This window comes from Microbacterium galbum (genome assembly GCF_032464915.1).
In the GTDB taxonomy this organism is placed as follows: domain Bacteria; phylum Actinomycetota; class Actinomycetes; order Actinomycetales; family Microbacteriaceae; genus Microbacterium; species Microbacterium galbum.
Map to the genome: position 1 here is coordinate 457,624 of NZ_JAWDIS010000002.1, position 223,419 is coordinate 681,042.

Below are 223,419 nucleotides of genomic sequence, written 5' to 3' on the forward strand. Positions count from 1 at the left end.
AGGGCATCGAGGCCACCCGCATGCTCGTGCGCATGATCGAGGGCGCCGGCGAGGTGCCGCGGCGCACCGAGGCCGACACCCGTCTGGTCGTGCGCTCCACGACCGCTCCCCCGCGCTCCGCGTGAATGACGCGGACCCCGGATGCCAGGCGGTGGCATCCGGGGTCCGCGTCGTCGGTGCGGGTCAGTCGCTCTGGCGGGCCGCCCGTCGACGCGCGACGACACCGAGTCCGAGCAGCGCGAGAGCCGCGAGCACTCCGGCACCCATCCACCCCGTGTCGGATCCCGTGACGGGGAGCGCCCCGCCCCGGCCGTCGCCCTCGCCCTGGTCGGTGCCACCGCCCGAACCAGAACCCGAACCGTCGTCGCCCGCGGCGGCTCCGACCTGGAACGGAACCGTGACGTCGGTCCCGCTCGGCTCCGCGACCAGCTGCAGAGCGATCGCGCCCGTCGCGTCGGCCGGGACCCCGAGGCTCACCGCGGCTGAACCGTCCGCGACCGGGAACGCGGTCGGCTGAGCTCCGGCCTGCGCGCTCCACGACGCCGACACCGAGGTGTTCGCCGGAGCGCCGAGCGAGGTGAGGTCGAGGTCCGAGACGATCACGGTGATGTCGTCTCCGGCGGCGACGTCCGCGGGTGCCCCGACGAGCTGGACCGCACGGGCGGTGAAGTCCGGTACGAGACCCGGGTGCGCCTGCAGGTAGGCGATCCACCCGTCTCGGTCGATCAGGCCCGAGTCGCGCGTGTCCGCCCCCTCGCCCAGAGCGTCGAAGGCGTCGCCGCCCTGGAGGAGGAAGCTGAACGAGCCGACACGGTACGACGCCGCGGGGTCGACGGCGGCACCGTCGATCCAGATGCCGGTGATGCGCTGCCCCGGTCCCCGAGACGCGTCGTAGGTGACGCGCACGTTGTCCGAGAGACCCAGCGCCAGATCCCGGTCGCGGCCGGCCGTGTCGCCCCACTGCTGCTCGAGAGCGACCCGCAGCTGCTCACCGGTCAGCGTGGTGGTCCAGAGATTGTTCACGAACGGCAGCACCGCGTTGGCCTCGGCCAGCGTGATGACGCCGTCGTCGCCGAAGAGCAGGTCGGCACGCAGACCACCGGCGTTCACCACCGCGATCTCGGCTCCCCCGCGAGCGGGGTCGGCGAGGGTCTCGCGCAGCGCGTCGGCGACGAGGCCACCCAGGGCGGACTGCTTCGACCGGTCGTCGCGCTGACCCCCGGTGTAGACGCCGTCGACGTACGACCCGCCGCGGAAGGCGGTGGTGATGTCGGCCGTCACCGATCCGACCGGCTGGGCGCCGACGCGATCGGCTTCGGCGCGCGCGAGCGTCACGATCCGGTCGACCTCGGCGACGCGCGGGTAGGTCGCGATCAGCTCGGCATCCAACGCGGCACTGTTCTCCGCGGTCTCGTCCGGCTTGTCCGGAACCGTCTCCGCCGCGAGGCGGGCGACGTTGCGCGCGGAGGAGGCGAGCACATCCCCGCTCTCACGATCGACCGTCAGCACGATCTCGCCGATGTTCTCGCCGTAGCTCCCGGTCTGGACGATCGGGCGCGTGCCCTCCTCGCCGGGGATCGGTGCATTCCACGCGTACTTCTGGTGGGTGTGACCGGTGAAGATCGCGTCCACCGCGGCATCCGTCTCGTTCACGATCTTCGCGAACGCACCGCCCGCCGCGACGGCCTCCTCGAGGGTCTCGCCCGTCGCATCCCCCTCCGCCGCACCCTCGTGGTACTGGGCGACGATCACGTCGACCTGGTCTTCGATCTCGCCGACGACCCGGTTCACCTCGGCGACGGGCTCGCGGAACTCGATGCCCTCGATTCCGCCGGGCGAGACGAGCTGCGCCGTCTCCTGCGTCACGGCGCCGATGACACCCACGCGCAGCCCGTCGACCTCGAAGACCGCGTATTCGTCGAGCAGCGGCTGCCCGTCCTTGTACACGTTGGCCGCCAGGTACGGGAAGTCGGCCGCATCCGACACGCGGCCGGTCAGGTCGTCCGCGCCCTTGTCGAACTCGTGGTTGCCCGTGGCGGATGCCGCGAGCTCGAGCGCGTTCAGGACCTCGATGGTCGGCTCGTCGTCGAAGTACGCCGACGCGAACAACGAGGCGCCGATGTTGTCGCCGTTGGAGAGGAAGAGCGTGCCGTCCTCGCCGGCTTCCGCCCGCAGCTGCTCGATGGTGCCCGCGAACTTCACCGTGTTCGCGTCGATACGACCGTGGAAGTCGTTGATGCCGAGCAGGGTGAGATCGGTCGTCTGCGCGCCGAGGGCGAGCCCGACGACCACCGGGTCGTGATCACTCGAACGGTAGGGAGACTCGTCGTAGAAGTTCAGCACGTTGTAGTTGTAGCGGCTGTACTCGAGGGCGAGGGCCTCGACGGCGTTGATGTTCCAGATGTCGACGCCCGTCACCAGCTCTCGCGCCGAGGGCGAGGCGAGCACGTGGTCGAGTGAACCCGACTGCCCGCTGAACGAGTACGAGTATTTGCCCGTGCCCCCCTCGAGCGGCTCGAAGCCGAAGGAGCGCAGCGTCTGGATCGGGTCCTCCTGCGTGTAGGCGTTGAAGTCGCCGAGCAGGAAGACGTCATCCGTTCCCACCGCGGCCGACCGCTCCTCCGCGAAGGCACCGAGGGCCTGCGCCTGACGCACGCGGTCGCCGTTGAAGGCGCCCTGGATGCCGTTGGCGTTATCGCCCGTCGCCGCGGGGCGGCTGTCGCCCTTGGACTTGAAGTGGTTCACGATCGCGAGGATCTTGGCATCCGCGTCGTCGACGGGGGCGAACGCCTGAGCGAGAGGCTGCCGGGCGTTCGCGAACGCCGGGTCGTCCAGGATGACGCTGTCGCCGACCGGGGCCACGACGGCCTTCTTGTAGATGAACGCGGTGCGGATGACGTCTTCCGACGCCGGAAGGTCCGCCGGCGAGGGCACGAAGGTCCAGGCGTCCGACCCGAGCGCGTCGTTCAGGGCGTCGACGAGGGTCGAGAGGGCGTCGTCGCGGTCCTTGCCGAAGACGGCCGAGTTCTCGATCTCCTCGAGCGAGACGACGTCGGCGCCGAGGCCGTTCACGGCGGCGACGATCTTGGCCTGCTGACGTTCGAGGTTCGCCGCGTCCGCCGCGCCGCGGGGACCGGGGGCGGGGCAGGTGTCCGCCGTGATCGGGTTGCCGTCGCGGTCGTCGTAGGTCGAGGTGCACCCGACGCTCTCCGCCGTGGTGGTGAAGTAGTTGAGCACGTTGAAGCTCGAGATCTTCACCGAGCCGCCGACCGCCTCCGGGGCGGTCGTGCGGGTGTTCGCGAAGGTCGCGGGCTGCACGGTGTCGGCGTTGTCGACGGTCAGCTGCTGCGTCGGCTGGAATTTCCAGGCGTTGTTGCGGTAGTCCAGGATCACCGGTCGCGTGAAGGTGACGGGGGCGCCGACGCGGACCGGGTCGGTGAGCGAGACGTACGGAAGCGGCACGTCCTGCGCCGTCCGGAGGAAGTCCAGCGATGCCCCGTCGTCGAGCACGACCGCCCGGGCCTTGTTGTCGGCGACGGCCGCGACGTACTCCGGGGTGTCGGGACGCGCGACGTCGGTGGGCGTGCGCAGCGGCGTCGTACCGGCGGCGAGCCCGACCTCGGCGTACTGGTTGGTGGAGTAGGTGTTCGTGACGGTGAAGTCGCCCTGCGGTGCGAGGAGCATGCCCTCGAAACGCTCGCGCTCCTCGTCGGTCTTGGGCCACGCGATCTCCGCGGGCGCGACGTCGTCGGCGGGCTCGGTGAGGATGCGCACGCTCGCCGCGTCCGTGGTGAGCTGCGTCTGTCCGTAGTACTCGCCCGCGGTCCCGGTCACCTCGACATGGTCGCCGAGGGAGACGGATGCCGCGGCGGCGGTGCCGTAGACGAAGATCGCGTCCGAGGCGGTGTGGGCGGCCTGGTCGATGGCGCCCCCGGTTCCCTCCGTCTGCAGGAAGAAGCCGTTGTATCCGCCGGTGGGGTAGGCGGCGGTCACGACGCCGCGGGTGGTGACGACGGTGCCGGCGAGGGGCGTGGTCGCTCCGGTCCCCTGGATGTCGCGGATGGGCGTGACCTCACCGGGGACGGGCGTGGTCGGCTCGGGCGATGGCTCCTCGGTCGGCTGCGGCTCGGGGGCTGCTCCCCCGGATCCCTGCGGCGTCACCGTAGCGGTGTTGGCGAAGTCGACGGAGTTGTCGTCGGTGTCGACGAAGTCGGTGCGCACGAGCGCATTCGGCGTGCCGTTCGGGCCGTCGACGACGGCGGGGGCCGTTTCGAAGCTGACGCCGGCGCCGTACCCGAGGAAGTCGACCACGCGGTCGTCGTCGACCGACCCGGCGGGCAGGGCGAGCGGCTCCGCGACGTTCGCGAGGAAGAGCTGGCCGGTCGTCCCCGACGGGTTCAGCCCCGTACTGGTGGCGTCGGCGGCCGGCAGCGGTGCTCCGACGTCGCCGTTGCCGTTGCCGGGGAGCGCGATGAGGTAGTAGCCGCCCGCGGAGATGGATCCGCTCAGGGCCTGCGTGTTCGCACCGGTGGGGGCGTCGACGCTGGCGGCGGACCGGTACTGCAGCGACCAGCCGCTCAGGTCCTGCGCGGTGTCGCCGGCGTTGTACAGCTCGACGAACTTCTGCGCATAAGGGGCTCCGGCGCTCCCGCCCTTGAGGTAGGCCTCGTTGATCACCACCCTCGCACCGTCGGCCGCGAAGGCGGGCAGGGGGACGAGGGCGGAACCGAGCAGAGCGGCACCGAGGGCGGCGCTGAGAGCGGTCGTGAAGCGGCGTGCGGGCACGCCGGATGCAGCGATGGGCATGGGTCTCCAGGTACCGACGCACGAACGAACGTGTGAACGAGAACGACGTCGGATGGGGGGATCGACGGGGGGTGTTCTCAACGACCGTAAACGATGCCCATACGGTTTTCCCAGACTCTTTTCGTTTCGATCCGGTGAACTCCGGTTCCCCGACCACCGGAACCCCGTCTCATCCGTGCACGGTGGAGCCTGTCACGCCGCTCGTGCACGGAAGGTGCGCACCCGATCAGGACGCGGAAACGACAGGACCCCGGATGCCGATCGGCATCCGGGGTCCTGTCTGTCGCGAAAGCGACGGTGTGTCTGAAATTACTTCAGGGTCACCGTGGCGCCGGCGCCCTCGAGGGCCTCCTTGGCCTTCTCGGCGGTCTCCTTGTTCGCGCCCTCGAGCACGGCCTTGGGAGCACCGTCGACGACGGCCTTGGCCTCGCCGAGGCCGAGCGAGGTGAGCTCGCGGACGACCTTGATGACCTGGATCTTCTTGTCGCCGGCGGCCTCGAGGACGACGTCGAACGAGTCCTTCTCCTCGACCTCTTCGGCGGGGGCGGCGCCACCGGCGGCGGGGCCGGCCACGGCCACGGGGGCGGCGGCGGTGACGTCGAAGGTCTCCTCGAACGCCTTGACGAACTCGGACAGCTCGATGAGCGTGAGCTCCTTGAACGCGTCGAGCAGCTCTTCGGTGCTGAGCTTAGCCATGTTGTATCTCCTTGATCGGGTTAATCAGCCGGGCCGGGTCAGGCCGCGGTGTCCTGCTTCTCGCGCAGCGCGTCGACCGTGCGAACGGCCTTCGACGGAAGCGCCTGGAAGACGTATGCCGCCTTGGTCATCGTCGCCTTCATCGCGCCGGCGAGCTTCGCCAGCAGGACTTCACGGCTTTCGAGATCGGCGAGCTTGTTGACCTCAGCAGCGGTCAGGGGGGCGCCATCGAAGTAGCCGCCCTTCACCACGAGCTGAGGGTTAGCCTTGGCGAAGGCACGCAGGCTCTTCGCGACGGCGACGGGGTCGCCGTGCACGAACGCGATGGCAGACGGGCCCTTGAGCTCGTCGTCCAGTCCCGTGACCCCCGCGTTGGACGCGGCGATCTTGGTCAGCGTGTTCTTCACCACGGCGTAATCCGCGTCCTGACGGATGTCGTTGCGCAGCTGCTTGAGCTGGGCAACCGTCAGACCGCGGTACTCGGTCAGCAGAACGGCGGTCGAGTTCTCGAAGTTCTTCGTGAGCTCGGCGACCGATGCATCCTTCTGCGCCATGGCCACTCCTTGTGTGTACGAGGCGCTCCGCGGAGGCGGGGCGCCGGCCGAAGACACCGGGGTCCAGACAAAAAAGAAGAGCTCCGGCGCAGGCGCACGGAGCTCGAGAGGAGTTTCGTTACCTGCGTAGGTCCCCTGCTTCTCAGCAGACGCTTCGATCGGAATGCGAGCACTCCGATGACCGACGGTCTTTGGCTTGACCCCTACTGTACCCGATCCCTCCCCGCCCCGCGAATCCACCCGCCCCAGCCCCCCCCACGCGCCCCGCTGCCCGGCCGCCTGCCGACCCACCGAAACACTCCGCTTTCCCCGAGATGACCCGCGATTCACGCGAAAGTCGCGTCATCTCGGCGTTGTCGCGTCATTTCGCGGCTTCGCTCACGCCCGCCCAGCGCGCCGGGGCGGAACTCAGCGGGGAGGGTGCACGCCGAACGCGGCGAGGCGCGCGGCGAGCACCTCGGGGGTGCGGATGTCGCCGAATCCGCTCCGGCACAGTCGCCACTGCGTCATCCCGCGGATCCAGTCCTCGCGGCGCTTCTCGTCGAGCACCACCGACTCGGCGGAGCGACCGCCGCGCAGAGCGGCATCTCGGTACTTCACCTCGCCATCGAACTCGAAGAAGGTCTTCACCTCGGCCAGCGCGATGTCGACGAAGAATTCCGTACCGCGCGGTCCTACGACGGGGACCTGAAGACTGATGTCGCGGAACCCGATGCGGTGCAACTGCAGCCGACTCACGCTCTCGCCGGGGAGTTCCGCGCGACCGTCGGCGAACTCGACGACCCACCGCGCCTGACGGATGCCGCGCCGACCGGCAGCGCGATCGATGCGCTCTCGCAGGCGCTGACGCCACCGCTCCTGCGCTCCGGCGTCGAAGCGTCGAGAAGACGTCACCTCCCGTCGCAAAGCCGCATCGGCGCACGCAACAGCCATCTCCAGGGGCGCGGTTCGCGCGACGTCGAAGACGGTGCGATCGAGACTCGTGCACGAGATGCCGTCGATCACCACGACGTCCGTCGCCGGCAGCGCGTCGAGGTGACGGCGAAGGCCGGGGCGGCTGGATCCTCCACTCTCGCCTGCCAGCGTCACCTCGACCTCGCGGGCGCGGAAGCGGTACTGCGGGAGTCCGTGGACCACCGCCGCCGACAGGTGCGAGACGACCGCAGACCCTCCGCGTGCGGACCACATGGCCGCATCGACGGCGACCCGATGCCGCTCAGCGGGACGCCGCCCGAGATACGCCACGCGATCGACGTAGACACCCGACTGAAGACGCAGCCAGCGACCTTCTCGTGATGCCGACGCAAGCTCGCGGGCGGTGACCCCGCGTAAGAGAAGATGCTCGCGGGTGTACATCGCGACTCCGTTGCTCCACCTCAGTTGCCCCGACCGCACGCAGCGATCCTCGGCCACTCGTTTGCGGCCCCGCTCCCCCGCCGCTCCCGTCCGTGGACAGCTCCCCTCGCATGCCGCCTGTGGAGGACACGTCACCTCCCCCGCTTCTCACCGATCGACATGGCCCCCCGTCCGCCGAGATGACCCTGGATTGCGGCAAAATCCGCGTCATCTCGCGCTATGCCGGTCGTCTCGCCGCCCGCTGCGCCGCGTCGCCACCGCCCGCCGCATCACCGCGGCGCCGCCGCAGCCCGGCCACCGCGACCGCCCGCCCTACGACACCCGCGGCTCGGGCAGCAGTGCCTGCGTCATCCGCACGATGCGCGACGGGGTGCGCGCGCCGAGCCAGACCGTGCACACCGCATCGTCGCCGCACGCCCACTCGGCGCACCAGGCGTGGATGGCCTGCGCCAGACGCTCGCCGCGCGGGCGCAGCTCCCCCTCGAGCGAGCGGTCGAGCCAGCTCACGCGCCCCTCCCCCGCGTCGATGACGCCGACCTGCTCCGAGCCGCACACCTCGACCACCACGGTGACGTGAGCGGCGGGCGAGAGGGCGGCGGCGATCCGGCGCATCTCGGGGATGTTCTGCGCGTCTCCGCCGAGCAGCACCGCACCCCCGAGGTCGCTCCAGAGGCCGCCGTCGGGACGTCGCAGCGTCTCGGGCTTCGCGTTCATGCGATCAACTTAGGTCACCCTTACCTTGCAGGCAAGACCCGGATGCCGACGCGCCGGGGCTCGCATGCACTCCACGGCCGCGCGGGGTTAGGGTCGAACGCATGTCCCCCGAGCTCGTCGCCTCCCGGAGCGCCGACCTCGACGCCCGGATCGTCGCCGACTCGCGCGATCGGGTCTCGTGGATCCGAGCCCGCTCCCGCGGCATCACCGCCACCGACGTCGCGGCCCTCACGAGCGCCAACGCGATCTCGCGAGCGGCGGATGCCAAGCTCATGGGCTCGAGCTTCTCGGGCAACGCCTTCACGGCGCACGGCCGCCGCCGCGAACCCGAGATCGCCGCCTGGGTGGCCGCGACGCACGGCATCCGCCCCTCCTCGGCGCTCTATCACGCGGTCGTCGAGAAGCGGCATCTCGCGACCCCCGACGGCGTGGTCGTCGACGGCGAAGGACGCGTGATCCTCGCCGAGATCAAGACCACGAACAAGGCGTGGCGCTCGATCCCCAAGACCTACATGCGCCAGATCTGGTGGCAGCAGCACGTGCTCGGCGCCGAGCGCACGCTCGTGGCCTGGGAGCAGCATGACGGCTTCGTACCCCTGCACGATGAGCCGCGCTGCCAGTGGATCGAGCGCGACGAGCGCGAGATCGCCAAGCTCGTGGGCCTGGCCACCTCGCTCATCGACGAGCTGTACCGCCGCACCATGCAGGCGCGCCAACCGCGCCCCGAACCCGTGCGACCGGAACCCACGGACAGGTACCGCGCCCTCGCGCTCCTCGATTAATAGTTGACGCAAGTCAAGCAATAGGCGTATCGTTGACATCAGTCAACTAATCGCGCCATCGTCGTCGCGGCATCCGTCCCCCTTTCCGTGGAGCTCCGCATGACAGCCACTTCCTCGGACGCGCCCGCACAGCGGCGCGTCCTGCCGGCCCTGATCGGCCTGCTGCTCGGCACCTTCGTGTCGATGCTCGCCTCGACCGTCGTCTCGACGTCGCTGCCCGTCATCGTGCACGACCTGTCGGGAGACCAGAACGCCTACACCTGGGTCATCACCGCAACCCTGCTCACCACCGCGATCTCGACCCCCGTCTGGGGCAAGCTCGCCGACCTGTTCAACCGCAAGGTGCTGATCCAGGTCGCGATCGCGATCTTCGTGCTCGCCACCGCGGCCGCCGGCTTCTCGCAGAACACCGAGATGCTCATCGCCTTCCGCGCGGTCCAGGGCCTCGGCGCCGGCGGTCTCGCCGCCCTCAGCCAGGTGATCATGGCCGACATCATCAGCCCGCGCGAACGCGGCCGGTACATGGGCCTCTTCGGCGCCGTGATGGCCGTCGCCACCGTCGGCGGTCCGCTTCTCGGCGGCGTCATCACCGACGCCTTCGGATGGCGCTGGAACTTCTTCGTCGCCCTCCCCTTCGCCGTCGCCGCTCTGCTCATCCAGCAGCGCACGCTGCACCTCCCGGCGCGCGCCAAGCGGAAGGTGAAGATCGACTACGTCGGCATCGTGCTGCTGTCCACCGCCGTCTCACTGCTGCTGATCTGGGTCACCAATGCGGGGAACTCCTTCGAGTGGGCCAGCACAGAGACGATGCTCATTGTCGGCGGCGCCGTCGTCGCCGCGATCCTCTTCGTGGTCGTCGAGCTGCGCTCCTCCGAGCCCCTCGTGCCGCTCACCCTCTTCCGTGACGCCACCTTCACCCTGGCCACCATCGCCTCCATCGCGACGGGCCTGGCGATGTTCGGCACCTCGGTCTTCCTCAGCCAGTACATGCAGATGGCCCGCGGCGCCACCCCGACCGAGGCCGGCGTCATGACGATCCCCATGATCGGCGGGTTGCTGGTGTCCTCCATCGTGGTCGGTGCGCTCATCTCCCGCTTCGGGCACTGGAAGCCGTTCCTCATCGCCGGTGGCGTGCTGCTGATCGCGGGTTCGTTCCTGCTGTCGACCATCCACTACGACACCAACTTCGCCCTCGTCTCGCTGTACATGGCGCTGCTCGGGGCCGGCGTCGGCATGACGATGCAGAACCTCGTGCTGGTCGTGCAGAACACCGCCAACCCCACCCAGATGGGCGCTGCGAGTTCGGGCGTGACGTTCTTCCGCAGCCTCGGCGGCACGATCGGCGTCTCGGTGATGGGTGCGGCGCTGGCGAGCATGGCCACGAGCCTGTTCACCGACCGCGCCGACGACCTGAAGGCCGCGATCATGGGACTGGGCGCGAACGGCGCGTCGGTCGCCCAGTCGCTGCAGTCGGGGACGATCCCCCAGGTGTCCACCCTGCCCGAGAGCGTGCGCGTGATCGTCGAGGACATCTATGCCCAGTCGATCGCCCACTCGTTCCTCATCGCGGTGCCCGTCGCCGTGGTCAGCCTCATCGCCATCCTGTTCCTGCCGAACCGTCCGCTCACCCGCATGACGACCACGGAGCGGGTCGCCGCAAGCGAAGCCGACTTCGCCACCGTGTCGGTCCCCGAGGGCATGGCGACCCTCGCCGCGACCGGAACCGTGCCGACCCAGGATGCCGCGTCCTCGCGCCGCGCGCGGCGAGACGCCGGGATGGGAGAGGATGTCTGACGTGATGAGCGACGTGGACGATGACCGCCGAGAGGCCGTGCAGGCCCTGGAATCGTCGTTCTCGGAGCTCATGACCGTGTTCCGCCGCTTCGTCTCCGAGGCGGCGGAACGGGTCAGCCCCGGGATGCTGCCGGCCACGTTCAAGGCGCTGTCGGTGGTGAGCCGCTTCGGCCCACTGACGCTGTCCGCCCTGGCGGAGCGCCTCGCGGCCGACAAGGGCTTCCTCAGCCGCTCGATCACCGAGCTCGAGGAGCTCGGGCTCGTCACCCGCACGCCCGACCCGAACGACCGGCGCTCGCGCCTCATCGCGGTGACCGAGCTCGGGCACAGCCGTCTCGCCGACGCGCGGGCTCCCCATGAGAGCCGTCTGTTCGAGGCCATCGCGGACTGGTCGATCGGCGACATCCGCCACCTCTCGACGCTGCTGCACGCCCTCGCCGTCGGCGAGGTCCCCGCGCGGGACTGATCGCCCCGCGACCGGCCAGGAGCGCGACCGCGGGAGACCCGCGGCTTCGCGACACGGTGACCGAGGTGTAACACCGTCGAGACAATGGCGCGCTTGACTGTGGTGACCGCGGCGGAGCCGCTGCGGACACCGCCGCACGCGAGAGAGAGCGCCCGATGAGATTCAGATCGACGCGTCCCGAGGCCGCCCTCCAGCCCGTTCCCCCGGTGCCCGAGACGATGGATGCCGTCGTCCTCGACGAGCCGGGATCGGCGCAGACCCTGCGCGTCGATCAGGTCGCCGTGCCCACGCCCGTCTTGAGCGAGGTGCTGATCCGTGTGGTCGCGGCCGGGGTGAACCCGATCGATGCGAAGACCCGAGCCGGGCGAGGGATGTCGTCGGCGATCTCGTCGTGGCCGGCCGTGCTCGGTTTCGACGTGAGCGGGGTCGTCGTGCGCACGCCCTTCGATGCCCACCCGTTCCCCGTCGGGACCGAGGTCTACGGGATGGCGGCGGTGCCGCGCACCCCGGGCACCTACGCGGAGTACGTCGTCGTCCCCACGCTCTCGCTCGCCCGCAAGCCCGTGTCCCTCTCCCACGTCGAGGCCGCGGGCGTGCCGCTCGCCGCCCTCACCGCCTGGGGGCTGGTCGTCGAGACCGCGCTCGCGCACCAGGGCCAGCGCATCCTCATCCATGCCGGCAGCGGGGGCGTGGGGCACTTCGCCGTGCAGTTCGCCGCCTACTTCGGCGCCCATGTCATCGCCACCGGGTCGCCGCGCAACCTCCCCTGGCTGCGGGAGCTGGGGGCGGCGGAGGTGGTCGACTACACCTCGACCCGTTTCGAGGACGTCGTCGACACCGTCGACGTGGTCATCGACCTGATCGGGAACGTGTCGGACGACACCGGAACCCGATCGCTCGAGGTGCTGCGTCCCGGCGGGCTGCTGATCGAGGTGCCGACCGGCGCGTGGCCCGAGTTCCGTGAAGCGGCGGCGGCGCGCGGCATCCGTTCCACCGACTTCAAGACCATCCCCGACGGGGGTGCTCTCGCCACGATCGGCCGACTGCTCGATTCCGGAGCCGTCCGCGTCTACATCGAGCGCGTGTTCGACCTCGCCGAGGCGGGCGAGGCGCACGAGACGGTCGAGCGCGGCCACACGCGGGGCAAGGTCGTGCTGCGCGTCAGCGACGACTGAGTCAGGGGCTCGCGAGACGGCGGCGGCCCTCCGCCACGATCTCGTCGGCGACGAGGTCGAGCAGCGACGAGGTCAGGTTCCACTGCTGCCAGAACAGCGGCACGTCGATCGCGTCGGCGGCGAGGCGCACGAGGGAGCCGTCCTCCAGCCCTGCGGCGGACTGGAACCCCGGCAGCAGTCCCCACCCCAGCCCGAGCTCGATGGCGGTCGCGAAATCCTGCGACGCCGGAACGCGGTGCCGCGGCGGGTCTGCGGCGGCCACGCCCCGCCGCGCGAGCCACTGCGTCTGCAGATCGTCGCGGCGGTCGAAGTCGACCAGCGGTGCCTGTGCCAAGGCGTCGGCGTCCGCACCTCGCGGGAACCAGCGCGCGGCGAACGCGGTCGTCGCCACGGGTTCGTAGCGCAGGATGCCGAGGGGGCGCACGCGGCAGCCCGCCACCGGCGCCTCGCGCGACGTCACGGCCGCCATGACCGTGCCCGATTCGAGCAGCCCCGCGGTGAAGTCCTGATCGTCGCGATGCAGGTCGAACACGACCGCGTGCTGCGCCGCGACGCGGGCCAGGGGCGGGAGGAACCACGTCGCGAGCGAGTCCGCGTTGACCGCGAGCGGCAGGGAGGCGGTGGCTCCGTCGTCGGCCCCGATCGCGGCGAGGGCGTCGTGTTCGAGCAGGGCCAGCTGGCGCGCCAGCCGCACGATCGCGTCGCCCGCTTCCGTCGTGCGGACGGGCTTGGATCGCACGAGCACGACCCGTCCCACGCGGTCTTCGAGCGCCCGCACGCGCTGACTCACGGCGGACGGGGTGATGTGCAGACGACGGGCGGCGGCATCCAAGGTGCCCTCCTCGACGACGACGGCCAGCGTCCGGGCAAGATCGAGCGGAATCGACATGAAGAGATGCTAATGCTCGTCCAGAATCCTGAGCTGGTCTTGTCAGTTCACCGGGCCTAGCGTCGGAACGTGCTCACCTCCCTCCTCGCCGGCCTCGGTCTCGGCTTCTCGCTCATCGTCGCCATCGGAGCGCAGAACCTCTTCGTGCTGCGCCAGGGCGTGCGGCGGGAGCACCTGCCGGCGGTGGTCGCCGTGTGCGCCGCTTCCGACGCCGTGCTGATCCTGCTGGGCGTGTCGGGCATCGGCCTCGTGCTGCAGGCGGTGTCCTGGCTGCTCGCCGTCGTGCGATGGGCGGGCGCGGCCTTCCTGCTCGGATACGCCGTGCTCGCCGCGCACCGAGCGCTGCGCCCGAGCGGGGAGACGCTGCGCGTCGACACCGCGGCATCCCCGGCGATCCCGGATGCCGGCGGCACAGCGCTGCGGACGCGGACGACCCTCACAGCGACGCTGCTGACGTGCCTCGCGCTCACATGGCTCAACCCCCACGTCTACCTGGACACCGTGTTCCTGCTCGGCTCGGTCGCTTCCACGCACGGGGACGGCCGCTGGGCGTTCGCCGCCGGCGCGTGCCTGGCGAGCCTCGCGTGGTTCACCGCGCTGGGATTCGGTGCGCGCTACCTCGGCCGCTGGCTCGACACCCCGCGGGCCTGGCGGATCCTCGACGCGCTGATCGCGGTGGTCATGATCGCCATCGCGATCTCGCTCGTGCTGACGCACTGACCGGTGGCGGCGCCGCCGCGGGGTCGATGCGCGGCATCCCGGGCTTCACGACCGGGCGATCCTCGGTCTCGGAGCGCGTACGCGCGTTCGGGGCGGGTACGCGCCCTGAAGCCGGAGCGGCGCCTCGGACCTCCCGCATCCCCACCTCCGACGCGAGGACAATGGGGGGATGCGAACAGTGACCATCACCGTGACCGGCCTCGTCCAGGGTGTCGGCTTCCGCTACGCCCTGCGCGCCGAGGCGGAGCGGCTCGGGACGCGCGGATGGGTGCGCAATCGCCGTGACGGCGCGGTCGAGGCGCTCGTCGCGGGCGACCCCGACGCGGTCGAGGGTGTCATCGCGTGGGCGCACGACGGCCCGCCCTCCGCCCGGGTCGCCGATGTCGACGTGCTCGAGACCGGCGGCGCGGATGAGATCCCCGCCGCGTTCGAGATCCGCGACACCGTCTAGGCGGGGAGCCCTGCCCGCAGCTCGGCGAGGACGTCACGGGCGTCCCCGCCGCTCAGTCGGGAGCCCTGCCCGCAGCTCAGCGAGCACGTCACGGGCCTCCCCGCCGCTCAGTCGGGGAGCCCTGCCCGCAGCTCAGCGAGCACGTCACGGGCGTCGTCGAAGCGGCTGAGGGCCGCGGCCTGACCGGCCCACAACGACACCAGTTCCGCATCGCCGGACGCGGTCGCCGCCGCCCGGAAGACCCCCGTGAGCCAGTTCTGCGCCGGGAAGGGGGCGATCATGCCCGCCGTCTCGATCTCGCGCATCGCGCGGTTAGGGATCCCCCGCGCCAGGCGTCCGCTCATCGCCCGGGTCAGTCGCGTGTCGGTGTCGGCCGCCGTGGAGATCGCGGCGCGGTGACCGGCGGTCGCGGCGGATTGCCGCGTGCGCAGGAAGCTCGTCCCGACCTGCACGCCCTCGGCGCCGAGGGCGAACGCGGCCGCGACGCCGCGGCGATCGGCGATCCCGCCGGCCGCGATGACCGGGACCGACACGGCATCGACGACCTGGGGCACGAGGGCGAAGGTCCCCACGAGGGACTCCGACGGGTCTGCGAGGAACGAGACCCGGTGCCCTCCCGCCTCGGCGCCCGTCGCCACGATCGCCGCGACCCCCGCCTCCTCGAGCGCGCGGGCCTCCGCGACGGAGGTGGCCGTGCCGATCACGACGATGCCCCGCTCGCGGGCACGGTCGAGGGTGTTCGCATCCGGCACCCCGAAGACCACGCTCACGACATCCGGCCGCGCGTCGAGGACCGCGTCGATCTGCGCGTCGATCGGCGGGAGGAAGGAGTCGGGCGGGGTGGGCACGGCTACTCCCGCCGCGTCGAACAGGGGCCGGGCGGCATCCAGGAAGGGCTGCACGTCCACGTCGAGCGGAGTCACCTCGTCGCCCCGTGGCATCCACAGGTTCACCGCGACGGGTCGCGCGGTCGCTGCGCGCAGTGCCGAGACCGTCTCCCGGATGCGGGCGGGCGGGTAGCCGTAGAGCCCGAACGAACCGAGGCCTCCCCCGTCGCTCACCGCCGCCGTCAGCTCGACCGACGAGAGTCCCCCGAAGGGACCGAGGACGATCGGCACGTCGATGCCGAGCAGGCGCTGCAGGCGGTTCATCCTCTCAGCGTGCCATGCCTCATGATCACGCGCAGCGGACGGATGCCGCCGGCTCAGGCGGGGTCGGGCCCGTCGAGCGGCCGGAGCAGACGGTCGAGGAACCGCCGCGTGCGCTCCTTCTCCGGCCGCGTGAAGAGCGTCGCGGGCGCCCCGCGCTCCACGATGACGCCGTCGTCGAAGAACAGCACCTCGTCGGCCACCTCGCGGGCGAAGCCCAGCTCGTGCGTGACGATCACCATCGTCCACCCCTCGTTCGCGAGCTCCCGCAGCACCGTGAGCACCTCGCCGACCAGCTCGGGGTCGAGGGCGCTGGTGGGCTCGTCGAACAGCAGCAGGTCGGGCTGCAGCGCGAGCGCGCGGACGATCCCGACGCGCTGCTGCTGGCCGCCCGACAGCTCCGCGGGGTACGCGTCGCGCTTCTCGGCGAGGCCGACGCGCGCGAGCAGGCGCTCGGCGTTCGCGACGGCCTCCGCCTTCGGCACCCCGTGCGCCTGCACGGGGCCCTCGATGACGTTCTGGATGACGGTCAGGTGAGGGAAGAGGTTGTGGTGCTGGAAGACCATCGCCGAGCGGTCGCGAAGCGCGGCCCGGTCGCTTTTCGCCACCTTCCGGGCGAAGTCGACCGACGGCCCGCCGTCGAACGCCACGACACCGGCATCGGGGGTCTCGAGGCCGTTGAGGCAGCGCAGCACGGTCGTCTTGCCGGAGCCGGACGGGCCGATCAGCACGAGGACGTCGCCGCGGCGCACCTCGAGGTCGACGCCGTCGAGCACGCGGTTCGCGCCGAAGCTCTTCTGCAGTCCCGTCGCACTCAACAGCGGGGTGTCAGTGGGCGACATGGCGGTCCAACCTCTTCTCGAGGGCGTTCTGCCCGAACGACAGCACGAGGCAGAACAGCCAGTAGATGAGCGCCGCCTCGAGGTAGACGGCCATGAATTCGTACGAGAACGCCGCGATGTTCTGCGCCTGACGGAACAGCTCCGTGACGAGGACCAGGGATGCCAGCGAGCTGTCCTTCACGAGCGAGATGAAGGTGTTCGACAGCGGCGGCACCGACACGCGGGCGGCCTGCGGCAGGATGATGCGCGTCAGCGTCTTGCGCGGCGACAGCCCGACGGTGTGAGCAGCCTCCCACTGCCCGCGCGGCACGGAGAGGATCGCGGCGCGGATCACCTCGGCCGCGTAGCCGCCGACGTTCAGCGAGAACGCGATCACGGCGGCCGGGAACGGATCGATTACCACGCCGACCGCGGGCAGACCGTAGAAGATCACGAACAGCTGCACCAGCAACGGCGTGCCGCGGATGATCGAGATGTAGAAGCGGGCCACACCCGACAACACGACGTTCGGCGACAGGCGCAGCAGGGCCATCAGGAGCGCGATTACGAGACCGATCGCGAAGGAGGCCAACGACAGCGGGATCGTGCCCGTGATCCCGGCCAGCAGCATCGGCCAGAACGAGTCGAGCAGCAACGTCCACAGGTCGTTCATGAGCCTCCTTCTTCTCTCGGACCCGCGTCGCACGCGGGAACGGATCATCCGCTTCTCACGCTAGAGGGTGAGAAGCGGATGATCCGCGGGGTTTACAGCGCGCGCACGCGCCGTGCGCTCACTGGGTGACGTCGGCGCCGAAGTACTTCTCGCTGATCTGCGTCAGCGTGCCGTCGGCGCGCAGCTCCTCGAGCGCCGTGTCGACGGCCTCCGCGAGCGCGTCCTGGCCCTTCTTGAAGGCGAACGCGCTCTCCGAGGTGTCCTCGGTCTCGGCCGCGATCTTCAGGCCCGTCGGGCTGTTCGTCTTCTCGTAGTCGAGGTAGGTGAGCTGGTCGTTGACCGTGGCATCCACGCGGCCCTGCTTGAGGAGGGCGACCGCCTGGGCCCAGCCTTCGACGGCCTCGACCTGGGCGCCGCTGGAGGTGGCGAGCTCGTACCAGTTGCTCGTGAGCGACTGCGCGGTGGTCTTCCCCGACAGGTCGGCGAAGCTCGAGATGGCGTTGTCGTCCTCGGTGGTCACCACGACGCCGCGCGAGACGGTGTAGGGCGCGCTGAAGGTGTACTTCTCCTGACGCTCCGGGTTGATCGTCACCTGGTTCGCGATGACGTCGAAACGTCCGGCATCCAGGCCCGCGAAGATGGCATCCCACTGGGTCTCCTGGAACTTCACCTGGAGGCCGAGCTTGTCGGCGACGGCCGTGGCGATCTCGACGTCGAAGCCGGTGAGCTCCCCCGCCCCCTCGTGGTACGAGAAGGGACGGTAGGTGCCCTCGGTGGCGACGGTCAGCGTGCCGCCCGAGACGAGGTCGTACTCGGAGCCCGCGTCGGACGACGCGCTCGAGGTGGCTCCCCCGCTGCAGGCGGTCAGCGCGAGGGCGCTCAGGCCCAGGGTGGCGGCGAGGACGGTCAGACGACGACGGGGCATAGCTGTTCCAGACATGTGTGGTGTGGGAATGACGTTCGTGTGGCGCGGTGCAGGACGGCCGCGACCCTCCAGCACAACACGTCGAGGCGCGAACCTCTTCCCGGATGACGCCGTGTTGCACGTCCGTGCACGGCGCGCACGCAGAAGCCCCGCCGGCACGGGGCGCGGCGGGGCTTCTGTGAGACGAACGTCAGACGATGGCGTTGACGTCCAGCGGGATGCCGGGACCGAAGGTGGTCGAGACGGCGCCCTTCTGGATGTAACGGCCCTTCGAGCTGGACGGCTTAAGGCGGACGATCTCCTCGAGGGCGGCCTTCAGGTTCTCGTCGAGCTGCTCGGCCGAGAACGACGCCTTGCCCACCACGAAGTGGATGTTGGCGTGCTTGTCGACGCGGAACTCGATCTTTCCGCCCTTGATCTCCTCGACGGCCTTGGCCGGGTTGGGGGTCACGGTGCCGGTCTTGGGGTTCGGCATGAGGCCGCGGGGTCCGAGGACCTTACCGAGGCGACCGACCTGGCCCATGAGCTCGGGCGTGGCGACGGCCGCGTCGAACGCGGTGTAACCGCCGGCGACCTTCTCGATGAGCTCGGTGCCACCGACCTCGTCGGCGCCGGCGGCGAGGGCCGCCTCGGCCGCGGGGCCGTTGGCGAAGACGATGACGCGCGCGGTCTTACCCGTGCCGTGGGGCAGGATGACCGTGCCGCGGACCATCTGGTCGGCCTTACGGGGGTCGACCGAGAGCTTCAGCGCGACCTCGACGGTCGAGTCGAACTTCTTCGAGCCGGTCTCCTTCGCGAGGGCGACGGCCTCGGTCGGGGTGTAGAACGTGTCGGCCGCGATCTTCTCAGCAGCGGCGCGGAATGCCTTGGACTTGGTAGCCATTGTTATCTCCCTCAGTCCTCGACCGTGATGCCCATGGAACGGGCGGTGCCGGCGATGATCTTCGAGGCGGCCTCGATGTCGTTCGCGTTCAGGTCGGGCTGCTTCGTGGTGGCGATCTCGCGGACCTGGTCCTTGGTGAGCTTGCCCACCTTGACCGTGTGGGGCGTCGACGAGCCCTTCGCGAGGCCGGCGGCCTTCTTGATGAGCTCTGCTGCCGGGGGCGTCTTCAGGATGAACGTGAAGCTGCGGTCCTCGTAGACGGTGATCTCGACGGGGATGACGTTGCCGCGCTGGGCCTCGGTCGCCGCGTTGTACGCCTTGCAGAACTCCATGATGTTGACGCCGTGCTGACCGAGCGCCGGACCGATCGGCGGCGCGGGGTTGGCCGCGCCCGCCTTGATCTGGAGCTTGATCAGGCCGGTCACCTTTTTCTTGGGTGCCATATCCTTTTCCTCTCTCGAGCGGGACCCTCGCGGTTCCCTCTCTCCCGCCCGCCCGGCGGTTCCGGGCAGCGGTCGTCGCACGCTGACGCACGCAACCTTGCCATTGTACGCGACGCCCGGCGTTTCGGCATCCCGCGGCGCCTGTCCTCCGTTCTGCGAGCCCGTGCGCGGGCCGCCGTGCCGGGCGCCGTCCGCGCTACCCCGGGTCCCACCCCACGAATAAACGCCATCCATGCGCGTAAACGGCGGGGCGCCGAGTTTCCACGTACGAATTGCGTTTGCGCCGCGGTTGACGGTTATCCACAGGCGCCCGACGAGTACGGCCGGCGGGTGGGACCCTCGGCGCATGGACGCCACGAACGCCGCGCTCCGCATCTGCCCCGCGCCGCTCTTCGCCTCCGCCGAGGAGCAGTCGGTCGTCTCTGCCGTGCACCCCTCGCGAGACCGCACGCTCATCCGGGTGAGGGCGGGGGTCTACACGCCGCGAAGCGCGTGGGAGGCCCTTCTCCCGTGGGATCGCTACCTGCTCCGGGTCCATGCTTACCGGCTCATCCGCCCCGATGCCGTCTTCTCACACGAGTCAGCGGCGACTCTCTCCGGCCTACCCACCTTCGGGCACCCTCGCAAGATTCATATCTTCGATGGGCGGAGAACCCGGTCCCTCAGCTACGGCGACGTCACCGTGCACACCAGCGCGGATGGTCGCCGGATTCACGAGGATGCCGGCATGCGGATCACGAGCGTCGGCGACACCGTCTTGGACCTGCTGAGGGTCTTACCGCCAGCCTTCGGACTTGCCGTCGTCGACGCCGCGATGCGGGATGCCCACCTGGATCGAGACGACCTCTGGGATCTCGCCGGACGTCAGCGCAACGCGCACGGACGCCGTCGGGTGGAATGGGCGCTTCGGCGCGGAACGGGACTCGCCGAGTCGGTGGGTGAGTCCGTGAGTCGCGCCGTCATCGAATGGTGCGGCTACCCCACCCCGGAACTGCAGGTCGAACACCTGATAGAGGGTCGGACATTCCGCTCCGACTTCTGCTGGCCCGAGGAGCGCATCATCGGTGAATCCGACGGCTGGCTGAAGTACAGCGCCACGGATCCGTCCGCCGCGGCCGAGGCCTTGCGCGCGGAGAAGCGCCGCGAAGACGCGCTCCGCCGCGCTGGGTGGACGGTCGCTCGGTGGGACTACAAAGGAGCGATCGGCGTGGACGGCCTCCGAGCTGCGCTGTCGGCGGCCGGCCTCTCGCCGGCGCACCGTGGCGCGCTCGCTGCACTCCGAACCGCTGGCCGGAACCCCCGCTCCACATAGAGACGCCGCATAAACGGCATTCATGTGCGGAAACGCGCCGACGACGTGTTTCCGCACACGAACGGCGTTTATGCGTGAGGTTTCGCCCGTCGCGACGCCGGCGAACGCCCCGCCGGACGGAGCACGGCGCGGCGCCGCGGCCGCGGGCGCGACGCAGGCGCGGGCGCGGCGCCACGCAGGCGCGCGCGCGGCGCGGCGCGGGCGCCGGAACGGCGAACGCCCCGCCGGACGGAACCGGGCGGGGCGTTCGCGAGACGCGCAGGGCGCGCGTCAGACCATCTTGGTGACCTGGTCGAACGACAGCTCGACGGGGGTCTCGCGCTCGAAGAGGGAGACGAGCACGGTGAGCTTGCCGCTCTCGGGCTTGATCTCGCTGATCGTTCCGGGCAGACCCGCGAACGAGCCCTCCTTGATCGTGATCGTCTCTCCGGCCTCGAAGTCGACCTCGGCGGGGATGACGCGCTGGGCGGTCGGGGCGCCCTTGGCGGCACCGGCCTTGGCCGGAGCGGACTCCTTGACCTCGACAAGGCTCTTCAGCATGTTGAAGGCCTCCTCGAAGCGCAGCGGCGTCGGGTTGTGGGCGTTGCCCACGAAGCCGGTGACACCGGGGGTGTGACGCACGACCGACCAGGTGTCTTCGTTGAGGTCCATGCGCACCAGCACGTAGCCGGGGATGCGCACGCGGTTGACCATCTTGCGCTGGCCGTTCTTGATCTCGACGACGTCCTCCATCGGGACCTCGACCTGGTAGATGTCGTCCTCGACCTCGAGCGTCGACTTGCGCTGCTCGATGTTGGCCTTCACCTTGCGCTCGAAGCCCGCGTACGAGTGGATGACGTACCACTTGCCCGGGAGCATGCGCAGCTCGGTGCGGAACGCCTCGTACGGGTCGACGTCCTCGTCATCGGCGGCGTCCAGGTCTTCCGGCGCCTCGGCGGCGTCGGCCGGCGACTCCTCCGCCTCGACCTCGTCGACGACGGATGCCGCGGCGGAGACCTCGTCGACGAAGTCCTCGTCGAGGACGGGAGCGTCGGGCTCGCCATTGACGTCGGGGCCGTCGTACGGCGCGACCTCGTCGGCGGCTTCGGCGGCCTCTTCGGCCTGCTCTTCCGCGAGGGAGTCGGTCAGCACCTCGGCGGCGGCCTCGGCCTCACTGGTCTCGTCGATCTCGAGAGCGTCGTTCACGATCGCGTCCGCCTCCGGGTCGGTGATGTCGATGTCGCCCAGGTCGGCATCGTCGGTGTCGGTCTCGTCGTCGACGATGTGGACGGCGGTGTGCTCGGCGGAGTCGGAGGCGCGCTCCTGGGACGCGAGCACGTTGCCCTCCTGGGCTTCGTCGTCCTCGCTCGACTGCTCGGCGGCCGTCGCCCAATCGGCGTCGTCGACATATCTTTCAGACACTGTGATCTCTTCCGTTCAGTGGCGGCCGCTCTCGGCGCCGCGCGTCCGCCCAGACGCCGGTCAGGCGCCGGCGGTACCGGGGACGCCGAAGACGGCGGTGGTGATCCACACGAACAACACGTCGAGGCCGTAGACGATCGCCATCATGACGACGACGAACCCGAGGACGACGGCGGTGAACTTGAACAGTTCCTGCCGCGTCGGAGTGACGACCTTGCGGAGTTCCGCGAAGACCTGACGAATGAAGAGAGCGATCCGCGCGAAGAAGTTGAGCTTCTTCTCGCGGGGCGCGCCGCGGTCTGCGACGACCTCGCCCTTCGCCTCGTCTTGCGTCATCGAACCACCCAGGTCTCTGTCTGTGCCAGCGTGCGCTGTGCGCAGGGCGGACAGGAATCGAACCTGCAACCTGCGGTTTTGGAGACCGCTGCTCTGCCAATTGAGCTACCGCCCTAAGATCCCGAAGGATCCAGGATGCGAAACCGGCGCGCTTCCGCCTGGTATCTCTCGGGGAGGGATGCCGCGTACCCGAGGGCACGGCGAAAGATTGCAGATTTCGACTGCACTCCCCAGTCTATGTCATGTCCCCCGGTGAGGCGAACCGGGCCGGTGCCGGCGGGGCGGAGTCGTCCTGCGGTCCGCCCTGGCCCGCGACGCCCGTCGCCCCGGTTCCCCGACTCCGCCCCCGCTGTCGAACGCCCGGAAACGCGGAATCCCCCGGACCCCGTCGAGCGGGTCCGGGGGATTCGCGAGCGGCCGGATCAGACCGTGCGGATCAGCTTCTTGTTCACGAACTCGTCGGCCGCGAGCAGGCCCATCTCGCGCGAGGTGCCGCTGCGCTTGACACCGCCGAACGGCAGCTCGGGAGAGTCGGCCAGCACGACGTTGATGTAGACCATCCCGGCCTCGATCTTGTCGGCGATGCGCTCGGCCTGCGCGGCATCCGTCGTGAAGACGTAGGAGCCGAGACCGTACCCGGTGTCGTTGGCCAGGGTGACCGCCTCGTCCTCGCTCGAGACGCGGTAGACGACACCGACGGGGCCGAAGAACTCCTCGCCGTACGCGTCCATGTCCTTCGTGACGCCCGTGAGGACGGTGCCGGGGTAGAAGGCGCCGTCGCGCGTGCCGCCCACCTCGACGGTGGCACCCTGCGCCACCGCGCGCTGCACCTGCTCGTCGAGGCGTTCGGCCGCGGTGAGCGATGACAGCGGACCCAGCACCGTGTCGTCGGCGAACGGGTCGCCGACCTTGGCCTCACCCAGGGCGGCGGTGAACTTCGACACGAACCCGTCGTAGAGGTCGTCGGCGACGATGAAGCGCTTCGCGGCGTTGCACGACTGCCCGTTGTTGTCGAGGCGGGCGTCGACGGCGGCCTGGACGGCGGCATCGAGGTCATCGGTGGAGAGCAGGATGAAGGGGTCGGACCCGCCCAGCTCGAGTGCGACCTTCTTGAGGTTGCGGCCGGCGATCTCGGCGACGGCGGCGCCGGCGCGCTCCGATCCGGTCACCGAGACGCCCTGCACGCGGCGGTCGGCGATGATGGTCGCCGCCTGGTCGTTGGTCGCGCGGATGTTGACGTAGGCACCCTCGGGCAGACCCGCGTCGCGGTAGATCGCCTGCAGCGCCTCGGCGGACTCGGGGCACTGGGGAGCGTGCTTGAGCAGGATGGTGTTGCCCACCGCGAGGTTGGGCGCCGCGAACCGGGCCACCTGGTAGTACGGGAAGTTCCAGGGCATGATGCCCAGCAGCACGCCCAGCGGCGAGCGGCGGATGACCGCGGTGCCCTCGCCCAGGATGTCGAGCGGGGTGTCGCCGGTGATCTTGTCGATGTTGTCGGCGTAGTACTCGGTGATGTCGGCGGCGAAGTCGACCTCGCCCTCGGCGGCGGCCAGGGGCTTGCCCATCTCGCGCACGATGATCGCGGCGAGCTCGTCGCGGCGCTCGCGGTGGAGCTCCGCCACGCGGCGGATCGCAGCGGCGCGTTCGGCCGGAGCGGTGCGCGACCACACGCCGTACCCGTCGTGGGCGGAGGCGATGGCGGCCTCCACCGCGTCGTCGGTCAGGGTGTCGTACTCGGCGAGGGTCTCGCCGGTGGCGGGATTGACGACGGCGTAGTCGCTCATCGGGCTGCTCCTTTTGGTTTCGTTGTCAGATGGTGCGGTCGGATGCCGGGGTCAGATCGCGCGCCGGCGGCGGGCGCTGGCGGGCGCTTCCCGTCCCAGGGTCTCACCGCGGAAGAAGGCGGGGCTCGCGATGCGCTGGGCGATCATCAGCACCACCCCCACGACGATGATCACGACGGTGATGACGAACACGAGGCCGACGCCGCCGATCTGCGAGCCCGAGCCGTAATCGGGGCTCGCGCTGTCGATGAGGGTCGTGACGAACAGCACGGCCAGGATGACGCCGCCCACCAGCGGCGCGAGGAGGGTGAGGAAGACGTTGCGCACCGAGTCGAACCACTGCTTGCGGAAGTACCAGACGCACGCGAACGCGGTCAGGCCGTAATAGAAGCAGATCATCGCGCCGAGGGCGGTGATGGTGTCGGTCAACACGTTCTCGCTCAGCACACGCATGATCGCGTAGAACGCCGAGGCGACGATCGCCGACACGATCGTGGCGTAGCCCGGAGTGAAGAACCGCGGGCTGACCTTGGCGAACTTGCGCGGCAGCGCATCATAGTGCGCCATCGCGAGGAGCGTACGGGCGGGGCCGACGAAGGTCGCCTGGAGGGAGGATGCCGAGCTGGTCAGCACCGCGAGCGACACGAGGAAGGCGAGGGGGCCGAGGATGGGCCCCGAGAGGTGGAAGAAGACGTTCTCCTGGATGTCCTCGTTGCCCAGGCCCAGCTCGCCCGTGCCGTTGCCGGCGAACATCAGCAGAGCGACCGCGATGAGCAGGTACAGCGCCACGATGAGGAACACCGTCACGGTGGCCGCGCGGCCCGGCGTCTTGTCGGGGTCCTTGGTCTCCTCGTTCATAGTGAGGATGACGTCCCACCCCCAGAAGATGAAGATCGACAGCGAGAGCCCGGCGGCGAACGCGCTGAACGAGTCGACCTCGAAAGGATTGAACCACGACGCCTGAACGGGGCTGGCGTCGAAGGCGTTGCCGTTCATCATCTCGACCACGGCCGCTCCGGCGAAGACGAGCAGCACGAGGATCTGGAACCCCACCAGGCCGTACTGCAGGCGCTGGGTGGTCTGCAGATCGCGGTACGACACGATCGTGGCCAGCAGCATGAACAGCAGGCACACCGCCACGTTGACGGGCACGATGCGCGTGATCTCGGCGATCTCCGGATTGCCGCTGATCTGCGCGATGAGCAGGAAGAGAAAGTCGACCGCGATACCCGCGAGGTTCGACAGCACGATGACCGTGGCCGCGACCAGCCCCCACCCGGCCATCCAGCCGACCCAGGGTCCGAAGGCGCGGGCCGCCCAGGTGAACGAGGTGCCGGCATCCGGCATCCGGGAATTCAGCTCCCGGTAGCCGAGCGCCACCAGAAGCATCGGGATGAAGCCGACGAGGATGATCGCCGGAACCTGGAAGCCCACGGCCGAGACCGTCGGGCCGAGGGCGCCGGTGAGGGTGTAGGCGGGGGCAATGGTCGAGATGCCGATGACGACGGCGCCGATCATGCCGATGGATCCGACGCGCAGGCCCTTGTTCGAGATGCCGGTGGTGACGGCGCTGTCGGGTGCGGGGCTCGCTCCGTTGCGAGAGGTGGTCATCAGGAGGCCTCCGAGGTGCGGGGCACCACGATCATGGGGACGGGCAGGGCGCGGAGGATGCGTCCTGCGGTGGAGCCGAGGAACAGGCGTCGCGGCTGAGCGAGGCGGCTCGAGCCGACGAGCGCGATCTCGCCCGGCTGCCACTCGATGCGCGACACCGCGTCTTCGATGTCGCTGCCGGTGCCGACGACCGCCTCGGCGGCGATCCCGGCGGGCAGATCCGCGCGGACGGACTCGAGCACGCTCTCGGCGTGGGCGTGTCCCGTCAGACGAGTCAGCGACGCGTCGACGCGATCGGGGAGATCGACACCGGCGAGCGAGAGGAGCCGCACGGGTGCTTTCGCCCGGCGGGAAACGCCCACCGCGGTGTCGAGCAGCAGGTCAGCGCCGGGGCGGGTGCCGATGGCGGCGGTGACGCGCGGCAGACCCACCGACGGGTCGACGTCGCGCGCGCCCTCGGGAGCGAGCGCCACCGGGACGGGCGCCGAGTGCACCAGCTCCTCGGCGGTCGTACCGAGTCGGTGCCGTCCGCGCGGACCGCCCCCGCCGGTGCCGACGACGATCAGGCCCGCACCGAACTCCTCCGCGGCCGCGACCAGACCGTCGGAGACGTCGTGCGCGTAGCGCACGTGTCCCCGAATGCCGGCCGGGTCGCCGATGCGCGCGAGGGCGTCGCGCAGCCACCCGCGCGCCGTGTCCTCGACCAGACGGTCGTAGGACGCGGCCGTCGGGATGGAGACGTTGCCCTGCGGGGACGGCAGCACGACGACGACGTGGACGGAGGTGCCGAGGGCTGCGCCGAGGCGGGCGCCCAGCGCGAGGGCGTCGGCACCCGCGTCGGTCGCCGTGTAGCCGACGACGACGCGGTCGCCGCTCATCCGCGCGTCCGCTCGAGGATCTCGTCGGCGGCGCGGTGACCCTGGCGGATCGCCCCGTCGACGTGCTGATAGCCGGCGCCCGCCATGTCGCTGCACGCGAGGTGGATCGCCCCGACGGGCCGGCGCAGGTCGGCGCCGTAGCGCTGCAGGCCGCCGAGGTCGAAGCTCGCCGCGTACGCGCCGCGGGTCCACTCCTCGGTACCCCAGTCGCTCTCGTAGTAGACCTCGGGGTTCTTGGCCTCGGGGCCGTAGTAGCGCGCGAGCGAGTCGAGGATGCGCTCCTTGCGTTCCTCGGGGCTCAGGCGGAAGAGGTCGTCGGCGTTCTGGTCCGACACGAACCCGACCAGGGTGCCGCGCTCGTCGCCGTGGTTGGTGTTGTCGTACGCCTCGTGGCACAGCTCGTACGGGCTGAACGCGGTGCCCGACAGGCCCTGCTCGCGCCAGAACGGGCGGTCGTAGACGGCGTGCACCTTGATGACGAAGCCCATCGAGATGTGCTGGTGCATCTGGTGCTGCAGACGCGGCAGGGGCGGCTCGAACGAGATGCGCGAGTACAGCACCGGCGCGAGGGCGAGCACGGCGAAGCGGGCTCGGACGGTGACGCCGTCGGCGATCACCGTGACCCCCGAGGAGGACGAGGCCGCGGCCTCGACGCGCGCGGTGAGGGCGCGCAGGTCGTCCACCCGTCGACCCGTGTCCGCGGCGGCGGGGCGGTCGGACGGCGCCGACTCGTCGCCCCAGATGATGCGGCGGACCGGCTGGTTGAGGAGCACGTCGTCGCCCAGGCGCTCGGCGAGCAGCTCGGGAACCTGCTGGAGACCGCCGGTCACGCGCTTGTCGAGGATGAAGTCGGCGTCGACGAGGTGCGAGTACGAGCCGGCGGATGCCGCCATGAGCAGCGACTGCAGCAGGGAGAACGTGTGCGTCGGCTTGGTGAGCATCGCCGAGCCCGTCGCGAAGGCGAGGTTGCGCACGGCTTCGTCGTCGTCGGTCTGCTCGCGCAGCCACGCGTCCCACGAGATCTTGTCCCACTCGGCGGCCTGCGGGTGCTCCCACGGCTTGTCGGGATCGATCTCGGCGACCATGGCATCCAGGCGCGCGGTGATCTCGTCGATGACCTTCTCGGTCTCGGGTGCCACGGGGAACATCTCGCCCGTGAAGCGCTTCGCCTCGCCGTCGGCACCGACGTAGACGCTGTCGCCCTCGCGGTAGCGGCTGTAGGTCGACAGGCCGAGGTCGGCCACGGTGTCGATCAGCGCGGTCTGGTCGGGCGAGACCCACTGGCCGCCGAGCTCGAGCATCGCGCCGTCGATGACGTCGGTCCACAGGCGTCCGCCCACACGATCGCGCGCCTCGAGCACGACGACCGACAGGCCGGCCTTGCGCAGGTCGTTGGCCGCGGTGAGACCGGCGGCGCCGGCCCCGATCACGACCACGTCGCGGGTGATGTCATCCATGGGAGCTTCCTTCGTTGTGTCGTTCACGTCTTCGTGGATGGCCCCGACGGCGGCGGGCTCTCGGGTCGACCGCCGCCGCCGGGACGGGTGTCAGCTACGGGCGAGGGCGGCCGCGACCACGTCGAGGCCCTCGTTCAGCAGGTCGTCGCCGATCGACAGCGGCGGGAGGAAACGGATGACGTTGCCGTACGTTCCGCACGTGAGCACGATCACACCCTCGGCGATCGCCGCTTTCGCCACCGCGGACGTCAGCGCGGCGTCGGGTGCGCCGGTGGGGGGATCGACGAACTCGACGGCGATCATCGCGCCGTGTCCGCGGACGTCGCCGATGCGCGGGTCGTTCTGCTGCAGCGCGTGCAGGCGGTCCTTCAGCAGGACGCCGATCTCGCGGGCGCGCTCGACGAAGCCCTCGTTCTCGAAGGCGTCGATGGATGCGAGAGCCGCGGCGCACGCGATCGGGTTGCCGCCGTAGGTTCCGCCGAGCCCGCCCGTGTGGGTGGCATCCATGATCTCGGCACGGCCCGTGACGGCCGCGAGCGGCAGTCCGCCCGCGATGCCCTTGGCGGTGGTGACGAGGTCGGGGACGATGCCGAAGTGCTCGCTCGCGAACATCGCGCCGGTGCGCGCGAAGCCCGACTGCACCTCGTCGGCGATGAAGACGACGCCGTTGTCTCGGCACCAGTCGACGATCGCGTTGAGGAAGCCGTCGGCGGGGACGATGAAGCCGCCCTCGCCCTGGATGGGCTCGATGATGACGGCGGCGAGGTTCTCGGCACCGACCTGCTTCTCGATGACCGAGATCGCCTTCGCCGCGGCCTCGGGGCCGGTCAGTCCGTCGCGGAAGGGGTACGACAGCGGGGCGCGGTAGACCTCCGCGGCGAAGGGTCCGAACCCGCTCTTGTAGGGCATGTTCTTCGCCGTGAGCGCCATGGTCAGGTTGGTACGACCGTGGTAGCCGTGGTCGAACGCGACGACCGCCTGACGCTTGGTGTACTTGCGGGCGATCTTGACGGCGTTCTCGACGGCCTCGGCACCCGAGTTGAAGAGCGCGCTCTTCTTGGCGTGGTCGCCGGGGGTGAGACGGTTGAGCGCCTCGGCCACCGACACGTACGAGTCGTACGGCGAGATCATGAAGCACGTGTGGGTGAAGGCGGCGACCTGCTCCTGCACGGCCTTCACGACCGCCGGGTGGGCGTTGCCGACGCTCGTGACGGCGATGCCCGAGCCGAGGTCGATGAGCGAGTTGCCGTCGGCGTCGACGACGACTCCGCCGCCGGCGGCGACCGCCTGGATCGGGACGGTGTGGCCGACACCGGATGCCACGGCGGCGGCCTTTCGCTCCAGCAGTTCCTGCGAACGCGGGCCGGGGATGGCGGTGACGATGCGGCGCTCCTGGGCGAGGGACGGACCGCCGACGAGAGGAAGGGTGTCGAGGCTCATGGCGGCGATGCTACGGACGCCGTGCGGCGCCCCGCACTCTCCTGCCTGTACAGTCACAGGCGCCGTCGTATACGAGTCGTACAGGAGTTGTCATGGCCGACACCGCCCCCGCCCCACCCAGCCTGCGAGCGCTCCTGTCCCGCCGCGACCTGCACCTTCGGCTCGTCGCCGACGACGAGCTGTCCCCCGGCATCCTGGATCGCCCCGTGCGATGGGTGCACTCGAGCGACCTCGCCGACCCGACGCCCTTCCTCAGCGAGGGCCTCGTGCTGCTGACCACCGGCACCCAATTCGCCGACGCGACCGCCGCCGACTACGAGGCGTACATCGGCCGCCTGCTCGCGCGCGGCGTGCAGGGGCTCGGTTTCGGCACGGAGGTCGTGCGCGACGGCATCCCCGCTCCCCTCGTCGACGCGTGCCGGCGGGCGGGGATGCCGCTGTTCGAGGTGCCGTACCGCACCCCCTTCATCGCCGTCGCGCGCGCGGGCGCCGAGGCGATCGCGGCCGACGCCTATGCGCGTCGCAGTTGGTCGCTCGCGGCGCAGCGCGCGGTGTCGCTTGCCGCGCTGCGGCCCGACGGTCTGTCGGCGACGCTCGCCGAACTCTCGCGGCAGCTCGACTGCTGGGTGGGGTTGTACGACGCGGCCGGCGCGCTGCGAACCGCCTTCCCGTCCGGTGCCCTGCCCGCTGCGACCGCCGACGCCCTCACCCTCGAGGTCACGACGATGCTGCGCCGTGGCACACGCGCGGCGGGAACGCTGACCGCCGGCGACCGCGCGGTGAGCGTGCAGACGCTCGGACGCGGAGGGCACCTGCGTGGAGCCCTCGCGATCGCCGCGGACGACCTGGACCACGAGGCCCGCAGCGTCGTGACCGCCGTCGTCGCCATGGCGGCCCTCGCCCTCGAGCAGCAGGACGGACTGGGCCGGGCGATCGGCACCTTCCGCGCGGGCCTGGTGCAGACGCTGGCGACCGACGATCCGACCCTCGCACGGCGCGCCGGCCGCGATCTGTTCGGTCCCCTGCCCGCGGCGCCGGTCATCGTCGCACTCACCCCCGCCGCAGCGGCGAAGTCGACGGCACTGGCGGAGTGGCTCGAGGTGCGTGCGCAGGAGGGACGGGGCGAGCTGTTCTTCGGTCGTGGCGACGACGGCCTCGTGCTCGTGGTCCCCGTGTCCGCCCGCGAGAGCCTGGCCGAGATCGCCGACCGCTTCGAGCTGACGGTGGGGTGCTCGGCCCCCTCGGGCTACGACGCGTTCTCGCGCGCCCTGACCCAGGCCCGCACCGCACGCGACCGTTCGGACGACGCCGGCCTCGCCGACTTCACCGACACGGCGCGAGCCGGGCTGCTCTCGGCGCTGGAGTCGGAGGCCGCGCGCACGGTCGCGGCGGGCGCGCTGGCTCCCCTGCGCCGGCACGACGAGACCGAGGGCTCGGCGCTGGTCGACACCCTCGACGCGTGGCTGGCCAACGACTGCTCGCACGAGGCGACCGCGGCGGCGCTCGGCATCCATCGCCACACCGTGCGGGCGCGCATCGCCCTCGCGCAGCGCGTGCTGGGGCGCGACCTGTTGTCGTTCGCCGCGCGTGCGGAGCTGTGGACGGCGCTGCGGCTGGCCGGGTAGGCGCGGTGACGGGGGCGCGGCGACGGCGACGGGGAGTCGGTGGCCCGCATGACGCGCCCGCCCACCGCACGGCGGCCGGGGCGCGTCTCACTCCCCCGGCGCGTGCGCCTCCAGGAACTCGTACATCTCGGTGGTGTCGACCCCGGGGAACGACCCCGTCGGCAGGGTCGCGAGCAAGGTCCGCGGTGTGCGCACGTTCGGCCATGCCTGCCCGCGCCAGGCGTTCTCGAGCGAGGCCGGCGGCCGGCGGCAGCACGTCTCGACCGCGTGCCGCGAGACGCCGCGGTGGGGGGTGTCGCGCCCGCGGAACCACTTCGTGTCATCGAACCGCACCCCCACGCTCACCGAATGCGCCCCCTCGCTCGACTGCTCCACGCGCGCGGTGCACCAGTACGTCCCATTGCCGGTGTCGGTGTACTGGTAATACGGATTGAAGAGGTCGTCCTCCTCGAACACGACGCGGCTCGTCCAGCGACGGCAGCACAACTGCCCCTCGATCGACCCCAGCCGATCGGTGGGGAAGTTCACGTCGTCGTTCTCGTACGCCTTCGTGATCGTCCCCGACTCGTGCACCTTGAGGAAGTGCACCGGGATGCCGAGGTGCACGGTCGCGAGATTGGTGAAACGGTGCGCGGCCGTCTCGTACGACACCGAGTAGGCGTCGCGGAGGTCTTCGATGCTGATCGTGCGCCGCTGCTTCGCCTCGCGCAGCGCCGGGACGACATGCGCCTCGGGCATGAGCAGCGCGCCCGTCAGGTAGTTGGTCTCGACGCGCTGGCGGAGGAACTCGTCGTAGCTCGTCGGCTCGCCGTGGCTCAGGATCCGGCTCGACAGCGCCTGCAGCACCGCCGCGCGCGGGTCGCCCTTCGCGACCTTCGTCGACAGGTACAGCCGCCCGTTCTTCACGTCGGCGATGCTCCGCGTCGACGAGGGCAGGTCGGACACGTAGTGCAGCGAGAAGCCCAGGTGGGCGGCGATGTCACTCGCCCCGCGCTGGGTGAGCGGTCCGCCGGGGTGCGCGATCGCGTCGAGCATCTCGGATGCCACACGCTCGAGCTCCGGAAAGTGGTTGTCCTGCGTGCGCATGAGTCGGCGGAGGGCGACATTGGCGCGGCGCGCCTCCTCCGGGGTCGCGGAGCGCTCTTCGCGCAACCGTTCGATCTCGGCCTGGAGAGCGAGCATCGCGGCGAGCGCCTCGTCGGGCACCGCACGCCCCACACGGAAAGGGGCGATCCCGAGCGCCTGGAAGGTCTGCCCGCGCATCGCCCGTTCCACGGACAGCTCGAGGGTGGCGCGGGGATCGAGGGGCTCGGCATCCAGCAGCTGATCGAGCGTGCACTGCAGCGCTCGGGCGATCGCCTGCAGCAGCGTCAGCTTCGCCTCCCGGCGGCCGTTCTCGATCATCGACATCTGGCTGGGCGCACGACCGACCGCTCCAGCGAGGTCGTCGAGGGTCATACCGCGCGCGGTGCGCAGCTGTCGGATGCGCCGACCGATGGTGAGGGTGTCCACCTCTTCATGGTCGGGCGGGAGGGATGCCGCGGGAATCGAGACGCCGGTGTCCATACCGGCAGGTTCTCACAGCAGCGGAAGATCGCGCGATCTTCACACATCGAATCTTCTTGCGGAGGGTTGTTCTTCGCGGACAGTGGTCTCCACGGGGCACCGACGCCCCGACACCCGAAGGAGGACGACATGACGATCCAGGCCACCCCCGCCCCGCAGCCCCTGCGCCCCGGCGACCAGACCGAGACCGCCGATGAGATCCGCACCTCGTGGGAGGACGACCCCCGCTGGGACGGCATCGAGCGCACGTACACCGCCGAAGACGTCGTCCGCCTCCGTGGCAGCGTCCGGGAGGAGTCGACGCTCGCCCGCCGCGGGGCCGAGAACCTCTGGAACCTCCTCCACACCGAGGACTACGTCCGGGCCCTCGGCGCCTACACCGGCGGCCAGGCCGTGCAGCAGGTGCGCGCGGGGCTGAAGGCCATCTATCTCAGCGGGTGGCAGGTCGCCGCCGACGTAAACCTCGCGGGCCAGACCTACCCCGACCAGAGCCTCTACCCCGCCAACAGCGTGCCCGCGGTCGTCCGCCGCATCAACAACGCGCTGCTGCGTCAGGACCAGATCGAGCGGGCCGAGGGCGAGATCACGCAGGACTGGCTCGCCCCGATCGTCGCCGACGCCGAAGCGGGCTTCGGCGGTCCCCTCAACGCCTACGAGCTCACGCAGTCGCTCATCGCGGCGGGGGCGGCCGGCATCCACTGGGAGGACCAGCTCGCGAGCGAGAAGAAGTGCGGCCACCTCGGCGGCAAGGTGCTCGTGCCGATCCAGCAGCACATCCGCACCCTCAACGCCGCGCGTCTCGCGGCCGACGTCGCGGGCGTGCCGACGGTGATCATCGCCCGCACCGATGCCCTCGCCGCCGACCTGCTCACCAGCGACGTCGATCCGCGGGATGCCGAGTTCCTCACCGGCGAGCGAACGACCGAGGGCTTCTACCGCGTGCGGCCGGGACTGGACTCGGTCATCGCGCGCGGCCTCGCCTTCGCGCCCTACGCCGATCTGCTGTGGGTGGAGACCGGCGAGCCCGACATCGAGCTCGCCCGCGCCTTCGCCGAGGCGATCCACGCCCGCTACCCGGGCAAGAAGCTCGCCTACAACTGCTCGCCGAGCTTCAACTGGAAGCGCCACCTCGACGACGAGCAGATCGCCACGTTCCAAGCCGACCTGGCCGCTCTCGGCTACGCCTTCCAGTTCATCACGCTGGCCGGATTCCACGCCGTGAACCACTCGATGTTCGACCTCGCCCGCGGCTACGCCGAGCGCGCCATGAGCGCGTACGTCGAGCTGCAGGAGGCCGAGTTCGCCGCCGAAGCCAACGGGTACACCGCCACGCGCCACCAGCGCGAAGCGGGCACCGGCTACTTCGACGTCGTCTCGACCGCGCTCAACCCCGACAGCGCGACCCTCGCCCTGGCCGGCTCCACCGAGACGGCCCAGTTCCACTGACCCTCCCGGTCGCGCTCTCCCCCGCCTCGCGCCCCCGCCGCGCGACCCCTCGTCCCACTTCTTGCAGTGCATGTCCCCCCTCTGGTCACTTGGGCCACCCCCAAGCCACCACTTTCGGGACATGGTCCCGGTGCCCGGCCCGGCGCGCACCCCGCGCCGCGGGGCACCCCCCACCCCTCGTCCCACTTCTCGCGGTGCATGTCCCACTTCTGGTCACTTGGGCCACCCCCAAGCCACCACTTTCGGGACATGGTCCGAGAAGCGCAGGACATCAGAGAACAGAAAGCCACGACCATGACCCTCATCGACACCTCTCCCCCGCCCACCACCGCGACCTCGCTGATCACGACGACCGGTGCCCGCACGACCACCGAAGGATCCCGGATGCCGAGCCCGCCGGCATCCATCCCTCACCTGCGTCTCGAGCGCTCCCTCGAAGGACGGGACGCCGAGATCCTCACCCCCGCCGCCCTCGCCTTCGTCACCGAGCTGCACGACCGCTTCGCCCGTCGCCGGCACGACCGGCTGGCCGCGCGCCTGCGTCGGCGTTTCGAGATCGGCACGGGTGACGACCCGCACTTCCGCGCCGACACCGCGCACATCCGCGACGACCCGTCGTGGCGCGTGGCGGGCGCGGGACCGGGCCTCGAAGACCGCCGCGTCGAGATCACCGGGCCCACCGACCCGAAGATGACCATCAACGCGCTCAACTCCGGGGCACGCGTATGGCTGGCCGACCAGGAGGATGCCACGAGCCCCACCTGGCGCAACGTCATCGGCGGTCAGCTCTCGCTGTTCGACGCGATCCGCGGGCAGCTCTCGTTCACGAGCCCCGAGGGCAAGCGCTACGAGGTCACCGCCGAGCGCACCCCGACGATCGTGATGCGCCCCCGCGGCTGGCACCTGCCCGAGAAGCACGTGACGTTCATCGATCGTGCCGGCCGCGAGCTGCCGGCATCCGGTTCGCTCGTGGACTACGGACTGTACGTGTTCCACAACGCGCACGCGCTGATCGCCGCGGGCCGCGGACCCTACTTCTACCTGCCGAAGATCGAGTCGGCCGAAGAGGCGCGGCTGTGGGACGACGTGTTCTCGTTCACCGAGGAGCGTCTGGGCCTCGCGCACGGCACGATCCGGGCGACGGTGCTCATCGAGACGCTGCCCGCGGCGTTCGAGATGGAGGAGATCCTCTTCGCTCTGCGCGACCACTGCGCGGGCCTGAATGCGGGTCGCTGGGACTACATCTTCTCGATCATCAAGACCTACCGGGGCCGCGGAGCGCGTTTCGTGCTCCCCGACCGCAGCGAGGTCACGATGACGGTGCCGTTCATGCGGGCCTACACCGAGCTGCTCGTGCAGACCTGCCATAAGCGGGGCGCGTACGCGATCGGCGGCATGAGCGCCTTCATCCCCAACCGCCGCAAGCCCGAGGTGACCCAGGCGGCGTTCGACAAGGTCGCCGCCGACAAGCGCCGCGAGGCCGGAGACGGCTTCGACGGCACGTGGGTGGCCCACCCCGACCTCATCCCGGTGGCGCGGGCCGAGTTCGACGCCGTGCTGGGTGACGCGCCGAACCAGCTCGGGCGCACCCGCGACGAGGTGTCGGTCGCACCGGCCGATCTGCTCGACGTGCGCATCGGACGACCCGTGACCGCCGCGGGCGTGCGGGGCAATGTGTCGGTGACGATCCGGTACATCGAGGCCTGGCTGCGGGGCCTGGGCGCGGTCGCGATCGACGACCTCATGGAGGACGCCGCCACCGCCGAGATCTCGCGCTCGCAGATCTGGCAGTGGATCCACCAGGACCACGCCACCGCCGAGGGCACGCCGATCACCCGCGACTACGTCGAGTCGCTCGTGCGGGACGTGCTCGCCGAGGTGCCGCGCTCGACCGCCGACCGGTTCGACGACGCCGCCGCGGTGTTCCAGGAGGTCGCCCTGCGCGAGGAGTTCCCGGCCTTCCTGACCCTGCCGGCGTACGCGAGATACCTGGACTGACCGGATGCCGAGGGGCCGGGGCCGGAAGCCTCGGCCCCTCGGTCACGCCTCCGGCAGCTTTCGTGCGGTGCGGGGGGCGTCAGGGACGCGCCGGGTCGATCGGGGCGAAGGGCCTCAAACTCTCGGGCGAGGTGAGCTTCGACGCCGCGAGCGACCCGGCGACGGCGAGGAAGATCGGCAGCAGCAGGTCGAAGCCGGTGTTGGTGAACTCGATGATGAGGGCGATCGCGGTGAACGGAGCCCGCATGTTGGATGCCAGGAACGCCGACGCCGCGACGATCGCGAGAGCCGTTCCGTCGGCACCGGGCCAGACGAACGCCCACCCGGCCGCCGCCGCGGCTCCGAGAGCGGCACCGATGGCGACCGAGGGCTGCAGCGTTCCCCCGATCGCGCCCGACCCCAGCGACATCGCGGTCGCGACGTACTTCAGCACGGCGAGCGCGATGAGCAGCAGGGCGGGCTGCGAGAGGTCGAATCCCGCGGTCGCCAGTGCGCGGCCATTGCCGAGGATGAGCGGGAAGGCCGCTCCGACGGCGCCGACGGCCGTGAACGTCAGCGGCAGAGCCACCAGCAGCTTCCACCCCTCGGGACGGAAACGAGCGAGCTTCTTCGTCACCATGGCGAAGCTCGTCGCTCCCCACCCCATGAGCGGGCCGATGAGGACCGCGGCGACGATGAGCGACGCGTTCACCTCGACCGAGCCGATCGAATAGAGCGAACCGTCCCCCACGAGCGGACGCGCGACGAGGGTGGCGATGGTGCTGACGGTCAGCGCCACCACCGCTGCACCCACGCTGAATTGCGCGAGCAGGATCTCCACGGCGAAGAGGGCGCCGGCGAGGGGCACGTTGTAGACGGCGGCGAGACCCGCCCCCGCGGCCGAGGCGATGAGGATGCGACACCACCGCGCGTCGAGGCCGAACCACTTCACGATTTTCGAGCCCGCCATCGCCGACAGCTCGCGCGGAGCGACCTCCTTGCCGATGGACGCGCCCATCGCCACCGACCCCACCTGGATGACGGTGTCGGCGAGCGTCTCCCACCACGGCATCCGGGCTCCGTCGACGCCCTGCTCGACGGTGGCGATCCGGCGCCCGAAGCGGCGCAGCAGGTACCAGCCGAGGGCGGCCACGACTCCCGCCCCGCCCACTGTGACGATCGGAAGCCACCAGGTCTCGGGATACGCGAGGCCGTCGAGGAACGGCCCCTCCTCGTGACCCCACACGAGATGCTCGAGGCTGTGCACGATCCACACGAGCAGCAGCACGGCGAGACCGGTGGTCACGCCCACGATGAGAGTCGCGATCCCCAGCCGCATGAGGGAGGCGAATCCCCGTCGACGGGAGCGCAGGGGCGTGGCGGTCTGAGCTGTCACCCCGCCACGCTAATCGACCCATGTTTCGTGTTCCGACCGACGGTAGCCTGACCGCATGACGCCCCCGCCCGTCACGACCCGCCGACCCTTCGACGTGCTCGGACTCGTCGCGGTGATCCTCTCCGCCGTCCTCCTCGTCCCGACGCTCTTCGTCTTCGTCGTGGGCCTCATCCCCGAGATGAACGCGATCTGGTGGATGGGAATCATCCTGCTGCCGCTGCTCTTCGTCGGTGGGGTCGTCGTCGTCCTCCTGGCGGTCGTCGGTCTCGTCGTCGCCGCGCGTCGATCCGGTCGCCGGGCGTGGTCCGTCGTGGCGCTGGGGCTCGGCATCCTGATGCTCGTTCCGGCGCTGCTGATCCTCGCGCCCTGGCCGTCATGACCCTCGGCTCCAAAGCGCGGAAACACTAGGCTCGGAACCGTGACTTCCCGCGCCCCGCTCTCCCGCAAGCTGTCCGCCATCGCCGAGTCCGCGACCCTCAAGGTCGACGCCAAGGCCAAGGCCCTCCAGGCCGCCGGTCGCCCCGTCATCTCGTACGCGGCCGGCGAGCCCGACTTCGCCACGCCGTCGTTCATCGTGGATGCCGCGGCGAAGGCGCTGCAGGACCCGAAGAACTACCGCTACACCCCCGCCGCCGGCCTCCCCGTGCTGCGCGAGGCCATCGCCGCGAAGACGCTGCGCGACTCGGGCCTCGAGGTCTCACCGTCGCAGGTCATCGTCACCAACGGCGGCAAGCAGTCGGTGTACCAGGCGTTCCAGACCGTGGTGAACCCCGGCGACGAGGTGCTGCTGCCCGCGCCGTACTGGACGACGTACCCGGAGGCCATCGCGCTCGCCGACGGCACGCCCGTCGAGGTGTTCGCCGGTGCCGACCAGGACTACAAGGTCACCGTCGCCCAGCTCGAGGCCGCGCGCACCGACAAGACCACCGTGCTGGTGTTCGTCTCGCCCTCGAACCCGACCGGCTCGGTCTACACCGCCGAGGAGACGGCCGAGATCGGCCGCTGGGCACTCGAGCACGGCATCTGGGTCATCACCGACGAGATCTACCAGAACCTCACTTACGAGGGCGTCCGCGCCGTCTCGATCGTCGAGGCCGTGCCCGAGCTCGCCGAGCAGACGATCCTCGTCAACGGTGTCGCGAAGACCTACGCCATGACCGGGTGGCGCGTGGGCTGGATGGTGGGACCCGCGGATGCCATGAAGCTCGCCGGCAACCTGCAGTCGCACCTGTCGAGCAACGTCAACAACATCGCCCAGATCGCCGCCGCCGAGGCCCTCAACGGCCCGCAGGACGAGGCCGAGCAGTTCCGTCTCGCCTTCGACCGTCGCCGTCAGCTGATCGTGTCGGAACTGTCGAAGATCGACGGCGTGCAGGTGCCCAACCCGCTCGGCGCGTTCTACGTGTACCCCGACGTCCAGGGCCTGCTGAACCGCTCGTGGGGCGGCGTGACCCCGACGACCTCGCTCGAGCTCGCCGACCTCATCCTCGAGCAGGCCGAGGTCGCCGTGGTGCCGGGCGAGGCGTTCGGTCCGAGCGGCTACCTGCGCCTGTCGTACGCCCTCGGCGACGACCAGCTTCTCGAGGGCGTCCAGCGCCTCCAGCGCCTGTTCGCCTGAGCTCCTCGCGCTCCCACCCTCCGGGTGAGGGGTCTGACCCCTCACCCGGAGGGTGGAACGGCGCGGAACGAGAGCCGGACCGGGGGCTACAGCTCGACGTTCACCAGGACGGGCTCGGGCTGCAAGACGAGACCGAACTCGGCGGCGACGCGGCTCTGCACGAAGCGCGCGAGCTGGGCGATCTCGGCCGCGGTCGCCTCGCCGCGGTTGGTGAGGGCCAGCGTGTGCTTCGTCGAGAGGCCGGCGCGCGAGCGCGGGAACCGGAACCCGCGCGAAAGCCCCGCGTTCTCGATCAACCACGCGGCGCTCACCTTCACCTGGCGGTTCTCGACCGGCGGCGGAGGCAGGATGCCGTCGAACGCGGCGAGCGGGATCACCGTCACTGGGTCGAGGGCGGGGCCCATCGGCCACTTCGGGCACGCGTCCGGAAGGGTGCGCGCGAACGCCTCCGAGACGATCGCGTTCTGGAAGAACGAGCCGGCGCTCCAGGTGTCGGGGTCTTCGGCGTCGAGGACCATTCCCTTGCGCGCACGCGTGGCGAGGACGTGGTCGCGGATCCACCGCAACGACACGGCCTGGTCGGCCTCGAGTCCGAGGGCGCCGCGCAGCTGATCGCCCGCGATCGGCCGCTCGTCGGTGCCGACGCGCTCGAGCTCGAGCGTGACCGACAGGATGACGGCGGGCCGCTCAGGCACCGAGCCGTAGTGGTGCTTGAGCACCGAGGTACGGAAGCCCAGACCGAGCTCGGATGCCGGGACCGTCGACACGTCACCCGTGGACTCGTCGATCAGCTCGACCTCGACGAGCGTCTGCACGATCTCCTGCCCGTAGGCGCCGACGTTCTGCACGGGAGCGGCGCCGACGGTGCCCGGGATGCCGGACATCGCCTCGACACCGGCGTACCCGCGCTCGACCGTCTCGGCGACGAGGGCGTCCCAATCGTGTCCGGCCTGCACCCGCAAGCGGACGGTGTCGGGCCGGGAGCCGGGGAGTTCGTCGATACCGGAGGTGCGCACGCGGATCACGGTGCCCTCGAACGGTTCGTCGCCGACGAAGAGGTTGGATCCTCCGCCGAGCACGAACCACGGCTCGCCGGCGGCCCACGCCTCGCGGAGGGCGGCGACGAGTTCGTCGACCGTCGTCGCCTCGATGAGACGAGCGGGTTCACCGCCGGTGCGCAGCGTGGTGAGCTGCGCCAACGGGACCGGAGCGACCTGGGGCATCAGCGCAGCCGCACCCGCACCTGGGCCTTGCCGAGCACGGTCGTCTCGGCGAACGTCACGGTCAGGTCGATGCGGGCGATGTCGTCGTCGACCGCGCCCACCTTCGCGCTCACGTGCAGATCGGCCCCGGTCTCGGGGTCGACGACGACGGGGCGCGTGAAGCGCACACCGTACTCCCCGATGCGTCCGCTGTCGCCCAGGGCCTCGGCCAGCGTGCCGACGGCGATGCCCATCGTGAGCATCCCGTGCGCGAGGACGCCCGGGAGCCCCACGGCCGCCGCGACGTCGTCGCGGTAGTGGATCGGGTTGAAGTCTCCAGACGCCCCCGCGTAGCGCACGAGCGACTCACGGGTCAGGTGCACGGAGCGTTCGGCGACGACCTCGCCCACGGTGAATGCGCTCATGCGCCGGCCTCCCCCGCGAGCAGGACGCTCGTCGTCGTGACGACGTGGGCGCCGGTGGCATCCACGATATCCGCTTCGCTCGTGATCATCGCGTTGCCGCCCATCGACCGGATGCCGGTGACCGACAGCGTCGCGACGAGCTCGTCGCCGGCGACGATCGGGCGCGTGTAGCGGAAGCGCTGCTCCGCGTGGACGAGGCGCGAGAGCTCGATGCCCGAATCGGGGTCGCCCAGCAGCTGCTGCAGCGTGAGGTCCTGCACCACCATCGCGAAGGTCGGCGGGGCCACGACGTCGTCGTAGCCGAGGGCGCGCGCGGCGTCCGGGTCGGAATGCTGCGGGGCGTCGGCGAAGACGGCGCGGGCGAACTCGCGCACCTTCTCGCGACCGACGAGGTACGGCACGGTCGGCGGGAAGACTCGGCCGACCAATTCGGGGTTCACGGGCACCGGGTCAGTCTACCGAGAGGGCCCGACAGAGCCGTGCCGCCGGCATCCGCCGGTCCGGCCCGGCCTCAAGGAGTTCGGCGCCGACCGCGACGCCGTGGGCGCTTCAGCGCTGGTGGCGACCGCGCACGGCCTTGACGGCGATCTGCGAGGCGATGAAGACGAGGAAGATCGAGAACAGCACGTTCGCCACGAAGGGATCGACGGCCTTCGCGATCTGCGCACCGACAGCGGTCGTGGCGCACGCGGCGACGCCGACGCAGAGCGCGGCGGGCAGATCCACGTTGGAACGGCGGAGGTTGCCGACCGTGCCCGACACCGCCGTCGGGATCATCATCAGCAGCGAGGTGCCCTTGGCGACGAGGTCGCTCGTCCCGAACAGCAGCAGGAGTGCGGGGACGACGATGATGCCGCCGCCGACGCCGAGCAGTCCCGCCAGGATGCCCGTGATCACGCCGAGCACGGCCAGGCCGGGTCCGGTGACCCACGTGAGCACGAGATCGGCGTCGCGGGAGGGGATGACGAAGTACAGGCTGACGATCACCGCGACGAGAAAGGCGACGAACGCCCACCGCAGCGCCGTCTGCGAGAGCTTGGGCAACAGCCACGTGCCGATCTGCGCCCCGCCGACGGCCCCCGCCGCGAGGATGAGCGCCGGCAGCCACGCGACGTGCCCGTCGACGGCATAGGTGATGACCCCGACGGATGCCGTGGGGACGATCGCCGCGAGCGAGGTACCTGCGGCGAGGCGCTGGTCGAATCCGAGCAGCAGGACGAGCAGCGGGACGATGACGGTGCCGCCGCCGACGCCGAACAGACCCGACATCAACCCGGCGAGCAGACCGACCGCAACGCAGACGACGTAGAGGCGGGCGGTACGGGGCGGGCGGGTGGCGGTGGTCACGGAGATCCTCGGAATCAGGGGGGGGCGAGCGCGTCTCGCCGACGCCCCAGTCTTCCACTCCTGCGCACGGACGCCGGTGGGACGGATATCGGTCGGCACCATCGAGGACGCAGAAACGAAAGCGGCCCCCGGTGATCCGAAGCCGCGTCCACCGGGGGCCGTCGCCCTCACAGGTCAAGCAGGACGGTGACCCGAACACCGGACTGCGACCACTCGCGTGAGGGTGCGACAAAGATGACGATAGACACCCCGTTCGTCCGGATCGCACCGGTTGACACTGATATCTAGAGGTGCTAATTATTCAGACCACTGAATTCTTGGTAGCGCTCCCGGGAATGCCCTCGCCGCTGGTGCCGTTGGAGACGTGCATGACAACCGTAGGAATCATCGGCGCAGGAAACATCGGTTCGGCTCTCGCTCAGGGGTTCGCGGATCGCGGCTACGACGTGGTCATCGCCAACTCGCGCGGTCCGGAGACCCTGGGCGACCTCGTCTCCTCCGTCGGAGAGCGCGCTCGCGCCGCCACCGCGCAGGAAGCCGCCGAGGCCGGCGACATCGTCGTGGTGACCGTGCCGCTGAAGGCGATCGACGACATCCCCGTCGCCCCTCTCGCCGGTAAGACCGTGCTCGACACGAACAACTACTACTTCGAGCGCGACGGGCACATCGCCGCCCTCGACGACAAGAAGACCACCACCTCGCAGATGCTGCAGGAGCACCTTCCCGAGTCGGTCGTCGTGAAGGCGTTCAATCACATCCCCGCGGCCGACATCCTCACCGGCGGCGCGCCGGCGGGCACCGACGACCGTCGCGCTCTGGCCACCTCGAGCGACTCCGACGAGGCCGTCGCCCTCGTCACCCGCATCTACGACGAGTTCGGCTTCGACACCGTGAACGTCGGTCCCCTGAGCGAGAGCTGGCGCGTCGAGCGCGACCAGCCCGCCTACGTCGTGCGTCAGAACCGCGGCGAGCTCGAGCAGAACCTGGCCCGCGCCGAGCGCTGAGCCGCTCCCCCGCGTGAGTCGCCAATTCTCGTCGCTTCGGCAGACACGCAAGCGACGGAGATCGGCCACTCACGCGAAAAGACGAACCCGGCGCCCGCACGTGCGGGCGCCGGGTTCGTCGTATCGGCGGCGCAGCCTCAGAGCGACGCGAGCGCCTGGTCGACGTCGGCGATGAGGTCGTCGACCGACTCGATGCCCACCGACAGGCGCACGATCGTCTCGGGCACCGCGAGTTCGGTGCCGCGGACGGAGGCGTGGGTCATGGCATCCGGGTAGTTGACCAGCGACTCGACGCCGCCGAGGGACTCGGCGAGGGTGAACAGACGGGTCGACTCCGCGAAGCGGCGCGCGGCTGCCCCGTCGGCGAGCTCGAGCGAGACGATGCCGCCGAAGCCGCTCATCTGCCGGGCCGCCAACTCGTGGCCGGGGTGGGAGGGGAGGCCGGGGTAGTAGACCTTCGCGACGCGGCCGTGCGCGAGCAGATGCTCGGCGACGGCCTGGGCGTTGGAGCTGTGGCGCTGCATGCGCACGGCCAGGGTCTTGATGCCGCGCGTCGTCAGGTAGGCGTCGAAGGGGCCCGACACGGCCCCCGCGGCGAACTGCAGGAACTGCACCTTCTCGGCCAACGCGGCGTCGGCGAACGCAAGGGCGCCGCCCACCACGTCGCTGTGTCCGCCGAGGTACTTCGTCGCGGAGTGCACGACGACGTCGGCGCCGAGCGAGAGCGGGCGCTGCAGGGCGGGCGAGGCGAAGGTGTTGTCGACGACGACCAGTGCGCCGGCGTCGTGCCCGAGACGCGAGAGACCCGCGATGTCGGTGATGCGGAGCATGGGGTTGCTGGGCGTCTCGACCCAGACCATCTTCGGCGCGCGCTCCGCGATGGCGGCGGCCACGGCATCCAGGTCGCTCATGTCGACGACGCGGAGCTTCACGCCCCAGGGGCCGAGCACGCGCGCCAGCAGGCGGTACGTGCCGCCGTAGACGTCGTTGCCGAGCAGCACCTCGTCGCCGGGTGCCAGGGCGGCCCGCAGAAGAGCGTCTTCGCCGGCGAGACCGGAGGCGAACGACAGCGCGCGGGCGCCGCCCTCGAGCGCGGCGATCTGCGTCTCGAGCGCGGTGCGGGTGGGGTTGCCGCTGCGGCCGTACTCGTAGCCTCCGCGCAGGCCGCCGATGCCGTCCTGCGCGTAGGTCGTCGAGACGTGGATGGGCGGGATGACCGCGCCGGTGGTCTCATCGGGCGCCTGACCGGCGTGGACGGCGAGGCTGTCGAAACCGCGGGCGGCGTCGTGGGTGCTCATGCGGAGTGCTCCTGGGTGCTCGGGGGGATGACGGATGCCACGGGTGCAACGTCGTAGCCCCGCTGCGTCATCCAGTCGTCGTCGAAGATCTTGCTCAAGTAGCCGCGACCGTGGTCGGGCAGCACCACGACGACGACCGCGTCGGCGGGGAGCTCCCGGGCCACGCGCAACGCGCCCACGACGGCCATGCCGCTGGAGCCGCCGACGAGGAGGCCCTCCTCGCGGGCGAGGCGACGGGTCATCGCGAACGACTCGGCGTCGGAGACGCGCTCATAGGCGTCGACGAGGGTGGGGTCGAACGCCGGCGGCCAGAAGTCCTCGCCGACACCCTCGACGTCGTAGCCGTGGATGTCGTCTCCCGAGTAGATCGAGCCCTCGGGATCGACGCCGACGATGCGCACCGCAGAGCCGGCGACCTCGCGGAGGTACCGGCCGGTGCCGGTGATCGTGCCGCCCGTGCCGACACCCGCGACGAGGTGCGTCAGCTGCCCGTCGGTGTCGCGCCAGATCTCGGGGCCGGTGGTCTCGTAGTGGCTGCGCGGACCGTTCGGGTTGGCGTACTGGTTGGGCTTGAAGGCACCCGGGATCTCGCGGACGAGCCGGTCGGACACGCTGTAGTAGGAGTTCGGGTCGTCGGGTTCGACGTTCGTGGGGGTGACCACGACCTCGGCCCCGTAGGCGCGCAGCACCGCGCGCTTGTCCTCCGCGACCTTGTCGGGCACGACGAAGACGCAGCGGTATCCGCGCTGCTGCGCCACCAGGGCGAGACCGACACCGGTGTTGCCGCTGGTGGGCTCGACGATGACTCCACCGGGTCGCAGCAGGCCGTCGCGCTCGGCGGCATCCACGATGTTCGCGGCGATGCGGTCCTTGGCCGATCCGCCGGGGTTGAAGTACTCGATCTTCGCGAGCACCGTGGCGGCGATGCCGTCGGTGACGCGGGTGAGACGGACGAGGGGGGTGTTGCCGACGAGGTCGGCGACGCTCTGGGCGTAACGCACGATGGCATCCTGGAAGGTTGGGTGCACCCGGCTGGGCGCGGCTGACGGGGTCGTCGAAAGGAACGCGGGGGCGTTCAGCGACAACAGCGACAGGTCAGCACGCGGTCAGCATACCCGAGTCGGCAGGGCGACGTCACGCGAGACCGATCCGTCTCCGGCTCGGCGTCTGTGGCTCCGGCCTCAGGACACCGCGCCCAGGAACTCCTCGAAGCTCTGCGCGGGACGACCCGTGACGCGCTCGACATCGGCGGACACCGCGGCGAGGTCACCGCTGGCGATGGAGGTGTACGTGCTCACCCACGCATCGACCTGCCAGCGCGGGGCGCCGAATGCGGCCCGCGACGCGTACGCCTCGTCCACCGTCTCATCGAGGAAGCGCACGGGATGACCCCGCACCGCCGAGATCTTCTCGGCGACCTCGGTCATCGTCAACGCCTCGGGACCGGTGAGGTCGTAGAAGACGTCGGCGTGGGCGGACGGATGGCGCAGCACCGCGACAGCCGTGGCGGCGACATCGGAGCGCGATACGAGCGAGCAACGCCCCTCGCCCGCGGGGCCGCGGATCACCCCGTCGTCGCCGGCGAAGAGCTCCATCATGTCCATGTAGAAGTTGTCGCGCAGGAAGGTGTAGCTCATCCCCGAGGCCCGGATGATGTCCTCGGTCGCCGCGTGGTCGCGACCGAGGGTGAACACCGCGTCGGGCGCGGCGGCGAGGAACGACGTGTAGACGATCGAGCGCACCCCGGCCCGGGCAGCGGCCTCGACGAACGTGCGGTGGTGCTCCACGCGGTCGGCGGTCTCCGACGCGGAGACCATCAGCAGCGTCTCGACTCCCTGCAGCGCCGCGTGAGCGGCATCCGCGTCGGAGTACCGGGCCACGTGGACCTCGGCACCGTCGAGACGCGGAGCGCGTGACGCATCGCGCACGAGAAGACGCTGCGGGATGCCGCGGGCGGCGAGGTCGCGCGCGACGCGGCCTCCCACGGCACCGGTGGATCCGGTGACGGCGATGACGGGCGGCGTGGACATACGGCCTCCGGGGGTGAGCGGTGCATCCAGCGTATTGCGCCGGGCACGGCACCGGCCGGGAATTGCCTCAGCGATGGAGCTTCGGCGCGCGAGAGCTCGGCCTCAGGTCGCGGGGGCGACCAGGCGGGCCACGCGCACGCGGACCGTCGCCGGCTCGTCGTCCCCGCCCGCACCCCGAGCCGCCGTCGCGACCGCCGCGGCGACGGCGGCGCTGTCGTCCTGCGTCGAGACCCCGATGCACACCGTGATGGCCCGGGCGCCCGGAACGTCGTCGACGGCGGACAGCGAGCCCTCGACGTCGGCGACGTGCTCGAACGCCCGTGCGACGACGGGCCGAGCGGAATAGCACTCCCGCACGCCCTCGACCGCGGTGACGGCCAGGTCGATGCGCGGAGCCAGTTCGGCTGCGGTGATGCGGGTCATGCGTCTTCCCCCTCGTCCAGATGCACGTCGCCGACGGTCACGTCGACGCGGCCCACCTTCAGATCGCCGTGCCTTTCGATCGCCAGACGGATCCCGTCGCGCATCTCGTCGACGGCGGCGGTGATCGCGCGCCCGAAGCGCACGCTGACCGTCACGCGCACGTCGAGCGGCGCATCGGGCTCGAGCTGGTTCAGCCGCACCCGGCCGACGAGCAGACCCTCGATCCCGTCGCCCACCGTACGGATCAGCTCGTACAGCGCGCCCTCGGTGACGACGATCTCGGTCCCGTCCTCGGTGCGCGCCAGGGGGATGTCACGGCCGGAGCGGAACTCCCGCATCACCTCCCGCATGATGCTGTCGTACCAGGAGTCGGCGAGGGGTTCGGCCGCCTGCTCCTCCACGATCTCGCGCGACAGCCGGCCCATGCGCTCCATCGAGGCGAGGATCGCCTGGCACTCGGCGTTGCGTTCGATCGCGGAGATGCGGGGGGTGCGCCCACGATCGAGGTAGGCGGAGAGGTCCTCCAGCGAATAGCCGGAGCCGCCGACGTCGTCGTTGAACTCACTCATTCCGGTCACCTCCACTCCTGCATGCGTTCCAACACGGTCTTGCGAGCCCGGGCGAGGCGGCCTCGCACGGTGGCGGCCGACTCCCCCACCTCGACGGCGATCTCGTCGTAGCTGTGGCCGCCGACCTCGCGCAGCACCCACACCACGCGCAGTTCCTCGGGCAGCTCCGCCAACACCTTCTTCAGGGCGTCCATCTGCGACGACGCCACGGCTGAGCGCTCCGGGTCATCGGCCGCCGAGACCATCTCCTCGTCGATCTGATCGGAGATCTTGCGGGAACGGAGGCGATCCGTCGCCTTCCGCGACACGATGGTCGTGAGCCAGCTTCGCACCTTCTCGGGATCGGTGAGATCAGGCAGGCGACGCCACGCCGTGATGAGCGCCTCCTGGACGCAGTCGTCGGCGTCCGCCCGCGAACCGGTGAGGCGCGTGGCGAACGCCACGAGGAACGGCGCGTGTCGACGCACCAGGACCCCGAACGCCAGCTGGTCGCCGTCGGCCGCGCGCGACGCGAGGAAGGCGTCGGTGGCGGTGGACAAAGAGGGCATCGTGGTTCCTGTCAGCGAATTTCCAGCCTCGAGTCGTGACGTTTCACGAACCGGGTCCGTCCACATAGCGAAACACCCCGCACCCTTCGGGGACGGGGATCTTGACGAAAGGACGCTCCTCATGGCACAGAACTCCTCCCTCTCCGCCGACGCCCGCACCAGCGGCGGCAAGACCGTCATCGTCGACCCCGTGGTCGCCAAGGTCGCCGGCATCGCCGCGGCCGAGGTTCCCGGGGTTCACGCCCTCGGCGGCGGAGCCGCTCGCGTGATCGGCAACATCCGCCAGGCCGTCGGCGCCAAGGACTACGCGCAGGGCGTGAGTGTCGAGGTCGGCGAGACCGAGGTCGCCGCCGACATCGCGATCCAGGTCGACTACCCCGAGCGCATCCAGCGCGTGGCGGACGACGTCCGGTCGTCCGTGCGCCAGGCGATCACCGAGATCGTCGGCATGAAGGCGGTCGAGATCAACGTCACCGTGGTCGACGTCTTCATCCCCGGCGACGACGACGAGCAGGAGGAGGCGCGCGTCCACTGACGTGTCGTCCGGGCCCGCGAGCACGCCGCTCGCGGGCCTTTCCTCTGCCCGGCGCGGCGAACCGATCGGCGGGTCGCGTCAATGGACGCACCGGGGTCGGAGCCGACCGCTATCGTCGGCGACACCCCTCCCCCACACCCCAGGAGTCCTATGCGCATCGCCCTCACCGGCTCGTCCGGCAAACTCGGCACCGTCGTCGCCCGCGAACTGCGCGCCGCCGGCCACGACGTGATCGGCCTCGACGTCCGCGGCGAGCGCGGCCCCGGGTTCGTCCAGGTCGACCTCACCGACTACGGCCAGGTCATCGACGCCCTCGCCGGCGTGAACGACCAGCACAGCGGCGTCGACGCCCTGGTGCACCTCGGCGCGATCCCGGCCCCCGGCATCCGTTCCGACGTCGCGACCTTCCACAACAACATAACCAGCACGTTCAACGTGTTCTGGGCCGCGGTGCGGCTCGGCATCGAGAAGATCGTCTACGCCTCCAGCGAGACCGTGCTGGGGCTCCCCTTCGATGTTCCGCCGCCCTACATCCCCGTCGACGAGGAGTACGCGCCGCGGCCGGAGTCGGTCTACTCGCTCGTCAAGACGCTCGAAGAACGCATGGCGACCGAGCTGGTGCGGTGGAACCCCGACCTGTCGGTCACGGCGCTGCGCTTCTCGAACGTGATGGTCCCGGAGGACTACGCGGAGTTCCCCTTCGACGCCGACGCCCGCACCCGCAAGTGGAACCTCTGGGGCTACATCGACGCACGCGACGGCGCCCAGGCGATCGAGCGCGCCCTCGAGGTGGCCCCGGCGGGCTTCGAGACGTTCATCATCGCCGCGGCCGACACGGTCATGACCCGGCCGAACGACGAGCTCGTGGCCGAGGTGTTCCCGGGCGTCGAAACGCGCGAACTGGGCGAGAACACGACCCTGCTGTCCATCGACAAGGCGCGGCGCCTGCTGGGCTACGACCCGCAGCACTCCTGGCGCGACGGGCGCTGACCCGCGGCCCGTGGGGGCGTGACAGACTCGCCGGATGGATGCCGATGAGTCGCCGAACACGCCCCCACCGGCGCCGCCCACGCCCGCGTCGGACGAGCCGGTGATCCCGCTGCCCACGGCGCACGAGAAGGAGACGAAGTTCCTCGCGCGCAGCGGAGCGGTTGTGACCCTGCGTCTCATCGACACCGGGCGGTTCGAGGTCAAGCTCGACACCCGCGGCGACTACACCGCAACCCTCCTGCACGAGGGAGACACGTTCGCCCTGCACCCGGCTCCGGGCGTGCACGCGATCGGAGGAACGGACCTGACCGCGACCGACCTGTACGAGCGGTTCTGACCGCGAGCACAAGCCCCGGCGCCGAGGTGCGGGCGGCGGATTGACTGGTCTCCTCGACCTCCGGGAGGACCACCGTGAACGCCACCGCTCAGCCCGCCACCACGCCCGGCGACGCCGGTGACGCGACCGACCGCTACGACGTCGCCGTCATCGGCGCAGGGCCCGCCGGCACCGCCGCAGCCCTCCGCGCCGCGGAGCTGGGTGCGCGCGTCGTCGTGCTCGAGGCCGGTCGCGTCGGGGGGACATGCGTGAACACGGGGTGCGTCCCCACCCGTGTCCTCGCGAAGGCCGCGCGCCTCATGCGCGAGACCCGCTCGGCCGACGACTACGGCATCGTCGTCGATGAGCCGCGCGTGGACTGGTCGGCGGTCGTCTCGCGCGTGCACGAGCGGGTGGATGCCGTGCGGTCGATCAAGCGGGAGGCCGAACGGTTCGCGGAGGCCGGCGTCGACCTCGTGCACGAGGGCCGCGCCCGCTTCGCCGACGAGCACACCCTCGTGCTCGACAGCGGCCGACGCATCCGGGCGGAGTCGATCCTCGTGTGCGTGGGCGGGCACTCGCGCCGTCTTCCCATCCCCGGCGCGGAACTCGCCACCGTCCCCGAGGACGTCCTGTCGCTGCCCGATCTGCCGGGTCGGGTCGCCGTGATCGGCGCGGGCAACACCGGCGCGCAACTGGTGACGGTGTTCCGCTCCTTCGGATCGGAGGTGACGCTGCTCGACGTCGCGCCGCGCGTGCTCATGGCGTCGGACGCCGCGATCTCGCGGGTGATCGCCGACTCGCTCACCCGGAACGGCGTCGACGTGCGCACCGGAATCGACACCGTCGAACGACTCGATCGTCGCGACGATGGGGCGATCAACCTGACCTGGCGGGAGGACGACGACAGCCGGAGCATCGACGTCGACGTCGTCGTGATGGCCACCGGGTGGCCCGCCGACGTCGAGGACCTCGGTCTGTCGAACGCGGGGGTGGAGGTGGAGCGTTCGGCGATCCCCGTCGACCGTTACTTCCGCACGATCGTTCCGCACATCCTCGCGGTCGGCGACGCGAACGGTCGCGACATGCTCGTACAGGCGGCGCAGTTCGAGGGTGAGGCCGCGGCCGAGAACGCCGTCCTGGGGGCGAACCGCCGCACGCCGCACCACCTGCTGCCCGCGGGCGGATTCACCGACCCCGACTACGCCGGCGTCGGCCTGACCGAGGAGCAGGCGCGCGATCGCGACCCGTCGTGCGTCGTGGCCACCGTGCGTTTCGCCGACCTCGATCGGGCCGTCATCGACGACCGGGAGAACGGGTTCCTGATGCTCATCGCGGACCGTCGCCGCGAACTCGTGCTGGGCGCTCACGCGGTCGGCGAGAACGCGGTCGAGGTCATCCAATCGGTCACCACCGCCATGGCGGCCGGCATCGACGTCGCGACGCTGGCGGGGGTGCGCTTCGCCTACCCCACCTACAGCGCGGTGATCGGTAATGCGGCGCGCGCTCTTCTGCACGCCGACGCCCCGGCGCTGCTGGAGTGACACACTGACAACGTGACCGCCGCGAACTCCGCCCCGACCGCTGCCGACGTGCCCGCCCGGCGGGGCCGGCCCGGGTACGACCGCGACGGCATCCTGGCCGTCGCGGTGCAGCTGTTCAACGAGCAGGGCTACGACGCCACGAGCGTGTCCGACCTCGCGCGCCGCCTGGGGCTGGCCAAATCCGCGCTGTACCACCACTTCTCCTCGAAGGAGGAGCTGCTCTCGGTCGCCCTCGAAGCGGCCCTCGGCGGGCTCGAAGCGGTGCTCGACGACCCGCGCGCCGTCGAGGGCGCGGCATCCGACCGCCTGCGGCACGTGCTCACCGGGGCGACCGACGTACTCGTGGCGCAGCTGCCCGCGGTGACGTTGCTACTGCGCGTGCGCGGCAACAGCCCGGTCGAGCAGGCGGCCCTCGAGCGCCGTCGCGTCTTCGACCACCGCGTGACCGCGCTCGTCGCCGACGCCCAGGCCGAGGGCGACGTGCGCGACGACGTCGACGCCGCCGTGGCGGCGCGCCTGCTGTTCGGCATGATCAACTCCGTCGTGGAGTGGTACCGCCCCGGGGGCGGCGTCGACGGCGATCGCCTCGGGGCCGACATCGTGCGCATCGCACTGGAGGGCCTGCGCACGTCCTGACCGGCGCGGGCGTTCCGGCCCGGGGGCGCGCGATGACCGAAACGGGGCCCCGCGCCGTCGCGCAGGGCCCCGTCGTGACATCCGGGATCAGGCCCTCAGGTCGATGCCCTTGGGCTCCTTGATGAACGAGACCGCGACCAGCGACACCAGGGCGGCGACGGCGATGTACGCGCCGATCGTCCAGGACGCACCGGTCGAGCGCAGCAGCGCCTCGGCGATCATGGGGGCGAAGGCGCCGCCCAGGATCGCGCCGAGGGCGTAGCCGATCGAGACGCCGGAGTAGCGCACGTTCGCCGGGAACATCTCCGCGTACAGCGCCGCCTGGGGACCGTATGACAGGCCGAGGCCGAGGGTCATGACGAACAGGGCGACGAAGTACCAGACGATGTTCCCCGTGTCAATGAGGAACCACATCGGCACGGCCCAGATCGCCAGCAGGAGATACCCGAGCTGGAAGGTGCGCACGCGACCCAGCGTGTCGGAGAGTCGACCGCCCCAGAGGGTGAATCCGAGCCACCCGAAGGATGCCAGGGTCGTGGCCAGCAGCACGGTGGGGCGCTCGAGCCCGAGGACGGTGACCGTGTAGGTGGCGAAGAAGGCGATGAGCAGATAGCCCGCGGCGTTGTTGCCGATGAACACCAGCGCGGTCAGCACGACCTGCCGCCAATTCTTGCGGAACAGCTGACCGAGCGGCGCGGAGGACTCCTTGCGCCGACGCAGGAGGTCCTCGAAGACGGGGCTCTCCTCCACCGCGCGGCGGATGACGTAGCCGACGACGATGAGCACGATCGAGAAGAGGAAGGGCACGCGCCAGCCCCACGCGAGGAAGGCTTCGGCCGACATCGACGAGGTGAGGATCCACAGCGTCGCGGTGGCGAGGATCATGCCGACCGGCACGCCGATCTGCGGGTACGCCCCGAAGTACCCGCGACGGTTCGCGGGAGCGTGCTCGACCGAGAGCAGCGCCGCCCCTCCCCACTCGCCGCCGGCCGAGAAGCCCTGCAGCACGCGCAGCAGGATGAGCAGGACGGGGGCCGCCACACCGATCGCCGCGTAGGTCGGCAGCACGCCGATGAGGGCCGTCGAGACCCCCATCATGATGAGCGTGAGGACGAGCATCTTCTTGCGGCCGAGGCGGTCGCCGAGGTAGCCGGCCACGATCGCGCCGAGCGGGCGGAAGAGGAACGAGATGCCGATCGTCGCGAACGACAGCACCTGGGCGATGGCCGGGTCGGTCTGGGCGAGCGGGGCGAGGAACAGCGGCGCGAGCACGAGGCCGGCCGCCTGGGCGTAGATGAAGAAGTCGTACCACTCGATCGAGGTGCCCACGAGCGTGCCCGCGAGGACGCGCCGCTCCTCTCGGGTCACGCCGGTGGTGGCGGGGGCGGATGCCGCTGTCTGCGAGGCCATGAGAACTCCGTCGTTCTGTGGGCGGGGAATCTCGGGGGCACTGTTACCGACCGAGCGTTCAGTAATAGTGTCAGAGGCGCGACCGTCCGACAAGAGGACGGCGGAAGGAGCCGCCATGACACCGTGGACCATCGTTCCCGGCGCCCTCGACGAGCGTCTCGGCATCGTCGTCACGGCGCAGTCGACCGACCGCGTCAGCGCGTCGATGCCCGTCGACGGCAACACGCAGTCGCTCGGTCGGCTGCACGGCGGCGCCACCGCAGCCCTCGCCGAAGCGGTGGGGTCGTGGGCGGCGATGATCCACGCCTCGACCCTCGGGAAGGTCTGCGTCGGCGTCGACCTCAACATCACGCACCACCGCGGCGCCCGCGACGGGCGCATCCACGCCGTCGCGACCCCGGCCCACCGCGGGCGCCGTGTCGCGACCTACGACGTGCGCGTGACCGACGACGACGACCGGCTGGTCGCGACGGCGCGCATCACGAACCTGCTCGTCGAGCCGGACTGAGAGCGTCCGTCTCACCGCGCGCAGACCGGGTTCGATGACGCACGCCCCGGGGAAGCACAGCGATGGCATCTGGAGGCGGTCACCGCCGTGTTCGACGGCCGCCCCGGCGAGCGCGCAAGGGATGCCGTGCGCCGCGCTCTGGCATCCTGGGTGACATGACGAGGATCCGAGGGAGTGCACCGCCCCCATGCAGTGCACTCCCTCGCCCGTCGACCTCAGTCCCGAACATCTGTCGACGGGCGTATGGGCGTCGTCTCGAAGCCGGAGACGACACCCACCCCCATCTGTGTGGTGTCAGTGGGGGCGCATTCCTTACAAGGGGACGAAATCTTTTTCCTGCGCGTCGCCGCGTAAGGATTCCCGGCATTCCGACACAGCCCTCTCGAACGCACGGAGACGCGCGCCGGTGATCGACGAGACGGGATTCGTGGCGCTCTTCCGCGAGCACCACAACGCCGTTCGGCGGTTCATCGAACGGCGCGTGTCGGATCGCGAGGCCGCCGCCGACCTCACGATGGATTGCTTTGAGATCGCGTGGCGCAAACGCGATCCGCGTGATCCGTTCGGATTGCCGTGGTTGTACCGCACCGCGCGCAACCTCATCGCGAATGAATATCGGCGACGCGACAGGGAGGGGGCATTGTGGACGCACATCGAAGACCACGTGCGCGCTCTGGCGAGCGAGGCCGAACCCGCGATGGCGCAACGCCTCGTCGATGCCATCCGCGGTCTTCCCGAGCGCGAACGCGAGATCCTCTGGCTCACGTATTGGGAGGAGCTCTCGGCCGCCGAGGTGGCCCTTGTCATGGAGATGAACGCCGGCGCGGTGTGGACGCGACTGAATCGAGCGAGGGCACGGTTGCGACCTCTCCTCGACGGTGCCGTCGTCGCCGCGGAGGGGGTGGGCGATGACCGACGATGACCTCGCGCGCGCGCTGCGCCGCCTCGACCCCGCCGAGACCCCGCTCGACGCCCCCCTCCCCCTCGACGCCGAGCGGCGTCTACGGCAGATCCTCGACCGCCCGCCCGTGCGTCGCCGTCGCCCCGCACTGGCGTGGACGTCGGCGGCCGCCGCCGTCGTGCTGATCCTGACCATCGTGACGGGAGTGCTGTGGATGCCGGGGTCCTCGGCATCCGCTCTCACCCCCAAGCCCCTCGTCTATACGGCCGTGCCCAGCGGAACCGGCGCCGCGGAGGTGGTCGCGGACGCGCAGGCCCGGCTGGCCGCCGGGGACGACGGCGCCGCCGCGGAGCGCCGCTCCCTGTCGCTCGGCTGGTACTTCAGCGCCTCCCCCGACGGGGCCGAGGCGACGGTGTTCCGACGCGAGTGGGTGGATCTGCGGTGGAACGAGGACTTCTCCGGGTCGGTGGTGACCACGGCGGCCGAGGCCACGAACGCCGACGGCGACACCGTGCCGAACGTCGACCCCGCTCCCGGGACCGTCGTCGGTGACGTGCGTTACGTGCGCAACCAGTTCCGCCCCCTGTCGCCGACGCCGCCGGAGGCGTCGCCCGAGGCGATGCGCACGCTGCTGACGACGGCGACGGGGGCCACCGACACCTTGGACGCCGGCGATGCCATCGTGGGGGTGCGGAGCATCCAGGGCGAGTGGACCCTGGACGACGCCCAGCAGTCCGCGCTGCTGGACGTCGTCGCCGCGTCGCCCGGTCTTCGGGCGCTCGGGACGACCCAGGACCGCCTCGGGCGCGAGGTCGTGGGCCTGGCCGGCATCCCCTCATCGACCGCGAACACCGAGGTGACGCTGCTGCTGTCGACCGAGACCGGACGCATCGTCGGATTCGAGTCGGCGCTGATCGCCGCGAACACCGACCTCGACCTGCCCGCCGGGTCGCTCACCGAATACGCCCTGTGGGACGCGCAGGACAGAGAGGGCGCTCCCCGATGAGCCGCACCGACGATCAGCCCGCCGACCTCCACCCCGACATCGCCGCGGCCCTCGCCGCGATCCCCGGCGGGGTCGTCGTCGATGCCCGCCACGCGGTGTGGCCGGAGCTCGACATGAGCGTCGACGTGCCCGCCGACGACGACAAGGCGGTCGGCAGCTGCGCCACCGGCAATGTGTGCGCCTTCAGCGGCACCGGCCTATCGGGCACGCGCGTGTCATGGTCGACGTGCGGCACGTACGCGCCGGGCATCACCGTGCGCTCGATCGCCAACGCCCGGTCGGCGGGCTACGCTCAGGCGCGCACCTCGGCGGGAGCGGTGCTGGCCACGGCGATCGCGGGCTCCTCGGCGAACGTCTCGGGTTCGGTCGCCGACGTGCGCTGCGTGTCCTGAATCCGCGGCGTCAGCGCCACGGACGTTCCGAGCGTTCCCGCCAGTAGACCACCGGGTCGACGGCGAGGGCGTCGAGCTCGGACCGCTCGATCGACCGTGCCGGAGCGACCGCGCCACGGCGCAGGTGCGCGCGCGTAGTCGCGCCGAGAAGCACGACGTCGGCGAAGGACTGCGCCCGCGCGACGCCGATCGCGAAGACGTCGGGATCGGTCCCGGATGCCGTCCGGGCGAGGGTGTCGCCCGGTTCGGCCTCGGCCAGCGCGCCGTTGGCGAGCACCTCCTTGAGCACCACCGTCCAGCCGGCGTCGTGCGCCGCGGCGAGCGCCTCACCGGCCGACGCCTCCCGCAGGTTCCACGTCGACTGCACCGCGCGGAACGGCGTGTCGGCGAGGGCCAGGGCCGCGCGCAGCACCTCGCCCTGGCGCGGCCCGCTCGTCGACAGCCCCACGCGCACCCCCTCGTCCCGCAACCGACGCATCCGCTCGAGCACCGCGGCATCCATGAGGACCGGACTCTCGGGGGTGACGGAATGGATCAGGTAGAGATCGGGGGCCGTCCCGAGCGCCTCGAGCGTCTCGGGCCACTGCCGGTCGAACATCGCGGCCGAGTGCTCCTTGCGCTCGTGGACCGCGGCATCCATCTTCCAGTCGCCGACGTACGCATAGCCCCACTTCGAACCGATCGTGAGCGAGGCGCGGCGCTCGGGATGGACTGCCAGCCACGACCCGAGGAACTCCTCGGCGAACCCGTACGACCGTGCCGCATCCACATACCGGATGCCGAGTGCCCACGCTTCGTCGAGCAGCTCGTGCGCCCGCGCGCGCAGGGCGTCGATCGACCGTTCGGCGGGGTCGCCCAGGTCGGCGTCGCGTGCCGTGGTGATGTAGGCCGGGCGGCCGACGGCGGCGAGACCGAGGCCGAGGGGGACGGGGACGCTCATGCTCCGACGCTATCGGGCGCGCGCGGCATCGGACGGGCGGGAACACGACGGGTGCCGGCGCGGTTCTTCCTGCTGTCCGCCGTCGGCGGTGCCTCCAGGAGCCCTCTGCCATGACCTACCCCGACATGCCCGTCGATGACCGGCAGCCTATCTGCCCGGCGTGCGGCATCACGATGCACCCTCTCGTGGACGAGGGGGAGGATGCCGACGAGTGCCGCGAGTGCGGGTTCCAGCTGGAGTGGCCGGCCGCACGCGGCGCCGCGCGCGACGAGGACGACGACCGCCCGCTCTCGCGCTGGGACGACGAAGGCTGAGCGCTACCGCGCCCGCGACCGCCGCACCTCGACGCCGCTGAGGACGGCGGCGGCCGCCGAGAAGACGACCGACACGGCGAGGGCGACCGTGAGGGCGTCGGCGAAGACGCTCGGATCGGGCGCCGGGGAGCCCGGCCCCGACGCGCGCGTCGCCCCTGCCAGCACGAGGACGAAGCTCGTACCGAGCACCGTCTGGCCGATCGAGGCGCCCACGCGCTGAGCGGTCTGCACCACCCCTCCGGCGACGCCGCCGCGCGCGGGGTCGACCTCGGCCAGGGTGAGCGTCTGGTTCGGCGTCACGATCGCCCCGCCGGCGACGCCGAGGACGAAGAGCGGCACGCACAGGCGCAGGATGACGCCGGTCGCATCGGTGGCCTCGGGCGCGGCTCGGACGACGAGGCCGAGCACGACCGTCACGAGCGTGAAGAGCGACACGGCCCCGAGCAGGAGGGGTCTGCCGACGCGTGACACGAAGCGGCCGGCGACGGGCGCCCCGAAGACCGTGCCGACGGCGTAGGCCGTGACACCCAGGGCCGACTGCAGGGCGGTGAAACCCAGACCGTCCTGGTAGTACAACGCGAGTACGAGCGGGATCCCGGTGTTGCTGCAGAAGAACACCACCGCGAACACGACCCCGATCACGAACGACCGCGTGCGGAACAGGCGGAGATCCACCAGAGGGGCGGCGTCCGTCCGCGTCAGACGAGCCTCGTGGCGGACGAAGGCGACGAGCAGTCCGGCCGCCGGGACGAGCAGGAGGAGCGAGATGGTCCCCCCTGCCTGGCCCGTCTCGACGATCGGGAAGAGCAGGCAGAGAAGTCCCGCCCCCAGCAGCACGACGCCGAGCAGGTCGAGCCGTCGTCCCGCGTCCGGCGCCACCGGCGCGTCGGCGGCCACCCAGCGCCGCGCGAGCAGCACCGCCGCGACGCCGATCGGCACGTTGATGAAGAACACGAGACGCCAGCCGTCGGCTTCGCCGCCCACGGCGATCAGCAGGCCCGCCACCACCGGCCCCAGCGCGGTACCCGCGCCCACGGTGAGGCCGAGCCGCCCGAAGGCCCTGCCCCTCTCGAGCGGGGGGAACGCGTTCTGGATGTAGCCCGACACCTGCGGCCCGATCATGCCGCCGAAGATCCCCTGCACCACACGCGCGGCGATGAGCACCTCGGGCGTCGGGGCGAGCCCCACCAGGGCGCTCGCGACCACGAAGCCCAGCATGGACACCACGAACATGCGCCGGCGCCCGCGACCGTCGCCGAGCCGGCCGCCGATCACCGGGACGAGACCGAAGGCCAGGACGTAGCCCGTGATGACCCACTGCAGCTCACTCGCCCCGGCGCCCATCGACCGCCCGATCGAGGGGAGCGCGACGTTGGTGACGCTGAGGTCGAGGAGCGACGCGAACTGCCCCATCAGCAGGACGGCCAGCGCGCGCCACCGCCGCGGGTCTGCGGATGCCGTCATCACGCGAGGACGCGACGGATCGACGTCGTCGACCCGCTGGTCGCACCCTGCGTCATCCGCGCCTCCCCGGTTCCCGGGTCCAGGCTACGTCCGACCAGGGTGGCCGAGCCTCTGCGACGTCGGGAAAGCGACCGGAGTGAGCACGATGAGCGCGACACGGGCGGGGACTGATGTGCCGCCGCCCGGCGACGGCTCAGCAACGCGCCGACCACGGCGACGGCTCAGCAACGCGCCGACCACGGCGACGGCTCAACGCTGGGCCGCACCGGGGACGAGCCCGAACTCCTCGTCGAGGGAGGCGATCTCGGCGGTGAACGACTCCACGAGCCGCGCGTGCTCCTCGCCCGGCAACCACGACGCCTCTGCAGAGGCGAGCGCCATGCGCCGCACCTCGGCATGCGAGGCGCCGATCTGCTCGGACACGATCGCGTACTCCTGGGCGAGGGTGGTCGGGAACATCCCGGGGTCGTCGGAGCACGGGATGACGTTGAGCCCCGCGTCGATCATCGCCGCGATGGACGCGCGGCGCCACGGCCGCCACGATCGTCGCGACGTCGTGGAGGCGACGGTGAACGCCACCTGCTGCTCGCGCAGGCGGGCGACGACCGCGTCGTCCTCGAGCACGTAGTACCCGTGGTCGATGCGGTCGCAGCCCAGCACGTCGAGGCACGTGAGGGTGTTGACGGCGGTGGGCGCGTGCTCCGAGGAGTGCGCCGTCCGGCGCAGCCCCGCCTCGCCGGCCAGCCGGTAGGCATCGACGAAACGCTCGGGGGGACCGGCCGTCTCGAGGTTGTCGAGTCCGATGCCCGCGACGTACTCGTGCGGGTTGTCGATGACGCGGCGGACGACCTCGAGGGCCTCCGCACCGCTGCGACTGCGGTCGATGCCCTGGATCATCCGTCCCGACATTCCGAAGTCGCGCTCGGCGCGGCGGATCCCCTCGGCGTAGGCCTCGACCGCCCCGGTGTACCCGAGTGACGACAGGTGCGGCGGGAGGGCGTCGAAGAACAACTCGAGGTGGCGCGTACCGCTTCGCCGGTGGGCGTCTTCGAACGCCTCGTAGACGATGCGCGTGAGGTCGTCGGCGTCGCGCAGCACCTCGACCACCCAGTTGGACACCTGGAAGAGCGAGTACGACACCTCGGGCTCGTCGGCCCCGCGTCCCTGCGGCACCGGGATGCGGGTGTTCTCGTACAGCGCCGGGTCGGGCGGGAGGGAGTTGATGTCGGCGAAGATGCGCTCCGGGTCGTCCGGCAGCGCCAGCCGCTCCCGCCGCGCGAGTTCCGCGAAGGTCGCGGGACGCACGGTGCCGATGAGGTGGCAGTGCAGATCGGCCTTGGGCAGGCGGCGGAGGTAGTCGGCGGGGAGGGGCGATGCGGAGGTCATGGAGCCGTTCGAGCGTCGAGGAGCAAAGGGGTCCCGCCCATCGCGGTGGGGCCGCGATGGGCGGGCGGCCGCCGGGGTGGGGGGAACTCCGGCGGCCGGTCGGGGGGGGTCAGCGCGAGGAGACCTCGCGGGCGAAGCGCTCCACCCACTGGGCGCGGTTCGGCAGCACCTCGGCGGGGTCCAGGGTGGCGTAGCCGGCGGCCACCGGGTCGGCTGCGATGTCGCCCACGACCGCGGTGATCCCCTCGGGGATCTCCGCGTCGAGGGCGACCGGCAGGTCGCCGACGATCTTCGCCGAGGCGCTCTGCGCCTCGACCGAGAGCAGGTAGTCGATGAAAGCGTGGGCGCCGTCGAGGTTGGGGGCGCCGGAGGGGATCATGGCGCGGTTGGTCGCCATGTAGCGCCCCTCGGTCGGCGCCGTCCAGGCGACCGGCTCGCCCGAGGCGATCAGGGTGGTCGCGAACCCGCTCAGCGAGTCGGCGGCGACGATCTCGCCCTGGGTCAGCAGGTTCGTCACCTCGGTCGACGAGGTGTAGAACTGCAGGATGCCGGGGGCCCAGCCGCCGAGCGTGGTGTACGCCGAGTCGACGTCGTACGGTCCGGAGCCGTACACCGAGGCGACGCCCGAGACCGCGAGCTGTCCTGCGGTGACCGAGATGTCGGGGAAGGCCAGACGACCGGCGAGAGCGGGGTCGGCGTAGAGGGACCAGTCCGCGGCCTGCGCGGCGGTGACCTGATCGGTGTTGTAGATCGTTCCGTTCAGCTGGTAGCTGTAGGCCGGGCCGTCGAAGCCCTCCTCGGTGGCGAAGTCGGCGATGTTCGCCAGGTTCGGCACATCGGACTCGTCGAAGCTCTGGAAGAGGTCCTGTTCCTGGCCCTGCGCGGCGAAGGTGTCGGAGATCAGCATCACGTCGATGCCGGGATCACCGGCGGCGAGCTGCAGCTGCGAGAGACGGTCGGCGTTGCTGCCGGTCTCGACCTCGACGGCGATGCCGGTCTTCTCCGTGAAGGGGTCGATGATCGCCTGCTGGAACTGCTCGACACCGAAGGGGAACGTGCTGACGACGATGGTGTCGCTCGAGGCGGCGTCGTCGCTCGAGCCGGAGCAACCGGTGGCGACGAGAGCGGTGGCGACGAAGACGGACGAGGCCGCGAGCAGGCGGCGGGTGGGGCGGGTCATGCGGGTTCCTCTCGTGCGGCGGCGGAGCCGCGGCTGCGGTGCAGGTGTGTACGGGTGGGGCAGGACGGGGTGGTGCTGTTGCGGGTGGTGCTGTCAGGCGGCGAGGCGGATCAGGCGCGATGCGGCCGCCGAGACGGTCACACGGTCGCCCGGGCGGGCTGTGACCGCTTCGTCGCGGACGTCGGCCATCAGACGGACGGCTTCACCCTGCGCGTCGACGGTGTCGACCGTCACGAGCCGGTCCACGCCGCGGTAGGCGACATCGACGACGGTGCCGTCGAGGGTGAGAGCCCCGGCGGTCGCGAGACCGTCGATCTCGAGGTGCTCGGGACGGATCGTCGCGGTCGCGCCGTCGGACAGGACGAGGAAGTTCTCGTACCCGAGGAACTCGGCCACGAAGCGGTTCGCCGGCGCGGTGAACACCTCGGTCGGTGCCCCTTCCTGCATGATGCGTCCCTCGCGCATGAGGACCATGCGGTCCGACATCTCCAGCGCCTCGTCCTGGTCATGCGTGACGAGCACGACCGTGAGGCCGGTCTCCGCTTGGATGCGACGGATCTCGGCGCGCATCTGCACACGAAGCCGCGCGTCGAGGTTCGACAGCGGCTCGTCGAGGAGGAGGAGCGTCGGGCGGATGGCGATCGCGCGGGCGAGGGCGACGCGCTGCTGCTGCCCGCCCGAGAGCTTCTTGGGCCGGCTGGCGGCGAGATGCCCCAGCCCGACCAGATCGAGGGCTTCGGCGACGCGGCGCGTCCGCTCCGGCCCGGCGACCTTGCGCAGCTTCAGGCCGTAGCCGACGTTCTCCGCGACGCTCATGTGGGGGAAGAGCGCGTACGACTGGAACACCATGCCCAGGCCCCGTCGCTCGGGCGGGGTGCGCGTGGCATCCGTCCCCGCGATCATGATGCGCCCCGAGGTGGGCTGCGTGTACCCCGCGAGCATGCGCAGCGATGTGGTCTTGCCGCAGCCGCTCGGCCCGAGCAGCGTCGTGAGCTGACCGGTCGGGATGGAGAGGTCGATCGCATCGACGGCCGTGAAGTCGCCGAAGCGCTGGGTGACCCCGACGAATTCTGCTGCAGTGGTCATCGGTTGATCCCTCCGAAGATGCGGGCGAAGCCGACGGTGCGTTCGGCGATGACGGCCACGACGACGGTGCCCGCCAGGATGATGGTGCTGGTCGCCGCGACCATGGGGTCGTAGCTCTGCTGCACGTAGTCGAGCATCGTGACGGGCAGGGTGCGGAAGTCCCGGCTCTGAAGCAGCAGCGACAGCGGAACGTTGTTGAACGACGTGACGAAACTCAGCAGCCCCGCCGAGAAGATGCCGGGCCGAAGGAGGGGCAGTGTCACCGTGAAGAACGCCCGCAGGGGCGACGCCCCGAGACCGCGAGCGGCCTCTTCGACGCTGGGATCGGCCAGCGCGAGAGAGGCTCCGGTCACCCGCACGGCGTACGGGAGCATCAGCACGGTGTGGCCGATCAGGAGCACCGGGAAGTTGTCGAGGCGCAGCCCGATGATGAGCTGCTGGTAGAGCGCCAGCCCGACGACGAGCTCGGGGACGATGAGCGGCGAGAGGAAGAGACCCTCGACGATGCCCTTGCCGGGCAGGCGCCCGCGGTGGATCGCCAGGGTGACCGGCACGCCGATCGCGAGGGCGAGGATCGTCGCCAGCAGTGCGAGCTCGAGGCTGGACACCAGCGCCGAGGTGAACGGCTTGTAGGCGAAGGCCGCGCCGAACCAGCGCAACGAGAAGCCCTCGGGAGGGAAGCGCAGCGTTCGCCCGCCGGTGAAGGCGGTCGCCACGACGAACAGGATCGGCACGATCATGACGATGTAGCCGGCGACGGCGAGGGATGCCGCGACGGGACGCGAGGTCTTCACGAGGTCGCCCCCCGTCGTCCGGCGATGGCCGACAGGCCCGACACGGCGAAGACGAGGACCGTCATGATGATGGCCGTAGCGCTGGCCGCGGCCCAGTCGATCGTGACGCTGGAGTACGAGTAGAGCTGTGTCGACAGCATCCGCTGGCTGGATCCTCCGAGCAGGTACGGCGTCGTGTACGCGGTGACGCTGCCGGCGAAGACGAGCGTGGCCGCGACCACCATGCCGGGGGCCGACAGGGGCACCACGATCCCCCAGAAGGTGCGGGTACGCCCGGCGCCCAGACCGCGCGCCGCGTCATCGAGACCGGGGTCGACCTGCGCGACGGCCGAGTAGCAGGAGATGATCGCCAGAGGCAGGAACAGCTGAGTGAGACCGAGCACGATCGCGAGTTCCGTGTACAGCAGCTGCGGCGCCCTCTCGACGAGGCCGAGGCCGACGAGGAGCTGCCCGATGGCCCCGTTCGAGCCGAGCAGGACCAGCCAACCGAAGGTGCGGACGACGTTGCTGAGCAGCAGGGGGAAGATCGCGAGGGCGAGCAGGACGCCGGCCCACCGCGAGGTGGACCGCGCCAACAGGTAGGCGATCGGGAAGCCGAGCACGATGCAGACCACGGTGACGATGAGGCCGAGACCGACCGTGCGACCGATGATCGCGAGGTCGTAGGGGTCAGTCAGCATGCGGCTGAGCCGGTCGAGGATGTCGAGCGGGCTGACCCCCGGCGGGGCGAAGAGCATCGCCACCGAGGGGATCAGGAAGCCCACCAGCAGCAGCGCCAGCCCGGGGAGGGCGAGCAGTCCGGTGCGGCGTGAGAGCACGGGCCGACTCCGATCATGAGGGGTTGCAACCGGTTGCGCAACCGGTTGTTACCACCGTAGGGGGCGGCGAGTCGCTCACGCGACCTCCCGTGTAAACAGCGTGTAAAACGCGGACGCAACCGGTTGTGGCCGCTCAGTAGGATGAACGGACTGCGCGCGGTGCTCGCGTCTGTCGGAAGGGGGCGCAGTGACCACGCTGGCCGATGTCGCCGCTCTTGCCGGGGTGGCCAAGTCGACCGCTTCGCGTGCGCTCGGCCGCCCCGACCTCGTCGCCCCCGACACCGTGGCACGGGTGCGTGCCGCCGCCCTACAGCTGGGCTTCGTCCCCAATCGCACCGCGAGCCACCTCGCCCGCGGCAGCAGCGGGATCGTCGCCCTCGTCGTCCCGACGCTCGACAACGCGTTCTTCACCCCCATCGTCGCGGGGGCGCAGTCTCGCGCGCGTGAATCCGACCTTCAGCTCACCGTGGCGGTGCACCGCCTCGACGACGCCGACGACCTCGTCGAGTTCGAGCGCCTCGCGCGACAGGTCGACGGCTGCGTCCTCGTCGCGCCGCGCGGGCCTGACGAGATCGTGCAGGCGGCCGCCGTCTGCGGCCCCACCGTGCTCGTGGACCGCGAGATCCAGGGCATGACCTCCATCGTCGCCGACACGGCGAGCGCCTTCGCCGACCTCGCCGCCCGCTTCGCCGACACCGGTCATCGCGCCATCGCCTACCTCGGCGGCCCGGAGGGCTCGTGGCAGGACGCGCAGCGCAGCGCCGCGATCGCTCGCGCCGTCGCGGACCGCGCGCAACTGACGACGCTCGGTCCCTTCCCCGCGACCTTCGCCGCGGGGGTCGCCGCCACCGATGCGGTCGTGGCCTCCGGTGCGACCGCGGTGGTCCCCTACGCGACCTCGATCGGGCTCGGCCTCGTCTTCGCCCTGCGCGCCCGGGGTGTGTCCTCACCCGGGGAGATCGTGGTGAGCGCGGAACGCCTGGTGGCCGAGGCGATCGGCGCCGACGAGGTGCCCGCGATCGACGTCGACGGCGAGCAGCTCGGCCGCGAGGCCATGACCGCCCTCGTCGATCTCCTCACCTCGGGAGTGGATGCCGGCGAAACGCGCCGACTGCCCGTGTCGGTGCACTGGCCGGAGTCGTCCCCGGTCTGAGCCGACGGCCGCAGCCCACCCCCGACGGCCACCTCGATGGTCCGCGCGGGGCGCGTCAGGCGCGCGCGGCCGCCGAGGTCATCGGGCACTCGAAGGGATCGCGCGCGGCCAGGCCCACGCGGTTGAGGTACCGGATGACGATTCCGTACGACTGCAGCAGCGTGGTCTCCACGTAGGGCACGTCGAGCGTCTTGCTGTGCTCCTTGACGATCGCCCGGGCGCGGCTGAGGTGCGGGCGCGGCATGTTCGGGAACAGGTGGTGCTCGATCTGGTAGTTGAGTCCGCCCATCAGCCACGTCGCCCACCAGCCGCCGGTGATGTTGCGCGAGGTGCGCACCTGCTTGCTGAAGAAGTCGAGTTTGGCGTTCGGCGCGATCACGGCCATGCCCTTGTGGTTCGGAGCGAAAGACGCCCCCATGTAGACCCCGAAGACGGCGAGCTGCACGCCGAGGAACGCGAACGCCATGCCGATCGGGAGGAAGACGAAGACGGGCGCGACGAACACGGCGAAGCGCAGCGCGATGATGCCCAGCTCGCTCCACCGCCCCTTCACCTCTCCGCGCGAGAAAAGGTGGCGGAAGGCGTGCGCGTGCAGGTTCGCGCCCTCGAGCGTGAGCAGCGGGAAGAACAGCCACCCCTGGCGACGCGTGATCCAGCGGCGCAGGCCGCGCGCGGTCGCGGCATCCTCGTCGACGAAGGAGATCGTGTCGACCTCGATGTCGGGGTCCTTGCCCACGCGGTTCGGGTTGGCGTGGTGGCGGGTGTGCTTCGACGTCCACCACGACAGGCTGATGCCCACGACGCCGGCAGCGAGCCACAGGGCCAGGCGGTCGTTGGCGCGTCCCGACGCGAAGATCTGCTTGTGCGCCGCCTCGTGGGCGAGGAAGGCGACCTGGGTGAAGAGGATGCCGAGAGCGGCGGCGATCAGCAGCTGGAACCAGCTGTCCCCGAGAAGGACGAAACCGGTGATCGCCCCGCCGAAGCCGAGGGCGAGCACCGTGCCGACCAGCGCATAGAAGCGGCGGGCACGCGTGAGCAGTCCCGTCTCGCGGACGACCTGCGACAGTTCCGTGTACGCCTTGGCCATCGGGGGGAAGTCGGTCGTTCCCTTGTAGGTCTGGCGGATCGGTCCCATCCGGGATTCGATGACGGGTGCAGCCATGGCATGCTCCTCGGTTCTGGGTGACCGCTAAGGCCGGAAGCCATGGGCGGATGCCGAGGACTGAGGTCGACGCTACGTCGTGCATATGCGCATGGGTGCATACACGCTCCTCCCGAGTCCCGGAAAGACGCGGTTCGGCGACCGGGCGCACCGGAGAAGGTCAGACGATTGCCAGCTACGGCCGGTGAGGCGTGGTCAGCGCGCGTGCGTGACCCAGGCCCAGATGGGCGGGCGCCGCCGCCGCGTGGTCGCCTCGCGCGATTGCGTCACGGCGCGCAAGGCCGGCACCGGCTCCGACTCCGGCACCGGCTTCGACTCCGACTCCGACTCCGACTCCGGCTCCGGCTCCGACTCCGGGCCGACTCCGGAAGAGGAGACATCGGGGACGGGGATCGCTCCGCCGCCATCGGCGCCCTGCCGGAGCTCGACCGCGACGGCGACGACGTCTGCCGCCGACGGACGTCGAGCCGGATCGGGGTCCGTCATCGCGGTGAGGAGCACCTCCCACCCGTACCCGAACCGCGAGGGGATGACGGGATCGAAATCGAGAGGCGCGAGAAGGACGTGCTGCGCCGCTCCCCCGAGCACCGGGCTCTCACCGGTCAACGCCTCCACGGCCAGGAGGCCGAGGGCGTAGATGTCGGCGGCGGCGCCGGGCGCCTCCCCGCGCAGTTGCTCCGGCGGCAGGTAGTCCTCGTCGTCGGTGGAAGCGTCGTCGACCGCGGCGCCGGCACCACCGGACAGGAGGTGGGCGACGCCGAAGTCGGCGAGCACCGCGACGAACGGCCGGTGGGCGTTTCGGACGGGACGCAGCAGGATGTGCGATGACGTGAGGTGGTGGTGGACGATGCCCACCTCGTGAACGGCGTCGAGTCCGCGTGCGAGATCCTCGATCAGCCCGGCGACCAGGAGCGGCGCGAGCGGTCCGCCGTCGTCGAGGCGTTCGCGCAGGGATGGACCGTTGATGAACTCGGTCACGAGATAGCCGCGGCCGTCGCGTCCGAGATGGGCGTCGTAGAGCGTGATGAGCGCCGGGTGATCGAGTGCGGCGAGGACGCGGGCCCCCTCCAGCCGACGCGGGGCCTCGGTCGCGGTCGCGGGGTCGAGGGGGAACACCTTCACGACGACGTCGCGCGCGAGGATGTCGTCGCGCGCGCGGAAGACGTGGCCGTCGACCCCCCGGCGGCCGAGGGGCCCCGCGACCCGATAGCGCCCCGCGAAGACCGTGGCGAGGCCCGCAGGCAGTGACGCCGCGGCATCCTGTTCGCGTTGCGCCCGGAGCGCTCGTCGCCCGCCGTCGCCCTGCGCAGCCATGGTCATCGGCTTCTTTCGACACGCGGCGTGATCCGCCGCCCGACGCGCCGCTGCCGCATGAGAAACTCCTCTTGCCCCGAGGGTGTGAGAGACCGCAACGGGCGCACTGTTGGGGGGCGCCCGCCCGTTGCGGTCGCTCAAAGGCTACTGAGTAAAAGCGATTTCCGCTGACGGATGACAGACCGGGCGGACGGGGGCATAATGGACGATCTTCGACGGCGCGCTGAGGCCTTCGCCGCTCTCGGAGACCCGGGACGTCTGCGCATCGTCGATCTGCTCGCGATGGGCGACATGTCGTCGAGCGAGATCGCGTCCGTGCTGGGGATGAAGTCGAACCTCGTCGCCTTCCACGCCAACGTGCTCGAAGACCGCGGGATCGCGCGGCGCGTGCCATCCGAGTCGGACGGGCGTCGCAGCTACCTGCAGCTCGTTCCCGAAGCGTTCTCCGACCTCACCCTCGCCCCACGCAAGGTCCAGGGCCGGGTGCTCTTCGTCTGCACGGCGAATTCCGCCCGTTCTCAACTTGCCCGCGCCATCTGGGAGGCCCACAGCGCGATTCCGGCGGAGTCGGCGGGGACGAACCCCGGCGAACGCGTGCACGCCGGCGCCGTCGCCGCGGCGGTCCGGCACGATCTGCGCCTCGACGACCGCGTCCGCCCCCGGTCCCTCAGCGACGTCGCCCGGCCCGGAGACTTCGTCATCAGCGTCTGCGACCATGCGCACGAGGCCCTCGGCGGTCGCGACGACGTGCACTGGTCGATCCGCGACCCCGCTCGGACCGGCAGCGACGAGGAGTTCGACCGGACGGTCGGCGAGTTGCGCTCGCGCATCGCGCGGGTCGCCCCGCAGCTCACCGCGGCGTGAGGCCTCTTCGAGAGGCCCCGTCCCGCACGCGCCGTCGGGAAGCCCGCCTCACCGGCGTCCGGCATCCCGATCCCCGCCCACCACTCGTGCGGCTGCTCGTTCCTGCGATGACGACGGCGAATTAAGCTGACTCCCACGAGCCGATCGCCACCCGCCCCGCGCTTTCACACCCCTGTCGACGCCGACGCCGCCTCCCGTCGCGGCCGCGATCGGCATCCTGATCCGGAGGTTTCGATGACCCACTCCCCCGCCGCGCGCATGCACGAGGTCAGCGACGAGACTCGCGCCATCGTCGACATGGTGCTCGAGTACTCCCGGGGTCGGCTCACGTCCGAGGACACGCCGCTCGACAAGCCGCTGCCTGCCGCCGAACTGCGGCGCCTCGCGGGCCGCACCATCGACGAGAAGGGCATCGGTGCGCGCAAGGCGCTCGGGATCTTCGAGCACGTCCTCGCCCCCGCGTGCATCACGACCGACGACCCGCGTTACCTCTCGTTCATCCCGAGCGCGCCCACCAAGGCCGCGGCCGCATTCGACCTCGTCGTCTCGGCCAGCGCGCTCTACGGCGGCTCGTGGCTCGAAGGAGCCGGCGCCGTGCACGCCGAGAACGAGGTGCTGCGCTGGCTCGCCGCCGAGTTCGGACTCCCCGAGGGCGCGGGAGGCGTCTTCGTCCAGGGCGGGACGCTGGGCAACCTGTCCGCCCTCGTCGCCGCTCGCGAGGCGGCGCGTGATCGGCTCGCGGATGCCGGCAGCCCCCGCCCCGACGCCTGGCGCGTGGTCTGCAGCGTCGAGGCGCACTCCTCGATCGCCTCCGCGGCGCGCGTGATGGACGTCGAGGTCGTCGGCGTGCCCGTGGGTGCCGACGGCGTGCTGCGCGGAGACGCCGTGCGCGCCGCCCTCGACGAGCACGGTGACAGCGTCTTCGCCGTGGTCGCGACCGCCGGCTCCACCAACTTCGGCATCGTCGATGACATCGCCGACATCGCCCGCGCGGTCCAGGGCACCGACGTGTGGCTGCACGTCGACGGTGCGTACGGACTCACCGGCATGCTCTCCCCGCGGGCTCGGCACCGGTTCGCCGGCGTCGAGCACGCCGACTCCCTCGTGGTCGACCCGCACAAGTGGCTGTTCGCCCCCTTCGACGCGTGCGCGCTCATCTACCGCGACCCCGAGCTCGGCCGCCGTGCCCACACGCAGCACGCCGAGTACCTCGACACCCTCACCGAGACGAGCGACTGGAGCCCGTCGGACTTCGCCGCCCACCTCACGCGCCGCGCCCGCGGGCTGCCCCTGTGGTTCTCGCTCGCCACTTACGGCGCGGCGGTCTACCGCGAGGCCATCACCACCGCGATCGACCTCGCCGAGCGCATCGCCGACGAGATCGACGGACGCGCCGAGCTCACGCTGGTCCGCCGCCCCCAGCTCGGGGTCGTGGTCTTCGAGCGCGTCGGGTGGGCGAAGGCCGACTACGACCGCTGGTCGGCGCAGCTGCTCGATGGGCAGCACGCCTTCGTTACCCCCTCGAGCCACGCCGGACGCGTCAACGCCCGCTTCGCGATCCTGAATCCGCGGACGACGTTCGACGATCTGGTGGGGATCCTCGACACAATGATGTGACGATGCCGCGGCTCGACCCGTGCACGACGGCGGGGATCACGCTCGACACGCCGATGCGCCCGGCCGCCCCTGCGGCGTGTCCGGGGCGGATCCCGCCGCTGTGCTTGCCGTGCATGCGCGGCTCCGCGTCGGCGTCGACGCCCAGCGACGGTCGCGCGGACCGGGAATGCGAAAAGCCCCGGCGAACCGGGGCTTTCTCGACATCTGTAGCGGGAGCGGGGCTTGAACCCGCGACCTCACGATTATGAGTCGTGCGCTCTCACCAACTGAGCTACCCCGCCGCGTGGCATCCGAATACCGAATGCTTGAGCCCCGAGTCAGGATTGAACTGACGACCCCTTCCTTACCATGGAAGTGCTCTGCCACTGAGCTATCGGGGCGTACCCGGATCGCTCCGGGCAACTAGAAGAGAATATCAGACCGAGACACTCTCTTACGAATCGAGGGTCATCCTCCGGCGTGCTGGCGCAGCCAGGCGATCGGGTCGATCGGCGTCGTGCCGTTCTGGAGGATCTCGACGTGGGTGTGCGCGCCGAAGGAGCGACCGGTGTTGCCGGTGCGACCGAGGAACTGACCCACGTGGACCTTCTCGCCCTGCGTGACCTGGAGCGAGCCGTATTGCATGTGGCCGTAGCGGCTCGAGACGAGCTGCCCGTCGATCTCGTGGTCGATCAGCACGGTGACGCCGAAGGCGCCGCCCTGCTCGGTCGCGATGCGCACGGTGCCGTCGGCGATGGCCTGAACGGGCGATCCCTCGCCGGGAACGAAGTCGGCACCCTCGTGGAAGCCGCCGTCGCGCATGCCGAAGCCGTACGAGATGGACACGCCCACGGCGAAGGGCCACTGGATGGGCGCGGTCGGGTCGTTGACGTAGAAGTCGGACGGGCGGGTGATGCCCGAATCGAGAGCCATCTTCGCGTAGGTCGTGGCACTGTAGCCGTCGTCGGCGCGGTCGACGACGCCGGCCTGCGCCTGCGCGGGGGCGACGTAGGCCTGGATCTCGCCGTCGCCGGCGGCGACGTCGCTGCCGCCGACCGCGAGGCGGGTCGTGGCGGACGCGGCCGGGGCCGTGACGCTGTCGGTGCCGCTCGCCGAGGCGAGGGCGCTGACGGGCATGGTCATGCCGACGGTGAGCAGGCCGACGACGCCCATGACGCCCACCGAGAACGACGTGGCCGCGATGCGGCGGACGTTCCGGCGGGTGCGGGGAGCGGCCGCCGCCGCGGCGGGCAGCCCCTCTGCGACAGGCTCATGGGCCGCGACGATCGGCGACTGGATCGCGGTCTCGCCCGTGAAGGCGAAGAGTCGCGCGGCGGTGGCGAACTCGTCGGCCTCGTCCGCGGACGCGGAGGGCGATGCGACGGGCTCGTCGGCGGCGACGGAGGCCGCGAGCGCGGGGACGGCGGCATCCGGGCTCTCGTCGACCGGCTCGGCGGCGACGGCGTCGTCGACGGCGGAGTCGATGATGACCGAGGATGCCGGGCGACGACGCGAGCGGCGGGTGACCGGAAGCGTGATGGGCGAGGTCGGCAGCGAGACCGGGGTGGTGGCCACGTCGCTGTCGGCGCTCTGCAGGATGACGGCGACCTCGTCGGAGCGGCGCTCCTCGACGACGGTGACCTCGAGGGCGTCCGCCTCGTCGGCTGCGGCGCCGTCGGCCGGACCCTCCGCGACAGTGTCGCGGTCGGGCAGCGTCGGCTCGATCGTCGCGGCGATGACGGTCTCCATGACGGCCATCGCGACGTTCTCGATCAGCTCGGGCTGAGAGGCGGCTTCGGCGTCGACGGGGGCCGGATCGGCGGGCTTCGGGGCGGGCTCGTCGACGACCGCGGTGGGTGCTTCGCTCGCGGCGAGACGGCGCATCTCGGCGCGGGTCAATCGCGGAGCGGACTCGGCGGCGGGCGTGGCGAGGGGGCGACGAGACCGCCGGGTCGGGGCGGGCTCAGTCTCGGGGGCTTCTGACGGCAACGCGCGGGGGCTCTCGTGTCGTGTCGCAGGCGCGACGGCTTCGGGCTTTGGGGGCTTGGCCTTTTCCGCAGGTTCGGGTCGCGGAAAAATAACGAACTGATAAACACCCTACCTCGGGCGGTCTGGGAATGCCATGAGCGCCCCGCCTTTTCACCTGTCGTAGTCGAGCAGGGGCTCCAGGCGGTCAAAGAAGGCCGGCCCGGCGGCGATGACCATGCCGTTGCCGGGGCGCCCGCCGGGCGCCCCACCCACCGTGCCGCCCGCCTCCTGCACGAGGAGCGAACCGGCCGCGTGGTCCCAAGGCTGCGTGCCGCGCTCGTAGTAGGCGTCGACGCGCCCCGCGGCCACCGAGGCCAGGTCGAGGGAGGCCGCACCGATGCGGCGCACATCGCGAGCGATCGGCATGACGCGCGCCAGCTGGTCGAGCGCCGGACCGTGGGTCTCGGGGTTGTAGCCGAAGCCGGTGGCCACGAGGCCGCCGGCGGGGCCCACCTCGCTCACCGCGAGACGTCGGTCGCCGAGCCACGCTCCCCCGCCGCGCGAAGCCGTGAACAACTCGCCCGTGACGGGGTTGAAGACGGCTCCGGCGAGCGCCGTCCACGCCGCCGTCTCGGCGGTGCCCTCGACCGCGGCGATGCTGACGGCCCACGCCGGGATGCCGTAGGCGTAGTTCACGGTGCCGTCGATGGGGTCGACGACCCAGGTGATCCCGCTCGTGCCCTCCTCGGCCCCGGACTCCTCGCCGAAGAACCCGTCGTCGGGTCGCTCGCGCGCGAGCTCCGCGCGGATGAACGCCTCCACCTCACGATCGGCGGCGGTGACGATGTCGGCGGCGGCCGACTTGGTCGCGGCCACCGTCACCCCCTCCTGTCGACGGCGATGGGCGAGTTCGCCGGCCTCACGGGCGATGCGCGCGGCGATGTCGAGCAGTTCTGCGGGAAGGGTCATGGCATCCACGCTAGTGCGCCACCCCCTGCGCGGAATTCGTCGCCCTGGTTAGCGTGGGGTCATGACCGCTTCGGATTCTCGCCGGTACGACGTCGTCATCGCGGGGGCCGGGCACAACGCCCTGGTCGCCGCGGCCTACCTCGCCCAGGCCGGGCGCCGCGTGGCGGTGATCGAGAAAGCCGAGGCCGTGGGCGGTGCCGCCGTCTCGGAACGCCCGTGGTTCGGCGTCGATGCCCGCCTGTCGCGCTACTCCTACTTGGTGAGCCTGCTGCCCCAGAAGATCATCGACGACCTCGGGCTGCGGATCACGCTCAAACGGCGTCGGTACTCGTCGTACACACCCGACCCGCGCGATCCGTCCCGCGGGATCCTGATCGACACCCAGGATGCCGAGGCGACCACCGCGTCGTTCGTCCGGACCCTGGGCGACGAGGGCGCCGCCGAGGCGGAGCGGTTCTCGGCCTTCGGCGAGCGCCTCGCCCCGCTGGCCGCGGCGGTGTTCCCGACGATGACGGATCCCCTGCCGACCGCCGAGGAGCTGCGCGCCCGGGTGGGCGACGACGACCTGTGGGACGCGCTGACGACACGGCCCCTGGGCGACCTGCTGCGGCGGTCGTTCGAGAGCGATCTCGTGCGCGGCATCGCCCTCACCGACGGACTCATCGGCACCTTCGCCACCTCCGACGACCCCTCGCTCGTGCAGAACCGCTGCTTCCTGTACCACGTGATCGGCGGAGGGACGGGCGACTGGGACGTGCCCGTGGGCGGCATGGGTGCCATCACGAAGGAGCTCGAGCGAGCCGCGCTCGAGGCGGGCGTCGAGATCTTCACCGGCGTCGAGGTCGTCTCGATCTCGCCCGACGGCGACGTTCACACCATGACCGACCGCTCCGAGGTGTTCCACGGCGAGCTCGTGCTCAGCGGCGTGGGCCGCGCCGCCCTCGACCGATTGCTGTCCGCGGGCGGGAGCGCGACCACGGGCGCCGAGACGCCCGAGGGCGCTCAGGTCAAGGTCAACATGCTGCTGTCGCGCCTTCCCCGCCTGCGCGACGGATCGGTCACTCCCGAGGCCGCCTTCTCGGGGACCTTCCACGTCAACGAGACGATGACCCAGGTGGATGCCGCGTACGCGGCGGCATCCGGAGGGCTCATCCCCGAGCCGCTCCCCGTCGAGATCTACTGCCACTCGCTGACCGACCCGTCGATCCTGGGCGACCACCTCGTCGTGGACGGCGCACAGACGTTGACGATGTTCGGACTGCAGGTGCCGCACCGGCTCATCGCCGACATGGATCCCGTCGCCGCGGGCGCGAAGCTGCTGGCGGCGGCGCAGGCCTCGCTCGAATCGGTCATCGCGGAGCCGCTGCGCGAATGCATCCTCCGCGCCCCCGACGGGCGACTCTGCATCGAGGCGCGCACGACCCATGACCTCGAGGAGTCGCTGAACATGATCGGCGGCGACATCTTCCACGGCGCACTGTCGTGGCCGTGGCTCGACGCCCCCGCGTCGACGCCCGCCGCCCGGTGGGGCGTCGCGACACCTCACCCGCGCGTGCTGGTGTGCGGCTCCGGCGCGCAGCGCGGCGGGGCGGTCAGCGGCATCGGAGGGCAGAACGCGGCGATGGCGGCGCTGGAGATCCTGGAGGGCTAGAGACCGCGCGCCACCGCGATGATCCGGCCGACGGCATCCATCAGGGAGGGCGTGGGCGGCTCGGCATAGCCGAACACGATGCCCCCGGGCAGGTCCGCGGCGGTCCCCGGCACCGCATAGGACGACAGGGGCGAGACCAGGATGCCGAGGGCGGCGAGCGCGTCGACCATCGCCCGCTCCGACGCCGGTGGGGCGTCGTCGAGCAGCACCACCGCGTGCAGCCCACCGTCGGTCGCGGTCAGCGTGACGCCGTCGACCGCGGCGAAGGCATCCAGGAGCAGCCGGCGGCGGTGGCGGTAGTCGCGGCGGCGGCGAGCGGTGTGCCGGGCCAGAGCTCCCTCCGCCAGATAGAGGGCGAGCGCGCGCTGCTGGACCTGCGACACCGGCGGGTCGAGGTCGGTGCGCGCCTCGACGATCCGATCGCGCAGGACACCGGTCGCGACGATCCAGCCGCAGCGCAGCGCCGGACTGAGCACCTTCGACAGCGTGCCGATCGACACCACGTTCGCGGGATCGAGCAGATGCAACGGCGGCAGGGGCATCCGGCCGTGCGGGAACTCGCTGTCGTAGTCGTCCTCGACGACGACCGCGCCGACGCGCGCCGCCCCCTCCAGCAGGCGGGAGCGGGCAGCGGCATCCAGTCGGCTTCCCAGGGGGTAGTGATGGTGCGGGGTCACGATCACGGCGTCGAGATCGTCGTGCGCCTCGAAGGCGTCGAGGTCGAACCCCGTATCGAGCCGGACGGGCAGAAGCACCGCCTCCGCGCCGAGGCGGCCGAGCAGGCGACGGACACGCGGGTAACCGGGGTTCTCGATCCCCACGCGCAGGCGGGAGCCGCGGGGCGAGAGGGAGAGCAGGGTGAGCAGCATCGCGTCGCTCGTGCCCGCGGTGACGATGACGTCGTCGGGTGCGAGGTCGAGGCCGCGGGTGCGCCCGAGGTGGGCCGCGATCGCCGCACGCAGCGCGGGGTCGCCCGTGACATCGGCCACGTCGGGCGCCACCTCGAGCGCGCTCGCCCGACGCCAGGCCGACCGCCACGCGGCGTCGGCGATACCCGCGGTGCCGGGGCGACCGGGACGCAGGTCGACGACCGGGGCGCTCGCCGCGGGCACGGGCGACGTCGACGTGGCGGCGGACGACGCCGCGACCGGGCGCGCGATGTCGGCGACCGCCGTGCCCCCGCCTGGTCGGGCGACGAGATACCCCTCCCCCGCGAGGATCTCGTAGGCCGACACGACCGTCCCGCGCGCGAGCCCGAGGTCGGCCGCGAGCGCGCGTGTCGACGGCACGTCGTCACCGCCGCGGACGCGCCCGGCCAGCACCGCCGCTCGGATCCCACGCGCGAGCTGTTCGTGCAGCGGGACGGGCGCGCTGCGATCCAGGATGCCGACGTCGATCACGACCCGATTCTGTCACCGGTCCACTCGATCGCCGCAGAACCGGACTAGGCCATGATCCACGCGGCGGGGTGAGATCGACCCATGACCGATCTGCCCCTGACGACCCTGACCCGTGTGCGCCGCGGAGCCCACCACCAGGTCACCGACCGCGCAGCCTTGTACGACGTGATCGACGGCGCCCTGTCCGCCACTCTCGCGATCGTGCGCGACGACCGCCCGATCGCCCTCCCGGTCGGCATCGGCCGCGACGGCGACGACCTCCTCGTGCACGGGTCGACCGGCAGCGACTTCTTCCGCCGCCTCGCCGCGGGCGCGCCCGTCTGCGTCACGGTGACGCACCTGATGGGGCTGAAGTACGCGCGCTCCCTGTTCGACAGCTCGATGCGGTACCGGTGCGCGGTCGTGCACGGCGTGGCATCCGTCGTTCCGCCCGAGGAGAAGGAGGCGGCTCTGCTCGCCCTGTCGGAGCACCTCATGCCCGGGCGCAGCTCCGACGTCCGGCCGATGAACGCCCGCGAGCTCGCTGCGACGATGGTGCTGCGCATCCCCCTCGCCGAGGCGAGCGTGAAGGACAACGCCGGGTCGCTCGTCGAGGAGGACGACGACGGCGAGGATCGCCGCGTCTGGGCGGGGATGCTGCCGCTGCGGGTCGTCGCCGGAGAGCCGGTGACGTCGGCGCAGACGACGGAGGGGACGCCGGTCCCCGCCTCGGTGCGCCGCGCGGCGGAGCGCATCGCGGCGTCGGGCATGGCGTAGCCGCGACCGGACACGGGAAAGGCGGGGCCGCCCCGGAGAAAGGAGCGACCCCGCCTTCGACGACGTTCAGCGGCGGACGAGGGGCGGCACCGCGTACCGGCGGGGCGTGCCGAACCGGTGCGCGGTGATCGACACGGCCTGCTCGCGCAGGAACGGCAGCAGCTCGACGTGTCCGGCTCGCGTGACCTCGCCGGCGTAGACCGCGACAGACGGCGACCCTCCCGTGGCCTCGGCGACGGCGAGCGTCGAGCCGCCCAGCAGGCGCACGCGCCCGCCGGTGCGCGCGAGGCGCGCCGCGCGGCGAGCCCAGTCCGCGGCGTCCTCCACCGCGGCACGGACGCCCACGCCCTCGAGCCATGCGCGCACGGCGGGCGACAGCTCGGCGGCGGCGCTCACGGTCACGACGGAGCCCGCCCGCACGCCCGCCGCGACCACGCGCACGAGGGCGGACGCCGACGCGTCCTCGACCCGCACGGTGACCGGCACGGCGGCGTAGCGCAGCACGTTCTGCTCCGACTCCAGCGCGGTCACGTCACGGGCGAGCGAGAACTCCTCGGCCCACGCGGCGGCGTCGCTCGCGAGCGCCTCGGCGAGCCAGTCGCGGTCGGCGGCGGGCACGGCGGCCAGCGCCGGAGCGGCGAGGGCGTCGGGCGTGCGAGGCGTCGAGGTCTCGGCATCCGCCCACGTTCCGAACCCGAAGAGGTAGTGCGGTCCGCCGGCCTTCGTGCCCGCGCCGACGGCCGACTTCTTCCACCCGCCGAACGGCTGCCGCTGCACGATCGCGCCGGTGGTGCCGCGGTTGACGTAGACGTTGCCGGCTTCGATGCGCGCGAGCCAGGTGTCGATCTCCGCGGAGTCCAGCGCGTGCAGCCCCGAGGTGAGGCCGTACTCGATCGCGTTGACGATCTCGATCGCCTCGTCCAGCGTCTCGGCGGTCATGATGCCGAGCACGGGTCCGAAGTACTCGGTGCGGTGGAAGGCGCTGCCGGGCTGGACGCCCTCGCGGATGCCGGGGCGCCACAGCGAGCCGTCGTCGTCGAGCTTCTTCGGCTCGACCACCCAGCGCTGGCCGGGCTCGAGGGTCGTGAGCGCCTGCAGGAGCTTGCCGTGCGCCGGCTCGATGAGCGGCCCGACGCGCGAGGCCTCGTCCCACGGCATCCCGACCTCGAGCGAGGTGACCGCGTCGACGAGCTGGTCGCGGAAGCGACGCGAGCGCGCCACCGAACCGACGAGCACGACGAGGGATGCCGCCGAGCACTTCTGCCCCGCGTGTCCGAACGCCGACATCGCGACGTCCTTCGCCGCGAGGTCGAGGTCGGCGCTGGGCGTGACGATCACGGCGTTCTTGCCGCTCGTCTCGGCGAGCAGCGGCAGGTCGGGGCGGAACGAGCGGAACAGCTCGGCCGTCTCGTAGGCGCCGGTCAGCACGACCCGCTCGACGGCGGGGTGGGTGAGGAGCTGTCGTCCGAGGTCGTTCTCGGACACCTGCACGAGCTTCAGCACCTCACGCGGCACGCCGGCCTCCCACAGCGCTTCGACCATGACGGCCCCCGAGCGCTCGGCCAGGGCCGCGGGCTTGATGACGACGGCGGATCCGGCGGCGAGCGCCGCGAGGGTCGAGCCGGCGGGGATCGCGACGGGGAAGTTCCACGGCGGCGTTACCACGGTCATACCGACCGGGGTGAAGGTCGCGCCGTCGACGGTCTCGAGGGTGCGCGCCTGCTCCGCGTAGTAGTGGGCGAAGTCGATCGCCTCCGACACCTCGGGGTCGCTCTGCTCGATGACCTTGCCGCACTCGGCGCCCATGACCTCGAGCAGGTCGGCGCGGCGCTTCTCGAGCGCATCTCCGGCGCGGTGCAGGATCTCGGCGCGACCGGCGGCCCCGAGCGCGCTCCACGACGCGGCGGCGTCCGCGGCATCCTGGATGATCGCGTTCAGCGCGGTCTCGTCAGTGACCGTGTGGTCGGCGATGGTCTGCGCGCCGAGGGTCGACTCCTCCATGCGAGCGACGATCGCCCGCGACCAGTCGCGGTTCGCCTCGATCGCCGGGTCGGAGTCGGGGGTGTTGCGGAAGCCGTGAATCGGCGCGGGGGCCGCGGCAGCAGTGCGGTCCTGCACGCGGTTCGATGCGGGAACGCCCTCGGGCATGTCGGCGAGGGATGCCAGGAAGCGGTCGCGCTCCCGGGCGAACAGAGCCGCATGGGTGTCGAGGTCGAAGACCGCCGACATGAAGTTCTCGCTCGACGCCCCCTCTTCGAGGCGGCGGATCAGGTAGGCGATCGCGACGTCGAACTCCTGCGGGTGCACGACGGGGGTGTAGAGCAGGATCGAACCGACCGTGCGACGCACGACGGCCTGCTGAGCGGTGGCCATGCCGAGGAGCATCTCGACGTCGATGCCGCCGGTCACGCCGCGGCGCTCGGCGAGGAGCCAGGCGAGGGCGACGTCGAAGAGGTTGTGCCCGGCGACGCCGATCCGCACGTTCGCGGTGTGCTCGGGGCGCAGCGCGTAGTCGAGCACGGCCTTGTAGGAGGCGTCGGTCGCCTGCTTGGACGGCCAGGTGGCGAGCGGCCAGTCGTGCACGTCGGCATCCACGCGTTCCATCGGCAGGTTCGCGCCCTTGACGACGCGCACCTTGATGTGGGCTCCCTCGGATGCCACCCGCGCGGCGGTCCATTCCTGCAGGCGGATCATCGCGGCGAGCGCGTCGGGGAGGTAGGCCTGCAACACGATGCCGGCCTCGACGCCGTGGAACTCGGGCTCGCCCAGCAGCGTCTCGAAGACGGCGAGGGTGAGGTCGAGGTCTTTGAACTCCTCCATGTCGAGGTTCAGGAACGTGCCCGTCTCCTTCGCGACCCGGTACAGGGGGCGCAGGGCCGCCACGGCATCGGCGACGGCCGCGTCGAACGCCCACGGCGTGTGCGGGGCGACGGTGGACGACACCTTGATCGAGACGTAGTCGACGTCGTCGCGCGCGAGAAGCTTGCGGGTGCCGGCCAGACGACGCGCGGCCTCCTTCTTACCGAGGATCGCCTCACCGAGCAGGTTCACGTTGAGGCGGATGCCGTCTCCCCGGCCGCGGATCGAGGTGATGGCCTCGCCGAGCTTGCGGTCGGTGGCGTCGACGATGAGGTGGCGCACCATCGAGCGCAGCGCCGTCCGCGCGGCGGGGACCACGACCTGCGGCAGGATCGGCGCGGCGAAGGCGCCGAGACGGATCGCGGCCTTGAGGTGCAACGGGAGGAACCCGGGGATGAGCGGGGTGAGCGCCGCGAGGTTGCGCGCGGCGACGCGCACGTCCTCGGGACGCACGACGCCGTCGACGAATCCCACCGTGAAGTCGAGGCCGTGCGGGTCGCGCAGCACGCCGGCCAGGCGCTGGGCCGAGACATCGACCGGCTCCTCCCGGCTCTCGGCGAGCCAGCGGCGCACGAGGGCGATCGCCTCATCGGCGAGCTCGGCGGGCGACACGAGCTCCTGCGGCGACGGCGGTGCGGGGGTGGTGCCGGACGTGGTGTCGGGGACATCGGTGAGCGACATGGCGATCCTTCCTCGGATGCTCTCAGCATGGGGTTCGCATCCGTTCGAGAAAAGCGATGAATACTGACGCATACTGATCGAGAGAACCGAAGGGATGCCGTGTTCGATCTGCGCCGACTCCGCTTGCTGCACGAACTGTCGGTGCGGGGCACCCTCGCGGCCGTCGCCGAGGCCCTGTCGTACAGTCCGTCGACCATCTCGCAGCAGCTCGCCCTGCTCGAGAAGGAGGCGGGGGTCGCGCTGCTCGAGCCCGACGGACGGCGGGTGCGCCTCACCGCGCAGGGCGCCGCTCTGGCCGCGCATGCCGCCCGCATGCTCGCCGCCGACGAAGCCGCTCGCGCCGAACTCGAACGCATGCGGCCATCGCTCGCCCCGGTGCGAGTGGCCGTGATGCAGTCCGCGGCGCACGGTCTGCTCCCGCGCGCCCTCGACGCCCTCGCCGCCAGCGAGCCGCAGCTGCGCGTCGAGGTGGCCGAGCTCGCCCCCGAGGAGGGACTGTTCGAGGTGGCCGCCCGCCGCTTCGACCTCGCCGTCGCCGAGCAGTACCCGGGTCACACCCGCGAGCATCGCGAGGGCCTGGAACGCGGACTCCTCGGACGGGATGCCATCCGCCTGGCCGTCGCGCCGGGCGATGCGGCGCACCGGCTCGAGGATCTCCGCGACCGCGCGTGGGTGATGGAACCGGTGGGCACCGCCGCTCGTCAGTGGGCCACCCAGCAGTGCCGGGCGGCGGGGTTCGAGCCCGACGTGCGGTTCGAGATGGCCGATCTCACCGCGCACGCGCGGCTCGTGGCATCCGGTCACGCCGTCGGCATGATCCCCGACCTCGTGTTCGCGGGTGAGGCGCCTCCCGTGCGACTCGTGGACCTGCCGGGCGAGCCCCGACGCGAGGTGTTCACGGCCGTGCGCCGCGGAACCGCCGACCGCCCCGGCGTCCGTGCGGTGCGCGCGGCGCTGCAGGTGGCGTACGACCGGGGCGGACGGTGAGACGCACCCGGGTCGCAGACGCGCACTCCCCTCGCAGAAGTCCGCCGCGGCCCGGTGAGGACGCGCGCATCTGCGAGGGGAGCCGAGCGCCGCTTACTTCGTCAGGGCGATCTCGTTCGGCGTCTGCGCGAGCGTCACGCTCTTCACGACCTCGCCGGTGGTGAGATCGACCGCGTGCACGGTGTTCTTCGCCGGCTCGGTGACGTAGGCGATGTCGCCCGAGACTTTGATGGCGGGGTGGGCGTCCTGCCACTCGACCGGGCCCTCCCAGGCGTCGATCACCGGGAAGGCGTCGGTGAACTCCCCCGTCGCCGGGTCGAGCACGTGGATCGCACCGTCCGACGAGAGCACGTACGCGAGCTCACCGGGACCCCGCGCGACGTCGCGGAAGGTGTACTCCGCGCCCTCGGGCATGTCGATCACGCGCTGGGTCTTCGCGGCGGTGTCGATCAGCGCCACGCGGTGCAGCAGGTAGCCCTCGGCATCCCGGTCGTCCTTGTAATCGCCGACGACGAGGGCGCTGTTCTCGCTCACGTAGGCGTTGCCCATGCGGCCGTAGGGCTGGTCGGGGGCGGTGAGCTTGGTGAACGCACCGTCGTCGAACACGAGCGCGCCGTTCTCGCAGCCGAACACGACGACCTCGTCCTTCGCGGTGCCCTCGCCGTGCACGCCCGGACAGTCGGCGCTCTCGGCGATGGTGGAACCCGCGGCATCCTTCGCGACGACGCCCGTGCGGCCGTCGGCGGTGCCCACGGTGGTGAGGAACGTGCCGTCCTCCAGCACGATCGAGACACCGTGGTGCGCCTCGACGCCGGGGACGGTCTGCACCGCGGGAAGAGAATCGGTGGATGCCAGGAGGGCGTCGCTGTCGAAGATCGTCGAGTCGCTCGTGCCGTCGGCGTAGAGCACGGTCGTCCCGCCGTGGGTGACGACGTGACCGGGCTTGGACGCCTCGAACACGAGGTCGGTGAGCTCCGGCTCGACGCCGGAGGCGCCGGCATCCAGCACCTGGAAGCCCGCGCTCGTGGTGACCATGACGTGACGGCCGTCGCCCGCGGGGTTGAGCCGGGTGAACTCCTCGCTCGGCATGTCGCCGAGGGTCTCGAGGGTGTCGCCGTCGAGCACGAGGATGCCGCCGGGGTACGACAGGGCGACCCGGGTCGCCGCGTCGGCGGGGGCGCTCGACGCGGGGGCGGCCGAACCGGCGCCGCCCGCACAGGCGGACAGGCCGACGGTCGCGCCGACCGCGAGCGCGAGCAGGCCCGCGCGGCGGAAGGAGGAAGTGCGCATGTGATTTCTCTCTCTCAGGTGGTGACCGGTCGCTTACGGCGACAGGCCGGTGGCGATGCGCTCCGTGTTGACGCGCATCATGGTCAGGTAGTCGGGGGCGTCGCCCGCGGCGTCGGTGAGCGACTCGGTGAACAGCTCGGTCACCTCGACCCGCCGATCGGCCTCGTCGGCGAGCGCGCGCACGAGTCGATCCGGTGACGACGACTCCGCGAAGATCGTCGGCACTCCCGCCGCATCGATCGCCGCGACCAGGTCTGCCAGGTCGCTCGCACTCGGTGCGGCGAGGGTCGTGCCGCCGGGGATGACCGCCCCGATCACGCGGAATCCGAACCGATCGGCGAGATAGCCGAACACGTGATGGTTGGTCACCAGCGCCCGCCGCTCGGCCGGGATGGCGGCGAACGCGGCCGTCATGTCGGCATCCAGCGTCGCGAGCTCGGCGCGATACGCGGCGGCGTGGTCGGCGACGGCGGTCCCGCCGAACTCCTCGAGCACCGGCGACAGGGCGTCGACGACCGCGATCATCTGCGCGGGGTCGGTCCAGAAGTGCGGGTCCTCAGCGCCGTCGGCGTCGGTCGAGCTGTAGGGCAGCACCTCGACGGCGTCCCCCGCGACGAAGGTCGCGACGCCGTCGGCGGACGCGGCGTCGAGGTGCTGCTGCAGCCCCTCTTCGAGCCCCAGGCCGTTGGCCACGAGCAGGTCGGCCGAGCGCATGCGGGCGGCCTCGGCCGCCGAGATCTCGAACGAGTGCGGATCGGCGCCGGGGCGCATGAGGGTCAGCACCTCGACCTCGTCACCGGCCAGATGCGAGACGACGTCGCCGAGGATGTTCGTCGTCACGACGACCAGCGGGCGGTCGGATGCCGCTCCCCCGGCGCACCCGGTCAGCGCGAGCAGGGCGGCGGTCAGCGCCGCGGCGAGCGCCCGTCGCCCCGTCATCGGCCCGTCTCCGCGACGAAGAGCGGAACATCCTCGGGCGTGAACTCCCGCGCGACGCGCGCGCCGGCGGCGAAGTCGAGCTCCCACAGGCGACCCTCCGCGGGGCCGTTGAGGTAGGCGCGCTGCTGATCGGCGATCAGCGACACCGGGTTCCCGGCGGCGAGGCTCGCGCCCACCAGCGGTACGGATGCCGCCCGCAGCTCCCCCGTCTCGCCGTCGAGCACGAGCACACGCCCGTCCGCCGTCAGAGCGAGCAGGTGGGCGTCCTTGTCGTCGACGGCCGTGGCCTGCACGACCGGCTCGGCCGTCGGCACGAGGTTCCAGGTGCGCTCTCGGGTGTCGAGCATCCAGACGCCCGCCTCCCCGGCGGGGGCGGCGACGGTCGGGCGGCCCTCGCGGTTGGCGAAGACCGTCGCGCGCGGCGCGGTCGTCCCCGCGGGGTAGGCGATCCGCTCGATGACCGGGCCCGCATCGGCGACCGTGACGAGGAGCGCCCCGTCGCGGCATCCGATGACCGCTCCGACCCGCGTGGTGATGGTGCCGGCCGGGTCGATGCACGGGGTGGGTGCGCCCACCTCGTCACCGTCGGCCGCGTGCAGGGTCACCTCGCCCGCCGAGGCGACGGCGGCGAACGATCCGACGGGGACGACCAGGCCCCCTCCGGCGGGACGCTCGAGCCGGAACCGCTCGACGACCTCGCCCTTCGACAGCGCCTCGGTGTCGAGGAGCACCGCCTCGCCCGAGGCGGGGAAGAACAGCCCCGTACCTCCCGTCGTCGACGAGTTCGACGTCGCCACGGTCGCCACTCCCCGTCCCTCGACGGAGCCGAGCACCCGCGCCTCGGCCCGGTAGTAGTGGAAGTGGTCGACGTGGTCCCAGGTCCACACCCCGCTGTCCACGATCGAGACGCCCTCGTCGTCGGCGGCGAACAGGTACCGCCCGTCGGAGTGCACCGAGGAGGGCGCGCGCACGCTGCCGATCTCGACGGTCGTCTCCTCGAGCAGGTCGAGGTGCGAGACGCTCCCTGCGGCGTCGATGGTCGTGAGGCCCAGGGCGGGTTCGGCGAGCTCTGCGGCGCCGTCGATCGCGCCGTGGGTGTCGGCGGAGGGCTCCGGGGCGGGCGCGGCCGGAGCGGCGCAGCCGGTGAGGACGAGGAGACCGAGAGCGCCCAGGAGGGCGCAGCGGCGGGGGGCGGAGAGCATGGGGGGCCTTCGGGTCAGACGGAAAGAGGAATGGGGGATGCCGCGCGGCGGCGGACGGCGTCGACGGTCGCGCGGAGCACCCACGACAGCCCGGCGCCGGCGATCGCGGTCGCGGCGATGGTGGCGCCCGCGGCGGTGGCCCCGTGCCAGGAGACGAGCAGGCCCACGGCGACGGCGGCGGAGCCCACGACGGCGGCGAGCAGCATGGTCGTCGGGATGCGCGCGGTCCACTGCCGCGCCGCCACCGCGGGGGCGACGAGCAGACCCACCACCAGGAGCGAGCCGACCGCCTGGTACGACGCGACCACGGCGAGGGTGACCAGGCCGACGAGCACCGTCTGCGCGATCCGGGGACGCAGCCCCAGCACCGTCGCGACGCGCTCGTCCACGGCGGCGGCGACGAGTGCGCGATGGGCAAGCACCGCCGTGGCCACGCCGATCGCGGCGGCGATCGCGAGCACGACGAGATCGTCCGCGCCGACCGCGAGGATGTCGCCGAACAGGATCGCCGTGGCATCCGTCGCGAAGCTCCCCGCGTGCGAGATGACGATCACACCGAGCGCCAGCATGCCGACGAACAGCAGCCCGATGCTCGTGTCGTACGAGAGCTTCGCCCGGCGCTGGAGGGCGCCGATACCGAGGCTCATCACGATGGCACTCGCGGCCGCACCGAACAGCACCGGCACGCCCGCGACGGTCGCGAGGGCGACGCCGGGGAGCATCCCGTGGGCCAGCGCCTCGCCCAGGAAGGCCATCCCCCGCACGATCACCCAGGTACCCGCCACCGCGCACAGCACGGCCACGAGGACGCCGCCCCACAGGGCACGCATCACGAAGTCGAGGGAGAAGGGATCGGTGAGCCAGGACACGATGTCCGACCGTAGCGTTAAGTGATAACGATTCTCAAACTCGTATGATGGATGCCGTGCACCCCCCTTCCGAACCCGTCGCCGCCCTCACCGCCCACGCCGTGCGCGTGTCGTTCGGCGACACGACCGCACTCGACGGAGTGGGGCTCGTCGTGGCGCGCGGCCGTCTCACCGTGATCGTCGGCGCCAACGGCGCCGGCAAGTCGACGCTGCTCGAAGTCCTCGCGGGGGCTCGCGAGCCGTCGTCCGGGCGCGTCGAAACCCACGGGTCCTCACGCTCGTTCGTCCCGCAGCGCGCGGCGGTGGGCGAGCACCTCCCCTTGACCGTGCGCGACGTCGTGACGATCGGCGCATGGGGACGAACGGGGCCCTTCCGCCGCCTGCGGCCCGCCGACCGCACAGCCATCGACGACGCCCTGCGCCGCCTCGACATCGTGGATCTCGCGCGGCGCCCCTTCGGCATCCTGTCGGGCGGCCAGCGGCAGCGGGCCCTCCTCGCCCAGGGGCTCGCCCGCGGCGCCGACGTCCTGCTGCTCGACGAACCCACGACCGGCCTCGACGCGGCGAGCGCGAAGCTCAACCGGACGGCCGTCGCCCGCGAGATCGAGCGCGGAGCCACGGTCGTGTGCGTCAGCCACGACCAGCGCCTCATCGCCGCCGCCGATCACGTCGTCGAGCTGACCGACGGCCGCGTCGTGCGCAGCGGGGTCGAAGGCGTCAGCTTCGAGCGCGAACGCGCTCGGTGATGCGCGCGAGCATCTCCGCGGCGGCGGCAGCGACGTCGGCCGGCTCGGAGCGCACGGCCTCTTCGACCTCGCGGGGGAAGCGTCGCAGCGCCACCCACGGCTCGTCATCCATGTCGACCTCGAGGTAGATGTGGTTGACGCGGCGATCCTCGGCGTCGAGTTCACGTCGCAACAGGCCACGGCCGATCAGGCGATCGACGAGCGTCGTGACACCGGCGGCGGTGACTCCGAGATGCGCGCGCAGGTTGGACGGGCGGATACCGGGCTCTTCGGCGATGCACGACATGGCCGACGCCTCGAGTTCGCTGACGTTCAGGTCACGACGCGCGCGGGCGATGGCCTCGTCGCGGGCCGCGACGTAGTCGTCGAGCGCCGAGAGCAACGCAGAGGGAAGCGACATGTCGACCCCCCTCCGAGTGCGATCCGGCCGATCGCTCGACTCCACTCTAGTGAGGAATCCGAATATTTCGCGAAGATAATTAACAGCGTGAAATACGTGGTACGTTAGAAGTCAACGCGACCCGACCACTCGACGAAGGAGATCATCATGGCCACGCTGTTCTACGGTTCCGACACCGCCCCCATCTCCCTCCCCGATCGCCTGATGGGCTACATCAAGGTGATCACGTCGACGAAGCTGCGCCGCGGGGAGTCTTTCACGCTCACCTGGACCGGCACCGACGAGGAGAGCGGCCGCTCGACAATCTGGCTCCAGCCCGCCATCCCCCTGCGCTTCGTCTTCGAGTCCCCCGAGCCCGAGCAGCTCGTCGGCGATTACCTCCGCTCCTTGGCCGATCAGGCGAACGCCGCTTCCGGCCTCGTCGTGGACACCCGCACGTGGGAGGCCGCCGAACAGGCATCCCGTACGCCGGTCCACTCCGCTCGCGCGGCTGCAGCCGGCCGCCCGGTGCGAGCCGCCTGATACCACGCTTCGCCACCCGGCGCCGCACGCCCCCCACGCCCTCCATAATGTGGGGGGCGTGTGACATTCATGCGCCTGAATCGAGGTGACGGATGCCGGTACGAAAGCTGCTCGACAAGGCGCTGCTCGAGGCGTGGCTGACGGACTTCCGCGGCCTCGGCTACCTCACCGGCAGCGACATCCGTGTCCTGGAGCAGGATGACGACGCCGATCCCGACGCCGACATCGGTCTGATCGTCGTCGACCTGAGCAACGCCAAGACGATCACCTACCTGCAGCCGATCGCGGGTGGCGACGGCACGTGGAAGGCGACGATGGAGGCACGCGACGCCACCATCGAGCTCGGTGCGGTCGAGCTCGTCAACCTCGGCAACGAGGTCAACGTCCTCGGCGCGCTCGTCGCGTTCCTCGAGACCAAGTCGAAGGCGCTGCTCGCCGCCTGTTGACGGGCGATGCGTCGCCGCGGGGCGGCGGACGCGGAGTCTCCGCGTCGTCGAGTCCCGATCTCGCGTCGCCCCGTCGCCGTGCGCGCGTCCGCGCGGACGATCCCCGCTCGGGAAAAGAAAAACCCCTCCGCGAGGAGGGGTTTGTTCTTCCGGTGGCGAGTGAGGGATTCGAACCCCCGAATGCAATGCAGTCTGATTTACAGTCAGATCCCTTTGGCCGCTTGGGTAACTCGCCAGATGCGCACCCGCCCGGCTTTCTCAGTCGACCAGAGGCGCGAGAAACCACTCTACTATCCCCGGAGGGGTGCCTCAAACCACGCGCGCCGTCACTCGGGCGTCCGCAGCAGTGCTCCCTCGTGTCGGCAGGTGGCGGCGGCCACGTCCATGGCGCGCGAGAGCACGGCATTCCACTCCTCCGCCGTCGCGGGCAGGCGGTCGCGCACGAGGGCGGCGGTCGTGGCGAGCACGGCGTCGCCCCCTCCCATCGTGTCGACGATGCGGCCCGGCAGTTCGGAGATCCCCCGCGACACCGAGGTGCCGTCGGCGTCGATCGCCGCTCCCCCGGCGCCGTACGTCGCCAGCACCGCGCCGACGCCGAGGGCGACGAGCTTCTCGCGGAGCTGCTCGAGCGGCGCGTCATAGAGCAGACGCGCATCGTCCTCGCCGACCTTCACGAGCAGCGCTCCGGATGCCGCCTTCTCGAAGCCGCGGACGAACTCGGTGCGATCGTGGAGCATGCCGCTGCGGGGGTTCGGGTCGATCGCGAGGGGCGTCGACGGCGAGGCCGTGGCATCCACGAGCAGGTCGGTCTGCTCGCGATCGTCGAAGGGGAAGCAGCTCACGACGACCATCGGGGCGGCGGCGATCGCGGCGTGCTCGGCGTCGCCGTACGAGACGCGGCGGTTCTGGGCGGCGTCGTTGAACACGTACTCGGGCTCACCACCCGGCGAGCGCGTGCTGACAGCGCGCGACGTGCCGTGCTCCGACGGGCTCGCGAGCAGCTCGACGTCGTACTGCTCGAGGTAGCGGCGGATCTGCTCCCCCGCGTCGTCGTCTCCGACCATGGCGATGAGGGATGCCGGCACTCCGAGCCTCGACAGGCCCACGGCCACGTTGAGCCCCGCTCCGCCGACGAACTCGCGCACGCCCGTCTCGTCTCGCAGCTCGTCGATGAGGGCGTCGCCGATCACGACCACGCGTCCGGTCACCGGGTCACCTCCGCGGCATCGAGCACGCGCGAGACGAACTCCTCGGTGCGGCGCTTGGTGCCGTCGATCTTGCGGTCGACGCTCGCGCGGATCTCGCTGGGGGCGAGCGGGGCCGCGAGGCGCACCGTCTCGTGACACGACAGGTCGGCGCAGATGTAGGTGCCGACGGTGTCGCCGTGCTCTCCCGCCTCGCCGGCCTTGCGCGCCGTGAACAGCGACACCTGGTCTCCGGGCTGCATCGTGTGGCAGAGGTTGCACATCGCCGACCGCGCGCGGGACTGCCCCTCGGCCGCCCGCAGCACGACAGCCGTGGGCTCGCCGTCGTGCTCCGTGAGCACGTAGCCGCGCCCGCGCGTGCGGGGGTCGCGCCACGCGAGGAAGTCGAGGTGGTCCCAGTCCGCCAGCAGGAAGTCGTGGGGTAGGGCGATGATCCGCAGCTCGTCGGGGGTGGCGTTGACGAACGCGTCCCTGACCTCGTCTTCGGTGAGTGCTCGCATGGCATCCGAGTCTACGAGCGACACGGAGCCGTGGCGCCTGCCGGTCTCACTTCGTCACCGTCACCCAGGCCCGTTCCGTGTCCGAATCGACGGTGAGCACGACCTGCACGGTGCCCGACAACCCGACGCCGTACGTGTTCCCCTGCGGCGCCGAGGAGTCGCACCGGAACGTCCCGCTGGTCAGCACGGCACCCTCCCCGTCCGGGGTGGAGTCGCGCAGCGCATACGTCATCCGTTCCCCTCCTTCGCATTGGCCCGAGACCGTCAGCGCGTCGCCCGCGTCGAAGGCGTCGGAGAGCACGGTGTCGGTGGTGTTCACCCCGTCGACCACTTCGAAGACGGCACGGGCGACCTCGGCGGGCCCGGCGGAAGGCACCGCGTACGGACGGGGGGTCTGCGACACCGGCGTGGCGGTCGGCGCCGGGGAAGGCTCGGTCGCCGGTTCGGCGTCGGGTGCGCACCCCGCGGCTCCGATCACCACCAGAGCGAGCACGGTCAGGACGATGGGTGTTCCACGCACGGCCATCACCCGACGCTAGGCGCGACCGCGCCGGGTGTCGAGGCGCTGTGCATTCGAGGGACACGACGTCCAGCCCCGGGACGCCACTCCTGCGCGCCGGTACCTTTGGATCATGGCTGACTCATCGTTTGACATCGTCTCCAAGATCGACCGGCAGGAAGCCGACAACGCCCTCAACCAGGCGCACAAAGAGGTCGAGCAGCGCTACGACTTCAAGGGCACCGACGCCTCCATCGCGTGGAGCGGCGAGTCGATCGTCATCAAGGCGAACTCCGAGGAGCGCGCGAACGCCGTGCTCGACGTGTTCCAGACCAAGCTCATCAAGCGCGGCATCTCGCTCAAGAGCCTCGACAGCGGCGAGCCGGTGCAGAGCGGCAAGGAATACCGCATCACCTCCACGCTGAAGGAGGGCATCTCGCAGGAGAACGCGAAGAAGATCGGCAAGATCATCCGCGACGAAGGCCCCAAGGGCGTGAAGTCGCAGATCCAGGGCGACGAGCTGCGCGTGCAGTCGAAGTCGCGCGACGACCTGCAGGAGGTGCAGCGCCTTCTCAAGGCCGCCGACCTCGACGTCGACCTGCAGTTCACGAACTACCGCTGAGCCCGTCCGCGGGGAGGATGACATGGCCGTCCGCGTCGATCTGAACATCTCCCTCGACGGCGTCGCCGCGCCCGCCGATCCGACGCCCGAGAACCCCATGGGCGCGGACTGGGGCCGGCTCGTCGAGGACTACATGGCGACGCGCACGTTCCGCGCGCGCGTGTTCGGCGACGCTTCCGGTGCCGGTACCACCGGGATCGACGACCGCTATGCCGCCGCGTACTTCGAGGGCATCGGCGCAGAGGTGATGGGGGCCGCGATGTTCGGCCTCCATTCCTTCCCCGACGACCCCGACTGGCGCGGATGGTGGGGCGACGAACCGCCGTTCCGTGTGCCCGTCATCGTGCTGACGCATCGACCGCGCGAGCCGATCTCGTTCGCCAACGGCACGCGCTTCGAGTTCTCGTCGGAGGCGATCTCGGCTGCCGTCGCCCGAGCACGCGATCTCGCCGACGGCGCCGATGTCCGTGTCGGCGGCGGACTCTCCACCGTCCGCGCCGCCCTGGCCGCCGGCCTCGTCGACCGCCTGCATGTGGCGGTGCGCCCCGTGATCCTCGGTCGCGGCGGCCGCTTGTGGGACGACCTCCCCGGTCTCGACACCGGCTACACGGTCGCCTCGGAGGTCGCGGAGAGCGGCGTCGTCCACGTGACCTTCTCGCGATGAGCCGGCCGCTCGACCCCCTGACCTGCCCGACGTGCGGCGATCCGTTGCGCTTCGAGATCCTCGACGACGAGCGCTTCCTCGTCGCGTGGTCGTGCGTGAACTGCGGCCTGATCCGCACGACCGAGCCGGTGTGACCGTGCCGCGGGCGCGACGAGAACCGACGCCCGGGCCGGCCGTCAGTTGATGATCTCGGCGTTCTCGTCGCGCAGCGTCATCAGGCGCTCGCGCCACGAAGCCAACGCCTCGGGGGTGAGTCGCGTCCAGTCGTCGCGCTCCGCGAGGATGCGCAGAGGGGACGTGGTGCGGAACGAGCGGGTCGGGTTGCCCGGGAACTTCTTGTCGGAGACGTTCGGGTCGTTCTCGAAGGCTCCCAGTGGTTCGACCTCGTAGACGCGGGGTGGCGCGTCTCCGGGGATGATCTCGGCGGCCAGGCCGGCCCCGTCGAGCAGCGCCGTGAAGTAGACGTGGTTCATCACGATCTCGGGGCGGTAGTTCGACCGGAAACCGGGGGTGAGGAGGTCGCCCACGCCGAGAGCCGCCTTCGTGCCGTGAAAGAACGGACCGGGGTCGAGCACGTCATCCATTCCGTGAGTGTCGCACGTTGCGTGGCGAACGCGCGTCAGTACGTCAACGCCGCCAGGACGGCATCGGCGATCGCCCGGTGCCCGGCGTCGTTCGGGTGGAACTCGTCGCCCGCCCCGGCGAAGGTGTCGCGCCCCGCGGGCCCGTGGAAGTCCGCGTTCGCGAACGGTTCGGCGAGCGACACGTACACGCCGGCGCGCGCGGCGCACGTGCGCGAGACGACCTCGTCGTAGGCCCCGCCGTCGGCGGTCCAGGTGCCGAGGCACACGAGCCCGGCCCGGGGGGATGTCGACCGGATGCGATCGAGCAGGCTCGCGTACTGCTGCTCGAAGTCGGCGAGAGGGGTCGGCACGCCGACGTCGTTGGTGCCGAGCTCGACGACGGCGACTCCGACGTCGGCGGGCACGTCGGTCACGGCCGCGACCGTCGACAGCGTCTGCTGCGCCTGCGCGGCACCCGTGATGTCGACCCGTCCGATCTCGGCGGCCACCAGGTGGATGAAACCCTCGTCCTTGGTGGTGGCGAAGAACCCGGCGGTGAGCGAATCCCCGGCCACGAGCATGCGGACGCTCTCGTCGCCCTTCCGCTCGACGAGCACGGTTCCCGGCCGCGCCGTCGGCGTCGGCGTCGGAGTGGGCGTCGGCGTCGGCGTCGGGGTGGGCGTCCGGGTAGCAGATGCGCTCGGCCGGGGGGACGCGGATGCCGCGGGGGCCGTCTCCGGCGCGTTCCGTCCGGCGGAGATCACCACGGCGGCGACACCGACGACGGCCGCGACCGCGACGACGCTGATCGCGACCGTCCAGGCCGCTCGGGGACGCAACGAGGGACTCAGCCCTCGATGCCGTTGATCATCTGGGTGATCTCGCGCTCGGTGTCGCGTCCCACGTTGCGTTCCTCCTGCAGCGAGGGCATGTCGCTCTCGTCGTCGACGGTGGGGTTCTCGAAGGGCTGCTTCTTCTCGTGGTCCATGTACCGATGCTCACATGTCGGCGGGCGCGATGCGAGGGGTTGCGGGCCGTGTCATCCGCGAAGGGAATCGTCGCGCCACTCCACGCAGACCACCTCGCCGCGGAACACCGCCTCCTCCCGCTGACGCAGTTCGACCCGGCGGATCTTGCCCGAGATCGTCTTCGGCAGGTCGAAGAACTCCACGCGACGCACGCGCTGGAAGGGAGCCAGTCGCTCGCGCGCGAAGCGCAGGATGTCCAGCGCCACCTCTTCGCCCTCCTCGTGCCCGCCCGCCAGCACGATGTACGCCTTGGGGACGGCGAGGCGCAGGTCGTCGGGGGCGGGGACGACCGCGGCCTCGACGACGGCGGGGTGCTCGATGAGGACGCTCTCGAGCTCGAACGGACTGATCTTGTAATCCGACGCCTTGAAGACGTCGTCGGTGCGGCCGATGTAGGTGATGCTGCCGGTCTCGTCGCGGCGGGCGACGTCGCCGGTGTGGAAGAGATCGTCGGCGAACGCCTCGGCGTTGCGCTCGGCATCCCCCACGTACCCCGTCATGAGGTTGACCGGGCGCGCGGACAGGTCGATGCAGATCTCGCCCTCGTCGGTGCGCTCACCGGTCACCGGATCGACCAGCACGACCGGGCACCCCGGGAGCGGACGCCCCATCGACCCCGGCACGAGGTCGGCGCCGGGCGTGTTCGCCACGACCGCCGTCATCTCGGTCTGCCCGTAGCCGTCGCGGATGTCGAGGCCCCACGCCCGCTGCACCGAGGCGATGACCTCGGGATTGAGCGGCTCGCCCGCCGACACGACCTCGCGCAGCGCCCCACGGCGGCCGGTCAGGTCGGCCTGGATGAGCATGCGCCACACGGTCGGCGGAGCGCAGAAGGTCGAGACACGGTCGCGCTCGAGCTCGGCCAGGAGGCGCTCGGCCGAGAAGCGCGCGTAGTTCAGGGCCAGCACTGTCGCGCCCGCGATCCACGGCGCGAAGAACAGGCTCCACGCGTGCTTCGCCCATCCCGGAGAGCTGATCGCCAGGTGCACGTCGCCGGGCTGCAGTCCGAGCCAGTACATGGTGCTGAGGTGTCCGACCGGGTACGAGGCGTGCGTGTGCTCGACGAGCTTCGGCTTCGACGTCGTTCCCGAGGTGAAGTACAGCAGCAGGCGCTCATCGGCGGTGGTTCCCGGATGCCCTGCCGGCTCGGCATCCTGGAGGAAGGCGTCGTCGTACGAGACCCAGCCCGGGTGGGTTCCGCCCACGACGATGCGGCCGAGGCCCTCGGGCAGGTCGTCGAACTTGTCGGCGTCGGCGGCTCCCACCACGACGTGGCGGATGTCGGCGCGCGCGATGCGGTCGCCCAGGTCGACGCGGCCGAGGGCGGTCGTGGTGGGGGCGATGACCCCGCCGAGCTTCATGATGGCGAGCATCGCCTCCCAGAGCTCCACCTGATTGTTCAGCATGAGCAGCACGGCGTCGCCGCGAGCGACGCCCTGCGACGACAACCAGGCCGCGACCTGATCGGAGCGACGCGCGAGCTCGTCGAAGGTGCGCTCGTGGTGCGTCTCGTCGTCGTCGACCACGATGAGCGCCGTCGCGTCGTTCCCCCGCGCCATCGGGTCGAACCAGTCGATCGCCCAGTTGAACGGCCCCTCGAAGCGGGGCCACGCGAAGGCGGCGGCGCGCGCCGGGTCGGTGCGGGCGGCGAGGAGTTCGTCTCGGGCGGCACGGTAACGCTCGGTCGCGGACGTCGACGCGGATGCGGTGGGGATCATGGTGCTCCTTGGATCGCGTTCTACGCTAGACCCGTCGGTTCGCGACGCCGTCGCAGCTCGCACCAGACGCGAGAACCTACGTATTGCGCACCTCCGACGCCGGATGATCAACGCCAGTTTGACTCAGTCCTGTGCTCCGAGAGCGACGCCGTTTCGGATACTCACTCCACAACTGAGAGTAGGGACTGTCGATGCGTCGCTTAACGCGGAGCACCTCATTCGGCTCCGCAAAGACAGCGCCGGGCACAACGTACTGTGGCACGTCGAGGTCAGGCAAACCAAGCCAGTCGAACCCTGATGGACGCGTCACCACGTGACGCGCCCCTCGCGGAGCCGCGAAATAGTACTCGCTTCGCCCCCACCGGTCGTGAACCGCATCCTCGAGCCGAAATTCCACTAGCGACAAGCCTGCCGACTCCAGCGTGCGGAGACTGACCTCAATCTCGCGAAGGGCCGTCTCGATCTGTTCTACACCGCCTGCCGTCTTCCTGTAGTGCTGGTGCTCGTTACGGACGTCAGCTACCTTTCCGCGTTGCAAAGACCTGGCAATCTCGCGTAGTTGTTCTCGCAGACGCACCCTGGAGCGTTCCGTGAGGTTCAGGTATGGCACAGTTTTTTTAAATGGGAATTTCTTCAGTTCACTCCCCCGGGCATAGGCGGGAATATCCTCCGTCGACCGACCGAAGGAGTCGCCTTCTTCTTCTACGCACTCAAGCCCTTTCGACAGGAACTCAAATCCCCTGATCAAGGTGTAAAGATCGAGTTTCTCGGAGAGGAAATCAAAAGACATGACATTATCTTCAAGCTTGTCTGCCGCTTCTTGCACCAACCCCATTCCTCGCGCGTAATCTGACTCCAATCCATATTCGAAGGGGTTGGCATCAGCAGAGTGGTCATGCATCAACACCCATGCGGAGAATGCGAGGGCCTCAGAAAGATACCGCTCGAGCTCTCGGAAAAACTTGCTTGCGGTCCCCAGGAATTCCTCCGTTTCCCTGGCTCCGGGAGTATGCGATGCCTTGGCAAGACCCGATAGCTTCTGATGCAAGCGCCAGAACTCCGCCCGGGGGTCCTGTTCGTCATGCAATGGATACCCCAGTTTCCACATGATTTTGCTAACAATATCCTGGTCCGGGTCAGACAACCCCTGCGTGACTCCGACATTCTTCGCGAGGCGCAAGACATACGACTTGCGCGGCATCACTAGCCGCTCGATACATTCCGCTGGGGAGGTAACTCTGAAGAACGTGTCGATGCGCTCGGCGAGAGTCTCGCCCTCCACATCCCGAATCTGCCATGACAATTCTTCGACTTCTTCGCCCGCAAGAAAGTCAGTCAATGATCGAATTTCATGCTTCAAGCGCAGCATCGCGAATCCCTCATCCTGCGAGGAGAAGCGCACGCCATGTGATCCAAGTTCAGGGAGTAACCCAAAAGCACCAGAGCGGCGGTCCCGGTTGATTACAGGTTGACGGACCTCACCGACCGGCACATCGATCTTGCCTTCCTGAACCAGCTGATCGAGAGCGTCCCGGATCGAGCTTTCTCTCGCTAGCAAGACAATCTGCATCAACTGTGCGTGATCCAGCGAGGACGTCAGCTCCCCAGCTTTTCCCACTTTCAGGAACGGCCCGACGTCGGCGCGAAGATCACCTGCCGTTCCATCGAGTAAATGATTCACCAGCGCTCTGAGCTCGGACACGTCCAATCCGTCACCGACGAGGGTGGCGGAGACGCCAACATGAGCATCACTAAAAAGGAGAGCCGGCACGTCGCGTATGTCGTCAGCGGCTCCGAACCAGTCGAAGTTCTTCTCCTCATCACCTCCGAGGAACACGTTGAACCTCTCGCGATGCGCATTAATTCCGGCCGCGTCGCTGGTGCTGAGATGCACTCGGTGCACCACATCGCACATGGAGTCCGAGCAATGAAATGCTTGAATTCGTCGACCTGAGTGGATTTGACGTGTCGACCGAGATTGACGCAAGCCGTACGGGCCGACCACAAATCGGCCGTACTGATGCACTCCCCGTGGTGTTGCGTCAAGGAACCGTTGAGTCTCAGCGTACGAGAGTACCGCCTGCCCCTCGTCGAACATCGACGCGTACGCATCGTAGGAGTCTCGACCGAAGTCGTAGGCAAAACGGATGTTTCCAGCGATTATCTCTTCGCTGATGCCTCGAGCCAGCTGCTTCAGATCGGTCGACTCCAGGTCGACGAAGAGATCGCGTTGACCGATGGCCAGCGCACACAGCAGCCGCGCTTCCTTGGCCGGTATCCGGTCAGTGCGAGCGGTGGCCGCTTTAGAGAAGATCTGATCCCCCACGGGAGTCAGATGAATAGACGCGTTGATGCGGTCCGAGATTGTGTAGTCGTGCGCGATCACGCAGTCGGCCAAGATACGCATTAGGTCCACGAGTCTCACAAATCTCTCTCGGAGATCGTCCGTGGGAAGCTCTTTTAGCACCTCGGGAGCTAGATTCGGAATCACCGGACACCTCTCGTTCGAGTTGCCAACAACATACTGGCCAACTGGGCGCCGTGCGAGTACCAGCTCGCAATGGTCCACCGACGAGCGGAATGATCTTACGATCCGTCTTCCAGCTGTCCCAGGGCTGAATATTGCAAGGGCGTGGAACGAGAAGCGGAAGCTCATCGCAGTGGGCGCAGCCCCGCGCCGAACGCCGCGTACGCGGCATCCCGTGCCGCCGGCGCCGACAGGAACACGTCGTGCAGCGCCCCGTCGATGCGGGCCAGGGTGACGGTCGCCGATATGCGGGTGGCGGCTCGCGCGATGTCGTCGACGACGAGTACCGAGTCGCTCGAGAGCATCGCGTCGTTTGTCTCATCAGGTCATCTGTAGGCAGTCACTCCTGCAATGGGGCGCAGTGACGGTTTCGGCGCAAGCGGTATGGGGTCGGGAGCTACTGGCGCGCGGATCCTCTTGTGACGGGGCGACGGGCCTACCCGGGCCAGGGACGTAGAGGTGCTCGATGCCGAGAACCGCCATGGCTCGGATGAGCGAGTCCAGTGACGACCCAGCCCCGCCTGTCTCAATGCGGCGGTACGTATGCACCGCAATCTGTGCATGATGCGCAATCTGTTCTTGAGAGGCGCCGCGTTTTCGCCGAGCTCGAAATACCTGACTCGCAACGCACCACAAGGCCTGTTCGACCTGTTCCACCGCACCCTCCGAGCCCGCCTCGTCAGATCCCGCATGTCTGGATACACCGGTGAACGTAGCGGCCCAGGGCCGTCATCGCTATCCCGCTTCACCCGTCGCCGGGCCGCTTCACCCGTTCACCTGGTAGTCACCATCCCCGGAAACGAGTCAAGGCATCTTGTGGTCTGGAACGCTCGGCTTCCGCACGTTTCGCTCGTCTCAGGTTCCAACTGGTGCCGTCAAAACGACCGAAGGTGAGGCGTGGAATGCAATCCGTACGTATTCAAAGACGATCGAGGACCAAGCTCGTAGGGGCCGTCCTCGGCGTGCTGTTGGCGAGCATCGCAGTAGTGCTGGGATCGGTTCCGGCGAACGCGACCGATGCACGCTGCACCTCCGACCAGCTACAGATCGACTGCGGAGTGATCTACAACACCTCCGGGGTCAACATCCGTATCGCAACCAATTTCTCCCCGACTTACAGCTCCTACGTCGGCACTGTGTCCGGCGTCACCGCGACACTCGGTGGCAACCAGAACTCGAATATCTTCAAGGACTCATCTGGGAGGTTCTACGACTGGGACGCAGTTTACGTTCCCCCCACGTCGTGCCTGACGATGAACGTCGGACCAGGATTCGGCGGCACCGTCGACTTCCGCAACACACGCTCCGACGGCGTTTGGTACAAGGTGAACAACCTCGGTGCGAACGTGCGCGGTCTCCGCTCCTGCTGATCACTTCATGTTATCGAACCAGACCCATGGCCCCATGCTCGAGCGGGCTAGAATCTCGGGCATGGGGCAGCATCCGACCCTCCGACGGCTCGTCGGCCTCGCGCTTTCCGTTCTGCTCGTCGGCACAGCCATATGGGTGACCTGGGAATCAGCCGGCTACTGGGCATCGTGTGCGAATGCATCGCGCACCACAATGAGCCCGGCGTGTTGGGAAGCGATAACGTCCTACGAATATGCGCCCCTGGTTGAGGTATGGGCAGTCCTCGGGCTCGCCGTCGTTGCCGCCGTTATCGCCAAGGTCCTTCCAGGGTTCTCGGCCCGGGTGTTCGCGATCGCTGCGGTGGTGACTGCATGTCCGCTCGTCGACGGCGGGTTCTTCTGGGTCGACTGGGGCAGTGCCGATGGCATACCCGGGCACGGCATTTGGACTGCGTGCTGGCTCGCCGTCACGGGGATGGTCGTACTCTTTTCATCGAGCACGGCAGCGGTTCGGACAAGCGAACGCGCTGATGACCGGGTCGTTACGGCGGCAGAACAACCACGAGACCGGACCAGCTGAGTAGCGCGCATTCTTTTATCGGAGCAGTGCCGTGTCGCCTATTTCGACAGAGTGCCTGAAGCGAGGCGAAGGCCGTAACTCTCATGTCGAGAAGGCGGGCAGGGGCGGCTGACCGTCCCTGCCCGCATCACGTTCTGCCGCGCCTGAGCGTCACCGGCGTCGGGTGACTCCGTCCTCCAGCGCCGCGTACGCGGCATCCCGCGCCGCGGGCGCCGACAGAAACACGTCGTGCAGCGCCCCGTCGATGCGGGCCAGGGTGACGGTCGCCGAGATGCGGGTGGCGGCTCGCGCGATGTCGTCGACGACGAGCACCGAGTCGCTCGAGAGCATCGCGTCGCTCCAGCTGAGCGCCGAGGTCGACCGCTTCGACAGCAGCACGAGGGCCGGGCACCCGACGTCGACCCCGGATGCCACCCGCGCGTGCCCCGCGATGATCGCCGCGAGCCAGCCGGGGTGGGTGGGAAAGCCCTGCGCCGGACGCCATCCGTCGGGGGCGTCGGGCAGCGTCCCGATCTCCCGCTGAGCGCGGGTGTAGAACCCCAGATCGACGACCGGATGGGTGCCGAGCGGGTCGAGCCGGGCGCGGACGTTCACGATCGGCGCGAGCGCCTGACGCCCGAGCGGGCCCAGCTGCAGCTCGAGCCACGGGCTGTTCAGCACGAGCAGATCGGCCACTCCCGGGTGTCGCGCCGCCCACAGCGTGAGGGTGAGGCCACCCGTGCTGTGCCCGAGCAGCACGAGGCGACGCCCCTCGCCGGCGGTGCCCATCGCATCGAGGGCCGCGGCGATGTCGGCGTCGTAGACGTCGAGCGACACGGTGTAGCCGGGTGTCTGACCGGGCCGGAGGCTGCGACCGTACTTGCGCAGATCGAGGGCGTGAAACCGCGCGCCGCGATCGGTGAAGAAGTGCGCGAGGTCGGTCTGGAAGAAATAGTCCGACCACCCGTGCACGTACAGCACGTCGACGTCGCGCCACTCCCCGAACAGGCGCGCGCCCGGGTGGGGACGTGAGCGCACGAGGGTGGCGACGACCTCCCCCTCGTCGTCGGGGCGCAGCGGGAGAGAACGCTGCTCGAAGCCCTCGCCGAGGACGTCCGGATGCCACTCGCCCATCGCCTCAGCCTACGGCGGCGATATCCGCCTCGAGGATGACGCAGCGCCCTCTGCCGGCGGACGCGCGGACGGCCGGGTCTTCCTAGCGTGGGAACGTGCACCCCCGTCACTGGCTCGTCCCCGCTCTCTCCGTCGCCGCCGCCTCGCTCGTCCTCGGTGGACTGACGAGCGTCGGCCAGACCGTGCTCCCCGCCGCCCTCGTGTCGTTCGCCAACTCGGCCGGCGGCTGGACGATGCTCGCGTTCGGTCTGGTCTGGCTGACGCGCGCACGTCCGCCGGTGGCCGCGGCGCTGGGCATCGTGTCGTTCGTGCTGCTGATCGAGGGCTACCGGATCGTTTCGGGCTGGCGCGGTTTCTTCTACGCCGAACCGTTCCAGGACACGTTCACGGTCATCGGAGTCTTCGCCGGGCCCGTGGTCGGACTCTCGGCGTCCCTTCTGCGCAGAGGTGCCGCCGCATGGAAGCCGTTCGCCGCCGCGCCCGTCGCCGCGGTGCTGATCGGCGAAGGGGTGTACGGCCTCACGGTCGTCGCCGCCTCGACGAGCCCGGTGTACTGGGTGGTGCAGATCGTGGCCGGCCTGGCGCTGATGACCGCCGCCGTGCATGCCGCGCGACACCGGATCGTACCCGCGGTCGTCGGCGTCGTCCTCGCGCTCGGCGGTGCGGCGGCGTTCATCGCCTTCTACCTCTGGTTGGGGCAGCTCGGCTCCGCCGGCTGAGGACCGGGACGGTCAGCTCGACGCCGAGGCCTCCTCGCGCGACGCCCGTTCCTTGGCGCGCTCCAGCGCGCGCTGGCGTGCGGCCCGGGCGTCCTCCTCGAGCTTCTCGGCCTTCGCCTCGTCGCGCGTGAGGTTCACGCCCGTCTCCGGGTCGAACAGGTGCAGCGAGTCCGGCGAGAACCACAGGCGCGCCGCGTCTCCCGCGCGGATGGAGCTCATGGCATCCAGGGCCACGACGAGTTCGGTCCGCAGGCTCTCGCCGTCGAGGTCGCGGTCGAGCTCCGACAGCTTCTCCTTCACCGTCTCGTCGGTCTCGTACGGCACGTAGGCGTAGAGCACCTCGCCGAGCCATTCCGTCATCTCGATGTCGAGCTCGGCGGTGATCCCTCCCGCGAGGTCGCGCTCGGTGGCATCCGCGTCTTCGAAGGCGTCGGGACGCACCCCGACGATGACGAGGTCGCGGCCCTCGACCGCTTTGCGCAGCCGGTCGTCGAGCGGCACGTCGGCGATGGGCAGGCGCAGCACGTCGCCGTCGACCGTGCCGCTGAGGAAGTTCATGGGCGGCGACCCGATGAAGCCCGCGACGAAGAGGTTCACCGGCTGGTCGTAGAGCCCGCGGGGGCTCGCGACCTGCTGCAGCTCACCCCGGCGCAGCACCGCGACCCGGTCGCCGAGGGTCATGGCCTCGGTCTGGTCGTGCGTGACGTAGACGGTCGTGATGCCGAGCGAGCGCTGCAGCCGCGCGATCTCGGTGCGCATCTGCCCGCGCAGCTTCGCGTCGAGGTTCGACAGCGGCTCGTCGAAGAGGAACGCGCTGGCGTTGCGCACGATCGCGCGCCCCATCGCCACGCGCTGGCGCTGACCGCCGGACAGGTTCGCGGGCTTGCGCTCGAGGTGCTCGTCGAGCTCGAGCAGCTTCGAGGCGCGTCGCACGCGCTCGTCGATCTCCTTGTCGTCGAGGTCGCTCGACTTCAGACGCATCGGGAAGGCGATGTTCTCGTAGACCGTGAGGTGCGGGTACAGCGCGTAGTTCTGGAAGACCATCGCGAGGTTGCGGTCCTTCGGCGCTTTGTCGTTGACGACCTCGTCGGCGATCTTGAGCTCTCCGTCGGAGATGTCCTCGAGACCGACGATCATGCGCAGCAGCGTCGACTTTCCGCAGCCCGAAGGCCCGACGAGGATCACGAACTCCCCGTCGGCGATGTCGAGGTCGACGCCCTTCACCGCGGTGAAGCCGTCGTCGTAGGTCTTGACGATCCTGTTGAGAGTGATGGATGCCATGGACTCGCTCCTTAGCCTTTGACGGCGCCCTGCGTGAGACCGGACACGATCCGGCGCTGGAAGATCACGACGACGATGACGATGGGGATGGTGACGACGATGGCCGCGGCCGAGATCGCGCCCGTGGGTTCCTCGAACTGCGAGGCCCCGGTGAAGAACGACAGGGCCGCGGGCACCGGGCGGGCGGCATCCGTCGATGTCAGCGAGATGCCGTAGACGAAGTCGTTCCACGCGATGAAGAAGGCGATGATCGCGGTGGTGAACACCCCGGGAGCCGCGAGCGGCACGACCGTCTTGCGGAAAGCCTCGAACGGCGTGGCGCCGTCGACCTGCGCGGCCTGCTCGAGCTCCCACGGGATCTGGCGGAAGAACGCGGCGAGCGTCCAGATCGAGATGGGCAGCGTGAGCGACAGGTACGGGATGATCAGGCCGAGCCACGTGTCGTACAGGCCGATCACGCGCCACAGGTTGAACAGCGGCGTGACGATCGACACGATCGGGAACACCGAGACCGCGAGCGCCGTGGTGAGGATGATGCGCTTGCCGGGGAAGTCCAGGCGCGCGATCGCGTAGGCGCAGAGGGTCGCGAGCACCACGGCGATGAAGGTCGCGATGAGCGAGATGCCGATCGAGTTACGCAGGGCCGGGAGGAACAGGTCCTGCGCGCTGCCGCCCGGGGCGAGGATCGTGGCGTAGTTGTCGAGCGTCCACTCCTGCGGGAGGAGCGTCCCCGAGAACAGGCCCGCCTGGGTCTTGAACGACGTCATCGCGATCGAGAAGACCGGGAAGAGCGACCAGACGAGCACGGCCGCGATGATCACGAGCCACATGATCCGCTGGGGCCAGGTCATTGCGCGCATCAGGAGTTCCTCCCCGCCGACAGGTCCACTTTGAAGCCCTTGATGAAGATGCCGGCGATGATCAGGACGCTGAGGAACAGCAGCACCGAGATCGCCGAGCCGAGTCCGATCTCGAGGCGCCCGATCGAGGTGTTGTAGGCCAGCAGCGACAGCGCCTCGGTGTCGTTCGCCCCCGCGGTCATGATGAAGATGTTGTCGAAGATGCGGAACGCCTCGAGCGTGCGGAAGAGCACGGCGACCATGATCGCGGCCTTCATGTTCGGCAGGATCACGCGGCGCAGCACCTCCCAGCCGGTGGCCCCGTCGACCTTCGCGGCCTCCTCGAGGTCGCCGGGCACCTGTGCAAGACCCGACAGCAGCAGGAGAGAGATGAAGGGCGTGGTCTTCCACACCTCGCTGAGGATGATGACCGTGAGCGAGGTGCCCTGATAAGCGAACCAGTTGAGGTTCTCGTCGAACCCGGGGATCCACGACAGCCAGCTGTTGACGTACCCGCCGGAGTTGATGTCGAAGGCGTAGAAGAACGCGAAGGCCGAGACGACGGTGATGATGCCGTAGGGCACGAGGATCGCCGTGCGGGCGAAGCCGCGGAGCTTCTTGATCGCGCGGTGCATGACGAGCGCGAACCCGAACCCGATGATCAGTTCGAGCAGCACCGTGACGACGGTGATGAACAGCGTCACGCCCATCGACTGCCAGAAGGCCGGGTCGCCGAGGATGACCTGGCAATTGCGGAACCAGATGAACTCGCGGTCGTCGGGCGCGGTGAGGCGCAGGCTGAACAGCGAATCCCACAGCGCCTGCACGATCGGATACAGCGTGACCAGGAGCATGATGCCGAAGGCGGGGCCCGCGAGCATCCAGCCCAGGCGGGCCTCCGCCCGCGCGCGGTCGGAGCGCCGCTTCTTGGGCTTCGCACCCGGTTCTTTATCGGCCCGGATCTTGCCGGCCGCGGCGATTTCGGCGGTCACAGCAGTCGCTCCCCTCTGAGCACCGCGAGGATGAAGTCGGTCGAGGTCTGCGGCGTCGTATCGGGGGTGACGGCGTTCGGCGGATGCCACGTGCGCTGCAGCCCGATGGAGATCTCGTTGTAGTAGGGCGTCTGCGGTCGGGGCGCACCCAGCTGCAGGGACTCCGCGATCGTGGATGCCATCGGGAACTTCTCGTTCACCTCGGCGTCGTCGTACGCGGCGAGGTTGGAGGGCGGGTTGCCGTTGGTGACGAAGTACTGCGCCTGATTCTCCGGGGTCACGATGCACTGCACGGCCTGCCAGGCGAGGTCGACGTGCTCGCTGTACGCCCCGACGCCGAGGTTGATGCCGCCGACGGGAGGGGCGGCCGGGGTGCCGGCATCCACTCGGGGGTACACCGCCCAGCCGAGGTCGTCGACGACCTCGGGAGCTGCCCCCTGCATGGCCGGGTAGACGAAGGGCCAGTTGACCATGAACGAGCCGTTGTCGCCCTGGAAGAGGTTCATGCTCGCGTTCTCATCCGCGGTCGGCAGCCCCGCGCCGCCCAGGCCCGAGGAGCCGATGCGCCCGATGATCTCGGCGGCCTTCTTGCCCGCGTCGGACTCGAGTCCGAGCTGCATCTCGTCGGGCTTCGCCTCGGGGTCCTCGAGGATCTTCCCTCCGCCCGACGCGACCAGGGCGTTGATCCAGACCGTGAGCGACTCGGCGAGGGCGCCCTGCACGCCCAGCTGCTTGTTCTGGTCCTCGGCGGCTTGGATGATCTGGTCCCAGGTCACGGGCTGCGTCATGTCGAGGCCCGCGGCCTCGGCGACCGACTTGCGGTACCAGAGCAGCTGCGTGTTCGCCCAGAAGGGCACCGTCACCAGCTCGCCGTTCCAGCTGGCCGACTGCACCGCCCCCTCGACGATGCCGTCGGTGTTCTGCAGGTCGTCGGGAACCGGCGCGAGGAAGCCGGGCTCGGCGAGCTCGGGGATGAACGGCGGGTCGAGGCTCATGATGTCGAGCGACCGGTCACTCGCCGCCAGACGGCGGGCGAGCTGCTCGCGCTGCGAGGCGGCATCGCGCGGCAGCAGCGAGGTCTCGATGCGGTACGCCCCGTCAGCGGCCTCGGTACAGGATGCCGCGATCTCGGCCTGACCGCCGTCGTCGGGGTTGATGTACCAGGTCAGGGTGGGCACCCCGTCACCGGCGGAGCAGGCCCCGAGAGTGCCCGCGAGGGCCAGCGCCGAGGCTCCGGCCACGATCCGTCTCACCGTTCGCATCCGGCCCCCTCGCCTCGGTGCGGGGACCGGACGGCCCCCTCGTCGTGGGCTCCATCCTGCCGAGCAAAGGGTTTTCACAGCCTCAGGCTTGCCCCCACGAGGGGCGGATGATATTCGCGAGGAGCCTCCTCGGCGGCGCGGAGAGACGGCGGTCACGCGCTCCTGCGGGCGCGCCGGCGCGGCTGGGCCCGGACGCGGAAGAGCCGCCCACGTCGCGACGACGGGGCGGCTCTTCGCACACGCGGGTTACTCTCCGCGCGAGATCGCGATCATCTCGTCACGGGGCACGACCTTGATGCGCGCACGCTCGTGCGGCGCGCCGAGGGCCATCTCGTGCTCGTCGAGGCGGTGCCAGCCGTCGAGGTCGGTCCAGCGCACGCCGCGCTCCGCGAGCAGGCCCGGGATCGACTCCTCCTCGGGGTGCTCGGGGCGCCACCAGTCGCCCTGGTCGTTGATGACGTGGCGCACCGTCTCCATGGCGTCCGACTTGGTGTGTCCGATGAGACCGACGGGGCCGCGCTTGATCCAGCCGGTGGCGTACAGACCCGGCATGCGGGAATTCGAGTCGGCCGAGAGCACCTGGCCCTCGTGGTTGGGGATGACGCCGCGCAGTTCGTCGAACGGGATGTCCTTCAGCGGGGAACCGAAGTAGCCGACCGCGCGGTAGATCGCCTGGATCGGGACCTCGCGGATCTCGCCGGTGCCGACGACCCCGCCCTCGGCGTCGGGCCGGGTGCGCTCGTAGCGGAGGGCGGCGACGCGGCCGTCCGCGTCCTTCACGACCTCGAGGGGCTTGGCCCAGAAGTGCAGGTGCAGGCGGCGCGAGGCTTCTCCCCCGGCGTTGTTGACGCCCGGGCGGGTGCGCCACTGCTGCAGCACCCGGTCGATGACCTTGACCTGCTTGTTCGTCTCGATCGCGGTCTTGGACGCCTCGTCGTAGTCGAAGTCCTCGTCGTAGACGACCATGTCGACGTCGCGCAGCTCGCCGAGTTCGCGCAGCTCCAGGGGGGTGAACTTCACCTGCGCGGGGCCACGGCGGCCGAAGACGTGCACGTCGGTGACGGGCGAGGCCTTGAGTCCCTGGTAGACGTTGTCGGGCACCTCGGTGGGCAGCAGGTCGTCGGCGTGCTTGGCGAGCATGCGCGTGATGTCGAGGGCGACGTTGCCGTTGCCGATCACCGCGACCGACTCCGCCTCGAGCGGCCACTCGCGCGGCACGTCGGGGTGCCCGTCGAACCAGCTGACGAAGTCGGCGGCGCCGTAGGAGCCCTCCGCGTCGATGCCGGGGATGTCGAGGTCGGCGTCGCGGATCGCGCCGGTCGAGAAGATCACGGCGTTGTAGTGCTTCTTGAGGTCGTCGAGGGTGATGTCCTCGCCGAAGCGGACGTTGCCGAAGATGCGGATGTCGCCGCGGTCGAGCACCTCGCGCAGGGCCGTGATGACGCCCTTGATGCGCGGGTGATCGGGGGCCACGCCGTAGCGGACCAGGCCGTAGGGCGCGGGGAGCTGCTCGAACAGGTCGATCGACACGTCGAACTGACGCTCGGCCTTCAGCAGGATGTCCGCGGCGTAGATGCCGGCGGGGCCGGCTCCGACGATGGCGAGGCGCAGCTTCGTCATGGGTTCCTCTCGATCGCGATCGGGGGGGGGTGGGGGAAAAGGGTCAGGCCGAGCGGTCGGCCACGGCGCGGGCGAAGCGCGTCAGCGCCTCGCGCACGGCACCGTCGGGCAGCGGCGCGAGAGCGTCGATGGCCTCCTGCGACCAGCGGTGCGCGAGAGCCAGGGTCTCGTGCGTGGTCTCGTGGTCGCGCAGTTCGGCGAGCGCGCCGTCGAGGATCGACGGATCGGCGCCCGCAGCGATGCGCTCCTGGCCGTCGTCGATGCGCGCGCGCAGATCGGTGGATGCCGCGTCGGAGCGATGCCCGAGAAGCAGGTACGGCATCGTCGGCACGCCCGCACGCAGGTCGGTGCCGGGCACCTTGCCCGTCTCGGACGGGTCGGGCGAGAGGTCGATGACGTCATCGAGCAGCTGGAAGGCGACGCCCGCCTTCTCACCGAAGACGACCATGGGCTCCTCGAACTCCTCGGGAGCACCGGAGTAGATGATTCCCGACTGCGCGGCAGCCGCGATGAGCGACCCCGTCTTGTCGGCGAGCACCTGCAGGTAGAAGTCGACGGGCTCGTCGCCGTCCTGCGGGCCGACGGTCTCGTGCATCTGCCCGAGCACGAGACGCTCGAACGTGTCGGCCTGCAGCTGGATCGCCCGCTCGCCGCGGCGGGCCATCAGCTGGCTCGCGCGGGCGAAGAGCAGATCGCCGGTGAGGATGGCGATGTTGTTGCCCCACACCGTCTGAGCGCTGGGCACACCGCGACGCTTGTCGGCACCGTCCATGACGTCGTCGTGGTACAGCGAGCCGAGGTGGGTCAGCTCGAGGGCCGTGGCGACCTCGACGACCTCCTTGGTCGTGCCCTGACCGAGCTGCGCCGTGAGGATCGCGAGCATCGGCCGGACCCTCTTCCCGCCGGCCTCGTAGAGGTAGCGGGCGGTCACGTCGGCGAGCTTGTCGGCGCTGCGTACCTCGCCCTCGAGCTCGCTCTCGACGCGCGCCAGTCCGGCCTCCACGGTGGAGAGGAGGGTGCGAGAACGCAGGCCGGCGAAGATGCGGTCGCTCAGGCCCAGCTTTCCCGACAGGCGGGTGCTGGCCGCAGACGGTCTCGGGGTCACGATTTCAGCCTATCCTGGCGCAGCCGGAGGCCGCCGCGGGTATCTCGACGGTTGACAGGGCCCTAGGAGGCCGGGCGGATGCCGCGGTGCAACGCCACGATCCCGAATGACAGGTTGCGGTAGGCGACGTCATCCCATCCCGCGTCGCGCATCCAGCGCGCCAGGGTGGGCTGGTCGGGCCAGTCGCGGATCGACTCGTTGAGGTAGTCGTAGGCCTCGGCGTTGCTGCTCATGGCCTTGGCCACGACGGGGAGGACCCGGTCGTTGTAGAAGCGGTAGAGACCGTTGAACGCGCGCGACGGCGGGTGCGAGAACTCGCACACGACGATGCGGCCGCCGGGGCGGGTCACCCGGCGGAGCTCCCGGAGCGCGCGACGGGGGTCGTTGACGTTGCGCAGACCGAACGACATCGTCACCGCGTCGAACTCGCCGTCCTCGAACGGCAGGTCGGTGGCATCCGCCTGCACGAACTCCAGGTTCGGCACGTCGCCGTGACGACGGCGCCCCTCGGCGATCATGCCCTTCGAGAAGTCGGCGGCGACCACTTGGGCGCCGCTGGGCACGAAGGCCATCGACGAAGTACCGGTCCCGGCCGCGAGGTCGAGGATGCGCTCCCCGCTCTTCGGCGCCACGGCCCGCAGGACGGCCGCGCGCCACAGGCGGTCGTTGCCGAGGCTGAGGACCGAGTTGGTGCGGTCGTAGGCTGCGGCGACCTGGTCGAACATGCCGCTGACGCGCTGCGGGTCTTTGCCGAGGTCGGCGCGGTTGGGGTCGCTGCTCACCCGTCGAGTCTAGGCGCGCGCCGGGTCGTCGTCGCCGGGGGTTGCCAGCGCCGCCAGGCGTTCCAGCCAGGGACCCGTGACGTCGTCCGAGAACGGCGCCTCGCGATCGCGCACGCGTCGCTCGAGGTCGCTCGCCGTGGCATCCAGGTGCTCCACGATGTCGAGGGGGTAGCCGTACCGCACGCGGTGCTCGTCCCACTCGTCGCGGTCGTCGATCCAGGTGCCGCGTTCGTCGGTGCGGCGCACCACGTCGAGGTCCATGTCGATGCCCCGGGGCACACCGTCGTCGCGCCAGCGCACGTCCCACGCGAGGTCGATGTAGACGGCGACCGGGTGGGGGTCGGCGTTGTGCGTGAAGGCCCAATCCCCACTCGCGGGAACGAGGGTCACGTTCGGCTGCCGGCACACGAACTCCGCCCCCGGTCGCGCGCTGCGCCAGCCCACCTGCTGACCGAACCACTCGCCCCATTCGTCGGAGCCGAGGTACACGCTGTCCTGCACCCAGTGCGGCGAACCGTCCCACTTGCGCCATTCGAAGAGCAGGCGGGTGCCGGGAGCGGGACGGTTATCCATGTTCCGGAGTCTAAATCGCACCGCGGCGCCGGGCTCTGGTCTCCACGCGAGCCACGGCGCAGGACATCTCCGTTTGGGGCGCCGGACACCCGCCGGCGCGACCATCTCGGCCGCGTCCCCTCGACGCCGTAGCATCCGGAGACCGCGCACCGCCGGGGCGAGGAGCGCGGGTCTACGCTGAAAGACGTGCTCGAACCCGCGGATGACGTCGTGCCGCGCCTGCGCGTGGTGACACGAGAGCTGGCCCCGATGGACGACGTGCTGGCGTACACGACGCCGTACGACCCGCTGTTCTGGAGCCGTCGCGGCGAATCGCTGGCCGCCTTCGGCGACCTGCTGACGCTGCGCTACACCGGCGCGCAGCCGGGCGACGCGACGATCTCCGAGCGCTGGCGCGCGATCGCGGCGGCCGCCGAGGTCGACGATCCGGTGCAGTTGCCGGGCACCGGACTCGTCGCCTTCGGATCCTTCGTCTTCGACCCGCAGTCCGAGCGCGAGAACGTGCTCCGCGTGCCGGGGACCATCGTCGGGCGCCACAGCGGCCGCGCGTGGGTCACGCGCCTCGCTTTCGACGACACCCCCGACGAGCCCGAACCCGAACTTCCGCCGCGCTCCCCCTTCGGTCCGCACTGGTCGGCGACCCTGGGCCCCGGTCGGCAGACGGCCGAGAAGTACCAGGATGCCGTCCGCCAGGCGATCGAGGCGATCGGCGCCCGCGAGGTGGCCAAGGTCGTGCTGGCCCGCGACATCGCGGGGACGGTGCCCGCGGGGTCCGACCTCCGCCGCCTGGTGAGGTCGCTGCTCGAGGGCTACCCCGACTGCTGGGTGTTCGCCGTCGACGGTCTCATCGGCGCGAGCCCGGAGACGCTGGTGACCGTGTCGAAGGGCACCGTGACCGCACGCGTGCTCGCCGGGACCGTCGCGCGCGGAGGAGACGCCGACGCCGACGTCGCGGCATCCGTCGGTCTCACGCGGAGCACGAAAGACCAGGACGAGCACCGCTTCGCGGTGCAGAGCGTGCTCAAGGCCCTCGCGCCCCACACGTCGTCGCTCGCGGCCGAGGACCAGCCCTTCACCCTCAAGCTCCCGAACGTCTGGCACCTCGCCACCGACGTGGAGGGGGTGCTGAGCGAAGATGCCTCGTCGCTCGATCTGCTCTCGGTGCTGCACCCCACCGCGGCCGTCGCGGGAACGCCGACGACCGCGGCGATGGAAGTCATCCGCCGCCTCGAGCCCTTCGACCGCGGCCGGTACGCCGGAGCGGTCGGCTGGACGGGGGCCTCGGGCGACGGCGAGTGGGCGATCGCGCTGCGGTGCGCCCAGATCGACCGCGCGGCTCCGTCGTCGCCCACCGCGCCGATCACCGCCTACGCGGGGGCGGGCATCGTGGCCGACAGCGTCCCGGAGTCGGAGCTGCTGGAGACGCGCGTGAAATTCCGTCCCATCGTCGAGGCTCTGGCCTGAGTCAGGACTCGGCGAGACGCCGGCGCTCCACCTCGACGTCGTAGTCGGCCGCGGGCCACTGCGGATCGATGTCGACCAACGCGTCGATCAGCAGCTGCTGCACGGCGAGGCGGGCGTACCACTTGCGGTCGGCCGGGACGACGTGCCACGGCGCGACCGGTGTCGACGTGCGCTCGATGGCGACCTGATAGGCGTCCATGTAGTCGTCCCAGAGCTCGCGCTCGTCCACGTCGGAGGGGTTGTACTTCCAGTGCTTGTCGGGGCGCTCGAGCCGCTTCGCCAGGCGCTCGCGCTGCTCGTCCTTCGAGATGTGCAGCATCACCTTCACCACCCGGATGCCCATCTCGGCCGCCTGCGCCTCGAAGGCGACGACGGCGCCGTAGCGGCGGTCGATCTCATCCGCCGGCGCGAGGGAACGCACGCGTCCGATGAGGACGTCTTCGTAGTGCGAACGGTCGAACACCCCGATGTGGCCGGTGTTCGGCAGGCGTTTCTCGATGCGCCACAGGAAGTCGTGCGCGAGCTCCTCGGCCGTGGGCTTCTTGAACGACGCGAGCTCGACACCCTGCGGGTCGACCGCGCCGACGACGTGGCGCACGATCCCGCCCTTGCCCGCGGTGTCCATCGCCTGCAGCACCAGCAGCACCGACCCCGTGGCCGTGCCGGCCACGCTCTCCGCGAAGAGTCGCTCCTGCAGGTCCTCCAGCGGCTCCCGGCCGGCATCGAGATCGGCCTTGCCGTCGTCCTTGTCTCCGTCGTAGCCGGGCGTCGACCGCGTGTCGATGTCGGCGAGGCGGAACCCCGGGTCGACGCGCAGGGCGTCGGCGGCGGGCGTGGACCATCTCTGGCTTCTGCTCATCCCGACATGGTGCCGTGGCATCCGGGATCGATGCGAGAGGTTGACGGGATCGACCTCTGCGCGGGACGGAGCCACCGGCGGGGGCGAATCGGCGCTCGGTCCGCCGATGAACGCGATCATCACCCCTGCTGCGACTCGGAACACGCGTCAGGGTACGACGATGACCTTGCCGGCGATGCGCCCCTCGGCCGCCTCCGCGTGCAGAGCGGGCAGGTCGCTGAGCGGGATGCGGCGGGTGACGTCCACCGTGAGGTCACCCGCGTCGACGAGCCGGACGATCTCGGTGAGACGGGCCGAGTTCGGGCGGACGAACACCGTCGCCGCACGGACGCCGCGTTCGTCGTCGCCGGGGGTCGTCATGAATGCGGTGGTGCTGACGACCACGCCACCGTCGCGGACGAGGGGCACCAGCGCGGTGAATTCCTCGGGGGAGATCGGAGCGAGGTTGAGCAGCACGTCGACCGGCTCGGCGACCGCGTCCCGCAGCATGGTGCGGGTGTGGTCGACGACCTCGTCGGCACCCGCGGCGCGGACCGCCGACGCACTGCGCGGGCTCGCCGTCGCGATGACGTGCGCTCCGGCACGGCGAGCGAGACGGATCGCGTGAGCCCCCACGGCGCCGCCGGCCCCGACGATGAACAGGCGCTGGCCCGCCTGAAGCCCACCCTCGTCAAACAGTGCCTGCCACGCGGTCAGAGCGACCGAGGGGAGAGCCGCCGCATTGGCGAGATCCACCCGGGAAGGAGCAGCGGTCAGGGACCGGGCCGGGGCGACGACGTACTCCGCGGCGCCGCCGTCGTCCTCCATCGGCAGGAAGCCGATCACCGCGTCGCCCACCGCGAGGTCGTGGACGTCTTCGCCGACCGCGTCGACCGTGCCCGAGACGTCGTAGCCGGGAACGTGGGGCAGCTGGATCGGGATCGGGAGGAATCCCGCCCGCATGCCGTTGTCCGCGGCGTTGAACGCCGACGCGGCGACCCTCAGGCGCACCTGATCGGCGCCGGGCTCAGGAAGCTGGATCTCCTCTGCGCGCAGCACCTCGGGTCCGCCGATCTCGTGGAATCGCATTGCCTTCATGATGTTCCCCTTCGTCAGATACTTCGTATTCGAAGCAACATGGGAACCCTAGCACTGCTACGAATTCGAAGCAACGCTAGGATGGGGGAATGAGCCGCGACGCATCCACGGTCAGTCCCACGCAGCTGCGCGCCTACCTCGCCTTCACCGAGGTCAGCAACCTCCTGCGACACGCGGTCGAGAAGCAGCTGCGGGATGCCGGCGAGCTGAGCTACGTGCAGTTCCAGCTCCTCGCGACCCTGGGGGAAGCGCAGGACGGACGCCTGCGCATGACCGATCTCGCCGATCAGCTGGTGCACAGCCGCAGCGGCCTGACCTACCAGGCGCAGACGCTGGAGCGGCGCGGACTGGTGACACGTTCGCCGTCGCCCGACGACGAACGCAGCGTCGTGGTCGCCCTCACCGCGGCCGGGCGGGACGTGCTCGCCGCCGTGTTCCCCGGCCACATCGACGCGCTGCACCGATTGCTGTTCTCGTCCTTGACGGACGCGGACATCGACGATCTCGCCCGCATCCTCCAGCGCGCGGCCGACCATCTGCGCGCCGATCCGCCCCGCTCAGCCGCGCCCCGGTCGGCGTCGAGCCGCTAAAAGCGCAGAACCCCGACACGAACCGCTGACGGCACGCGCGGTGTCGGATGTCAGCGCGACAGAGGCACCTCGATGAGCTGTCGACCCCCGCTCGGGGCCGTCAGCACCTGATCGAGAGCGACGCGGGTGGTGCAGCGGTGGTACTCCCATCCGAAGGCGAGGGCGAGCTGCTCGAGACGCGCGGCCTGGGGGGTGTACTGCACGCGCGTCATCGCATCGTCGCCGGCGACGGATGCCACCTCGAGGCCGTCGAAGATCGTGCCGCCTCCGTCGTTGCCGACCACGACCTGCAGGCGCGGCTCCTGCTCCCCCGGCGGCAGCAGCAGCGCGCCCATGTCGTGCAGGAAGGCGAGATCGCCCAGCAGCAGGCGCGTGACGCCCGGTCTCTCGTCGACCTGGCTGGCAAGGGCGACGCCCGTCGCGGTGGCGATCGTGCCGTCGATGCCCGCAAGGCCGCGATTGGAGTGCACGGTCACCTTCTTGCCCCCGAGCAGCTCGTCGGCCACGCGGACGATGCGCGACGAGCCGAACACCAGACGGTCGTGCGGCCAGGTGGCCCGCCACAGCGCGTCGACGAGGGCGGCCCGATCCACGGGCGCCCGCATCACGCCGACCTCGGCGTTGATCGCCCCGAGCCGCTCCGACGGGACGACGGATGCCAGCCCCTCGGCGTCGGGAGCGGGCGGCGACAGGTCGACGGCGGCGTCGCGCGAAGCGCGCATCCACTCGCCGAGCCACGCCCGATCGCCGGTGCCCGCCGGTCGCACGGCATCGACCGCGACCGTCGCGCCGTTCAGGTTCACGGGCTCGCCCGGTCCGCGCACCGCGAGGATCTCGACGTCGTCGCGCATGAGCAGCCGGGTCACCTCGCGGCTGAGCGTCGGGCGACCGAACACCACGACGCGCTCGATCCGCCCGCCGAGGTCGGGGTCGCGCAGCAGAGCGCGGTAGCCGTGCACCACGTGGCGGCCGAATCGCGCGCCGCTGACGATCTCGGCGACGAGGGGGAACCCGCCGTCGTGCGCGAACTGCTCGGCGGCGGGACCGGCGTCGGCTCCCGCGACCACGATGGTGCGGGGGCCGGAGGGCACGGGGTGCGCCGCCTCGGTCTCGGGCGCGACGTCGGCGACGCCGATGCCGCCGCCCCCCTGGTACAGCGCGCCGGACACGTCGGGATCTTCGGCGGCGGCGACGTCGTCGGATGCGGGGGATGCCGCCCGCGCGGCGAGCCACGACGGGGCGGCGCCGGCGAGGGGCTCGCGGAAGGGCACGTTGAGGTGCACCGGACCGGCGGCACGCGCTCCCTCGCCGAGAGAGGCGGCGAGCGCTTCGGCCGCGACCTGGTCGAGAGCTGCGCTCTGCTCGTCATCCCCGGTGTGGTCGACCGCCTCGGGAACGGCGAGATCGGCCTCGAACCGGGTCGCCGAGCGGAACAGCCCCGGCTGCCGGGTGGTCTGGTTCGCCCCGACCCCGCGCAGCTCCGGCGGGCGGTCGGCGGTCAGCAGCAGCAGCGGCACGCCGGCATGGTGGGCCTCGAGGGCGGCCGGCACGAGGTTGGCCACGGCGGTGCCGGACGTGCAGACGACGACCGCCGGCATCCCGGTCTCTCGACCGATGCCCAGCGCGGTGAAGCCGGCGACGCGTTCGTCGATGCGCACGTGCAACGCGACCAGGCCCGCGCGCTCGAGCTCGGCAGCGACGAGGGCGAGAGCCTGCGAGCGCGAGCCGGGGCTGACCACGATGTGCCGCACGCCACGGGAGACGAGACCGGCGAGCAGCGCGGCGGCCGCATCCGTCGAGGGCGCGGCGGACCGATCGTTCGGCGAGGTCACGAGCGGCTCAGCCGACGGTGCCGCGCTGGCCGCGGGTGTCGTCGTCGCCGGGCTTGCCGCCATCGGGAGTGTCACCCGGGTCGGTCGTGCGGGGCGGGCGCGGCGGTTCGTCGGCGTCGGCGTCGAGCTGGGCGAGCTCCTCCTCGAGACGTCGGATGCGCTCGTCCTGCTCGGCGCGCGCCGAGGCGGTCATGCGCCCGAGGAACTCGGGGTCGTCGTCGGGGGCGCGACGTACGACCGTCTGACTCGCCCGGCCACGACCGATGAGGAACCACAGGATGCCGCCGAGCACCGGCAGCAGGATGACGATGGCCATCCACGCCGGCTTGCTGACCCCGCGGTGACGCGAGGGGGGTTGCACAGCGCAGTCGACGATCGTGTAGACCCAGAACAGGACCGCCACGAACGCCAGGATGAGAAGCAGCCGTGCCATGGACCGATTCTACGTGCGTCGGCTGGACGAGGGCCCGGAGCTCTTCCTCATCCCCCACCGTCGAACGACCCGGGAAGGAGGCGAAGGCCGCCGCCGTAGAATGGATGAATGCGCGCACGTTCGGCCCTCGTCTACACGGTGCTGCGATTGCTCGCGTTCCTCGTGCCGCTCGGCGTCCTGCTGCTGTTCCCCGTGTTCCAGGAGCTCCCCTGGCTCGCGGCGATCTTCGCGGCCCTCATCGGCTTCAGCCTCTCGCTGCTGTTCCTCCGCCGCCCCCTCGAGAAGGTCACCGGCGGACTCGCCGAGCGCCGCACGCAGCGCAGCACGACGACAGGACGCCGCTCCGGTGCGGACTCCGACGCCGATGCCGAAGACGCGGTGGTCGACGCCGCACGCGTCGACGTCGACCGCGAGCAACGGCCCGCCGCGGACTGAGCTCCCACCGGCCGACTCGGCCGCACGGGAACCCCCGGCCGGACGCCCGCACCCCTCCCGTCATCCGGTCCGACCGGCGCGCTCGACCGACGGCGGGGCGACGCAGATCACGGCGCCCCTCCGCAAGGGGCGGTCGGACCCCCGCGGGGTCCGGATCAGCCGGCGAACGCCCAGAAGAGCAGCGCGCCGTAGGCGACGGACGTGAAGCTCGTCACCTGCAGCGCCGTGATGAGCTCCCGGGGTGTGCGGTACGTCCACACGATGAGGATCGCGGCCAGGCCGCCGAGCAACGCGATGAGGGTCAGCCAGGCGATCGGGTACACGAACGCCAGGAACACGGCGATCGCGAACGGGACGAGCACGAAGAGCGTGAACAGCACCTGGGTGGGACGCGGGCCGATCAGCACCGACAGCGTGCGCTTTCCGGCGAGGCGGTCCTGATCGATGTCGCGCAGGTTGTTGGCCAGCAGCACGGCGCACGCGAGCAGACCCGCGGCGACCGCGCCGAACCATGCTTCCTGCGGTAGCGCCTGCACCTGCAGCCACGTCGTGCCGAGGGTGGCGACGAGGCCGAAGAACACGAAGACGAAGAGCTCGCCCATCGCGTTGTAGCCGTAGGGGCGCTTGCCCCCCGTGTAGAACCACGCGGCGACGATGCAGACGGCCCCGACCGCGAGCAGCCACCACTGTCCCGTGCGTACGACCAGCGCCAGCCCGATGACGGCGGCGAGCGCGAAGAACGCGAGCGCGACGATCAGCACCGTGCGCGGCTTCGCCTTCCGGCCCCCGGTGAGGCGTCCGGGCCCCACGCGCACGTCGTCGGTCCCCCGGATGCCGTCGGAATAGTCGTTGGCGTAGTTGACGCCGATCTGCAGGGCGAACGCGACCGCCAGACAGGCGAGCGCGATCACCCAGTGGAGCCGCTCGTCGACGAGCGTCGCCGCTCCCGTTCCGATCAACACGGGGGTGATGGCGAGCGGAAGGGTCCGCAGGCGGGCGGCCGCGATCCAGTCGCGCGCCGTGGCCGGGGCGGTGGCCTGCGGCGCACCCGCCTTCGCCTTCTGCGGGTTGCCGCCGGGGCGACGCTTCTTGGCGGGGTGCGAACGCTTGCGAGAGGGTGCTGCCACGGAGGGCAATCCTATGCCCGCCGGTCGTGCCCCTGTCCGCACGTCGTGCCCGTGCCCGTACGATCTCGCCCGCGGGTCGCGCTCATGCCCGCGAGTCGAGCGCGACCGCGGCGCGCAGCGCCGCTCGGTCGGGCTTTCCCGACGACAGCGTCGGGAGCTCGGCGATCGAGACGACCCGCGCCGGACGCGCCGGTGCCCCCATCGACGAACCCACCACCGCGCGGATGCGCTCGAGGACCGCGGCCTCCGCGGCCGGTGGGATGCCCGGGACCACGACGGCGGACCCCTGTCCCCACTCGGCATCCGGGATCGGGACGACCACCGCCTCCTCGAGCCCCGCGATGGCTCGCACCGCCGCCTCCACCCGGTCGAGGGAGACGTTCACCCCGCCCGAGACGACGACGTTGTCGATCCGACCGGTCACGCTCAGCACGCCGTCGACGATCTCGCCCCCGTCGCCCGTGCGGTACCAGCGGGTGCCGTCGGCGCCGACGGGAAAGACGGATGCCGTGCGCTTGGGGTCACCGAGATAGCCCTCCGCGAGCGTGGGTCCCGACAGGAGCACCTCACCGTCGACGACCGTCATCCCGACCCCATCGAGCGGCACGCCGTCGTAGACGCAGCCCCCGCTCGTCTCGCTCGAGCCGTAGGTGCGCACGATCCGGGCGCCGAGGGCCTCCGCACGCGCCGCCACCGACGGCGCGAGGGCCTGACCGCCGATGAGGATCGCCTCGAACGAGCGCAGCGCCTCGGCCACCGTCGGATCGGCGTCCGCGGCATCCACCAACCGCTGCAGCTGCGCGGGGACGAGGGAGGTGTAGGTCGGCACGCGGGCGCCGTTGTCGTGCGACGCCATTCCGCGCGCCGCCGCGGCGAACGGCTCGGGGCGGAAGGGCCCCGCGACGACCGCGGGCTCGCGATCGGCCAGCAGGGCGCGCACGAGAACCTGCACGCCTGCGACGTAGGTCGCCGGCACGGCCAGCAGCCACGCCCCCTCCCCGATGCGCGCCGCGGTCGCGTACGCGCTCGCGATGAGGGCGTTCCGGCTGATCACGACCGACTTCGGCACACCGGTCGAGCCCGAGGTCGTCACGACGACGGCGGTTCCGGGTGGCACGTCGTCGGGCAGCGCACCGCCGCCCAGGGCGACGGCGGGACCTGCTCCGACGACGGCCGCCCTCAGCGCTCGCAGCACATCGCGCGGATCCGTGGATGCCGGCGGCTCGAGCCTCACGGGCGGGTCCGAGCCATCAGTAGTGCCACGGCACGTCGGACCAGTCGGGCTCGCGCTTCTCGAGGAAGGAGTCGCGCCCCTCGACGGCCTCGTCGGTGCCGTACGCGAGACGGGTCGCCTCTCCGGCGAACAGCTGCTGGCCGACGAGCCCGTCGTCGACGGCGTTGAAGGCGTACTTGAGCATGCGGATCGCGGTGGGCGACTTCGTCAGGATCGTGCGGGCCATCGACAGCGCTTCGCGTTCGAGATCGGCGTGCGCGACGACTCGGTTGACCGCGCCCATCTCGTACGCCCGCTCGGCGGAGTACTCCTCGGCGAGGAAGAAGATCTCCCGCGCGAACTTCTGACCGATCTGGCGCGCGAAATAGGCGGAGCCGTACCCGGCGTCGAACGAGCCGACATCGGCATCCGTCTGCTTGAACCGACCGTGCTCGCGGCTGGCGATGGACAGGTCGCAGACGACGTTGAGCGAGTGGCCGCCACCGGCCGCCCACCCCGGGACGACGGCGATGACGACCTTCGGCATGAACCGGATGAGGCGCTGGACCTCGAGGATGTGCAGACGACCGGCGCGGCCCGGGTCGTGCACGACATGCTCTTCGTGCGAGTACTTGTAGCCGTCGCGCCCCCGGATGCGCTGGTCGCCCCCGGAGCAGAACGCCCACCCGCCGTCTTTCTGGCTCGGGCCGTTGCCCGTCAGCAGGACGACGCCGATCCGGTGGTCCTGCCGCGCGATGTCGAGGGCGCGGTACAACTCGTCGACGGTGTGCGGACGGAAGGCGTTGCGCACCTCCGGGCGGTCGAACGCGATGCGCGCGACGCGTCCATCGTGGGTGACGTGGGCGGTGATGTCGGTGTACCCCTCGGCGCCGGGCGCCAGGGTCCATTCCGCGGGGTCGAAGAGCTCGGAGACGGTCACGGTTTCAGCCTACGCGCGGGCGCCCCGCACGGACCGGCGGGCGCCCACCTGTGGACGGACCCCGTGAAGCGCCGTAGCCTGGGCAACCCCGACGATCGGAGTCAGCATGACGAAGAAGGTGTCGATTCTGGGCCGCATCCGCGAATACTTCCTGGGTGCCCCCTCACACGACCAGTCCGAGGATGCACGGCGCTCGATGAACCATCAGAGCGAGACGGCGTACTACGCCGGCGAGGCCGTGAAGAACGGGACGGGCACGTCCGGCGGAGCACAGTTCAAGCCGTGAACGACGACAGCGGCGCCCCGATCGGATCGGGGCGCCGCTGTCGTCGTGGGGCGCCCTCAGCGATCGAGGCGCCCGCGCTCACGCGTTCTTCGCGTCGCGCCAGCGCAACCAGCGCTCGACGAGGGAGTAGTCCCATTCGGGACCCGAGAAGCCGAGCGTGAACAGGCGGGTTCCCGCGTCGAAGAGCGCGTCGGCGACGTCCTCGTCGCGGTCCTTGAGCTCGTTCGAGACGACGAGGTCGGACAGGTCGCGCTGCTCGGTCTCGGCCCACTTCTGAATGACGTCGAACTTGTGGGGCAGTTCGTCGGGCGTGACGAAGCTGTGCCAGATCTGGGCATGACGGGCGACCATGCGGAGGGTCTTCTGCTCGCCCTTGCCGCCGATCATGACGGGGATCTCGCGGGTGGGTGCGGGGTTGAGCTTGCCCCATCGGTCGGCGATGCGGTCGAGGTCGCTCGCGAGAGCGTTGAGACGCGAGCCCGCGGTGCCGAACTCGTATCCGTACTCGTCGTAGTCGCGCTGGAACCATCCGGAACCCGTGCCGAAGATGAAGCGACCGGTGTCGCCCCCCTTCTTGCTGATGTGGTCGACGGTGCGGGCCATGTCGGCCTGCAGGTCGGCATTGCGGTAGCTGTTGCAGTTGACGAGAGCGCCGAACTCGACGCGCTCGGTCTGCTCGGCCCACGCGGCCAGCATCGTCCACGCCTCGAAGTGCTCGCCGTCGGGATCGCCGTAGAGCGGGAAGAAGTGGTCCCAGTTGAACAGGACGTCGACGCCCATCTCCTCGAGACGGAGGACGGCGTCGCGGATGTCGGAGTACTGCACGTGCTGCGGCTGGATCTGGACGCCGAGCCGGACGGGGGTGTCGAAGAGCATGGCGTCAGCCTATGCCCGCTGCCGGGCGCCGAGACGGGTGGACCTCGCGGGCGACCGCACGTAGCGTGGAGGGTTCACGACGATCGGAGTCATCATGACGAAGAAGGTGTCGATCCTCGCGCGGATGCGCGATTACGTCTTCGGCCCCCGCCGCACGCACGAGCAGGCCGAGAACGCTCAGCAGTCGTTGGACGCGCAGAAAGACCTCTCCTCCTACACCGTCGAGCGCCAGACGTTCTGGCTCGGCGGGTTCGGCGGCGGCGGACCCCGCTGAGCACCATGATGAGGGAATGAGCACCGTCGCCCTCCCCCCGCTCGCCGACATCCTCGCCACCGCGCGGGTGGTGTCGCTTCCCCTCGCCGCCCGTTTCCGCGGCATCCTGACGCGCGAAGCGCTCGTGTTCGAGGGACCGGAGGGATGGACGGAGTTCTCGCCCTTCGTGGAGTACGACGACACCGAGGCCGCGACCTGGCTCGCCGCCGCCGTCGACTACGGGTGGGCGGCCTCCCCCGCCCCGGTCCGCGACGGCGTCGGAGTGAACGCGACGATGCCCGCGGTCGCGGCATCCGAGGTCGCCGGGCTCCTCGCCCGATACGACGGATGCCGGACGGTCAAGGTGAAGGTGGCCGAGGCCGGGCAGACCCTCGCCGACGACGTCGCGCGGGTCCGCGCGGTGCGCGAGAGCATGGGCCCGGAGGGGCGTGTGCGCATCGACGCCAACGCGGCGTGGAACGTCGACGAGGCGGAACGGGCCGTGCACGCCCTGGCCGAGTTCGACCTGGAATACGTCGAACAGCCGTGCGCCGAGATCGAGGAGCTCGCGCAGCTGCGGGAACGCATCGCCTACCTCGACATCCCGATCGCCGCCGATGAAAGCGTCCGCAAGGCGGCGGACCCGCTCCGCGTCGCGCGCAGCGGCGCGGCGGATCTGCTCGTCATCAAGGCGCAGCCCCTCGGCGGTGTCCACGCGGCACGCGAGATCGTGCGGCAGGCGGGACTCCCCGTCGTCGTCTCCAGCGCGCTCGACACCTCGATCGGGCTGTCGATGGGCGCCGCCCTCGCGGCATCGCTGCCCGCGCTCCCCTACGACTGCGGGCTGGGCACAGCCTCGCTGTTCGCCGCCGACGTGGTGGCATCCCCCCTTGTGGCCCGTGGTGGGGTGCTCTCCCTCGAGCGCCCGCGCCCCACCGGCCTCGACCTCGACCGCGTGGCCGCCGACGACGAACGGCGCGACTGGTGGGTGGCGCGCCTCGGCCGCTGCCACGACCTGCTCACTCGAGGATGAGGCCGACCACCTGTGACAGGCGATCCGCCAGACCGGACCGCGACTCCGACGGCGCCTGACGAGTGAGCAACGCCGTCTCGGACGTCGAAATCCACACTGACAGCAGAAGATCGGTGGCCACGTCCGCAGGAACGCGGAGCGAGAGTCCCCGCGCGGCGGCGATGTCACGGACGAGCTGGGTGACGCTCTCCCCCAGGCCCTGGTTGAGAGCCAGGTAGGCCTCGGCGAAACCCGGGTTGCGCAGCGCCTGCAGGCGCGTTTCGGCCCCGAGGAGGACGTCCAGCCGGTCCTCGCCGGTGGCCTCGAGCACCTCCTGGACGAGCTGCAGCACGTCGCCGGCGTCTTCGAGGCCGCGACTCTCGATCGATGTGACGCGCGCGCGCACCGCCGCGATCGTCGTCTCCGCCGATCGCGCGCACAGGGCCAGGAAGAGCTCCTCCTTCGACCCGAAGTTGGAGTAGAACGCGCCGCGGGTGAAGCCGGCACGCTCGCAGATGGCCTCGACCGACGCTCCGTCGATGCCGACCTCGGCGAACATCTCGGCTGCGGCATCCATGAGACGGACGCGTGTGTTCTCGCGGCGGCGCGTCGTCGCGGGCGCGGGATCGGTCATCCGAGGCCTCCTGTTCTCGGGTGACATCCAGGTTCGACAGCACCCCCGAGGGTCTAGGATACATTGTTGTATCCGATACGGTGATGTATCGACCCGTTCACCGATCTGGGAGTCACCGTGTCGACATTCCTGTACACCCTCGGGCGTTGGTCGTTCCGTCACCCGTGGCGCGTTCTCACGGCCTGGCTGCTCGTGCTCGTGCTCGCCGGCGGAGGTGTCGCGCTGTTCGCGAAAGGCACCGACAACACCTTCACGATCCCCGGCACGGAGTCGCAGGCGGGCCTCGAGATGCTCGGGCGCACGTTCCCCCAGGTGAGCGGCGCCAGCGCCGAGATCATCGTGGTCTCCGCCGACGGGGCGAAGGTCACCGACCCGGCGTATCAGGACGCCGTGCAGAAGACGTCGGCCGACATCGGCGACCTCGATTTCGTCGAAGCCGTGACCGACCCCTACGACACCCGCATCTCGGGCGGCATCTCCGACGACGAACGCGCCGCCATCGTCCGCATCCAGTTCTCCGGCGAGGCCACCGAGGTGCCGCAGGCCACCGAAGACGGGCTCCGCGAGGCCGCGACGGCTCTGGGCGAGGCACTTCCCCCCGGTTCGCAATCCGTTCTCGGTGGGCAGCTGTTCGCCACCGAGATCCCCGGCGCCTCGCTCACCGAAGCCCTCGGCGTGCTCATCGCCGCGCTCGTGCTGATGGTGACGTTCCGCTCGTTCCTGGTGGCCGGGATGCCGCTGGCCACCGCCATCCTGGGCGTCGCCCTCTCGATCGCCCTCATCTTCATCGCGACCGGCTTCGCGACCGTGTCGTCGACGACCCCGCTGCTGGCGGTGATGTTGGGCCTGGCGGTCGGCATCGACTACGCGCTCTTCATCGTGTCTCGACATCAAGACCAGACGAGAGCGGGCATGGACCCCGAGGAGTCCACGGCCCGCGCGGTCGGCACCGCGGGTTCGGCCGTGGTGTTCGCCGGCATCACGGTGCTCATCGCCCTCATCGGGCTGAGCTTCGCCGGCATCCCGTTCCTGACGACCATGGGGATCGCCGCCTCCGTCGCCGTCGCGATCGCGGTGTGCGTCGGGCTGACGCTCACGCCGGCCTTCCTCGGCTTCGCCGGTCACCGTGTCGTCGGGTGGGGATACAAGCGCCCGAAGAAGCGCTCGCGCACCGCCACCGCCGAAGACGACACGGCCGCCGCCGAAGAGGCCGCCGCCGAGAGCGTGCGACGCGCCACCACCGCGGCCATCAAAGCCGAGCGGAACGGCCCCGCCAAGCGCTGGGTCGGCCTGGTGACCCGGCATCCGGTGGTCACCACCGTCGCGGTGATCGGGCTGCTCGGCGTCACCGCCGTTCCCGCCGCGTCGCTGGCCCTGACCCTGCCGAACGCCGGCCAACTGCCCGAGGGCGACGAGGCGCGCGTCGCCTACGAGCTGACCGACGAGTACTTCGGACCGGGAGCGAACGGGCCGCTCATCATGACCGGCACGATCGTGACCTCGAACGATCCCCTCACCCTCATGACCGACATCGGCGACGAGATCGCCAAGATCCCCGGGGTCGCCGAAGTGGCCCTGGCCACCCCCAACGAGACCGCCGACACCGGCATCGTGCAGATCGTGCCCGAGACCGCACCCGACGACCCCCGCACCGCCGACCTCGTGCGCGAGCTGCGGGCCCAGGAGGATCGCCTCTACGACGAGTTCGGCGTGCGCCTGCTCGTCACCGGCTACACCGCGGTGACGATCGACATCTCCGACCAGCTCGGAGCCGCACTCCTGCCCTTCGGCCTCTTCGTCGTCGGACTCTCACTCGTGCTGCTGATGATCGTGTTCCGCTCGATCTGGGTTCCGCTCACCGCTGCGGGCGGATATCTGCTGTCGGTCGCCGCCTCGTTCGGCGTGGTCGCCGCGGTATTCGAGTGGGGCTGGTTCGCCGATGCGCTGCATGTCGCGAAGGTCGGGCCCATCATCAGCTTCATGCCGATCGTCGTCATGGGCGTGCTCTTCGGCCTCGCCATGGACTACCAGGTCTTCCTCGTCTCGCGCATGCGCGAGGACTACGTCCACGCGAAGCGCGAGGGGCGCACACCCCGCGAGGTGGCACTCGGCGCGGTGCGCAGCGGCTTCGCGGCATCCGCCCGTGTCGTCGTGGCGGCCGCGGTCATCATGTTCGCCGTGTTCGTCGCGTTCGTGCCCGAGGGCGACTCGAGTCTCAAGCCCATCGCTCTGGGGCTCGCGGTCGGCGTGGCCGTCGACGCGTTCCTCGTACGCATGACCCTCGTCCCGGCGATCCTCGCGCTGCTGGGCGCGAAGGCCTGGTGGATGCCGCGCTGGCTCGACCGCATCCTGCCCAAGCTCGACGTCGAGGGCGAGGCCGTCGAGCGCGAGGTGCACCTCGCCGAGTGGCCCTCCGAGCCCGCGCTGGCGATCGCCGCCGACGACCTGCGCACCAGCGTCGCCTCCGAGACCGCGGAGCCGGTCTTCCGCGACGTGTCGATGCGACTGGGGTACGGCGGCACCCTGCTCGTGACGGGAGAGAGCCGCACCACGCGCGCACTTCTCCTCGCCCTCGCCGGTCGCCTGTCGAAGATCGAGGGGAAGCTGCGCGTCGACGGGCTCCTGGTGCCCGAACGCGCCGGTGCCGTGCGCGCCCGCGTCGGTGTCGCCCTCCTCGACGACCCCTCGACGGCGGAGGCGGACGTGGCCCAGGCCGTCGCCCGCGGCACACGCATCGTCGTCGTCTGCGACATCGACCGCCTCGACGACGACGCCCGCGATGACGTCGCACACGTGCTCCGCCGCGCGGCCGTCGAGGCCCGCGAGCGGTCGGGCGACGCGTCGTCACCCTTCACGCTCGTCGTCTCTGCCCGCGACGAGCGCCGTGCCCTCGCCCTGCTGTCCGAGGCGCACCGCCCCGACGTGACCTCCCTCCCGTTGCCCACGCCGCGACGGCACCGCTCCGAACCCGAAACCTTCGCCGATCTCTCCGAGGTGTTCGCATGACTCTCCCCGTCGAGCGCTCCCGCTCGCGCCGCCCCGTCACGTGGTTGACGCTCATCGGCGTGCTCCTGCTGCCCGCCGTGATCGGCGGCATCCTGGTGGGCGCGCTCTACAACCCCACCGACCGACTCGAGAACATCACGGCCGCGATCGTCAACGACGACAAGGCCGTCGAGCTGAACGGCCAGCTGGTCCCCCTCGGTCGGCAGCTCACCGGCGGCCTCGTGAAGGGCGCTGACGATCAGCCGAGCAACATCGACTGGGTCATCTCGAACGACGAGGATGCCGCGGCCGGTCTCGCCGACGGCACCTACACCGCCGTCGTCACGATCCCCGAGAACTTCACCGCCGCCTCGTTGTCGACGCGCCCCGGCGAGACGCCGGTCAAGGCGACCATCGGCGTGCAGACCGCTCCCGACGCGCGCGTCGTCGACGGAGCGATCACCTCCGCGCTCGCAACGACCGCCACGAGCGTCTACGGGGGCGAGCTGTCCTCTCAGTACCTGAAGAACGTCTTCCTCGGCTTCACGACGCTGAGCGACCAGCTCGGTTCCGCGGCGAGCGGCGCCCATCAGCTGGCCGACGGGGCATCGCAGGCCGCGTCCGGCGCGGGTGATCTGCGCGACGGCCTGGGACAGCTCTCGAACGGAGCCTCGAGCCTCGCCGATGGGGCGTCGCAGCTCGCGGCCGGCGCGGGTCCGCTCGCCGACGGCGCGACGCAGTTGGCATCGGGCTCGGCGGCGCTCGCGAACGGGACGCGGGATGCCGCGGCGGGAGTGAGCAAGCTCGCGACCGGTGCCGACGGCATCGCGGCCGGCAATCAGCAGCTCGCGACGCAGATCAACGGTCTCGCCGACCAGATCCCGCCGGGTTTCGCCGACGACGCGCAGAAGCTCGCCGGTGCCGCCCCCCAGGTCAACAAGGCTCTCGTCGACGCGAACGCCGCCCTGCAGAAGGCGGCGGCGGAGTGCACGGGGACCCCGGAGCAGTGCCAGGCGCTGCGCGATGCGGCAGCCGCCGCCGCGGCCTCCCTCGACCGGGCCACCGACACCGTCACGCAGATCGGCGACCTCGCCGGTCAGGCGGCGCAGCTGCCCACGGGCATCCGTGCGATCGCCGACGCCAACCAGCAGCTCGCCGACGGCGCGACCGGCCTCGCCGGTGGCGCCCGCGAGGCGGCCTCCGGACTCGGCACGCTCGCCGGCGGCATGGACGGCATCGCCGGGGGCGCGACGAAACTGGCCGACGGCGCGACGCAGTTCGGCACCGGAACCGCGGCCCTCGGCTCGGGCGCCGCGCAGCTGGCATCCGGAGCCTCCGGCGCAGAGGACGGCGCCGGCCAGCTCGCCGACGGCGTGCAGCAGGTCGCGACGGGAACATCCTCCCTCGCCGATGGGCTCGACACCGCCGTCGCGCAGTTGCCGACGTACACCGACACCCAGGCGACCACCCTCGCCGACGTCGTCGCCGACCCGGTCTCGGCCACGGGCGCAGACAATTCGTTGTTCGGCCTCGCCGCGGTGCCGCTGTTGGCCATGGCCGTGCTGTGGTTCGGCGGGCTCGCCTCGTTCGTCGCGTTCCAGGCGGTGTCGGCGCGCGCTCTCACCAGCCGTCGCCCGTCCGCGCTGGTCGCGCTGCGCGGCTTCGCCCCCGCTGCGCTCGTCGGCGCCGTGCAGGGCCTGCTGGTCGCCTCCGTCGTCCAGATCGCCTCGAAGTACGACTGGGGCGACTGGGCCCTCTTCGCCCTCGTGTGCATCGCGGCCGGCATCGCCTTCGCCGCCGTCCACCAGGCCCTCGTGGCGGTGTTCGGCGGAGCGGGCCGATGGATCGCGGCGGTGATCGGCGCCCTGGCCCTGGGCGCGAGCATCGTGTCGACCGTGCCGCCCGCGCTGGCCGCCGCGGCATCCCTGCTGCCGACCGCCCCCGCCTACGACGCGATGCTCGGCGCCCTGTCGTCGGCCGGCGGAGTCGGGGCGGGTATCGCCGGGTTCGTGGTCTGGGCCGTGCTGTCGCTCATCGCCACGACACTGATCGTGGTGCGCCGCCGCACCACCTCCACCCGCGCCGCCGCCCAGCCCGCGTAAGCGCGCGGGTGCCCGACGCGCCCTCTCCTGTCGAGTGTCCAAGACACGCCGCCCCTGGCCGCGAGAGACGGCGTTTCTTGGACACTCGAGGGCGGTCCGGGGAGTGCACCACTCCTTCACAGCGGGGGGTATCCACAGCAGAGCGGGGCCGGGCGGCCCACGCGCGGACGATCGTGTCTGCTGTGGGCATGCACCCGCACGCACTCCCCCCTGAACTGCGCTCGGCGTTCCACGTCCGCGACGCGGATGCACACGGCGTCCCCCGCCGGCGGCTCGCCGCCGGTGACCTGCGGTCGCCGTTCCATGGAGTGCGCGTCGCGCGCGAAGATCAGCTGGAGGGTGTGGAGGCGAGATGCAGGGCATTTCTCCCTCGGATGATCGGCGCGCAATTCTTCAGCCACTCGACCGCCGCCACGCTGTGGGGGATGCCCCTCCCGTTCCGCCCTGACGACTTTCTGCATGTGAGCGCGGTTCCCCCCGCGCGGGAGCCTCGCACGGCAGGTGTCGTGGGACATCGCTTGGTCATGCCGTCGGATGGTGTCACACTGCGCGCCGGCCTGCCGGTCGCAAACCGCGTCGAGACCTGGGCTCAGCTCGGCTCGCTCGTCCCGATGGAAGACCTCGTCGCCGCGGGAGACTGGGCGTTGTCACAGGGCGACACCGTGTCAGACCTCGACGCAGCTGCACGACGCGCACGGCGTCGCGGAGCAGTCGCCCTCCGCGAGGCAGTGCAGCTTGTCAGACCCGGAGCGGAATCTCCGCGAGAGACGGCCGTGCGCCTCGTCCTCCTGCGGGCGGGCCTGCCCGAGCCGCACCTCAACTGGACCCTCTGCACGGCAGACGGGGTCTTCGTCGCTCGACTCGACATGGCCTACCCCGACCACCGGGTAGCGGTCGAGTACGACGGGCGGCAGCACGCCGACGCAGACCAGTTCCGACGGGATGCCGACCGCTGGCGCGCCATCGCCCGGGAGGGGTGGACGCTCATCCGTGTCGTGGCCCACCACCTCGAGACGCCGATGCAAGACATCGTCGCACCCGTGCGTCACGCGCTCCGCGCGGCCGACGCCCCTTGAGTGTCCAAGACATGCCGTGTCCACCCGCCGCCAGCGGCATGTCTTGGACACTCAAACCCCGCCGCCCACCGGGCGAGGGCATCGCGCCCGGGCCAGGGCCGGGACGTTCCGCGAAACACGAAGGGCCCGCCCGGCGACAGCCGGACGGGCCCGGGAACCGGGTGAGGGTCCTTACGTCGTCAGGCCGCTGTAGGCGTGCAGGCCCTTGAAGAAGACGTTGACGATCGTGAAGTTGAACAGCACCGCGGTGAAGCCGATGATCGACAGCCACGCCGAGCGGGTGCCGCGCCAGCCGCGCGTCGCGCGGGCGTGGATGTAGCCCGCGTAGAGCACCCAGATGACGAAGGTCCAGACTTCCTTCGTGTCGAAGCCCCAGAAGCGGCCCCACGCGTCGTTCGCCCAGATGGACCCGGCGATGAGGGTGAAGGTCCAGAAGATGAATCCGACGATCGCGAAGCGGTAGGCCAGCGACTCGAGGGCGTCGGCGTTCGGAACCGTGCGCAGGAAGCTGCGCTTCGGTTCGGCATCCACCGGGGCTTCGGCGAGCTTGCGCTCGCGCCGCGTCTGGATGAGCTGCACGACCGAGAGCCCGAAAGCGAGGGCGAACAGTGCCGTCGCGAGACTCGCGACGAAGACGTGCACGACGAGCCAGACCGACTTCAGCGGGTCGGCCAGCGGAACGACCTCGACGTGGAACGCCAGCGTCGCGCCACCCAGCAGCAGCACCGCGAGGCCGGTCATGAGCGAGCCGAGGAAGCGCAGGTCGTAGCGCGTCAGCACGGCGAGGTACACCGCGATGATCAGCAGCAGGCCGGTCATGGCGAACTCGTACATGTTCGACCACGGCACGCGCTCGGCTGCGATCCCGCGCAGGACCGTCGCCACGAGGTGGAAGACGAAGCCGAGCGCCGTCAGCACCGTGCCGAGACGCGCCCACAGGTAGCGGGGCTTGGCGGTGGAGGCACCGGATGCCGACGACCCGGCGCCCGAGGAGATCACTCCCCCGCCACCCGCGGTCACGAGCTCGCGCGCGACGACCTCGTCTTTGGCCTTGAGCGCGAGGTCGGAGCGGCGCGCGAGATCGATGGCGTACGCGATGAACGCCAGCACGTAGATGGCGACCGCCGTCCACACCAGGAGGAGGGAGATCTCGTCGAGGAGAAGCGGGTCGGTTCCGGGCATGGTCTCAGTCTACTTTTCCGGTGTCGGGGTGGCTCTGGGGAGGAGGGCCGGGGAGGGTCGCGCCGTGCTTCTCGGCGAGCTGATCGACGGCGGCGGCGAGCGTCGGGTCCTCACCGCGCGCGAGGCCCGCGTACTCCACGAGCACCGAGCCGCCCTGCGGGGTCGCCTTGACCCACATGCGGCGACGCGGGACGAAGAGCGCGGCGAGCAGGCCGAGCAGCGCCAGCAGGGCGAAGGCGAGCACCCAGGGTCCGGCGAGGTCGCGGTGGATCGACAGGGATGCGAAGCGCTTGACCGAGCCGTCGTACCCGACGGCCCCCGCGGGCGCCTCGTTCTCGAAGGTGATGGTGCCGAGGCCGTTGGGCAGATCCTCGGTCTGCCCGGGCATGAGCTGGATGGCGGGGTTGCCGCTGTCGCCGCCGGCGATCTGCGTCATGCCCGACGGGTCGAGCGTGTAGACCGAGCGGGGCGTTCCGTCGTCGATGCCGAGGTCGCCCTCGTATACGCGCAGCGTCAGGGTCGGGTACTCCAGCGCCCCGTACGTGGAGGTCAGCGCGCCCGAGGGCAGCACGTCCATCGTCGGGTAGAAGAATCCGAGCAGACCGAGCTGTTCGGGCAGACCGTCGGCGACCTTGATGACGCCGAGCGAGGTCATGTTGGCATCCTGCGGCAGGAACGCGACCGAGTCGTGGAACACCTCGTTGCCCTCGGCGTCGCGGATCGTGACGGTCGGGGCGTAGCCGTTGCCGAGCAGGTAGACGCGGTCGCCCTGCACGTCGAGCGGGTGGTTGACGCGCACCTCGCCGTCCTGCGGGTCGGTGCCGGGGGCCTGCGTCGTCACGTGCGCCACGAAGTCGCCGGCTTGTCCCGAACCGGGCTGCCCGGGCGGAACGTACGACACGTCGAACTTGTCGAGCGTCATCGAGTAGGGCGTGAGGGTGTCTCCGCTGACGAAGCGACCCGGGTTGAACGAGGAGTAGTCGAGCAGGCTGTTCGCGAAGGCCTGGCCCTCGACGAGCACGCGTTGACCGGTGTAGGTGAAGCCCCCGCCGACACCGACGGCGATCAGGACGCCCACGAGCGCGCCGTGGAAGAGCAGATTGCCGGTCTCGCGCAGGTACCCGCGCTCCGCCGACACCGAGAACGACCCGCGCCCGTCGTAGCGCGCCACCCGGTAGCCGCTCTTGCGCAGCTGCGCGGCCGCGCTGTCCACGGCGGCGGTCGCCAGGGCATCCGCATCCGCATCCGCGTCGACCGCGATCGAGCGGGAGCGGTGGTCGTCCAGGCGCGACAGACGCGCGGGCGTACGCGGCGGCTGCGAGCGCAGCGCCTTCCAGTGGTGCTTCGTGCGCGGGAGCACGCAGCCGATCAGCGAGATGAACAGCAGCAGGTAGATCGCCGAGAACCAGGGCGAGGTGTAGACGTCGAACAGGCTGAGCTTGTCGAGTACCGGCGCGAGATCGGGGTTGTCGGTGAAGTACTGCGTGACGCCGTTGGGGTCGGCGCTGCGCTGGGGCACGAGCGATCCCGGGACGGCGGCGATCGCGAGCAGGAGCAGCAGCACGAGGGCCGTGCGCATGCTGGTCAGCTGGCGCCATCCCCACCGCAGCCATCCCACGACGCCCAGGCGCGGCTGGGTGACCTCGTCGGACGTGGAGTCGGCGTGGTCGGACGGACGCAGCGGGTCGGTCATCGTGTTCCCTCGATCAGAGCGGGAGTTGGACATTGCCCATCACCCCCTGCAGGGTCGACATCCACTGGCTCCACAGGCCCGTCACCATGAGCAGGCCGAGCACGATCAGCAGCGCTCCGCCGATGAGGTTCACGACGCGGATGTGCGTGCGCACGAACGCCACGGACTTCGTCGCCCACCCGAAGCCGAGGGCGAGGAGCAGGAAGGGGATGCCGAGGCCCAGCGAGTACATCAGCCCGAGCAGCGCCGCCCGGCCGGGATCCCCGAGGTTGTACGACACGGAGATGATCGCCGCCAGCGTGGGCCCGATGCACGGGGTCCAGCCGATGCCGAGGGCGATGCCCAGCAAAGGGGCGCCGATGAGCCCCAGGTTGCCACGGGACTGCATCCGCACCGAACGCTGCGCGAGGCCGAACAGCCCGATGAACACCAAGCCCATCAGGATGATGACCACGCCCATGACGCGCGTGATCACGTCGGCGTAGGCGAGGAAGAAGGCGCCCAGCGTTCCGCCCAGCACATTGACGGCCATGAACACGACCGTGAACCCCGCGATGAACAGCAGGGTCCCGCCGAGCAGCCGTCCTCGACCGGGCCCGGATGCCGAGCCCCCGCGCGGGGCGACGGCACCGCCGATATACCCGAGGTAGCCCGGAACGAGCGGCAGCACGCACGGCGAGAGGAAGGAGATGAGGCCGGCCGCGAGCGCGATGGGAACGGCGACCCACAGCGCGCCGTCGAAGACGAGGGCGCCGGGGTTCACGCGCTCTCCGCCACGAGCGTGCGCACGATCGCCTCGAGGATCGAGGCCTCGGGCAGCTCGCCGACGATACGGGCGGCGACGCGGCCCTGCTTGTCGAGCACGAGGGTGGTGGGGGTGGCGTTCAACGGCGTGGCCTTGTTGAACGCGAGCTTCAGCTGGGCGTCGTCGACCGCCATCGCGCTGGAGTACGACACCTCGTGGTCGCGCGCGAACGACAAGGCGGTCGCGGGCTGGTCGTAGGTGTTGATGCCGAGGAAGGCGACGTCCTGTCCCTGGAAGCTCTGGTAGGCCTGCTCGAGACGCGGGGCCTCGATGATGCAGGGACCGCACGTGGCGTACCAGAAGTTGACCACGAGCACCTTGCCCGAGAAGTCGGCGCTCGAGACGGGCGAGCCGTTGTCGAGCGTGCCGGAGAACTCCACGGGCTCGCCGCGCTGATCCGCCGCGATCTCCTTGGTCTGGAACCCGTTGGCGGCGATGTAGCCCTTGTTGTCGCCGGCGCGGTACTGGTCCGCGAGGGGGTCGGCGCTGCAGGCCGCCAGACCCGTGACGAGCGCGGCGGAGGCGAGGACCGCCCCGACCGCGGAGAGGATTCGGCGCATCACACGGCTCCTACGTCGACGGCGCCGGCGGTGGACGCCGGCGTTGCGTACGCCACCTCGACGAACCGCGGACCGCCGGCGCCGTCGCGCCGTTCGAAGCTCGTCACGCTCGACAGCGCGCAGCGACGCTTGCGCGGGTCGTGTCGGGTGGGCTGGTGGGACAGGGCGAGGTGGGTCACCCAGATGGGGAGCTGGTGCGAGACGACGACGACGTCGCCCGCGGGCACACGGTTCCAGGCGTCATCCATCGCCGCGACCATGCGGGCGACGATCCGCTCGTACGGCTCGCCCCAGCTGGGGACGGCCGGGCGGCTGAGGTGGCGCCAGTTGAGGGGATTCGCGAGCGCCTGCTTCATCCGGCGCCCTTCGAAGACGTTGGTGGGCTCGATCACCCGGTCGTCGATGAACGGCTCGGCACCGAACAGCTCGACGAAAGGCTCGGCGGATTCGCGCGTGCGCTGCAGCGGCGAGACCACGAGAGCGCTCACCGGCCGCTCGAGGCTCTTCACGTACTCGGCCGCCTGCCGCGCCATGCGCCGACCGTCGACGCTCAGGCCGAATCCGGGGAGCCGACCGTAGAGCACGCGACGGGGGTTGTACACCTCTCCGTGGCGCACGAGATGAAGGCGATCGGCGGGCACGATCCCAGTCTAGGCGCGGGTTCTGTGGTCTGACTGAGTCCGGATGCCGGTTGCCTCGACGTGGAGATATCCCGCCGGGTCAGGCGTCTTTGCGCGCGGCGAGCAGCGAGCGCACGCGCGAGTACAGGAACCACGCGAGACCGATGCCGACCGCCGCGATCACGATGTACTGCAGGATCGACGCGTACTCCTCCACGATGTGCCAGTTCTCGCCGAGCAGGTACCCGGCGAGCACGAAGATCGTGTTCCAGATGAGGCTGCCCGCACCCGTGAGGAGCCCGAAGCGCCAGAGCGGCATCTTCGCGACTCCCGCGGGGATGCTGATGAGGCTGCGGAAGATCGGGATCATGCGCCCGAAGAACACCGCCTTCCCCCCGTGCCTCTCGAACCAGGCGACCGTGCGATCGACGTCTTCGGGGTGCAGCAACGGCATCTTCGCGGCGAACGCACGCAGACGCCCCGCGCCCAGCCACCGCCCGAGCCCGTAGAGCGCGAAGGCGCCCACCACGGATCCGAGCGTGGTCCACAGCAGCGCCTCGAAGAGCGTGAACGAGCCGCGGCTCGCGGTGAGCCCGGCCATGGGCAGCACGACCTCGCTGGGCAACGGCGGGAAGAGGTTCTCGAGGGCGATCGCGACACCGGCGCCGACGGGGCCGATGACCTCCATGAGCGACACGGTCCAGTCGGCCAGCGAGGTCAGCCACGACTGGCCCTCCGTCGAGCCCGACCCGGCGCGCACCGGGGAGAGGGAGGGAGACAGGGAGAGGGTGACGTCGGTCATCGGGTGCCTTCGCGCTCGGTGATCGGCCGCCCGTGCGGGCGCCCACGAGTCAGGTTACGGGCCGGTCAGGCGCCGTTGCTGGGGGTTGCCCCGGAACGGTTCAGGATGCCGTGAGCCCGGCACCCACGAGCGCCGCGGCGATGAACCACACGGCGACCATCGAGAGGATCGCGACCAGCGGCACCCAGAACGCCAGGCGATGCCGTACGAGACGGATGATCGCCACGACGAGCCCGACCACGAGGATCACCCACGGCGCGATGACGGCGATCCAGAACCCGAGGTTCATCAGACCGGCGTCGCACGCCTGCGCTCCGCAGACGCGCGCGGCGGAGGCGAGGACGACACCCGCGTAGGAGGCCGCGAGCGCCAGGAGGGGCAGGAGCACCAGCAGAACGATGGTCGTCGCGACGTCCCACGGCCGGGGGGCACGCCCCCGTGGTTCCGGACGCAGCGTCCGGAACGACTCCGGGGGGAGGGAGAACGTCACGAGCGCCATCATAGGGATGCCGCGTCGGAATCCGAGGGTTCGCGCCCGCCCGGGCCTCGACGAGCGACGAGCGGCGTCTCTTCCGCCCGCCGCACGGGGCCCACGTCCCGCGAGACCGGGCGACGAGGCGCGAGGACGGCGGGTGGGGGCCGCCACCACCCGCACGTAGACTGGTCGATCGTGAGCGAACGCGTCCTGGTCAACCAGCTGAAGTCCCTCCCCGCCGGCCCCGTCGAGGTGTCGGGATGGGTCGAAACCGTACGCGATCAGAAGAAGGTGCAGTTCGTCGTCCTCCGCGACGAGACGGGCGCCGTGCAGCTGGTCAACCCGGCGACCCGCCCGACGGAGGACGCCGCGGACCAGGATGCCGCGGCCCTCGCCCTGACCGAGACGATCGGCGCCCTCGCGACCGGCACCTTCCTGACGGTGCGCGGGGAGCTCAAGCACGACGAGCGTGTCAAGCTCGGCGGCGTCGAGATCAAGGTCGGCGAGCTCGTGATCGCTGCCGCGGCGAACCCCGAGACCCCGATCGCCGCCGACAGCAGCCCCGACAAGCGCATGGACTACCGCTTCATCGACCTGCGTCAGCGTCGCAACAACCTCATCTTCCGCGTGCAGACGACGCTCGAGCACGCCATGCGCACGTACTGGGTGGAGCGCGATTACATCGAGGTGCACTCGCCCAAGCTCATGGCATCCCCTTCGGAGTCCAACGCGGAGCTGTTCGAGGTTCCCTACTTCGAGGACAAGACGGCCTACCTCGCGCAGAGCCCGCAGTTCTTCAAGCAGATGGCCCAGGTCGCCGGCTTCGGCAAGATCTTCGAGATCGCGCCGGCCTTCCGCGCCGACCCCTCGTTCACGAGCCGTCACGCGACCGAGTTCACCTCGATCGACGCCGAGATCAGCTGGATCGACTCGCACGAAGATGTCGCCCGCATGCAGGAGGAGCTCCTGCAGACCGCGTTCCAGGCCGTCGCCGACAAGCACGGCGCGGAGATCCAGGAGCTGTTCGGCGTCGAGGTGCAGGTGCCCACCCTGCCGTTCCCGCGCATCCCGCTCGCCGAGGCCCGCGAGATCGTCGCCGCGCGCGGCTACGACATCCCCCGCACCGACGGCGACCTCGACCCGGAGGGCGAGCGTCAGATCGCGGCGCACGTGCAGGAGACCTACGGTCACCAGTTCGTGTTCATCACCGACTACCACCCCGCGATCCGCGCTTTCTACCACATGCGCGACGAGGAGACCGGACTCACCAAGTCGTACGACCTGCTGTTCAACGGCGTCGAGATCACCACGGGCGCGCAGCGCGAGCACCGCGTCGAGGTGCTCATCGAGCAGGCGAAGGAGAAGGGGCTCGACCCCGAGCACCTCGACTTCTACCTGGACTTCTTCCGCTTCGGCGCCCCGCCGCACGGTGGCTTCGGAATGGGCCTCGCCCGCGTGCTGATGCTGCTGCTCGGTGAGTCCTCGATCCGCGAGGTCACCTACCTCTTCCGCGGACCGACGCGTCTGGCCCCGTAAGTTTCGACCTGACGACGCCCGGGGTTCACCCCCCGGGCGTCGTCGTGTCATCCGGGGTCTCTAGCGTCGGGTCATGGTCGCCGTCACTCCGCTCGATTCCCCATCGGGAGGCGCGTCGCGCCCGACGGGCTGGACCATCGTGCTCGACGGCGTGCGTCGCGAGCGCGCGGGGACCGTCGTCCTGGACGACGTCGACCTCGAGGTCGCCCCGGGCCGCATCGTCGGGCTGATCGGCCCCTCGGGCTGCGGAGCCTCCACACTGCTGCGGCTCGTCGGCGGAGCCGAGCGACCCGACGCCGGGACGGTGACGATCCAGGGACGGGTGGGCGCTGCGGCGCCCCGCGTCGCGGAGGTGCGGGATCGCACCCCCGTCGCCCGCTTCGGCCTCGCCCGCGCGGCGATCGTGGCCGCAGCCCGGCAGGCGGGCGTGATCGACCCGGATGCCGAGGCCGACCGTCTCTGCGACCTGGTCGGCCTCTCGACGGGCCACAAGAGCGTGCACCGTCTCTCGCACGGCGACCGTCAGCGCTGGGCGGTGGCCCGCGCGCTGGCCTCGCGGCCCCGGGCCCTCGTGCTCGACGACGCCCTCGCCGCTCTGCACACGAGTGCTCGCGCCGAGACGCGCGACCGTCTCGTCCGGGAGCTCCGCGAGCGCGGTGTCACCACGCTCTGGGCGACGCGCGACACCGCCGAGGGGGCCGCGGTCGCCGATCGCCTCGTCGTGATGGATGCCGGACGCATCGTGGCGGCGGGCAGCCCCGACGAGGTCTACGCCCGCGTCGCGGACGCGGCGGTTGCGGAGGTCCTCGGTCCGGTGAGTGCGGTGCCCGGGATCGTCGAGGGAGTGGTCGTCGAGGTCTGGGGGCAGGAGTTGCCGCTCGCGGGCTCCGCCCACGACGGGCACTGCGAGGTCGTCGTGCGGCCCGAGAACGTGCTGCTGGTCGGCCCCGACGTTCCGGGGATGGACGCCGTCGTGGAGGAGACGACGTTCCTGGGCAGCGTGCGGCGTTCGACCGTGCTCACCCGCGACGGCAGCCGCGTCGTCGTGGAACATGCGCCCGACCAGCGCGTCGACGACCGTGATGCGGTGCGCATCGCCCTCGCAGCCGTGCCGGCGACGGTGCGCCCGCTCGATTGACGACAGCCGACGGCGTCACCGCCGGCCCGCGGCGACCCCTCAGAACGGGTAGTCGACGCAGGACCGCTCGGCGACCACCGAACGGACGAAGCCCGCGACCTCTTGGTGGGCCGGGTGCACCTGGTAGCGCTCCAGCGCATCCACGTCGGCGAACTCGCTGACCAGCGCGACATCCCAGTTGGACTGCGGGTTGGCCACGTTGCGCCCGACCTCGATGTGCGCGATGTCGTCGATGACCTCGCGAAGGGCCATCAGGCGCTCCGAGATCTGCTCGGCGTGCAGCGCACGGGTGTCGGCGTCGTCCGCCGCGAGCTTCCACAGGACGATGTGACGGATGCTCACGACGAGGCTCCTTCAGGATCTGCCGCCAGCAGCGCGGCACGGAGACGGTCGGCCGACACGCGCCAATGCGCGTGCAGGTCGCCGTCGATGAGGACGACCGGGATCTTCTCCCACCACGTGGCGAAGAGTGCGGGATCATCGGCGATCGACGCGTGCTCGATCTCGACGCGGTCCGCCACCTCGGCGGGGAGGCCGTCGACGACGCTCTCGACGATCTGCTCCGCCACGTCGCACAGATGGCACTCGGGCTTGCCGATCAACGTGAGGGTCGTCACGCCTCCATCCTAGGAGGCGCGGACGGACGGGAGACGAAGGCTAGGCCTCGACGTCGTAGCCGGCGGCGATCCAGTCGCCCGTGCCGCCCTCGACGTTCGTCGCGTCGTGACCGCGCGCCGACAGGGCCTCGACGACACGCGCCGAGCGTCCGCCGGCCTGGCAGATCACATCGAACGGCTCGCCCGGGAGTTCGTCGAGGTGCTCGCCGATGCTCGACATCGGCATGTTAACGGCGCCGGGCACGTGGCCCGCGGCGAACTCGTGCTCCTCGCGCACGTCGATGAGGGGACGCTCGCGCCCCGCGTGCAGGTCGTGGACCGAGATGGACTGCATGCTTTCCTCCATGGAGACGGAACGAGCGGGCGCGGAGACGCCGCGCCGGTAGGCGGAACGTGCACGGATACACGAAGCGCCCGTCGCATCGGACAGGCGCTCGGTGTGGTGGCCGCGTTACTTCTTGTTGCGGCGCTGGTGACGAGTCTTGCGAAGCAGCTTGCGGTGCTTCTTCTTCGCCATGCGCTTACGGCGCTTCTTGATGACAGAACCCACGGAAAACCTCACTAAGTCGGGGTCTGGGTGCCGATGTCGGCGCCCGGGAACACTAGGCGTTCGGAAAAAAGCCTCGGATCAGTCTAGCCGACGTCGGACACCGGTCGCTGCACAGCCTCGACGACGGCCGATTCCGGCACGCGGTAGCTGCGTCCGAACCGCACCGCCGGCAGTTCGCCGGCGTGCACGAGACGGTAGACCGTCATCTTCGACACGCGCATCAGCTCGGCGACCTCGGCGACCGTCAGAAACCGCACGTCCGGCAGCTCGGCCATCGCTCACCCCTCGTTCCGGGTGAACTCACCCTCCTGATGCTGAGCACACTCTAGGGTCTGCGCGCGACGGCTGTAAACCTGTGGGCCCTCTGTGACGGATGTGCTGTGTGGACGCCGCACAGCGGCATCCGGATGCTCACCGGCCGGGAAGTTTTCGCAACGCCGTCGAGAAAGAGTGCTTGACGGATGCCGCGGCCCGGCCGACGACCTCGGCGGCGTGCACGGCGGACTCCGGCAGGGCCGGTTCGTTGTCTTCTTCGATGGAGAAGAAGGGCACCAGCCAATCATCGACCTCGTCGAGCGGAGCAACGGCGAGGCTGTAGTAGCGGTGCTGCCCCTCCTCGCGCACGGACACCAGCTCGGCCTCGCGCAGCACCTTCAGGTGCTTCGACACCGTCGGCTGGCTCACCCCGAGCGCCGCCACGATCTGGGAGACGCTCGTGCCCCGCTCACCGCCGGTCGCGCGGTCGAGGAGCAGCTGAAGGATGTCGCGACGCGTTCCGTCAGCGATCACGTCGAAGATGTCCGCCATGGCATCAGATTAGCCGCGCCCCGGCCCGAGTACCATGATTCGGGTTCGGGTATCGGAGGGAGCGGCGCATGGCGGCGACGCCGAATGAGGCGCGACTGCCGGTGCGCGCGCGGCGCATCGCCTACGAGGCATGGGATCGTCTGCGCAATCTCACGACGGCATCCCCGGCCCGTTTCGCCGTCCTCGTCTTCGCGACTCTCATCGCCCTCTTCACAGCGCTCTTCTCCCTCCCCGCCGCTTCCGCGACGGGCCAGCGCATCCCCCTCGCCGATGCCCTCTTCACCGCGGTGTCGACGATCTGCGTCACGGGTCTGTCGACGATCAACATGTACTCGGACCTGTCGCCGCTCGGCCGTGTCATCACGTACATCGGCGTCAACGTGGGCGCCCTCGGCGTGCTGACGCTGGCATCCATCCTCGGACTCGTCATCTCGAAGCGCCTGGGACTGCGGGCGAAGCTCATCGCCGCCGGAGACAGCAATCCGCTGCGCGCCCACGGCGGCCCGGTCAACGAAGGCCAGACCGTGCGCCTGGGAGAGGTCGGTCAGCTGCTGCGGACGGTGGCCCTGTCGACCCTCGTGATCGAGGCGGTCCTCACGGTGCTGATCTACCCCTCGTTGATCATCGGCGGCATCCATCCCCTGGTCGCCCTGTGGGAGGCGCCGTACTACGCGGCCATGGCGTTCACCAACACCGGCTTCATTCCGAACGCGGACGGGCTGACCCCGTTCGCGCAGGACTACTTCCTGCTGACCGTGCTGATGGCGGGGGTGTTCCTCGGATCGATCGGGTTCCCCGTCATCTTCACGCTGTGGCGGCACTACTGGAAATTCCGCCTGTGGTCGCTGCACGCGAAGCTGACGATCATCACCACGGTGGTGCTCTTCTTCGTGGGAGCCGGCGTCATTCTCCTGCTGGAATACGACAACCCCCTCACATTCGGGAGCATGGATGCGTGGGACACCACGTTCCAGGCCTTCTTCCTCTCGGCCATGACGCGCTCCGGCGGCTTCAGCGTCATCGACATCGGCGACCTCAACGGGGCGACGCTGATCGTCGGATCCATGCTCATGTTCGTCGGCGGGGGTTCGGCATCCACCGCCGGCGGCATCAAGGTCACCACCCTCGCCGTGCTCGCCCTCGCGGTCTTCTCCGAGGCGAAGGGCCGCCCGTCGGTGCAGGCGTTCGGCCGCCGCATCCCCAGTGATGTGCAGCGCGTCGCCCTCTCGGTGGTCGCCTGGGGAGCGACGATCGTCGCGGTCTCGACGGTGACCATCAGTCGCATCACCGACGCGCCCATCGAGCATGTGCTGTTCGATGTCGTCTCGGGGTTCGCGACCGTGGGGCTCTCGACCGGACTCACCGCCGAGCTCTCCGACCCGGCCGTCTACGTGATGGCGGCCACGATGTTCATGGGGCGCATTGGTACAGTGACTCTCGCCGCGGCCGTGGCGGCATCGTCGCGGTCGCAGTTGTACGCGCTCCCCGTGGAAAGGCCCATCGTTGGTTGAACGCATCCGCAGTGACGCCCCCGTCCTGGTCATCGGCCTCGGGCGCTTCGGGGCGGCCTGCGCGGGCGAGCTCGACCGCCTCGACCGCGAGGTGCTCGCCGTCGACGGCAACCTCGAGCTCGTGCAGAAGTGGTCGGAGCGCGTCACCCACGCCGTCCAGGCCGACGCCCGCAACATCGACGCGCTCCGCCAGATCGGCGCGCAGGACTTCCAGGTCGCGGTCGTCGCCGTCGGGTCGCTGATCGAGGCCTCGGTGCTCATCACCGCCAATCTCGTCGACCTCAAGGTGCCGCAGATCTGGGCGAAGGCGGTGTCGCAGTCGCACGGCAAGATCCTCGCCCGCGTCGGCGCGAACCACGTCATCTACCCCGAGGCCGAGGCCGGAGAGCGCGTCGCCCACCTCGTGAGCGGGCGCATGCTCGACTTCATTCGCTTCGACGACGACTTCGTGCTGGCCAAGATGTACCCGCCGAAGCTCGTGCGCGGCGTGGGGCTGAACGAGTCGGGCGTCCGCAGCAAGTACAACGTCACGGTGGTCGGAGTGAAGAGCCCCGGACGCCCCTTCCGCTACGCCGAGGCGAACACGGTGGTCACCAACCACGACCTCATCATCGTCTCGGGCACGAACAGCGACATCGAGCGCTTCGCCTCCCTCGATCGCTGACACGACGCCGCGGCGCGCCCTGCGTCCGCGCTGACGCGACCCTGCCGCACGGCGGTCCCGGACGGGCGCCCTGCGAGCGCTCGACGCTCTCCCCGCCCGGGGGCTTTCGCCCCTTGCGCGAGCGGTCGCCGCGGGGAGACCCGTCACGCGTCGATGTCGAGCACGACCTCGATCTCGTCGTCGACGCCGAGCCCCTCGGCATCCTGGAGCGCCTTCTTGATCGGGACCACGTAGCCGCCGTCCTTCGGCCAGAGGGCCGTCGTGACGCGCGTGGAGCCGACGGTGACGGAGGCCGGGATCATGCCCCAGCCGTAAGTGACCACCCGCGAGACCTCGGCGATCATGGCCGCCTCCCGCGGCGGCACGGTGACGAAGTGGTACGGCGCGGGGCCGCGCCAGTACCAGATCGTGCCGGGGAAGCGCAGGCGCATGTCAGCTTCCGGCGGCGAGCTCTCTCGCCCGCGCCAGGGCCGCCTCGGCGCCCCGGGTGAACGTGTCGTCGAGGTGCGCCGCCTGCAGGACGGCTACCGCGCGCTCGGTGGTGCCCTTGGGGCTCGTGACCCGGCGGCGCAGCTCGGCGGGGTCGACGTCGGAGGCGTCCAGGAGCGTCGTGGCGCCGATGAAGGTCTGCTCGGCCAGCAGCCGGGCCTGGTCGTCGTCGAAGCCCATGCGTACGGCGGCCTTGGTGAACTCCTCCACCAGCAGGAAGACGTACGCCGGGCCCGAACCCGAGATCGTGGAGAGCGCGTCGATCTGCGCCTCGGAGACCTCCAGCACCGCGCCGACGGTCTCGAAGAGCGCTCGGACGACGGCGACGTCGTCGGCGGATGCCGCGGGTCCCGCCGCCAAGCCCGTCACGCCCTTGCCGACGAGCGACGGGGTGTTCGGCATCGACCGCAGGGTCGCGACCTCCTCGCCGAGGTGGTGAGCGAAGGTGGCGAGGGTCACTCCCGCGGCCAGGCTCACCACGATCGCCCCGGGCCGCAGGTACGGCGCGATCTCGTCGAGCAGATCGGGCACCATGGCGGGCTTGACGCCGACGAGCACGATGTCGGCCTGCGCGACCGCCTCGGTGTTGCCCCGGGGGTTGGCCTCGAGAGCCACACTCGTCACGCCGTCGAGCTCGGCGAGCTCCGCGGCCTTGGCGATGGAGCGGTTGGTGGCGGTCACTCCCCCGTCGGCGAGTCCCGCGGCGACGAGTCCGCGGAGGATCGCACCGCCCATCGAACCGGCGCCGAGAATCGCGATCGGGGGCAGCGAGCTGGTGGCATCCGTCATGAGGCCCAGTCTACGAAGCAGCCCCGTCGCGCGGGGCAAGCCTGAGTGCGACCGAAAGGGGCGGGCGTTAGCATCGGAAGCCGGTGTACCGGGGCACCGGCGAGCGACACGGAGGACCTGCATGACTCTCTTCGACGGCATCAGCGCACGCCTGGTCGAGACCGACCGGCTGGGTGTCAACGTGCTCGAACGGGTCGGCGACGACCCGGCGACGACACCGGATCACACCGTCGTCTTCGTGCACGGCAATGTGTCGTCGTCGCTGTTCTGGCAGGAGATCATGCAGGACCTGCCGAGCGACCTGCGGGTGCTCGCGGTCGATCTCCGCGGGTTTGGACGCACCGAGCACACCCCGATCGACGCCACCCGCGGCGTCCGCGATTTCAGCGACGACCTCTTCGAGACCTTGCAGGCGCTCGGCATCCCCGAGGCCCACCTCGTGGGGTGGTCGATGGGCGGGGGCGTCGTGATGCAGTACGCGCTCGATCACCCGGTGCGATCGCTCACACTGCAGTCCCCCGTGTCGCCCTTCGGGTTCGGTGGCACGCGACGCGACGGCACGCGCCTCACGGATGACGACGCGGGTACCGGCGCGGGCGGTGCGAACCCGGACTTCGTGCAGCGTCTCATCGATCACGACACCACGGCCGACGCACCCACGTCTCCGCGCTCGGTGTTCCGCTCCGGCTACGTCGCCCCGGGCTACACGAGCGAGCACGAGGACGTGTGGGTCGAGTCGATGCTCACCACCTCGACCGCCGGTGGCAACTACCCCGGGGATGCCGTGACCACCGCGACGTGGCCGGGATTCGCCCCGGGGACCACGGGCGTGCTGAACACCCTGGCGCCGAAGTACTTCGACGTCTCGAGGATCGTCGACCTCGACCCCAAGCCGCCCATCCTCTGGATCTACGGCACCGCCGACGCGATCGTCTCGGACGCGTCGTTCTACGACCTCAACCACCTCGGCGCCCTCGGCGTCGTTCCGGGATGGCCGGGCGCCGACGTCGCACCGGCCCAGCCGATGGTCTCGCAGACCCGCAACGTGCTCGCGGCCTATGCCGAGAAAGGCGGGGAGGTGACCGAGGTCCCGGTCGAGGGTGCGGGGCACTCGGTGCACCTCGAGCGTCCGGCGCAGTTCCGCCGCGCCCTGCTCACCCACATCGGTTACGTGGGCCGCCCCGCCGACCCGGCGCCGCCCACCGAGGCGATCATCCTGCGTTCGGCCGACTGACCTCCCCCCCCTCGACCCCCCGGAGACCCTCGTGGAGTACTGCCTGTTCACCGAGCCCCAGCAGGGCTTCAGCTACGACGACCAACTCGCCTTCGCGCAGTCGGCCGAGCGCCACGGTCTCGACGGCTTCTTCCGGTCCGACCACTACCTCCGCATGGGCGAGGGCGACCCGCGCCCCGGCCCCACCGACGCGTGGACGACGCTCGCCGGCCTCGCCCGGGAGACCTCTCGCATCCGCCTCGGAACCCTCGTCTCGTCGGTCACCTACCGCGTCCCCTCGATCCTGGCGATCCAGGTCGCCCAGGTCGACGCGATGTCGGGCGGTCGTGCCGAGCTCGGCCTCGGCACGGGCTGGTTCGAGCGGGAGCACGCGGCCTACGGCATCCCGTTCCCCGCGAAGCGGTTCGACCTGCTCGAGGAACAGCTCCAGGTCGTCACGGGCCTGTGGCAGACCCCGGATGCCGAGTCCTTCAGCTTCGAGGGCGTGCACTACCGGCTCGACGAGGCGCCCGCCCTGCCGAAGCCCGCCCAGCCGCAGGTCCCCGTGATCGTCGGGGGCGGAGGACCGAAGCGCACTCCCGCGCTCGCGGCTCGCTATGCGACCGAGTTCAACATCGGTTTCGTCGCCGAGGACGTCGTCGCCGAGAAGTTCGCCGTCGTTCGCGCGGCGTGCGAGGCGATCGACCGCGATCCCGCCTCGCTGAAGCTGTCGGTGGCCCTGCCCACCATCGTCGGGCGCGACGACGCCGAGATCTCGCGTCGCGCGGAAGCCGTCGGTCAGTCGCGGGAGCAGTTCGACAACGGCGCCAACCTCATCGGCACCCCCGCGCAGATCGCCGAGAAGGTCGAACGGCTGCGCGCGCTCGGCGCGGAGCGCGTCTACTTCCAGCTCATGGACCTGCGCGACATCGAGCACGCCGACCTCGTCGGCGCCGAGGTGCTGCCCCTCCTGCCCCGCTGACGGCCGTCGGGCGCGGAGACGCTCAGCGGCGGCTCGCGAAGAAGGAGCGCAGCTGCGCGGCCGCCCGCTCCTCCTCGACCCCGCCGACCACCTCGACACGATGCGGCAGGCGTCGGTCGCGCAGAACGTCGTACATGGATCCCGCGGCGCCCGCCTTGGCATCCCACGATCCGAACACGACACGGGGCACCCGCGCCTGCAGGATCGCCCCGGCGCACATGACGCAGGGCTCCAGCGTCACCACGAGCGTGCAGTCGGCGAGGTGCCAGGACCCGATCCGGGATGCCGCTTCGCGCAGGGCCACGATCTCGGCGTGCGCCGTGGGATCGTTCGTGACCTCGCGGAGATTGCGGCCCTCACCGATGACGCTGCCGTCCGCATCGAGGACCACGGCGCCCACCGGGACGTCGCCGTCGCCCTGCGCGTCGTCGGCGAGGGCGAAGGCGCGACGCATCGCGGCGAGGTCGCGATCGGTGGGCGTCACGGGGGCTCCGGAAAACGAGGGCTGAGGCGCGCGGGGGAAGCGGTTAGCCTTGAGCCTATGCGTGTCCACGTCGCCGACCACCCCCTCATCACCCACAAGCTCACGGTGCTGCGTGACGTGCAGACGTCGTCGCCGGTGTTCCGGCAGCTCACCGAGGAGCTCGTCACGCTCCTCGCGTACGAGGCGACCCGGAACGTCCGCGTCGACCCCATCGAGATCCAGACGCCCGTCACCACCACGATGGGGGTGAAGATCAGCGAGCCGCGCCCGATCGTCGTGCCGATCCTGCGCGCGGGTCTCGGCATGCTCGAGGGCATGGTCAAGCTCCTCCCCACCGCCGAGGTCGGCTTCCTGGGCATGGTGCGCGACGAGGAGACCTTCGAGCCCACGACGTACGCCGAGCGTCTGCCCGACGACCTGAGCGACCGTCAGTGCTTCGTGCTCGACCCGATGCTCGCGACGGGCGGGTCGCTCGGCGCCGCCATCAAATTCCTCTTCGCCCGCGGAGCGCAGGACGTCACGGCGATCTGCCTGCTCGGCGCCCCGGAGGGTGTCGCGGCGATCGAGAAGCAGGTCGAGGGGCACGACGTGACCCTGGTCCTGGGCGCCGTCGACGAGCGCCTCAACGAGAAGGGGTACATCGTGCCCGGACTCGGCGACGCCGGCGACCGCCTGTACGGCACGGCCTGACGGAGCCCGTCGAGGTCAGGCGTCGGCGCCCACTGGACGCGCGGACGCACTGCGGCGGGCTCCCGTCGGTCCCCCACCGCCCGACGCCGCCCCTCGACGTCAGGCGTCGGCGCCGACCAGACGCGCGAACGCGCTGAGGCGTGCGACGCCCTCGGGCGTGCGGGGCAGGTCGTCGAGCAGAGCAGGCGACGAGATGACGTACGCCGCCTGCATCGCGCGCGAGATGGCGACGTTGATGCGGTTGCGCAGCAGCAGGAACTCGAGCCCGCGCGGGGCGTCCCGGCCCGATGACGCCGCCAGGGTGAGGATCGCGACCACCGCCTCCTTCCCCTGGAACCTGTCGACCGTCCCGACGGGAACGTCGCCGTAGCCCGCCGCGGCCAGCGCTTCCTCGACGGCGACCTGCTGCGCGTTGTACGGGGTGATGACGATGATGTCGTCGGCGCGCAGTGCACGAGGAGGCTCCACCGTCGCGGAATCTCCGGCCCCGCCCTCGGCCCCCGTCCACTCGCGACCGACCAGGTCGGCGACAGTGCGCACGACCTCGTCGGCTTCCTCCGGCGATGCCGTGGCGTTGCCCCGGTGCGGCACCGGACGCACGTGCACGCCCGGGGCGATGCCGTCGAGCTGCCGGAGCGCCGTGGACGGGTGCGCCGCGAGGCGACCCTCGTACGACAGGCGCGACACCGTCTCCGCGACCGCGGGGTGCATACGGCGGGTGCGCGCGAGGAAGTACCCCAATTCGGGGGGCACGACCTCGGCCCCGTCGATGATCCACCCCAGCGCCGACGTGTCGACGGGCTCGGGGTGCGTGCCCTGGCTGACCTGCGGGAGCTGCTGCGGATCGCCGAGAAGGAGCAGACGGGTCGCGGCGAGGGAGACGGCGATGGTCGAAGCCAGCGAGAACTGACCCGCTTCATCGATGACGAGGAGGTCGAGGCTGCCGCGGGGAATGCGCGCCTCGTGACTGAAGTCCCAGGCGGTGCCGCCCACGACGAATCCGTGCGCCGCGTTCTCGCCGGTGAAGGCCGCGACGCCGTTCTTGGGCAGCACCGTGAACGCGTGCGCGGCGCCGGGGTCTTTCGGCGCCTTGCCGACCCGGGACGCCGGCACACCCGCCGCGATGACCCGGTCGAGCATGTGCTCGATGGTGGCGTGAGACTGCGCCACCACGCCCACACGGAAGCCGCGCTCGGCCACCAGCCGCGCGATGACGTGCGACCCGACGTACGTCTTGCCGGTGCCCGGGGGTCCCTGCACCGCAAGGTAGCTGTGGTCGAGGTCGGCGACGCTGCGGGCGATCGCCGCGACCTCGTCGTCGCCGGCAGCGCCCGCGATGGCGGTCACGGGGGCAAGTGCGCCGGACCGGGTGCGCGGGGGGATGCGGCGCAGGATGTCGGCCGCGGGGCCGTCGGGGATACTCGGCGCGGCGGCGAGCACCGCATCGGCCCACGCGTCGATCGCCTTCTGCTGGTTGCCGGCCCGCGGCGGGGCGGGAGGAGTGAGGGCGAGCGGCAGATCGTCCCAGGTGACACCGTCGGCCGCGATCTCCTCGATCACCACGCCGTCGTCAAGCACCTCGCGCACCGTCACGCGGCGCGCACCGTGGATCCAGCGGGGGCGCGTCTCGAGGGGGAACGGCGCGGGGAGGTCGTAGACGGCGAAGGGTTCGGCATCCGGGCTCACCCGGGTACCGGGAGCCAACTCGCCGCGCAGCTCGACCAGACGCCGCTCGGACCCGCGTCCCGATTCGGAGATGTGCCAGTCGGTCCGCACCCGGGAGCGCGCCGCGTCGACGACGATCACGTCGCGCGTCTCCTCCCACACCGACAGCGGCTCGCGCAGGCGCAGGAAGTGCGTGGCCCAGTAGTTCTTCTCTTCTCGCGGGTAGTAGTCGATCGCGGCGGCTGCGAGCCGCAGGGCGGTGGCGTCGGGCTCCGCGGCATCGGCGGCCCACCTCTGCAGCGCCGTCGCGCGCGGCGACGGCTCGTACGCCTGCTCGTCGGGCTCGGCACTGCGCGAGGGGACGGCTCCCGACTCGCGCGCCCGATCGACCAGCCAGTCGCGCAGGCGCCGGGTGGAGACGCAGTCGTAGCGGTTGTAGTCGGCGAGGTCGTCGAGCACGCGTCGGGCGCCCGCGGCGTCGCCGTCGGCGGCCAGGGCCCGCGCCTCGACGTACTTGACGATGGAGTCGTCGCCGCGCTGGACGTCGCTCGTGCGCACCTCGTCGCCCATGTAGAGCGGTTCGAGCTTCTTGATGGAGTAGGACCGCGACCCCACGCGCAAGGCGCGCCGGACCACCGGGTAGAGGTCGACGAACACCCCGTCGCGCAGGAGCCGGTCGACGTCGGCCTCGCGCACGCCGTAGCGGGCCGCCATGGTGAGCAGATGCGTCGGCTCGTAGGGGGCGTAGTGGTAAATGTGCATCCCCGGGTACTGCTGACGACGCAGAGCGACCATGTCGAGGAATCGTTCGAGGGCGGCGCGTTCCTCGGCGAACGTGTGCGCCCACAGGGCGCCGTAGGTCTCTCGGCTGTCGACCCAGCCGAAGAGGTAGTCGATGCCCCAATGCTCGCCGGTGCCCTCGGTGTAGAGCGGGTCGCCCTCGAAGTCGAAGAACAGGTCGCCGTGATCGGGCCGGGGCAGCACGCCGAGCGATTTGGGCGCGACGACCTCGAACGTCGGTACGGCGTGGGCGGGGACCTCGGCGCTGGGCACGCCCGCGGGGCTCTCGAGCTGCAGTCGCGCCTGTGTCCGCAGCGAGGCGAACGTGTCGGCGCTCATCGAGGTCGGAGCCTGCGCGCCTGCGGCCAGCTCGTCGATCGTTCGAATGCCGGCGGCGCGAAGCCGCTCGCGCTGCACCGGTCGCATGCCCGCCACGAGCAGCAGGTCGCGGTGCGCGACCACCTCGAGTTCGCAGGTCGCGCAGCGGCCGCACGCCACGACGTCGAGGGCACCCCGACCGTCGCCCCAGGCGATCGCCTCGCCCGCGGCCCCTCGCGCGACATCGCGATCGGCGATCAGGGCGCGCAGACGCGCACGGCGCAACGCGAAGACCGGCAACAGGTCGTCGACCCGATGCGTGCTGGTCGTGCCGTCGCCGAGGAGCAGCTGCACGTCATCGGACCTCCGTACGCCGAGCCGATCGAGCTGGTCGACGTAGGCCGCGAGCTGCATGAGCGCGGTGACACGCGCCCGACGTGCGAGCTTCGTGTCTTGCACGATCCAGGGACGGATGCCGTCGGCATCCGCTTCGTCGGCGCGCACGAGGAAGTCGGCGAAGCCGACGAACTCGGCCGTCGAGAACGCGGCCTGATAGACGACCTCGACGGCGGGATCGGCGAGGGCGTCGTCGGTGAGGCGCACCGCCTCGGCGAGGGCCTCGGCGTCGGACGAACGGGCGGCGGGGATCTCACGTACCGCGTCGCCGAACCGCGCGCGGTAGTCGTCGAGGACGCGCAGCTCGTGGGCGGTGCCGAGACGAGCGGCACGCTCCAGGGTGGCGTCTTCGGGATCGTCGACGGGGGCGACCCGTCCGAGCTTCGCGTCGATCGCTCGGAGCCAGGCGAACTCGCATTCCGCCGCCGCCTTGAGGTCGCTGGCGCTCCAGACGACCCGATCGTCCTGCTCGATGTACCGCATGGTGTTCCACGCTAATCGCGACCTCCGACATCGGGTTCACGGCATCCACAGGGTGCCCGTCGCGCACATCCGCCGTCGCGCTGTCGGACGGGCCTGACAGACTGGTCCGGTGATCACCGATCTGCCGTTCGAGAGCGTCTACCGGCACGGGTTCGCGCGCGTCGCCGCCTGCACCGTCCCCGTCGCGGTGGCGGACCCCGCCACCAACGTCGACGCCGTACTGACGTCCGCTCGCGCCTGTCACGACGAAGGCGTCGCCGTCGCCGTCTTCCCCGAGCTCTGCCTCACCGGATACGCGATCGACGACCTCGTCATGCAGGATCCGCTGCTCGACGCCGTCGAGGCGGCCCTCGACCGGCTGATCACCGCCTCGGCCGACCTCCTTCCGGTGCTGCTGGTCGGGGCACCACTGCGCCACGGAAACCGCCTCTTCAACTGCGCCGTGGTGGTCCACCGCGGGCGCGTGCTCGGGGTGGCCCCGAAGGCGTACCTGCCGACCTACCGCGAGTTCTACGAGCACCGCTGGTACGCCCGGGGCGACGATCAAGCGGGTCAGGTCATCACGGTGGCCGGCCGCAGCGCCCCGTTCGGCCCGGACCTCCTCTTCGAGGCGGTCGACGTGCCGGGCCTCATCCTGCACGCCGAGGTGTGCGAAGACGTCTGGGTCCCAGTACCCCCGTCATCGGGTGCGGCTCTGGCCGGGGCGACGGTGCTCGCCAACCTCTCCGGCAGCCCCATCACGATCGGCCGGGCCGACGATCGCACGCTCCTGTCCCAGGCGCAGTCGCTGCGCTGTCTCGCCGCCTACGTCTACGCGGCGGCGGGGCAGGGCGAGTCAACGAACGACGTGTCGTGGGACGGCCAGACGATGATCCACGAGGGCGGGCAGCTGCTGGCCACGACCGAACGCTTCCCCGACGGTCCCCGTCGCAGCGTCGCCGACGTGGACCTCGACCGCCTCCGCCAGGACCGCCTGCGGCAGGGAACCTTCGACGACAATCGGCGCACCGTCAACCCGGTGTTCCGCACGGTCTCGTTCGAGCTGGCGCCGCCCGCGACCGACGTCGGGCTGCGGCGCGCGCTCGACCGTTTCCCGTTCGTCCCCGACGACCCCGACCGCCTCGCCCAGGACTGCTACGAGGCGTTCAACATCCAGGTGTCGGGCCTGGTTCAGCGTCTCGAGGCGATCGGCCGGCCCCGTCCCGTGCTCGGAGTGAGCGGTGGACTGGATTCCACCCACGCCCTGCTCGTCATCGCCCGTGCCATGGACCGTATGGGGCGCCCGCGCAGCGACATCCTCGCGTACACCCTCCCGGGATTCGCGACCAGCGACAAGACGAAGAAGAACGCGATCGCCCTCGCCGAGGCTGTCGGAGCGACGATCGAGGAGATCGACATCCGTCCCGCGGCATCCGAGATGCTCTCCCGCATGGGCCACCCCTTCGCCGCGGGCGAACCGGTGCACGACGTGACTTTCGAGAACGTGCAGGCCGGCCTGCGCACCGACTACCTCTTCCGCCTCGCCAACATGAACGGCGGCATCGTCGTGGGCACCGGCGACCTCTCCGAGATCGCGCTCGGATGGTCGACCTACGGCGTCGGAGACCAGATGAGCCACTACTCGGTGAACCCGGGCGTGCCGAAGACGCTCATCCAGCACGTCATCCGCTGGGTCATCGGCTCGGGCGAGCTGAGCGCCGAGACGGTCACCGTGCTGCAGGCTGTGCTCGACACCGAGATCAGCCCCGAGCTCGTCCCCGCGGGTCAAGACGGACGCATGCAGTCGACCGAAGACCGCATCGGCCCGTACAACCTGCACGACTTCACGCTCTACCACGTGCTGCGCTTCGGTTTCCGACCCTCGAAGATCGCCTTCCTCGCGGCGCACGCCTGGTCGGATCCGGATGCCGGAGCCTGGCCGCCCGGCTACCCCGAAGGCGAGCGGCCGTCGTACGACCTCGTCACCGTGGCGAAGTGGCTCGAGGTCTTCCTCTCCCGCTTCTTCGGGTTCGCGCAGTTCAAGCGCACCGCCATCCCGAACGGGCCGAAGGTCTCGCCCGCGGGATCGCTGTCGCCGCGCGGAGACTGGCGCGCCCCGTCCGACGGCAACGCCCGCGCGTGGCTGGCCGATCTGCACGCGGCCGTGCCGCAGGCTTTCGCGCGCGACTGACCGCGCGACGGACGAGGAGCGGGGCTACCAGCCCATCGATCCCGGCACGCCCTTGAACGGGCCGGCGAGGTCGCTCGTCACCCAGCCGCCGTAGAACCCGCCCGGCTGCGGCTCGACGACCTCCCCTCCGAGGACGCACCGGTCCATCTCCGCGGCGTAGACCGCGACGCGATCGTCGAGGATCTCGTACCTGGGCATCGGATGCGGGTAGTTCCAGGCCGCGCGCACGGCGACCGCTCCCCCGCCGCCGTGGACGTCGAAGTAGCGCGCACCGCCCTTGAACTCGCAGAACGACGCTCCCTCACCGAGCGTCAGCGCGTCGCCGAAAGCCGCGATGGGCAGGTAGTAGACCGGCGGGTGGCTGGTCTCCAGCACGCGCACCACGTCGTCGGTGTCGACGATGCGCACGCCGCCGAAGTCGATCTGCGCGCGCTTCCTCACCCGTTCGACGCGGGGCGGCCGCGGGTAGTCCCACACGGACTCCTGGCCGGGGCGGACGGGATCGGGAACGGGGCGCGCCATGCGCATACGCTACGCCGGGACGGACGGGGGTGGGCCCGATCGGCTCAGGAGAACCACAGCTTTTCGGTAGCCTGGGGGGAAGGGGGACAGCGTGAGCGATCAGAAGACGTCGAACGTCAGCCGGCGGTACCGGGTGTATCAGATCGTCGGCATCGTCCTGGCCGTGCTGTTCCTCGCCCTCGGCGTGGCCGCGTTCCTCACCGGGGGCGGGCCGATCATCGCCGCCATCGCCGTCATCGGAGGTCTCGCCGTGCTCGTCGTCTCGATCGTCATGATGGTGCGCTCGTGAGCGCGCCCGAGGGCCCCGCCGGCGACGGCAAGAAGAAGTACCCCGCCGGGACGGTCGTGATCTGGATCGCCGGAGCCGGCATCGGCCTGTGGCTGCTCGTCAGCGGACTCATCGGCATCCTGTCCGGCGGAAGCTGACCCGGCGCGCCGCGGGGAACGCCCGCGAGAGTTGCGCGATCACGCGCGCGTGATCAGAACGCGCGCGCGGCGGAACGCGCGCCGGCGCGAGGCCGAGACACGCGCGCGCGTGGACCCGAGACACGCGCGAGCGCGCGTCCCGGGAATGCCCACGACAGCGCGCGGTTGTCCTCGAGGTCACTCGACCTCTGCAGAAAGGGCATCATGACGCGCATCGGACGCAGCGACCTCGACATCCTCCCCCTCTCGCTCGGCGGCAACGTCTTCGGCTGGACCGCCGACCGCGACACCTCGTTCGAGGTGCTCGACGCGTTCCACGCCGGTGAAGGCAACTTCATCGACACCGCCGACGCTTACAGCGCCTGGGTTCCGGGCAACGCGGGTGGCGAGAGCGAGACGCTGATCGGCGAGTGGCTGGCCTCGCGCAAGCCGGAGAACGTCGTGGTGGCGACGAAGGTCAGCCAGCACCCCGATTTCCGCGGCCTGTCCGCCAAGAACGTGCGCGCTGCCGCAGAGGCCTCGCTCGGTCGCCTCGGTGTCGACACCATCGACCTGTACTACGCGCACTTCGACGACGAGCAGACGCCCCTCGAGGAGACCGTCGCGGCCTTCGCCGACCTGGTCACCGACGGTTTGGTGCGCTACGTCGCCGTGTCGAACTACTCCGCCGCCCGGATCCGCGAGTGGATCTCGCTCGCCGAGGCCGCCGGCGCCGACCTCCCCGTCGCCGTGCAGCCGCACTACAACCTCGTGCACCGCACCGAGGTCGAGCGCGACATCGTCCCCGTCGCCGAGCAGTACGGCATGTCGCTCGTGCCGTACTACGCCCTGGCCAGCGGCTTCCTCACGGGCAAGTACCGCAGCGCGGATGCCGCGGGCGACTCGCCCCGGGCAGAGGGCGCCGCGAAGCTGGCCACCCCGGCCGGACTCGCCCTGATCGACGCCCTCGATGAGGTGGGTCGTGCCCACGAGGCGTCGATCGCGTCGACGGCCCTCGCGTGGCTGCGCGCGCAGCCGACGGTCGCCGCCCCCATCGCGAGCGCGTCGAAGGTCTCGCAGGTCGCCGACCTGCTGGCCAGCGCCTCCCTGGAGCTGACCCCGGATGAGATCTCGCGCCTCACGGACGCGTCGGACGCGGCCCAGAGCTGAGTTCGTGCCCGTGTTCCGCTCGGCGGGACACGGGCACGCTCGGCCCCTGTTCTCGGCATCCGTTCTCCTCCGCCGATTCCGGCGAGAATGAGAGGGTGAAACTCCTGGTCGCCGCCCACGCATCCGAACTCGTCGCCTTCGAGGACGACCTCCCCGGCTTCGAACGCCTGCTCACCGGAGTGGGCAAGATCCCGGCCGCGTACGCGTTGACGCGTGCGCTGTCGACGGGCGAGTACGAGGAGATCGTGGTCGTCGGAACGGCCGGCGCGATCGACGACGAGGTCGAGGGCGGGATCTACGACCTCGCCGGCGCGATCCAGCACGACGTGAAAGGGCTGGACGGCACCTTCGGCGAGCACGTCTCGCTGCCGACGCGGGTCGAAACGGGCCACGAGGGCCTCGTCATCGCCACGGGCGACCATTTCGTCGACGACGCCGACACCGTGCGGCTCATCCGCGAGCTGGGGGCGAGTCTGGTCGACATGGAGTCGTACGCGCTGATCTGGGTCGCCCAGCAGTTCGGTGTGCCCATCCGCATCCTGCGCGCCGTGTCCGACCGCGCGCAGGACGGCGCGACCGAACTGTGGGATGACGTGGTCGAGCGCTGCAGCCACGACCTGCGCGCGGAGATCCGCTCCCGCTACGGCGTCTGACCCGCAACGGCAGAGGCCGCGGCTCAGGGCGTCTGAGACCCCGACCGCGCGCGGCCGGCGAGGTCTGCCACGCCGACGATGAGCGCCAGCCCGAGGAAGATGCCGACGGTGATCATTCCCGACGCGTAGGCGTCGTGGTACAGCACGACGGTGTCGTCGACGCTGCCCTGCTCGCGGTACACCGTGGCGTAGAAGAGGGCGAGCGCGATCGCCGTGCCCACCGCCGTGCCGATGCGCTGGCCGAGCTGACCGACGGATCCCGCGACCCCACCACTGCGGACGGGGATGTCGGCCAGGGTGAGGGTCTGATTGGGGGAGATCACCAGGCCCCCGGCGAAACCGCCGAACACCATCACGGCGGCCATCGCCCACGGCGTCCATTCGGGCGCGGTGAACAGGGCGACGAGCACGAGCCCGCCGGCGGTCACCACCATGCCGAGGATGCCCCACACCACGAGCGGACGTCCGAGCCGGGTCACGAGGTTCCCGCCGACCCATGAACTCGCCGCCGACGCGACCGCGAACCCGATCGTGACCATGCCGGCGAAGACCGGCGCGAGTCCCAGACCGCCCTGCAGGAAGAGCGTGCCGAGCAGGAACATCGCCGGCACGGCCGAGAAGTACGCGGTCGAGATCAGCACGCCGTTGCGGTACGACGACAGCGAGAAGATCGAGAACGGCATGAGCGGCATCCGCCCCCGATCCGCATAGCGGCGCTCCCAGAAGACGAAGGCCGCGGCGAAGACGACGGATGCCACGAGCAACCACCACCGGTTGGGATCGTCGTCGGGGCTGCCCGTCGTGAACAGGAACGGCCACATGAGCGCGAGGATCGTCAGCGCGAACAGCAGGACGCCGACGGGGTCGAGGTCGAGGCGGCGCCGCGATTTCTCGCGCGTGTTCGGCAGCAGCCACGCCGCGAGGGCGATGACGACGGCGACCAGGGGGATGTTGATCCAGAAGATCAACCGCCACCCGTCGGTGTCGCCGCCCAGCGCGATGAGCAGACCACCGAGCGTCGGTCCGAAGGCGGTGGCGATACCGATCGTGGCTCCGAAGAGACCGAAGGCGCGCCCGCGCTCCTTGCCCTGGAACAGCTGCTGCACCAACCCGAGCACCTGCGGCATCTGGATGCCGGCGGCCACGCCCTGCAGCAGACGGGCGACGAGCAGCACCGTGGTGTTGGGCGCGAGCGCGCAGGCCAGGCTCGTGACCAGGAACAGCGACAAGCCCACGAGGAAGAGCACGCGGCGCGAGCGGATGTCGCCCAGACGCCCCGCCGGCACCAGGACGAGCCCGAACGTGAGGATGTAGCCCGAGACGACGAGCTGCAGCTCGGTGGGGCCGGCGTTCAGAGCTGCCTCGATCGACGGAAGAGCGACGTTGACCTTCGTGAGGTCGAGGATGGTGAGCGCCGCCACGGCGACCGCGACCCAGTAGGCCCTCCAGCGATGCTTCGGCGACAGCGCGATGTCGCGGGTGGCGGGGTGGGCGGTCTCTGCGGGGGCGGGCGACTTCTCGGACATCGAGGGGGACGCTACTCCCGACCTCCGACACCACGGACGGGCTTGCGTCGGCCCGACCGACCGCTACGCAGCGGATCGTCGGCGCGCGGGACTCATCGCCGACCGGTGCTGTCGCGGCGGAACGTCACCCCTGCGGGACCGATCGCCGACCGCCCGTCGACATGGCGCACGGGCGCGCCGCCGGCGCATCACTGTATCGGTCGCCCCCGTTGCGGCACAGGAGCGGGTCGCCGACGCAGCGCTCCGTCGGTCAGTCCACGTCGCGGCGCGCGAAGACGGCACGCAGCACGAGGAACACGATGAGCGCGACGATCGCGACGGCGACGAGGCGGAAGACGAAGGCGATGAGCGAGAACAGCACGTTCACGACGACCCAGGCGATGATCACGGCCGCGATGACCCCGAGAACGGTCCAGAGGGTGCTCTTGCGCATGCGATCAGCCTAGACGGGCGTGCTGCCCCCTCTCTCAGACAGGCGTCACCACGTGGTCGTGCCGGATTACGCTCGGGCCCCGCGGGGTGGCCGTCACGTGCAACTGCGCCGGCAGTTGATCCTTCATCGAGGCCACGTGGCTGATGACGCCCACCGTGCGTCCGCCCTGTCGCAACTCGTCGAGGGTGCGCATCGCGAGGTCGAGCGTGTCGTCGTCGAGGGAACCGAACCCTTCGTCGATGAAGAGCGTGTCGAGATGGATGCCGCCCGCCCGGGCGGTGACCACCTCGGCGAGCCCCAGGGCGAGGGCGAGCGAGGTCAGGAAGGTCTCTCCCCCGGACAGCGATTGCGGCGGTCGGCACTGCCCGGTGAACGCGTCCATGATCTCGAGCCCGAGCCCGCTCGCGGCGCCTCGAGCCGCGAGCGCGTCGGTGTGCTGCAGACGGTAACGGCCGGACGACATGTCATCGAGGCGGACGTTGGCGGCCGCCACGATCTCTTCGAGCTCCGCCGCCAGGACGAAGGTCTCCAAGGTCATGCGGCGCGTGTTCGGCGCGCGTCCCGCGACGGTGTCGGCCAACCGCGCGATGACCGCGTGCTCCGCGACCAGCGCGGCGACCGAGGCGTGAGCGGCATCGGCGCGCTCCGCGAGCGCCCGCAGTCGCTCGGCCAGCGCCCGCGCTGCCGCGTGTGCCGCAGCCGCATCTTGCACGGCCGTTCGCGCGGAGGCGACCTCGGCGACGAACGGGGCGAGCTCGAGCGGCTCGTCATCGGCACCGGCGAGCTGGAGCTCGAGCTCCAGGAGCCGTTCCCGGGCGGAGGTCACGGTCGCGGTGTACTCGGCCACCACGCCCTCAAGTCGACGTCGGTCGATGTCGGAACGCAACGCGGCCGCGACGGAGGCCGCGTCGGCGAACGGGCTGTCGGCGATCAGCGCAGAAAGGGCCCGGTCGGCCGCCTCCTGCGCCTCGAGCGCCCGGGCCAGATCAGCGCGCGCGTCACGGAGCTCGCGGATCACGTCGCGTCGTGCCCGGAGGTCGCGCTGGCGCGCGGCGACCGAGTCGAACGACCCGCGCGCGTCGGCCACGACCCGTTGGAGGTCTTCGGCTCGCTGCCTCGCGAGCGCGAGCTCCTGGCGGGCCTCGGCGAGCTCGTCGCCCACTTCGTCGAGGCGTCGGGCGATCTTCTCCCCGAGATCGCTCGCTGCCGCGCGCTCGAGCCGCACCCGCTCGTGCTCCTCCGCATCGGCGGTCGCCTGAGCGACCTCCTCCTCGCTTGTCGCGAGTCGGGCCGTCAGCGTCTGGACGTCTTCTCCGCCCGCCCGAGCCGCGGCCAGGGCATGGGCGTCTCGCGCGACCCGCGCCGCGTCGGATGCGAGGCGGTCTTCTTCGGCGGCGAGGTTCTTGCGCTCCTCAGCGGACGCCAGTTCATCGTCGGAGACCGGTGCGGCGCCGCCCCGCGCGGGGTGCGGATGCTCCCGCGAACCACAGACGGCGCACGGCTCGCCGTCGACGAGATCGTGGGCGAGCTCGACGGCGGCTCCGTCGAGCCGTCGCCGGAGGAGCGTGGTCCACGCCTCGACGGCTCGCTGGAGGGCGTCGGAGCGGACGAGCGACGCGAGGTCGGCCTGATCGCGGTGCTCGAGCAGACGGGCCGCTTCGCGAGAGGCCTCGAGGCGGCGACGCACCTCATCACGCGCGACGATCGCGGCCTCCCGACGCGCGGCTCCCGTGACGAGTTCGGTCAGACGCTCGTCGAGCGTCGCGAGCATCGCGGGGAGGTCGGCGCGGCCGCCGACGAGAGCCTCTCGTTCCGCGTCCGCCGTCGACACCCGCGCGAGGATCCTCTCGATGTCGGCGTCGACCCCGCGCGCCTCGCCCTCGGCGGCGAGCGCCGCCTCTCCGCGGGACAGCGATGCGGTGAGGTCGTCGGCGCGCCGGGCCAACGCGTCGTCGAGGTCGACGGCGACGCTCGCCTCGACGGGAGGCGTGCTCATGTCGGGCTCGACACCCGGCGTACGCAGGAGGGCGATGTCGTCGTCGGTGCTGCCGACCGATTCGCCGAGCACCCGCGCGGCGTCGGCTGCGGCGCGCACGCGATCGGTCGCGTCGGCCGCGGTCGAGGCCGTCGCCGCCCCGCTCTCGAGGGCGCTGCGAATGCCTTCCGCGTCCGCCGCGAGGGCGGCTTCGGCGCGGAACGCGCGGATGCGTTCGTCGTCGCCCTCCAGAGTGGCGAGCCGCTCGCGGACCCGTTGCCGCTCGTCCTGACGCTCCCGCAACGCGGTCGCATCCCGCTCCGCGAGCAGGGCGGCGTCCAGGCGCGCATCGGCTGCCTCGCGTTCGCGCGCGAGGGTCTCGACGCGGTACTCGGCGCGTTCGACGGACCGCACGATACGGGCCAGCCGGTCGACACTCGACAGCGAACCGGCGCGGGCGTCTGCGCCGGCATCCCCCGACTGGTCGGCGTCGACGCCACCGTGGTCGGAGTCGACGGCATCGAGCTCTCCGGCCAGGCGTTCAGCCTCGTCGAGCAGCGTGGTCACCTCCACCCCCTCGGCCGCGAGCGCGTCTTGGGCGCGCTTGCGGCGGTCGTCGAGATCGGTGGCGTACTGCTCGAAGGTGCGGGTGCCGAACAGGGTGCGCAGGAGGCCCAACCGCTCGTCGTTCTTCGCGAGCAGGAATCGCGCGAAGCGGTTCTGAGCGAGCAGGATGACCTGGAGGAACTGCTGCTGCGAGAGCCCGAGGATCTCGTCGAGCTGCGCGGCCACGTCGACGGGGCGCGCGGCGATGCCCGTCCACCCCTCGTCGGTCGACACCTCGAGCAGCGCCCGGTGGGGCTCCTTGGTCGTTCCCCCGCCTCGGCGCTTGGGGCGCTCGAACTCGGGCGAACGCGTGATGCGCCAGCGTCGCCCGGCGGCGCTGAACTCGAGCGTCACCCGCGTCGGATCGTCGGGTGCGCAGTGATCGCTGCGCAGCCGACGCTCGGCGCCGTCGTATCGCGGGACTCCCCCGTACAGGGCGTAGCAGACGCCGTCGAGCACACTCGACTTGCCCGCGCCCGTGCGGCCGGTGATGAGGAAGATGCCGTCCGCGGCGAAGGCGTCGAAATCGACGGTCTGCGTCTCGAGGAACGGTCCGAAGCCCTCGAGTTCGAGGCGGTGCAGCTTCACGACCGTGCCTCCGCGACTCGACGCGCGTCGAGCACCTCCCGGATGAGGGCGCGTTCGGCCTCCGACGCCGCCTCGCCTTCGCGAACGTGCGAGAGGAAGGCGTCGATGACCTCGCCGTCGTCGCGAGCCGCACGCACGCGTCGGGCATAGCCCACGGCGTCGTCGTCCCTCGTGTTCTCGGGGAGGTGCACGACGGTCGCGCACCATGGGAAGCGGGCCTGCAACCGGCGCATCGGATCGGGCTGCGGAGTGGCGTCGGTGTATTCGGCGCGCACCCAGTGCTCGTCGTGACCGGCGAACCGGTCGGCCGTGAGCAGCTCTTCGAGCGACCCCCGCAGGGTCGCGAGAGGCCGTGGGACCGGCAGGGCGAGCCACGACACCGTGGCGAGGCCGTCGGCGTCGAGATCGACGAGCCAGGACCCTCGCGGCTTGCCCGCCTCGCCGAAGCTGTAGTGCACCGGCGCCCCCGCATATCGGACCCGGTCGGACAACTGCTGGCGACCGTGGATGTGCCCCAGTGCCACGTAGTCGGGCCCGTCGAAGGTCGACAGCGGGACGACGTCGAGACCGCCCTGGCGGATCTCGCGCTCGACGCCGGGCGTGGAATCGACCCCGGCGGCGAAGCAGTGGGCGGCGACCACGGCACGACCGCCGCGCTCGGCCATGTCGGCGCGGATGAGCCCGAACGCGTGCGCCATCGTCTGCGCCTGAGTGCGCAGCTCGACGCCCTTCCACAGATGGCGCACGATGGCGGGCTCGAGGTACGGGATGCCGTAGACGTGCACCGGACCGTGGGCGTCGACGAGGGTGACCGGCGTCCCCACCGTCGCGGGGTCGGTGATCACCGTGATCTCGTCGCGCAGCAGTGCGGACTGGAAGCCCAGCCGCGCCGCCGAATCGTGGTTGCCGCTGGTGACCACGACCTTCGCCCCGGTCTCGGTCAGAGAGGCCAGCGTCTGCGTGAGCACGGGGTAGCAGGCGGCCGACGGAGCGGCCGAGTCGAAGACGTCTCCGGCCACGACGACGAAGTCGACGGCGTTCTCGCGCACCTGCTCGACGAGCGCGGCCAGCACCGCGCTCAGCGCGTCGAGCGTCGAGTGCCCGTGGAAGGTGCGCCCGATATGCCAGTCGGAGGTGTGCAGGATCCGCATGCAGCCACGGTACGTCGCACCTCCGACATCGGCTCGCAGCGACGCCCGACGGGGAGCCCGCGCGCGGCGCGGCGCGGCGTCGTCCGGGAGGGCGGGTCGCCGCCGAACGCACGAACGCCCCGCATCCCGGAGGAGTGCGGGGCGTTCACGACGACGGTCAGGAGCCGGCGACCTCCGCCGCGATCGCCCGGATGCGGTCGTCACCGAGGTCGAGGCCGACCTCTGCGAAGCGCTGACGCAGCACGTCGGCGATGCGCTCCTCGCTCTTGTCGCCGACGTCGGCGCGCGTCTGCACGATCACACCCTGGATCCGGGCCTCGTCGTCGGTGGGGTGCGTGTCCATCGCCGGCCCCGACTGCTCGTCGGAGCGCGCGGCCTTCCGGTCGCTGTGCAGCGCTCCGCCGACCGAATCGGCTGCTCCGGCGCCGCCGTCCGGGCCGTCGGCGGGCTCGGGGGCCCGTGTCTCGTCCGTCATGTCAGTCCTCCGTGCTCAGGTCGGGGTCGATGCCGTGGCTGGCGGCATCGCCTTCGATGGGATCCGAGGGCGCGGCGTCATTCAAACGCGGCGAGCCCTTCGCGCTGTCGTTGCGCTCGGCGGTCTCGGCGTCGGCGACGTCGCCGCTCTCCCATCCACCGGGCGGGTCGGCGTCGATGACGCCTTCGGGCAGATCGCGGTCGTCGTTCATGACTCCCCCTTTCGAGATCTCCAGCTTCCTCGGGCCGCGGAACCCGCGGGCAGGGGTTGACGCTCGCCGACGGCGCGCGTAGGTGCGGGCATCAGCCCCGCTGCGACGCTGAACGGGGTCGCGCGCGCCCGCCGGCGGAGCGGCCCGGAGCGCAGTCGCCGCCCGACTGTCAGGACGTGCGACGAGCTTGCAGCAGACCCGCGCGCTCGGGGTGCGCCTCGAACCACTCCCCCACGTACCAGCACACGGGGATGATCTCGCGGTCACCCGCGGCTTCGATCGCGTCGACCGCCCGCTCCGTGATGACGGCGGCGTACCCGTGCCCGCGGAAGGTCGGGACGGTGAAGGCCCGTGTGAGGGCGACGGTGCGCCCGTCGTCCCGGTAGTCGAGGACGGAGACGAGGTCGTCCCCGTCGTGGAGGGTGAATCGGGATGCCGTCTTGTCGTCGGCGAAGCTCAGATCGGCCATGCCGAGAGAGTACGCCGCTCCCGCGAGGGCGAGCTCTTCCGAGCAGAATGCCCGGCTCTCTCCGAGATCCCCCACCGACGCTGAGCAGAATGCTCGGCGATCCGACGCGCAGGACGGATTTGACGGCTCCCGACGCGGTAGGTAATAATCGCCCCCATGACTGTGACTGCGCGTTCTCTGTCCGCCCGGGAGGCGAACAGGACTGCCGGCATGATGATGCCCGGCCGCGCCGTCATGTGTTGTCGAATGTGCCGCTAACAGCGACCCCTCGCCCGGACGACCTCGTGCTTCTGAACGCCGACCTCGTCCCCCGGTCACCTGAGACCCGCGTCGATCACGCGATCCACGGTGCCGCGCTCCGGCCCTTCGGCCCCCACCTCCCGTCGAACCCCGCTCTCTGACGACGCTTCCGGGTTCACCCACCCAAGGACTTTCTCCTCATGTCGATCTCCGTTGTTCTCGACCGCCCTCAGACCGCCTCCGCCGCCCGCCCGCAGGCTCCGCGCGTGACCGTCCCCGCCACGCCCCGAGCCGCCGCTCCGCGCCCCGCCGCGGTGACCGACCCCGCGGCCGCCGCCGACGCTCCCCGGGCGGCGACCGCCACCGCTCCGCGCGGGTTCGCCCTGTACGTCGGCATCGACGAGGCCAAGGCCGCCGCCGCCGGCGTCAGCCTCGGCACCCTGGTGGAGGCCCTGCGTCGCACGCTCGGCGAGCTGGCGCCCGCCGCGGAGACGTACGCCACGGTCGCCCTGGCCCCCGTGGGCTCCGGCGGTCGCGACGTCGACGTCGTCCGCCTCGCCCTGCACGAGCCGTCGGCCGTCGCGCGCACGAAGGACGAGCCCGCCGAGGAGGACCGCGCCCCCGGCGGCGTGGTCGTCGACATCTCGCGCAAGCGCGTCCTGATCGACGGCGAATCGGCGGCCTTCACCTTCAAGGAGTTCGAGCTGCTGCAGTACCTCGTCCTGCGCGAGGGCCGCACGATCGAGCGCACCGAGCTGGTCGCCTCATTGTGGGAGGGCGCGACCGACGACGACGCCCCCGGCGAGCGCACCATCGACGTGCACGTGCGGCGCCTGCGCGCCAAGCTCGGCGCCTACGAGGACATCGTGCGCACCGTGCGCGGCGTCGGCTACCGCTTCGACCGTCACGCCGACGTCTCGATCCGCTATGGACACGGCACGCCCTCGCCCGACCGTTTCTGATCGTCCCGGCCTCCGCGCAGCGGATCGGGCCCACGGATGACGCGATGTCGGCGATGCGACGTAGGGTGTCGGCATGAGGTCGACCGGGGTGCGCACGCGGCGCTCGACGCGCGAGCTCGTCGCACCGGCTGAGCGCCCCCTCGAGACCGAGTATCGCCCCGCTCGTGCGGTCGACATCGGTCGCACGGTCTCGGCGCAGCGCCACGGCACCAACGACCCGACCTACCTCGCAACCGCGCCGCTGGCGAACGGCGGCGTCGTCTGGCGGGTCAGTCGCACACCCATTGGTGTTGCGACTCTCGCCCTCCGTCAGCGTGTCGGGGGTGGCGTGAGGGCGGCGGCCTGGGGGCCCGGCGCCTCTTGGGCGCTCGACCAGCTCCCCGCCCTGTGCGGCGCGCACGACGATCCCGACGATTTCGATGCGTCTCGGCACCCGTCCGTCGCGGCGTGGCACCACCGGCATCCCGATCTGCGTATCGGGCGCACCGACCTGGTCTTCGACGCTCTGGTGAGCGCCATCATGGAGCAGAAGGTCACGAGCATGCAGGCGTTCTCCGCGTGGCGGAGCATCGTCACCTGGTACGGCGAGCGGGCACCGGGTCCGACGCCGCGCCCCATGTTCGCCCCGCCCGACATCGAGGGTTGGCGGCACGTGCCCTCGTGGGCCTGGCACCGTGCGGGTCTCGAACCGCCCCAGTCGCGCACCATCGTCGAGACCGCGCGTCGCGGAGCCACCGTCGTCCGCGCGGCGAGCGCGGCGACCGACGGCGAGGCGCGAGATCGCGTCTTCATCAGCCTGCGCGGCGTCGGTATCTGGACGAGCGCCGAGACGCGCATCCGCGCCTTCGGAGACCCGGATGCCGTGAGCGTGGGCGACTACCACCTCGCTCACCAGGTGGGGTACGCCCTCACCGGTCATCGCACCGACGACGACGGGATGCTCGAGCTGCTCGAACCGTTCGCGGGGCACCGGCAGCGCGTGATCCGCCTCATCTACGCCGGTTCGGGGCTGGAGCCCCGACGCGGTCCGCGCCTGCACCCGGAGGATCACCGCGATCGGTGACCGCCCCACGGGGGCGAACACGCCGGGAGGCGATGCCCGCCTGTGCCGCCCCAGGAATGCCCGCGGAGCGCTCGACGCGTTCGAACGGAAACGGGCCGCGGCACCGACCGCGTCGCACCGAGGACGCAACCACCCGCCCGGGCGAGCACGCGCCGCCTAGTGTGGGCGCATGATGCAATCGGGCACCGGCTGGCCGCGCGGACGTACGTACTGGGTCCTCGGGAGCGTGCTGCTGCTGGGGCTCGGCATCCTCTTCGGACTCGTCTGGCAGAACGTCTGGCTGGGTGTGGTCATCGCCGCCGCCGTATCGGTCGGCTGGCTCATCGCCTACGAGTCGAGTCGGGGCCGCAACGTCGGCGTCAACGACGAGGACAACGGCATCCAGCTCTGACGGCTCACCGGTAGTACACCGCCAGCGGATACGGTCCGTCTCGACGCACGTCGACGGGGGTGCCGAAGACCTCCTCGAGCGTGTCCGGTGTCATGAGCTCTCCCGGGGTGCCGACGTGCACCACCCGCCCCTCCGTGAGAGCGACGATGCGATCGGCGTAGGCCGCCGCGAAGTTGACGTCGTGCACCACGATGACGATCGTCTTGCCGAGTTCGTCGGCCGCGCGGCGGAGCTGTCCCATCATCGCCACGGCGTGCTTCATGTCGAGGTTGTTCAGCGGTTCGTCCAGAAGGATGTAGTCGGTGTCCTGCGCGAGCACCATCGCCACGTACGCCCGCTGGCGCTGCCCGCCCGAGAGCTGATCGAGGTACCTGCCCGACAGCTCGGTGAGGTCGAGGAAGGCGATCGCCTCGTCGATCTTCGCGTGGTCGAGAGCGGTAAGCCGCCCCTGCGAGTGCGGAAAGCGTCCGAAACCGACGAGCTCGCGCACCGTGAGGCGCGTGACGAAGTGGTTCTCCTGCCGCAGGATCGACACGATCTTCGCGAGCGTCCGCCCCGGCGTCGTCATCACGTCGTGGCCGGCGACGGTGACGCGGCCGCTCGTCGCGGTCGTCAGGCGCCCGACGATCGTGAGCAGGGTCGACTTGCCCGCGCCGTTCGGGCCGACGAGCGCCGTGACCCCACCGGCGGGGATGTCGAGGGTCACGGGGCCCAGCACGGTCAGGTCGCCGTAGGTCATCGTGACGTCGGTGAGCGAGATCACAGGCTCCCCTTTCGGAGGAGGTAGACGAGGAAGAAGACGCCGCCGACGAACTCGATGATGATCGAGAGCATCCCGGCGGCGTAGAACACGTGCCGCAGCACGACGTACGCGCCGAGCAGGGTCGCCATGCCGAGCAGCACCGCGAACGGCAGCACCACGCGGTGCTGCGCCGAGCCCGCGAGCTGGTACGCGAGGGTCGCGACGATGAAGCCGAAGAACGTCATCGGCCCGACCATCGTGGTCGACACCGAGATCAGCACGGCCACGAGCACGAGCATCCCGATGACCTCGCGCCGGTAGGCGAGTCCCAGATTGACGGATGCCTCGCGGCCGAGCGCCAGCACGTCGAGGCGATGCCGCGCGCGCCAGACGAGCACGAGCACCACGGCGACGGCGAGGGCGCCCCACGGCAGGTACTCGGCATCCGAGTTGGACAGGTTGCCGAACAACCGGGCCGAGAGGATGTCGAAGTCGCTCGGTGTGAGAAGCCGCTGCATCACGGTGGAGAGCGAACCGAAGCCGACGCCCAGCACCACGCCGACCAGGAGCATGATGTGGAGGTTCCCGCGACGACCGGCGAACAGCCAGCCGTACAGCAACGTCGCGAAGCCCACCATGAGCACGCTCTGCACGACGATCTTGAGCAGGCCATCGGTCGCCGAGAGCGCCGCACTGCCGAAGAAGAACACGAGGGCCGTCTGCATGACGACGTAGAGCGCGTCGAAGCCCATGATCGACGGGGTCAGGATGCGATTCGCCGTCGCGGTGTGGAACAGCACCGTCGCCACCGCCTGACAGCAGGCGACGAGGGCGATGGTCGCGACGCTCACGACGCGGAGGTTCACGGCGAGCCAGAAGGCCCGCGAGCCCGGCTCCCCCGGCACGTTCAAGGTGAGGACCCCGACGGCGGCGACCACCACGACGAGGATCAGGATGCCGAACCGCAGGGCGATCCGCGGGCGTCGGGCCGTGCGCGGCGGGGCGGAGCGGACCAGCACCTCAGCCACGGACGCGCACCCGCAGCAGCAGGGTGATGAACACCGCGGACCCGACGACCCCGAGGATCATCGAGACGGGGACCTCGAACGGCATCCGGATCACCCGCCCGACGATGTCGCACACGACGACGATGGCCACCCCGCCCAGGCATACCCAGGGCAGGTTGGCGCGGGCGTTGTCGCCGCGCCACATCGACACGAGGTTCGGCACGACCAGCCCGAGGAAGGGCAGGAAACCCACCACCACGGTGGTGACGCCCGTGGCGACGGCCACGAGAGCGGTGCCGATGAGCATCACGCGCGTGTGGTCGAGCCCGACCGAGGTCGCGATGTCGCGCCCGAGGCCCGCAACCGTGATGCGGTCCGCGTACAGGAAGACCAGGAGGACGACGATGGCGACGACCCACAGCACCTCGTAGCGTCCGCGCACGATCGAGGTGAAGCTGCCCATGAACCACGTGCCGAGCATCTGCAGCGAGTTGGTCGAGACGGCGAGGTACGTGGTGAAGGCCGACACGACCGCGCCGAGCATGATCCCGATGAGGGGCACGACGAGCGAGGACCGCAGGGAGATCCGGCGCAGGATGCCGATGAAGACCATCGTTCCGACGAACGCGGCGACCGATGCCACGACCATCCGGACGATGAGCGGCGCGGCCGGTGCGAAGAGCACCGTTACGAGCAGACCGAGCGCGGCCCACTCGGAGGTGCCCGTGGTGGAGGGCTCGACGAAACGGTTCTGCGTGAGCAGTTGCATGATGAGGCCGGAGACGGCCATCGCGCAGCCGGCGAGGACGAGGGCGAGGGTGCGGGGCACGCGCGAGATGAAGAACATCTCGGCGCCGAAACCGTCGCCGGCGATGTCGTAGACGCCGACGAAGAGCGACAGGACGACGAGGCCGGCGACGCCCGCGAGAGCCGTCAGCAGGGCGAGGCGACTCCGGAGCGTGGGCGGAGAGGGAGCAGTGACGATCATGAGCGGGGTGGGGGCCCGGCATCCGGACCCCCACCGGGGTCAGGAGGCGAAGGCCTCGGCGGCCGAGCGGTAGAGCTTCGTGTAGGCCTGGATGCCCTCGTCGAGGTAGAAGCTGCCGTCGAGGTACACGATCTGGTTCTTCTGCACCGCGGGGACGTTCTTCAGCGCTTCGGCGTTCTCGACGAGTTCCTTCGCGGAGACGTATCCGTCCTCCCCGAACATCGCGTCGCGGTCGAGCACGAACAGCCACTCCGGGTTCGCGGCGGCGATCGCTTCCACGCTGATGTCGTCGCCGTGCGAGGCGTCCTCGGCCGCGCGGTCGAGGGCGGGGGTCAGGCCCAGCGTCGGGAAGAGGTGTCCGACCCCGCGGCCTTCTCCGGGAGCGGCGTACGAGATCTTCCCCCCGGAGGTGATCAGCCCCATCACCGTCTGCGACGGGTCGTACGCGGCCTTCGCGTCGGCGATGGCGGCATCCAGATCCGCGTTCAGCGTCGCCGCCTCGTCGTTCTTGTCGAAGACCCGGCCGAGGATCGCGGTCTGACGCTTGAGCTCGGACGTGTGCTCCTCGCCGTCGCGCGGGCTCGTCTCGATCGTCGCGGGCTGGATCTCCTTCAACTGGTCGTAGATCTCGCGGAAGCGGTAGCCGCCGACGATGAGATCGGGGTCGGCCGCGAGGATGTTCTCGATGTTCGGCTCGCGGTGCAGGCCCGCGTCGAGCACCTCGTCGCCGCCCGAGAGCGAGGGCCAGAGGTCGTACATGAGCGGCTTGGGGGCCGCGACGAGGGCCACGCCCCACTCGCTGAGCGTCTCGAACGTCGTGTTGTCGAGCGCGACGACCCGCTCCGGCGCCACCGGCACCTCGATCGATCCGTGGTTGTCCTCGACCGTGACGGTGGTCGCTGCGGCGCTCTCGGCGGGCGCGGCTGCTCCCGAGGCGCAGCCGGTGAGGGCGAGCGCGGCAGCGAGCGAAACGATCGCGGCGGGGCGGAGGGCGGTGCGGGACAGGCGAGAACTCATGTGTGTCACTCCGGTGCTGTGTACGGGCGCGAGCGGTGGGAGGACCCCGACCCTCGGAAAAGTTAGGTTAGCCTTAGCTATGTGAATCTGTCGAACTCGCGGTGCGACGCCCGCCTCGAACCCCGCCGACATGACCTCGTCTTCCGTTCGGCGACGCTCGCTGCTCGGACGTTCCTCACGCCGGCATACGTGCGCCTGCGCCTCGAGGGCCGCGATCTGCGGGGTTTCGACTCCCCCGGCGCCGACGATCACGTGCGCGTGTTCTTCTCCGAGGCAGCGGCCACGACGGACGAGATGCGGACGTCACCGAACCGGGAGTACACGCCCGTCGGGTGGGATGCCGAGGCCGGACGACTCGACATCGACGTGGCTCTGCACGGCGACGGGGTCGGCAGCCGATGGGCCGAGACGGCCCCGATCGGCGCACCCGTCGGCGTGGGCGGACCGCGGGGATCGATGGTACTGACGGGCCGACCGGACGCGTGGCTGCTCGCCGGCGACGAGACGGCGGTCCCGGCGATCCGGCGGTTCGCCGAGGCGATGGATGACGAGGCTGTGGGGCGCATCGCCGTCGAGGTCCCTTCCGCCGCCTACGACCTGCCCATCGCCGCACCCACGGGTGTGGAGGTGGTCCAGCTGCACCGCGGAGAACGCCCCGCGGGCTCGGAGCTCACCGATTGGTTGGACGCGCTCGACCTCGAGGAGCGGCCGGACGGCTGCGTCTTCGGCTTCGTCGCCGCCGAGCAGTCGATCGTGCGGGCGGGTCGGGCACTCCTGCTCGACCGATGGACCGGCGACCCTGCAGCGACGATCGTGAAGGGATATTGGAAGCGCGGAACGGCGGAGTATCACGCGCCGCACTGATCCGTCGCCCGCCCTGCGCCGGCACGAACCCGCGGCCGCCCGGTCAGTCGCGCTGCACTCCGCCCGCGAAGGCCAGCACCCGCGCGCGCAGGAACGGCGTCGTGAACACCGCCGAGGCACCCGGGACGGGAGAGGATGCCGCGGCGGACGCCGCATCGGTGAGAGCGCCCCGCAGGAGGGGAAGGGCGGCACCGGTGGCCGTGAGGGCGTCGACCGCCCGGACCGTGTATTCGTCGGCGATCCCGATGCGTTGGGCGACGGCATCCGAGGTGTCGACACCGTCGGGCACCCGCACGGCGGACTGCGCCGACAGCGCCGCGGAGCTGCGCGCGAAGGCGGCGGTCGAGACACCCAGGGCGAGCCACGCTCCTCCCTCGTCGGCCCGCGCGCCCAACGCGTCGCGTGCCGTCTCGAGCGCTGTCGTGCGCAAGCCGTTCAGGTCGTCCGCCGCCAGCGGGCTGTCGCCGCGCCGCGCGTCGTAGGCGTCGGTCGCGGCCACCGCCGCCCGTCGCAGCAGCGATGCGAGACCGTCGAGGTCGGCGTCGGACGCGAGCCCGCCCGCCCCGTCGATGTCGGTGCGCAGTTCCGCGAGGGCCCGTGCGGTCTCTACCGCCGAGGATGCCAGGGCAGCGGAGGTCAGCCCCGCGGCGGAGAGCGAGGGGTCGGCGTCGGCCGCGAGGAACGCCTGCGCCTGCTGGGCGAGCGCGTCGGCCTCGGCCGCCCACCCGATCGCGGCGAGCACCGGATCGGCATCGTCGAGCGACGAGGGTGCCGCTGCCAGTTCACCCAGCAGCGCGTCGGCGTCGGCAACGGCGGCCGTCGCGAGCGTCTGCGCCTCCGTCGATGCAAGCGCGGGCGCCGCAGCCGCGGCGGCGGTGTCGGCGGCGGTCGTCGCGGCGGCCCACGCGCCGCCCGCGTCGTCCTCCGCGAGCAACTGCTCGCCGCGCGCGACCGCCGCCCGCGCCCGGTCGGCGAGGGTGCTTCCGGGCGCGGAGTCGAGCGACGACCGCGCGCGATCCAGCGCATCGTCGACGGCGGTGGCCACGGCATCCGGCACCGCGGGTGCATCCGCCGCCGTGGGCAGGGCCGAGGGCGAGGGGGGAGGCGTCGGGAAGACGGACTCGGGGAGGTCCTCCCCGGTCATGACCGCGTACGCGCTCGCGATGTCGGCGACCTCGGTGATGGTCATCCCCCCGGTCGCGGCGAGCTGATCGAGGTCGACGGCCATGCCCTCGGCATCCACCGCCGTCCGCTGGCCCGCGGGCACGAGGATGGTGTCGATCCCGCCCGCCTCGATCGCTGCCGAGACCTGTTCGGGAAGCCCCGCCACCGGACTCACGGCACCGAGCGGGGTCACCCCGCCCGTGAGCGCGACCCCGGGCTGCACGTCGGCGCCGTAGTACAGCGCGAGCACGCCGACCGCGGTGACCGCCCCCGCCGCGGGGGTGGCGATGCGCGCATCGAAACCGAACGTGTACGCGGTGTCGGGCCGGGCTCCGGTGAGCAGCGTGGCCGCGGTCACGGCCGTCCACGTCGCTGACTGGGTGACCGGGTCGACGCCGCTGACGTCGTTCTCGGTGATGTCGATGCTCAGGTCACCGCCGCCTGCGGAGTCGGCCGTGATGCGCTGGCTGGTCACCCCGCCCTTCTTGCCGCTCGCGTAGAGCACGGGCACGGTCAGCTCCGACCCCGAGAACGACCCGTCGGAGCCCGAGCCGAACCCCAGCGAGAACTTCAGGTCGCATCCCGCCAGAACGAGCACGCAGGCGAGCGCGAGGGCCGCGACCGGCAGCGACCGCCGCATCACGCGGTGCCGACGCTGGGCGCGCGACTCATCGGCACGTGCGGGATGCCGTCCTCCGAGAAGCGCTCGCCCGAGACGACGAAGCCGAACCGGCCGTACCACGGCGCGAGGTGCGCCTGCGCGTCGAGCAGGATCGGGATGCCGGGAGCCTCGGCATCCAGGTGGGACACCGCCGCGCGCATGAGGTCGGCGGCGATGCCGCGGCCACGGGCAGCGGCGGCGGTGGCGACCCGACCGATCCGCGTGTTCGACGGCTCGCGCAGGAGACGGAGCGTCGCGAGCACGTCGTCGCCCTCGCTCGCCCACATCAGCTCGGCGCCCGGCTCGATGTCGCGCCCGTCGATCTCGGGGTAGGCGGCCTCCTGCTCGACGACGAACACGCTGACGCGCATCCAGAGGATGCGGTACAGCGTCAGCGGGGCGATGTCGGCGACGGGCGCCCGGTGCAGGGTGACGGCCATCCTTCGACCGTACCGGGGCGTCGCGCACGGCGCGGACGCGACCGCCTCTTCGATGGACGTGGTCGGGACGGCGACGCTAGCCTCGCGTCATGTCGTTCCAGGCGTACCTCGACAACATCGAGACCAAGACCGGGCTCACCCCTCGTCAGTTCCTCGCCCTCGCCGATGAGCGCGGCTTCGGGCCCGGCACCAAGGCCGGCCCCATCCTGCAGTGGCTGAAGGACGACTACGACCTCGGACGCGGTCATGGGATGGCGCTGGTCCACGTGATCACGAAGGGTCCGAAGATCAGCGACGCGCACGTCGGCCGCCCCGGTCCGCACGGCGACGCGACAGACGAGCTCTGGCTCGACGGCGCCGCGTCGAATCCGCGCGCCTAAGGGGCGCCGGAGCCGAAGCGTCGCGAGGCGGCCACCTGCTCGGCGACGCGACGGAGCGCCAGGATGAGCGGCTCGACGAGCGCCGTGCCCAGCACCACGTAGCGCACGGCGTCCTCGATCGAGGTGTCGGGAGTCGCCGCGAGCTCGGCCTCGGCAAGCGCACCGAGGTGCTCGAGGTAGGCGTCCATGACCGCGTCCGGCACCGTGAACCCCGCTCGATCGAGGGTCGCGAGGGCGTGCGCGACCGCGGCGATCTGCTCGGGGAAACAGTGCTGCGGCGCGCCGCCCATGCGATCCAGCAGCGCGAACGCCGCGGTGAGGTCGAGATCGGTGGAGACCGCGGGCGTCACAGCGGCGTTGGCCGCACCGAGGAGGTCGTAGGGGTTCTCGGGCGGCTCCTCGAGGACCGCGACCACTTTGCGCACGCCCGCGATCCCCACGCCCGCGTCGACGAGGGCGCGGATGACGCCGAGGCGCTGCACGTGCGCGACGCCGTACGAGGCCTGCGTGGGCGAGGAGCGCTCGCCCTCCGGCAGCAGTTTCTCGCGCAGGTAGTACTTGATGGTCGGCACGGGCACGCCGCTCTGCGCCGACAGTTCTGAGATCCGCACGCCGCCCCCTTGACTCGATAGCCCTACTATCCAACACTGGATAGCGACACTATCTAGCGAGGACGAGCCCATGGCATCCATCAATCGGGGTCAAATGACCCACCGCTACGACGGCGAGCTCGTCGTCTTCCACATCGGGATGACCGTCAACAAGTGGTGGCGACCCGACCAGTGGATGCCGCTGATGGGCGACATGCCCCGGATGCTGCGCGAACTCAGCACGGACCCCGACTCGGGGCTGCTCGGCTTCACGATGCTCATCGGCTCGCGCGGGCCGTATCTGGTGCAGTACTGGTCGTCGCTGGAGAAGCTGTACGCGTACGCCTCCGACCCGGAGCACGAGCACCGCCCCGCGTGGACCCGTTTCAACCGACGTGCGCGGAAGACTCCGGGCGCCGTCGGCATCTGGCATGAGACGCACGTCGTCGAGCGCGCCGAGACCATCTACGTTGCGACACCCCCGATGGGGTTGCCGAAGGCCACCGAGATCGTGCCGATCGCGTCCCGCCATGACCGCGCCCGGGCCCGCGTGGCCGACGGTCGGACCCGGGGTCCCGCGGCGATCGACTGAGGGCCAGACTGGGACCATGCCCTCGATCCTCACGACCGCGCCCGACCTCCACGACGCCCTCGCCGCCGGGGCCTTCGCCGACGGCGGGCCCGTCCGGGTGCTCGACGTGCGCTGGCGCCTCGACCGGCCCGACGGGCGTCCCGCCTACCGCGCCGGACACATCCCGGGCGCGCAGTACGTCGACCTCGACCACGATCTGGCCGCCCACGGCGCGCCGACCGAGGGCCGGCATCCTCTTCCTCCCGTCGAGACGCTGCAGGAGGCGGCGCGACGATGGGGAATTGATCAGGGCGACACGGTCGTGGTCTACGACGACCTGAAGAACATGTCGAGCGCTCGCGCGTGGTGGCTCTTGCGGTACGCGGGGGTTGCCGACGTCCGGTTGCTCGACGGGGCGCTGGCGGCCTGGACCGAAGCCGGCTTCGCGACGGAGGAGGGGGATGCCGAAACCCCGACGCCCGGTTCGATCGAGCTCGCGTACGGCTCTCTGCCGGTGCTCGATCTCGATGCCGTCGCCGACTTCGCCGCCGAGGGACTCCTGCTCGACGCGCGCGCCGGCGAGCGCTACCGCGGCGAGGTCGAGCCGATCGACCCCCGCGCGGGACACGTGCCCGGGGCGGTCAGCGCCCCCACGACGGAGAACGTCGGCGACGACGGCCGCTTCCGCTCACGCGAGGAGCTGGGATCGCGTTTCCGCATGCTCGGCGCCGAGGACGGCGTGAGCGTGGGGGTGTATTGCGGGTCGGGGGTGACGGCGGCGCACCAGGCCGTGGCCCTGACGCTCGCGGGATTCGAGCCGCGGCTGTACCCGGGATCGTGGAGCCAGTGGTCGAACCACCCCGAGCTGCCCGTGGCGACGGGACCCGACCCGCGCTGAGCAGGCTCCCGCGACGAGGGACCCCGCGCCGCGGCGTCAGGCCCAGAGGTCGCTGACCGGCACCTCGCGGCCCAGAACGTTCTGCGCGGCGCGGTGCCCGGACAGCATGGCGCCGGGAACCGTCGCCGGGTCGTCTCCCCACGTCGCCTCCCCGGCCAGATGCAGTGTCCCGTCCCCGAGGGGTGCGGCGAGGTCGTCGTGGTCGGCGCCGACCGAGCCCGGCAGCATGTAGGCGTACGAGCCGCGCGAGAACGGGTCGTCCTGCCAGCGGGTCACGATCGCACTCTCGGGCTCGGCCACGGCGTCACCGTACAGGCGCCGCAACTGCGCGAGGGTGGAGGCGACGATCTCGTCGTCGCTCCACTCCCGCGTGGCGACGGCGGCAGGACCCGCCGCGAATGTCAGCAGGGCGGGTTCGTCGTGCAGGCGCCCCAGGTCGTACCAGGAGTGCCACCACTCCCCCTCGTCGCCGAGCTGGCGGATGCCGTAAGCCCCGGCATCCCAGAACCGTTCGGCGAACCGCAGCACGACCTTCTCGAAGGCGTTCATGCGCAGAAGGCCGAGCGCGCGGGCGTGCGCCGCGGGCAGGGCGGGCTCGAGCACGAGACCGCCCGCGTGCAGCACCCCCACCGGCACCGTGACCACGACGTGCCGAGCGCGGAACGTGCCGCGGGCGGTCTCCACCTCGGCTCCCTCCGACGACCACCGCACGCGCGAGACCGCGTGGTCGAGGCGCACGTCGAGCCCCTCGGCGAAGTTCGAGGCGAGCTCGTCGTAGCCCTGCGGGAACACCACCTCGTCGCCGTTGACGGTGTCGTCGTCGAGCCCGTGGGCGCCGAGGCCGTGCATGCCGATCCCGTACTGCTCCTGGGCCCGACGGTCGTTGTACTCCCGCACCCGCTCCGCGCGTTCGGCGTCCCACCTCTGGGCGGCGAGCGCGCGCTCCACGACCTCACCGTAGGTCGCATCGTCGTCGGCCGCGGCGATGACGTCGACCAGGACGGCGTTCAGCGTTCGGATGTCGTCGGCGTACTGCCGCACGGCGTCCGGGGAGAGACGGCGCCCGGCGGCGTCGAAGTACGTCAGCGGACGAGAATCGGGTTGGTATCCGCCGACCGTGAACTCCACCATCGGCATCCCGAACGCGCGGGCCGCCTCGGCGACCGGGCTGTCGTCGATGCCGTGGATCCACGACGCGCCGCGATCGGTGACGTGCCCTCCGCTTCGGTCGGTGAAGACGCGCCCGCCGACGCGGTCGCGCGCTTCGAGCACGACCACCCGATGCCCGTGGCGAGCCAGAAGCCGAGCGGCGGCCAGGCCCGAGATGCCCGCCCCGACGACGAGGGTGTCCACCGTGTCCATGCGTCCTCCGCGTGCTCGTGGTGAAGCGACGGTACTGCGGGGCCGGGCCCGGCGGCATCCGCCACCCCGGCGAGCCGACGCGAAGCGGATGGACAGCGCGTACAGCGCGTCAGTCGAGCGGTGCCTCTTCGTCGCGCCGAACGGGAGTGACGCCCTTGCGCCCGTAGCGCAGCCAGAAGAACAAGTAGCACAAGCCGACGAAGGGGATGCCGAAGTACAGGGCCGCGACCTGATTCTCATCGAACGCGATCGCCACGATCGACGCGGTGAGCAGCACGAAGGCGAGGATGGGCACGAGCGGGTACAGCGGCGTGCGGAACGCGAGGGTGGAGACGTCACCGCCGTCGCGGACGAACTGCCGCCGGTGGAAGAACTGCGCGGCGACGATCGACATCCACACCGCGACCGCCGCGAAGCCGGCGATCGACACGAGCACGAGGTACACGGTCTCGGCGGCGATGACGCTCGAGATGAGCGACACCAGACCGATGGCGAGGCTGACCAGCAGGGCCACCATCGGGATGCCGCGCCGCGTGAGCCGCGTGAAGGCGCGCGGCGCGTAGCCCTCCTCGGCGAGCGAGAACAGCATCCGCGCGCACGAGTAGAGCCCGCTGTTGCCCACCGAGAGCAGCGCCGTGATGACGACGAAATTCATGATGTCGGCCGCGTAGGGCACGCCGACGTACTCGAAGACGTCGACGAACGGGCTCGACGACAGCCCCGCCTGCTCGTAGGGCAGGAGGGCGGCGATGACGACGATCGAGCCGACGAACAGCACGAGCAGACGCAGCACCGTCGAGCGCAGCGCCCGCGGGATGTTGCGGCCCGGATCCTTCGTCTCGCCCGCCGCGACGCCGACGAGCTCGGCGCCGCTGAAGGCGTAGAACACCGCGAGGGAGGTGATGAGCACGCCTCCGAGACCCGCGGGTAGCAGCCCGTCGGGCGTGGCGAAGTTGCTGAGGCCGACCGCCGCGTGCGGCTCCGACGACAGCGGCGTGAAGCCGAAGATCGCCATCGTCCCCAGCACGATGAGCGCGACGATCGCGACGACCTTGATGAGGGCGAACCAGAACTCGGTCTCCCCGAACACGCGCGCCGAGATGGCGTTCAGGGTGAACAGCACGCCGGCGAACACGATGCACCACACCCAGACCTCGACGTTCGGGAACCATCGCTGCATGAGGATGCCGGATGCCGTGAACTCCGACCCGAGCGCCACCACCCAGCACAGCCAGTAGAGCCACGCCGTGGTGAAGCCGGTGGCCGGCCCCATCGTGCGCGCCGCGTAGATGTGGAGCGATCCCGAGACGGGATAGGTCACCGCGAGCTCGCCCAGGCAGACCATGACCAACCACACCACGAAGGCACCCAGCAGGTAGGCCAGCACCGCACCGAGGGGGCCGGCCTGGTGGATCGTGTAACCCGAGCTCAGGAAGAGGCCCGAGCCGATGACACCGCCGAGGGCGATCATGACGAGATGCCGGGCATCCATGGCCCGGCGCAGTCGGCGCGGTGCGCCGGCGGGGCCGGACGTATCGAGGGAGGAATCGAGGGGACGACTCATGGAGTGCTCGCATTCATGATCGAGCCCGGAGCCGTCGAGGCGTCCGGGCGACGCAGTCACAGTAGTCGACGGCGGGCCCCGACGCGCCCTCACTACGCTGGACGGGGCGCGCGAGCCGCGCCGCAGAGCGAGAGGGGCCACGATGACGGCATCCGACGAGGTCGCCCCGAGGGCCGTCGTGCGCCCCGACCGCACCGATGCTCCGACCCTCGGCGAGTCGAGTCTGGCCGTGCACGGCGGCATCGAGCTCGACAGCACGCGGTCGCTGCGCACACCGCTCGTCATGTCGAACTCGTTCGCCCTCCCCGACGACCCCAGCGAGATCAGCTGGTCGGCCACCGCCCCGGGCCTGTACACGCGCAACACCGGCGTCAATCAGCTGGCGCTCGAGCGCAAGCTCTCCGCGCTGGAGCACGGCGAGGACGCCGTCGCGCTGGCATCCGGAGTCGCCGCCCTGCACGCGGTGTTCTTCACCCACGTGCGCGCGGGAGACCACGTGGTCGTGAGCGACGTCGTGTACGAGGCCACCTGGCGCCTGTGGACCGAGCTGCTCCCGGGCCGCTACGGCATCGAGGCGACCTTCGTCGACGTGACCGATCCGGATGCCGTCCGCGCGGCGATCCGGCCCGAGACGCGGCTCGTGTGCGTCGAGGCGATCGCCAACCCCACCACGAAGGTCGCCGACATCGCGCTGCTGGCCGAGATCGCCCACGCAGCCGGGGCTCTGCTGATGGTCGACTCAACCTTCACTCCCCCGCCGTTCTACCGGCCGCTCGACGACGGCGCGGACCTCGTCGTGCATTCGCTGACGAAGTACATCAACGGCCACGGCGACGCGATGGGCGGAGCGGTGATCGGTCGGGCGGAGCTCATCGAACCGATCAAGGCCGACGCGATGGTCGACGTCGGCGGCATCATCTCGCCGTTCAACGCGTGGATGATCACGCGCGGTTCGGTCACGCTCCCCCTGCGCCTGAGGCAGCATTTCGCCTCCGCCCAGCGCGTCGCCGAGCTGCTCGAGGCCGACCCGCGCGTCGCGTTCGTCGCCTATCCCGGGCTCGCCTCGCACCCCCAGCACGATCTCGCCCGCCGGCAGTTCGGCGGTGCCGCCTACGGCGGCATGATGGCCTTCGCGCTCGACGGCGACCCCGACCTGCAGAACAGGTTCGTGTCCGAGCTGCGGCTGATCACCTCGGGCTTCTCGCTCGGACACGACGACAGCCTCATCGTGCACACGTCCGCCGACGGCCCCCGTACCGCGACCTACCCGGAGCCGTTCCGCCGCTACGGCCACCTGCGTCTGTCGGTCGGACTCGAGGATGCCGACGACCTCCTCGCCGATCTGGCGGCGGCTCTCGATGCCGCCGGGCGATGACGATACCTATGAATCGGGAATGTCCCTCGGCATCCTCTTCCGCTCCGTTACCTCACCGTTATAGAGTGCTCGCACGGTAGTTGTTTTGCTGTGGCAGCTATCGACATGTGATTGCAGGACACTCTGGTGCAGGAAAGGGCCGGTCGGGAATCCTCCGACCGGCCCTTCTTCGTGCGGTCGGGCCGGCGGCTCCCCCAGGAGCGGGAGGATGGACGCGTGAAGGATGACGAGCTGACCGAACCCGACGGACGCATCGTGCTGGTGCGACACGGCGAGACCGCGTGGAGCCGCACCGGACGGCACACCGGCCTGACCGACATCCCGCTGACCGAGACCGGCGCCTACAAGGCCGAGCTGGCGGGCACGCTGCTCGCCACCCGACGGTACGACCTGATCCTGTCGAGCCCGCTCCAGCGCGCGGTCGAGACGGCCGCCCGCGCCGGGTACCCCGACGTACGGACCGACGCCCGTCTCGTCGAATGGGACTACGGCGCCTACGAGGGCCTGACCACTCCCGAGATCATGGAACAGCTCGGCCGTCCGTGGACGATCTGGGAGGGAACGCCCGCCGGCGCGACCCCGGGCGAGTCCGTCGCCGACGTCACTGCACGGGCGGAATCGCTCCTCGCGGAGCTGCGCCCTCGGGTGCGGGCCGGTGAGCAGGTCCTGGTGTTCTCGCACGGGCACTTCCTCCGCGCTCTGGCCGGCACCTGGCTGGGCCTGACCGCCGCCGGGGGCCGGTACTTCGTCCTGGGCACCTCCGCCGTGAGCGAGCTGGGCTTCGAGCACGGCTCCGAGGTCATCACGCAGTGGAACCACGTGCGCGGACGCTGATCGCGTCGGGACGGGCCATCCGGGACCCGCAGGATCGTCCCGCCGAATCGGTCACGGAAATATAACGGCGACCTCTTCCCCTCCGTTACCTCACCGTTATAGAGTGCTCGCACGGTAGTTGTTTTGCTGTGGCAGCTACCGACATGTGATTGCAGGACACTCTTGGTGCAGGGACAAGGGCCGGTCGGAAGCCTCTCCGACCGGCCCTTACTCTGTCCACAGCCTCGGCGTCGACGTCGAGTCCGCGGCATCCGGCTCCCTCTACGCTGAAGGCATGACCGATCGCCGCCTCGCCGTGCAGGCCTGGGAGAGCCTCTTCCGCGCTCAGCACGAGGTGTTCGAAGACATCCGCTCGGATTTCGAGGGCGAAGAGCTCACCCAGGCCGAGTACGACGTGCTCCTCACGGTCACGCGCGCGCCGCGCATGACGGCGCGACTGCGCGACGTGACCGGCAACATGCTCATCAGCCAGCCGAGCGTCTCGCGTCTGGTCGAGCGCATGGTCGCGCGAGGCCTGCTCACGAAGTGCGCCGATCCGGAGGACGGCCGAGGGGCGCTGGTCACCGCCACCGAGGAGGGCGCCGTGACGTTCCGCCGCCTCGCCGCCGCGCACGGACGCTCGATCGCCGACCGTATGGCCCGCCTCACCGACGACGAGCTCGCGCAGCTGCGCGCGCTCACCGCGAAGCTGCGCGACTGACCGGCGTCATCGAGCGGATCAGCACTCGATGACGTTGACCGCGAGGCCGCCCTCGCTCGTCTCCTTGTACTTCGTCGACATGTCGATGCCGGTCTGCCGCATGGTCTCGACCACCGCGTCCAACGACACGTAGTGACTGCCGTCGCCGCGCAGGGCCAGGCGGGCCGCGGTGACCGCCGTCGAGGCGGCGATCGCGTTGCGCTCGATGCACGGGATCTGCACGAGACCCCCGACCGGGTCGCACGTGAGGCCGAGATGGTGCTCCATGGCGATCTCGGCGGCGTTCTCGATCTGCCGGTTCGTGCCGCCCATGACCGCCGTCAGCCCTCCCGCCGCCATCGCGCACGCCGATCCGACCTCGGCCTGGCATCCGCCCTCGGCGCCCGAGATCGAGGCATTCGCCTTGAACAGCGAGCCCAACGCGGCGGCCGTCAGCAGGAAACGACGGATGCCGCGCCTCCGGTTCGCCTCGGCGACCTCCTCGTCGTCCCAGTGCGAGACCTCGGAGCGGGTGACGGCGTGACCGTCGTATCCGAGCAACGCGCTGCCCACGAGCTCGCCGTGCGGCGTAACGGCGTTGCCGACACCGAGCCCCGAGTCCGCGAGGAACCGCCACCAGTACATCGCCACCGCCGGCAGGATTCCCGCTGCGCCGTTGGTGGGCGCCGTGACCACCCGCCCGCCCGCGGCGTTCTCCTCGTTCACCGCGAGCGCGAAGGCCCCGAGCCACTCCCCCGGGAGCTCGCGGTGCCCGTCGGCCTCGATGGCATCCAGCTGTTCGCGCATCACGGCGGCGCGGCGCTTCACCTTCAGGATGCCGGGAAGCACGCCGTCGTTGCGCAGACCGGCGTCGACGCAGGCCGCCATCGCATCCCAGATGCGGTCGAGGCCCGCGGCGATCTCCTCGTCGGAGCGCAGTGCCTCTTCGTTCAGACGCGCCGCCTCGGCGATCGTGATGCCGCGCTCGTCGCACAGGGCGAGGAGCGTCGCGGCGTCGTCGAAGGCGAGCGGCATCGGTGCGGCCGCCACCGGGGCGGGTTCGCCCTCACGGCGGATGAAGCCGCCGCCGATCGAGTAGAACGTCTCCTCCATGAGCACGCCGCCGTCGCGGTCGCGCGCGATGAGGGTCATGGCGTTGGGATGACCGGGAAGCCGCGTGCGCGGCTCGAGGGCGATGTCCGTCTTCGCGAAGGGGATCTCGTGCGTGCCGGCGAGCGCCAGCGGGCGCCCGTCCGGCCAGTCCGACCACGCGCGGCGGACGGCATCCGGGTCCACGGTCTCGGGCTCGAGGCCCTGCAGACCCGCGACGACGGCGTCGGGGGTGCCGTGACCGATGCCGGTCGCGCCCAGCGAGCCGTAGAGGGCGCAGGAGACGGATGCCACCCGCTCCAGGGCTCCGCTGCCCTGCAGTCGTGCGGCGAAGGAGAACGCGGCCCTCATGGGGCCGACGGTGTGGGAGCTCGAGGGTCCGATCCCGATGGAGAACAGCTCGAACGCGGAGGTGTATGCGCTCATCCCGCCAGCGTACGTCGCCGACTCGACACCTGCCGGTCATCACCGCGCCACGCCCGGGATGCACGTGGTTCGGGGCCGATTAGACGTCTCCCGGGGTCCCGGCTATGCTTGACCACGGCCTGCGCGCCGTTTCGCGCGGAGGCCCTGCGCCCGTAGCTCAATGGATAGAGCATCTGACTACGGATCAGAAGGTTAGGGGTTCGAGTCCCTTCGGGCGCACACTGTGTTGAGACAGTGACAAGCCCCGGCTGAGAAGAAATTCTGAGCCGGGGCTTTTTCCGTTTCCCACGCAGGTCGTCGACGAGTGCGCGCGTCGGCTTCGGCGCGTGCCGGCCGTGCCGACCGTGCCCCGGGCGCGGATGCCGCGCTGCGAGACGTCAGGCCGAGGCGCCGCCCCGGTGGGCGGCGTCCGTGGCGGCCGAGTTCAGCTGCAGGATCGCGATCGCTTCCCGCAGGGAGCCCAGCGGCGCCTCGATGTCGTCGTAGTGGTGCACGAAGCCGTTCGCGTCGCGCGCGCTCACCGAGACCAGGGCGTATCCGGGTCGTGCCACCCGTGCCGTGCGTCCGAACCGCCGTTGCGCCATGGCATCCCTCTCGCTCGCCGCCGAGGCTACCCCTCCGCTCCTGTCGCGAGAGGTCAGCGCGCGGGGGACTTCTTCTTCTTGTCGCTCTTGGCGCTCTTGTCGGGCGCAGCGACGTCGTCGTCCACGGCCGCGGGCCGCTCTTTCGCCCGGCGCTTCGCCTGCGAGGCGAGACGGGCGAGGTCGACCATGCGCAGGGCGTCCATGCGCGCCTTGCGCATCTGGGCGTACTCGGGGTCGGCGTCGGCGGTCATCCCCTCGACGTCCAGCCGCTGGCGGAGGTTGGCCTCGACGTCGCCCCACGCGGCGATGCGGGCGTCGGCGACGAGGGTCTTCACGCGATCGGGGTCGTCGGCGAGAGCGCGCAGTTCCTTCGCGACCCCGCGCGACTGCTTCGCACGGCGGCGGAGGTTGCGGGTGTCGCGGTCGCGGTAGTCGTGGGTGCCCGAGGAGTCGGAGAAGCGCCCCCACGCGCGCTTGCGCTGGTGCGTCACCCGCTCGGCCGCCTGGTCCTGCTCGTCGGCGAGGGAGCGGAGGGTGTCGCGGGCGAAGTCCGCGAACACCTCGTTGTCGAACTGCCCGCCGCGGGCGATCGTGTCGACCAGGATGCGATTGCGCACGGTCAAACGCGCCGCGGCCGTCGCGATCGACAGCCCTTCGGCGATGGCCTCCTTCGTGCGCCCCACGGGACCTCCCCTCCCAGGCTATCGTCCGGGGCGGACGGCGCAGCGCTCAGCGGTCAGGACAGCTTCGACACGATGGCCGCGACGCGACGAGCGCGCGTGTCGGCAGCCTTCGCCGACTCCACGTTGGTCACATGCGCCTTGCGCGCGCTGGGGGCGAGGGCGTCGAACGCGGGCCGGACCCCGGCTTCCGCGAGCGCCGTCGCGAGATCGTCGGGAACCTCTGTCGTGCGGGGCGCCGTGTCGAGGGTCAGCTCGACGGTGATGGCATCCCCACCCGAAAGGCCCGTCGCCTTGCGCTTGTCGGCGGAGAACGGGATGAGCGAGCGACCGCCCATCGCACCGATCGTGCTCGAGAAGACGTACCCGTCGACGTCGACCGTCACGGCGGCGCGCTTGCCGCCGCCGAGGGCCTCGATGACCTCCGGGGGCACCTCGATGCCGGTGTTGTTTCCCATCTGCGACAGTGTCGTCTCGAAGCGCATGAGGGGAGTGTGACAGAAACGCAGCTAGGTGAACACTGCGGGAATTGCAATCCCCATCATCGGTGTGGGGGCGCGACCTATGGTCGACTCTGTTGCGGAGGGCCTCGGAGAGTACTCGGGGGCCTTCTGTCGTATCCGGGGTTCTACCCGATCGTCGCCCCGGAATGCAAAGCCCAATCCGATCGGCGCATTGTCTCCGAAGATGGTGGAGAGCGACCGGACGGTCGCTGCCAACAATCTGGGAGGTTCATCATGAGCTCGTCACCCAACCGCATCGTGGCCACCGTCTTCGGCGCTGTCTACCTGCTCGTCGGTCTGCTCGGCTTCGCCGTCACGGGCGGCGTCGGATTCATCGCGACCGAGGGCGGGCTTCTGCTCGGTATCTTCGCGGTCAACCCGCTGCACAACATCGCGCACCTCCTCATCGGTGCCGCGCTGCTGATCGCCGGTCTCGCGAACGCCCGCGCCGCGAAGGGCGTCAACACCACCGTCGGAGCCGTCTACCTGCTCCTCGGTATCGTCGGCTTCTTCCTCGTCGGCACGGCCGCCAACATCCTCGCGCTGAACACGGCCGACCACTTCCTGCACCTCGCCAGCGCGGTCGTGCTGCTGGGTGTCGGCCTCGGCACCGAGCGCAACGTCCCCCGCACCGCGGCGGTCTGAACATGAACGCCGCGACCTTCGTGCGGTCGTGGCCCTCCGTATCCGCGTGGGGGGCCGGCCTCATCACCGCTGCCCTCGGCGCGGGTGCGATCGTCCGTTCCGATTCCGGGGCCCTCGCAACGGGCCTCGGGATCGGGATGGTGATCCTCGGTCTCGCCTCCCTCGTCTGGGGGGCCGCGACCCTGTCGACGGGACGCCTCGTCGTCCCGCGCCTCGCCCTCGCGGGCGCCCTGTCGGCGATCGCCCTCTCCACCGCCCTGATGTTCGTCGCCTCGGCGCACACCAGCATCATCGGCGTCGCGGCGGGCTCGGTGCTGCTCGTCGTCGTGGGTGCGACCTCGGCCATCCATCTGCGTCGACGCGGCCAGCGCGCGACGCGCACCGCCCAGCCGATGAGCGTCACGGGACTGCTCGTCGCCGCGGCCGTGATCGCCGTTCTCGTCACCCCTGCCCTCGGCGCGACGCAGGATGCCGTCCTGCTCCGCGATGACGGCACCGTGCCGGTCGTCACGCACGACGGACACTGACCGCCCTTCCGGGAAGCATCGACGTCGAACTCTTCCCGAGCCCACCCGCTCAGACGGTGGCACGCTGGAACGGTGACCGACGCGACCTTCCCCTCCGTCCCCGGCTGGATCGCGAGCCTGCGCGGCAAGATCCTCGTCGCTCTGGCGGGGGACCCGACCGGCATGGCGCCGTACGTCCGCGCGATCGCCGACGGCGACGACACCGGGTACTTCGTGGAGAACGGCCCCGCGTGGACGGTGCATGCGGGAATGGGCACGCTCGTCGCCGGCATCCGGGCCCTCCTTCTCCAAGCGTTGCACCCGGGTGCGCTCGCGGGCGTGCACGACTGGTCGCGCTACCGCGAGGATCCCATCGGCCGGCTGACCGGCACGGTGCGCTGGGTCATCACCCTGACCTACGGCTCGCGGACGCAGGCGGATGCCGAGACCCGGCGCGTCGGCAGGTTCCACCAGCGTGTGAAAGGCGAGTACCGCGCCGGTGACGGCAGTGAGCGGGCCTACACCGCCGAAGCGGCCGACCTGGTGCGGTGGGTGCACCTGGCCTTCACCGACGCCTTCCTCGCCGGACACGAGGTGTCGAAGAAGCCCATCCCCGGCGGACCCGACGCCTACGTCGCCGACTGGGCGACCGCGGGTCGGCTGATGCGGGTGGTCGACCCTCCCCGCACGCGCGCGGCGTTGCGCGCCGAGATCGACGGGTTCTGGGAGCGCGGGGAACTCCGCGGCGACGAGAGGGTCGCCGCGGTGGTGCGCTTCCTGCGCAAGCCGCCGTTCCCCGGCTTGATGGGCCTGTCGTATCGCGTGCTGTTCGCCGCCGCCGTCGCCACGATCCCGCGGAGGTATCGCAAGATGCTCGGCGTGCGACGATGGCCGCTGCCGGTGCTGGCGCTGACGCGGTTCGTCCTGCGCGTCACCGAGCGCGCTCTCGGCTCCGGCCCGCGGGCGCAGGACATGGCCCGGCAGCGCCTCGCCCGGTTGGAGCGTGACGGTCGGGAGGCCGCGTGAGCGACGACGCCCGCCAGGCCGCTGAGCGCTACCGGCTCGACCGCGAGCTGCGCGACGCCGGACTCGAGCCGGCACCCGCGGAGCCGACCGGCCCCGCGCGCGGGTCGACGGCCGCCGAACGCGCGGCGTTCGTCGAGACGTCGATCCAGCAGGCGATCCGGCGCGGCGAGTTCGACGACCTCCCCGGAGCGGGCAAGCCCCTGGACCTCGGATCCTCGCACGATCCCGACTGGTGGATCCGCCGCAAGATCGAGACCGAGCAGCTGACGGGCCTCGGGCCTCCGGCGCTGACGCTGCGCGTCGAGCACGCGGAGATGGACGAACGCCTGGATGCCATCGCGCGCGAGCCCGACGTGCGCGAGGCGGTCGAGGATTTCAACCGGCGCGTGATCGAGGCGCGCCGCCAACTGCAGGGCGGGCCCCCGGTCGTGACGCCCACGGTGGACGTGGATGCCGTCGTGGCAGCCTGGAACGATCGACGTCGCACGCGCGAGGAGGCGGCCGCCGTGGCCGCTCCCCCACCGCGGCGCCGATGGTTCCGGCGCGGACGGTGACGTCGCGGTCCCTCCCACAGGCTCAGGGACCTGGAACGGCGCGAGGACCGGCGGCGAGAGGTGGCTGAGCCCGCCGAAGCCACCGGGGGCGGCGGCACGGACCGCCGCTGATCAGAGGGCGGCGAGAGCCTCGGCGCGGGCGACCAGGGCCCGCGCGCGAGCGAGGGTCGGTGCGTACGAGCCGTCGACCGGACCGTCGGGAGTGGTCGACAGCAGCGACCGGGCCGCCTCCACCTCGACGGGCGCGGGTGTGAAGCCGGCGTGGGCGCCGGGGATCGCGGCATCCTGGAGCGCGAGCGTGCCGGTGAAACCCATCGCGGCGGCATGGCGTGCCGCGTCGTGCGCCTGATCGATCGGACCGCACGGACCGTCGATAGGGCCCGCGATGCCCGCAGCCGCCGACGCGACGACGAGCTGCGCACGCGGCCACGACAGCGCGATGCGCTCGGCCGACATGCCGGTGTCGCGGCGGAAGTCGCCGGTGCCGAACGCCAGGCGGCGGGTCGCGGGGTGCGCGGCGATCGCCGGGGCTTCCAGCAGCGCGGCCGCCGATTCGACCATCGCGACGATCGGGGTGCCCGCCGGCAGGGAGGCGGCGACGTGCGCGACATCGGCCGGGCCCGCGCACATGGCGAGGACCACGCCGGCGAGGCGGGCGTCGAGCTCGCGACCGAGCGCCAGGTCGGCCTGGCCGTCGCGGGTCCCGGCGGCGCTAATGCGCAGCCAGACCGGAGCCTCCGCGGCGGCGCGACGGGCCCGATCGCGCCCCTCCGCCTTGCGGGCGGCGGGCAGGCCGTCCTCCAGATCGAGGACGAGCACGTCGGCGTCGGTCTCGAGATCGCCCGCGAGCGGCGAGCGCAGCATCCACGTGCGCGCCAGCTCGACGCGCGCAGGGGCGGAGGCGGCCGAAGCCGCCCCCGCCGAGGTGTGCGCAAGACTCACGAACGGCTCCGTGCGGCCGCCTCCGCCTCCGCCTGTGCGCGGAAGGCGTTGAGCGCCTGGGTGTCGACGGCCGCGGGGCCGGCGCCGACCTCGGTCGACGCCTGCTCCTTGGCATCCGCCGCCGGCGTCGCCGAGTGGTCGTGGCCGGTGAGGAGGGTCTCGTCGAAGGGGATCTGCCCCGCGAGCACCTCGCGCACCCGCTGTCCGTCGTACTGCTTCGTCCAGGCGCCGATGAGGAGGGTCGCGACGGCGTTGCCGGTGAAGTTGGTGACCGCGCGGGCCTCCGACATGAAGCGGTCGATGCCGACGATGACGCCGACGCCGTTGACGAGATCGGGACGGTAGGCCGACAGGCCGCCCGCGAGGGTCGCGAGGCCCGCACCGGTGACACCGGCCGCACCCTTGGAGGCGATGATCATGAAGATCAGCAGACCGATCTGCTCGGGGATCGACATCGGCGCGCCCATCGCGGTGGCGATGAACAGCGAGGCCATCGTCAGGTAGATCGCGGTGCCGTCGAGGTTGAACGAGTACCCGGTCGGGACGGTGATACCGACCACGGGCTTCGAGACGCCGAGGTGCTCCATCTTCGCGATGAGGCGGGGCAGCGCGGCCTCGGACGACGAGGTGCCGACGATGAGGAGGTACTCGCGGCCCAGGTACTTCATGAGAGAGAAGATGTTGACCCGCGTGACGGCGTAGAGCAGTCCGCCGAGGACGATCGCGATGAACAGGAAGCACGTGAGGTAGAACGAGCCCATCAGGATGCCGAGGCTGACGACGGCGCCGAAGCCGGTCTTGCCCACCACCGCGGCGATGGCACCGAACGCGCCGATGGGAGCCAGCCACAGGATCATGCCGAGGATGCGGAACACGAGCACCTGGAAGTTGCGGATGCCCTCGACCATGCGGGCCCCGCGCTCGCCCATGCCCTGCAGGGCGAAGCCGCAGAGGAGGGCGATGAAGAGCACCTGGAGGATGCTGCCGCCGGTGAACGCCGAGAAGAACGTCGTCGGGATGATGCCCAGGATGAAGTCCTGCGTGGTGGTGGCCTCGGGGACGGCGTCGTACGCCGCGCTGCCGATGTTGAGGCCCTCGCCGGGGTGGATGATGTTGCCGACGAGCAGGCCGATGCCGAGGGCGAAGGTCGACATCACGAGGAAATAGCCCAGCGCGAGGCCGCCGATCTTGCCGACCGTCGAGGCCTTCGCGATCGAGCCGATGCCGACCACGATCGTGCAGAAGATGACCGGGGCGATCATCATCTTGATGAGGTTGACGAAGCCCTTGCCGACCGGCTCGAGGCCGACGGCGAACTGCGGGGCGACGAGGCCGACGATCACGCCCGCTACGACGGCGACGATGACGGCGATGTAGAGCCAGTGGTTGCGATCGATCTTCTTACGCGGTCGACCGTCGCGAGTGGTGCGGAGTGAGAGAGCCATCAGCGCCTATCCCTTTCCTAACGTCTTCGTTGTCCGGCGGGATCGCCGGAGTGGATGACATGACTGTGGGCGAGGGCGAACCGATCGGCGATTTGTGGTCGTATTGTTCACGGCAGGCGCGACGAAGGGCGGTGGACATGCGACTGAGCGTGGGTGGGCGACTGGCCCTGGTGTCGCTCGGCGTCGTCGTCCTCGTCGCCGGCGTCCTCGCCGCGCTGCTGTCGGTGCAGCTCAGCGACTCCGGTCAGCGCGAGGCCGAGAAGGTCACGCGCTCGGTCGCCGAGACGATCGCGCACGAGCCCGACGTGGCATCCCTCGCCGCCGCCGGCGACTCCGAGCGTCTGCAGCCGATGGTCGAGCAGATCCTCGCCGAGACCGACGTGTCGTTCGTCACGATCATGACGCCCGACGGCATCCGCCTCACGCACCGCAACCGTGCGGAGATCGGCCTGCCGTACATCGGCTCGCGCGACGAGGCCCTCGCCGGTCGGACGTTCACGGAGGTGTACGAGGGCACGCTCGGCCCGTCGGTGCGCACCATCGCGCCGATCCGCGACAACGGCGACGAGGAGGGCGCGATCGTCGCCCTCGTCTCGGTGGGGGTCACCCTCGGCGCCGTTCAGCAGGACATCGCCGCCCGCGCTCCGCTCATCGTGCTGGCATCCGCCGCCATCGTCGGACTCGGCGTGCTGGGGGCGCTGTACGTGCGCCGCAGCGCGCGCCGCGTGACGGGGTCGTACACGCCGGGGGAACTGTCGCGCCTGGTCGAGAGCTACGAGACCGTGCTGCACTCGCTGCGCGAGGGCCTCGTCGTCACCGACCGCTCCGGGCGCATCGTGCTCTACAACGACGAGGCCGCCGACCTGCTGGGTCTTCCCCCGGCGACGGCCGGGCAGGTCTCTCTCGACCCGCGGGATGCCGAGATGGATGCCGCTCTGGCCGAGGCCATCGCGACGGGACGCCGCATGGTCGAGGAGACCGTCGTGAACGGCGACCGCGTGCTGCTGGTCAACCAGGAGGAGGCGCGCGACCTCACCGGCCGCCGCGCTCCCGCCCGCGGACAGGTCATGACGCTGCGCGATCGGTCCGAGCTGCAGGCGCTCCTCGGGGAGCTCGAGGGCGTGCGCACCCTCAGCGACACCCTGCGGTCGCAGACGCACGAGCACGGCAACCGCCTGCACGCACTGCTCGCGCTGCTCGAACTGGGCCGCGTCGATGATGCGCGGCGCCTGATCGTGGCATCCACCGGGGAACGCCAGGAGCTGGCGGATCGTCTCGTGTCGCACGACGAGGGGGCGATCGTGGCGGCGCTGCTGCTGGGCAAGCTCGACGAGGCGGCCGAGCGCGGCGTGCGGCTCGACCTCGACGTCGCCGAGCCCACCCCCTCGCTGCCGCTCGCCCCGGAGGAGGCCGTCACGGTCGTCGGCAATCTCGTCGACAACGCCCTCGATGCCGCCGCCGCCGGGGCTGAACCCCGCTGGGTGCGCGCCACGCTGCGCGAGAACGGCGACGACGTCGTGATCGAGGTGTCCGATGGAGGCGCGGGGTTCGACCCGACGCTGGAGGATCCGTTCGCGTTCGGCTCCTCGACGAAGACCGCCCACGCGCCCGGTGGTCGGGGCGTCGGCCTCGCCCTGGTGCGCGACATCGTGGCCGCCCGGGGCGGGACGCTGCAGGTGAGGGCGGACCCCACGACGGTCCGCGTCTTCCTCCCGGCGGTCGCCGAGGCGGTGACCGCGTGATCCGCGTGCTCGTCGTGGACGACGACGCCCTCGCGCTCGAGCTGCACAGCGCCTACGTCGCGCGCGTGCCCGGCTTCGAGGTGGTCGGGCAGGCCGCCGGCGCCCGCGCGGCGCTCACGGCGCTGAGCGAGCCGGACCGCCGCATCGACCTCGTGCTGCTGGACATGACGATGCCCGACGGCGCCGGCCTCGACGTCGCGCGGCGGGCACGCGCGATGGGCTCGCGCGCCGACATCATCGCCGTCACCGCGGTGCGCGATGCGGAGACCGTGCGCGCGGCCGTGTCGATCGGCGTCGTTCAGTACCTCATCAAGCCCTTCACCTTCGGCGCCTTCCGGGAGCGGCTCGAGGGGTATCGCGCCTACGTCGAGGGACTCGACCGTGCGGCGGGCGACGCCACGCAGTCCGAGGTCGACGCCCTGCTCGGCTCACTGCGCACGGTCACCTCCCCCGCCCTGCCGAAGGGCCTCAGCGACGCCACGCTGCAGGCCGTCGCCGAGCGCGTGCGCACCACGGCGGGCGCCGTCTCCTCGACCGAGGTCGGCGAGAGCGAGGGCATGTCGCGGGTCACCGCGCGGCGCTACCTCGAGCACCTCGCCGACGTCGGCCGCGTCCGTCGCGAGCCGCGCTACGGCGGCCAGGGTCGTCCCGAGATCACGTACGCGTGGGTGCGCGGCTGAGCTGCCGGGCGTCCGCCATCTCCGTGCGCGCATAAGGCCGGGTGCCGGGTGTCCGAAACACCCGGACGGTTTCGAGATCCGTCCGGGTGTCGTGGACACTCGATCAGGGTCGGAGGCGCCGCGAGGCTCAGAGGTCGAAGGCGGCGCGGACGCCCTCGTTCACCACGACGCCCGCGCGCACGTTCAGGCCCTTGGCGAGGGCGGGATCGGCGGATGCCGCGGCCTCCCAGCCGGCGTCGGCGATGCGCGTGACATAGGGCAGGGTGGCGTTGGACAACGCGCGCGTGGAGGTGTGCGGGACGGCGCCGGGCATGTTGGCGACGCAGTAGTACAGCGCGTCGTGCACGCGGAACGTGGGCTCGTCGTGGGTGGTGGGGCGCGACCCCTCGAAGCAACCGCCCTGGTCGATCGCGATGTCGACCAGCACCGAACCGGGCTTCATCGCCGCCACCATGTCGTCGGTCACGAGCTTGGGCGCGGCCGCTCCCGGGATGAGCACCGAGCCGATCACGAGGTCGGCGTCGGCGAGCTGCTCCGCGATCTCGAGGCGCGTCGATGAGCGGGTCTCGATCGCTCCGCCGAAGCGCTCCTCGAGCTGACGGAGCTTCGGCAGGGAGATGTCGACGACCGTGACGCGCGCGCCGAGACCGAGGGCGTTGGCGGCGGCGTGCTCGCCCGCGACGCCACCGCCGATGACGACGACCTTCGCGCGCGGGGTGCCGGGGACGCCGCCGGGAAGGAGCCCCCGCCCGCCCGAGGCGCGAAGGAGGTGGTGCGCGCCCTCGATGATCGACAGACGACCCGCGACCTCGCTCATCGGCGCGAGCAGCGGCAGGGCGCGGTCGGCGGTCTGCACGGTCTCGTAGGCCACGGCCGTGGTGCCCGCCGCCATCAGGGCGTCGGTGAGGGGGCGGTCGGCCGCGAGGTGCAGGTAGGTGAAGAGGGTGAGATCGGGACGGAGGAAGCCGTACTCGGGAGCGATGGGCTCCTTCACCTTGACCAGCAGTTCGGCGCGCGCCCACGTCTCGTCGGCCGTCGCGACGATCTCCGCCCCGGCTACGGTGTACTGCTCGTCGGAGAACCCGCTGCCCTCCCCCGCTCCGGCCTGCACGAGCACCTCGTGTCCGCGGTGCACGAGGGCGTCGACCCCCGCCGGCGTCATCGCGACGCGGTTCTCGTTGTTCTTGATCTCGGTCGGCACGGCGACGCGCATGGGTTCCTCCTCGAGCGGATGAGCGTTGCCGGAAGAATCGCAGAAAGATGTATTTCCGTGGTGTTTCCCCGCAGATCATTCGGTGCAGTTCGCCTGAACACGCGTATCATCGGCGCGGACGGGCTCACCGGGAGTCCTCACGCGAAGGATCTGCGATGGCCGACGACGATCTCCACCCGCTCGACGCCCGCATCATCGAGCTGCTCTCCGCCGACGCCCGGATGACGAACGCCGCCCTCGCCGAGACGCTGGGGGTCGCGGCATCCACCGCCCACGCGCGACTGCGCGCCTTGGTCGATCGCGGCCTCATCACCGGCTTCCACGCGGCCGTCGACCAGAGCAGGCTCGGACGCGGGCTCCAGGCGATCGTCGGGGTGACGCTGCGACCCGGCCAACGACAGGAGAGCATCCGGGCGTTCGCGCACGAGGTCCGCCGCCACCCCGACGTCATCCAGCTGTTCTTCCTGGGCGGCGCCGACGACTTCCTCGTGCACATCGCCGTGGACGATTCCTCGGCGGTGCGTCGCTTCGTCGTCGATCACCTGTCGGCGCGGCACAGCGTGGCATCCACCCGCACGAGCATCATCTTCGAGTACCACCGCAACGCCCTCGCCGCGGACTTCGACTGAGCCGCGGGCTCCCGCGTCAAGCCCGGGCACCGCACGTCGGGGCGGGCACCGGAGCGAGCATGATGGCCGTGGAGGCCTCCATGGTGCTGTCGATCGGACTCGCGGTGATGTGCGTCGCGCTGGGTGCGAGCATGATCGGCGTGATCCTGCCGCAGCTCGGCAGCCGCGTGCCCGTGCACTTCTTCCTCCGGGTCACCTCGATGGCGGGCGTGCTGGCCGTGGGCTCGACGGCGATGTACGTGCTGGCGTTCCAGGGCGGCGGCCCCGTCGCCCTGACGATGGCCTCCACCGCGATGGTCCTCGCCCCCGCGATGCTCTGCATCGCCGTGAGCCCGCCCCGGTCGCGGCGCGTGCGGGCGCTCGTAGCGTTCGCGGTCGTCCTCGCGCTCACCGTGGGGATCACCACGACCGCGCTCGAGGCGTCGGCGGCGCTCACGGTGCGCATCCTCGCGGTCGCCGCGGCGTGCGGGCTGTGCGCCGTGCTCAGCGCGCGGGCGCGCACCATCCCCCGGCGCTCGGCGATCGTGCTGGCGGCGACGACGGGAGGCTTCGCCGCGTACTCGCTGCTGCGGGTGGCCGTGTCGCTCAGCCCTCTCGCGGGCACTCCTCTGGACCGCATGCTGTTCTCCGTCGAGGCCACGGGGGTCGCCGCGACGGCGTCGGTGCTGCTGACCGGCCTCGCGGTGGTCCTCGTGCGCCGCTCTCCCACCCTCGGCGGGCCGGATCGCTCCTCCGCCTGGACGCGAGTGGCGTTCGACGACTGGTCGCGGGCCCGCACCGACCTCGGCATCGACGGGCTGCTGGCCCTGCTCACCGAGCTCCGCATGGCCGCGCGCGAGGTCGACCCGTCGGCGGTCGACGTGTACCGCGGCGTCGAAGTACGGCGACCGTCGGCGCTCCCGGCCGTGCGCTCGCGCCTGCGCGACGGTTACGGCTGGCGCGCCGCGCAGCTCTCGCTGCTGACGGAGAGCGCCGACGCACCCCGCGGATCGTGAGCTGTCAGCCGCGGACCGCCGCGGCGATCGCGGCGATGTCGGCCGGCGTCGAGCGGCAGCACCCGCCGACCAGGCGAGCACCGGCGGCGACCCACGACGGCGCGTCATCGGCGAGCGGGGCCGTCCCACCGTGCCACGTGCGGGTGGCGGCATCCCAGGTCTCCCCCGTGTTGGGGTAGACGACGAGCGGGATGTCGGGCGCCCCGGCGAGCGCGCCGGGCACGCTGTCGGGAGCGCAGCAGTTGACGCCGACCGCGACGACGGAGCGGACGGATGCCGCGGTCCGCAGCGCCGATGTGAGCGACCCGGTTGCCGAGAACCCGGTGCTGTCGGCCGAGAGACTGACGAACGCGGGGACGTCGAGGTCGGCGAGTTCGAGGGCCAGGGCCTCCACCTCGAGGGGAGACGGGATCGTCTCCACGGCCAGCACATCGGCGCCGGCGTCGGAGAGCACGTGCAGACGGCGGCGGTGCGCGCGGCGCAGCTCGGCCAGCGTCAGACCGTACGCGCCCGTGTACTCGCTGCCGTCGGCGCGGAGCGCGCCCACCGGCCCGACGGATGCCGCGACCACGGCCTCGCCCGCGTCTCTGGCGAGCGACACCGAACGGCGCAGGAGCGCCTCGACGTCGTCATCCGGGATCTCGCCGGCGAAACCGAGCTGGTACGACGCGGTGATGACGACCTCGGCGCCCGCGTCGATGAAAGCCGCGTGCGCCGCGCGCACCTCGGCGGGGTCGTCGCGCAGCACCCGCGCCGACCACAGCGCCGACGTCACGTCGTTGCCCCGCGCCTCGAGGAGGGTGCCGAGACCCCCGTCGAGGACGACGGGGCGGCGGGCGAGGGTGTCGACGAGGTCGATCACGCCTCGTGCGTCTCGCCGGCGGCGAGCACGCGCAGCGCGCTCGCGAGCAGGGCCTGATCGGCGCGACTGACGTCGCGCAGCGCCTCGGCCTCGAGGCGCACGAGCTCGGTCATCGCGGCATCCACCCGTTCGATCCCCTCGGGGGTGATCGCCACGAGGATCGCCCGCCCGTCGGACGGGTTCGGGCGGCGGTGCACGAGACCGCGGTCGGCGAGCTTGTCGAGGCGGTTGGTCATGGCCGCGCTGCCGATCATGGTGGCGGTGATCAGGCGCGTGGCGCTCAGTTCGGTGCCGGCGCGGCGGAGCACCGCGAGCACATCGAACTCCCACACGGCGATCCCGGCGCTCGCGAACGCCTTCGCGCGCAGCTTCGACAGGTGGAAGGCGGCGCGGCGCAGCCGCGACATCACGTCGAGGGGCGTCAGGTCGACCTCGGGAAGCAACTGCGACCACGCGTCGATGAGGAGGTCGACCTCGTCGTCCTTGCTGCTCGCGGTAGGCATTCTTCGACGGTACCGGAGCCGCGGGGTGGTGCGGCGCGCGGGGCGCGGTGTGGCGCCGGGCGTCTCCCCGTCGAGTGTCCCGGACTCGCCGCGCCATCGCGCGGGATGCGGCGTGTCGTGGACACTCGACGAGGGGTGCGGGGAGCGCGGCTCAGCGGGTGCGCGGGGGCGCGGTCGTTCCGCGCGCGACGAGCCGCGTGGGCAGCTCGATGTGCGTCTCGGGCAGGTCATCGCCGGCGAGCAGCGCCAGGACCATGCGCACGGCCTCGGCGCCGAGCCGCTTCATCGGCTGACGCACGGTCGTGAGAGCAGGTTGGGCGCGCGCCGCCTCGGGAACGTCGTCGAAACCGACCACCGACAGGTCGTCGGGCACGTGCAGGCCGCGCTCGGCCGCGACCTCGACGATGGACAGCGCCGACAGGTCGTTCGCGGCGAACACCGCCGTGGGCGGGTCGGCGAGCGCCAGCATCTCGTGGGCGGCTTCGCGCGCGACGTCCTGCTCGTAACGACCGACCCCCACCAGCGCGGGGTCGAACGGGATGCCGGCGGCCGCGAGGCCGGCACGATAGCCCGACGCGCGTGCCACCGCCGAGCGCAGGTCGGGACGCCCCGCGATGAAACCGATGCGGCGGTGCCCGAGTTGCACGAGGTAGTGGACGGCCTGCTGCGCGCCGGTGTAGCTGTCGGATTCGACGGTGGGGACGTCTCCGCGGCCGGTGTGCGGGTCGATCGCGACGATCGGCACCTCGCTCGAGACGTTGACCACCGTCGGGGTGACGATGATCGCGGCGTCGATCAGCGTTCCGCTCAACCGGCTGAGCGAACGGCGCTCCCACCCCTCGCCGTCGCGACGGGCACCCGTGTACGCGAGCAGGTCGTACCCCGTGTCGGACAGCGCTCCCCCGACGCCCTTGAGGATCTCGGCGGAGAACGGCTCGATGTCGGCGACGAGCACGCCGATCACGCCCGTCCGGCGCGATCGCATGCTGCTCGCCACGAGGCTCGACTCGTACCCGAGGACTTTCACGGCCTCGAGCACGCGCCCGACGGTCTCGGGCGAGACGCCGTAGCGGCCGTTCACGGCCTTCGACACCGTGGCCACCGACACCCCGGCCGCCGCGGCGACGTCGTGGATGGTCGCTCGCCTCATGGCATCCGACCCTAGCGTGGAAATCATTTTCGAAAACGTTTGACGACCCTCCGGCGACGGGTGACACTGCTGACACCTCAGCGGGCCGCAGACCCCGGGGTGGTGAACGAACGGCACAGCAGCCGGAACCGACGCGTCTTCGGACGCACCTCGACGAAGAGAAACGGGACATCACATGAACACGCGCAAGATCATCGCCGGAGCGGCCCTCGCCGTCGCCGGCACCCTCGCCCTCGGCGGCTGCGCCGCCGGCGGGTCCGGCGGACAGAACGCCGACGGCAGCGTCACCCTGACGATGTGGCACAACTCCACCACCGGTGACGGCAAGAAGTACTGGGAAGACACCGCGGCCGCGTTCGAAGCCGCCAACCCCGGCGTCACGATCGAGATCCAGGCCCTGCAGAACGAAGAGGTCGACGGCAAGCTGCAGACCGCGCTGAACGCCGGCGACGCCCCCGACATCTTCATGGCCCGCGGTGGCGGCAAGCTCGCCGACATCGTCGCCGCCGGGCAGGCGATGGACCTCACCGACAAGATCACTCCCGAGGCGAAGGCCGCGCTGGGCACCTCCCTCGGCGCGTTCGAGGTGGACGGCAAGAACTACGGCATGCCCGTGGCCGTGCTCCCCTCCGGCATCTTCACCTCGCAGGATCTGCTCAGCGCCGCCGGCGTGACCGCGGCGCCCGCCACGATCGACGAGCTCGAGGCGGCGAACACCAAGATCCGCGCCACCGGCGTCGCCCCCATCGCGGTCGGCGCCAAAGACGCCTGGCCGGCCGCCCACTGGTACTACAACTTCGCCCTGCGCGCGTGCGCGAAGGACGTGCTCGACGCCGCTGCGCAGAGCCGCAGCTTCGACGACCCGTGCTGGATCGAGGCCGGCGAGAACCTGCAGTCGTTCCTCGCCACGCAGCCCTTCAACGACGGCTTCCTCACCACCGCCGCCCAGCAGGGTGCGGGTTCGTCGGCGGGCCTGCTCGCCAATCACCAGGCCGCGATGGAGCTCATGGGGGCCTGGAACCCCGGAGTGATCGCCTCGCTCACGCCCGACGAGCAGCCGCTCGCCGACCTGGGCTGGTTCCCCTTCCCCGAGGTCCCCGGCGGTGACGGGGAGGAAGGCGCCATCATGGGCGGCGTCGACGGGTACGCGTGCTGGGTCAACGCCCCCGCGCAGTGCACCGACTTCCTGAACTTCGCCGTCGACAAGGAGAACCAGGAGCGCTACGCCGACGCCTTCCAGACGATCCCCGCCTCGAGCGAGGCGACGGATGCCGTCACCACCCCCGCCCTGCAGTCCGCGCTGCAGGCGTACACCGACGCGCCCTACGTCTCGGTCTGGCTCGACACGCTGTACGGCCAGAACGTCGGCAACGCGCTCAACGTCGCCGTGGTCGACATGTTCGCCGGCAAGGGCTCGCCGCAGGGCATCGTCGACGCGGTCAACGCGGCCGCCTCGCGCTGAGGACACCGATCATGGCCACTCAGCTCGCCGCCTCGGCGGCCGACACCGGGTCTCGCCGCCCGGTCGAGGAGGGCGCCCGTCGCGCCCCCTCGGCCGGGCGGCCGCCCGTGCGCCGGCGCCGCGAAGCCTGGCGTATCCGCGGCGAACTCGCGATCCTCCTCGGCCCCGCCCTCGTGGTGTTCGTGTCGTTCGTCATCCTCCCCGTCGCCCTGGCCGCCTACTACGGCTTCTACAAGTGGTCGGGCTTCGGCGCTCCCACCGACTTCGTCGGCATCCGGAACTACGTCACGATCCTCACCGACCCCGCCTTCCACGAGGCGCTCGGGCACAACGCCCTCATCGTGGTCGGCTCCCTCGTGCTGCAGGGCCCGCTCGCACTCGGACTCGCCCTTCTGCTGAACCGCAAGATGCGCGCGCAGTCGCTCATCCGCGTGCTGATCTTCGTGCCCTACGTCATCTCGGAAGTCGTCGTCGGCCTCGGCTGGGGACTCATGCTGCAGTCGGGCGGCGCCCTGAACGGTGCGCTCGAGAAGGTCGGACTGGGCGCGCTCCGCGCCGACTGGATCTCCGACCCGGCGCTGGCGATCTGGACGCTGCTGATCATCATCACGTGGAAGTACATCGGCTTCGCCGTGATCCTCTTCCTCGCCGGCCTCCAGGGCATCCCCGAGGAGCTCAGCGAGGCCGCCGCGATCGACGGCGCGACCTACTGGCAGATCCAGCGGCACATCGTGCTGCCGCTCATGGGCCCGACCATCCGCATCTGGGCCTTCCTGTCGATCATCGGCTCGCTGCAGCTGTTCGACCTCGTCTGGATCATCTGGGGCCAGTACGTCGCCTCGACCGCGGGCACCTCGACCATGGCCACCTACATGGTCGCGAACGGCCGCAATGCCGGCAGCTTCGGCTACGGCAGCGCCGTGGCCGTGGTGATGTTCCTCATCTCGCTGGCCGTCGCCCTCGTCTACCAGCGGTTCGTGCTGCGGCGCGACACCGCCGGCGCCCTCACCGGAGGTTCGAAATGACCGCCACCGCCACGCTCGTCACTCCGAAGGCTCCGCGTCGGGTCGCCGCGGGCTCGAAGCGCTCCACGAACATCGTCGTGGCCTTCGTCGCCCTGCTGCTCATCGGCATGATGCTCGCGCCGGTCGTGTACATCATCCTCGGCGGCTTCCGCTCGAACGCCGAGATCACCGTCGATCCGGCCGGATTCCCGACCGCCTGGAACGGACAGAACTACCTCGACGTGCTCGCCAGCGGCGTCTTCTGGGGACAGGTGGGCAACTCCGCGATCACCGCGATCGCCACCACGCTCTTCGTCGTCGCCCTGGGTCTCATGGCCGCCTACGCCCTCGCGCGCTATCGCTTCCGCGGTCGGGGCATCGTGTTCGCGCTGTTCACCGCGGGGCTGATGTTCCCGATGACCGTCGCGATCACGCCGCTGTACATCCTCGTGCGCAACCTGGGTCTGATGAACTCCCTCGCGGGCGTCATCGTGCCGCAGATCGCCTTCGCGCTGCCTCTGACGATCATCATCCTGTCGCCGTTCCTCGCCGCCATCCCTCACGAGCTGCAGGAGGCGGCCTCGATCGACGGCCTGGGCCGGCTCGGGTTCTTCTGGCGCATGGTGCTCCCCCTCGCCGTCCCCGCGGTGGTGACCGTCGGCATCCTGGCCTTCGTCAACAGTTGGAACTCGTACATGCTGCCGCTGTTCATCCTCAACAACGAAGCCGCGTACACGCTGCCGCTCGGAACGCAGGCGTTCGCGTCGCAGTACTCCGTCGACACCGCCCGCGTGCTCGCGTTCACCTCGCTGTCGATGATCCCCGCTCTGCTGTTCTTCAGCGTGTTCGAGCGGCGCATCGTCGGCGGCCTCACCGGCGCCGTGAAGGGCTGACCCGATCATGACCATCCACACGACCGACGTCGGCGCTGCCCTCGAATCCGGGGTGTCCGCGCGCGTGCGGGACCTCGTCGCCGACATGACCCTCGATGAGAAGCTCGCGCAACTCGTCGGCTACTGGGTCGACCAGGGCGACGAGGTCGTCGCCCCCCTCTCCGGTGAGAAGGTCACCACCACGGCCTACACGGATGCCACCGTGCACGGCCTCGGGCACCTGACACGCGTCTACGGCACGCGCCCGGTCGATCCGATCGAGCGGGCGGCGTGGCTGTGGGGCGAGCAGCGGCGCCTGCAGACCGAGACGCGGTTGGGCATCCCCGCCCTCGTGCACGAGGAGTGCCTCACCGGATTCGCGGCGTGGAAGGCCGCGACCTTCCCGACCCCGCTCGCCTGGGGCGCCTCGTTCGATCCGGATGCCGTGGAGCTCATGGCATCCGCCATCGGCCGCTCGATGCGCGAGCTCGGCGTGCACCAGGGCCTCGCCCCCGTGCTCGACGTCGTTCGCGACGCCCGGTGGGGACGCGTCGACGAGTGCATCGCGGAAGACCCCTACGTGGTCGGCACGATCGGCACGGCCTTCGTCCGCGGGCTCCAGGACGCCGGCGTGCACGCGACGCTCAAGCACTTCGTCGGGTACTCCGCCTCGCGCGCCGGGCGCAACCACGCCCCCGTCTCGGTCGGACAGCGCGAGCTGCAGGACGTGTTCCTCCCGCCGTTCGAGATGGCCGTGCGCGACGGAGGGGTGCGCAGCGTCATGAACTCGTACACCGAGATCGACGGTGTCCCCGTGGCCTCGTCGCGCGAGCTGCTCACCGACCTCCTCCGCCGCCGGTGGGGCTTCGACGGCACGGTCGTGTCGGACTACTTCGCCGTGGAGTTCCTGCGCTCGATGCACGGCATCGCCGCCGATCGCGCTGAGGCGGCCCAGCTCGCGCTCGAGGCCGGGATCGACGTGGAGCTGCCGGGGCCCGACGCCTATCCGTACCTCGCCGAGCGGGTGGCATCCGGAGCCCTCCCCGAGGCGGTCGTCGATCGCGCCGTCGCCCGCGTGCTCGCCGAGAAGGAGGACCTCGGGCTTCTGGATGCCGACTTCTCCGCGCCCCCGCAGCGCATCGACCTCGACGACGCCGAGCACCGTGCGCTCGCCCGCCGCCTCGCGGAGGAGTCGGTCGTGCTGCTGCGCAACGACGGGGTGCTGCCGCTGCGCGCACCGGGTCGGGTGGCGCTGATCGGTCCGAACGCCGACAGCACCGACGCGCTGATGGGCTGCTACTCCTTCGCGAACCACGTGCTCGCGCACCACCCGGGGGTGCCGCTCGGATTCTCCCTGCCGACGGTGCGCGACGCCCTCACCGAGCGCTTCGGCGAGGTCGCGTACGCTCCCGGCTGTGCCGTCGAGGGCTCCGACACCGCCGGCTTCGCCGCGGCCGTCGCCGCCGCCCGGGATGCCGACGTCGCGATCGTCGTCGTGGGCGACCGCGCGGGCCTGTTCGGACGCGGGACCGTCGGCGAGGGCAACGACGCCGACTCCCTCGAGCTGCCCGGCGTGCAGCGGCAGCTCGTCGAGGCGGTCGTGGCCACCGGCACCCCCGTGGTGCTCGTGCTGCTCACCGGCCGACCGTACGCGCTCGACTGGGCGCTCGATGGGGCCGGGGCTCCGGCGGCGGTGCTGCAGGCGTTCTTCCCCGGCGAAGAGGGCGCTCCCGCGCTGGCCGCACTCCTGACGGGGGATGCCACCCCCTCGGGCCGTCTGCCCGTCTCGCTCCCCCGCTCCGCCGGGTCGCAGCCGTACTCCTACCTGCACCCGCTGCTCGGCGGGCCGTCGGGGGTGACCAGCACGGATCCCACGCCCGTGCGGCCGTTCGGGTTCGGGTTGTCGTACACGTCGTTCCGCCGCGAGGGTCTCGCGGTCGACGGGGCGAGGGCATCCGCGACCGCCGAGGTGCGCGCGGGCGACACCTTCTGCGTCGCCGCGCGAGTGACGAACACCGGGGCGGTGCGCGGTGCCGACGTGGTCCAGGTCTACGCCCACCGGTCGGCGGCGAGCGTCACGCGGCCTCTCGCCCAACTCGTCGCCTACGCGCGGGTCGAGCTCGAACCGGGCGAGAGCGCCGAGGTGCGCTTCACCGTGCCCGCGTCGCGTCTGGCCTACAGCGATCGTGCGCTGCGGCGGGTGGTCGAGGCGGGCGAGGTCGAGCTGCGGCTGGGGTCGTCGTGTGCGGACGTCGATGAGGCCGTGGCGCTGCGTATCACCGGGCCGACGTACGAGCTGGGCGCCGATGACGCACGGTTCGTCGAGGTCGAGGTGCAGCGGGGGTGAGGCGCGGTCGCGGCGCGAGGCGGATGGCCCCGTCTCGCGCCGCGAGGGAAAGCCGGCTGCCCGAGACGGTCGCGTGATCCGCTGGGTCAGCTGGTGCGGTCGAGGATGAGTCGTGTCGCTTCGCGAGGAGCATCCCACTGGGGGAAATGGCCGCACCGTTCGAACCAATGGAGCGAGGCGTCCGGGAACAGTCGCGCGGCGCGATCAGCCTGTTTCGGCACCGTCACCAGATCGCGCCGGCCCCACCCGATCGTGACCCGGCCGGGTGCCGTCCCCGCGGGGGCGCCCTGTTGCAGGGGACCCTTGGTGAGGGCGTCCATCGCGGCTCCGACCGACGGGGAATCGGCCAGTCCGCGCACGTCCGGCAGCACGGTTTCGCGCGAGAGGGCCCAGGGTCGCGCCGACAACTGCGCCAGCAGCAGAGTCCTCCCCACGGGGGTACCGAGCAAGGCCGGCAGAGCGCCGCGCAATGCGCGGACCAGCACGATCGACGGCCGCAGCGTGGCGGCGAAGACCGCACGCTCGCGGGGACTCCAGAAGCCGCCGGGGTCCAGAGCCACGGTGTCCCCGCCGACTCCTCTCCGCGCGAGCTCGAGCACGATTCGTCCACCCATCGACTGGCCGACGGTGGAGACTCCGTTCAGTCCGTGCTCGCGGATGAAGTCCGCGACGGAATCGGTCAGCGTGGCGATGGAGACGTCACCGGACAGTGGCGGCGTCTCACCGAACCCCGGCAGGTCGACGGCGATGACCTCGCGGTGCCGGGCCAGGTCGTCGAGGATCGGAGCCCAGGATCGCCAGCCCGCGCCCAGGCCGTGCACCAGCAGCAGAGGACTGCCCGTCCCGCGTCGGATATGGTTCAGCGTCACACGTGCAACGCTAACCCGGGCAGCTTCCCCGTGGCGGGCGGCCCAGACGATTGCGTCGGTCAGCAGGGAGGCGTATAACCCGGGACTGCGTGACTCCATCCTCGGTCGTGCCGCGTCGGGCCGGATCGCCTCGATCGTCGCGCCCGCGCCGAACCCGTGCCGTCAACGGGAACGAAGGAGCAGACACCGCGCGTTAGCGTGGACACACGTCGTCGACGCCCCGAGAGGACCACCGTGCTCCCCGACCAGATCACTCCCCCGGCAGTCACCGCGCGCCTGGGGCACGGGACCGCCGATCAGGATGCCGTCGTCGGCAACGCGGCATCCCGGGTGTTCGCCGACCACGACGACGCCCGCGCCGACCCCTGGTCCATCGACCTCGAGCGCATCCAGTTCTCGCCGTATTTCTCGCGCCTGTCGGCGGTGACCCAGGTGGTGTCGCCGTCGATCTCGGGCGCCCCGGTGCACAACCGCCTCACCCACACCCTCAAGGTGAGCGCCATCGCGCGCGTCGTCGCTCTGCAGCTCAACACGATCTCGCGCCGGGCCGGCGAGGGCGACGTCTGCAACGCCACCGTCGTCGAGGCGGCGGCCTACGCGCACGACCTCGGTCACCCGCCCTTCGGCCACCTCGGGGAGTCGACCCTCAACCGCCTCGCGCGCGAGGAGCTCGACCTCCCCGACGGGTTCGAGGGCAACGCGCAGACCTATCGCATCCTCGTCTCGCTCGACGTGGTCGAGAACGCCCCGCGCGGACTCAACCTCACCGCCGCCGTGCGCGCGGCCTCGGCGAAGTACCCCTGGGCACCGTCGGTCGCGGCCGACGACGTCGAGCGCATCGGTCCTCCCCGCGGTATCCGTCGCTCCCCCGACGGCGCGTATCGCGTGCACAAGTACTCCGCGTACGACCTCGACCTCGCCGATCTCGACGAGGCCCGACAGGGAGTGGATGCCGAGCCCCTCCGGCAGAGCATCGAGGGGGCCGTGATGGACCTCGCCGACGACATCGCCTACTCGGTGCACGACGTCGACGACTTCTATCGCGCCGGCATCCTGGATCATGCCCCGATCGCGGCGGAGTTCCGCGGCTGGCTCGACGACGTGCTGGAGTGGCGCGCCCGTGACGACGACGAGGTGCGCGCCGAGCTCGCGCCGGGCGCGGGCCTGGAGCGCCTGCGTCGCAAGATGCGCCGCGACGACCCGTGGATCGCCGACGACGAGGCCTTCCTCGCCGCCGTCAGCGACGTGGATGCCGAGATGGTCACCGACCTGCTCGCCCGCCCGTTCGACGGCTCCCTGACGGCGGAGCGGCGGCTCGCCGCCTTCACCGACCGCTGGATCCGCCGGTTCCAGGAGTCGGCGCGCCTGCGCCCCCTCGACACGCCCCGCGCGGGACCCGTCGTGCTGTCGCCGTGGGCCTGGCATCACGTCGAGGTGTTGAAGTTCGTGCACAAGCGCTTCGTGCTCAGCCGCCCCGATCTGGCGATCCAGCAGCGCGGAATGAGTCGCATCCTCGCCCGCTCCGTGCGCGCCCTCGGCGAGTGGCTCGACGACGACCTCGACCGCGCGCGCACGCCGCGGCGCCTGCGCGAGCTCATCGCCCTGGCACGCGAGCAGTACTCCGCCCTGCCCGCGGAGCACCGGCCGGCGGATGCCGAGCGCCTCGCCCGATCGCGTGGGATCGTCGACTACGTGGCATCCCTCACCGATGCACAGGCCTTCGCGCTGTCGGAGGCCATCTCGGGGCGCGCCGACCGGCTGTGGGCGCTGGGGCAGCGCCTGTGACGGGGAGGGTGATCTTCCGGGGTCCGAGGCCTGTCGCGGACGACAGGGCTCAGCGGCCTGAGCTCTCCGACATCGCGGCCCACTGACGGGGCGTCTTCGCCTGCAACCAGGTGGTGAACGCGGAGAAGCCCCGGTACACGCTCATCACCTCGAAGAGCGTGCGCCCGCGCGCGTCCCTCCCCCGCAGCCGTCCCGACGTGAGCGCCGCGAGCTCGGCGATGTCGGACGCCGGCACGACCCGTGCGCGGCGTCGCCCCGAACGGACGACGAGGTGGTCGTCGAACACGAGGACGCGCGCTCTGCCCAACGACAGGGCGAAGAAGAAGATGATCGCGCCGAGACCGCCCAGTGTGGTCAGCCACACGGTGACGCCGATGTACGCCAGACGATCCTGCTCGATGATCTCCGACGCGGCGAGCACCACGGCCCCGACCATGAACAGGATGCCGATCCACCGGGCGACCAGGTGCTGCGACGGATACCTCTGCACGACGAAGAGCGGTTCCGCCGAGGAGCGGTCCACGGCATCCTCAGGTTGCGACATTGTTCTCCGATGCACGGGCCGGGTGGCGCGGTTACGGGCCGTGAACAGACCCCGGACCATCGAATCATGCGCGCAGCCCCGACAGAGCGCGGCGGGCGAGCGTGGTGCCTCCCCGCGGTGGGGGGGCGGGTCCTGTCACGCCGCCGTCATCGCCGGCTTCGCTGTGTGCGAGGGCATCGAGGCGCGGTGGGCGACGTGTGCGCGACGTCGGCTGGAACGGTGTCGAGGACGCCGCCCCGGCCGACGACCGCGACGAGGCTCAGGGGATGAGGCGTGCCGCGCGGTAGCGCTCGAACAGCCGGCTGAAGGAGTCGCGCGTGCGGTGGTGCTCGGTGAAGCCGGCGAGGCGGCTCTTCGACATATCGGTCATCACCTCGATGTCGCGTCCGAGGTCGGCGTCGGTGTGCCACCACGAGGCCACCCGGGTGATGTCGGGCTCGACGAGACCGTGCTGCGCGACGATCTCGGCCCAGACGGGCGCGGCCTCCGCCATCTGCTGCTCGAAGGGTCGCGGCTCGGTGTCGAAGCCCTCGGCCGCCACGCCCAGGTCGGCCGCGATCCGCGGCCACATCCACCGCCACCGGAAGACGTCGCCATTGGCGGTGTTGAACGCCTCGTCGGCACCCTCGGGGTGGGTCGATGCCCACACCATCTGGGCGGCGAGCAGGTCGGCATCCGTCACGTCCGTCAGACCGTTCCACTGCGTCTCACTCCCCGGGAAGACCAGGGGCCTGTCGAGGTGCCGGCTGATGGCGGCCGCCACGGCGATCGTGAGGCCCATGTTCATCGCGTTGCCGACCGCGTGGCCGAGCACGGTGTGGGAGCGGTGCACCGACCAGGTGAAGCCCTGCCGCTCCGCCGCGGCGAACAGCTCGTCCTCCTGCGCGTAGTAGAAGTTGTCGACGTCGAGTCGGGGCTCGTCCTCGTGGAAGGGGGTGTCGGGCATGGCGCCCTGGCCGTAGGCCTCGAAGGGACCGAGGTAGTGCTTGAGTCCCGTCATGAGCGCGACGTGGCGCACCGGGGCGTCGGCGAGAGCGGCGAGCAGGTCGCGGACCATTCCGCCGTTGACGGCGATGTTCTCCGCCTCGGTGTCCTGTCGCGACCACGCCGTGAAGAACACGTGGGTGAGGGGGACGCCGTCGAGGGCGGATGCCAACGAACCCGGCGACCGCAGGTCGGCAGACCGCCACGTGACCCCGGGCCGCTCCGCGCCGGGCCGCCGCGAGAGCGCCGTCACCTCCCAGCCGTCGCCGGAGAGACGGTCGAGCAGGGCGCCGCCGGCGATGCCGGTCGCGCCGACCACGAGAGCGTGTGAGGTGTGAGACAAGACGAGCCTTCCATCGGTTCGGGTGAACCGTCCGCAACGACCGGCGACGCGGCGGTATTCCGCCCCCGCGCGTCGTCTCATCGCCCCGCCGATACGGTGGGGCGATGAGACGACGCGCGATGGCCGCCTGCGCCACGACGGTTCTGCTCGGCATCCTCGTCGGGTGCGCGTCGGCCCCGCCGCCGCAGCGCGCGCTCGGATACGGCTACCCGGGCACGTGTCTCCCCGATCAGCTCAGGTGGCCGACCGATTTCCTGGAGTCCCTTCCGGGGGAGTCGACGGGCACCGTCGTGGGGCTGCGGCTCGAGTACCTCGATGAGAAGTGGGCCTGGCGCGTACGCAGCGTGACCGGGAACAACCCGGCCCGCGGCGAGGAGGCCCTGCTCGACGTGCAGACGCTCGAGAAGCGCGCGTCGCACGAGGTCGACCTCACCGATGCCGAGCAGAGAGCCGATGCCCCCTCCGCATGGGCCGCAGCGCAGCAATCGGGCGAGACGTACCCCAGCCCCCTCATCATCGACATGAAACGGATCGTCGACGATGGTGCTCCCGCGTGGCAGGTCACGACGTGCGACACCGAGACGAGCGCGCAGGCGAAAGTGATCGTCCGATGAGGAAGCCGGGGGCGTTCTCGATCTCGCGCCCACGAACCCCTCACAGACGGGGCACGCGCCATCACGAGTGGGACACGGGTCCCCGTCGACCGGATGCCACCGCCCGTCGACCGGATGCCACCGCCCGTCGCCCGCAGACCACGGCGGTGCCCGCGCTGAACGCAGAGATGCCCCGGAACCGCCGCAGCCCACCGCTGCGGAGATTCCGGGGCACGGTCCGCGCGCCGGTCGAGCCGGTGCGCGGCACGCGCCCCGAGAGAGCGAGGCGCGCGAGTGCCGCACCGCCCCCGGATCGGCGGAGGATCCGAGGACGGCGGGGTCTTACAGGCCCTGGGCCAGGCGGTAGTACGCCTGGTTCCAGCGCAGCTCGCTCTGGAAACCGCGGACCGTCGTGTCGTCGTCGATGACGACGAGCTCGGTCTTTGTGATCTCGGCGAAGTCGCGGAACACCTCGATGCCCACGGCCGTGGTCATGACGGTGTGGTGCGCGGCTCCCGCGGCGAGCCAGCATCCGGCCGAGGTGGCGAAGTCGGGCGCGGGCTTCCACACGGCGCGGCCGACGGGGAGCTTGGGCAGGTCGGGGGCGTCGACGTTCTCGACGACGTTGGCGACCAGGCGGAAGCGGTCGCGCATGTCGCTCATCGCGACGACGAGAGCGGGGCCCGCGTCGGCGGTGAAGACCAGGCGCACCGGGTCGTCCTTGCCGCCGATGCCGAGCTCGTGGATCTCGAGGCGCGGCTTCTTCGTGGTGAGCGAGGGCGAGACCTCGAGCATGTGCGCGCCGAGGATGCGCTCGGAGCCGGGGACGAGGTCGTAGGTGTAGTCCTCCATGAGCGAGGCGCCGCCGGGCAGGCCCGCGCCCATGACGTTCGCGACGCGCACGAGGATCGCCGTCTTCCAGTCGCCCTCGGCACCGAAGCCGTACCCCTCGGCCATGAGGCGCTGCACCGCGAGACCGGGCAGCTGCTTCAGGGCACCGAGGTCTTCGAACGACGTGGTGAAGGCGCCGAAGCCGCCCTCCTCGAGGAACGAGCGCAGGCCCAGTTCGATCGCCGCGCCGTCGCGCAGCGACTGGTGGCGCGCACCGCCGGGGAGCAGTTCGTCGACGACGTCGTAGCTGTCGACGTACTCCTGCACGAGCGCGTCGATGTCGGCATCCGACGCCTTCTCCACGGCGTCGACGAGCTCGTTGACGCCCCACGTGTTGACCTGCACGCCGAAGCGCAGTTCCGCCTCGGTCTTGTCGCCCTCGGTGACCGCGACGAAACGCATGTTGTCGCCGAAGCGCGCGAGCTTGAGGGTGCGGGCGGCGGTCCAACCGGCGGCGGCGCGCTCCCAGTCTTCGATCTGCTGGCGCACGGCCGGGTTCGACACGTGACCGACGACGGTCTTGCGCGACACACCGAGGCGCGTCTGGATGTACCCGAACTCGCGGTCGCCGTGCGCGGCCTGGTTGAGGTTCATGAAGTCGAAGTCGATGTCGTTCCACGGCAGCTCGACGTTGGCCTGCGTGTGCAGGTGCAGCAGCGGCTTCTGCAGGGCGTCGAGGCCGGAGATCCACATCTTGGCCGGGCTGAAGGTGTGCATCCACGCGATGACGCCGATGACGTCGTCGCGGCCGTTGATCTCCAGCGCCATGCGGCGGATGCTGTCGGAGTCCTTCAGTACGGGCTTCCAGACGACCTTCACCGGCAGGCCGTTCAGGCCCTCGACGACGGCCTGCGACTGCTCGGCGACCTGCTTCAGGGTCTCTTCGCCGTAGAGGTTCTGGCTGCCGGTGACGAACCAGACCTCGTAGCCGTCGAGGTCGTTCGTGAGCTTCGTGCGGGTCATGACTGTTCCTTTTCGAGTGTTCAGAGGGATGCCACGGCGGCGGCCTCGACGGCGAGGCCTGCGCGGTAGCGGTCGAGGTAGGACGCGAAGCCGGCCACGTCGGCCGGCTCGGGGTCGGCGGTGAGGATCGGGGCGGTGGCGAAGACCGTCTCGCGCAGCCACTGGTCGAGGTCGCGGCCGGAGTCGTCGGCGACGTACGCGGCCAGCACGGCCATGCCCCACGCGCCGCCTTCCGAGGCGGTCTCGGCGACCGCGACCGGGGCGTCGAGGGCCGCCGCGAGGAAGCGCTGCGCGACGCCGGCCGTGCGGAACATGCCGCCGTGCGCGTACATGCGGTCGAGCTGCACCCCCTCCCCGTGCAGCACGTCCATGCCGAGCGCGAGCGTCCCGAAGACGCCGTAGAGCTGCGCGCGCATGAAGTTCGGCAGGGTCAGGCGGCTGTCGGGCGTGCGCACGACGAGCGGGCGCCCCTCGTCGAGACCCGCGATGGGCTCACCGGCGAGGTGGTTGTAGGCCAACAGCCCGCCGGCGTCGGGTTCACCCTCGAGCGCGGCGGAGAAGAGCGCCGCGTACGTGGCATCCGGGGTCTGGGGCGCGCCCGCCGCGGCGGAGAACGCGGTGAACATGTTCGCCCAGGCGGCCAGCTCGCTCGCACCGTTGTTGCAGTGCACCATCGCGACCGCGTCGCCCGAGGGCGTCGTGACGAGGTCGAGCTCGTGGTGCACCTCGCTGAGCGGGCGCTCGAGCACGACCATCGCGAAGATGCTCGTGCCGGCGCTGACGTTGCCGGTGCGGGGAGCCACGGCGCAGGTCGCGACCATGCCGGTGCCCGCGTCGCCCTCGGGCGGGGCGAACGGGATGCCGGGACGCAGGGTTCCGGTCGGATCGAGCAGGGCCGCGCCCTCGTCGGTGAGGTGCCCGGCGGCGGTACCCGCGACGAGCACGCGTGGCAGAAGGTCGTTCAGCGCGGGGACGCGTCCGGCAGCCAGGCCGTCGTAGCGGGCGACCAGGGCGGCGTCGTAGTCGCGCGTCGCGGAGTCGATCGGGAACATGCCCGAGGCGTCTCCCACGCCCAGCACCTTCTCGCCCGTCAGCGTCCAATGCACGTACCCGGCGAGGGTGGTGAGGAAGCGGATCTCGGGCACGTGGGGCTCCTCATCCACGACCGCCTGGTGCAGGTGGGCGATCGACCAGCGGAGTGGGATGTTCACGCCCAGGAGCTCGGTGAGTTCGACCGACGCCACACCGGTGTTGGTGTTGCGCCAGGTGCGGAAGGGAGCGAGCAGCTCGCCGTCGGCGTCGAACGCGAGGTAGCCGTGCATCATCGCCGAGACGCCCATCGCGGCGTAGCGCTCGGGGGTGACGCCGTACTGCTGCTGCACGTTCTGGACCAGGTCGGCGTAGGCGGCCTGGAGGCCCGCCCAGACGGCATCCAGGGAGTAGGTCCAGAGCTTGTCGGCGTAGACGTTCTCCCACTCGTGGGAGCCGGTGGCGAGCACCTCGGCATCGGGGCCGATGAGGCAGGCCTTGATGCGGGTGGAGCCGAGCTCGATGCCGAGGCTGGCCCGGCCTTCGGTGATGGATGCCGCGGTGTCGGCGCCGACGGCCCGGGCGCCGGTGGTCGCGGATCCGGTGCCCGCGGTGTCGGGGTTCTGCGCGTTCATCGGCGGTCGTCCGTGCTCTGTCCGTAGACGTTCTGGTAGCGGTTGTAGAGGGCGTCGATCTTGTCCTGCGGGATCGGGATGAGGGGGCCGGCCTCGCGCGCGATGTGCACGGTGCGGGCGACGTCCTCGAGCATGACCGCGGCCTTGACGGCGTCCTTCGCGTTCGTGCCGATCGTGAAGGGGCCGTGGTTCTGCATGATGACGCCGCGCGAGCGGTGGCCGCGCAGGGTCTCGACGATGCCGCGGCCGATCGAGTCGTCGCCGATGATCGCGAAGGGGCCGACCGGGATGGGGCCGCCGAACTCGTCGGCCATGGCGGTGATGACGCAGGGGATCTCCTCGCCGCGAGCCGCCCAGGCGACGCCGTAGGTGGAGTGCGTGTGGACGACTCCGCCGACCTCGGGCATGTTCCGGTACACGTAGGCGTGCGCGGCGGTGTCGCTCGAGGGGCTCCGCTCACTGCCCGGGGTGCCCGGGATCGCGTTGCCGTCGAGGTCGCAGAGGATCATGTTCTCGGGGGCGAGGTCGTCGTACGAGACACCCGACGGCTTGATGACGAACAGGTCGGCGCCGGGAACGCGGCCCGAGACGTTGCCGCCGGTCCAGACGATGAGGTTGTAGCGCACGAGCTCGGCGTGCAGCTTCGCGACGTCGACGCGGAGGGCGTCGATCGCCTCCTGCACCTCGGGCGCGAACGGGGCGGCTTCGGACACGCGGGTCTCCTTCGACTCTGTCGGTGGCGGATTGCGCCTGTCATGTTACCGGTAACATCGCCCGGTGGCGAGCCCTCCTGCCCGTCGACCGGCCGGGCCCGCCCCTCGTGGGCTCCCCGCGGCTCCCCGGTCCGGGCGCGGTTCTCGCTGCAGGGCGGAGAACCTGCGCCCTGACGAGAGGAGCGCGCCCCGAACCGCCGTGAAGACGGATGCCGGTGCGACGCGCCTCCCGGCGCGCGGCGATCAGCTCGGGGCCGCCCCGCGCGGCGCCGCCGTCGAGGCCCGCGGCACCAGGACGGGGTCGGCCGGCGGCTCGGCGACCTCGCCGAGCACGGTCGCCACGGCCTCCGCGGCCTCGCCCTCGACGTCAAGACGCACCGTGGTGAGCGCGGGCGTGTAGAACGCGGCATCCGGGTTGTCGTCGAAGCCGGCGACCGAGACGTCGCCGGGAACGGCGAGCCCCCGCTCGACCAGCCCCGCGACGAGGCCGAGAGCCATCTGGTCGTTCGCGACGGCGACCGCGGTCGCGCCCGCGCGGACGAGGTCGGCGACGGCGCCGGCGATCGCGGATCCGGACGCGGCGCTCCAGTCCCCCTCGACGCAGCCGTCGCGCTCGACGCCTCGACGATGCAGCGCGTCGGCGACGCCCCGGGTACGCGCGCGCGCCTCGCGCCAGTCGGCGGGACCGGCGACCTCCACGATCCGGCCGTGGCCGAGGTCGACCAGATGATCGACGATGAGCGCGGCCGCGGCGCGCTGGCGCGACCCCGACTCGCCGTACAGCGGCACGAGCGGCACGTCGTAGCCCTCGAGCGAGGTCGCACCGTGGGCGGCGACCAGCACGATGCCGTCGACGCCCTGGTCGAGCAGGTGGCGCACCGCGGCGTCGATGTCGGCCGGGTCGTCGGAGTCGGTGTACGCGGTCGAGATCCAGCGCCCCCGCCCTCGCGCCGCCCTCTCGAGCGCCGCGATCCCCGCCGACGGCCCGTGCAGGACGGCGTCGGACGCCACGACCCCCACGGTGCGCGTCTGGCTCGTGCCGAGAGCGCGGGCGGCGTTGTTCACGCGGTAGTCGAGGGCGGCGACCGCGTCGAGCACGCGTTCGCGAGTGACGTCGCGGATACCGGGGTAGCCGTTCAGCACCCGCGAGACCGTCTGCGTCGAGACGCCCGCCGCTGCCGCGACCTCGCGGACGCCGATGCGTTTCGCCCCGGTGTCGCCGCTCATGGTGACTCACAGTAGCGGCGCGCAACCCCCTCGGCGTGCACCGGGTTCGTGAGGTGCTCTCGGAGCGTGACCACGACCACCGGCATCCCGTCCGTCCGCCGATCGCCGCTCGCGCGCGCGATCGGGTCGGCTCTGTCCGCGGCCTTCGGCCTCCTGCAACGAGTGAGGCACCCCCGTCCGATCCACAGCCGTGGCGTGGTGCTGAGCGGAGAGATGCGGTGGATCCCGGATGCCGCACCCTCCGGCATCGCGTTCATCGACGACGCCCCGGGCAGTCCGGTCCGGGTCGTCGCCCGCGTCTCGCGATCGCTCGGGCTGCCCGCGCCTCTGCCCGACATCATCGGTCTCGCGCTGAGGATCGACGTCGACGGCACCGCCTGCGACCTCGAGCTCGCCTCCACGGGGTGGAACGTGCCCGGGCGCTTCCTGCTGCTGCCGCACCGTCGGCCGGAGCGCGCCCGCCTGGGGACGCTGCTGCCGTACCGCGGACCGCGCGGACCCGTCGTGCTGATCGCCCGGACGCGGCGGGGGCGTCCCCCGGCGACCGATCCGCGAGAGCTGCCCGGGCACGACGACTCCGCCTGGACGCTCACCGTCGCTCATGCCACTCCGGCGGGCCCGTGGCATCCGTTCGCCGTCCTCGAGCTGCGACGGGATGCCGACCAGGACGACCACGGTCTGCGCTTCGACACGGTCCGGCGGCCGATCCCGGGCGCTCGGGCATACCGCTGGGTGAGCGCGCTCCGTCAGCCGTCGTACGAGCGGGTGCAGCCGGCGGAAGGCGCCGCCCGGACGCCGTGACCGCCGCGCCCCCTCAGCCCGCCGCCGCCGGGATGTACCGCGGCAGCCCGCCGATCTCGCCCGCGCGGGCCCAGGTCATCCCCTCGACCTCGACGAGGGGCTCCGCCTCGTCCACGTCGACGTCGCGCTGGAAGGCCGGGGACTCGAGTCGGATGCGCACCATGCGGCGACGCTAGGGCGCCTCAGGCCGAGGCGGTGAGGGTCTTGACGCACGACACCGGGAGCGCTCCCGTGAAGAACCCGCCGACGCCCCCCTTACAAGGCGTCGACGGGTCCGGTCCTACTCTGACGTATTTCGGCCGCCCGAATCCACTGCGAATCGCGCGATCAGCTCTCCTGGGCGCGCAGGGCCGCCACCGCGTCGTAGCGCGCCCGGATCTGCGGGCGGTGGTCGGGCTCGACCGCCCGGGTCGTGGCCACCGTCCACTCGACCGGTCCACCCGCCCGCACGCCCGCGGCCTGGCGCGCCGCACCGAGCGCGACATACTCCCCCGCCGCCGGCACGACGATCTCGGCGTCGAACACCTGCGCGGCGATGCGCGCCACCCCGTCGTTGGCCGCCGCCCCGCCGATCAGCAGCACGCGGCGCACCTCGACGCCCTGCGCCTGGATCGCCTCGAGACCCACGGCCAGGCCGCTGAGCATCCCCTCGATCGCCGCGCGCGCGAGCGTCGGACGGTTCGTGGATGCCAGGGTCAGGCCGGTCAGCGAGGCCTGGGCGTTCGGCAGGTTCGGGGTGCGCTCGCCCTCGAACCACGGCACGAGCACCACGCCGTCGGCCCCCGGCTCGGCCTGCAGCGCCAGAGCGCCGAGCTCGTCGTGCGTGACGCCGAGCAGGCCCGCGAACGCGTCGAGCACGCGCGCGGCATTGAGGGTCGCGACCAGGGGGAGGAACTTCCCGGTCGCGTCGGCGAAGCCGGCGACCGTCCCGGTGGTGTCGCGACTCGGGGTGTCGGATACGGCGAACACCGTGCCCGACGTGCCGAGCGACACGACGACGTCGCCCACCCCCGCGCCGAGGCCGAGGGCCGCGCCGGCATTGTCCCCGGCGCCGGGGCCCACGAGAGCCCCGCCCGGGAGCGTCCCGGCGCTCTCCCACGGTCCCAGTACGCGCGGGCGCACCGCGTCGTGACCGAGGGCGCGCACGAAGAGGTCGTCGTCGTATCCGCCGGCGCCCCAGTACGCCGTGCCGGACGCGTCGGAGCGATCGGTGACCAATTCTTCGAGCACCGCGTTGCCCGGACCGAACCCGCGAAGGCGCCAGGTGAGCCAATCGTGCGGCAACGCGACCGCGGCCACGCGCGCAGCGTTGTCGGGCTCGGCATCCCGCAGCCAGCGCAGCTTCGTGCCGGTGAACGAGGCGACCGGCACCGCACCCGTGCGCTCGGCGAACTCGGCCGCGCCGACCTCGTCGATGAGGTCGCGTGCAGCCGGGGCCGACCGCGTGTCGTTCCAGAGCAGGGCGTCGCGGATGACGGCCCCCTCGGCATCCAGCGCGACCATGCCGTGCTGCTGCCCGGCGATCGAGACCGCGGCGATGTCGTCGAGCCCGCCCGCTCGGGCGATGGCGTCCTGCAGCGCGATCCACCATGCCTCGGGGTCGACCGAGGTTCCGGCGGGATGCGATGCGCGCCCCTCACGCACCACGCGCCCGGTCTCGGCGTCGACGACGACGACCTTGCACGACTGCGTCGACGAATCGACTCCCATGACGAGCGCCATGCTCACTCCCTCTGTTCGCGCCGCAGCGGTGCGGCATCCCGTTCAGTGTCCACGACACGCCGTGCCGCGCGAGGCGATGCGGCGTGTCGTGGACACTCGACGGAAAGGGGCCCGGATGCCGTGGCATCCGGGCCCCGCGGGGCTCAGCGCGCGCCGAGCAGGTGCTCGGTCGCGAGCTGCTGCAGGCGGACGAAGCCGAAGCCCTTGCCGCCGAGGTACGCGTCGGTGTCGAAGTCCTCGTAGGCCGAGCGGTCGGCGAGGAAGTCGTCGTAGGTCTCGCCCTCGTTGAGCGTCGGCTGCGCGAGCTCGGCGACCTTCGCGGCCTCCAGGGCCTCCTGCACCTCGGGGTCGGCGCGGAAGGCCGCGGCGCGCTCCTTGAGCAGCAGGTAGGTGTTCATGTTGGCCGACACGGAGTCCCAGACACCGGTCTCGTCCTCGGTGCGCGAGGGCTTGTAGTCGAAGTGACGCGGTCCGTCGTAGGCGGGCACGCCGCCGGGGCCGCCGTTCTCGAGCAGATCGACGAGCGCGAAGGCGTTGTGCAGGTCGCCGTGGCCGAACACGAGGTCCTGGTCGTACTTGATGCCGCGCTGACCGTTGAGGTCGATGTGGAAGAGCTTGCCGTGGTACAGCGCCTGGGCGATGCCGGCGGCGAAGTTCAGTCCCGCCATCTGCTCGTGGCCGACCTCGGGGTTCAGGCCCACGAGCTCGGGGCGCTCGAGCGAGTCGATGAACGCGATCGCGTGTCCGAGGGTCGGCAACAGGATGTCACCGCGGGGCTCGTTGGGCTTGGGCTCGATGGCGAAACGGATGTCGTAGCCCTTGTCGGTGACGTAGTCGCCGAGGAGGTTCACGGCCTCGCGGTAGCGCTCGAGCGCCTGACGGATGTCCTTCGCGGAGTCGTACTCGGCACCCTCGCGACCACCCCACATGACGAACGTCTTCGCCCCGAGCTCGGCGGCGAGGTCGAGGTTGCGCAGCACCTTTCGCAGCGCGAAACGACGCACCTGGCGGTCGTTCGAGGTGAAGCCGCCGTCCTTGAAGACGGGGGCCGAGAAGAGGTTGGTGGTCACCATCGGCGTGACGATGCCGGTGTCGCTCATCGCGCCCTTGAGGCGGTCGATCTGCTTCTGGCGCTCGGCGTCGGTCGAGCCGAAGGCGAAGAGGTCGTCGTCGTGGAACGTCAGGCCGTAGGCGCCGAGCTCGGCGAGCTTCTCGACGACGTGCACGACGTCGAGGGGCTCACGCGTGGGGCCGCCGAACGGGTCGGTGCCGTTGTAGCCTACGGTCCAGAGTCCGAACGAGAACTTGTCATCGCGGGTGGGGGTGGGCATTCCTGCTCCTTCGCATGGAGACGCACGAGTGCGCGGTGACGCGCGCCGGGTTTGTTGGTGCTCACAACATATACCCCGGATGCCACGGCGTCCAGCCCCGCGTCAGTCGCCGAGCGCGGCATCCACCACCGCGAACACCGCGGGGTCCCAGGTCAGGGCGCGCTCCCACGGCAAGCCGAAGGCCTCGGCGAAGAAGATGCTGTGCACGTGGTCGCCGAACGAATGGCGTTCGACCTTCGGCAGCACCGTCGTGGGCACCTCGTCGGCACGGCCGCTCGTGAGCGACACGAGGCCGTCATGCGGCCACAGCTGCGCCGGCTCGCTCGCCGCCGAGAAGTAGCCCGCGCCGACCGCGGTGACCGGGATGCCGTCGAGCACCCCCGCCTGCGCGTCGTTCCAGCCGCGCAGGAACCGGCGCGAGACCTCGGCCGCCGCCCCCTGGGAGTTGGCATCGGCGTACGGACGCGCCTCGGCGAAGATCTGCCGCGTGGCGGGGTCGCCGTGCGCATCGGCCTCCGAGAGCTCGCCGTCGAGCAGGTCGCCCAGCACCGAGCCGTCCCACGGGGTGCCGAGGGTCACCAGATGCTCGATGCGCGGGCCGCCGCCCCCGAGCTCGCGGATCGCGGCGCGCGAGAACAGCCCGCCCATCGAGTGACCGACGAGGTCGACGCTCCCGACCTCCCGCTCGTCCGCGAGCCACCGCAGGAAGGCGGCGAGCGCCACCCCCGCGTCGTCGACACGACCGACCGCGTTGATCGTCACCCCGGCCGGCAGCACGACGGGTACGTCGTCGAAGCCCTGCCACCCGGCATCCTCCCGCACCTCCCCCGCACCGATGCGGGCGGGAGCGGTGAAGACCCGGATGCCGCGTGCCACGAAGTGCGCGCGCAGTGCGGTCATCGTGTTGCCCGCCGCGAGCCCCGCGGCCGCGGCGCGCTCGGGGTCGGTGTACGGGGTGACGGCGGCTCCGCCGGAAACGAGGACGACGGCATCGGCCATGACGGCTCCTTCGAAGGTCGGGTTCCCGGTCAGGATAGGGCAGCCGTCGGGCGCCGTTTCCCCCCTCGAGTGTCCAGTACACGCCGTGTCGGCCGAGGCGCGACGGCGTGTTCCGGACGCTCGACGAGGTGCGAGCGCGGGAGGGCGGGCGCCGGCGCAGGGAGCGGGTCAGCGCGGGAGGGCGTCCTCGATCGCGGCGACGACCTCCGGCGCGTCGGGCAGGGTGCGCGGGCTGAACCGCGTCACCCGCCCGTCGGGGGCCACGACGAACTTCTCGAAGTTCCACGAGATGCGGCCGGTCTTACCCTCGGCATCCGGGGTCGAGGTCAGCTCCTTGTACAGCGGGTGGGCGTTCCGGCCGTTGATCTTGACCTTCTCCGACATCGGGAAGGTGACGCCCCACGTGGCGGAGCAGTATTCGGCGATCTTGTCCTCATCGCCGAGCTCCTGAAGGAACTGGTTGCTGGGGAAGCCGATGACCGTGAACCCGCGGTCGGCGTACTTCTTGTGCAGCGCCTCGAGCGCCTCGTACTGCGGCGCGAGCCCGCACCTCGAGGCGACGTTGACCACGAGCGCCGCCTTGCCGTCGGTCAGGTCGCCGAAGGTCGTCTCGTCGCCGCGGATGGTCGTGATGGGGATGTCGGAGAGGTCCATGCGTCGATCCTGGCACCGCCCGCTTTGCCCGGGGTGGGAATGCGCGAGTCGCGACGATCGGGAGGTGGACGCCCTCGCCGGGGGAAGCGCCGCGCGCCGCCGCTCGCCCCTCGGGAGGGCGTGCACACGCGAAGTCGCGGCTCGCCGGGCTCCCGGGACGGACGGGAAGAGTGCCACGGTCGGACGCCGACGGCATGGCACAGTGGTCGGATGGTCACCGAGGGCACCCGCGGCGACGGCATGCGCCGCGCCAACCTGTCGCTGGTGCTGCGCACGGTGCACCGCCAGGGTCCGCGTTCCCGGGCCGCGCTCACCGAGGCAACGGGCCTGAATCGCTCCACGATCGCCGACCTCGTGGGCGACCTGCAGCGATCGGGACTCGTCGTCGAGCGCGCATCCGACGCGCAGGGACGCGTCGGTCGCCCCTCCCCCATCGTCGCGCCCGACCCGCGGGTGGTCGCGATCGCCGTCAACCCCGAGGTCGACGCCCTCGACCTCGGCGCGGTCGCCCTCGACGGCACGATCGTGGCGCGCGAGCGACTCGAGCAGACCGAACTGCTCACCCCCGAACGCACCGCCGAGCTGGTCGGCGCGCACCTCGCACGGTGGCGGGGCGACGTCCTCACCGACGCCCGCATCGTCGGGGTCGGCGTCGCGGTCCCGGGCCCCGTGCGCGCCGCCGACGGCGTCGTGCGCGAGGCTCCGCACCTCGGCTGGATCGACGCCCCGCTGCCCTCTCTCATGACGGATGCCACGGGCCTGCCCGCCCACGTCGGCAACGACGCCGCACTCGGCGCCCTCGCCGAGCACCTCTTCGGCGCCGCGCGCGGGGCGCACGACGTGGTCTACCTGAACGGCGGCGCGAGCGGGATCGGCGGCGCGGTGATCGTGGGCGGGGTGCCGCTGGGAGGCGCGGGAGGGTACGCCGGCGAGTTCGGGCAGAACCGTCCCGGCATCGTCGATCCCCGCGACCGCCGGGCGGTCGACGGCGTGCTCGAGGACGAGGTCAGTCGCGCGCTCCTGCTCGCGGCGGTCGGGCTCGACAGCGCCGACGAGGCGACGCTCTCCGCGGCTCTGGGCTCCGCCGACTATCCGGCCGTTCGCGCGGAGATCGCGCGCCAGCGACGGATCCTCGCGACCGCTCTCGCGAACGCGGCGAACGTGATGAACCCGGCGGTGATCGTGCTCGGCGGCTTCCTCGCGACCCTGGCCGAGCTCGATCTGGCGGGACTCGACGACGCCGTGCGCGCGCAGACCCTGCCCGCGTGCGCGGAGGGTCTGCGCCTGGCGGCCGCGGAACTCGGCGAGGACCGCCTGCTCGTGGGCGCGGCCGAGGCCGTCTTCGAGGCCGCCCTGTTCCCCGCCCGTTGAGGGCTCTGCACGGAACGAAACCCTTCCCGAAACCGTCCGCGCGGGCATCGACGTCGCGCGTCCGGGTCATGATGGGTGGGCGACGACGCGAGGAGACACGATGACCGAGACACGAGCCGCCGGAGCAACCTGGTCGGGCAATCACCACTATCGCGCCGCCGAGGTGCTGCTGCCCGCCGACGCGGGCGAGCTCGCCGAGGTCGTGGCATCCCGTCCGGCTCTGCGCGTGCAGGCGACGCGCCACACCTTCAACGACATCGCCGACGCCGACGGCGCCCTCGTGTCGCTCGAGCGGATGCCGACGCGCGTCGACGTCACCGACGACCGCGTGCGCGTCGAGGGTCTCGTCACGTTCGCGCAGCTCGCCCCCATGCTCGAGGCCGAGGGACGCGCCCTGCACAACCTCGGATCGCTCCCCCACATCTCGGTCGCCGGGGCCGCCGCCACCGGAACGCACGGGTCGGGCATGGGCAACGGCAACCTCTCGAGCGCCGTCACGGCCCTCGAGATCATGGATGCCGACGGCCGCACGCACCACATCGACCGGGGCCACCCGTGGTTCGGGGCCGCGGCCCTGGGGCTCGGCGCCTTCGGCGTCGTCACGGCCGTCGAGCTGCGCACCGTCCCGTCGTACACGGTCGTGCAGCAGGCGTTCACGGGCGCCGCCTGGGACGACCTCGTGTCCGATCCGGCGACGGTGTTCGGCGGTTCGCGCAGCGTGAGCGTGTTCACGACGTGGGGAGACCCGGCCGACGACCTCGTGTGGGCCAAGAGCGACACCGGGGCGCCGACGTGGGTCGAGGAACTCGGGGGCCGCGCGGTCGGGGACGACCTGCACCTCGGGCGCATCCGCACGCTCGACAACACCACCGAGCGCGGAACCCCGGGGCCGTGGCACACCCGTCTGCCGCACTTCCGCGCCGACGCACTGCCCAGCGACGGCGACGAGATCCAATCGGAGTACTTCGTGCCGATCACGGCGGCCGCCGAGGCACTGGCGGCCGTGCGCGCGATCGCCCCCTCCTTCGACGCCCACCTGCTGGTGACCGAGCTGCGCACGGTGGCCGCCGACGGTCTCTGGCTCAGCCCGGCATTCGAGCGCGACGTGCTCGCGATCCACTTCACCTGGCGCAACGACACCGACGGCGTACTCGGGGTGCTGCCGCACATCGAGCGGGCCCTGGCGCCCTTCGACGTGCGTCCGCACTGGGGGAAGGCGTTCACGATGCCCGGCGAGGCGGTGCGCGCGACGCTGCCCCGAACCGAGGACTTCCTCGCCGCGGCGCGCGAGGCGGACCCGCGCGGGGTCTTCCGCAACGCCTACCTGGAGCGCACGCTCGGCCTGTGACCACGGGCGCGGGCGAAGGTCCCTGAGCCCGGCGAAGGGACCGCAACCCCCGGAGGCTTCGACAGGCCCAGCCTCCTCGCGTCACCACCGCGAACCCAGGTCCCCGAGCCCGTCGAAGGGACCGCAATCCCCGGAGGCTTCGGCATGCTCAGCCTCCTCGCGTCGCGACCTCCGCGCGCCGAGACCGCGAAGCGGCGCCGCCCACCGCGGCGCCGCTCCGTGGCATCCGGATCAGCGGCTGGAGTAGCCGCCGTCGATCGGGAGCGAGACGCCGGAGATCATGCCGGCCCCGTCGCTGAGCAGGAAGACGATCGGGGCGGCGATGTCGTCCTCGGTCGCCCACTTGTGCAGCGGCATGGCCTCGAGGAAGGGGCCCTCGATGTCGGGACGACCCCAGTACCAGGCCGACATCGGCGTCATGACGACCGTGGGGTTCACGCTGTTGACCCGGATGCCGTAGCCGCCGAGTTCGAGGGCGGACACGCGCGTGATGTTGTCGAGGGCCGCCTTCGACGAACCGTACGAGATGTGTCCGGTGAGGGCGACGAGGCTGGCCTGGCTCGAGACGTTGACGATCGCGCCGCCCTTGCCGACGCGGATCATCTCGCGCGAGGCGTACTTGGTCACCAGCAGCGAGCCGCGGGCGTTGATGCTCATGACCTTGTCGAACACGTCGATGTCGGTCTCCATGGGTGTCGCGATCTCGCCGCCCCACCCGCCGCAGTTCACGACGCCGTAGAGGTCTCGGCCCTCGATCGCGGAGCGGATCTCGTCCTCGGATTCGAGGTCGAACACGACGGGCTCGGCTCCGGTCTCGGCGGCGATCGCCTCGACGCTGTCAGCCGTGCGGCCGGCGGCGAGCACGGTGGCGCCAGCGGCGACGAGGTGTCGCACGGTCGCCCCGCCGATACCGCCACCGGCTCCGGTGACGAGGATGGTGCGGTCGGTGAATTCGGTCATGGGAGGGCTCTTTCGCGGGTCCTGAGGGCGGGGACGACGTCGGTGTCGTCGCGGCCCATGATAACCACAGAATCCCGCGTATGACTTCGGTGTCATGACGAATTGATCACGGGTGTTGACACCGGTGTCACGGTGGGCTTACCGTAACCAACGTTCGACCGGTGGACAGCTCCACCGGACCGCTCCACCGGCGCAGCACTCCGACGTGCGGCGTCCCCGGAAGGACCACACCGCCGTGACCCGCACCTCGCAGAACGCCGCACCGATCGCCACCGCGACCGTGCACCTCGACGACCTCGTCGAGCGTGCGCGGCTGCTCGCGGCATCGGGCGAGCGCCGCGTGCTGGGACTCGCGGGAACCCCCGGCGCCGGCAAGTCCACCGTGAGCGACGCGCTGCTCGCCGCGCTCGGCTCCGACGCGGTGCTGGTCGGGATGGACGGATTCCATCTCGCGAACGAGGAGCTCATCCGCCTCGGTCGCCGCGACCGCAAGGGCGCCCCCGACACGTTCGACGTCGACGGCTACGTGGCCCTGCTCGACCGCATCCGCGCCGGGCACGAGGTCTACGCGCCGCGCTTCGATCGGGACCTCGAGGAGTCCATCGGCTCCGCGGTTCTGGTGCCCGCCGACGTTCCGCTCGTCATCACCGAGGGCAACTACCTGCTGCACGAGGGATTCGGGTGGGATGCCGTGGCATCCCGTCTCGACGAGGTCTGGTTCCTCGACATCGAACCCACCGCGCGCCGCGAGCGGCTCGTCGCCCGCCGCCTGTCCCACGGCCACCCCCATGACGATGCCGTCGCCTGGGTCCGCGACGTCGACGAGGCGAACGCCCTCGTCGTCGAGCGCGGCCGCCACCGCGCCGACCTCGTCGTCACCGTCTCCGACACCCCCGCCGGGGGCGCCGGCCACCACGAAGGAGCTTCCTCATGAGCACCACCACGGCTGTGCCCGTGCTGCAGGCGCGCGGTCTGTCGCGCCAGTTCGGATCCGTCCGCGCCCTCAACAACGTCGACTTCGAGGTCTACCCCGGCGAGGTCACCGCCCTCATCGGTGACAACGGCGCAGGGAAGTCGACTCTCGTGAAGGCCCTGTCGGGCAACCTCGCCATCGACGAGGGAGAGATCCGGTTCGACGGATCGCCGATCGACATGTCCAACCCCCAGGTCGCCTCGTCGCTCGGCATCGAGACGGTCTATCAGGACCTCGCGCTCGCGCCCCACCTCGACCCCGTGCAGAACATGTACCTCGGCCGCGAGATCCGTCGCCCGGGGCTGGCCGGTGCCCTCGGCTTCATGAAGACGAAGGACATGGCGAAGGCGTCGCGCGCGGCGTTCGACGAGCTCGGCGCCACGGTGCGCAGCCTGACCTCGCCCGTCGGCGAGATGTCGGGCGGCCAGCGTCAGGCGATCGCGATCGCCCGCGCCGTCCACTGGGCGTCGCGCGTCGTCTTCCTCGACGAGCCCACCGCGGCCCTCGGCGTGCGTCAGACGAAGAACGTGCTCGAGACGATCCGCCGTGTGCGCGACAAGGGCATCGCCGTGGTCTTCATCTCGCACTCGATGCCGCACGTCATCGACGTCTCCGACCGCATCCAGGTGCTGCGACTCGGGACCCGCGTCGCGAACATCCAGGCCGCGGACACCTCCATGGAAGAACTCGT

Annotated in this window: 223 protein-coding genes, 5 tRNA genes and 1 pseudogene (1 of these 229 only partly in view); 90 read left to right on the forward strand and 139 right to left on the reverse strand. The window is 71.0% G+C overall.

From position 1 onward, the window contains the following. Nucleotides 1-183: 183 nt before the first annotated feature. The 5 genes from RWH45_RS11360 to RWH45_RS11380 form a co-directional block, all read right to left on the reverse strand. The gene (locus tag RWH45_RS11360) at nt 184-4,806 is read right to left on the reverse strand and encodes an ExeM/NucH family extracellular endonuclease (RefSeq protein ID WP_315995004.1); all 4,623 of its coding nucleotides are present in this window, start codon (nt 4,804-4,806) and stop codon (nt 184-186) included. A 309-nt stretch (nt 4,807-5,115) separates the two neighbouring features. Further along, nucleotides 5,116-5,502, reverse strand: coding sequence for a 50S ribosomal protein L7/L12 (gene rplL, locus RWH45_RS11365; RefSeq protein ID WP_055956082.1), 387 nt, complete (start codon nt 5,500-5,502; stop codon nt 5,116-5,118). A 38-nt stretch (nt 5,503-5,540) separates the two neighbouring features. Continuing rightward, nucleotides 5,541-6,056: a 50S ribosomal protein L10 gene (gene rplJ / locus RWH45_RS11370; RefSeq protein ID WP_058232707.1), complete on the reverse strand. Its 516-nt coding sequence runs from the start codon at nt 6,054-6,056 to the stop codon at nt 5,541-5,543. Nucleotides 6,057-6,464: 408 nt separating this feature from the next. Further along, the gene (locus RWH45_RS11375) at nt 6,465-7,244 is read right to left on the reverse strand and encodes a hypothetical protein (protein WP_315995005.1); all 780 of its coding nucleotides are present in this window, start codon (nt 7,242-7,244) and stop codon (nt 6,465-6,467) included. Nucleotides 7,245-7,724: 480 nt separating this feature from the next. Beyond that, entirely contained in the window at nt 7,725-8,126 is a 402-nt protein-coding gene (locus RWH45_RS11380) for an SIP domain-containing protein (protein WP_315995006.1), read from the reverse strand. 101 nt (nt 8,127-8,227) lie between these two features. Here RWH45_RS11380 and RWH45_RS11385 point away from each other — a divergent pair, with 101 nt between their 5' ends. From RWH45_RS11385 to RWH45_RS11400, 4 genes are all read left to right on the forward strand, one after another. Continuing rightward, nucleotides 8,228-8,908, forward strand: coding sequence for a YqaJ viral recombinase family protein (locus tag RWH45_RS11385; RefSeq protein ID WP_315995007.1), 681 nt, complete (start codon nt 8,228-8,230; stop codon nt 8,906-8,908). A gap of 99 nt (nt 8,909-9,007) precedes the next feature. Next, on the forward strand, nt 9,008-10,702 hold the full coding sequence (locus tag RWH45_RS11390; RefSeq protein ID WP_315995008.1) for an MDR family MFS transporter: 1,695 nt from the start codon (nt 9,008-9,010) through the stop codon (nt 10,700-10,702). A 4-nt stretch (nt 10,703-10,706) separates the two neighbouring features. After that, complete coding sequence (locus RWH45_RS11395; RefSeq protein ID WP_315995009.1) at nt 10,707-11,168, forward strand: MarR family winged helix-turn-helix transcriptional regulator; 462 nt, start codon at nt 10,707-10,709, stop codon at nt 11,166-11,168. A 155-nt stretch (nt 11,169-11,323) separates the two neighbouring features. Further along, nucleotides 11,324-12,343, forward strand: a complete 1,020-nt coding sequence (locus RWH45_RS11400; RefSeq protein WP_437127338.1) for an NADP-dependent oxidoreductase — start codon at nt 11,324-11,326, stop codon at nt 12,341-12,343. Nucleotide 12,344: 1 nt separating this feature from the next. Here the strand turns inward: RWH45_RS11400 and RWH45_RS11405 are convergent, their stop codons facing one another. Beyond that, on the reverse strand, nt 12,345-13,232 hold the full coding sequence (locus tag RWH45_RS11405) for a LysR family transcriptional regulator ArgP (protein WP_315995010.1): 888 nt from the start codon (nt 13,230-13,232) through the stop codon (nt 12,345-12,347). A gap of 69 nt (nt 13,233-13,301) precedes the next feature. On the opposite strand from RWH45_RS11405, the gene RWH45_RS11410 reads away from it, so the two are divergent. Next, entirely contained in the window at nt 13,302-13,952 is a 651-nt protein-coding gene (locus RWH45_RS11410) for a LysE/ArgO family amino acid transporter (protein ID WP_315995011.1), read from the forward strand. 169 nt (nt 13,953-14,121) lie between these two features. Then, the gene (locus RWH45_RS11415) at nt 14,122-14,403 is read left to right on the forward strand and encodes an acylphosphatase (protein WP_315995012.1); all 282 of its coding nucleotides are present in this window, start codon (nt 14,122-14,124) and stop codon (nt 14,401-14,403) included. Between the two features lie 107 nt (nt 14,404-14,510). Here the strand turns inward: RWH45_RS11415 and RWH45_RS11420 are convergent, their stop codons facing one another. The 6 genes from RWH45_RS11420 to rplK all read right to left on the reverse strand — a co-directional run bounded on the left by RWH45_RS11420 (nt 14,511) and on the right by rplK (nt 19,296). Then, nucleotides 14,511-15,554 carry an NAD(P)H-dependent flavin oxidoreductase gene (locus RWH45_RS11420; RefSeq protein ID WP_315995013.1) on the reverse strand — a complete coding sequence of 348 codons (1,044 nt, stop codon included), beginning with the start codon at nt 15,552-15,554 and terminating at the stop codon, nt 14,511-14,513. Between the two features lie 53 nt (nt 15,555-15,607). Next, nucleotides 15,608-16,393 (reverse strand): amino acid ABC transporter ATP-binding protein, encoded by a 786-nt coding sequence (locus tag RWH45_RS11425; RefSeq protein WP_315995014.1) that lies wholly within the window; start codon nt 16,391-16,393, stop codon nt 15,608-15,610. Continuing rightward, nucleotides 16,380-17,045, reverse strand: a complete 666-nt coding sequence (locus RWH45_RS11430) for an amino acid ABC transporter permease (protein ID WP_315995015.1) — start codon at nt 17,043-17,045, stop codon at nt 16,380-16,382. The genes RWH45_RS11425 and RWH45_RS11430 overlap by 14 nt, the downstream gene beginning before the upstream one ends. Before the next feature lie 118 nt (nt 17,046-17,163). Beyond that, the gene (locus RWH45_RS11435; protein WP_315995016.1) at nt 17,164-17,970 is read right to left on the reverse strand and encodes an amino acid ABC transporter substrate-binding protein; all 807 of its coding nucleotides are present in this window, start codon (nt 17,968-17,970) and stop codon (nt 17,164-17,166) included. Nucleotides 17,971-18,160: 190 nt separating this feature from the next. Beyond that, nucleotides 18,161-18,853 carry a 50S ribosomal protein L1 gene (gene rplA / locus RWH45_RS11440; protein ID WP_315995017.1) on the reverse strand — a complete coding sequence of 231 codons (693 nt, stop codon included), beginning with the start codon at nt 18,851-18,853 and terminating at the stop codon, nt 18,161-18,163. An 11-nt stretch (nt 18,854-18,864) separates the two neighbouring features. Beyond that, a complete protein-coding gene (gene rplK / locus RWH45_RS11445; protein WP_013585556.1) occupies nt 18,865-19,296 on the reverse strand; it encodes a 50S ribosomal protein L11 in 432 nt (143 codons plus the stop codon). A gap of 346 nt (nt 19,297-19,642) precedes the next feature. On the opposite strand from rplK, the gene RWH45_RS11450 reads away from it, so the two are divergent. Beyond that, nucleotides 19,643-20,608 (forward strand): type IV toxin-antitoxin system AbiEi family antitoxin domain-containing protein, encoded by a 966-nt coding sequence (locus tag RWH45_RS11450; RefSeq protein ID WP_315995018.1) that lies wholly within the window; start codon nt 19,643-19,645, stop codon nt 20,606-20,608. 270 nt (nt 20,609-20,878) lie between these two features. On the opposite strand, the gene nusG is transcribed toward RWH45_RS11450, so the two are convergent. The 8 genes from nusG to gabT all read right to left on the reverse strand — a co-directional run bounded on the left by nusG (nt 20,879) and on the right by gabT (nt 29,515). Further along, a complete protein-coding gene (gene nusG / locus RWH45_RS11455) occupies nt 20,879-22,009 on the reverse strand; it encodes a transcription termination/antitermination protein NusG (protein WP_315995019.1) in 1,131 nt (376 codons plus the stop codon). Nucleotides 22,010-22,069: 60 nt separating this feature from the next. Continuing rightward, nucleotides 22,070-22,345 carry a preprotein translocase subunit SecE gene (gene secE / locus RWH45_RS11460; protein WP_076677209.1) on the reverse strand — a complete coding sequence of 92 codons (276 nt, stop codon included), beginning with the start codon at nt 22,343-22,345 and terminating at the stop codon, nt 22,070-22,072. Nucleotides 22,346-22,387: 42 nt separating this feature from the next. Next, a tRNA-Trp gene (locus tag RWH45_RS11465) sits at nt 22,388-22,460 on the reverse strand. Nucleotides 22,461-22,767: 307 nt separating this feature from the next. Continuing rightward, a complete protein-coding gene (locus RWH45_RS11470; protein ID WP_315995020.1) occupies nt 22,768-24,129 on the reverse strand; it encodes an NAD-dependent succinate-semialdehyde dehydrogenase in 1,362 nt (453 codons plus the stop codon). Nucleotides 24,130-24,180: 51 nt separating this feature from the next. Beyond that, nucleotides 24,181-25,740, reverse strand: a complete 1,560-nt coding sequence (locus tag RWH45_RS11475; RefSeq protein WP_315995021.1) for an APC family permease — start codon at nt 25,738-25,740, stop codon at nt 24,181-24,183. Beyond that, nucleotides 25,740-26,618, reverse strand: coding sequence for a universal stress protein (locus tag RWH45_RS11480; RefSeq protein WP_315995022.1), 879 nt, complete (start codon nt 26,616-26,618; stop codon nt 25,740-25,742). The genes RWH45_RS11475 and RWH45_RS11480 overlap by 1 nt, the downstream gene beginning before the upstream one ends. Continuing rightward, the gene (locus RWH45_RS11485) at nt 26,615-28,075 is read right to left on the reverse strand and encodes a flavin monoamine oxidase family protein (protein WP_315995023.1); all 1,461 of its coding nucleotides are present in this window, start codon (nt 28,073-28,075) and stop codon (nt 26,615-26,617) included. Before RWH45_RS11485 ends, RWH45_RS11480 begins: the two co-directional genes overlap by 4 nt. A gap of 90 nt (nt 28,076-28,165) precedes the next feature. Further along, nucleotides 28,166-29,515 (reverse strand): 4-aminobutyrate--2-oxoglutarate transaminase, encoded by a 1,350-nt coding sequence (gene gabT / locus RWH45_RS11490; protein WP_315995024.1) that lies wholly within the window; start codon nt 29,513-29,515, stop codon nt 28,166-28,168. Nucleotides 29,516-29,607: 92 nt separating this feature from the next. Here gabT and RWH45_RS11495 point away from each other — a divergent pair, with 92 nt between their 5' ends. Further along, on the forward strand, nt 29,608-31,140 hold the full coding sequence (locus tag RWH45_RS11495; RefSeq protein ID WP_315995025.1) for a PucR family transcriptional regulator: 1,533 nt from the start codon (nt 29,608-29,610) through the stop codon (nt 31,138-31,140). An 87-nt stretch (nt 31,141-31,227) separates the two neighbouring features. Here the strand turns inward: RWH45_RS11495 and RWH45_RS11500 are convergent, their stop codons facing one another. Next, nucleotides 31,228-32,706 (reverse strand): helix-turn-helix domain-containing protein, encoded by a 1,479-nt coding sequence (locus tag RWH45_RS11500; protein WP_315995026.1) that lies wholly within the window; start codon nt 32,704-32,706, stop codon nt 31,228-31,230. A 129-nt stretch (nt 32,707-32,835) separates the two neighbouring features. On the opposite strand from RWH45_RS11500, the gene aceA reads away from it, so the two are divergent. Both aceA and aceB read left to right on the forward strand, forming a co-directional pair. Continuing rightward, the gene (aceA, locus tag RWH45_RS11505) at nt 32,836-34,152 is read left to right on the forward strand and encodes an isocitrate lyase (RefSeq protein ID WP_315995027.1); all 1,317 of its coding nucleotides are present in this window, start codon (nt 32,836-32,838) and stop codon (nt 34,150-34,152) included. 384 nt (nt 34,153-34,536) lie between these two features. After that, nucleotides 34,537-36,150, forward strand: coding sequence for a malate synthase A (aceB, locus tag RWH45_RS11510; RefSeq protein ID WP_437127343.1), 1,614 nt, complete (start codon nt 34,537-34,539; stop codon nt 36,148-36,150). A 79-nt stretch (nt 36,151-36,229) separates the two neighbouring features. Here aceB and RWH45_RS11515 read toward each other — a convergent pair whose 3' ends face one another. Then, the gene (locus RWH45_RS11515) at nt 36,230-37,525 is read right to left on the reverse strand and encodes a chloride channel protein (RefSeq protein WP_315995029.1); all 1,296 of its coding nucleotides are present in this window, start codon (nt 37,523-37,525) and stop codon (nt 36,230-36,232) included. Nucleotides 37,526-37,580: 55 nt separating this feature from the next. Here RWH45_RS11515 and RWH45_RS11520 point away from each other — a divergent pair, with 55 nt between their 5' ends. Beyond that, nucleotides 37,581-37,904 (forward strand): hypothetical protein, encoded by a 324-nt coding sequence (locus RWH45_RS11520; protein ID WP_315995030.1) that lies wholly within the window; start codon nt 37,581-37,583, stop codon nt 37,902-37,904. 39 nt (nt 37,905-37,943) lie between these two features. Continuing rightward, nucleotides 37,944-39,143: a pyridoxal phosphate-dependent aminotransferase gene (locus tag RWH45_RS11525; RefSeq protein ID WP_315995031.1), complete on the forward strand. Its 1,200-nt coding sequence runs from the start codon at nt 37,944-37,946 to the stop codon at nt 39,141-39,143. 86 nt (nt 39,144-39,229) lie between these two features. Here RWH45_RS11525 and RWH45_RS11530 read toward each other — a convergent pair whose 3' ends face one another. The 4 genes from RWH45_RS11530 to RWH45_RS11545 form a co-directional block, all read right to left on the reverse strand. Beyond that, nucleotides 39,230-40,366, reverse strand: a complete 1,137-nt coding sequence (locus RWH45_RS11530) for a UDP-N-acetylmuramate dehydrogenase (RefSeq protein ID WP_315995032.1) — start codon at nt 40,364-40,366, stop codon at nt 39,230-39,232. After that, on the reverse strand, nt 40,366-40,770 hold the full coding sequence (locus tag RWH45_RS11535; RefSeq protein WP_315995033.1) for a MaoC/PaaZ C-terminal domain-containing protein: 405 nt from the start codon (nt 40,768-40,770) through the stop codon (nt 40,366-40,368). The genes RWH45_RS11530 and RWH45_RS11535 overlap by 1 nt, the downstream gene beginning before the upstream one ends. Then, complete coding sequence (locus RWH45_RS11540) at nt 40,767-41,216, reverse strand: FAS1-like dehydratase domain-containing protein (RefSeq protein WP_315995034.1); 450 nt, start codon at nt 41,214-41,216, stop codon at nt 40,767-40,769. The genes RWH45_RS11535 and RWH45_RS11540 overlap by 4 nt, the downstream gene beginning before the upstream one ends. 103 nt (nt 41,217-41,319) lie before the next feature. Beyond that, on the reverse strand, nt 41,320-42,117 hold the full coding sequence (locus RWH45_RS11545; protein ID WP_315995035.1) for a sulfite exporter TauE/SafE family protein: 798 nt from the start codon (nt 42,115-42,117) through the stop codon (nt 41,320-41,322). Between the two features lie 368 nt (nt 42,118-42,485). Between RWH45_RS11545 and RWH45_RS11550 the strand changes: the two genes are divergently transcribed. Continuing rightward, the gene (locus RWH45_RS11550; RefSeq protein WP_315995036.1) at nt 42,486-43,121 is read left to right on the forward strand and encodes an NADPH-dependent F420 reductase; all 636 of its coding nucleotides are present in this window, start codon (nt 42,486-42,488) and stop codon (nt 43,119-43,121) included. Between the two features lie 137 nt (nt 43,122-43,258). Here RWH45_RS11550 and RWH45_RS11555 read toward each other — a convergent pair whose 3' ends face one another. From RWH45_RS11555 to RWH45_RS11580, 6 genes are all read right to left on the reverse strand, one after another. Further along, the gene (locus tag RWH45_RS11555) at nt 43,259-44,419 is read right to left on the reverse strand and encodes a cystathionine gamma-synthase (RefSeq protein ID WP_315995037.1); all 1,161 of its coding nucleotides are present in this window, start codon (nt 44,417-44,419) and stop codon (nt 43,259-43,261) included. After that, complete coding sequence (locus RWH45_RS11560; protein WP_315995038.1) at nt 44,416-45,420, reverse strand: pyridoxal-phosphate dependent enzyme; 1,005 nt, start codon at nt 45,418-45,420, stop codon at nt 44,416-44,418. Before RWH45_RS11560 ends, RWH45_RS11555 begins: the two co-directional genes overlap by 4 nt. A gap of 180 nt (nt 45,421-45,600) precedes the next feature. Next, nucleotides 45,601-46,449, reverse strand: a complete 849-nt coding sequence (locus RWH45_RS11565) for an SDR family oxidoreductase (protein ID WP_315995039.1) — start codon at nt 46,447-46,449, stop codon at nt 45,601-45,603. Nucleotides 46,450-46,551: 102 nt separating this feature from the next. Then, nucleotides 46,552-46,872: a hypothetical protein gene (locus tag RWH45_RS11570; protein WP_315995040.1), complete on the reverse strand. Its 321-nt coding sequence runs from the start codon at nt 46,870-46,872 to the stop codon at nt 46,552-46,554. Continuing rightward, the gene (locus tag RWH45_RS11575; protein ID WP_315995041.1) at nt 46,869-47,441 is read right to left on the reverse strand and encodes an Asp23/Gls24 family envelope stress response protein; all 573 of its coding nucleotides are present in this window, start codon (nt 47,439-47,441) and stop codon (nt 46,869-46,871) included. Before RWH45_RS11575 ends, RWH45_RS11570 begins: the two co-directional genes overlap by 4 nt. Nucleotides 47,442-47,446: 5 nt before the next feature. Further along, nucleotides 47,447-47,989: an RNA polymerase sigma factor gene (locus tag RWH45_RS11580; RefSeq protein ID WP_136586844.1), complete on the reverse strand. Its 543-nt coding sequence runs from the start codon at nt 47,987-47,989 to the stop codon at nt 47,447-47,449. 121 nt (nt 47,990-48,110) lie between these two features. Here RWH45_RS11580 and RWH45_RS11585 point away from each other — a divergent pair, with 121 nt between their 5' ends. The 5 genes from RWH45_RS11585 to RWH45_RS11605 all read left to right on the forward strand — a co-directional run bounded on the left by RWH45_RS11585 (nt 48,111) and on the right by RWH45_RS11605 (nt 52,010). Beyond that, nucleotides 48,111-48,524: an Asp23/Gls24 family envelope stress response protein gene (locus tag RWH45_RS11585; protein ID WP_315995042.1), complete on the forward strand. Its 414-nt coding sequence runs from the start codon at nt 48,111-48,113 to the stop codon at nt 48,522-48,524. A 150-nt stretch (nt 48,525-48,674) separates the two neighbouring features. Further along, complete coding sequence (locus RWH45_RS11590) at nt 48,675-49,514, forward strand: NAD-dependent epimerase/dehydratase family protein (RefSeq protein ID WP_315995043.1); 840 nt, start codon at nt 48,675-48,677, stop codon at nt 49,512-49,514. Between the two features lie 34 nt (nt 49,515-49,548). Then, complete coding sequence (locus RWH45_RS11595) at nt 49,549-49,851, forward strand: hypothetical protein (RefSeq protein ID WP_315995044.1); 303 nt, start codon at nt 49,549-49,551, stop codon at nt 49,849-49,851. Nucleotides 49,852-49,925: 74 nt separating this feature from the next. Next, a complete protein-coding gene (locus tag RWH45_RS11600) occupies nt 49,926-51,374 on the forward strand; it encodes a dihydrolipoyl dehydrogenase family protein (RefSeq protein WP_315995045.1) in 1,449 nt (482 codons plus the stop codon). A 12-nt stretch (nt 51,375-51,386) separates the two neighbouring features. Then, nucleotides 51,387-52,010 (forward strand): TetR/AcrR family transcriptional regulator, encoded by a 624-nt coding sequence (locus RWH45_RS11605; protein WP_315995046.1) that lies wholly within the window; start codon nt 51,387-51,389, stop codon nt 52,008-52,010. An 87-nt stretch (nt 52,011-52,097) separates the two neighbouring features. On the opposite strand, the gene RWH45_RS11610 is transcribed toward RWH45_RS11605, so the two are convergent. Continuing rightward, nucleotides 52,098-53,420 carry an MFS transporter gene (locus RWH45_RS11610; RefSeq protein WP_315995047.1) on the reverse strand — a complete coding sequence of 441 codons (1,323 nt, stop codon included), beginning with the start codon at nt 53,418-53,420 and terminating at the stop codon, nt 52,098-52,100. A gap of 115 nt (nt 53,421-53,535) precedes the next feature. Between RWH45_RS11610 and RWH45_RS11615 the strand changes: the two genes are divergently transcribed. The 4 genes from RWH45_RS11615 (at nt 53,536) to RWH45_RS11630 (ending at nt 56,227) form a co-directional block, all read left to right on the forward strand. After that, a complete protein-coding gene (locus RWH45_RS11615) occupies nt 53,536-53,928 on the forward strand; it encodes a PaaI family thioesterase (RefSeq protein ID WP_315995048.1) in 393 nt (130 codons plus the stop codon). A gap of 406 nt (nt 53,929-54,334) precedes the next feature. Beyond that, nucleotides 54,335-54,850 (forward strand): RNA polymerase sigma factor, encoded by a 516-nt coding sequence (locus tag RWH45_RS11620; RefSeq protein WP_315995049.1) that lies wholly within the window; start codon nt 54,335-54,337, stop codon nt 54,848-54,850. Next, nucleotides 54,837-55,835: a hypothetical protein gene (locus tag RWH45_RS11625; protein WP_315995050.1), complete on the forward strand. Its 999-nt coding sequence runs from the start codon at nt 54,837-54,839 to the stop codon at nt 55,833-55,835. The genes RWH45_RS11620 and RWH45_RS11625 overlap by 14 nt, the downstream gene beginning before the upstream one ends. Continuing rightward, nucleotides 55,832-56,227, forward strand: a complete 396-nt coding sequence (locus RWH45_RS11630; RefSeq protein ID WP_315995051.1) for a peptidase inhibitor family I36 protein — start codon at nt 55,832-55,834, stop codon at nt 56,225-56,227. Before RWH45_RS11625 ends, RWH45_RS11630 begins: the two co-directional genes overlap by 4 nt. A 10-nt stretch (nt 56,228-56,237) precedes the next feature. Here the strand turns inward: RWH45_RS11630 and RWH45_RS11635 are convergent, their stop codons facing one another. Beyond that, nucleotides 56,238-57,167, reverse strand: a complete 930-nt coding sequence (locus tag RWH45_RS11635; protein WP_315995052.1) for an aldo/keto reductase — start codon at nt 57,165-57,167, stop codon at nt 56,238-56,240. Nucleotides 57,168-57,277: 110 nt separating this feature from the next. Here RWH45_RS11635 and RWH45_RS11640 point away from each other — a divergent pair, with 110 nt between their 5' ends. After that, nucleotides 57,278-57,481, forward strand: coding sequence for a hypothetical protein (locus RWH45_RS11640; RefSeq protein WP_315995053.1), 204 nt, complete (start codon nt 57,278-57,280; stop codon nt 57,479-57,481). Nucleotides 57,482-57,484: 3 nt separating this feature from the next. Here the strand turns inward: RWH45_RS11640 and RWH45_RS11645 are convergent, their stop codons facing one another. The 6 genes from RWH45_RS11645 to RWH45_RS11670 all read right to left on the reverse strand — a co-directional run bounded on the left by RWH45_RS11645 (nt 57,485) and on the right by RWH45_RS11670 (nt 64,209). Beyond that, nucleotides 57,485-58,945: an MFS transporter gene (locus RWH45_RS11645; protein ID WP_315995054.1), complete on the reverse strand. Its 1,461-nt coding sequence runs from the start codon at nt 58,943-58,945 to the stop codon at nt 57,485-57,487. A gap of 249 nt (nt 58,946-59,194) precedes the next feature. Continuing rightward, nucleotides 59,195-60,331, reverse strand: coding sequence for an adenosine deaminase family protein (locus RWH45_RS11650; protein WP_315995055.1), 1,137 nt, complete (start codon nt 60,329-60,331; stop codon nt 59,195-59,197). 109 nt (nt 60,332-60,440) lie between these two features. Further along, nucleotides 60,441-61,511, reverse strand: a complete 1,071-nt coding sequence (locus tag RWH45_RS11655) for an extracellular solute-binding protein (RefSeq protein WP_315995056.1) — start codon at nt 61,509-61,511, stop codon at nt 60,441-60,443. 93 nt (nt 61,512-61,604) lie between these two features. Continuing rightward, complete coding sequence (locus tag RWH45_RS11660; RefSeq protein WP_315995057.1) at nt 61,605-62,597, reverse strand: ABC transporter ATP-binding protein; 993 nt, start codon at nt 62,595-62,597, stop codon at nt 61,605-61,607. Then, nucleotides 62,594-63,391 carry an ABC transporter permease gene (locus tag RWH45_RS11665; protein WP_315995058.1) on the reverse strand — a complete coding sequence of 266 codons (798 nt, stop codon included), beginning with the start codon at nt 63,389-63,391 and terminating at the stop codon, nt 62,594-62,596. The genes RWH45_RS11660 and RWH45_RS11665 overlap by 4 nt, the downstream gene beginning before the upstream one ends. Next, nucleotides 63,388-64,209, reverse strand: coding sequence for an ABC transporter permease (locus RWH45_RS11670; RefSeq protein WP_315995059.1), 822 nt, complete (start codon nt 64,207-64,209; stop codon nt 63,388-63,390). Before RWH45_RS11670 ends, RWH45_RS11665 begins: the two co-directional genes overlap by 4 nt. Before the next feature lie 187 nt (nt 64,210-64,396). On the opposite strand from RWH45_RS11670, the gene RWH45_RS11675 reads away from it, so the two are divergent. Then, nucleotides 64,397-65,362, forward strand: a complete 966-nt coding sequence (locus tag RWH45_RS11675; protein ID WP_315995060.1) for a LacI family DNA-binding transcriptional regulator — start codon at nt 64,397-64,399, stop codon at nt 65,360-65,362. Nucleotides 65,363-65,417: 55 nt separating this feature from the next. Here the strand turns inward: RWH45_RS11675 and RWH45_RS11680 are convergent, their stop codons facing one another. Together RWH45_RS11680 and RWH45_RS11685 are read right to left on the reverse strand one after the other, a co-directional pair. Then, entirely contained in the window at nt 65,418-66,524 is a 1,107-nt protein-coding gene (locus tag RWH45_RS11680) for a fatty acid desaturase family protein (protein ID WP_315995061.1), read from the reverse strand. A gap of 195 nt (nt 66,525-66,719) precedes the next feature. Next, entirely contained in the window at nt 66,720-67,844 is a 1,125-nt protein-coding gene (locus RWH45_RS11685) for a serine/threonine-protein kinase (protein WP_315995062.1), read from the reverse strand. Nucleotides 67,845-68,039: 195 nt separating this feature from the next. On the opposite strand from RWH45_RS11685, the gene RWH45_RS11690 reads away from it, so the two are divergent. Both RWH45_RS11690 and RWH45_RS11695 read left to right on the forward strand, forming a co-directional pair. Beyond that, nucleotides 68,040-68,702: an arsenate reductase/protein-tyrosine-phosphatase family protein gene (locus RWH45_RS11690; RefSeq protein WP_315995063.1), complete on the forward strand. Its 663-nt coding sequence runs from the start codon at nt 68,040-68,042 to the stop codon at nt 68,700-68,702. 234 nt (nt 68,703-68,936) lie between these two features. Next, the gene (locus RWH45_RS11695) at nt 68,937-70,319 is read left to right on the forward strand and encodes a pyridoxal phosphate-dependent decarboxylase family protein (protein ID WP_315995064.1); all 1,383 of its coding nucleotides are present in this window, start codon (nt 68,937-68,939) and stop codon (nt 70,317-70,319) included. Between the two features lie 207 nt (nt 70,320-70,526). On the opposite strand, the gene RWH45_RS11700 is transcribed toward RWH45_RS11695, so the two are convergent. The 4 genes from RWH45_RS11700 to RWH45_RS11715 form a co-directional block, all read right to left on the reverse strand. Beyond that, a tRNA-Met gene (locus RWH45_RS11700) sits at nt 70,527-70,600 on the reverse strand. Nucleotides 70,601-70,627: 27 nt separating this feature from the next. Beyond that, nucleotides 70,628-70,699 (reverse strand) — tRNA-Thr (locus RWH45_RS11705). 67 nt (nt 70,700-70,766) lie between these two features. Next, a complete protein-coding gene (locus RWH45_RS11710) occupies nt 70,767-72,197 on the reverse strand; it encodes a M23 family metallopeptidase (RefSeq protein WP_315995065.1) in 1,431 nt (476 codons plus the stop codon). A 240-nt stretch (nt 72,198-72,437) separates the two neighbouring features. Then, on the reverse strand, nt 72,438-73,235 hold the full coding sequence (locus tag RWH45_RS11715) for an inositol monophosphatase family protein (protein WP_315995066.1): 798 nt from the start codon (nt 73,233-73,235) through the stop codon (nt 72,438-72,440). Between the two features lie 61 nt (nt 73,236-73,296). On the opposite strand from RWH45_RS11715, the gene RWH45_RS11720 reads away from it, so the two are divergent. Next, a complete protein-coding gene (locus tag RWH45_RS11720) occupies nt 73,297-74,886 on the forward strand; it encodes a phytoene desaturase family protein (RefSeq protein WP_315995067.1) in 1,590 nt (529 codons plus the stop codon). On the opposite strand, the gene pdxR is transcribed toward RWH45_RS11720, so the two are convergent. Next, nucleotides 74,883-76,286 (reverse strand): MocR-like pyridoxine biosynthesis transcription factor PdxR, encoded by a 1,404-nt coding sequence (pdxR, locus tag RWH45_RS11725; protein ID WP_315995068.1) that lies wholly within the window; start codon nt 76,284-76,286, stop codon nt 74,883-74,885. The genes RWH45_RS11720 and pdxR overlap by 4 nt on opposite strands. Before the next feature lie 81 nt (nt 76,287-76,367). Here pdxR and RWH45_RS11730 point away from each other — a divergent pair, with 81 nt between their 5' ends. Then, complete coding sequence (locus tag RWH45_RS11730; protein ID WP_315995069.1) at nt 76,368-77,042, forward strand: pyridoxamine 5'-phosphate oxidase family protein; 675 nt, start codon at nt 76,368-76,370, stop codon at nt 77,040-77,042. Between the two features lie 66 nt (nt 77,043-77,108). On the opposite strand, the gene RWH45_RS11735 is transcribed toward RWH45_RS11730, so the two are convergent. Next, entirely contained in the window at nt 77,109-80,582 is a 3,474-nt protein-coding gene (locus RWH45_RS11735; RefSeq protein WP_315995070.1) for a bifunctional proline dehydrogenase/L-glutamate gamma-semialdehyde dehydrogenase, read from the reverse strand. 99 nt (nt 80,583-80,681) lie between these two features. Between RWH45_RS11735 and RWH45_RS11740 the strand changes: the two genes are divergently transcribed. Further along, nucleotides 80,682-81,569: a LysR family transcriptional regulator gene (locus RWH45_RS11740; RefSeq protein WP_315995071.1), complete on the forward strand. Its 888-nt coding sequence runs from the start codon at nt 80,682-80,684 to the stop codon at nt 81,567-81,569. A 93-nt stretch (nt 81,570-81,662) separates the two neighbouring features. Here the strand turns inward: RWH45_RS11740 and aztD are convergent, their stop codons facing one another. The 4 genes from aztD to aztB are packed head-to-tail and all read right to left on the reverse strand — an operon-like array spanning nt 81,663 to nt 85,869. Beyond that, nucleotides 81,663-82,859 carry a zinc metallochaperone AztD gene (gene aztD / locus RWH45_RS11745; RefSeq protein WP_315995072.1) on the reverse strand — a complete coding sequence of 399 codons (1,197 nt, stop codon included), beginning with the start codon at nt 82,857-82,859 and terminating at the stop codon, nt 81,663-81,665. Between the two features lie 33 nt (nt 82,860-82,892). After that, the gene (gene aztC, locus RWH45_RS11750; RefSeq protein WP_315995073.1) at nt 82,893-83,798 is read right to left on the reverse strand and encodes a zinc ABC transporter substrate-binding protein AztC; all 906 of its coding nucleotides are present in this window, start codon (nt 83,796-83,798) and stop codon (nt 82,893-82,895) included. Further along, entirely contained in the window at nt 83,795-85,000 is a 1,206-nt protein-coding gene (locus RWH45_RS11755; RefSeq protein ID WP_315995074.1) for an ABC transporter, read from the reverse strand. The genes aztC and RWH45_RS11755 overlap by 4 nt, the downstream gene beginning before the upstream one ends. Before the next feature lie 14 nt (nt 85,001-85,014). Beyond that, complete coding sequence (aztB, locus tag RWH45_RS11760) at nt 85,015-85,869, reverse strand: zinc ABC transporter permease AztB (RefSeq protein ID WP_315995075.1); 855 nt, start codon at nt 85,867-85,869, stop codon at nt 85,015-85,017. A 56-nt stretch (nt 85,870-85,925) separates the two neighbouring features. Here aztB and aztA point away from each other — a divergent pair, with 56 nt between their 5' ends. Then, complete coding sequence (gene aztA / locus RWH45_RS11765; protein ID WP_315995076.1) at nt 85,926-86,615, forward strand: zinc ABC transporter ATP-binding protein AztA; 690 nt, start codon at nt 85,926-85,928, stop codon at nt 86,613-86,615. Here aztA and RWH45_RS11770 read toward each other — a convergent pair. After that, entirely contained in the window at nt 86,587-87,015 is a 429-nt protein-coding gene (locus RWH45_RS11770; protein WP_315995077.1) for a MarR family winged helix-turn-helix transcriptional regulator, read from the reverse strand. The two genes, aztA and RWH45_RS11770, sit on opposite strands and share 29 nt — an antisense overlap. Before the next feature lie 147 nt (nt 87,016-87,162). On the opposite strand from RWH45_RS11770, the gene RWH45_RS11775 reads away from it, so the two are divergent. Together RWH45_RS11775 and RWH45_RS11780 are read left to right on the forward strand one after the other, a co-directional pair. Next, nucleotides 87,163-87,537, forward strand: coding sequence for a DUF7882 family protein (locus tag RWH45_RS11775; RefSeq protein WP_315995078.1), 375 nt, complete (start codon nt 87,163-87,165; stop codon nt 87,535-87,537). A 92-nt stretch (nt 87,538-87,629) separates the two neighbouring features. Beyond that, entirely contained in the window at nt 87,630-87,983 is a 354-nt protein-coding gene (locus tag RWH45_RS11780; RefSeq protein ID WP_315995079.1) for a hypothetical protein, read from the forward strand. Between the two features lie 153 nt (nt 87,984-88,136). On the opposite strand, the gene RWH45_RS11785 is transcribed toward RWH45_RS11780, so the two are convergent. The 4 genes from RWH45_RS11785 to RWH45_RS11800 form a co-directional block, all read right to left on the reverse strand. After that, nucleotides 88,137-88,218 (reverse strand) — tRNA-Tyr (locus RWH45_RS11785). Nucleotides 88,219-88,309: 91 nt separating this feature from the next. After that, complete coding sequence (locus tag RWH45_RS11790; RefSeq protein WP_315995080.1) at nt 88,310-89,191, reverse strand: PfkB family carbohydrate kinase; 882 nt, start codon at nt 89,189-89,191, stop codon at nt 88,310-88,312. Further along, on the reverse strand, nt 89,188-89,688 hold the full coding sequence (locus tag RWH45_RS11795; protein ID WP_315995081.1) for an FBP domain-containing protein: 501 nt from the start codon (nt 89,686-89,688) through the stop codon (nt 89,188-89,190). Before RWH45_RS11795 ends, RWH45_RS11790 begins: the two co-directional genes overlap by 4 nt. A gap of 46 nt (nt 89,689-89,734) precedes the next feature. Then, on the reverse strand, nt 89,735-90,214 hold the full coding sequence (locus tag RWH45_RS11800) for a hypothetical protein (RefSeq protein ID WP_315995082.1): 480 nt from the start codon (nt 90,212-90,214) through the stop codon (nt 89,735-89,737). Nucleotides 90,215-90,320: 106 nt separating this feature from the next. On the opposite strand from RWH45_RS11800, the gene RWH45_RS11805 reads away from it, so the two are divergent. From RWH45_RS11805 to RWH45_RS11815, 3 genes are read left to right on the forward strand one after another with little or no spacing between them, the layout of a single operon-like run. Beyond that, the gene (locus tag RWH45_RS11805; protein WP_315995083.1) at nt 90,321-90,809 is read left to right on the forward strand and encodes a YajQ family cyclic di-GMP-binding protein; all 489 of its coding nucleotides are present in this window, start codon (nt 90,321-90,323) and stop codon (nt 90,807-90,809) included. Between the two features lie 22 nt (nt 90,810-90,831). Next, nucleotides 90,832-91,473, forward strand: a complete 642-nt coding sequence (locus RWH45_RS11810; RefSeq protein ID WP_315995084.1) for a dihydrofolate reductase family protein — start codon at nt 90,832-90,834, stop codon at nt 91,471-91,473. Then, the gene (locus RWH45_RS11815) at nt 91,470-91,607 is read left to right on the forward strand and encodes a hypothetical protein (RefSeq protein WP_167494239.1); all 138 of its coding nucleotides are present in this window, start codon (nt 91,470-91,472) and stop codon (nt 91,605-91,607) included. Before RWH45_RS11810 ends, RWH45_RS11815 begins: the two co-directional genes overlap by 4 nt. A gap of 42 nt (nt 91,608-91,649) precedes the next feature. Here the strand turns inward: RWH45_RS11815 and arr are convergent, their stop codons facing one another. Together arr and RWH45_RS11825 are read right to left on the reverse strand one after the other, a co-directional pair. Next, nucleotides 91,650-92,057 carry an NAD(+)--rifampin ADP-ribosyltransferase gene (gene arr / locus RWH45_RS11820; RefSeq protein WP_315995085.1) on the reverse strand — a complete coding sequence of 136 codons (408 nt, stop codon included), beginning with the start codon at nt 92,055-92,057 and terminating at the stop codon, nt 91,650-91,652. A gap of 35 nt (nt 92,058-92,092) precedes the next feature. Continuing rightward, a complete protein-coding gene (locus RWH45_RS11825; RefSeq protein WP_315995086.1) occupies nt 92,093-92,611 on the reverse strand; it encodes an SGNH/GDSL hydrolase family protein in 519 nt (172 codons plus the stop codon). Between RWH45_RS11825 and RWH45_RS11830 the strand changes: the two genes are divergently transcribed. After that, a complete protein-coding gene (locus RWH45_RS11830) occupies nt 92,592-92,903 on the forward strand; it encodes a hypothetical protein (protein WP_315995087.1) in 312 nt (103 codons plus the stop codon). The genes RWH45_RS11825 and RWH45_RS11830 overlap by 20 nt on opposite strands. On the opposite strand, the gene RWH45_RS11835 is transcribed toward RWH45_RS11830, so the two are convergent. The 5 genes and pseudogenes from RWH45_RS11835 to RWH45_RS16265 all read right to left on the reverse strand — a co-directional run bounded on the left by RWH45_RS11835 (nt 92,884) and on the right by RWH45_RS16265 (nt 97,966). Further along, complete coding sequence (locus tag RWH45_RS11835) at nt 92,884-93,024, reverse strand: hypothetical protein (protein WP_315995088.1); 141 nt, start codon at nt 93,022-93,024, stop codon at nt 92,884-92,886. The genes RWH45_RS11830 and RWH45_RS11835 overlap by 20 nt on opposite strands. Nucleotides 93,025-93,075: 51 nt before the next feature. Next, entirely contained in the window at nt 93,076-94,782 is a 1,707-nt protein-coding gene (locus RWH45_RS11840) for an AMP-binding protein (protein ID WP_315995089.1), read from the reverse strand. 76 nt (nt 94,783-94,858) lie between these two features. After that, nucleotides 94,859-97,168 (reverse strand): hypothetical protein, encoded by a 2,310-nt coding sequence (locus RWH45_RS11845; RefSeq protein ID WP_315995090.1) that lies wholly within the window; start codon nt 97,166-97,168, stop codon nt 94,859-94,861. 266 nt (nt 97,169-97,434) lie between these two features. Then, nucleotides 97,435-97,620 (reverse strand): annotated as a pseudogene (locus RWH45_RS11850) (alpha/beta hydrolase); the annotation flags it as partial. 10 nt (nt 97,621-97,630) lie between these two features. Then, nucleotides 97,631-97,966 (reverse strand): helix-turn-helix domain-containing protein, encoded by a 336-nt coding sequence (locus tag RWH45_RS16265; RefSeq protein WP_367575548.1) that lies wholly within the window; start codon nt 97,964-97,966, stop codon nt 97,631-97,633. Between the two features lie 245 nt (nt 97,967-98,211). Here RWH45_RS16265 and RWH45_RS11855 point away from each other — a divergent pair, with 245 nt between their 5' ends. Continuing rightward, nucleotides 98,212-98,679: a hypothetical protein gene (locus tag RWH45_RS11855; protein WP_315995091.1), complete on the forward strand. Its 468-nt coding sequence runs from the start codon at nt 98,212-98,214 to the stop codon at nt 98,677-98,679. A gap of 61 nt (nt 98,680-98,740) precedes the next feature. Beyond that, nucleotides 98,741-99,238 (forward strand): hypothetical protein, encoded by a 498-nt coding sequence (locus tag RWH45_RS11860; RefSeq protein WP_315995092.1) that lies wholly within the window; start codon nt 98,741-98,743, stop codon nt 99,236-99,238. 150 nt (nt 99,239-99,388) lie between these two features. Here the strand turns inward: RWH45_RS11860 and RWH45_RS11865 are convergent, their stop codons facing one another. After that, a complete protein-coding gene (locus RWH45_RS11865; protein WP_315995093.1) occupies nt 99,389-100,351 on the reverse strand; it encodes an alpha/beta hydrolase in 963 nt (320 codons plus the stop codon). 95 nt (nt 100,352-100,446) lie between these two features. Between RWH45_RS11865 and RWH45_RS11870 the strand changes: the two genes are divergently transcribed. Further along, complete coding sequence (locus RWH45_RS11870) at nt 100,447-101,070, forward strand: DUF6518 family protein (protein WP_315995094.1); 624 nt, start codon at nt 100,447-100,449, stop codon at nt 101,068-101,070. A gap of 12 nt (nt 101,071-101,082) precedes the next feature. Here the strand turns inward: RWH45_RS11870 and RWH45_RS11875 are convergent, their stop codons facing one another. The 8 genes from RWH45_RS11875 to RWH45_RS11910 all read right to left on the reverse strand — a co-directional run bounded on the left by RWH45_RS11875 (nt 101,083) and on the right by RWH45_RS11910 (nt 109,524). After that, nucleotides 101,083-102,351, reverse strand: a complete 1,269-nt coding sequence (locus RWH45_RS11875) for an ABC transporter ATP-binding protein (RefSeq protein WP_315995095.1) — start codon at nt 102,349-102,351, stop codon at nt 101,083-101,085. An 11-nt stretch (nt 102,352-102,362) separates the two neighbouring features. Beyond that, entirely contained in the window at nt 102,363-103,211 is an 849-nt protein-coding gene (locus tag RWH45_RS11880; protein ID WP_315995096.1) for a carbohydrate ABC transporter permease, read from the reverse strand. Continuing rightward, nucleotides 103,211-104,152 carry a carbohydrate ABC transporter permease gene (locus RWH45_RS11885; protein ID WP_315995273.1) on the reverse strand — a complete coding sequence of 314 codons (942 nt, stop codon included), beginning with the start codon at nt 104,150-104,152 and terminating at the stop codon, nt 103,211-103,213. The genes RWH45_RS11880 and RWH45_RS11885 overlap by 1 nt, the downstream gene beginning before the upstream one ends. A 26-nt stretch (nt 104,153-104,178) precedes the next feature. Beyond that, a complete protein-coding gene (locus RWH45_RS11890; RefSeq protein ID WP_315995097.1) occupies nt 104,179-105,444 on the reverse strand; it encodes an extracellular solute-binding protein in 1,266 nt (421 codons plus the stop codon). A gap of 246 nt (nt 105,445-105,690) precedes the next feature. Beyond that, a complete protein-coding gene (locus RWH45_RS11895) occupies nt 105,691-107,064 on the reverse strand; it encodes an FAD-dependent oxidoreductase (protein ID WP_315995098.1) in 1,374 nt (457 codons plus the stop codon). 43 nt (nt 107,065-107,107) lie between these two features. Beyond that, nucleotides 107,108-108,169, reverse strand: coding sequence for a polyprenyl synthetase family protein (locus RWH45_RS11900; RefSeq protein ID WP_315995099.1), 1,062 nt, complete (start codon nt 108,167-108,169; stop codon nt 107,108-107,110). Between the two features lie 62 nt (nt 108,170-108,231). Then, on the reverse strand, nt 108,232-108,894 hold the full coding sequence (locus RWH45_RS11905) for a class I SAM-dependent methyltransferase (RefSeq protein WP_437127344.1): 663 nt from the start codon (nt 108,892-108,894) through the stop codon (nt 108,232-108,234). Nucleotides 108,895-108,960: 66 nt separating this feature from the next. Then, nucleotides 108,961-109,524, reverse strand: a complete 564-nt coding sequence (locus RWH45_RS11910) for a DUF402 domain-containing protein (RefSeq protein WP_315995101.1) — start codon at nt 109,522-109,524, stop codon at nt 108,961-108,963. A 249-nt stretch (nt 109,525-109,773) separates the two neighbouring features. Between RWH45_RS11910 and RWH45_RS11915 the strand changes: the two genes are divergently transcribed. Then, nucleotides 109,774-110,988 (forward strand): isochorismate synthase, encoded by a 1,215-nt coding sequence (locus RWH45_RS11915; protein WP_315995274.1) that lies wholly within the window; start codon nt 109,774-109,776, stop codon nt 110,986-110,988. Nucleotide 110,989: 1 nt separating this feature from the next. On the opposite strand, the gene RWH45_RS11920 is transcribed toward RWH45_RS11915, so the two are convergent. Both RWH45_RS11920 and RWH45_RS11925 read right to left on the reverse strand, forming a co-directional pair. Further along, nucleotides 110,990-111,847 carry a PPK2 family polyphosphate kinase gene (locus RWH45_RS11920; protein WP_315995102.1) on the reverse strand — a complete coding sequence of 286 codons (858 nt, stop codon included), beginning with the start codon at nt 111,845-111,847 and terminating at the stop codon, nt 110,990-110,992. Between the two features lie 147 nt (nt 111,848-111,994). Beyond that, nucleotides 111,995-112,924, reverse strand: coding sequence for an NADP-dependent oxidoreductase (locus tag RWH45_RS11925; protein ID WP_315995103.1), 930 nt, complete (start codon nt 112,922-112,924; stop codon nt 111,995-111,997). A gap of 89 nt (nt 112,925-113,013) precedes the next feature. On the opposite strand from RWH45_RS11925, the gene RWH45_RS11930 reads away from it, so the two are divergent. Beyond that, nucleotides 113,014-113,514, forward strand: a complete 501-nt coding sequence (locus RWH45_RS11930) for a MarR family winged helix-turn-helix transcriptional regulator (protein WP_315995104.1) — start codon at nt 113,014-113,016, stop codon at nt 113,512-113,514. Nucleotides 113,515-113,564: 50 nt separating this feature from the next. Here RWH45_RS11930 and menD read toward each other — a convergent pair whose 3' ends face one another. Further along, nucleotides 113,565-115,409: a 2-succinyl-5-enolpyruvyl-6-hydroxy-3-cyclohexene-1-carboxylic-acid synthase gene (gene menD / locus RWH45_RS11935; protein WP_437127339.1), complete on the reverse strand. Its 1,845-nt coding sequence runs from the start codon at nt 115,407-115,409 to the stop codon at nt 113,565-113,567. Next, the gene (locus RWH45_RS11940) at nt 115,354-115,779 is read right to left on the reverse strand and encodes a PLDc N-terminal domain-containing protein (RefSeq protein WP_315995106.1); all 426 of its coding nucleotides are present in this window, start codon (nt 115,777-115,779) and stop codon (nt 115,354-115,356) included. The genes menD and RWH45_RS11940 overlap by 56 nt, the downstream gene beginning before the upstream one ends. A gap of 108 nt (nt 115,780-115,887) precedes the next feature. Between RWH45_RS11940 and RWH45_RS11945 the strand changes: the two genes are divergently transcribed. Then, nucleotides 115,888-116,214, forward strand: coding sequence for a DUF4229 domain-containing protein (locus RWH45_RS11945; RefSeq protein ID WP_315995107.1), 327 nt, complete (start codon nt 115,888-115,890; stop codon nt 116,212-116,214). Nucleotides 116,215-116,369: 155 nt separating this feature from the next. Here the strand turns inward: RWH45_RS11945 and RWH45_RS11950 are convergent, their stop codons facing one another. The 3 genes from RWH45_RS11950 to RWH45_RS11960 all read right to left on the reverse strand — a co-directional run bounded on the left by RWH45_RS11950 (nt 116,370) and on the right by RWH45_RS11960 (nt 119,494). After that, entirely contained in the window at nt 116,370-117,341 is a 972-nt protein-coding gene (locus RWH45_RS11950) for a 1,4-dihydroxy-2-naphthoate polyprenyltransferase (protein ID WP_315995108.1), read from the reverse strand. An 82-nt stretch (nt 117,342-117,423) separates the two neighbouring features. Next, nucleotides 117,424-118,575, reverse strand: coding sequence for an AMP-binding protein (locus RWH45_RS11955; protein WP_315995109.1), 1,152 nt, complete (start codon nt 118,573-118,575; stop codon nt 117,424-117,426). A 16-nt stretch (nt 118,576-118,591) separates the two neighbouring features. Next, entirely contained in the window at nt 118,592-119,494 is a 903-nt protein-coding gene (locus RWH45_RS11960; protein WP_315995110.1) for a 1,4-dihydroxy-2-naphthoyl-CoA synthase, read from the reverse strand. Between the two features lie 106 nt (nt 119,495-119,600). Between RWH45_RS11960 and RWH45_RS11965 the strand changes: the two genes are divergently transcribed. Further along, nucleotides 119,601-119,780, forward strand: coding sequence for a hypothetical protein (locus RWH45_RS11965; RefSeq protein ID WP_315995111.1), 180 nt, complete (start codon nt 119,601-119,603; stop codon nt 119,778-119,780). 78 nt (nt 119,781-119,858) lie between these two features. Here the strand turns inward: RWH45_RS11965 and RWH45_RS11970 are convergent, their stop codons facing one another. Next, nucleotides 119,859-120,656, reverse strand: a complete 798-nt coding sequence (locus tag RWH45_RS11970; protein ID WP_315995112.1) for an LLM class F420-dependent oxidoreductase — start codon at nt 120,654-120,656, stop codon at nt 119,859-119,861. Between the two features lie 94 nt (nt 120,657-120,750). On the opposite strand from RWH45_RS11970, the gene RWH45_RS11975 reads away from it, so the two are divergent. Next, on the forward strand, nt 120,751-120,930 hold the full coding sequence (locus tag RWH45_RS11975) for a hypothetical protein (RefSeq protein ID WP_315995113.1): 180 nt from the start codon (nt 120,751-120,753) through the stop codon (nt 120,928-120,930). Nucleotides 120,931-120,946: 16 nt separating this feature from the next. Then, nucleotides 120,947-121,942, forward strand: a complete 996-nt coding sequence (locus RWH45_RS11980; RefSeq protein ID WP_315995114.1) for an o-succinylbenzoate synthase — start codon at nt 120,947-120,949, stop codon at nt 121,940-121,942. Here RWH45_RS11980 and RWH45_RS11985 read toward each other — a convergent pair. Then, nucleotides 121,929-122,555, reverse strand: coding sequence for a TetR/AcrR family transcriptional regulator (locus RWH45_RS11985; protein WP_315995115.1), 627 nt, complete (start codon nt 122,553-122,555; stop codon nt 121,929-121,931). The two genes, RWH45_RS11980 and RWH45_RS11985, sit on opposite strands and share 14 nt — an antisense overlap. A 117-nt stretch (nt 122,556-122,672) precedes the next feature. Between RWH45_RS11985 and RWH45_RS11990 the strand changes: the two genes are divergently transcribed. The 3 genes from RWH45_RS11990 (at nt 122,673) to RWH45_RS12000 (ending at nt 128,718) form a co-directional block, all read left to right on the forward strand. After that, nucleotides 122,673-125,561 (forward strand): MMPL family transporter, encoded by a 2,889-nt coding sequence (locus RWH45_RS11990; RefSeq protein WP_315995116.1) that lies wholly within the window; start codon nt 122,673-122,675, stop codon nt 125,559-125,561. Further along, complete coding sequence (locus RWH45_RS11995; protein ID WP_315995117.1) at nt 125,558-127,642, forward strand: YhgE/Pip family protein; 2,085 nt, start codon at nt 125,558-125,560, stop codon at nt 127,640-127,642. Before RWH45_RS11990 ends, RWH45_RS11995 begins: the two co-directional genes overlap by 4 nt. A 773-nt stretch (nt 127,643-128,415) precedes the next feature. Beyond that, on the forward strand, nt 128,416-128,718 hold the full coding sequence (locus RWH45_RS12000; protein WP_315995118.1) for an endonuclease domain-containing protein: 303 nt from the start codon (nt 128,416-128,418) through the stop codon (nt 128,716-128,718). 171 nt (nt 128,719-128,889) lie between these two features. On the opposite strand, the gene ccsB is transcribed toward RWH45_RS12000, so the two are convergent. The 7 genes from ccsB to RWH45_RS12035 all read right to left on the reverse strand — a co-directional run bounded on the left by ccsB (nt 128,890) and on the right by RWH45_RS12035 (nt 135,035). Then, nucleotides 128,890-129,900: a c-type cytochrome biogenesis protein CcsB gene (ccsB, locus tag RWH45_RS12005; RefSeq protein WP_315995119.1), complete on the reverse strand. Its 1,011-nt coding sequence runs from the start codon at nt 129,898-129,900 to the stop codon at nt 128,890-128,892. A gap of 4 nt (nt 129,901-129,904) precedes the next feature. Next, nucleotides 129,905-131,626 (reverse strand): cytochrome c biogenesis protein ResB, encoded by a 1,722-nt coding sequence (gene resB / locus RWH45_RS12010; RefSeq protein WP_437127340.1) that lies wholly within the window; start codon nt 131,624-131,626, stop codon nt 129,905-129,907. Then, entirely contained in the window at nt 131,607-132,356 is a 750-nt protein-coding gene (locus RWH45_RS12015; RefSeq protein ID WP_315995121.1) for a cytochrome c biogenesis CcdA family protein, read from the reverse strand. Before RWH45_RS12015 ends, resB begins: the two co-directional genes overlap by 20 nt. Continuing rightward, nucleotides 132,353-132,958, reverse strand: coding sequence for a TlpA family protein disulfide reductase (locus RWH45_RS12020; RefSeq protein WP_315995122.1), 606 nt, complete (start codon nt 132,956-132,958; stop codon nt 132,353-132,355). Before RWH45_RS12020 ends, RWH45_RS12015 begins: the two co-directional genes overlap by 4 nt. After that, complete coding sequence (locus RWH45_RS12025) at nt 132,958-133,599, reverse strand: histidine phosphatase family protein (RefSeq protein WP_315995123.1); 642 nt, start codon at nt 133,597-133,599, stop codon at nt 132,958-132,960. The genes RWH45_RS12020 and RWH45_RS12025 overlap by 1 nt, the downstream gene beginning before the upstream one ends. Nucleotides 133,600-133,678: 79 nt before the next feature. Then, on the reverse strand, nt 133,679-134,380 hold the full coding sequence (locus RWH45_RS12030) for a DedA family protein (RefSeq protein WP_315995124.1): 702 nt from the start codon (nt 134,378-134,380) through the stop codon (nt 133,679-133,681). A gap of 100 nt (nt 134,381-134,480) precedes the next feature. Next, nucleotides 134,481-135,035 carry a DUF6264 family protein gene (locus tag RWH45_RS12035; protein WP_315995125.1) on the reverse strand — a complete coding sequence of 185 codons (555 nt, stop codon included), beginning with the start codon at nt 135,033-135,035 and terminating at the stop codon, nt 134,481-134,483. A gap of 15 nt (nt 135,036-135,050) precedes the next feature. Here RWH45_RS12035 and aspS point away from each other — a divergent pair, with 15 nt between their 5' ends. Further along, nucleotides 135,051-136,391 carry an aspartate--tRNA(Asn) ligase gene (gene aspS / locus RWH45_RS12040; protein ID WP_315995126.1) on the forward strand — a complete coding sequence of 447 codons (1,341 nt, stop codon included), beginning with the start codon at nt 135,051-135,053 and terminating at the stop codon, nt 136,389-136,391. 73 nt (nt 136,392-136,464) lie between these two features. Then, the gene (locus RWH45_RS12045; RefSeq protein ID WP_315995127.1) at nt 136,465-137,529 is read left to right on the forward strand and encodes an ABC transporter ATP-binding protein; all 1,065 of its coding nucleotides are present in this window, start codon (nt 136,465-136,467) and stop codon (nt 137,527-137,529) included. A gap of 39 nt (nt 137,530-137,568) precedes the next feature. Here the strand turns inward: RWH45_RS12045 and RWH45_RS12050 are convergent, their stop codons facing one another. The 6 genes from RWH45_RS12050 to RWH45_RS12075 form a co-directional block, all read right to left on the reverse strand. Then, nucleotides 137,569-137,871 carry a Dabb family protein gene (locus RWH45_RS12050; RefSeq protein WP_315995128.1) on the reverse strand — a complete coding sequence of 101 codons (303 nt, stop codon included), beginning with the start codon at nt 137,869-137,871 and terminating at the stop codon, nt 137,569-137,571. Next, nucleotides 137,868-138,146: a glutaredoxin family protein gene (locus tag RWH45_RS12055; protein ID WP_315995129.1), complete on the reverse strand. Its 279-nt coding sequence runs from the start codon at nt 138,144-138,146 to the stop codon at nt 137,868-137,870. Before RWH45_RS12055 ends, RWH45_RS12050 begins: the two co-directional genes overlap by 4 nt. A 40-nt stretch (nt 138,147-138,186) precedes the next feature. Further along, the gene (locus tag RWH45_RS12060; RefSeq protein ID WP_315995130.1) at nt 138,187-138,480 is read right to left on the reverse strand and encodes a rhodanese-like domain-containing protein; all 294 of its coding nucleotides are present in this window, start codon (nt 138,478-138,480) and stop codon (nt 138,187-138,189) included. A gap of 117 nt (nt 138,481-138,597) precedes the next feature. Further along, nucleotides 138,598-138,696: a 30S ribosomal protein bS22 gene (locus tag RWH45_RS12065; RefSeq protein WP_003792170.1), complete on the reverse strand. Its 99-nt coding sequence runs from the start codon at nt 138,694-138,696 to the stop codon at nt 138,598-138,600. Between the two features lie 83 nt (nt 138,697-138,779). Beyond that, the gene (locus tag RWH45_RS12070; protein ID WP_076677409.1) at nt 138,780-138,971 is read right to left on the reverse strand and encodes a helix-turn-helix domain-containing protein; all 192 of its coding nucleotides are present in this window, start codon (nt 138,969-138,971) and stop codon (nt 138,780-138,782) included. A 136-nt stretch (nt 138,972-139,107) separates the two neighbouring features. Further along, nucleotides 139,108-139,503: an ArsR/SmtB family transcription factor gene (locus tag RWH45_RS12075; protein ID WP_315995131.1), complete on the reverse strand. Its 396-nt coding sequence runs from the start codon at nt 139,501-139,503 to the stop codon at nt 139,108-139,110. A gap of 68 nt (nt 139,504-139,571) precedes the next feature. Here RWH45_RS12075 and RWH45_RS12080 point away from each other — a divergent pair, with 68 nt between their 5' ends. Beyond that, a complete protein-coding gene (locus RWH45_RS12080; RefSeq protein WP_315995132.1) occupies nt 139,572-141,014 on the forward strand; it encodes a TrkH family potassium uptake protein in 1,443 nt (480 codons plus the stop codon). Further along, a complete protein-coding gene (locus RWH45_RS12085) occupies nt 141,007-141,678 on the forward strand; it encodes a potassium channel family protein (protein WP_056224009.1) in 672 nt (223 codons plus the stop codon). The genes RWH45_RS12080 and RWH45_RS12085 overlap by 8 nt, the downstream gene beginning before the upstream one ends. A gap of 143 nt (nt 141,679-141,821) precedes the next feature. Here RWH45_RS12085 and RWH45_RS12090 read toward each other — a convergent pair whose 3' ends face one another. Together RWH45_RS12090 and proC are read right to left on the reverse strand one after the other, a co-directional pair. Then, nucleotides 141,822-142,109: a DUF1905 domain-containing protein gene (locus RWH45_RS12090; RefSeq protein ID WP_315995133.1), complete on the reverse strand. Its 288-nt coding sequence runs from the start codon at nt 142,107-142,109 to the stop codon at nt 141,822-141,824. Nucleotide 142,110: 1 nt separating this feature from the next. Beyond that, the gene (gene proC, locus RWH45_RS12095) at nt 142,111-142,956 is read right to left on the reverse strand and encodes a pyrroline-5-carboxylate reductase (protein WP_315995134.1); all 846 of its coding nucleotides are present in this window, start codon (nt 142,954-142,956) and stop codon (nt 142,111-142,113) included. Nucleotides 142,957-143,077: 121 nt separating this feature from the next. Between proC and RWH45_RS12100 the strand changes: the two genes are divergently transcribed. Then, entirely contained in the window at nt 143,078-144,190 is a 1,113-nt protein-coding gene (locus RWH45_RS12100) for an alpha/beta hydrolase (RefSeq protein WP_315995135.1), read from the forward strand. A 31-nt stretch (nt 144,191-144,221) separates the two neighbouring features. Then, the gene (locus RWH45_RS12105; RefSeq protein ID WP_315995136.1) at nt 144,222-145,151 is read left to right on the forward strand and encodes an LLM class F420-dependent oxidoreductase; all 930 of its coding nucleotides are present in this window, start codon (nt 144,222-144,224) and stop codon (nt 145,149-145,151) included. A 22-nt stretch (nt 145,152-145,173) separates the two neighbouring features. Here the strand turns inward: RWH45_RS12105 and tadA are convergent, their stop codons facing one another. After that, entirely contained in the window at nt 145,174-145,605 is a 432-nt protein-coding gene (tadA, locus tag RWH45_RS12110) for a tRNA adenosine(34) deaminase TadA (protein WP_315995275.1), read from the reverse strand. An 87-nt stretch (nt 145,606-145,692) separates the two neighbouring features. Here tadA and upp point away from each other — a divergent pair, with 87 nt between their 5' ends. Next, nucleotides 145,693-146,325 (forward strand): uracil phosphoribosyltransferase, encoded by a 633-nt coding sequence (gene upp, locus RWH45_RS12115; RefSeq protein ID WP_076677423.1) that lies wholly within the window; start codon nt 145,693-145,695, stop codon nt 146,323-146,325. A 99-nt stretch (nt 146,326-146,424) separates the two neighbouring features. Here the strand turns inward: upp and RWH45_RS12120 are convergent, their stop codons facing one another. Next, entirely contained in the window at nt 146,425-149,967 is a 3,543-nt protein-coding gene (locus tag RWH45_RS12120) for a TM0106 family RecB-like putative nuclease (RefSeq protein ID WP_315995137.1), read from the reverse strand. A 109-nt stretch (nt 149,968-150,076) separates the two neighbouring features. Between RWH45_RS12120 and RWH45_RS12125 the strand changes: the two genes are divergently transcribed. Next, complete coding sequence (locus RWH45_RS12125; protein WP_315995138.1) at nt 150,077-152,137, forward strand: NAD(+) synthase; 2,061 nt, start codon at nt 150,077-150,079, stop codon at nt 152,135-152,137. A gap of 24 nt (nt 152,138-152,161) precedes the next feature. Here the strand turns inward: RWH45_RS12125 and RWH45_RS12130 are convergent, their stop codons facing one another. Then, nucleotides 152,162-152,659 carry a DUF427 domain-containing protein gene (locus tag RWH45_RS12130; RefSeq protein WP_315995139.1) on the reverse strand — a complete coding sequence of 166 codons (498 nt, stop codon included), beginning with the start codon at nt 152,657-152,659 and terminating at the stop codon, nt 152,162-152,164. A gap of 91 nt (nt 152,660-152,750) precedes the next feature. Between RWH45_RS12130 and RWH45_RS12135 the strand changes: the two genes are divergently transcribed. From RWH45_RS12135 to RWH45_RS12150, 4 genes are all read left to right on the forward strand, one after another. Next, nucleotides 152,751-152,948, forward strand: a complete 198-nt coding sequence (locus tag RWH45_RS12135) for a hypothetical protein (protein ID WP_315995140.1) — start codon at nt 152,751-152,753, stop codon at nt 152,946-152,948. Beyond that, nucleotides 152,945-153,085: a hypothetical protein gene (locus tag RWH45_RS12140; protein WP_167494236.1), complete on the forward strand. Its 141-nt coding sequence runs from the start codon at nt 152,945-152,947 to the stop codon at nt 153,083-153,085. The genes RWH45_RS12135 and RWH45_RS12140 overlap by 4 nt, the downstream gene beginning before the upstream one ends. A 204-nt stretch (nt 153,086-153,289) precedes the next feature. After that, on the forward strand, nt 153,290-154,234 hold the full coding sequence (locus RWH45_RS12145; protein WP_315995141.1) for an aldo/keto reductase: 945 nt from the start codon (nt 153,290-153,292) through the stop codon (nt 154,232-154,234). A 95-nt stretch (nt 154,235-154,329) separates the two neighbouring features. Next, nucleotides 154,330-154,887, forward strand: a complete 558-nt coding sequence (locus RWH45_RS12150; protein WP_315995142.1) for a phosphorylase family protein — start codon at nt 154,330-154,332, stop codon at nt 154,885-154,887. 23 nt (nt 154,888-154,910) lie between these two features. On the opposite strand, the gene RWH45_RS12155 is transcribed toward RWH45_RS12150, so the two are convergent. The 7 genes from RWH45_RS12155 to RWH45_RS12185 all read right to left on the reverse strand — a co-directional run bounded on the left by RWH45_RS12155 (nt 154,911) and on the right by RWH45_RS12185 (nt 162,321). Then, nucleotides 154,911-156,413: an MFS transporter gene (locus RWH45_RS12155; protein WP_315995143.1), complete on the reverse strand. Its 1,503-nt coding sequence runs from the start codon at nt 156,411-156,413 to the stop codon at nt 154,911-154,913. Nucleotides 156,414-156,663: 250 nt separating this feature from the next. Further along, nucleotides 156,664-156,846, reverse strand: a complete 183-nt coding sequence (locus RWH45_RS12160; RefSeq protein ID WP_315995144.1) for a hypothetical protein — start codon at nt 156,844-156,846, stop codon at nt 156,664-156,666. 34 nt (nt 156,847-156,880) lie between these two features. Then, nucleotides 156,881-160,015 carry an AAA family ATPase gene (locus RWH45_RS12165; RefSeq protein WP_315995145.1) on the reverse strand — a complete coding sequence of 1,045 codons (3,135 nt, stop codon included), beginning with the start codon at nt 160,013-160,015 and terminating at the stop codon, nt 156,881-156,883. Then, nucleotides 160,012-161,166 carry an exonuclease SbcCD subunit D gene (locus RWH45_RS12170; RefSeq protein ID WP_315995146.1) on the reverse strand — a complete coding sequence of 385 codons (1,155 nt, stop codon included), beginning with the start codon at nt 161,164-161,166 and terminating at the stop codon, nt 160,012-160,014. Before RWH45_RS12170 ends, RWH45_RS12165 begins: the two co-directional genes overlap by 4 nt. Before the next feature lie 157 nt (nt 161,167-161,323). Next, nucleotides 161,324-161,641: a hypothetical protein gene (locus RWH45_RS12175; RefSeq protein WP_315995147.1), complete on the reverse strand. Its 318-nt coding sequence runs from the start codon at nt 161,639-161,641 to the stop codon at nt 161,324-161,326. 1 nt (nt 161,642) lies between these two features. Further along, nucleotides 161,643-161,852 carry a hypothetical protein gene (locus RWH45_RS12180; protein ID WP_315995148.1) on the reverse strand — a complete coding sequence of 70 codons (210 nt, stop codon included), beginning with the start codon at nt 161,850-161,852 and terminating at the stop codon, nt 161,643-161,645. Nucleotides 161,853-162,021: 169 nt separating this feature from the next. Then, entirely contained in the window at nt 162,022-162,321 is a 300-nt protein-coding gene (locus RWH45_RS12185) for a GNAT family N-acetyltransferase (protein WP_315995149.1), read from the reverse strand. Between the two features lie 440 nt (nt 162,322-162,761). Here RWH45_RS12185 and RWH45_RS12190 point away from each other — a divergent pair, with 440 nt between their 5' ends. From RWH45_RS12190 to RWH45_RS12200, 3 genes are all read left to right on the forward strand, one after another. Continuing rightward, entirely contained in the window at nt 162,762-163,523 is a 762-nt protein-coding gene (locus tag RWH45_RS12190) for a winged helix-turn-helix domain-containing protein (RefSeq protein ID WP_315995150.1), read from the forward strand. 73 nt (nt 163,524-163,596) lie between these two features. After that, nucleotides 163,597-164,586, forward strand: a complete 990-nt coding sequence (locus RWH45_RS12195) for a DNA-3-methyladenine glycosylase family protein (RefSeq protein ID WP_315995151.1) — start codon at nt 163,597-163,599, stop codon at nt 164,584-164,586. Nucleotides 164,587-164,755: 169 nt separating this feature from the next. After that, nucleotides 164,756-164,977, forward strand: a complete 222-nt coding sequence (locus RWH45_RS12200; RefSeq protein WP_315995152.1) for a hypothetical protein — start codon at nt 164,756-164,758, stop codon at nt 164,975-164,977. Between the two features lie 4 nt (nt 164,978-164,981). Here the strand turns inward: RWH45_RS12200 and RWH45_RS12205 are convergent, their stop codons facing one another. The 4 genes from RWH45_RS12205 to RWH45_RS12220 are packed head-to-tail and all read right to left on the reverse strand — an operon-like array spanning nt 164,982 to nt 168,731. Further along, nucleotides 164,982-165,740 (reverse strand): iron ABC transporter ATP-binding protein, encoded by a 759-nt coding sequence (locus tag RWH45_RS12205; RefSeq protein WP_315995153.1) that lies wholly within the window; start codon nt 165,738-165,740, stop codon nt 164,982-164,984. Next, nucleotides 165,737-166,747, reverse strand: coding sequence for an iron chelate uptake ABC transporter family permease subunit (locus RWH45_RS12210; protein WP_315995154.1), 1,011 nt, complete (start codon nt 166,745-166,747; stop codon nt 165,737-165,739). The genes RWH45_RS12205 and RWH45_RS12210 overlap by 4 nt, the downstream gene beginning before the upstream one ends. Continuing rightward, complete coding sequence (locus RWH45_RS12215; protein ID WP_315995155.1) at nt 166,740-167,714, reverse strand: ABC transporter permease; 975 nt, start codon at nt 167,712-167,714, stop codon at nt 166,740-166,742. Before RWH45_RS12215 ends, RWH45_RS12210 begins: the two co-directional genes overlap by 8 nt. A gap of 39 nt (nt 167,715-167,753) precedes the next feature. Continuing rightward, nucleotides 167,754-168,731, reverse strand: a complete 978-nt coding sequence (locus RWH45_RS12220) for a siderophore ABC transporter substrate-binding protein (protein ID WP_315995156.1) — start codon at nt 168,729-168,731, stop codon at nt 167,754-167,756. An 81-nt stretch (nt 168,732-168,812) separates the two neighbouring features. Between RWH45_RS12220 and RWH45_RS12225 the strand changes: the two genes are divergently transcribed. Further along, nucleotides 168,813-169,595 carry a siderophore-interacting protein gene (locus tag RWH45_RS12225; protein WP_315995157.1) on the forward strand — a complete coding sequence of 261 codons (783 nt, stop codon included), beginning with the start codon at nt 168,813-168,815 and terminating at the stop codon, nt 169,593-169,595. A gap of 43 nt (nt 169,596-169,638) precedes the next feature. Here RWH45_RS12225 and RWH45_RS12230 read toward each other — a convergent pair whose 3' ends face one another. Beyond that, nucleotides 169,639-171,399: a S16 family serine protease gene (locus RWH45_RS12230; protein ID WP_315995276.1), complete on the reverse strand. Its 1,761-nt coding sequence runs from the start codon at nt 171,397-171,399 to the stop codon at nt 169,639-169,641. Continuing rightward, a complete protein-coding gene (locus tag RWH45_RS12235) occupies nt 171,399-171,860 on the reverse strand; it encodes a GNAT family N-acetyltransferase (RefSeq protein ID WP_315995158.1) in 462 nt (153 codons plus the stop codon). The genes RWH45_RS12230 and RWH45_RS12235 overlap by 1 nt, the downstream gene beginning before the upstream one ends. A gap of 89 nt (nt 171,861-171,949) precedes the next feature. On the opposite strand from RWH45_RS12235, the gene RWH45_RS12240 reads away from it, so the two are divergent. Continuing rightward, the gene (locus RWH45_RS12240) at nt 171,950-172,240 is read left to right on the forward strand and encodes a DUF4287 domain-containing protein (protein ID WP_315995159.1); all 291 of its coding nucleotides are present in this window, start codon (nt 171,950-171,952) and stop codon (nt 172,238-172,240) included. Here the strand turns inward: RWH45_RS12240 and RWH45_RS12245 are convergent. After that, a complete protein-coding gene (locus RWH45_RS12245) occupies nt 172,237-172,851 on the reverse strand; it encodes a MerR family transcriptional regulator (RefSeq protein WP_315995160.1) in 615 nt (204 codons plus the stop codon). The genes RWH45_RS12240 and RWH45_RS12245 overlap by 4 nt on opposite strands. 70 nt (nt 172,852-172,921) lie before the next feature. Here RWH45_RS12245 and RWH45_RS12250 point away from each other — a divergent pair, with 70 nt between their 5' ends. Next, nucleotides 172,922-173,422: a DUF4188 domain-containing protein gene (locus RWH45_RS12250; RefSeq protein ID WP_315995161.1), complete on the forward strand. Its 501-nt coding sequence runs from the start codon at nt 172,922-172,924 to the stop codon at nt 173,420-173,422. 16 nt (nt 173,423-173,438) lie between these two features. Then, nucleotides 173,439-174,299 (forward strand): sulfurtransferase, encoded by an 861-nt coding sequence (locus RWH45_RS12255; protein WP_315995162.1) that lies wholly within the window; start codon nt 173,439-173,441, stop codon nt 174,297-174,299. 36 nt (nt 174,300-174,335) lie between these two features. On the opposite strand, the gene RWH45_RS12260 is transcribed toward RWH45_RS12255, so the two are convergent. Together RWH45_RS12260 and RWH45_RS12265 are read right to left on the reverse strand one after the other, a co-directional pair. Next, entirely contained in the window at nt 174,336-175,661 is a 1,326-nt protein-coding gene (locus RWH45_RS12260) for a flavin monoamine oxidase family protein (RefSeq protein ID WP_315995163.1), read from the reverse strand. Nucleotides 175,662-175,770: 109 nt separating this feature from the next. Continuing rightward, entirely contained in the window at nt 175,771-177,225 is a 1,455-nt protein-coding gene (locus tag RWH45_RS12265) for an amino acid permease (RefSeq protein ID WP_315995164.1), read from the reverse strand. Nucleotides 177,226-177,367: 142 nt separating this feature from the next. Between RWH45_RS12265 and RWH45_RS12270 the strand changes: the two genes are divergently transcribed. From RWH45_RS12270 to RWH45_RS12280, 3 genes are all read left to right on the forward strand, one after another. Next, nucleotides 177,368-178,600, forward strand: coding sequence for a trans-sulfuration enzyme family protein (locus RWH45_RS12270; protein ID WP_315995165.1), 1,233 nt, complete (start codon nt 177,368-177,370; stop codon nt 178,598-178,600). A gap of 216 nt (nt 178,601-178,816) precedes the next feature. Beyond that, a complete protein-coding gene (locus RWH45_RS12275) occupies nt 178,817-179,434 on the forward strand; it encodes a histidine phosphatase family protein (protein WP_315995166.1) in 618 nt (205 codons plus the stop codon). A 274-nt stretch (nt 179,435-179,708) separates the two neighbouring features. Then, on the forward strand, nt 179,709-180,134 hold the full coding sequence (locus tag RWH45_RS12280; protein WP_315995167.1) for a MarR family winged helix-turn-helix transcriptional regulator: 426 nt from the start codon (nt 179,709-179,711) through the stop codon (nt 180,132-180,134). Nucleotides 180,135-180,152: 18 nt separating this feature from the next. Here RWH45_RS12280 and RWH45_RS12285 read toward each other — a convergent pair whose 3' ends face one another. After that, nucleotides 180,153-181,649 (reverse strand): L-serine ammonia-lyase, iron-sulfur-dependent, subunit alpha, encoded by a 1,497-nt coding sequence (locus RWH45_RS12285; protein ID WP_315995168.1) that lies wholly within the window; start codon nt 181,647-181,649, stop codon nt 180,153-180,155. 146 nt (nt 181,650-181,795) lie between these two features. Between RWH45_RS12285 and RWH45_RS12290 the strand changes: the two genes are divergently transcribed. Continuing rightward, nucleotides 181,796-181,868, forward strand: a tRNA-Arg gene (locus tag RWH45_RS12290). Between the two features lie 158 nt (nt 181,869-182,026). Here RWH45_RS12290 and RWH45_RS12295 read toward each other — a convergent pair. The 3 genes from RWH45_RS12295 to RWH45_RS12305 all read right to left on the reverse strand — a co-directional run bounded on the left by RWH45_RS12295 (nt 182,027) and on the right by RWH45_RS12305 (nt 183,398). Further along, nucleotides 182,027-182,200, reverse strand: coding sequence for a hypothetical protein (locus RWH45_RS12295; RefSeq protein WP_315995169.1), 174 nt, complete (start codon nt 182,198-182,200; stop codon nt 182,027-182,029). 86 nt (nt 182,201-182,286) lie between these two features. Then, the gene (locus tag RWH45_RS12300) at nt 182,287-182,916 is read right to left on the reverse strand and encodes an asparagine synthase (RefSeq protein WP_315995170.1); all 630 of its coding nucleotides are present in this window, start codon (nt 182,914-182,916) and stop codon (nt 182,287-182,289) included. A gap of 53 nt (nt 182,917-182,969) precedes the next feature. Then, nucleotides 182,970-183,398, reverse strand: coding sequence for a YdeI/OmpD-associated family protein (locus RWH45_RS12305; RefSeq protein WP_315995171.1), 429 nt, complete (start codon nt 183,396-183,398; stop codon nt 182,970-182,972). A gap of 252 nt (nt 183,399-183,650) precedes the next feature. On the opposite strand from RWH45_RS12305, the gene RWH45_RS12310 reads away from it, so the two are divergent. From RWH45_RS12310 to RWH45_RS12325, 4 genes are all read left to right on the forward strand, one after another. Next, nucleotides 183,651-184,061: a DUF4383 domain-containing protein gene (locus RWH45_RS12310; RefSeq protein ID WP_315995172.1), complete on the forward strand. Its 411-nt coding sequence runs from the start codon at nt 183,651-183,653 to the stop codon at nt 184,059-184,061. Nucleotides 184,062-184,063: 2 nt separating this feature from the next. Next, complete coding sequence (locus RWH45_RS12315) at nt 184,064-184,588, forward strand: hypothetical protein (protein ID WP_315995173.1); 525 nt, start codon at nt 184,064-184,066, stop codon at nt 184,586-184,588. Between the two features lie 162 nt (nt 184,589-184,750). Further along, nucleotides 184,751-185,593: an oxygenase MpaB family protein gene (locus tag RWH45_RS12320; protein WP_437127345.1), complete on the forward strand. Its 843-nt coding sequence runs from the start codon at nt 184,751-184,753 to the stop codon at nt 185,591-185,593. Continuing rightward, nucleotides 185,590-186,147: a DnaJ family domain-containing protein gene (locus RWH45_RS12325; RefSeq protein ID WP_315995175.1), complete on the forward strand. Its 558-nt coding sequence runs from the start codon at nt 185,590-185,592 to the stop codon at nt 186,145-186,147. Before RWH45_RS12320 ends, RWH45_RS12325 begins: the two co-directional genes overlap by 4 nt. A gap of 111 nt (nt 186,148-186,258) precedes the next feature. On the opposite strand, the gene RWH45_RS12330 is transcribed toward RWH45_RS12325, so the two are convergent. Further along, on the reverse strand, nt 186,259-187,089 hold the full coding sequence (locus RWH45_RS12330; protein WP_315995176.1) for an aldolase/citrate lyase family protein: 831 nt from the start codon (nt 187,087-187,089) through the stop codon (nt 186,259-186,261). Further along, the gene (locus RWH45_RS12335) at nt 187,086-188,534 is read right to left on the reverse strand and encodes a cation:dicarboxylate symporter family transporter (RefSeq protein WP_315995177.1); all 1,449 of its coding nucleotides are present in this window, start codon (nt 188,532-188,534) and stop codon (nt 187,086-187,088) included. The genes RWH45_RS12330 and RWH45_RS12335 overlap by 4 nt, the downstream gene beginning before the upstream one ends. A gap of 59 nt (nt 188,535-188,593) precedes the next feature. Between RWH45_RS12335 and RWH45_RS12340 the strand changes: the two genes are divergently transcribed. Next, complete coding sequence (locus RWH45_RS12340) at nt 188,594-190,276, forward strand: sensor histidine kinase (protein WP_315995277.1); 1,683 nt, start codon at nt 188,594-188,596, stop codon at nt 190,274-190,276. After that, a complete protein-coding gene (locus RWH45_RS12345; protein ID WP_315995178.1) occupies nt 190,273-190,956 on the forward strand; it encodes a response regulator in 684 nt (227 codons plus the stop codon). Before RWH45_RS12340 ends, RWH45_RS12345 begins: the two co-directional genes overlap by 4 nt. Before the next feature lie 127 nt (nt 190,957-191,083). On the opposite strand, the gene ald is transcribed toward RWH45_RS12345, so the two are convergent. Continuing rightward, a complete protein-coding gene (ald, locus tag RWH45_RS12350; protein ID WP_315995179.1) occupies nt 191,084-192,169 on the reverse strand; it encodes an alanine dehydrogenase in 1,086 nt (361 codons plus the stop codon). A 155-nt stretch (nt 192,170-192,324) separates the two neighbouring features. Here ald and RWH45_RS12355 point away from each other — a divergent pair, with 155 nt between their 5' ends. Next, nucleotides 192,325-192,798, forward strand: coding sequence for an Lrp/AsnC family transcriptional regulator (locus RWH45_RS12355; protein ID WP_315995180.1), 474 nt, complete (start codon nt 192,325-192,327; stop codon nt 192,796-192,798). Between the two features lie 68 nt (nt 192,799-192,866). Continuing rightward, nucleotides 192,867-193,793 (forward strand): hypothetical protein, encoded by a 927-nt coding sequence (locus RWH45_RS12360; protein WP_315995181.1) that lies wholly within the window; start codon nt 192,867-192,869, stop codon nt 193,791-193,793. 4 nt (nt 193,794-193,797) lie between these two features. Here RWH45_RS12360 and mmuM read toward each other — a convergent pair whose 3' ends face one another. The 3 genes from mmuM to RWH45_RS12375 form a co-directional block, all read right to left on the reverse strand. Beyond that, nucleotides 193,798-194,655, reverse strand: coding sequence for a homocysteine S-methyltransferase (mmuM, locus tag RWH45_RS12365; RefSeq protein ID WP_315995182.1), 858 nt, complete (start codon nt 194,653-194,655; stop codon nt 193,798-193,800). Next, nucleotides 194,652-195,158, reverse strand: a complete 507-nt coding sequence (locus RWH45_RS12370; protein ID WP_315995183.1) for a MarR family winged helix-turn-helix transcriptional regulator — start codon at nt 195,156-195,158, stop codon at nt 194,652-194,654. Before RWH45_RS12370 ends, mmuM begins: the two co-directional genes overlap by 4 nt. A 151-nt stretch (nt 195,159-195,309) precedes the next feature. Next, nucleotides 195,310-196,308, reverse strand: a complete 999-nt coding sequence (locus tag RWH45_RS12375) for a LacI family DNA-binding transcriptional regulator (protein ID WP_315995184.1) — start codon at nt 196,306-196,308, stop codon at nt 195,310-195,312. A 175-nt stretch (nt 196,309-196,483) separates the two neighbouring features. Between RWH45_RS12375 and RWH45_RS12380 the strand changes: the two genes are divergently transcribed. The 4 genes from RWH45_RS12380 to RWH45_RS12395 are packed head-to-tail and all read left to right on the forward strand — an operon-like array spanning nt 196,484 to nt 201,993. Then, nucleotides 196,484-197,770 (forward strand): extracellular solute-binding protein, encoded by a 1,287-nt coding sequence (locus tag RWH45_RS12380; RefSeq protein WP_315995185.1) that lies wholly within the window; start codon nt 196,484-196,486, stop codon nt 197,768-197,770. Nucleotides 197,771-197,781: 11 nt separating this feature from the next. After that, a complete protein-coding gene (locus RWH45_RS12385) occupies nt 197,782-198,795 on the forward strand; it encodes a carbohydrate ABC transporter permease (RefSeq protein ID WP_315995186.1) in 1,014 nt (337 codons plus the stop codon). Then, complete coding sequence (locus RWH45_RS12390) at nt 198,792-199,667, forward strand: carbohydrate ABC transporter permease (RefSeq protein WP_315995187.1); 876 nt, start codon at nt 198,792-198,794, stop codon at nt 199,665-199,667. Before RWH45_RS12385 ends, RWH45_RS12390 begins: the two co-directional genes overlap by 4 nt. A gap of 7 nt (nt 199,668-199,674) precedes the next feature. Next, entirely contained in the window at nt 199,675-201,993 is a 2,319-nt protein-coding gene (locus RWH45_RS12395; RefSeq protein ID WP_315995188.1) for a beta-xylosidase/alpha-l-arabinosidase, read from the forward strand. An 86-nt stretch (nt 201,994-202,079) separates the two neighbouring features. Here RWH45_RS12395 and RWH45_RS12400 read toward each other — a convergent pair whose 3' ends face one another. After that, a complete protein-coding gene (locus RWH45_RS12400) occupies nt 202,080-202,862 on the reverse strand; it encodes an alpha/beta fold hydrolase (RefSeq protein WP_315995189.1) in 783 nt (260 codons plus the stop codon). A 234-nt stretch (nt 202,863-203,096) separates the two neighbouring features. Here RWH45_RS12400 and RWH45_RS12405 point away from each other — a divergent pair, with 234 nt between their 5' ends. Then, nucleotides 203,097-204,647, forward strand: coding sequence for a deoxyguanosinetriphosphate triphosphohydrolase family protein (locus RWH45_RS12405; protein WP_315995190.1), 1,551 nt, complete (start codon nt 203,097-203,099; stop codon nt 204,645-204,647). Between the two features lie 49 nt (nt 204,648-204,696). Here the strand turns inward: RWH45_RS12405 and RWH45_RS12410 are convergent, their stop codons facing one another. Further along, the gene (locus RWH45_RS12410; RefSeq protein WP_315995191.1) at nt 204,697-205,191 is read right to left on the reverse strand and encodes a hypothetical protein; all 495 of its coding nucleotides are present in this window, start codon (nt 205,189-205,191) and stop codon (nt 204,697-204,699) included. A 259-nt stretch (nt 205,192-205,450) separates the two neighbouring features. Next, nucleotides 205,451-206,518 (reverse strand): SDR family oxidoreductase, encoded by a 1,068-nt coding sequence (locus RWH45_RS12415; protein ID WP_315995192.1) that lies wholly within the window; start codon nt 206,516-206,518, stop codon nt 205,451-205,453. A 104-nt stretch (nt 206,519-206,622) separates the two neighbouring features. Between RWH45_RS12415 and RWH45_RS12420 the strand changes: the two genes are divergently transcribed. After that, on the forward strand, nt 206,623-207,132 hold the full coding sequence (locus RWH45_RS12420) for a hypothetical protein (protein ID WP_315995193.1): 510 nt from the start codon (nt 206,623-206,625) through the stop codon (nt 207,130-207,132). Between the two features lie 321 nt (nt 207,133-207,453). Here RWH45_RS12420 and araA read toward each other — a convergent pair whose 3' ends face one another. The 4 genes from araA to RWH45_RS12440 form a co-directional block, all read right to left on the reverse strand. Continuing rightward, nucleotides 207,454-208,965: an L-arabinose isomerase gene (araA, locus tag RWH45_RS12425; RefSeq protein WP_315995194.1), complete on the reverse strand. Its 1,512-nt coding sequence runs from the start codon at nt 208,963-208,965 to the stop codon at nt 207,454-207,456. A gap of 20 nt (nt 208,966-208,985) precedes the next feature. After that, a complete protein-coding gene (locus RWH45_RS12430; RefSeq protein WP_315995195.1) occupies nt 208,986-210,629 on the reverse strand; it encodes a xylulokinase in 1,644 nt (547 codons plus the stop codon). Next, on the reverse strand, nt 210,626-211,342 hold the full coding sequence (locus RWH45_RS12435) for an L-ribulose-5-phosphate 4-epimerase (protein WP_315995196.1): 717 nt from the start codon (nt 211,340-211,342) through the stop codon (nt 210,626-210,628). The genes RWH45_RS12430 and RWH45_RS12435 overlap by 4 nt, the downstream gene beginning before the upstream one ends. 243 nt (nt 211,343-211,585) lie before the next feature. Next, nucleotides 211,586-212,569 carry a LacI family DNA-binding transcriptional regulator gene (locus RWH45_RS12440; protein ID WP_315995197.1) on the reverse strand — a complete coding sequence of 328 codons (984 nt, stop codon included), beginning with the start codon at nt 212,567-212,569 and terminating at the stop codon, nt 211,586-211,588. Between the two features lie 66 nt (nt 212,570-212,635). On the opposite strand from RWH45_RS12440, the gene RWH45_RS12445 reads away from it, so the two are divergent. After that, entirely contained in the window at nt 212,636-213,370 is a 735-nt protein-coding gene (locus RWH45_RS12445; RefSeq protein ID WP_315995198.1) for a hypothetical protein, read from the forward strand. 13 nt (nt 213,371-213,383) lie between these two features. Here RWH45_RS12445 and RWH45_RS12450 read toward each other — a convergent pair whose 3' ends face one another. The 5 genes from RWH45_RS12450 to RWH45_RS12470 form a co-directional block, all read right to left on the reverse strand. After that, the gene (locus RWH45_RS12450; protein ID WP_315995199.1) at nt 213,384-213,533 is read right to left on the reverse strand and encodes a hypothetical protein; all 150 of its coding nucleotides are present in this window, start codon (nt 213,531-213,533) and stop codon (nt 213,384-213,386) included. A 164-nt stretch (nt 213,534-213,697) separates the two neighbouring features. Further along, nucleotides 213,698-215,092, reverse strand: coding sequence for a xylulokinase (xylB, locus tag RWH45_RS12455; RefSeq protein WP_315995200.1), 1,395 nt, complete (start codon nt 215,090-215,092; stop codon nt 213,698-213,700). 143 nt (nt 215,093-215,235) lie between these two features. Further along, the gene (xylA, locus tag RWH45_RS12460) at nt 215,236-216,423 is read right to left on the reverse strand and encodes a xylose isomerase (protein ID WP_279366134.1); all 1,188 of its coding nucleotides are present in this window, start codon (nt 216,421-216,423) and stop codon (nt 215,236-215,238) included. A 102-nt stretch (nt 216,424-216,525) separates the two neighbouring features. Then, nucleotides 216,526-217,422: an esterase/lipase family protein gene (locus RWH45_RS12465; protein WP_315995201.1), complete on the reverse strand. Its 897-nt coding sequence runs from the start codon at nt 217,420-217,422 to the stop codon at nt 216,526-216,528. Between the two features lie 168 nt (nt 217,423-217,590). Then, nucleotides 217,591-218,076: a glutathione peroxidase gene (locus tag RWH45_RS12470; RefSeq protein ID WP_315995202.1), complete on the reverse strand. Its 486-nt coding sequence runs from the start codon at nt 218,074-218,076 to the stop codon at nt 217,591-217,593. Nucleotides 218,077-218,286: 210 nt separating this feature from the next. Here RWH45_RS12470 and RWH45_RS12475 point away from each other — a divergent pair, with 210 nt between their 5' ends. Next, nucleotides 218,287-219,447, forward strand: coding sequence for an ROK family transcriptional regulator (locus tag RWH45_RS12475; RefSeq protein ID WP_315995203.1), 1,161 nt, complete (start codon nt 218,287-218,289; stop codon nt 219,445-219,447). A 100-nt stretch (nt 219,448-219,547) separates the two neighbouring features. Next, the gene (locus tag RWH45_RS12480) at nt 219,548-220,795 is read left to right on the forward strand and encodes a D-arabinono-1,4-lactone oxidase (protein WP_315995204.1); all 1,248 of its coding nucleotides are present in this window, start codon (nt 219,548-219,550) and stop codon (nt 220,793-220,795) included. A gap of 231 nt (nt 220,796-221,026) precedes the next feature. On the opposite strand, the gene RWH45_RS12485 is transcribed toward RWH45_RS12480, so the two are convergent. Continuing rightward, entirely contained in the window at nt 221,027-221,755 is a 729-nt protein-coding gene (locus RWH45_RS12485; RefSeq protein ID WP_315995205.1) for an SDR family oxidoreductase, read from the reverse strand. A gap of 235 nt (nt 221,756-221,990) precedes the next feature. On the opposite strand from RWH45_RS12485, the gene RWH45_RS12490 reads away from it, so the two are divergent. Together RWH45_RS12490 and RWH45_RS12495 are read left to right on the forward strand one after the other, a co-directional pair. After that, nucleotides 221,991-222,689, forward strand: coding sequence for a nucleoside/nucleotide kinase family protein (locus RWH45_RS12490; protein WP_315995206.1), 699 nt, complete (start codon nt 221,991-221,993; stop codon nt 222,687-222,689). Then, nucleotides 222,686-223,419, forward strand: the 5' portion of a protein-coding gene (locus RWH45_RS12495) for an ATP-binding cassette domain-containing protein (protein ID WP_315995207.1). 43 nt of this gene lie beyond the right edge of the window; the window shows 734 of its 777 coding nt (coding positions 1-734); the start codon lies at nt 222,686-222,688; the stop codon falls past the right edge of the window. Before RWH45_RS12490 ends, RWH45_RS12495 begins: the two co-directional genes overlap by 4 nt.

Excerpts from the sequence above, each read along its gene's own strand:
- secE (WP_076677209.1), bottom strand. The coding sequence starts at position 22,345 with ATGACGCAAGACGAGGCGAAGGGCGAGGTCGTCGCAGACCGCGGCGCG.
- RWH45_RS12475 (WP_315995203.1), top strand. The coding sequence starts at position 218,287 with ATGGTCACCGAGGGCACCCGCGGCGACGGCATGCGCCGCGCCAACCTG.
- RWH45_RS11920 (WP_315995102.1), bottom strand. The coding sequence starts at position 111,847 with ATGAGCAGAAGCCAGAGATGGTCCACGCCCGCCGCCGACGCCCTGCGC.
- RWH45_RS12255 (WP_315995162.1), top strand. The coding sequence starts at position 173,439 with ATGCCCTCGATCCTCACGACCGCGCCCGACCTCCACGACGCCCTCGCC.
- RWH45_RS12070 (WP_076677409.1), bottom strand. The coding sequence starts at position 138,971 with ATGGCCGAGCTGCCGGACGTGCGGTTTCTGACGGTCGCCGAGGTCGCC.
- RWH45_RS12235 (WP_315995158.1), bottom strand. The coding sequence starts at position 171,860 with ATGGCCGTCACCCTGCACCGGGCGCCCGTCGCCGACATCGCCCCGCTG.
- xylB (WP_315995200.1), bottom strand. The coding sequence starts at position 215,092 with ATGGCGCTCGTCATGGGAGTCGATTCGTCGACGCAGTCGTGCAAGGTC.
- RWH45_RS12355 (WP_315995180.1), top strand. The coding sequence starts at position 192,325 with ATGGCCGACGACGATCTCCACCCGCTCGACGCCCGCATCATCGAGCTG.
- menD (WP_437127339.1), bottom strand. The coding sequence starts at position 115,409 with ATGGCGGCAAGCCCGGCGACGACGACACCCGCGGCCAGCGCGGCACCG.
- RWH45_RS11495 (WP_315995025.1), top strand. The coding sequence starts at position 29,608 with ATGGCCGACACCGCCCCCGCCCCACCCAGCCTGCGAGCGCTCCTGTCC.
- RWH45_RS12450 (WP_315995199.1), bottom strand. The coding sequence starts at position 213,533 with ATGGTGCGCATCCGACTCGAGTCCCCGGCCTTCCAGCGCGACGTCGAC.
- RWH45_RS11975 (WP_315995113.1), top strand. The coding sequence starts at position 120,751 with ATGACGAAGAAGGTGTCGATCCTCGCGCGGATGCGCGATTACGTCTTC.
- RWH45_RS11375 (WP_315995005.1), bottom strand. The coding sequence starts at position 7,244 with ATGTGGTCCGCACGCGGAGGGTCTGCGGTCGTCTCGCACCTGTCGGCG.
- RWH45_RS11615 (WP_315995048.1), top strand. The coding sequence starts at position 53,536 with ATGACACCGTGGACCATCGTTCCCGGCGCCCTCGACGAGCGTCTCGGC.
- RWH45_RS11520 (WP_315995030.1), top strand. The coding sequence starts at position 37,581 with ATGACGCCCCCGCCCGTCACGACCCGCCGACCCTTCGACGTGCTCGGA.
- proC (WP_315995134.1), bottom strand. The coding sequence starts at position 142,956 with ATGACGGATGCCACCAGCTCGCTGCCCCCGATCGCGATTCTCGGCGCC.
- RWH45_RS12250 (WP_315995161.1), top strand. The coding sequence starts at position 172,922 with ATGGCATCCATCAATCGGGGTCAAATGACCCACCGCTACGACGGCGAG.
- RWH45_RS12315 (WP_315995173.1), top strand. The coding sequence starts at position 184,064 with ATGAACGCCGCGACCTTCGTGCGGTCGTGGCCCTCCGTATCCGCGTGG.
- RWH45_RS11360 (WP_315995004.1), bottom strand. The coding sequence starts at position 4,806 with ATGCCCATCGCTGCATCCGGCGTGCCCGCACGCCGCTTCACGACCGCT.
- RWH45_RS11555 (WP_315995037.1), bottom strand. The coding sequence starts at position 44,419 with ATGAGCACCCACGACGCCGCCCGCGGTTTCGACAGCCTCGCCGTCCAC.
- RWH45_RS11835 (WP_315995088.1), bottom strand. The coding sequence starts at position 93,024 with ATGGACCACGAGAAGAAGCAGCCCTTCGAGAACCCCACCGTCGACGAC.
- ccsB (WP_315995119.1), bottom strand. The coding sequence starts at position 129,900 with ATGCCCGGAACCGACCCGCTTCTCCTCGACGAGATCTCCCTCCTCCTG.
- resB (WP_437127340.1), bottom strand. The coding sequence starts at position 131,626 with ATGTCCAACTCCCGCTCTGATCGAGGGAACACGATGACCGACCCGCTG.
- RWH45_RS11485 (WP_315995023.1), bottom strand. The coding sequence starts at position 28,075 with ATGGATGACATCACCCGCGACGTGGTCGTGATCGGGGCCGGCGCCGCC.
- RWH45_RS11940 (WP_315995106.1), bottom strand. The coding sequence starts at position 115,779 with ATGGCACGGCTGCTTCTCATCCTGGCGTTCGTGGCGGTCCTGTTCTGG.
- RWH45_RS12420 (WP_315995193.1), top strand. The coding sequence starts at position 206,623 with ATGAGACGACGCGCGATGGCCGCCTGCGCCACGACGGTTCTGCTCGGC.
- RWH45_RS11470 (WP_315995020.1), bottom strand. The coding sequence starts at position 24,129 with ATGAGCGACTACGCCGTCGTCAATCCCGCCACCGGCGAGACCCTCGCC.
- RWH45_RS11580 (WP_136586844.1), bottom strand. The coding sequence starts at position 47,989 with ATGCCCTCTTTGTCCACCGCCACCGACGCCTTCCTCGCGTCGCGCGCG.
- RWH45_RS12180 (WP_315995148.1), bottom strand. The coding sequence starts at position 161,852 with ATGAACGACGACCGCGATCTGCCCGAAGGCGTCATCGACGCCGACCCG.
- RWH45_RS11530 (WP_315995032.1), bottom strand. The coding sequence starts at position 40,366 with ATGCCCCAGGTCGCTCCGGTCCCGTTGGCGCAGCTCACCACGCTGCGC.
- RWH45_RS12305 (WP_315995171.1), bottom strand. The coding sequence starts at position 183,398 with ATGCGCTTCGAGACGACACTGTCGCAGATGGGAAACAACACCGGCATC.
- RWH45_RS12120 (WP_315995137.1), bottom strand. The coding sequence starts at position 149,967 with ATGCGGTACATCGAGCAGGACGATCGGGTCGTCTGGAGCGCCAGCGAC.
- RWH45_RS12375 (WP_315995184.1), bottom strand. The coding sequence starts at position 196,308 with ATGAGGCGAGCGACCATCCACGACGTCGCCGCGGCGGCCGGGGTGTCG.
- RWH45_RS11755 (WP_315995074.1), bottom strand. The coding sequence starts at position 85,000 with ATGCTCTCCGCCCCCCGCCGCTGCGCCCTCCTGGGCGCTCTCGGTCTC.
- RWH45_RS11685 (WP_315995062.1), bottom strand. The coding sequence starts at position 67,844 with ATGACCATGGCTGCGCAGGGCGACGGCGGGCGACGAGCGCTCCGGGCG.
- RWH45_RS11625 (WP_315995050.1), top strand. The coding sequence starts at position 54,837 with ATGACCGACGATGACCTCGCGCGCGCGCTGCGCCGCCTCGACCCCGCC.
- RWH45_RS12320 (WP_437127345.1), top strand. The coding sequence starts at position 184,751 with ATGGCGCCGTACGTCCGCGCGATCGCCGACGGCGACGACACCGGGTAC.
- RWH45_RS12240 (WP_315995159.1), top strand. The coding sequence starts at position 171,950 with ATGTCGTTCCAGGCGTACCTCGACAACATCGAGACCAAGACCGGGCTC.
- RWH45_RS12335 (WP_315995177.1), bottom strand. The coding sequence starts at position 188,534 with ATGGCTCTCTCACTCCGCACCACTCGCGACGGTCGACCGCGTAAGAAG.
- RWH45_RS11895 (WP_315995098.1), bottom strand. The coding sequence starts at position 107,064 with ATGACGAAGCTGCGCCTCGCCATCGTCGGAGCCGGCCCCGCCGGCATC.
- RWH45_RS11550 (WP_315995036.1), top strand. The coding sequence starts at position 42,486 with ATGACAACCGTAGGAATCATCGGCGCAGGAAACATCGGTTCGGCTCTC.
- RWH45_RS11795 (WP_315995081.1), bottom strand. The coding sequence starts at position 89,688 with ATGCGAGCACTCACCGAAGACGAGGTCAGGGACGCGTTCGTCAACGCC.
- RWH45_RS12395 (WP_315995188.1), top strand. The coding sequence starts at position 199,675 with ATGACCATCCACACGACCGACGTCGGCGCTGCCCTCGAATCCGGGGTG.
- RWH45_RS12075 (WP_315995131.1), bottom strand. The coding sequence starts at position 139,503 with ATGGCGGACATCTTCGACGTGATCGCTGACGGAACGCGTCGCGACATC.
- RWH45_RS12160 (WP_315995144.1), bottom strand. The coding sequence starts at position 156,846 with ATGCGCAAGAGCACCCTCTGGACCGTTCTCGGGGTCATCGCGGCCGTG.
- RWH45_RS11395 (WP_315995009.1), top strand. The coding sequence starts at position 10,707 with ATGAGCGACGTGGACGATGACCGCCGAGAGGCCGTGCAGGCCCTGGAA.
- RWH45_RS11915 (WP_315995274.1), top strand. The coding sequence starts at position 109,774 with ATGGACGACGTGCTGGCGTACACGACGCCGTACGACCCGCTGTTCTGG.
- RWH45_RS12200 (WP_315995152.1), top strand. The coding sequence starts at position 164,756 with ATGATGCAATCGGGCACCGGCTGGCCGCGCGGACGTACGTACTGGGTC.
- RWH45_RS12340 (WP_315995277.1), top strand. The coding sequence starts at position 188,594 with ATGACTGTGGGCGAGGGCGAACCGATCGGCGATTTGTGGTCGTATTGT.
- RWH45_RS11640 (WP_315995053.1), top strand. The coding sequence starts at position 57,278 with ATGACCTACCCCGACATGCCCGTCGATGACCGGCAGCCTATCTGCCCG.
- RWH45_RS11430 (WP_315995015.1), bottom strand. The coding sequence starts at position 17,045 with ATGAACGACCTGTGGACGTTGCTGCTCGACTCGTTCTGGCCGATGCTG.
- upp (WP_076677423.1), top strand. The coding sequence starts at position 145,693 with ATGCGTGTCCACGTCGCCGACCACCCCCTCATCACCCACAAGCTCACG.
- RWH45_RS12380 (WP_315995185.1), top strand. The coding sequence starts at position 196,484 with ATGAACACGCGCAAGATCATCGCCGGAGCGGCCCTCGCCGTCGCCGGC.
- RWH45_RS11775 (WP_315995078.1), top strand. The coding sequence starts at position 87,163 with ATGGCCACGCTGTTCTACGGTTCCGACACCGCCCCCATCTCCCTCCCC.
- RWH45_RS12410 (WP_315995191.1), bottom strand. The coding sequence starts at position 205,191 with ATGTCGCAACCTGAGGATGCCGTGGACCGCTCCTCGGCGGAACCGCTC.
- aztC (WP_315995073.1), bottom strand. The coding sequence starts at position 83,798 with ATGACGGGGCGACGGGCGCTCGCCGCGGCGCTGACCGCCGCCCTGCTC.
- RWH45_RS11535 (WP_315995033.1), bottom strand. The coding sequence starts at position 40,770 with ATGAGCGCATTCACCGTGGGCGAGGTCGTCGCCGAACGCTCCGTGCAC.
- RWH45_RS12190 (WP_315995150.1), top strand. The coding sequence starts at position 162,762 with ATGTCGATCTCCGTTGTTCTCGACCGCCCTCAGACCGCCTCCGCCGCC.
- RWH45_RS11735 (WP_315995070.1), bottom strand. The coding sequence starts at position 80,582 with ATGTCGCTCACCGATGTCCCCGACACCACGTCCGGCACCACCCCCGCA.
- RWH45_RS12265 (WP_315995164.1), bottom strand. The coding sequence starts at position 177,225 with ATGAGTCGTCCCCTCGATTCCTCCCTCGATACGTCCGGCCCCGCCGGC.
- RWH45_RS11720 (WP_315995067.1), top strand. The coding sequence starts at position 73,297 with ATGACCGCTTCGGATTCTCGCCGGTACGACGTCGTCATCGCGGGGGCC.
- RWH45_RS11945 (WP_315995107.1), top strand. The coding sequence starts at position 115,888 with ATGCGCGCACGTTCGGCCCTCGTCTACACGGTGCTGCGATTGCTCGCG.
- RWH45_RS11680 (WP_315995061.1), bottom strand. The coding sequence starts at position 66,524 with ATGGCTGCACCCGTCATCGAATCCCGGATGGGACCGATCCGCCAGACC.
- RWH45_RS11480 (WP_315995022.1), bottom strand. The coding sequence starts at position 26,618 with ATGAGCGGCGACCGCGTCGTCGTCGGCTACACGGCGACCGACGCGGGT.
- RWH45_RS12285 (WP_315995168.1), bottom strand. The coding sequence starts at position 181,649 with ATGAGCGCATACACCTCCGCGTTCGAGCTGTTCTCCATCGGGATCGGA.
- RWH45_RS11645 (WP_315995054.1), bottom strand. The coding sequence starts at position 58,945 with ATGACGGCATCCGCAGACCCGCGGCGGTGGCGCGCGCTGGCCGTCCTG.
- RWH45_RS11690 (WP_315995063.1), top strand. The coding sequence starts at position 68,040 with ATGGACGATCTTCGACGGCGCGCTGAGGCCTTCGCCGCTCTCGGAGAC.
- RWH45_RS11590 (WP_315995043.1), top strand. The coding sequence starts at position 48,675 with ATGCGCATCGCCCTCACCGGCTCGTCCGGCAAACTCGGCACCGTCGTC.
- rplJ (WP_058232707.1), bottom strand. The coding sequence starts at position 6,056 with ATGGCGCAGAAGGATGCATCGGTCGCCGAGCTCACGAAGAACTTCGAG.
- RWH45_RS12185 (WP_315995149.1), bottom strand. The coding sequence starts at position 162,321 with ATGGCCGATCTGAGCTTCGCCGACGACAAGACGGCATCCCGATTCACC.
- RWH45_RS12020 (WP_315995122.1), bottom strand. The coding sequence starts at position 132,958 with ATGCGCCGAATCCTCTCCGCGGTCGGGGCGGTCCTCGCCTCCGCCGCG.
- RWH45_RS11425 (WP_315995014.1), bottom strand. The coding sequence starts at position 16,393 with ATGTCGCCCACTGACACCCCGCTGTTGAGTGCGACGGGACTGCAGAAG.
- RWH45_RS12390 (WP_315995187.1), top strand. The coding sequence starts at position 198,792 with ATGACCGCCACCGCCACGCTCGTCACTCCGAAGGCTCCGCGTCGGGTC.
- RWH45_RS11925 (WP_315995103.1), bottom strand. The coding sequence starts at position 112,924 with ATGAAGGCAATGCGATTCCACGAGATCGGCGGACCCGAGGTGCTGCGC.
- RWH45_RS11985 (WP_315995115.1), bottom strand. The coding sequence starts at position 122,555 with ATGACCGATCCCGCGCCCGCGACGACGCGCCGCCGCGAGAACACACGC.
- RWH45_RS11855 (WP_315995091.1), top strand. The coding sequence starts at position 98,212 with ATGCAATCCGTACGTATTCAAAGACGATCGAGGACCAAGCTCGTAGGG.
- RWH45_RS12145 (WP_315995141.1), top strand. The coding sequence starts at position 153,290 with ATGACGCGCATCGGACGCAGCGACCTCGACATCCTCCCCCTCTCGCTC.
- arr (WP_315995085.1), bottom strand. The coding sequence starts at position 92,057 with ATGGATGACGTGCTCGACCCCGGTCCGTTCTTTCACGGCACGAAGGCG.
- RWH45_RS11995 (WP_315995117.1), top strand. The coding sequence starts at position 125,558 with ATGACTCTCCCCGTCGAGCGCTCCCGCTCGCGCCGCCCCGTCACGTGG.
- RWH45_RS11390 (WP_315995008.1), top strand. The coding sequence starts at position 9,008 with ATGACAGCCACTTCCTCGGACGCGCCCGCACAGCGGCGCGTCCTGCCG.
- RWH45_RS11965 (WP_315995111.1), top strand. The coding sequence starts at position 119,601 with ATGACGAAGAAGGTGTCGATTCTGGGCCGCATCCGCGAATACTTCCTG.
- RWH45_RS11780 (WP_315995079.1), top strand. The coding sequence starts at position 87,630 with ATGCCGGTACGAAAGCTGCTCGACAAGGCGCTGCTCGAGGCGTGGCTG.
- RWH45_RS11890 (WP_315995097.1), bottom strand. The coding sequence starts at position 105,444 with ATGCGAACGGTGAGACGGATCGTGGCCGGAGCCTCGGCGCTGGCCCTC.
- RWH45_RS12060 (WP_315995130.1), bottom strand. The coding sequence starts at position 138,480 with ATGCAGTCCATCTCGGTCCACGACCTGCACGCGGGGCGCGAGCGTCCC.
- RWH45_RS12090 (WP_315995133.1), bottom strand. The coding sequence starts at position 142,109 with ATGCGCCTGCGCTTCCCCGGCACGATCTGGTACTGGCGCGGCCCCGCG.
- RWH45_RS11420 (WP_315995013.1), bottom strand. The coding sequence starts at position 15,554 with ATGAACCGCCTGCAGCGCCTGCTCGGCATCGACGTGCCGATCGTCCTC.
- RWH45_RS11650 (WP_315995055.1), bottom strand. The coding sequence starts at position 60,331 with ATGACCTCCGCATCGCCCCTCCCCGCCGACTACCTCCGCCGCCTGCCC.
- aceB (WP_437127343.1), top strand. The coding sequence starts at position 34,537 with ATGCCGAGCCCGCCGGCATCCATCCCTCACCTGCGTCTCGAGCGCTCC.
- araA (WP_315995194.1), bottom strand. The coding sequence starts at position 208,965 with ATGACCCGCACGAAGCTCACGAACGACCTCGACGGCTACGAGGTCTGG.
- RWH45_RS12155 (WP_315995143.1), bottom strand. The coding sequence starts at position 156,413 with ATGTCCGAGAAGTCGCCCGCCCCCGCAGAGACCGCCCACCCCGCCACC.
- RWH45_RS12130 (WP_315995139.1), bottom strand. The coding sequence starts at position 152,659 with ATGGCGCGCCCCGTTCCCGATCCCGTCCGCCCCGGCCAGGAGTCCGTG.
- RWH45_RS12045 (WP_315995127.1), top strand. The coding sequence starts at position 136,465 with ATGGTCGCCGTCACTCCGCTCGATTCCCCATCGGGAGGCGCGTCGCGC.
- RWH45_RS11435 (WP_315995016.1), bottom strand. The coding sequence starts at position 17,970 with ATGCCCCGTCGTCGTCTGACCGTCCTCGCCGCCACCCTGGGCCTGAGC.
- RWH45_RS11880 (WP_315995096.1), bottom strand. The coding sequence starts at position 103,211 with ATGCGCGCAATGACCTGGCCCCAGCGGATCATGTGGCTCGTGATCATC.
- RWH45_RS11865 (WP_315995093.1), bottom strand. The coding sequence starts at position 100,351 with ATGGGCGAGTGGCATCCGGACGTCCTCGGCGAGGGCTTCGAGCAGCGT.
- RWH45_RS11635 (WP_315995052.1), bottom strand. The coding sequence starts at position 57,167 with ATGAGCGTCCCCGTCCCCCTCGGCCTCGGTCTCGCCGCCGTCGGCCGC.
- ald (WP_315995179.1), bottom strand. The coding sequence starts at position 192,169 with ATGCGCGTCGCCGTGCCGACCGAGATCAAGAACAACGAGAACCGCGTC.
- RWH45_RS11715 (WP_315995066.1), bottom strand. The coding sequence starts at position 73,235 with ATGACCCTTCCCGCAGAACTGCTCGACATCGCCGCGCGCATCGCCCGT.
- RWH45_RS11405 (WP_315995010.1), bottom strand. The coding sequence starts at position 13,232 with ATGTCGATTCCGCTCGATCTTGCCCGGACGCTGGCCGTCGTCGTCGAG.
- RWH45_RS11980 (WP_315995114.1), top strand. The coding sequence starts at position 120,947 with ATGAGCACCGTCGCCCTCCCCCCGCTCGCCGACATCCTCGCCACCGCG.
- RWH45_RS12080 (WP_315995132.1), top strand. The coding sequence starts at position 139,572 with ATGGCGGCGACGCCGAATGAGGCGCGACTGCCGGTGCGCGCGCGGCGC.
- RWH45_RS11810 (WP_315995084.1), top strand. The coding sequence starts at position 90,832 with ATGGCCGTCCGCGTCGATCTGAACATCTCCCTCGACGGCGTCGCCGCG.
- RWH45_RS12030 (WP_315995124.1), bottom strand. The coding sequence starts at position 134,380 with ATGACCGACGTCACCCTCTCCCTGTCTCCCTCCCTCTCCCCGGTGCGC.
- RWH45_RS12470 (WP_315995202.1), bottom strand. The coding sequence starts at position 218,076 with ATGGACCTCTCCGACATCCCCATCACGACCATCCGCGGCGACGAGACG.
- RWH45_RS11910 (WP_315995101.1), bottom strand. The coding sequence starts at position 109,524 with ATGGATAACCGTCCCGCTCCCGGCACCCGCCTGCTCTTCGAATGGCGC.
- RWH45_RS11805 (WP_315995083.1), top strand. The coding sequence starts at position 90,321 with ATGGCTGACTCATCGTTTGACATCGTCTCCAAGATCGACCGGCAGGAA.
- RWH45_RS12370 (WP_315995183.1), bottom strand. The coding sequence starts at position 195,158 with ATGCCTACCGCGAGCAGCAAGGACGACGAGGTCGACCTCCTCATCGAC.
- RWH45_RS12175 (WP_315995147.1), bottom strand. The coding sequence starts at position 161,641 with ATGACGGACGAGACACGGGCCCCCGAGCCCGCCGACGGCCCGGACGGC.
- RWH45_RS12385 (WP_315995186.1), top strand. The coding sequence starts at position 197,782 with ATGGCCACTCAGCTCGCCGCCTCGGCGGCCGACACCGGGTCTCGCCGC.
- RWH45_RS11730 (WP_315995069.1), top strand. The coding sequence starts at position 76,368 with ATGACCGATCTGCCCCTGACGACCCTGACCCGTGTGCGCCGCGGAGCC.
- RWH45_RS12260 (WP_315995163.1), bottom strand. The coding sequence starts at position 175,661 with ATGGACACGGTGGACACCCTCGTCGTCGGGGCGGGCATCTCGGGCCTG.
- RWH45_RS11905 (WP_437127344.1), bottom strand. The coding sequence starts at position 108,894 with ATGTTCGACCAGGTCGCCGCAGCCTACGACCGCACCAACTCGGTCCTC.
- RWH45_RS11660 (WP_315995057.1), bottom strand. The coding sequence starts at position 62,597 with ATGACCACTGCAGCAGAATTCGTCGGGGTCACCCAGCGCTTCGGCGAC.
- aztD (WP_315995072.1), bottom strand. The coding sequence starts at position 82,859 with ATGCGCACTTCCTCCTTCCGCCGCGCGGGCCTGCTCGCGCTCGCGGTC.
- xylA (WP_279366134.1), bottom strand. The coding sequence starts at position 216,423 with ATGCCCACCCCCACCCGCGATGACAAGTTCTCGTTCGGACTCTGGACC.
- RWH45_RS11595 (WP_315995044.1), top strand. The coding sequence starts at position 49,549 with ATGGATGCCGATGAGTCGCCGAACACGCCCCCACCGGCGCCGCCCACG.
- RWH45_RS12195 (WP_315995151.1), top strand. The coding sequence starts at position 163,597 with ATGAGGTCGACCGGGGTGCGCACGCGGCGCTCGACGCGCGAGCTCGTC.
- RWH45_RS11400 (WP_437127338.1), top strand. The coding sequence starts at position 11,324 with ATGAGATTCAGATCGACGCGTCCCGAGGCCGCCCTCCAGCCCGTTCCC.
- RWH45_RS12440 (WP_315995197.1), bottom strand. The coding sequence starts at position 212,569 with ATGAGCGGCGACACCGGGGCGAAACGCATCGGCGTCCGCGAGGTCGCG.
- RWH45_RS11450 (WP_315995018.1), top strand. The coding sequence starts at position 19,643 with ATGGACGCCACGAACGCCGCGCTCCGCATCTGCCCCGCGCCGCTCTTC.
- RWH45_RS11875 (WP_315995095.1), bottom strand. The coding sequence starts at position 102,351 with ATGGCATCCATCACTCTCAACAGGATCGTCAAGACCTACGACGACGGC.
- RWH45_RS11415 (WP_315995012.1), top strand. The coding sequence starts at position 14,122 with ATGCGAACAGTGACCATCACCGTGACCGGCCTCGTCCAGGGTGTCGGC.
- RWH45_RS12220 (WP_315995156.1), bottom strand. The coding sequence starts at position 168,731 with ATGAGTTCTCGCCTGTCCCGCACCGCCCTCCGCCCCGCCGCGATCGTT.
- tadA (WP_315995275.1), bottom strand. The coding sequence starts at position 145,605 with ATGCGTCGCGCCTTCGCCCTCGCCGACGACGCGCAGGGCGACGGCGAC.
- RWH45_RS11695 (WP_315995064.1), top strand. The coding sequence starts at position 68,937 with ATGACCCACTCCCCCGCCGCGCGCATGCACGAGGTCAGCGACGAGACT.
- RWH45_RS12230 (WP_315995276.1), bottom strand. The coding sequence starts at position 171,399 with ATGCGGCGGTCGCTGCCGGTCGCGGCCCTCGCGCTCGCCTGCGTGCTC.
- aceA (WP_315995027.1), top strand. The coding sequence starts at position 32,836 with ATGACGATCCAGGCCACCCCCGCCCCGCAGCCCCTGCGCCCCGGCGAC.
- RWH45_RS11380 (WP_315995006.1), bottom strand. The coding sequence starts at position 8,126 with ATGAACGCGAAGCCCGAGACGCTGCGACGTCCCGACGGCGGCCTCTGG.
- RWH45_RS12485 (WP_315995205.1), bottom strand. The coding sequence starts at position 221,755 with ATGACCGAATTCACCGACCGCACCATCCTCGTCACCGGAGCCGGTGGC.
- RWH45_RS11475 (WP_315995021.1), bottom strand. The coding sequence starts at position 25,740 with ATGACCACCTCTCGCAACGGAGCGAGCCCCGCACCCGACAGCGCCGTC.
- RWH45_RS12170 (WP_315995146.1), bottom strand. The coding sequence starts at position 161,166 with ATGCGGATCCTGCACACCTCCGACTGGCATATCGGGCGCACCTTCCAC.
- RWH45_RS11970 (WP_315995112.1), bottom strand. The coding sequence starts at position 120,656 with ATGCTCTTCGACACCCCCGTCCGGCTCGGCGTCCAGATCCAGCCGCAG.
- RWH45_RS12100 (WP_315995135.1), top strand. The coding sequence starts at position 143,078 with ATGACTCTCTTCGACGGCATCAGCGCACGCCTGGTCGAGACCGACCGG.
- RWH45_RS12280 (WP_315995167.1), top strand. The coding sequence starts at position 179,709 with ATGACCGATCGCCGCCTCGCCGTGCAGGCCTGGGAGAGCCTCTTCCGC.
- RWH45_RS11655 (WP_315995056.1), bottom strand. The coding sequence starts at position 61,511 with ATGACCCGCCCCACCCGCCGCCTGCTCGCGGCCTCGTCCGTCTTCGTC.
- RWH45_RS11800 (WP_315995082.1), bottom strand. The coding sequence starts at position 90,214 with ATGGCCGTGCGTGGAACACCCATCGTCCTGACCGTGCTCGCTCTGGTG.
- RWH45_RS11610 (WP_315995047.1), bottom strand. The coding sequence starts at position 53,420 with ATGGCCTCGCAGACAGCGGCATCCGCCCCCGCCACCACCGGCGTGACC.
- RWH45_RS11860 (WP_315995092.1), top strand. The coding sequence starts at position 98,741 with ATGGGGCAGCATCCGACCCTCCGACGGCTCGTCGGCCTCGCGCTTTCC.
- gabT (WP_315995024.1), bottom strand. The coding sequence starts at position 29,515 with ATGAGCCTCGACACCCTTCCTCTCGTCGGCGGTCCGTCCCTCGCCCAG.
- RWH45_RS11840 (WP_315995089.1), bottom strand. The coding sequence starts at position 94,782 with ATGATCCCCACCGCATCCGCGTCGACGTCCGCGACCGAGCGTTACCGT.
- RWH45_RS11565 (WP_315995039.1), bottom strand. The coding sequence starts at position 46,449 with ATGTCCACGCCGCCCGTCATCGCCGTCACCGGATCCACCGGTGCCGTG.
- RWH45_RS12480 (WP_315995204.1), top strand. The coding sequence starts at position 219,548 with ATGACCGAGACACGAGCCGCCGGAGCAACCTGGTCGGGCAATCACCAC.
- rplA (WP_315995017.1), bottom strand. The coding sequence starts at position 18,853 with ATGGCTACCAAGTCCAAGGCATTCCGCGCCGCTGCTGAGAAGATCGCG.
- RWH45_RS12270 (WP_315995165.1), top strand. The coding sequence starts at position 177,368 with ATGACGGCATCCGACGAGGTCGCCCCGAGGGCCGTCGTGCGCCCCGAC.
- RWH45_RS12310 (WP_315995172.1), top strand. The coding sequence starts at position 183,651 with ATGAGCTCGTCACCCAACCGCATCGTGGCCACCGTCTTCGGCGCTGTC.
- rplK (WP_013585556.1), bottom strand. The coding sequence starts at position 19,296 with ATGGCACCCAAGAAAAAGGTGACCGGCCTGATCAAGCTCCAGATCAAG.
- RWH45_RS11570 (WP_315995040.1), bottom strand. The coding sequence starts at position 46,872 with ATGACCCGCATCACCGCAGCCGAACTGGCTCCGCGCATCGACCTGGCC.
- RWH45_RS11575 (WP_315995041.1), bottom strand. The coding sequence starts at position 47,441 with ATGAGTGAGTTCAACGACGACGTCGGCGGCTCCGGCTATTCGCTGGAG.
- RWH45_RS11500 (WP_315995026.1), bottom strand. The coding sequence starts at position 32,706 with ATGGACACCGGCGTCTCGATTCCCGCGGCATCCCTCCCGCCCGACCAT.
- RWH45_RS11385 (WP_315995007.1), top strand. The coding sequence starts at position 8,228 with ATGTCCCCCGAGCTCGTCGCCTCCCGGAGCGCCGACCTCGACGCCCGG.
- RWH45_RS12465 (WP_315995201.1), bottom strand. The coding sequence starts at position 217,422 with ATGGCCGATGCCGTCGTCCTCGTTTCCGGCGGAGCCGCCGTCACCCCG.
- RWH45_RS11815 (WP_167494239.1), top strand. The coding sequence starts at position 91,470 with ATGAGCCGGCCGCTCGACCCCCTGACCTGCCCGACGTGCGGCGATCCG.
- RWH45_RS11770 (WP_315995077.1), bottom strand. The coding sequence starts at position 87,015 with ATGTCGCTTCCCTCTGCGTTGCTCTCGGCGCTCGACGACTACGTCGCG.
- RWH45_RS11585 (WP_315995042.1), top strand. The coding sequence starts at position 48,111 with ATGGCACAGAACTCCTCCCTCTCCGCCGACGCCCGCACCAGCGGCGGC.
- RWH45_RS12215 (WP_315995155.1), bottom strand. The coding sequence starts at position 167,714 with ATGATCGTCACTGCTCCCTCTCCGCCCACGCTCCGGAGTCGCCTCGCC.
- RWH45_RS11630 (WP_315995051.1), top strand. The coding sequence starts at position 55,832 with ATGAGCCGCACCGACGATCAGCCCGCCGACCTCCACCCCGACATCGCC.
- RWH45_RS12430 (WP_315995195.1), bottom strand. The coding sequence starts at position 210,629 with ATGAACGCGCAGAACCCCGACACCGCGGGCACCGGATCCGCGACCACC.
- RWH45_RS11930 (WP_315995104.1), top strand. The coding sequence starts at position 113,014 with ATGAGCCGCGACGCATCCACGGTCAGTCCCACGCAGCTGCGCGCCTAC.
- rplL (WP_055956082.1), bottom strand. The coding sequence starts at position 5,502 with ATGGCTAAGCTCAGCACCGAAGAGCTGCTCGACGCGTTCAAGGAGCTC.